Genomic DNA, 228,321 nt, shown 5'->3' on the forward strand with positions numbered 1-228,321 from the left:
GCAGGTCATGGACGCGATCAAGGCCGACAACTCGGTGCTGAAGGCGACCGTGGTCTACCCCTCGACCCAGGGTGCCGACGGTCTCAAGCTCGCTCGTCTGCTGGCCCAGCAGAAGAACGTCTCGGACCTGGTCGAGGTCGAGGTGCCCCGCACGGTGCAGCTCTACGCCCCGGTCGTGACCTCGGAGAACGTCGACACCTACCTGCCGACCGCCTTCGTCTCCTGAGAGGTCTGCCTCGTGAGCACCCCGCACCTCAACGTCGCGATGGTGGGCCACTCCTTCATGGGGGCCGCCCACTCCCAGGCGTGGCGCACCGCGGGCCGGTTCTTCGACCTGCCGCTGAACCCCCTCATGCAGGTCCTGGGCGGCCGCGACCCCGAGCGCACGGCTGCCGCCGCTCAGCGGCTGGGCTGGCGCGACGTCGACACGGACTGGCGTCACCTCGTCACCCGTGACGACGTCGACCTCGTCGACATCTGCACCCCCGGCGACACCCACGCCGAGATCGCGATCGCCGCGCTCGAGGCCGGCAAGCACGTCTTGTGCGAGAAGCCGCTGGCCAACACCGTCGCCGAGGCCGAGGCCATGGCGGCGGCCGCTCACGAGGCAGCCCGACTCGGCGTGCGCGCCATGGTCGGCTTCACCTACCGCCGGGTGCCCGCCGTGGCCCTCGCGCGCCAGCTGGTCACCGAGGGACGCATCGGCGAGGTCCGCCACGTGCGGGCCCAGTACCTCCAGGACTGGATCGCCGACCCCGAGGCGCCCATGTCGTGGCGCCTCGACAAGGACAAGGCCGGGTCCGGCGCCCTGGGTGACATCGGCGCCCACATCATCGACCTCGCCCAGCACATCACCGGCGACGACATCGCCGAGGTCTCGGCGCGACTCGAGACCTTCGTCAAGGAGCGGCCCGTCGCCGCCGAGCACGCCGGCCTGGCCGGCGTGGCGGCGGCGTCGGCCGAACGCGTGCCGGTCACCGTCGACGACGCCGCCATGTTCCTCGCCCGCTTCCGCGGGGGAGCGGCCGGCGTCTTCGAGGCCACCCGCTTCGCCACCGGCCGCAAGAACGCCATCCGCATCGAGATCAACGGCTCACGCGGCAGCCTCGCCTTCGACTTCGAGGACATGAACGTCCTGGAGTTCTTCGACGCCAGCGAGCCCGACGAGACCGCCGGCTTCCGCCGCATCCAGGTCACCGAGCCCGGCCACCCCTACGTGGGCGCGTGGTGGCCCCCCGGCCACGGCCTCGGCTACGAGCACGGCTTCACCCACCAGGCCGTCGACCTCGTCAACGCCATCGCCCAGGGCACCCAGCCCACCCCCACCTTCGACGACGGCCTGCGCGTGCAGCGCGTGCTCGCCGCCGTCGAGAGCAGTTCCGACACCCGTACCTGGCAGGAGATCCCCGTATGAGCACCGACAACTACCAGCCCCGTCCCGAGGACAAGTTCTCGTTCGGTCTGTGGACCGTGGGTTGGGACGGCACCGACGTGTTCGGCCCGGCGAGCCGGCCGCCGTTGGACCCGGTGGAGAGCGTGTACAAGCTGGCCGAGCTGGGTGCGGCGGCGGTGACGTTCCACGACGACGACCTGCTGCCCGACGACGGCACGCGCGACAAGACGTTGGAGCGCTACGAGACCGCGCTGTCCGAGACGGGTCTGGTGACCGAGATGGTGACCACGAACCTGTTCAGCCACCCGGTGTTCAAGGAGGGTGGTCTGACGGCGAACAACCGTGAGGTGCGTCGGTACGCGACGGCGAAGGTGTTGCGCAACATCGATCTCGCGGCGCACCTGGGTGCGAAGACGTTCGTGATGTGGGGTGGTCGTGAGGGTGCCGAGCACGGTGCCAGCAAGAACATCCCGGCGGCGTTGGAGCGGATGAAGGACGCGCTGGACCTGGTGTGTGGCTATGTGCGTGAGCAGGGCTACGACATGCGGTTCGCGCTCGAGCCGAAGCCGAACGAGCCTCGGGGCGACATCCTGCTCCCCACGATCGGTCACGCGATCGCGTTGATCAGCGAGCTGGAGCACCCCGAGATGGTGGGGGTGAACCCGGAGGTCGGTCACGAGGAGATGGCGGGGCTGAACTTCGCGCACGGGATCGCGCAGGCGTTGTGGCACGACAAGCTGTTCCACGTTGACCTGAACGGTCAGCACGGTCCGCGCTTCGACCAGGACCTGCGTTTCGGTGCGGGCAACCTGCGGGGTGCGTTCTGGACCGTGGACACGTTGTTGGGTGCGGGTGGTCTCTCGCCGGCCTACGACGGTTATCTCCACTTCGACTTCAAGCCGCCGCGGGCCGAGGGTCTCGACGGGGTGTGGGAGTCGGCGCGTGGGTGCATGCGCAACTACCTGGTGCTGCGTGAGCGGGCGTTGGCGTTCCGGGCCGATCCCGAGGTCCAGGCTGCGGCCGAGGCTGCGGGTGTGGGTGAGCTGTCGACGCCGACCGTGGCCGAGGGCGAGTCCCTGGCTGCGGTGCGTGAGGCCTCCTACGACATCGACACCCTGGCCGCGCGCAGCGTGGGTCTCGAGGCCCTCGACCAGCTCGCCATGGACCACCTGCTCGGCGCCCGCTGAGCCACCCGCCCTGCCGGCGTCGTCCTCGGACGACGCCGGCAGAGCCCTCGATCGCACCACCCGCACCACCCGAAGAGCTGCACCACCCGTAGGACCGCACCACCCGCACCACCGCACGACAGGGGCCGAACGCCCGGGGACCCGCCCCGGAACACGAGGGAGCGCATCCCGTCACCAACGAAGGAGTTCGTGATGAACCACCTCATCACGCGGCTGAGGAAGGGCTCGCGCCTCGCGCTCGGCTCGTCCCTGGCCACGATCGTGGCGTTGCCATTGGGCGCCACGGTCGGCCTCGGACTGACCGCCCCGGCGGCCGGTGCCGCGGTGCCCGAAGCGACGGCCCCCGCGGTCGCCGCAGCACCCGAGACGCCCGGCGAGTCCGGCGACCACGGCGACCACGACCACGGCACGTCCCAGACCCTCGACGAGGCGCTCGGCCGCTCGCCCGAGTCGGTCCCGTTGAGCAAGGCCGTGCCGTGGACCGCCGACGAGGCAGCGACGGCGAAGGCCGACGACTCCTTCGACGCGCTCGTCTTCTCCAAGACCGCCGCGTTCCGGCACGACAACATCGGCGCCGCGACCACCGCGATCCAGAAGCTCGCCACCGACAACAACTTCCGCGTGACGGTGTCCGAGGACAGCTCGGTCTTCACCGACGCGAACCTCGCGCAGTACGAGGTCGTCATCTTCCTGAGCACCACCGGTGACGTGCTCAACGACGTGGAGCAGGGCGCGTTCGAGCGCTACATCCGCGCCGGCGGTGGCTACGCGGGCATCCACGCGGCCTCCGACACCGAGTACTCCTGGCCCTGGTACGGCAACCTGGTCGGCTCCTACTTCAACAACCACCCGGCGGGCACGCCCACCGCGACCGTCAAGGTCGAGGACCCCGCGCACCCGTCCACCGCCGGCATCGAGCCGCGCTGGGAGCGCACCGACGAGTGGTACAACTTCCGCACCAACCCGCGCGGCAAGGTGCACGTGCTCGCCTCCATGGACGAGACCACCTACGCCCCCGGCGGCGGCGCGATGGGTGCCGAGCACCCGATCGCCTGGTGCCAGAACTACGACGGCGGCCGCAGCTGGTACACCGGCATGGGTCACACGGTCGCCTCGTTCTCCGACGCCAAGTTCCTGGGCCACATCCTCGGCGGTATCAAGACCGCTGCCGGTGTGCTCCCCGCGGACTGCACGGCCACCCTCGAGCCCAGCTTCGAGAAGGTCGCGCTCGACGAGAACACCTCGAACCCGATGGAGCTCGACATCGCCGACGACGGCCGTGTCTTCTACATCGACCGCAACGGTGCCGTGCGCATCATCAAGCCCAACGGCAGCGTGGTGACCGCGGGCACCGTCCCGGTCTACACGGGTCAGGAGTTCGGCCTGCTGGGCATCGCCCTCGACCCGAACTTCGCGACGAACAACTACGTCTACCTGTACTACTCCCCGTCGGGGACGGTGCCGACCGACCGCGTCGCGCGCTACACGATGTCCGGCGACACCATGCCGCTCAACACCGCGACGACGATCATCGACATCCCCACGCAGCGCGACCAGTGCTGCCACGCGGGTGGCGCGATCGAGTTCGACAAGGACGGCAACCTCTACATCGCCACGGGTGACAACAGCAACCCGTTCGACTCGGGCGGCTACTCGCCGATCGACGAGCGCGCCGGCCGCAGCGCCTGGGACGCCCAGCGCACCTCGGCCAACACCAACGTGCTCAACGGCAAGGTCCTCAAGATCAAGCCGCAGGCCACCGGTGGCTACACCATCCCGGCCGGCAACCTCTTCGACGAGGCCCAGGACACCCAGCAGAAGACGCGCCCCGAGATCTACGCCATGGGCTTCCGCAACCCGTTCCGCATCGGCCTCGACGAGCAGAACAACAAGCTCCTCGTCGCCGACTACGGCCCGGACGCCGGCTCCGTCAGCGCCACCCGTGGACCCAACGGCCGCGTCGAGTGGAACATCCTCGACCAGCCCGGCAACTACGGCTGGCCCTACTGCGTCGGCAACAACACGCCGTACAACGACTACAACTTCGCCAGCAGCACCGCCGGCGCGACCTTCAACTGCGCGGCCCCGGTCAACGACTCGCCCAACAACACGGGTCTGACCAACCTGCCGCCGGCCAAGCCCGCGGTGATCTGGCAGAGCAACAACGCCTCGATCACCGGCACGCCGGAGATCGGCGCCAGCGGCGCCCCGATGACGTCGGGCACCTACGACTTCAACCCCGACCTCGTCTCCGACCGCAAGTGGCCGGCCTACTTCGACAGCAAGGCGATCTGGGCGGACTGGAACAACAACCGCCTCTTCACCGTGCAGATGAACCAGACGGGCACCAACTACACCGACATCAACCGGTTCCTGCCGAGCCTGCAGATGTCGCGTCCGCACGCCCTGCAGTTCGGCCCGGACGGCGCCCTCTACATGATCGAGTGGGGCAGCGGCTTCAACGGCAACAACACCGACTCCGGCGTCTACCGGATCGACTACGTCGAGGGCAACCGGGCCCCGGTGGCCCGTGCGACGACCGACAAGACCTCCGGTCCCGCGCCGCTGACCGTCGCCTTCGACGGCCGCACCTCGTTCGACCCCGACACCGGTGACGCCACCGGCCTCACCTACGCCTGGGACTTCACCGGCGACGGCACGGTCGACGCCACCACGCCGCAGGCCTCGTTCACCTACACCGCGGCGGGCAACTACACCGCACGACTGACGGTGACCGACGAGGGTGGCCGCACGGCCACCACCAACATCGACATCGTGGCCGGCAACACCGCGCCGACGGTGAAGCTGACGGTGCCGCTGAACGGCGGGTTCTTCGAGTTCGGCGACTACGTGCGCTACAACGTCACGGTCACCGACCCCGAGGACGGCACGATCGACTGCAACAAGGTCATCGTCCAGCCCGCCCTCGGTCACGACGAGCACTCGCACGGCTACGAGCAGTACCGCGGTTGCTCGGGTGTCGTCCCGATCCCCGGTGACGCCGGCCACGTCGGCGCCAACATCTTCGGCGTCCTCACCGCGTCCTACACCGACAACGGCAAGGCCCCCGCGGCCGCGCTGACCAGCGTCGACGGCGTCGTCCTCCACACGAACAAGAAGGAGGCCGAGTTCTTCGACGAGACCGGACGCACCGGCACCTCGACGACCGGCACCCCCGGCGTCGTGACCCAGACCACCACCGACACCGACGGCGGCCTCAACGTCACCGGTATCGAGGCTGGTGACTGGTTCGGGTGGGACGTCATGAACCTGACGAACATCAGCGGCGTGACCATGCGCGTTGCCTCGACCACCGCCACGGCGGCGTTCGAGATCCGCCAGGGCTCGCCCACCGGCACTGCGATCGCCACCGTGGCGGTCCCGAACACCGGCGGCGCGCAGACCTACCAGAACGTCACGGTCCCGTTCACGAACCCGTCGTTGACCAGCCAGCCCCTGTACGTCGTCGCCACCACCGGCGGCGCCAACGTCAACTGGCTGAACTTCAACGGTCGTGGCGTCAGCGACAACAAGCCGCCCGCGGTCGCCATCACGGCCACCCCGCTGCGCGGTGAGGCGCCCCTGCCGGTGCAGTTCGCCAGCACGGTCACCGACCCCGAGAACGACACGCCGGTGACCTACGCGTGGACCTTCGGTGACAACACCAGCTCCACCGAGGCCAACCCGTCGCACACCTACACGGCGCCGGGCAAGTACGTCGCCACCCTGGTCGTCACCGACGCGCGTGGTGCCAAGACCACGCGGACGACGGAGATCACCGTCACCCGTGCCGCCGACACCTGCCTCAACGGCCGGTCGGACGACTTCCTGGGGGCCGAGCTCGACACGACCCGGTGGAACAAGACGGTGCGGCTCGACCAGGGCCTGACCGTCGCCGACGGGACGCTCAGCATCCCGCTCACCAACAGCGACATCTACCAGGGCACGAACACGACCCCGAACATCGTCCTGCAGGACCTGCCGTCCGGGGCGTTCGAGGTCACCACCAAGGTCACGGTGCCCGCGGTCCGCGGCTACCAGCAGGGCGGCCTGATCATCTACGGCGACGACAACAACTACCTGAAGCTCGTCTACTCGGGTCGTTCGACCGCCGCGGCCGGCAGCAAGGCCGCCAACGTCATCCAGTTCGCCAAGGAGGTCAACGCCACCGCGTCGGAGACCAACTCCACCAACCTCGGTGCGACGTTCCCCGACACCGTGTGGCTGCGGATGACCAGCACCGACGGCAACGTCGTCACGCCGTCCTACAGCACCGACGGTGCGACCTTCGTGCCGATCACCACGTCGAGCGGCAACGCCGCACCGCGTGACCTGACCGGCATCACGGCGCCCAAGGTCGGTCTGCTCGGCCTCGGCAGCACCGCGGCCGGCGCGGCCGACAACATCCAGGCGAAGTTCGACTACTTCACCATCACCCCGGACGACACGGCGACCCCGTGCAACTCGGGCAACACCTGCCTGGACAGCTTCGACGGCAACGCCCTGGGCAGCACCTGGGAGGTCGTGCGTCCGACCGGCAACATCACCGTCGGCGGCGGCAACCTCACCATCCCGATGGCCGGCACCGACCTCTACCAGACCACCAACACCACGGGCGACCTGGTGCTGCGTGACCTGCCGAGCGGGCCGTTCCAGCTCGTCACCAAGGTGACGGCGCCGATCAACCGGCAGTACCAGCAGGCCGGTCTGATCATCTACGGCGACGACAACAACTACATCAAGCTCGTGGCCCAGGGCCGCAGCGCGTCGCCCGATGCCGCCTCCAACATCATCCAGCTCACCAAGGAGCTCAACGCGACCGCGACCGAGGCCAACACCTCGGGCCTGGGCGCGAGCTTCCCCTCCACCGTGTGGCTCCGGCTGAACAGCACCGACGGCACCGCCATCACCGGTGAGTACAGCACCGACGGTGTCACGTGGACGGCGATGCCCCGAGGCTTCGACCTGACCGGGATCACCAACCCGCGGGTGGGCGTCACGGCGTTCGCCAACAACGCGGCGGCGGCGACGATCTCGGCACAGTTCGACTCCTTCGAGCTCGTCTCCGACGCCTGCGCGACCGACCCGGGTTGCGTGGTCACCGACCAGTTCGGTGGCAACGCCCTCGGCAGCGGCTGGACGACGGTGCGCCCGAGCGGCAACCTCACCGTCTCCGGTGGCTCGGTCAAGATCCCGATGGAGGCCACGGACCTCTACCAGACCACGAACACCACCCGCGACGTGGTCCTGACCGCGCTGCCCACCGGACCGTTCGTGGCCACCACCAAGGTCACGGCGCCGATCAACCGGTCGTTCCAGCAGGCCGGACTGATCATCTACGGCGACGACGACAACTACATCAAGCACGTCATCCAGGGCCGTAGTGACCAGCCGGACGCCGCGTCGAACGTCGTCCAGATGGCCAAGGAGCTCAACGCGACGACGCCGGAGACCAACTCTCCTGCGCTCGGAGCCGACTTCGGCACCACCACCTGGCTTCGACTGACCAGCACCAACGGCACCGACGTGGTGGGCTCCTACAGCCGTGACGGCGTGACCTGGACGAACATGTCCTCCGGCTACGACCTCACGGGCATCACCAGCCCGCGCATCGGACTGCTCTCGGCGGCCAACTCCACGGCCGGCGCGGGCATCACGGCCAGCTTCGACTTCTTCACCCTGGGTAGCGACGACTCGTGCGACCCGGGCACTGACGAGCCGGGCGACACCACGGCGCCGACGACGACGATCACCATCCCCGCGGCCACCGGCCAGGGCGGCTGGTACACCGTGCGTCCGTCGTTCACCCTGGCGGCCACCGACGAGGCGGGCGGGTCGGGCATCGGCTCGACCGAGTACCGCATCGCCGGCGGCGCCTGGACGCCGTACACCGCGGCGGTCTCCGTGACCGGCGAGGGTGACCGTCTCATCGAGTACCGCTCGACCGACAAGGCCGGCAACGCCGAGGCGATCAAGTCGCAGACGGTCAAGATCGACACCGTCGTCCCGACCGTGACCGGCACCGTGGCGGGCGAGGCGACCAAGTCGCTGACCCTGGCCGGCGCCGACGCGACCTCGGGCGTGGCCCGGGTGGAGTACCAGATCGGCACCGCGACGACGTGGACGGCGTACACCGCGCCGATCGCGTTCGACCAGCCCGGCTCGTACGAGGTGCGCTACCGCGCCGTCGACAACGCCGGCAACATCTCCAACGTCGGCACCACCACCGTGGTCGTCGACGACGAGGAGCCGCCGGTCGACGAGACGGCACCGGAGGTCGACGCCACCGTGCTCGGCTCCTACGCCGGTACGGTGCTCGACCAGGCCAGCACGGGCGTCGGTGGCACCGCCACCCTCGTCTCGGAGGCCGATGGCACCGGATACACCACCACGGCGAAGCTGCAGCTCACGGGTCTGCTGCCGGACCAGAACTACGAGTCGCACCTGCACGTCGGCACCGACTGCGGCGGTTTCGAGGGTCACTACCGTGACGACGAGGCCGGCGCCGGTACCCCGCCGAACGAGCTGTGGCCCACCAACCCCGGTTGGGTCGCCGGTTCGGGCGAGCCGCGCATCAAGGCGGCGGCTGACGGCACGTCGTACGCGGAGGCCACGGTCCCGTGGGCGCCGCGGATCGAGGGTGGGATCTTCGCGATCCACCGCGACGGCGCGATCATCGGCTGCATCGACCTCGAGCTGACCGGCCCGGGCACCGTCGTGCTCGACGCCACGGACGACGTCGAGGTCACCTCGTTCACCTACCAGGTGGACGGCGGGACCAAGACCGACTACGCGGCACCGTTCACGATCTCCGAGCCCGGCACCCACGTGGTGTCGTACACGGCGAGCGACGCGGCGGGCAACGAGACGACCGACGAGTTCGAGGTCGTCGTCCCCGAGGGCGAGCAGCCCGAGCCGGAGGCGCCCAGCGTCACCATGACCACGGCGCCGACGGCGCCCGACGGTCGCGGTGGCTGGTACACCTCGCCGGTCACCATCACCCTCGCGGGTGCCGGTGGCGACGGCGCGCTGAGCGTCGAGTACCGACTCGGCGACGGCGCGTGGACGGCGTACACCACGCCGATCAAGGTGACGAAGGACGGCACGACGCAGGTCCGGGCCCGGGCGCGGGACGCCGCGGGCACGGTCTCCGAGGTCGTGTCCCGGACGATCAAGCTCGACGCCACGGCGCCGCGCCTGACCATCGCCGGGATCGTCAACGGCCAGGAGATGGCCGCTGCCGGCCAGCGCACCGCCACGGTCACCACGACCGACGCGACGTCGGGGATCGCCTCGCGCGTGATCCGGCTCGACGGCAAGGTCGTGGGCTCGCCGGTCCGCCTCGACGCCGTGGCCCTGAAGGTCGGTACCCACCGCCTCCAGGTCACGGTCACCGACAAGGCGGGCAACCAGCAGACGCGCACGATCACCTTCCGGGTGGTCGCGACGTACGCCGGTGGCAAGGGCCTGGTCACCAGGCTCGACCGCGAGAACAAGATCGGGACCAAGGTCGCCAAGGCCCTGAAGCAGGACCTGAATGCCGCACAGAAGGCCGACAAGCGCGGTGCGGACAAGCAGGCCCGACAGGCCCTGACCCGGTTCCAGCAGAAGGTGAACGGGCTCGGCAACGCGCAGGCGAAGGCTGCCCTGCGCGAGCTGCAGCGACAGCTGCGAGCGCAGCTCTAGCCGAGCACGAGATAGATCGTCCGTAGGGGATCCGGCCGCCGGCACCGCGAGGTGCCGGGACCGACCGCCCACAGGATCGGCCCTGTGGGTCGGCCGGTGGCCGGGTCCCCGACCGGGCGGGGGCGTGGCCACGGCCGCGCCCCGCGGCCGACGCCGGGACAGTGCGCTCCGTCCCGGCGTCGGTCCGCACCGCACCACCCGTCGACCAGTTCCGAGCACCACCGACCCGAGGAGCCCCGATGCCCCGCCCGATCACGTTGTTCACCGGCCAGTGGGCCGATCTGCCGTTCGAGGAGGTGTGTCGGCTGGCTTCGGAGTGGGGTTATGACGGTCTGGAGATCGCGTGCTGGGGGGATCATCTCGATCCGTGGCGGGCGGCGGAGGACGACGCGTACGTGCAGTCGAAGCTGGACGTGTTGGAGAAGCACGGGTTGAAGGTGTGGGCGATCTCGAACCACTTGAAGGGTCAGGCGGTGTGTGATGACCCGATCGATGGTCGGCACCAGGCGATCCTGCCTCCGCAGGTGTGGGGTGATGGTGATGCCGAGGGTGTGCGTCAGCGTGCGGCTGAGGAGATGAAGCTGACGGCTCGTACGGCGCAGCGTCTGGGTGTCGACACGGTGGTCGGGTTCACGGGTAGTTCGATCTGGAAGTACGTGGCGATGTTCCCGCCGGCGACCGAGGAGATGGTGGCGGCGGGGTATCGCGATTTCGCGGATCGGTGGAACCCGATCTTGGACGTGTTCGACGAGTGTGGGGTGCGGTTCGCGCACGAGGTGCACCCGAGTGAGATCGCTTATGACTACTGGACGACGGTGGCGACGTTGGAGGCGATCGGGCATCGCGAGGCGTTCGGGTTGAACTGGGACCCGTCGCACTTCGTGTGGCAGGACCTGGATCCGGTGGGGTTCATGTGGGACTTCCGGGATCGGATCTATCACGTGGATTGCAAGGATGCGAAGCGTCAGGTGGGTAACGGGCGTAATGGTCGTCTGGGGTCGCACCTGCCGTGGGCTGATCCGCGTCGTGGGTGGGACTTCGTCTCGACCGGGCATGGTGACGTGCCGTGGGAGGCGTCTTTTCGGATGTTGAACACGATCGGGTACGAGGGTCCGATCTCGGTGGAGTGGGAGGACGCCGGGATGGATCGTCTGGTGGGTGCTCCGGAGGCGCTGGAGTTCGTGCGTCGGCTGGCGTTCGACCCGCCCTCGGCTGCGTTCGACGCCGCCTTCTCCACCACGTCGTGAGCACGGTCGACACGCCGGTCGACCTGCGCACCCGCCGACTCGAGCTCCGGCTGACGGCGTCCGAGGTCGCGAGCGCGCTGGGCGTGCACACCGCGACCGTGCTCCGTTGGGAGCGGGGCGTCCGGCTGCCGGGCGCCGACGTCGTCGCCGGGCTCGCCCAGGCCCTCGAGACCGAGCGCGACGCCGTCGCCGCGTTCTTCAGCGCGCACCGCTCGCCGGCAGCGCCGGCGACCCGGGTCCGGGCGACCGGGCTCCGGGCGCTGCGCCGCGAGCGGGGCTGCACCGCCGGCGAGGTCGCCTCCTCGCTCGGCGTCCCGGTGGCCACGGTCTTCAACTGGGAGTCCGGCCGAGCCGGCCTGCCGCTCGACCTGCTGCCCCGTCTGCAGACCGTGCTGGGGATGACCGGCCCCGGTGGTGCCGACCAGCTGGTCGCCCTGCTCCGTCGCCGGCGCGAGCCCGTGCCCACGCGTCGCTCGCCGGTCCGCAGCGCCCGGCGTAGCCGCGGCTGGTCGCAGGACCGGCTCGCCGCCGAGGTCGGCGTCTCGCGCCACCTCGTCGGCCGCTGGGAGCGCGGCGACGCGCCGCAGATCGGGCACCAGCGCCACCTCGCGCGGGCCCTCGGCCTCGACCTCGCCGTCGTCGCCGGGTGGTTCGGCACGCCGCCGCCCCACGGTCTGCGCCCGGTGTGCTGGCAGCCCGGCGACCTCCCGCGCGTGCTCACCGACCTGCGCCGCTGGAGCGACCTGCGCCAGAGCGACGTTGCCCGATACTGCGGACGCTCGCCCGCGACCGTGCGAGCCTGGGAGACCGGTCGCGCCCTGCCACCGCGCTCCCAGCGCGACCGACTGGCGGCCCTGTACCGCCTGCCCGCCGGCGCCCTCGACGCCACCCTTCCCGGAGGTACCCCATGACGCTCGTGCTCGGCATCGACTCCTCGACCCAGTCGACCAAGGCCGTCCTCGTCGACGCCGACGACGGCACCGTCGTCGAGTCCCGGACGGCGCCGCACCCGCCCGGCACCGAGGTGGACCCGCGCGCGTGGCTGGCGGCCTACGACCAGGCCGCCGGCCCGCTGGTCGACCGGGCGCAGGCCGTCGCGGTCGCCGGCCAGCAGCACGGCATGGTCGCCCTCGACGCCGCCGGGGAGCCGGTGCGCGACGCGCTGCTGTGGAACGACACCCGCTCGGCGTCGTCGGCCCTCGAGCTCGTCGAGGAGATCGGTGGGCCCCAGGCGTGCGCCGACGCCGTCGGCAGCGTGCTCGTCGCGTCGTTCACCGCCACCAAGCTGCGCTGGCTGCGCGACCACGAGCCCGACGCCGCCCGCCGGGTGGCCCAGGTTCTCCTTCCCCACGACTACGTGTCCCGTCATGTCGCGGCGGCCGGGTCGCGGGCCTTCACCGACCGCGGCGACGCGTCCGGCACCGGCTACTTCGACGCCTCGAGCGGCGAGTGGCGCCACGACCTGCTCGCCAAGGCGCTCGGTCACGAGGCCGAGGTCCCGACCGTGGTGGCCGGCGGCGCCGTCGCCGCGACGACGGAGTCGGGCGCGGTCGTGGGTGCGGGCACCGGCGACAACATGGGCGGGGCCCTCGGGATGTCGCTGGCCCCGGGCGACGTCCTGGTCTCGATCGGCACCAGTGGCGTCGTGTCGATGGTGAGCGGCACCCCGGTCGCCGACGGCACCGGCACGGTGACCGGCTTCGCCGACGCCGAGTCCGGCTTCCTGCCGATGTGCACGACCATGAACGCCGCCGGCGTCCTCGACCTGCAGTCGCGGTGGCTCGGCGTCGACCACGACGAGCTCGCCCGGCTCGCCCTCGAGGCGGCGCCGGGCTCCGGCGGCCTCACCCTGCTGCCCTACTACGGCGGCGAGCGCACCCCCAACCGCCCCGACGCCGTCGGCGTCTGGCACGGTCTACGGCCCTCGACGACGCGCGCCGACCTGGCTCGGGCGGCCTTCGAGGCCCTGCTCTGCTCGCTGGCCGACGCGCTCGACAAGCTCGTCGCGACCACCGGCACCACGCCCTCGCGGCTGATGCTCGTCGGCGGCGCCACCCGCAGCGCGGCGCTGCAGGCCCTCGCCCCGGCGATCCTCGGTCAGCCCGTCGCGCTGCCCGCGCCGGGGGAGTACGTCGCGCTCGGCGCCGCCCGCCAGGCGGCGTGGGCCCTCGCCGGCACGGCGAGCCCGCCGTCGTGGCCGCTCCAGGTTCTCGGCGACCTCCCCGCCCCGAGCGACGACGACCGCTCCGCGGCGGCCGCCGTCCGCGACGCCTACGCGGTCGTGCGCGATGCCTGACGTCTCGGCCGTCGTGCGCTCGGCCCGCCGCATCCCGGCCGTGGTCTGCTCGATGGTCCTCGCCCTGCTGTTCCTGTGGCCGACGCCGGCCGAGGCGCACGACGCCCTGGTGCTCTCCGACCCGGCCGAGGCCGGCGTCGTCACGTCGCTGCCGTCGCGCATGACGCTGACCTTCAGCGGCCCGATCAGCGAGGTGCTCACCCTCGAGCTCGAGGGACCCGACGGCAGCGTCACCAACGGCACCCCGACGGTCGACGAAGCCGAGGTCCGGCAGAACCTCTGGACCGGCCCCGACGGCGACTACGTGCTGACCTACGAGGTGCTCTCCGAGGACGGCCACGAGGTCGGGGGCGAGGTGACCTTCGCCCAGGGTCCGGTGGCCGTGGCCGGCGAGACGCCGTCCGCACCGACCGGCTCGGCGGCCGAGCGGCTCTCGGGTCCGGCGGTCGACTCCGGAGGCTCGTCGAGCGGTCTCGGTGGCGTCGTCGTGCCGGTGCTGCTCGTCGCCGTCGCCGCGGGTCTCTCGCTCGTGGTCGTCGTCCGCAAGCGGCGTGGGGTGGAGGGCTGATCCTTCCGCTGCTCGCTCGGTCGCGTCTCAGCTCAGCGTGAGCGGGCGGGACGTCGAGTTCATGACGTCGTCGTCGGAGTCGAAGATGACCCGGGCCCGGAAAGTCTCACGACCGGGCTTGTTCGGGCCGTTGAACCGGGCCACCCCGCGGGCATCGGTGTAACCGCGGGACACTCGTGCCCATCGCTTTCCCTGCTTCTTCTCGAGGACGACCGTGTTGTAGGAGTCGGTCGTGAAGTAGCCGCGCGGACGCTCTTCCTTCACCGTGACGGCGATCCGATGGCGCTGTCCGGAGGTCGCCTTGATCAGCGTCCTGCTGCGTGGGTATCGAAGGTTGAACGAGGAACCGTCCACGACGTAGTCGAAGCAGTTGTAGTCGTAGTCGCATGCCTCGACCTCAGCCTGGAGCCGGTAACGTCCCGGACGCGGGTCGTCGCACATGAACACCTCCTCGGTGCCGGCACCGTCTGAGCCGTCGCCGTAGACGAATCCCGAGCCGGCCTCGAGCCCGTCCGGGCCGTAGATGTTGATGTCGGCCGAGAAGCCGTCCGTGTACTCCGGAAGTTCGAGGTCGAAGCGGATCGGGTGGAAGTCGCAGTCGTCGTACAGAACGATGCTCGGCGACGTCAGCCCGCCTGCCGCCGACGCGGGAAGCGGCGCCGTTTGGACGAAGAACGCGGTGAGGAGGACGAGGGAGGAAGCGGAGACAAGATTTCGCACTCGCCGAGTGTGGGTCATGGACAGCCTTCTGTACGGCGTTCGCAGAAACCAAGTCGGCAGCCCGATCGATGGGTCGGGAGCCGAGCCTGGCTGGGGCTCTGGGAGACGGGCCCCGGCGGTCAGCCGCCGCCTTCTCACGCCGAGCGCGGACGAACGGTTGTCCCGACGTGGCGAGCGCGATCGCATCCGTGCCAGGGTTCGACCATGAGCACCTCGGACGACGAAGAGGACCGCAGGGAGGAGCGCCGGGCCGACCGCAGCGAGCGGATGGCGGCCGCCGCTCGTGAGCTGCACAGCAGGCTCGGCGACGTCGACGAGGGCATCTACCGCCTCGCGGCCGACCTCGCGGTGGCCAACGTCGACGGGGCCACGGCGGCCGCGGTGAGCATCGTGCGCCGCGACGGCCGGCGACGCCGGGTCGAGACCCGTGGTCCCACCAACGACGAGGCGGCCACGGCCGGCCGGGTGCAGGACGACCTCGAGGAGGGCACGTGCGTGCTCGCGGTCTCGAAGGACCGCTTCGTGCACGCACCCGACTTCCGCTCCGACCCGCGGTTCCCCGCCTGGGGGCCGAGGGTGGCCGCCGAGACGAGCCTGCGCAGCGCCATGTCGTTCCAGCTGTTCACCCACGAGGACACGCTCGGGGCGCTCAGCGTCTACTCCACCGACCCCGGCGGGTTCAGCGCCGCCTCGGTCGACGACGGCGCCGCGCTCGCCGCCCACGTCGCGATCGCCACCGCGGGCTCGGAGACCGTGGCGAACCTGCGGGCCGCGATCGACACCCGGACGGTGATCGGTCAGGCGACCGGCATCGTCATGGAGCGCTACGGCCTCACGGCCCCGGTCGCCTTCGGTCTCCTGGGCCGGATCTCGACCGCGGAGGAGGTCAAGATCCGCCAGCTCGCCGTCGAGATCGTCCACGACGAGCGTGGCCTCACGCCCCGGGACCGTCAGGCGACCCGCGGCCAGAGTTGATGGAGGGGACGGGACTCAGGCCGCGCCGCTCACGAACGCGCCGGCGCCGGCGACGTCGTGCCGCAGGCCGAGCATCCCTAGCTTGCGGGACACGATCGTGTCGGGAGCAGCGACCAGCCGGGCGGTGGTCCGGGCGAGGACGTAGACGGCCGGGCCCGGGAGGTGGGTGACCCCCGTGAGGTCGACGTGCACCGGCACGCCGCGCACGCCGGCGACGACGACGAGGTCGTGCAGCGTCTGGGCGTGGCCGTCGAGACTCCCGACCGCGACGACGACGACGCGGTCGTGGGTGTGGGTGATGGTGACGTTCGGCTCGAGCATGGGCGCACCTGGGGGTCGGCGGGGGAGTGCAGGCCTGTCTGGGTGGTCGCGACCCCGGCACGTGCTCCGGGCCGGGGACGCGGCGCCTCGATCACCCCACGTGCGGGTGGCTCCGCCACCCGGACGCGGCGAGTCACTCGAAGACGGCTCCTACCCTCGGGGTTCACCGGCCCGGGGGCCTCACCTCGGTGGGTGGCGGACCGAGGACCGAGACGGACTGTCGGTGGTCGCCGCGGGAGGGGACAGCGGGGCTGCGGGCCCGGAATGAGATGGTGGCGCGGGTCGCCGCCGACGTGCTGGCAGAGTGTCGGCGTCGAGGCGCCGTCCGAGGCGGCCCGCCGCGCTCGTCGTCGTACCGGAGTCACCCCGCTAGGAGCCTGCCATGACCGACACCACGCCCGAGGTCTCGTCCGACGGTTCGCCCGGCGCCGAGCGGTCTCCCTCCAGGTGGCGGTTCACCCCGACCGACCTCGCCCTGGTCGCGGCGTTCGCCGCGCTCATCGCCGCGCTCACCTACGTGGGCGCCGTGCCGGTGGGCGGCGCCGGCGTGCCGATCACGCTGCAGACCCTTGCGGTGATGCTCGCCGGCTGCCTGCTCGGGCCGGTGCGGGGCGCGGCCGCGGCCCTGCTCTACCTCGCGATCGGCTTCGCCGGGCTGCCGGTCTTCGCCGGTCACACCGGTGGGCCGGGCGTGCTCAGCGAGCCGAGCGTCGGCTACCTGCTCTCGTTCCCGTTCGCCGCCGCCCTGGGCGGCTTCCTCGTGGCCCACGTGGCCCGCTCGGCCCGCACGCGGGCGCTGCCGGTCTTCTTGTGCTCCATCGCGGCGAGCATCCTGGTCATCCACCCGTTCGGCATCGTCGGGCTGATGGTCCGCCTCGACCTGTCGTTCGACGAGGCGTTGAAGATCGACGCCCTCTACTACGTCGGCGACCTGCTCAAGACGACCGTCGTCGCGCTCGTCGTGGCCGAGGTGCACCGGGCGTTCCCGCAGCTGCTGGCCCGTCGCACGGCCCGGCGCTGACCGTTCCTCCGTGGGCACGATCGAGCTCGACGGCGCCGGCGTCGAGGTGCCGGGCGCCGGCGACGCCGATCCGCCGCGTCAGCTCCTGCTGCCCACGACGCTCACGCTGAGCGAGCGCCGCATCGCGGTGATCGGGCCCAACGGCTCCGGCAAGTCGACGCTGGTGCGGCTGCTCAACGGACTGGTGCGCCCGAGCGTCGGGCGGGTCGTCGTCCACGGCGTCGACGTCGGTCGCCACCCGCGGCAGGCGCGCCGCAAGGTCGGGTTCTGCTTCACCGACCCGTCGGCGCAGCTGGTGATGCCCACCTGCGTCGAGGACGTCGAGCTGTCGCTGCGCCGCGACGAGCGCGACGGCACGCGCCGCCGGGCGCGGGCGCTCGCGGCGCTGGCCGAGATGGGCCTGACCGACCAGGCCGAGCAGAGCGTGCACACGCTCAGCGGCGGTCAGAAGCAGCTGCTCGCCCTCGCCGGCGTGCTGGCCACCGGGCCCGAGGTGCTGGTCGCCGACGAACCCACCACGCTGCTCGACCTCGCCAACTCCCGCCGTGTCGCCACCTTGCTGCTCGGCCTGGCGCAGCAGCTCGTGCTGGTCACCCACGACCTCGACCTGGCCCGCCGCTGCGACCGCGCCCTGCTGGTCGCCGACGGCGCCGTCCGGCTCGACGGCGAGCCCGGCGAGGTGGTCGAGGCCTACGTCCGCTCGGTCGAGCAGGACGCGAGGTGAGCACCCCGGTCGCCTTCTACCGCCCGGGCACGACCGTCCTGCACCGGACGCCGGCCGCGGTGAAGCTCGTCGCCCTGCTCATCGTCTCGGTCACGGTCGTCGTGCTGCACGGCCCGGTGCCCACCGCGTCGGGCGCCGGCCTCGCCGTCGTCGCTGCGGTCGTGGCGCGGCTGCCCTGGCGCGCCGCGGCCCGGGCATCGCGCTCGATCGTCGTGATCGCCGTCGTGGCGGCCGCCCTGCAGTGGTGGTGGTACGACGCCGCCACCGCCCTCGAGACCCTCGTCGACCTGCTCGCCCTGTCGCTGCTCGCGCTCGTGCTCACCCTCACCACCTCGGTGGTGGCGCTCGTCGACGTGCTCACCCGGGCGCTGCGACCGCTGCGTCCGCTCGGGGTCGACCCCGACCGGGTCGCCCTCGCGATCATGCTGGCGATCGGCGCGCTGCCGACCATGGTCGTGCTGGCCCGCGAGTCGCGCGACGCCGCCTCGGCCCGCGGCCTCGACCGCAGCGTGCGCGCCCACGTCACGCCGTTCGTCGTCCGTGTGGTCGCCCGGGCGCACGAGACCGGCGACGCGCTCGCGGCCCGGGGCATCGACGACTGACGCGTGCCCGCGCCCGACCCTCAGAGATGGGTGTCGTAGAAGGCCGCGAGGCGCTCGACGGCCTGGTCGACGTAGCGCGGCTCGTCGTACATCTCGTAGTGCCCGGCGCCCTCGACGACCATGAGGTCGACGGCGTTGGGGGCGCGGTCGTAGAGCTCCCGGCCGGCTTCGTACTGACCGGTGACGCCACCCGGTCGTCCGGCGACGACGACCTGCAGGGGTTGGGTGAGCAGCTGCTCGACGAGGTGGAAGGCGTCGAAGCCGATCAGCAGCGAGTCGCTGCGACGCAGGCGTCGGTTGGTCGAGTGCTCGTCGTGGCCGCGCGGCGTCCGGTAGTAGGTGACGGCCTCGGTGGTGTCGCGGTCGGTGAGCCCGGCGGCCTGCGCCTCGGCCGGCGTGTCGGGCAGCCAGGCGACCCGGGCGTCGACGCCCTCGACGACCTCGCGGGTGCGGTCGGCGGCGAGGTCGTCGAGCGCGGCGGCCGCACCCTCCGGAGCCATCGCCGGCGACCGCCACGCCCGGCCCATGTCGGTGGCGACGACGGTGCCGACCGCCGCGATGCGGTGGTCGGTGCGGGCGGCGAAGACCCCGTAGCCACCACCGGCGCAGATGCCGAGCAGGCCGATGCGCCGCGGGTCGACGCCCGGGGTGCGGAGCAGCTCGTCGACGGCGTACGAGACGTCCTCGCTGCGCCGGTAGGGGTCCTCCCGGTCGCGGGGCTCGCCGCTGCTCTCGCCCTGGTGGAGCGGGTCGAAGACCAGCGCCACGTAGCCGCGCCGGGCCAGTCGGGCGGCGTAGTTCGCACCGATCTGACCCTTCACGCTGCTGCCGGGGGTGGAGAGCACGACGGCCGGGAGGCCGCCGGGTGGCACGTCGGCGTCGGGCCGGTAGAGGTCGGCGGCCAGGGTCTGGTCGTCGCGGGGGATCGAGATGTGCTGCGGCATGACTGTCCTCCGGTCCTAGGATCTGACCGTCCGAGGTCGAACAAGTGCAGAACCCGGCTTGTACGAAACTAAACTAATATGAAACTGTACCAGATCGGAGGCCGTCATGCCGGGGAGCGATGCCGCGCAGCTGTGGAAGCTCAACCAACGGCTGCTGACCCGGGTGATGAACGCGGCCGCGCCACGCCTGGCGAGCGTGGGGCTGGAGACCAAGGAGTTCTTCGTGCTCGACGAGGTCGACACCAGCCGCCACCCTGCCGAGCTGGCCGCCACGCTCATGCTGCCGAAGGCCAGCGTCACCGTGTACCTGCGCAACCTCGTCGCGAAGGGGCTCGTCGTCCGCACCATCGACGAGACCGACCTGCGCCGGCACCGCCTGGCCACCACCGACGCCGGCAAGCAGGTGCTCCGCGAGTCGACGGCTGCCCTGGCGGCGGAGTTCGCGGCGATGATGGACCGCCTCGACGACCGCGAGCAGGGCGAGTTCCGCCGCCTGCTCGAGCGGCTCGTGGGCGACGACGGCTGACGTCGCCCGGACCGCCACGTGCGCCACGTTGCCGGTGTGTGAGGGTGCTCACATCGGACAGGTCGTCGAGCGGGAGTGGCGTACGCCACGCTTCCGGTGTCCGACCGGTGCGCGTGTGCAAGGGTGCCGGTCGTTCCCCGCGTGAACAGGAGACGTGATGAGGATCGGGATCCCCCGCGAGTCGAAGGCCGGCGAGACGCTGGTCGCGGCCACGCCCAAGACCGCCGCGCAGCTGGTCGCGCTGGGCTACGAGGTCGTCGTCGAGTCGGGGGCCGGGCTGTCGGCCGACGCCACCGACGAGGCGTTCGCCGCCGCCGGCATCACCGTGACGGGCGCCGACGAGGTCTGGGCGAGTGACCTCGTGGTCAAGGTCAACGCCCCGACGTCCGACGAGGTGGCCCGGCTCGCCGCGGGCACGACCGTCGTCTCGCTGATGGCACCCGGCCTCAACCCCGACCTCGTCGACTCGCTCGTCGAGGCCAAGGTCACCGGGCTGGCGATGGACGCCGTGCCGCGCATCTCGCGGGCCCAGTCGATGGACGTGCTGTCGTCGATGGCCAACGTGGCCGGCTGCCGCGCGGTCGTCGAGGCCGCGCACGCGTTCGGCCGTCAGTTCACCGGCCAGGTCACCGCCGCGGGCAAGGTGCCGCCGGCCCGGGTGTTCGTCGTCGGCGCCGGCGTCGCCGGTCTGGCGGCGATCGGCGCCGCCGGCTCGATGGGCGCGGTCGTGCGCGCGTTCGACGTCCGGCCCGAGGTGGCCGAGCAGGTCGAGTCGATGGGCGCGGCGTTCGTGAGCGTCGAGATGGAGCGCGAGATCTCCTCCGACGGCTACGCCAGGGAGATGACGCCGGAGCAGGTCGCGGCCACCGCGGCGATGTACGACGAGGAGGCGCGCAACGCCGACATCGTCATCACCACCGCGCTGATCCCGGGCCGGCCCGCACCGCAGCTGATCACCGCCGAGACCGTGGCCGCCATGGGCAACGGGTCGGTGATCGTCGACATGGCCGCGGCCAACGGCGGCAACTGCGCCGTCACCGAGACCGGACAGGTCGTGCGCACCAGCAACGGCGTCACCGTGATCGGCTACACCGACCTCGCCGGCCGCCTGGCCGCGCAGACCTCCCAGCTCTACGGCACCAACGTGGTCAACCTGCTCAAGCTGATGACGCCCGCGAAGGACGGCCAGCTCACGCTCGACCTCGACGACGTCGTCGTCCGCGGCATCACCGTCGCCACCGGTGGCGAGTCGATGTGGCCGCCGCCCGCCGTCCAGGTCTCGGCCGCGGCCCCGTCGTCGAGCACGCCGCCGCCGGCCGCACCGGCGCCCGTCGAGAAGGCGCCGCCGTCGCCGGCGCGCCGGTGGGGGCTCGTCGTCGGCCTCCTCGCGTTCTTCCTGGTCACCGCCTACGCCCCGCAGCCGATCCCCGAGCACTTCACCGTGCTCATGCTCTCGGTCGTCATCGGCTACTACGTGATCGGCAAGGTGCACCACGCGCTGCACACGCCGCTGATGAGCGTGACCAACGCGATCTCCGGGATCATCGTGGTCGGCGCCATGCTGCAGATCGGGCTCGACGACCCGGTCATCGTGGTGCTGTCCTTCGTCGCCGTCCTGCTCGCCAGCATCAACGTGTTCGGCGGCTTCGCCGTGACGCGCCGCATGCTCAGCATGTTCTCGAAGGGCTGACCGTCATGAACCTCGATGCCTCCTCGGTCGCCTTCGCGGCCTACCTGGTCGCCGCGCTGCTGTTCATCCTCAGCCTCGCCGGGCTCTCGAAGCACGAGACCGCCCGCAACGGTGTCGCCTACGGCATCGCCGGCATGGCGATCGCGCTCGTGGCGACGCTGTGGCTCGCGATCGACGTCGCCGACGTGGCCGACACCGGCGCGCTGCCCGTCGTCCTGCTGCTCGTCGCGGTGCTCATCGGTGCCGCGATCGGCCTGTGGCGCGCCCGCGTCGTCGAGATGACCGGCATGCCCGAGCTGATCGCGCTCCTGCACTCCTTCGTCGGTCTCGCCGCCGTGCTCGTCGGCTGGAACGGCTACCTGTCCCACCCCGAGCTCGGCCTCGAGTCGCTGAAGGACATCCACAACGCCGAGGTCTTCATCGGCGTCTTCATCGGCGGCGTCACCTTCACCGGCTCGATCGTGGCCAACCTCAAGCTCTCGGCGCGGATGAAGTCCGCACCGTTGATGCTGCCGGGCAAGAACGCCATCAACCTCGGCGCGCTCGGGGCGTTCGTCGTGCTGACGATCTGGTTCGTCGCGACGCCGAACCTGGCGCTGCTGATCGCGGTCACCGTCGTCTCGCTCGCCCTCGGCTGGCACCTCGTCGCCTCGATCGGCGGCGGCGACATGCCCGTCGTCGTCTCGATGCTGAACTCCTACTCGGGGTGGGCCGCGGCGGCGTCCGGGTTCTTGCTGAGCAACAACCTGCTCATCGTCACCGGCGCGCTCGTGGGCTCCTCGGGCGCGTACCTGTCGTTCATCATGTGCCAGGCGATGAACCGCTCGTTCATCTCCGTCATCGCCGGTGGCTTCGGCATCGAGGCGCCGGCCGGCGAGGCGAAGGAGTACGGCGAGCACCGCGAGATCCAGGCCGCCGAGACCGCCGAGCTGCTCGCCGGGGCGTCGTCCGTCGTCATCACCCCGGGCTACGGCATGGCCGTCGCGCAGGCGCAGTACCCGGTCGCCGCGCTCACCGCCGCCCTGCGCGAGCGCGGGGTCGACGTCCGGTTCGCCATCCACCCCGTCGCAGGCCGCCTGCCCGGGCACATGAACGTGCTGCTCGCCGAGGCCAAGGTGCCCTACGACATCGTGCTCGAGATGGACGAGATCAACGACGAGCTCGGCGACGTCGACGTCGTCCTCGTCATCGGCGCCAACGACACCGTCAACCCCGCCGCCCTCGAGGAGCCCGGCTCGCCGATCGCCGGCATGCCCGTGCTCGAGGTCTGGAAGGCCCGCGACGTCGTCGTCTTCAAGCGCTCGATGGCCGTCGGCTACGCCGGCGTCCAGAACCCGCTGTTCTTCCGCGACAACACCCAGATGCTGTTCGGCGACGCCAAGGAGCGCGTCAACGACATCATCGCCGCGCTGCCGGTGCGGGTGTAGGCCGCCGGACGTCGGCCCGGCCCGGCGCGGTACTGGCCGCGCAATCGCGCGCAGAGTGCCACCGATCCGGCCCTCGGGCGGTACTGGCCGCGCGATCGCGCGGAAAGTGCCACCGACGACGATGAGTTCCGGACGCCGGCCGGGTCGGCGTGGGCATGACCAGGTACCTCATCTCGTTCCCCAGTCGCACCATGGTCGTCCCCGACGGTGAGTGGGACGCGACGGTCGAGGACTCGCACGCCGTGATGCGCGCGGCCAGGGAGGCCGGCGTCTACGTGTTCGCCGGCGGCCTCGACGAGGCGCTCGCGCCCGCGACGGTCGCGGCCGACGGCACCGTGACGTCGGCGTACGCGCCCGAGACCGCGAGGCTCGACGGCGGGTGGTGCGTGCTCGACCTGCCGACCTACGACGACGCGCTGGCGTGGGCGGCTCGGATCGCGACCGCGTGCCGGGCCCCGCAGGAGGTGCGGGCGTTCATGCACGACCCGGAGTCCTGACCCCGGCGGCACCCGGCGGGCCTCGTCCAGCGGCCCGGCTCGCGATCTCGCGCGGCCGAGGCCTGACGCCTGGCACGATGGCGGCCGTGCTGCACATCGTGTTCGTCGAACCGCGCATCCCGCAGAACTCGGGCAACGCGATCCGGCTCTGCGCCGCGACGGGTGCCCACCTGCACCTCGTCGAGCCGCTCGGCTTCGACCTGTCCGACGCCAAGCTGCGCCGCGCCGGGCTGGACTACCACGACCTCGCCGTCGTCACGGTGCACCCCGACCTCGACCACCTCTGGACGACGCTCGGCCCGGCCACGGTCTACGCCTTCACCACCGCGGCCACGCGCTCGTTCGCCGAGGTCTCCTACGCCGACGGTGACGTGCTGGTCTTCGGCCCCGAGCCGACCGGCCTCGACGAGGCCGTGCTGGCCGACCCGCACGTCACCGACCGGCTGCGCATCCCGATGCTCGCCGGTCGCCGCTCGCTCAACCTGAGCAACTCCGCCGCCGTCGCGGTCTACGAGGCCTGGCGCCAGCTGGGGTTCGCGGGCGCCTGAGCCTCGCCCGGCGGCGCCCCGACGGGCTTCCGCTACCTCCGTATCGGCCTCGAAAGCAACAAAAGAGAGTCTTTTACTCTAGATTTGCGTGTCGGACGAGCAGATGTCGCGCGCGGTGATTGCGCTCGGCTCTTAAACATGTCTAAGGTGATCGAAATACTAGACATGGCCATCGGGGGCCGTTCGACAGAAGGGCCGCGGGATCGCCCATGCTCAGCTACACCGTCACCGCGCTCCTGATCACGCTGGGGCTGTTCGCCGGCCTGCACGTGCTCGGCAAGCGCCTCAACTTCAGCGTGGTCACGCTGGTGGCCCTCGGCCTCGGCGTCGCCGTCGGCGTCGTCTTCGAGGGCCGCCTCGACTACGTCGAGCCGGTCGGCAAGGTCTACCTCAACCTGCTGCTGGCCGTCGTCGCCCCGCTGATCGTCGTCTCGATCCTGTCGAGCATCACCTCGTTGGGCAGCACCGCGCAGCTCAAGACGATCGGTGCGCGCTCGATCTTCTGGCTGATGACGCTCAACGCCATCGCCGTCGTGCTCACCCTCGGGCTGGCGCTCCAGGTGGGCCTCGGCAAGGGCGCCGACATCACCCTCGGCGAGACGAACACCTCGGCGCTGGAGAACATCAAGAAGCCGTTCAGCGAGGTGTTCGTCGACTTCTTCCCCACCAACATCGTCACCGACGTCGCCGAGACCAACGTCATCCCGATCATCGTGCTCAGCGTGGCCGTCGCGGTCGCCTGCTCCCTCATCGCCGACCGGCGTCCCGAGGCCGTCGCCCCGTTCACCGGGCTCGTCGAGGCCGCCCGCGAGATCATCTTCCGTGCCGTCGGCTTCGTCATCGCCCTGACCCCCTACGCCGTGCTGTCGCTCACCGCGGTGGCCACCTCGCGCGCGGCCGGCCAGTGGTCGACGATGACCTCGCTGCTCACCCTGCTCGGCCTGGCCTACCTGGCCTGCTTCCTGCACGCCTTCGTGGTCAACGGCATCCTGCTGCGGGTCTTCGCCGACGTCAGTCCCGTCCGGTTCTTCCGCAAGCTGGCCCCCGCGCAGCTGACCGCCTTCACCACCCAGAGCAGCGCCGGCACGTTGCCGGTGACCACCCGCCTGCTGCGCGAGCGGGTCGGCGTCCCCTCCGACGTCGCCGGGTTCACCGCCCCGCTCGGCACCACCATCGGCATGCCGGGCTGCGCCGGCGTCTGGCCGGTGCTCATCGCCGTGTACGGCGTCAACGCCCTCGGCCTCGGCTGGGGCGTCCAGGACTACGTGGTGCTGGTGCTGCTCGGCGTCATCGTCTCCGTCGGCACCGCCGGCGTGCCCGGCACCGCCACCATCACCGCGACCACCGTGCTCACCGCAGCCGGCCTGCCGCTCGAGCTGGTCGCCATCACGCTGCCGGTGAGCATGGTCGCCGACATGGCCCGCACGATGGACAACGTCACCTCCGCGGCCGTCGCCGCCACCATCGTCGCCCGGCAGGAGGGCCGCCTCGACGACGCCGTCTTCGACGCCGACGCCGAGCCGGACCGGCCGCCCGGACAGCCGGGCGGTCGTCGCAGCCTCACCGTCCCCGACGAGGAGTACGCGGTGCCCGTCGGCGCCTGCGCCCTGCCCGCTCGTCCCGATGCCACCCGCACGTTCCCCGCCGTCCCGGCGGACACCGACCAGCCCGATCACCGAGGAGTGACCGTATGACCACCCGCCCCCGCCGGGTCCTGCCGCTGGCCCTGGCCGCGCTGCTGCCCACCGTGCTGCTCGCCCTGGGGCTCGGCGCGCTGCTGACGCCGGCCCAGGCCGCCCCCACGCCGCTCCGTGCAGCCGACGGCTGGGTCGACGGCGCCGACGAGTTCCCGTGCCTCGACGACGTCACGTGCCTGTGGATCCAGGACTGCGAGCTCGACGAGAACCAGCACCCGATCTACCCCAACCGGAACGGCACGACGTCCTACCCGGCCGGCAGCTACAGCTACGCCGACGAGCACCAGGCACCCCCGCCGCCCACCCCCACCAACCCGACGCCGACGACGCCCGCCCCGGGCAACGGAGGCTCGAACAACGGCTCGGGCGGCTCGGGCGGCTCGGGCGGCTCGGGCGGCTCGGGCGGCTCGGGCGGCGGTGGAGTGACGCCGAGCCCCGCCACCCCGACGGCGCCCACGCCGACCACGCCGGTCCCCGGCACCACCACCGACCCGGTCACCGGCCTGCCGACCGACGTCGCCACCCAGCCCGTCGTGCCGGTCGGCGCACCGAGCGCGCTCGCCGCACCGACCCTCACCGTGCAGGGCAAGACGGTCACCGTGGCGTGGGTGGCCTCGCCCAACGCCGAGATCGAGCAGGTCACCGGCTACCTGATCCGCTTCACCGGCCAGGCAGCCATCGAGCTCGACGCCACGACCTTCAGCCACACCTTCGAGAACCTCAAGCCGGGCAGCTACCGCGCCGCGGTGTGGGCCAAGAACGCCGCAGGCGAGGGCGCGGGCTCGCCGCCGTCCGAGCCGGTTGTCGTCGGCGCCAACCCGGTCTCGGTCAAGGGCACCGTCGCGGTCACCGGCGACCTCGAGCCGGGTGCCACCGTCACGCTGACCGGCACCGGCTTCGCCAAGCGCATCGAGGGATTCGCCGTCGAGCTCCACTCCGACCCGGTCGCGCTCGGCACCGTCGACACCGACGACGCGGGCGGCTTCTCCCTGCAGGTCGCCATCCCCGCCACCGTGCCGGCGGGCGACCACGACGTCGTCGTGCTGTTCGGCGGACAGCAGGTCTCGGCCTCGCCCGTCGTCGTCGCCGAGGCCGGCACGGCGGCGGCCGCGGCAGCCGTGCCGGAGGCCGCCGCCGACGTCGCCACCACCGACGCGGCGGCCGGCGACCCGGTCCCCGACCAGGCCGGCGCGCTCATCCTCGGTGCCCTCGCGGCCGCCGGGCTGTTCGCCCTGCTCTACCGCGGGCTGCGCGGACGTCGTCGTCCGGCCGTGACCGGACCGGTCCCGGCGGCGGCCCATGCCTCCTAGCACGACCCTGCTGCGTCTCGGGCGCGACGACGCGGCGGGGTGAGGCCCGCGCCCCACGAACGACAGCGCTGGGCTGCCGCCCCCTGGCAGGTGATGCGGCAGCCCAGCCACCCGACACGTCTCGACGACACCTCAGGCCTGCCCATCCTGGCAGCAGAAAGTGACGGACCCATGAACTCGCGCACCCTCGCGCGCCGCTCCACCGCCGCCGGCGGCGTCCTCGCCCTCGTGGCGACGGCCCTGCTCGGCGCCGCGCCCATCGCCCACGCCGACCCCGCGGTGCCGGCCCCCGGGGCCGCCCGGGCCGCCGCCGACTACCCCGCACCCACCCACGGCGACACCATCGACTTCTTCGACGACGCCTACGACGCGCTCGGCCCCGACAGCGTCTTCGAGACGGTGACCTTCGAGCGGTTCGAGTACCTGCTCAAGAAGCCGACCGGGAAGTTCGCCTTCGTCGTCGGCGGTCCCGAGGACGCCGACCTGCAGCGCACCATCGGCCACATCGACGCCGTCGCGAAGGCCGAGGGCATCGAGAAGGTCTACAACTTCGACCCCAACCTCGACGGAGACGCGCTCAGCGTCTTCGACCTCACCGGCTACGACCTCGCCACCGCCGACAACGCCGGTAAGGACCAGTTCCTCGACCTCGGCGAGCGGCTGGTCACCAGCTACCTCGGCAAGGACGCGCAGACGCCCTTCACGTTGGCGGCCGATGCCACCAAGCCCGACCAGCGCGTCGCCCCGACGCACCCCTACCTGTTCGTCTACGACGCCTCCGGCGGCGAGACCGACCGCATCGTCGACGCGCTCGTCACCCCGCCGACCGACCTGAGCTCGCCGTCCGCGACGACGGCGTACCGCGCCGAGGTGAAGCGGGTGCTCACCTCGGTGACGCTCGACGTCGACACGCAGTGGGACTTCCTCAGCTCCGAGCACAACCGGCGCCACTTCGAGCGCTACGTGCGCAACGCCGACCCCGCCGTCCAGGCCGCGAACCTCAGGCGGTTCGGCGGCGACATCTTCGATGCCGCCACCGACCTCACCGACGGCGACGAGGACGACTTCCGCATCGAGAACATCACCTACCCCGAGCTGATCGACGTGCTCGACAGCGACGGCGACTTCGTCATCCTGTTCGGCGGCACCTGGTGCCACAACACGGCCGCGATCATCAAGCAGACGGCCCAGCTGGCCCGTGAGCACGGGGTGAGAAAGGTCTACAACTTCGACTTCTCGCTCGACTCCACCGGCAACGGCGGCACGCTCGACAAGCACATCCGCGACAACGCCTTCCGCACCGTCGGCGGCCAGTCGCTCCAGACCCGCCCGTCGTTCCTCTACGGCGAGATCCTCGAGCGCCTCGGCAACGCCAGCACGCAGTACCGCATCACCGACACCGAGGCCGGCAGCCAGTCGGTGAGCCCGGTGCGGTACTACGAGGACGGCGTCGTTCCCGAGCCCGCCACCCCGGCCGTCGGCGAGAAGCTGGCCCGCAAGATCCAGGTCGGCCACCTGCTGTCGTACTCGAAGGGACGCCAGGTCGGCGGCCAGGCCGCCCCCGTGGTCGACCAGGCCATCCGGTCGAGCTGGACCAACCCCGACGGCGGCACCTTCGCCGGCAACCTCGAGTACATGACCGAGTGGTGGTACACGCTCGGCAAGGACGCCGTCTTCGACGCCGCCGACCCCGACCACCTCCGGGGCTCGGTCAACGTCGCCGCCGCTGCGGGCCAGAACTCGCTGCAGAACCAGCGCAACTTCGCCCGCGAGGCGATCCGCGACGTCGGCGACGTCATCGCCGGGGTCTCGGGCGGCTACGACAGCGAGGTCACCGCATCCGGCCTGCCGGCCTCGGTCGCCGTCGGCCAGCAGACGCCGCTCTCGGCCCAGGTCGCCGTCGCGTCGGACTTCGACGGCTTCTACTCCGACCGCACCGCCGGCCCGACCACGGCGCCGCTCACCGGCGACCGGCCGCTCGGCGGCACCGTCGAGGTCTTCGTCGACGCCACCCGCGTCGCGCAGGCCGACCTGACGCCGGGACGTACCGCCGCCCTCGCGGGCACCATCCCGGCCCTGGCGGCCGGCGCCCACGAGCTGCGTGTCGTCTACAGCGGCGGACAGGGCGGACTGGTCCAGGCAACCGAGCTGACGCAGCCGCTCGACATCGCCGCCAACGCCTCGACGGTGACGCTCGCCGAGCCCTCGCGGCTGAGCCACGGCACCGTCGGTCGCCTGACCGCCGCCGTGACGCCCGGCGCCACCGGCACGGTCCGGCTCGTCGGCCTGCCGGGCGGCGACGTCGACGGCACTATCGTCGACGGCACCGCGACGTTCGCCGTCCCCGCGGCGACGCCGGCCGGCCGCTACACCGTGACGGCGTCCTACGGCGGCGACGCCACTAACGCGTCGTCGACCTCGGCCCCGCTCGACGTCGTCGTCGCTAAGGCGCTGACGATCGTGCAGGTCGCGTCGAGCACCGTCGCCTACGGCAAGGGCGGCGCCCTCACCGTCAAGGTCGTCAGCCCGGCCGGTGTCGCGGTGTCCGGTCCCGTCACCCTCACCGGCGTCGGGGTCGCCCAGACCCGACAGCTCGCCGGCGGCAGCGCCACGTTCACGCTGCCCCGGGGTCTCGCGCCCGCGAAGTACTCCGCGCGGTTCACCTACGGCGGCACCTCCGATCTCGGCGCCTCGCTCTCGCAGGTCTCCTACACGATCGCCAAGGGCGTCCCGGGCCGACCGACCGCCACGCCGGTCAAGGCGCTGAAGGCCGGCAAGGCAGGGCGCCTGAAGGTCTCGGTGCCGACGGCCGCCGGCCTGGCGAAGGCCTCGGGACGGGTGACGGTGACGTTGTCGAAGGGCGCCCAGAAGCGGGTCCTGCGGGGCGTTCTCAAGCCCAACGGCGTCGTCCAGGTCGCCACGCCGAAGCTGGCGAAGGGCACCTGGAAGGCCGTCGTCGTCTACGGCGGCGACGCGAGCTACGTCTCGGCGAGGTCCGCGGTGGCGAAGCTGGTTGTCAGGAAGTAGGACGCGCGACACGCAGGGCCGACGGCCCCGACCCGGTCCCGGGTCGGGGCCGTCGTCACGTCGGTGCCGCACGACCGGCGCGAGGTGACACCATGGTCGGGTGACCACGTTGCTGGCCGACGCGGTCGCGCTCCTCGCCCTGGCCGGCCTGCTGGCCGTCGCGATCGGGCACCTGCCGTGGCGGCTCGAGGCGGCGGCGTCCGTGCTCGCGGCGGTGGTCGTGCTGCCGACCGGGCTCGTGCACCGTGAGGCGCTGGTCGACACCGTCCGCGAGCTCGCGCCGGTCGTGGTCTTCCTGGTCGCGATCCTCGTCGTGGCGAACATGTGCGACCGGGCGGGGCTGTTCCTCGCGGCGGCACGCGCCGTCGGCGCGGTCAGCGGCGGTCGGCCGCGGCGGCTGTTCCTCGGCATGTTCCTGCTCGCCGCGCTGGTCACCGCCGTCCTCAGCCTCGACGCGACCGTGGTGCTGCTGACGCCGATCGTCGTCGGCGCGGCCGGGGCGCTCGGCTCGTCGGGCCGGCCCGGTGCGCACGCGTGCCTGCGCATGGCCAACTCCGCCTCGCTGCTGCTGCCGGTCTCCAACCTCACCAACCTGCTCGCGCTGCCGTCGCTCGACCTCGACGTCGCCGGGTTCGCCGCGCGCATGGCGCCGGTGCTGCTGGTCGTGCTGGTCGTCGAGTACGTCGGGCTGCGCCTGATCTTCCGCCGCGAGCTCGCGGCGCCGCCGCGCCCCGACCCCGACGCCGTGGCCGAGCCCGCGCCGGTGCCGTGGGTGCCGCTGGTCGTCGTGGTGCTGATGCTCGCGGCGTTCGTCGTGCTGTCGCGCTGGGACGTCGAGCCGGCCTGGCCGGCCGGTGCGGCCGCCGTCGTGCTGGTGCTCTGGGCCCGGGCACGGGGGCTGGTCACCCCGCGCGAGGTCGTCCGGGCCGCGCACCCGTCGTTCGCGCTGCTCGTGCTGTCGCTCGGCGTCGTCGTCGCCGCGGTCTCCGAAGGGTTCCTCGGCGACGTGGTCGCCGACCTGCTGCCCGGCTCCACGTCGTTCGTCGCGCTGCTGGCGATCGCCGTCCTCGCGACCGCCTCGGCCGCGGCCCTGACCAACCTGTCGGCCACGATCCTGCTGGTGCCGCTCGTCGCGCCCCTCGGTACCACCGCCGTGCTCGCGGCCCTGCTCGGGCTCAACATCGGCTCCGGCATCACCTGGACCGGCTCGCTCGCCAATCTGCTGTGGCGCCGCACCCTCGCCGGCGCCGGCCGCACCGTGTCGAACGCCGAGTTCCACCGGGTCTCGCTGCTCATCACCCCGGTCTCGCTCGTCGCCGCCGTCGCCACCCTGGCCCTGGTCTCGTGAGCGCTGGTCGGGGCGAGCCCGCGCGCGTCGTCCTGCGCCGGTTCCGGCGCGCCGACGTGCCGGCCGTGCGCGCGCTGTTCGCCGAGCCCGACGTCGTGCAGTGGAACCCGGGCCCGCCCGTGCTCGACGCCGCCGCCTGGGTCGCCGACAGCAACGCCGGCACCGGCGACGCGCTGTTCCGCACCTGGGCGGTCGCCGACGCCGCCGACGACCGCTTCCTCGGCACCGTCTCGGTCTTCGGCATCCGCGGCGGCGAGGCCGAGGTCGGCTACCGCGTGCTGGCCGCCGAGACCGGGCGTGGTGTCGCGACCGCCGCCGTCCGGGCCGCCGTGCGCCGGGCCGCCGACGAGATCGGCGTCCGGGCCGTGCGGCTGCAGCACGCCGTCGACAACCCGGCCTCGTGCACGGTCGCCGACCGTGCCGGCTTCACGCTCGTGGGCACCCTGCCCGGCACCGAGCCCTACGGCGACGGGCGGCTGCACGACGAGCACCTGCACCGGCTCGACCTGCCCGTGCCTCCGGACGACGCCCGGGGCGCCCGGCGTCCGTGGCGGCGACGCCGGTCGTGATGCCGGCCGTCCGGCCGGGACGGGCTCAGAACTCGCCGGGCCCGCAGTCGGCGGTGACCTCGGAGAACGCCTCGAACTTCTCGAGCTCGTCGTCGCTGAAGACCTCCGAGGGCTCTTTGCCGGCGAGGTCCTCGGCGCCGTCCGCGTCGAGGCCGGCCAGGAGGTCGACGTAGATCTCGAAGCCCTCGCGGGCGTCGGCGTCGACGTCGGGCGTGCCGACCTCCCGGAGCCGGTCGGCGTAGTCGTGGGCGGCGTCGACCGCCTCGTCGGGGTCGTCGCTGCCGAACCCGTCGGGCTCGTCGAGGAACGTCTCGCAGAAGTCCTCCCGGGACGCGTCCTCGGGGGCGCCGGACGCGTCGTCGCCGCCGCAGGCGGCGAGGGACAGGACGAACGCGGCGGTGGTCAGCGTGGTCGTCGTGCGTGCGAGTCGCATGGGTCCCGTGTGCCCGGTCGGCGGCGGCGGCAATCCTCCCTCTGCGTTCCGGGTGACGGCCGGCGCCTGCGCCGGCCACGAGAAGTCGGTTGCCACCGCCCGGCGGTCTTCCTAGCGTCGGGGGATGACCCTTGCGGTGCACGCCCTGACGATGGACGCCCACGACCCCGCGGCGCTGGCCGGGTTCTGGGGCGACCTCCTCGGCTGGCCGGCCGCCGCCGACGGCCGCGGCGGGTACGCGCTCGAGCCGACCGACGAGACCGGGTTCCGCCTGCGCTTCGTGCGCGACCCGGCTCCGAGGACGCTGCCCAACTACCTGCACTTCGACCTCACCACCACCTCGCTCGAGGACCAGGCGGCCTCGGTCGCCCGGGTGCTCGAGCTCGGCGGGCGCCACCACGACGTCGGCCAGTCGCCGGACGAGGACCACGTCGTGCTGGCCGATCCCGAGGGCAACGAGATGTGCGTGACCCCGCCCGGCAACCGGTTCCTGGCCGGCTGCCCCCGCATCGGGTGCCTGTCGGGCGACGGCAGCGGGGCCGTCGGCCGGTTCTGGAGCTCCGCGCTCGGGTGGCCGCTCGTGTGGGACCAGGACGAGGAGACCGCGATCCAGTCGCCCGCTGGCGGGCCGAAGATGTCGTGGGGCGGGCCGCCCTACAACGCCAAGCCGGCCAAGAACCGGGTCCACCTCGACCTCGTGCCGGCCCCCGGCAGCAGCCAGGACGACGAGGTCGAACGCCTGCTCGGCCTGGGGGCCGTCCCCACCGACATCGGTCAGGACGACGTGCCGTGGGTCGTGCTGGCCGACCCCGACGGCAACCAGCTCTGCGTGCTGCCGTGACCCCACCTGCCGGGTGAGCGCAGCCCGGCGCGCGTCGGCCAGGCTGGGCCCATGGGCGTGTTCAAGTTCCTGGCCAGGAAGGGCGGCGGCTTCGCCGCGCCGCGCATCGGCCGCATCGCGCCCGGTCTCACCGAGGGGTTCCTGCTCAAGGTGCTCGACCGGGCGATCAGCGGCACCGGGCCGTTCGACCCGGCGGCCCAGGTGGCCGAGGAGGCGCTGGCCGAGGCCGACGGCGACGTCGACCGCGCCGTCGAGGCGCTGGTCGGCTCGCACGTGCGGCTGGCAGGGGCGCAGGGCTTCCTGACCAACGTCGGCGGTCTGGTGACGGTCGCCGTCACCATCCCGGCCAACGTGACCGGGCTGGTCATGGTGCAGCTGCGCCTGCACACGGCCATCGCCCTGCTGCACGAGCTCGACCTCGACGACGAGGGCGTGCGCGCCGCCGTCCTGGTGACGCTGCTGGGGCACGACGAGACCGAGAAGCTGGTGCGCAAGAAGGAGCTGCCCGGCAACGCCCGCTGGCTTGCCTCGGGCGGTGCGATCGGCCCCGACGGCGGACGTCGGGTCGCGGCCCAGGTGGCCGCGGCGCTGGTCGCGGCCCTCGGCGGCAAGCAGCTCGCCGGCATGGTCGGCAAGCGCGTGCCCGTGCTCGGTGGGCTCGTCGGCGCCGTCACCGACGCGCGGGCGACCCGACGTCTCGGACGCGACGCCGACCGCGACCTGCGCGCGACCTAGCCCTCAGACGCGGTCGTCGGCGAGCAACCGGTTCAGCGCCGCCGGGACGTCGAGCACCGACTGGATCGGGGCGGTGCGAGCCCCGCTCTCGCGGGCGAGCCGGCGGGCCTCGTCGTCGTCGCCGGCGGGCGCGAGGACGACGAGCTCGTCGAGGCTGCGGGCGACGGGGGTGGCGTCGACCTCGTCGGTCACGCGGCAGTCGGAGAGCAGCAGGACGACGCGACGCCGGGCACGGGCGCCCGCGAGCTGCGCCTGCGCCTCGCGCAGCGCACCGGCGAGGCCGGTCGTGCCGTGGCCGCGGAGGGCGAGCACGCGCTCGATGGTCGCGGTCGGGCGAGCGGCGTCGGCGAGCCGCTTGAGTGTCGTCGCCGTCGAGGCGAAGGCGACGACGGCGTGTTCCTGCGGGGCGTAGGTCAGGCACGCCGCCGCCGCGACGGCGGCCGTGGTGAGGCGGGCTCCGTTCATCGAGCCGGAGTGGTCGACGACCAGGCACAGGGCGAGGTCCGGCCGGCTCCAGGCGCTCGCGGTGAGATCGTCGAGCGAGGGCATGCGGGCCTCGGCCCGGGCGCCGACGACGGCGTCCATCGAGCGGTCGAGGTCGAGGTCACCGCCGCGGTGTGCCGGGACCGGACGTGGTCTGGCCACCCCGCGGTTGCGGGGGATGCCGCGTCGCGTCTGGTCGATGATCAGCCGCGGCGCCAGGCGCCGCACGGCGGCTCGTAGCCGCTCGTCGGTCGCGTGCGACATCTCGACCAGGAGCGTGAGGGTGGCGTCGGGATCGTCGCGCAGCGCGTCGTCCAGGGCGTCGAGGTCGAGCTCGCCGACCTCGGGGGAGAGCTCGGCGAAGGCCGGGTTCTTCGCCAGGTCGGCGCGTCCCGTCGTCCGCGGTGCCGAGCGACGCTGGCGCGACTCGGGCTTGGAGGGTGGTGGGATGCCCGCCCCGGGCGGCGGGCTCAGCGTTCCCCCGGCGGCCCCTCGTCCCGATGGTCGGACGACGTGTCCGACGGATCGTCGGGCTCGGCGCCGAACACGGCGACGTAGATCTCGGTGACGACGTCCTCGGGTCGGCGGTCGCAGCCGTCCTGCAGCCGGATGCGGCCGGAGAGCGACGCCTGCGCGGCGGCCAGGCCGACGTGCCAGTCGTCGGTCGTCACGCCGCGCAGGCCGGCGAGCTCGACCGACAGCCGGGCGACGTCGATGGCCCCGCGCACCGACGAGCCGAACCGGACGTCGTCGTGCGAGCGGGTCCGCCGGACCAGGTCGACGACGCGGGCCCGCCAGGCGGGGTCGAGGTCGTCGGTCCGGGTCGCGACGATCGCCTCCTCGGCCGTCGCGGTCTGGTAGTCCATCGAGATGCGGCAGGTGCGGTCGTAGAGCGCGCTCGAGACCCGCGCGGTACCGACGGCGTCGAACGGGTTCATCGCGGCGACCAGGGCGAAGCCGGGCACGGCGGTGACCCGGCCGAGCCTCGGCACGGTGATCTCGAGCTCGGACATCGCGGTGAGGAGCACGTTGAGGGTCTCCTCCGGGATCCGGTTCAGCTCCTCCACGTACAGCAGCCCGCCCGTGCGCATCGCCTCGAGGAGGGGGCCGTCGGCGAAGATCTCCGCCACGTACCCCTTCGAGAGCACCAGTGCCGGGTCGAAGTGGCCGATCAACCGCGCCGGGGTCAGCTCGGCGTTGCCCTCGACCATGACGAACGGGATGTGCCGCGTGGCCGCGACCCGGCGCAGGAGGGTCGACTTGCCCGTGCCCGGAGGGCCCTCGAGCAGCACGTGCGCGCCGCTGCGCAGGGCGGCCTCGAGCAGCTCGGCCTCGGCCTCGCGGTCGACGACCGTCGTGGTCACCTGGCTGATGACGTCGTCCTCAGTGGCTGTGGACGACGACGCCGCGCACGTTCTTGCCCGCGAGCAGGTCGTCGTAGCCCTCGTTGACCTGGTCGAGCGTGTAGGTGCGGGTGACGATCTCGTCGAGCTTGATGTCGCCGCTCTGGTAGAGGCCGAGGATCCGCGGGATGTCGGTCGTCGGGTTGCAGTCGCCGAACAGGCTGCCCTTCAGGGTCTTGCGGAACAGGGTCATGATCGAGCCCGGCAGCTCGACGTTCTGCTCGTCGAGCTTGTTGAGGCCGGTGAGCACGACGGTTCCGCCCTTGCCGATGGCGTTGAAGCCGCCGGCGACGATCTCGGAGGTCAGCAGGCCGGGGGTGAGGATCGCGGAGTCGGCCATCTGGCCACGGGTCAGGTCGGTGACGGTCTCCATCGCCTCGTCGGTGCTGGCGAAGGAGTGCGTGGCGCCGAGCTCCATCGCCTTCTCGCGCTTGTTCTCGAGCGGGTCGATCGCGATGATGTTCTTCGCCCCGGCCATGCGGGCGCCCTGCACGGCGTTGATGCCGATGCCGCCGACGCCGATGACCAGCACGGTCTCGCCGGCCTTCACGTTCGCGGTGTTCACCGCGGCGCCCCAGCCGGTCGGCACGCCGCAGCCGACGAGCACCGCCTTCTCGAGCGGCAGGTCGTCGTCGACGGTGACGCAGGAGTTCTGGTGGATGACGCCGTACTGGCTGAAGGTGCCCAGCATGCACATCGCGCCGTAGTCGCCGCGCGGGCCGGTGATCGGGAACCGCTCGCCGGGCAGGTAGCCCTCGAGGATGGTCGCGCCCATGTCGCAGATGGACTGCTGGCCGTTGGCGCAGTAGCGACAGCTGCCGCAGTTGGGGATGAACGAGCACACGACGTGGTCGCCCGGCTTGACCCGCGTCACCCCGGGCCCGACCTCCTGGATGATCCCGGCGCCCTCGTGGCCCAGGACCATCGGCAGCCGGGCCTCGAGGTCGCCGTGGGCGACGTGGACGTCGGAGTGGCACAGCCCGGCGTGGGTGTACTGGATGAGGACCTCGCCCTCGCGGGGCTTGTCGAGGGTGAGCTCCTCGATCTCGATCGGCTTGCCGGCTTCGATGACGACTGCGGCCTGGGTCTTCACGGTGGACTCCTCGAGCTCGGACGGCGGGGGGCGGGCCCGCCCACCGTGGCACCGGGCGCCGGCCGTGACTGTTCAGGAACTGGACAGTCGCGCTCACCCGTCCGGGGGCATGATGGTGACGACCGCCACACCGTCAGGAGGTGCCCGATGGCGTCGAGCGACACGGCCCGCGAGGTCCCCGACGCACGGCCCGACATCGCGGCCTCGTGGCGGCGCGCCGAGCTCGCCGGGGTGGCTCGCCAGGGCGGGTTCGAGCACCTCGTGCCCGGTGCCTACGACACCCACAGCGCGCTGCTCGTCGGCGCCGCGCCGGTGCTCGAGCAGCTCGAGGAGGGCCTGCGCGGCACCGGCTACTCGACCATCCTCGGCGACCGCGAGTGCCGGGTCGTGCGCCGGTGGTTCGACGACGACCGCACCCGGGCCGGGTTCGACTCGCTCAACATCCGCGAGGGCGCCAGCCTGCTCGAGGACGTCGTCGGCACCAACGGGCTCGGCACCGTGGTCGAGACCCGGCACCCCGTGGTCATCCACGGCGCCGAGCACTTCTCCGTGGCCCTGCGCCGCTTCAGCTGCTACGGCCACCCGATCCGGCACCCGCTGACCCGCCGCATCGAGGGGGTCCTCGACGTGTCAGCGCTCGTCGAGACCGCCAACCCGCTCCTGCAGCCCTTGATCGCCCGCGCCGTCCGCGACATCGAGCAGCGACTGCTCGACGGCAGCCGGGCCTCGGAGAAGAGCCTGCTCGCGGCCTTCCAGGCGGCGTCCGGGCACACCCGCCGCGCCGTGCTGGCCGTCGGCGAGGACATCGTGATGTGCAACCAGGCGGCCTCCGACCTGCTCAGCCCGGCCGACGTCGCCCTCCTGCGGGTGCTCGCCGACGACCCGCCCGAGGCCGGCGAGAGCACCATCCGAGTCAGCCTCGAGACCGGTCGCGCGGCCGACGTCGACGTCACCCGGGTCGCCGGCGCGCGCCGCGGGGTGCTGCTGAGGGTCGAGGAACGGTCCACCGGGCCCCACCTGACGCCACGGGCCCTGTCGACCTCGGTGCTGATGCGCGCGCCCGCGCCGACGCTCGTGCACGGGCCACCCGGGACCGGGCGGTCCACGCGGGCCCGCGAGCTGGCCCCGCTGCCGACCAAGGTGCTCCGGGCCGCCACCGCGCTGCTCGACGGCGAGTCGGCCTGGGCCCACGAGCTCGCCGAGGCCACGCGCCGGTGGGCGGGCTCGGTGGTCGTCGACGGCATCGACCTGCTCCCCGACGAGCTGCTCGACCTGGTGATCGAGTGCGTCGACCGTCGCAACCGCCCCCAGCTCGTGCTCACCTCCGGTCCCGTCGCCGAGCTCACGGGCCGGGCGGCGACGCTGGCCGGCACGGCCGTCGTCCGGGAGGAGCTGGTGCCGCTCGCGGCGCGCCGCTCGCAGATCCCCGACCTCGCCTCGTCGATGCTCGCCGACGTGACCCCCAACGGCGCCGCGCACCTGACGCCCGGCGCGATCCGGGCACTCACCGCCCAGGAGTGGCCGGGCAACCTGCGCGAGCTGCGGGCGGCCGTCGTCCACGCCGCCGAGCGTCGCTCGACCGGCGGCATCGTCGTCGCCGACCTCCCCGAGCGCTACCAGGTGACGGCGCCCGCCCGGCCGCTCGCCGCCCTCGACCGGGCCGAGCGCGACGCGATCGTCTGCGCCCTGCGCGCCCACGGCGGCAACAAGGTGCAGGCGGCGCGCGAGCTCGGCGTCTCGCGCACCACGCTCTACGCGCGCATCCGCGCGCTGCGCATCAGCGACTGGTAGGCGCTGCCACCCGACTGCAAGAGCGGCGCAAGCGCTCCGGGTCATCGTCGGAGCATGACGAACCTGCCGTGCAGCGCCGACCTCGACCTCTGGTTCGCCGAGCAGCCGGGCGACCTCGCCGTCGCCCAGGCGCGCTGCGACGCGTGCCCCCTGGCCACCGCGTGCCTCGCCGGTGCGCTCGAGCGGCGCGAGCCGTGGGGCGTGTGGGGCGGGCGCATCATCGTCGACGGCGAGGTGGTCGCGACCAAGCGTGGGCGCGGGCGTCCGCGCAAGCTCGTGGCGGCGTCGTGAACGCCCGGTCGTGGCTGGCCGGGGCGGCGGCCCTGACGGCCCTCGTGGCCGGCTCGCTGCTGCTGCCCGAGCCGCCGGCGGTCAGCGCGACCGACCCGCCGGCACGGTCGCACACGCCCTAGGCGAGGAGGCTGCGCTCGGCCGTCTCGGTCAGCAGGCGGATCGTCGCGGCCAGTCCCGCGCCGCGGTCGGCGCGCAGCGCGTCGAACGTCTCGAACGAGGTGAGCACCCACAGCGTGTGACCCGCGGTCGCCGGCGTGACGCCGGCGCGCAGGGCGCCGTCCTTCCTGAGGCGACGCGCGAGCTTGTCGACCGCCGTCTTGCGCTCCTCCTCCAGCTCGCGCACCTGGCCGTCGCTCGAGTCGGGGTCGAGCAGGTCCATCGCCCGGACGGCGCGCCACACGACGGCGTCGCCCTCCCACAGGCGCGAGGTCGCGTCGATGGTCGCGCGGAGGTGCTCGACGCCCGAGTCGGCCTCGGCCGCGCCGGCCACGAACGGCTGCGCCGAGGAGTCCCACAGGTCGCGGAGGAACTCGGAGATGAGCGCTCCACGCGAGCCGAACGAGGTGTAGATGGTCGAGCGCGCGACGCCGGCCTCCTGCGCGACCCGGTCGAGACCGAGGGGCTCGGTCGGCGACTCGCGCAGCTGCGCGCCCACCGCCTCGATGATCCGCGACCGTGTCTGGGCGGCGTTCTCGGCTCGGACGACCTGCTCGTACTTGCGCGGACTCATAGTCCTATGAAACCAGACTGCCCCCGTGGGGCCGGGAGCCTGCAGGCCCGCGGCCCGACCGGCTCTCGTGTTCCGGGCCCGCTCACCGGCGCACCGGGCCGGGCGACGGGCCGAGGTAGCCGCTGCACAGCACGACGACCTCGTCGAGGAAGTCGTCGCGGGCGATCGGCGGCGCGTCGAGGACGTAGCGCACGGTGAGGTGCTCGACGGCGGTGACGAGCACCCAGGCGGTGCGGGCGTGGTCGACCGAGCGGGTCTGCCCCGGCCGAGCGGCGAGCCAGGCCACGACGAGCTCGCGCACGCGGCGCTCCAGCGCCTGACGGCGGGCCCGGTCGCGCGACAGCGGCAGCTCCTCGGTGACGACGCGGAGCAGTTCCGGGTCGGCGGAGAGCGCGTCGAGCAACGCGACCGCGGTCGCGCGGATCATGGCCGGGCCGCTCTCGCCGATCCGGTCGGCGAGAGCGGCCGCCGCCTGCTCGGAGACCGCCGCGGTGTGCCGGTCGACGACGGCGCTGACGAGCGCGTGCTTGTCGGGGAAGTACTGGTAGAGCGAACCGGGGCTGACGCCGGCCGCGGTCGCGACCCGGTTGGTGGAGAACGACTCGTAGCCGTCGCGCTCGAGCACCGCGCGGGCGGCGGCGAGCAGCCGTTCGACCATGTCGCGGGAGCGTTGCTGCTGCGGTTGCCTGCGCACGAACACGAATGGTATGCGAGTAATCGCTCGCGTCACGATGGGGCATGACCACGATGACGACCACGAGCCCACCACCGACCCGGTTCCGCGAGGCCGAGGCGCGCGGACGCCGTCTCGGCCGGCCCCTGCGGGCGGTCGCAGCGATCCAGGAGGTCGACGAGGCGCTCATGACCACGATCGGCGAGCGGCTGACGGCCCGCGACGAGCTCGGCGCGGAGCTCGCGCACGCGATGCGGTTGCGAGTAGGCTCGCCGGGGCGGGTCACGCACGCCGACCTGCGCACGGCTCTCCACGACGGCATCGACGCCGTCGCCGAACCGGCGCCGGCGCTCGTCGAGTTCCTGGCCCACGTGAGCGCGGTGCCCGACTGGGTCGACTGGGACCTGCTCCACGAGGGCGGCGAGGTCTTCAACCGGTTCGGCCAGAACGCCGCCGACGTGCTCACCCAGCTCTCCCTCGTCGGTGGCTACCGCTTCGGTGGTCCGACGGACCTCCTCGTCGCCACCGGCGGTCTCACCGGCGGCAGCACGCGCCGCCGCCTCGCCGAGACCCAGAAGTGGGCGACGACGCTCTCGGAGCGCGACGCGCTGCGGCCCGGCGGCGAGGCCTGGCGGCTCACGCTGCACGTGCGCGCGATGCACGCGCTGGTCAACGCCTCGTTCGAGCCGCGCTGGGCCACCGAGCGCTGGGGCCTGCCGATCAACCGGACCGACCTGGCCGCGACCCTCGGTCTGTTCGACGCCGTCACCCTGCTCGGCGTCCGCGGGCTCGGCGTCCCGGTGAGCCGGCGCGACTCCCAGGCCGCCATGCACCTGTGGAAGTACGTCGGCTGGTTGCTGGGGGTCGACGACGACTGGCTCGTCGACTCCGAGCGCGAGCGCCACCGCATCAACTACCACCTCCTGCTGGCCCAGTCCGACGTCTCCGAGGCCGGCCCACGACTGGCCGGCGCGGTCGTCGGCGCCCAGGTCGAGCGGCACTACGACCACCTGCCCGCGCTCCGCCGCCGGTTCGAGCGCGAGCGGCTGCTGAGCATGCTCACCGTCTTCCTCGGCCCGCAGAGCATGCGCGAGCTCGGCCTGCCCGTGCGCCCGCCCTGGGCGTTCGCCTATGTCGTCCCGCTCAACGTGCTGCGCTACCGCTCCGTCGGTCGGACGCCGTGGGGTCGGCGCCACCTCGACCGCTGGGGCCGGCGGGTCAGCGCGTCCGTGCTCCGCTCCTACTACGGCGACGACGTCGAGCAGCACCTCGGTCCGCTCGGGACCGGTTAAGCCTCACCAGCGCGGGACCCGCTCGTCGGCATCGGGTCGGAGCCGTCGCAGGTAGCCGGCGTCGTCGCGCGTACGTAGCCCGCAGTCGCGGTACTGACGGTGCAGCCGGGCGAGCGCGGCGCGGTCGAGCTCGACGCCGAGCCCGGGCGCGGTCGGCACGCCGGCCGCGCCGTCGACGAGCCCGGGCGCACCGGGGCGGACGACGTCCTCGTCGGGCGAGCGCCACGACCACGGGGTGTCGCAGCCGCGGGCCAGCAGCGGCGTGGCCGCGGCCAGGTGGGTCAGGGCGGCGAACGAGACGCCGAGGTGGTCGGGGGCCTCCAGCGACAGGGTCCGGCCGGCGTCGGCGCAGCGGGCGGCGACGTCCTGGACGGCGCGCAGGCCGCCCCACGCGTGCGGGTCGACGCGCACCTCCCGCAGGGCGTCGACGGCGAGCGCCGACGCCAGCTCGTCCGGCGTCCGCACCGACGCGCTGACGCCCAGCGGCGGGTCGAGCGTCGCCGCCTCCTGCGCCACGGCGCCCAGGCCCTCGACGCCGGGGGTCGGGTCGTCGAGCTGGTCGACGACGCCGGCGAGCTCGTGCGCGACCCACCGCGACGTCTCGACGGTCCAGGCCCCGTGGGCCACGAGGCCCAGCGCGACGCCGGGGAACTGGTGGCGCAGCGTCCGCATCGCCGCGACCTCGGTCGCGGGCGGCAGCACGCCGCCGTGCAGGGTGATCGCCCCGAGGCCGGAGCGCCGGGCGAGCCGGTCGGCCTGCCGCACGAGCCCGGGCGGGTCCAGCGCCTCGACCTCGTCGTCAGGGGCGCCGGGATGGCCCGCCCGCGTGTAGAAGAGCGGCGTCGACCACGGCACCCGGTCGCGCACCTGGCCTCCGAGCAACGCGTGCACGGGGACGCCGGCGAGCCGGGCCTCGGCGTCGAGGCAGGCGACCTCGAAGGGGGCGAGCACCGGACGGTCGTCCGCCGTCCGGACGACGGCGGCCCGGACGGCATCGGGGTCGCGGACGTCGAGGCCGACGAGCGCCCCGGCCACGCGCTCGAGGCGGCGCAGGTGCTCCTCGTCGCCGTCGGACTCACCGAGCCCGGTCGGGCCCGACGCCGTCACGACCTCGACCACCGACCGCAGCGCGAACGGCTCGTGGATGCCGGCGCCGATGTAGCGGGGCGCCGCGTGGAAGGCGACCGGGGTCACGACGACCCGGACGATGCGTCCGCGGTCGTCGGTCGCGGTGCTCGCTGCTGTGGGGGGGACAGGCGGCTGGGTGGTCATCACCCCCGATCCTGCCCACCCCGTCGTGGCGGCGGGGCCGCCCGTCCGTCTCCGGAGGCCCGGGCCGTGTGGTAGCGGTGCGGGGCCGTCGGGAGCCGTCAGAGGTGAGTGATCTCCCCGTCGCCGCCGGCCTTGACGTCGATCGAGCGACTGATGACGAGCCGCTGGATCTGGTTGGTGCCCTCGAAGATCTGCATCACCTTCGCCTCGCGCATGAAGCGCTCGACGGGGAAGTCCTTGGTGTAGCCGGCGCCGCCGAGCACCTGGACGGCGTCGGTGGTCACTCGCATGGCGTTGTCGGTGGCGACGAGCTTGGCGATCGAGGCCTCGCGGCCGAACGGCAGCCCGGCGTCGCGCAGCCTCGCTGCGTGGAGGGTGGTCGCCCGGGCGGTCTGCACGGCGGCCTCCATGTCGGCCAGCACGAAGCCGAGGCCCTGGTGGTCGAGGATTCGCTGACCGAACGCCGTGCGCTCGCGCGCGTAGGCGAGCGCGTGGTCGAGGGCGCCCTGCGCGAGACCCGTGGCGACGGCGGCGATGCCGAGGCGGCCGGAGTCGAGGCCGGCGAGCGCGATCTTGAGGCCGTCGCCCTCCTCGCCGAGGCGGCGCTCGACCGGGACGCGGACGCCGTCGAGGCGCATCGTCGTGGTGTGCGAGCCGGTGAGGCCCATCTTGCGCTCGGGCGGGTCGGCGCTGAGTCCCTCGGCCGAGGCGGGCACCAGGAAGCACGAGATGCCCCGCGACCCCTCACCGGTGCGCGCCATCACCTTGTAGAAGTCGGCCTGGCCGCCGTGCGTCGTCCAGGCCTTGGCGCCGTCGAGCACGTAGTCGTCGCCGTCGCGGCGCGCCGTCGTGCGCATGGCGGCGGGGTCGGAGCCGGCGTGCGCCTCGGAGAGGCAGTAGGCACCGAGCTGGTCGCCGGCGAGCATCTCGGGCAGCCACGCCTTCTGCTCCTCGGTGCCGCGGGTGTAGAGCCCGAAGCACGACAGGGCGTGCACCGAGACGCCGACGCCGACCGAGGCCCACACCGAGCCGAGCTCCTCGAGCACCTGCAGGTAGACCTCGTAGGGGACGCCGCCGCCGCCGACCTCCTCGGGATAGGGCAGGCCGAGCAGGCCGGTCTTGCCGAGCATCCGGAAGACCTCGCGCGGGAAGGTCTCGGTGGCCTCGGCCTCGGTCACCAGCGGGGCGAGCTCGGTGATGCAGATCTGACGGACCAGCTGGAGCAGGTCGGCGTGCTCCTCGGTGGCGAGGACTCGGCGTGCGGGCATGACCCGACCCTACGACCCGGGTTCTGGTTCAGTGAGCCCATGAGCGAGGAGAGCAGCGCGGTCCTGGTCGAGGTGCGCGACGGCGTCCAGGTGATCACCATCAACCGGCCCGAGGCCCGCAACGCGATCAACGGCGCGGTCGCCCGGGGCATCGCCGACGCCCTCGCCGCGCTCGACGCCGACGACGACGTGCGGGTCGGCGTGCTCACCGGGGCCGGCGGCACCTTCTGTGCCGGCATGGACCTCAAGGGCTTCCTGGCCGGCGACGACCCCACGGCCGACGGTCGCGGCTTCGGCGGCCTGACCGAGCGAGGTCCACGCAAGCCGTTGATCGCGGCCGTCGAGGGCTACGCCGTCGCCGGCGGGTTCGAGCTCGTGCTCGCCTGCGACCTCGTCGTCGCCGCCACGACCGCCCGCCTCGGCGTTCCCGAGGTCAAGCGCGGCCTCGTCGCCGCCGCCGGTGCCGCGATGCTGCTGCCGCAGCGCATCCCGCCCGCCATCGCGCTCGAGATGCTGATGACCGGCGACCCGATCACCGCCGAGCGCGCGGCCGCGCTCGGCCTGGTCAACCGCGTCGTCGCCGAGGGCGCCGCGGTCGACGGCGCCCTCGAGCTCGCGGCGGCCGTCGCCGCCAACGGGCCCCTCGCGGTCGCGGTCAGCAAGCAGGTCGCGCTCGAGTCGCCCGACTGGTCGCACGCCGAGCGCTGGCAGCGCCAGGCCGACGTCGTCCTGCCGGTCTTCGCCTCCGCCGACGCCCGCGAGGGCGCCACGGCGTTCGCCGAGAAGCGCCCGCCCCGCTGGACCGGGAAGTAGCCCCGGCCGCCGGGCCTACAGCGTCGCGACCGAGCCGGAGTCGACGCGGTAGTTGGCGCCGTTGACGAACGACGCGCGCTCGGAGCACAGGAAGGCGATCACGGCCGCGACCTCCTCCGGCTTCCCGCGACGGCCGAGCTCCATGTAGGGCCGCTCCTCGTCGAGGAACGACTCGACGGCCTCGTCGAACGACACACCCATCTCGGAGGAGCGCTTGTCCATCATCGCGTCGGTCATCGGCGTCTCGATGAAGGCCGGCGAGACCGAGTTCACCAGCACGCCCTCGTCGGCGTAGGAGCGGGCGAGACCCCGGGCGAAGGAGAGCAGACCGGCCTTGGAGGCGCAGTAGGGCAGCTCGTCGTCGTAGGGCTGCACGGCGTCCTCGCTGTTGACGAAGACGATGCGGCCCCAGCCGCCGTGGCGCAGGGTCGGCAGGAACGCGCGGGTGACGCGCACGGCGGAGAGCAGGTTGGTGGTGAGCACCTCGACCCAGTCGTCGTCGGAGATCTCGTGGAACGGGCCCGTGGCGCCGGTGATGCCGGCCCCGTTGACCAGGATGTCGACCTCGCCGGCCAGGTCGGCCACCGTGGCGGCGAGGTCGCGCGCGGCCTCGTCGGTGGACAGGTCGACCGGCACGGTGAGCGGCGCGGGCAGCCCCGGCGCCTCGCGGGAGAGCCAGGCGAGCGCCTCCTTGAGGTCGTCCTTGTCCTGGTCGACCATCACGACCTGCGCGCCCTCCTCGAGGAGGAGTCGCGTGGTGTGCCGGCCGATGCCGCCGGCGCCGCCCGTGACGACGGCCGTGCGTCCTGAGATTCCCAAGTCCATGACCCCAGCGTGTCGGAGGGCGCGCCGGATCCGGCCACCCCCACAGGTGACCGTCCCGGGTACCCGACCTGCCTAGGTTCGAACGGTGAGCAAGCGATACGACGTCCTCATCGTCGGCGGGGGCATGGTCGCCGACGCCGCAGCCCAGGCGATCCGCGAGCAGGGGTCGACCGCGAGCATCGGCATCCTCGGTGACGAGCCGACCCCGCCGTTCCCGCGGCCCGCCCTGTCGAAGAAGCTGTGGACCGACCCCGACTTCACGCTCGAGACCGGTGAGCCCGACACCGCCGGCGAGACCGGCGCCCACATCACCCTCGACACCCGGGTGATCAGCATCGACCCCGACGCCCACGAGGTGACCACCGAGGCCGGCGACACCTTCGGCTACGGGCGGCTGCTCGTCGCGACCGGCGGTCACCCCACCACCCTCGACGGGCTGCCGCCGGGGGAGCGGGTGCTGTACTACCGCACGCTCACCGACTACCACCGACTGCGCGCACTGGTCGACGCCGACCCCAAGCCGCACGTCGCCGTCGTCGGTGGCGGCTACATCGGTTCCGAGATCGCCGCCGCGATGATCGGCCAGGGCTGCCGCGTCACGCTCGTGCACCCCGGCGACGTGCTCGGCGCCTCGATGTTCCCGCCCGACGTCGCCGCCGACTACCAGGCGCTGTTCACCGACGCCGGCATCACCGTCGTGGGCGGGGTGCAGGTCGACGGCGGCACCGAGGCCGACGACGGCGTCCAGCTGCGGCTCTCGACCGGCGCCACCGTCGAGGCCGACGTCGCGGTGCTCGGTCTGGGCATCACGCCGTCCGCTGAACCGATCTCCGACGCGATCACCCGCTCCGACGACGGCGGCATCGTCGTCGACGAGCACCTGGCCACCAGCGCCCCCGACGTCTACGCCGCGGGCGACGTCGCCGAGTACCCCGACCCGATCCTGGGCCGTCGGCGGGTCGAGCACGTCGACAACGCCGACTCGATGGGAGCCGCCGCCGGGCGCATCCTCGTCGGCTCCGACGAGGTCTACGACCACACGCCGATGTTCTACAGCGACCTCTTCGGGCACGGCTACGAGGCCATCGGCTCGGTCGACGCCTCGCTCGAGTCGGTCGTCGACCGCTTCGGCGACGGCTCGTTCGTCGTCTACTACCTGACCGACGACGAGGTCGTCGGCGTGCTGCTCTGGGACTGCGACGGCGGCCTCGACGAGGCCACCGCGCTGCTCGCCGCCCACACCCGCCCGGCCGACGGCGACCAGCTGATCGGCACGATCCGACCCACCTCCGACGAGGAGTGAGGACCACCATGACGACGACCGTCGCCGCCCTCTCGACGCCGAAGGCGTCCGCCCACTTCGAGACCGTCGAGCTCGAACGACGCGACCTCGGCGCCCACGACGTGCGCATCGAGATCCGCTGGGCCGGCATCTGCCACACCGACATCCACCAGGCGCGCGACGAGTGGGGCCAGGGCATCTTCCCGATGACCCCCGGTCACGAGATCGTCGGTGTCGTCGCCGAGGTCGGCAGCGACGTCACCGACCACCGCGTGGGCGACCGGGTCGGTGTCGGCTGCTTCGTCGACTCCTGCCTGGAGTGCGAGGCCTGCCGCGACGGCGAGGAGCAGTTCTGCGCCCAGGGCGTCGTGCAGACCTACAGCTCGAAGGGCTACGACGGCGAGGTCACCTACGGCGGCTACAGCGAGCAGGTCGTGGTGCGTGACCACTTCGTCGTCGCGATCCCCGACGGCTACGCCGACGACGACCTCGCCGGCGTCACGCCGCTGCTCTGCGCCGGCATCACGACCTACGCCCCGTTGCGGCGCTACGGCGTCGGCGACGGCACCAAGGTCGGCGTGATCGGCATGGGCGGGCTCGGCCACGTCGCGGTCAAGATCGCCGCGGCGCTGGGCGCCGAGGTGAGCGTGCTCAGCCGCACCGACGCCAAGAGGTCCGACGGCGAGCAGTTCGGCGCGACGGCCTACCACGCCACCGAGGACGAGTCGGTCTTCGACGACCTCCAGGGCCACTTCGACCTGCTGCTCAACACCGTGGGCGACGCCGTCGACCTCGACGCCTTCCTCGGCACGCTCGGACGCGGCGGCACGATGGTCAACCTCGGCGCCCCGAGCGACTCGCTCGACGTCGGCGCGTTCTCCCTGCTCACGATGCGCCGCTCCGTGGCCGGGTCGATGGTCGGCGGTCTTCCCGAGACCCAGGAGATGCTCGACTTCTGCGCCGAGCACGGCATCACGGCCACCGTCGAGGTCATCGCCGCCGACCAGGTCGACGACTACTACGACAAGGTGGTCGACGGCGACGTCCGCTACCGGGCCGTCATCGACGTCGCCACGATCGGCGCGAAGTGAGCGAGCCGGAGCGGCCCGCGCCGCACGTCATCGTCCTCTTCGGCGCCAACGGCGACCTCGCCAAGCGGATGATCTACCCCGCGCTCGCCGCCCTCGGCGGGCGCGAGCGCCTGCCGGAGGCCTACGCCCTCGTCGGCACCGGGCGCCACGACGTCGACGACTACGCCGGCGTGATCCGCGAGTCGGTCGACGACGCGTCGTCCGACCTGGCCGAACGGGCCCGGTTCCAGACCTCCGACGCCGACGACGGCGCCGACCTCGCCCGCGCCGTCGCCGATGCCGAGCAGCAGGTCGCCGACGAGGCGGGCGTCGACGTGTCCGAGGTGCGCCGGATCGTCTACCTCTCGGTGCCACCGGGCTCGATGACCGACATCGTGGCGATGCTCGGTCGCGAGGGCATCACCGAGCGCGCCCGACTCGTCGTCGAGAAGCCGTTCGGGCTCGACCTCGACAGCTCGCGCGCCCTCGACCGGGCTCTCAAGGACGTCGTCGACGAGGACGCCGTGTTCCGCGTCGACCACTTCCTCGGCAAGGAGGCCGTGCAGAACGTGCTCGCGCTCCGCTTCGCCAACCGGCTGCTCGCCACGGTGTGGAACCGCGAGAACATCGAGTCGGTGAGCATCGAGGTGCCCGAGACCCTCGGTCTCGAAGGCCGTGGCAGCTTCTACGAGACGGTCGGCTGCCTGCGCGACATGGTCTCCACCCACCTGTCGCAGATCCTCGGCTTCGTAGCGCTCGAACCGCCGGATGACCTGTCCGCCGAAAGTGTGCGCGACGCCAAGGCCGCCGTCTTCGACGCGCTCCGCCCGATCGCGAAGGCCGACGCGGTCTTCGGCCAGTTCGACGGTTACCGCGACGACGACGACACCGACGACGACTCCCAGGTCGAGACGCTCGTCGCGCTGACGGCCTACGTCGACACCGACCGGTGGCGCGACGTCCCGTTCCACCTGCGCACGGGCAAGTCGATGGCCGACGACCGGCGTACGGTCACCCTCCGGTTCCGTGCGCCCGACCCGGCGCTGTTCGGCGACGAGGCGGCGAAGCCCGAGGACCTCGTGCTCGACCTGAGCGACGAGCCCCGCGTCTCGATCGAGGTGCGCGGCAAGCGACCCGGCCCCGAGCTCGACGTGGCGCCAGCGACCCTGCGCCTCGACTACGCCGACGACTTCCCCGACGACGAGCCGCTGGCCGCCTACGAGCGCATCCTGCTCGACGTCTTCCACGGCGACCAGCTGCTCTTCGCCCGCGCCGACGAGGTCGACCGGCTCTGGCAGGTCTACGGGCCGCTGCTCGACGACCCGCCCGCGGTGCAGACCTACGAGCCGGGCTCGTGGGGTCCGACGCCGCCGTGGGAGCGGGACGGCGCGTGAGCGACCAGCGAGACACCTGGCGCCCGATCGCGGCCCACGGGCTCGTCGGCGACCTGCGCACCTGCGCCCTGGTCGGCACCGACGGCACGATCGACTGGTTCTGCGCCGGGCGCTTCGACTCACCCAGCGTGTTCGGCTCGATCCTCGACCCCGACGCGGGGGAGTGGCGTCTCGCGCCGCCCGGTGGCGGGGAGTCGTCGCCCGGCGGCACGACGCACCAGTTCTACCTGCCCGACTCCAACATCCTCATCACCCGCTTCCTCACCGAGGACGGCGTCGCGGAGGTGCAGGACTTCATGCCGGTGCTGGCCGCCGACGACGCCGACCACCGCCAGCGCATCGTGCGCCGGGTCGTCGGCGTCCGCGGCACCACGGCGATGGAGATGCGGCTCGCCGCGCGGCCCGACTACGGCCGGGCGACGCCCGAGGTGACCGAGTCCGACCACGGCCTGCTGCTCGCCGGCGACGGCGTCCGGCTGGGACTGGTGTCGTCGGTCGACCTGCACGTCGACGGCGCCGACGTCACGGCCTCGTGGGAGGTCGCGACCGGCGACGAGGCCCTGTTCGTGCTGGAGGTGCTCGACCCCGACAGCGACGAGCTGCCCGCGGCCGACGCCGACGAGACCGACCGGCTGTTCGAGCGCACCGCGGCCTACTGGCGCGACTGGCTGTCGCAGTCGACCTACACCGGTCGCTGGCGCGAGATGGTCAACCGCTCGGCCCTCACCCTCAAGCTGCTCACGCACGAGCCGACGGGCGCCATCATCGCCGCGCCCACCACCAGCCTGCCCGAGGAGATCGGCGGCGAGCGCAACTGGGACTACCGCTTCGTCTGGATCCGCGACGCCGCCTTCAGCCTCTACGCGCTGCTGCGGCTCGGGTTCACCGACGAGGCCGCTCGCTTCATGGAGTGGCTCTCGCAACGCCTCGGCGAGGACCACGACGGCGACCTCGGCCCGCTCCGCGTCGCCTACGACATCGACGGCAACGTGCCCGAGGAGTCCGAGCTCGACCACCTGCGCGGCTACCGCGACTCGCAGCCGGTGCGCGTCGGCAACGCCGCGATGGGCCAGCTGCAGCTCGACATCTACGGCGAGCTCATCGACTCGGTCTACCTGTTCAACAAGTACGGCCCCGGCATCAGCCACGACGCCTGGACGGACCTGTGCCGCGTGCTGACGTGGGTGATGGACAACTGGGAGCGCGACGACGCCGGCATGTGGGAGATCCGCGACGAGCCGCGTCCGCACACGACGTCCCGGCTGATGTGCTGGGTCGCCGTCGAGCGGATGATGCGCACGGCCCGCCAGCGCGGCCTGCCGGGCGACGTCGCCGCGTGGTCGCGGGTGCGCGACGCGATCTACACCCGCATCCAGGAGCACAGCTGGGACGACGAGGTCGGCGCCTACATGCAGAGCGAGGGCTCCGACAGCGTCGACGCCGGCGTGCTGTTGATGCCGATGGTCAAGTTCGTCGCGCCCAACGACCCGCGCTTCGTCTCGACGTTGAAGGTGATCGAGGAACGGCTCGTCTCCGACAGCCTCGTGTTCCGCTACGACGTCGAGAAGTCCGGCGACGGCGTCGACGGCCAGGAGGGCACGTTCTCGCTGTGCTCGTTCTGGTACGTCGAGGCGCTGACCCGGGTCGGCCGCCTCGACGAGGCCCGGCTCGCGCTGGAGAAGATGTTCACCTACGCCAACCACCTCGGGCTGTTCGCCGAGCAGGTCGGGCTGACCGGAGAACAGCTCGGCAACTTCCCGCAGGCCTTCACGCACCTGTCGCTGATCAGTGCCGCGACCAACCTCGACGGCCGCCTCGGATGAGCGACCCGGCGACCGTGTCGGCCAGCGCGGAGTGGCGGGGCGTGCTCGACCGCGTGCGCAGCCTGGTCACCGAGACGGTCCTCGACCGTGGTGAGCAGACCCTCGACCGCGTCGTGCCGGCCTGCCCCGACTGGTCGGCGCGCGACCTGCTCAGCCACGTGGTCGGTCTCGTCGCCGACGTCCTCGACGGCGACGAGCCCGACGACCACAACCCGGGCTGGACGGCGGCGCAGGTCGAGGCCCGTCGCGGCCGCACCGGCGCCGAGCTGCTCGAGGAGTGGAGCGGCCACGCCGAGGCGATGGTGCGCTACCTCGACGAGCAGGACGAGCGCCCGTTGGGCGACGCGATCATCCACGAGCAGGACCTCCGCGGCGCGCTCGGCCGGCCCGGGGCCCGCGACACGGCCGGGCTGGCCGCCGTCCGGCAGGCGATGGCCGAGCGTCTGGGCGCCGGTCTCGCCGCCTCCGGCGACGACCGGGGGCCGCTGGCGCTGCGGGCACCGGGCTGGACCTGGTCGTCGGGCGACGGCGAGCCGGGTGCGATCCTCGAGGCCTCCGGATTCGACCTCTTCCGTGCCGTGGTGAGCCGCCGGACGGCGGCGCAGCTGCGGTCCTACGTCGTCGCCGGCGACGTCACCCCCTACCTCGACGCCTTCGCCCAGCTGGGCGACCTGCCAGACCGGGAGCTGCCCGAATGACCCACTACGACCTCGTGGTCGTCGGCGCCGGATCCGGCAACACGATCGTCGACGACCGTTTCGTCGGACGCCGTGTCGCGATCGTCGAGCGCGGCCCCTTCGGGGGCACGTGCCTCAACCGTGGTTGCATCCCGTCGAAGATGTTCGTCCACCCGGCCGACGTGGCCGTCGCGGCCGCACGCGGCCCGGTGCTCGGCGTCCGGACGTCGACCGGCCCGGCCGACTGGCCGACGATCCGCGACCGGGTGATCGGCCGGATCGACCACGTCTCCGAGCAGGGGCTGGCCTACCGGCAGGGTCTCGACGACGTCGACGTGCTCCTCGGCGAGGCGCGGTTCACCGGCGAGCGGCGGCTGGCCGTCGACCTGGCCGACGGCGGATCGGTCGAGATCACCGCCGACCAGGTCGTGCTGGCCAGTGGCTCGCGGCCCGTCGTCCCGCCGATCGAGGGCCTCGACCAGGTGCCCTACGAGACGAGCGACACGGTGATGCGGCTCGACGAGCTGCCGCGCCGGCTCGGCGTGCTCGGCGGCGGCTACGTCGGCTGCGAGCTCGCCCACGTGTTCTCGGCCTACGGCAGCGAGGTGGTGCAGGTCGAGGGCGAGGACGTGATGCTGTCGAACCAGGACCACGACGTGGCCGCGCACGTGACGAAGGCGCTGCAGCGGCGCTGGGACGTGCGCCTCGGCGTCAAGGCCGAGCGGGTCGCCCCCGCCCCCGACGGCGGGGTCGTCGTCCACCTCGACGACGGCAGCTCCTTCGAGGTCGACGTGCTGCTGGTGGCCGTCGGGCGCACGCCGAACTCCGACCTCCTCGAGGTCGAGCGGGCCGGCATCGCCACCGACGAGCGGGGCCTGGTGGTCGTCGACGAGCACCAGCGGGCCTCGGCCGCCGGCGTGTGGGCGCTGGGCGACGCCTCGAGCGAGGTGCCCCTCAAGCACGTGGCCAACCAGGACGCGCGCGTCGTGCAGGCCAACCTGCTCGCCACCTGGGCGGGCACCGACCCCGACGAGCTGGTCGTCAGCGACCACCGGTTCATCCCGAACGGCGTCTTCACGCACCCGCAGGTGGCCGCCGTCGGTCCGTCGGAGGCCGAGGCCCGCGAGAAGCACGGCGGCGACCTCGTCGTCGCGCGGCACGAGGTCGCCGACATCGCGTTCGGCTGGGCCCTCGCCGGCGGTCTCGACGACGACCCCGACGGCACCGGCTTCGTCAAGGTGCTCGCCCTGCGGTCGACGGGCCGGATGATCGGCGCGCACGTCGTCGGGCCGATGGCCACCGTGCTCCTGCAGCCGCTGCTGCTCGCGATGGCGCACGACCTGCCGGTGCGCGGCCTCGCGCGCAGCCACTACTGGATCCACCCGAGCCCGAGCGAGGTCGTCGAGAACGTGCTGATCGAGCTCGAGGAAGCGTTGGGCTGAGTGGTCTCGAGGCTTGCTGCGCTCGCACCTAGACCGGCGTCGGTGCGCACCTCGACCGTCGTCAGTCGAAACCTCGTCGGCCGGTGTCGGCGCGGCCGGATACGGTTCTCGGCATGGCTGAGTCCCTCTCGCGTGAGCTGATCCTCCCGGCGCGCCGGCTGTCGGTGCCCGAGCGGCCGTCCGACCGCCAGCTCGCCGCCGCGGCCACGCGCAGCGTCGACGAGTGGTCGACGACCCCGCGTGAGTGGCTCACCCAGCAGGTCGTGCGGCTCGCGGTCGCCGCGGTCATCGCCTCCCAGGTCGAGCGCTCCGGCGAGCAGTACGACGGCCAGGCCACGCTCGGGCACGTCGCCCGGCTCTTCCGGCCGCACGTCGGCCTCGCCCACCAGGCGTTCCGCCTCGGCGTCATCGAGGCCGTCAACGCCGGGGTGCCGGCCGTGGCCGACCCGCTGCGCGAGGCGCTGCGCCGGCTCGGCGTCACCGGCCGCGAGCCCCTCGTCATGCTCGCCCTCGGTCTCGACCGCGTGCCCGCCCAGGGCGGCGACGAGTTCTGGACGGCGGCCCGCGGTTCCACCGCGGTCACCGCCGTCGTCGACGCCATCGCCGTCAACCACCAGGGCGCCGTCGACGTCGGCAAGCTCGACCGTCGTCAGCTCGCTCGGGCCGACGCGCTGGTGCTCGCCGCCGGCAAGGTCACGCCCGTCGCGCTCGAGGTGCCGCCGCCGGCCAAGGGCGGCGCCTGGCTCGACGTCCCGGTCGCGATGACCAAGCCGCGTCGCCGCGGCGCCGACGAGCCACGGGGCAAGGGCGCGCCCACCGAGATCACCCTGCGCGCCGACGGCTGGACCGAGGTCTTCGAGACCGCCCTCGACGCCGTCAGCGCCGCCATGCACCAGCTCGACGGCGGCGGCCGCCCGCGCGGTCGCACCACCGCGGCCACCGAGTCGCTGGTGCAGCGGCTCGTCGCCGCCCGCAAGCGCCCGGTGGCCGAGGTCGTCGAGTCGCTGCGCAAGGTCGACGAGTTCGTGCTCGACATGTTCGACCACCAGGTCGAGATGACCGACGTCCGCGTCGCCGTCCCGGTGCTCGACGACGACACGCTGGCCTCCCTGTGGCTCTCGCCCGAGGCGCTGGCCGGCCCGCTCGTCACCGGGGCAGCCGACCTGTTCCTGGGCGGTTCAGAGACGCGCGCGCCGCAGCAGGGCGCCGGCCGCCCGGGCGGCCGTGGCCCACAGGGTGGTCGCGGCCAGGGCCAGCCGCGCGCGCCGCGCGGCGACGGTCCGCCCCGCGGCGAGGGCCAGCCCCGCGAGGGCCGCCGGGGCGGTCGGGGACGCCGTGGTGGCAAGCCGGCCGAGCGACCCACGCCGTCCGCGACGCCCGAGCAGACCCTAGCCACGCCGCCGCCCGCCCCGGAGCCGGCCTCAGAGCCGACCCCGGAGCCGGCCCCGGCCCCGGCCCCGCAGCCCGGACCCGGGTCCGCGCCCGAGGGCGACACCACCGCGTGAGCGACCTCGACCCGCGCACCCCGGTCCTGGTCGGGGTGGGCCAGACCTCCGAGCGCATCGACGACGCCGACTACGAGGCGCTGTCGCACGTCGGGCTCGCGGCCCGCGCCGCCCAGCAGGCGCTCGCCGACACCGGCGTCGACCCCGCGGTCGTCGCGGCGGTGGTCGACGTCGTCGCGGCCACCCGGCAGTTCGAGGTCTCCACCCCCCTGACGGCCGTGCCGTTCGGCCGGTCGACGAACGTGCCGCGCTCGATCGCCACCCGCGTCGGCGCCGACCCTGCCCGCGCGATCTACGAGGTCGGTGGCGGGCAGTCGCCCCAGAAGCTGGTCACCGAGCTCGCCGGCGACATCGCCGCCGGCCGGGCCGACGTCGTGCTGGTCGCCGGGGGCGAGGCGATGTCGACCCAGCGCCACCTGGCCGACGCCGACCCGCGCCCCGACTGGTCCGAGCAGCCCGCCGGCTCGCTCGACGACCGCGGCTACGGCCTGCGCGGCATGGTCACGCGCCGGGCACTGGTGCACGGCCTCCACGAGATCGCCGGCATCTACGCGCTCGCCGACAACGCCCGCCGCGCGGCCCGGCGCGAGCACCGCGACCACTACGCCCGCTCGATGGCCCGGCTGCTCGCGCCCTTCACCGAGGTCGCCGCGGCCAACCCGCACGCGGTCGCGCCGGTCGCCGTCGACGCCGACGACCTCGTCACCGTCGACGACCGCAACCGCATGATCACCGCGCCCTACCCCCGCCTCGTCGTCTCGCGCGACCTGGTCAACCAGGGCGCCGCCGTCGTGCTCACCTCGGTCGGCGCCGCCGAGCGGCTGGGCATCGAGCCCGACCGCTGGGTCTTCCTGCACGGCCACTGCGACCTGCGCGAGCAGGAGTTCTTCGACCGGCCCGACCTCGCGAGCGCGCCCACGCAGCCGCTCGCCGTGCACGCCGCCCTCGCCCAGGCCGGGCTCTCGATCGACGACGTCGACTTCTTCGACCTCTACTCCTGCTTCCCGGTCGCGGTCTCGCAGCTGCTCGACGGCCTCGACCTCGAGCCCGACGACCCGCGCGGGTTCACGCTCACCGGCGGCCTGCCGTTCTTCGGCGGCCCGGGCAACAACTACTCGATGCACGCCATCGCCGAGGCCGTCGACCGCGCGCGCTCCGAGCCCGGCAGCATCGGGGTCGTCAGCGCCAACGGCGGCACGCTCTCGAAGGTCTCGGTCGGCGTCTACTCCACCACGCCCGCGCCCTGGCGCACCGGCGACGACGACCTCCTGCAGGCCGGCCTCGACCGCCGTCCGACCGTGGCTCTGGTCGACCAGCCCGACGACGGCTGGGCCACCGTCGAGACGTTCACCGTGCGCCACGGGCGCCGCGGCCGCCAGGGCGTCGTCGTCGCGCGCACCGTCGACGACCGCCGCTTCGTGGCCGCGAGCGTGCCCGGCGACGACGAGCTCGTCGACTGGCTCGAGTCCGACGCCCAGCCCGTCGGCGAGCGGGTGTTCGTGCGCGCCACCGGCCCGGCCAACCGCGTCGCGCTCAGCCGCGAGCGCATGGACGAGCTGGTGCCGCGGCCGCCGGTCGGCTGGCGCGAGGCCTACGAGCACCTGACGGTCTCGCGGGCCGACGGCGTCGTCGAGGTCGAGGTGCCGGGCGACCTGCCCGCCGCCGTCCACCACGAGCTGGCCGACGTGCTCGACGCCGCCGAGGCCGACGGCGACGTCCGGGTCGTGCTGCTGCACGCCCCGACCGGGCTCGCGGGCCAGCCCGAGCACCTGCCCCGGTCGGGCTGGGCCGGGCTCACCCACCGACGCATCGTCACCCCCGTCGTCACCGCGCTGGGCGGCGACGCCGTCGGCGGCGGGTTCGAGGCCGTGCTCGCCAGCCCGTTCGTCGTCCTCGACGACGGCGCCGGCCTGCGGCTCGACCAGGTGCCCGCCGGTCGGTTGCCCGAGTCCGGCGGACTGGTGCGCCTGCCGCGCGCGGTTCCCGTCAAGGTGGCCACCGAGCTCGCCCTCACGGGGCGGCGCGTGCCCGCGTCCGAGGCCCTCGCGCTGGGCCTGGTCACCCGCGTCGACCCCGCCCCGCTCGCCACCGCCCGCGCGCTCGCCGCCGACCTCGCGGCGCTGCCGGCGCACGCCGTGCGGTCGAGCCTGGCGGTCATGCACGACGCCGCGGGCGAGCCCGACCCCCTCGCCGCCGTCCGACGCCCGCGGCAGGCCTACGACGACGCGCTCGTCGGCGAATGACGATAGTCGTGGACGTTCTGCACGCGGTGCAGAACGTCCACGACTATCGCTCAGCTGAAGCCGGTGGGCTGCCGCGGCGTGTAGTGCTCCTCGAGCGCCGCGACCTCGTCGTCGGTGAGCTCGAGGTCGAGCGCCGCCGCGGCGTCGGTGAGGTGGTGCTCCTTGGTGGGGCCGACGATGGGCGCGTCGACCACCGGGTGGCGCAGCACCCACGCGAGCGCGACCTGGGCCATCGGCACGCCGCGCGCCTCGGCGACCTGCCGGACGGCGTCGACGATCGGCTGGTTGGGGTCGGCGTCGAAGCGGGAGTGCAGCGGGTCGCTGCCCGAGCGCACGGTGGTCTCGCCCCAGGGGCGGGTCAGCAGGCCGCGCGCGAGCGGGCTCCACGGCAGCGAGCCGACGCCCTGGTCGGCCAGCAGGCCGAACATCTCCCGCTCCTCCTCGCGCTGCAGCAGCGAGTACTGGTCCTGCATCGAGACGAACCGGGTCCAGCCCCCGACGTCGGCGGCGTGCTGCATCGACGCGAACTGCCAGGCCCACATCGACGACGCCCCGAGGTAGCGGGCCTTGCCGGCCTTGACGACGTCGTGCAGCGCCTCCATCGTCTCCTCGACCGGGGTGGTCGGGTCGAAGCGGTGGATCTGGTAGAGGTCGACGTAGTCGGTGCCGAGGCGGGTGAGCGAGGCGTCGACCTGCTCCATGATCGCCTTGCGCGACAGGCCCGAGCCGCCCGGACCGTCGTGCATCGGGAAGTAGACCTTGGTCGCGAGCACGACGTCCTCGCGGCGGGTGAAGGCGCGGATGGCCCGGCCGGTGATCTCCTCCGAGGTGCCGGCGCTGTAGACGTTGGCGGTGTCCCAGAACGTGATGCCGAGCTCGACGGCCTGACGGAACAACGGGGCGGCCGCCTCGTCGTCGAGCATCCACTGCTGGCCACCGGTGCCGAAGCTCATGCACCCGAGCGCGAGACGGCTGACCTTGAGGCCGGTGCTGCCGAGGTAGGTGTGGTCCATGTCGCCGACGCTACTGCGGCCTGCCAGGCTGGGGGGATGGAGCGCACGGAGCACATGGAGCACCGCACCCTCGGACGGACCGGCCGCGACGTCTCGGTCGTCGGCCTCGGCACCTGGCAGCTCGGCGCCGACTGGGGCGAGGTGAGCGAGGACGACGCCCTCGCCGTCCTCGCCGCCGCCGTCGAGTCCGGCGTCACCCTGCTCGACACCGCCGACGTCTACGGCGACGGACGCAGCGAGCAGCTCATCGGCCGCTTCCGCGCCGAGCGACCCGACCTGCCCCTCACCGTCGCGACCAAGATGGGACGCCGCGTCGAGCAGCGCCTCGAGAACTACACCCCCGAGGCCTTCCGGGCCTGGACCGACCGCTCGCGTCGCAACCTCGGCGTCGAGACCCTCGACCTCGTGCAGCTGCACTGCCCGCCCTCGGAGGTGATCGAGGCCGACGCGACCTACGACGCCCTCGACGCCCTCGTCGACGACGGCACGCTCGCCGCCTACGCGGTCAGCGTCGAGACCTGCGACCAGGCGCTCGCGGCCATCGCCCGGCCCGGCGTCGCCTCGGTGCAGATCATCCTCAACGCCTTCCGCCGCAAGCCGCTCGACGCCGTCCTGCCCGCCGCGATCGAGGCCGGCGTCGGCATCGTCGCCCGGGTGCCGCTCGCCTCGGGCCTGCTCTCGGGCCGCTACACGCGCGAGACGACGTTCGCCGCCGACGACCACCGCGCCTACAACCGCGACGGCAGCGCCTTCGACGTCGGCGAGACCTTCAGCGGCGTCGACTACGCGACCGGCCTCGACGCCGCCGCCGCGTTCTCCGCCCTGGTCGCCGACGCCGACCTCGGCCTCACCCCCGCCCAGGCCGCGCTCGCCTGGGTCGTCCAGCAGCCCGGCGTCACCACCGTCATCCCCGGTGCCCGCGACGTCGACCAGGCACGGGCCAACGCCGTCGCCGGTTCGGCAGCCCCCCTGCCGGCCGCGTTCCTCGACGCCGTCGAGGCCCTCTACGACGAGCGGCTCCGCGCGGACATCCAACCTCGCTGGTAGCCACCGATCGCACGCCGGGCGGGGTGGTCTCGAGGCTCGTCACAGGGCTCCTCGCACCGTGACCATCGTCAGGGCGCGCTAGCGTCCAGCCGCATGGAGGTCCCCGGGCTCGACCGCGTGCAGCGCCGCGGACGTCGCAGCCTCAAGCAGCGGCTCGAGCGGTTCCGCGACAAGCGCTGGCAGATCGCCCAGTGCGCGATCGCGGCCGGCATCGCGTGGCTGATCGCCAAGGACCTGCTCGGCCACGACGTGCCGGTCTTCGCGCCGATCGCCGCCGTCGTCAGCCTCGGGACGTCGTACGCCCAGCGGTTGCGCCGGGTCGCCGAGGTCACCGCGGGGGTCGCGATCGGCGTCTTCCTCGGCGACCTCCTCGTCGTCTGGCTCGGGTCGGGGCCGTGGCAGATCGCGCTCATCGTCGGCCTCGCCATGACCACCGCGGTCCTGCTCGACGCCGGCACCCTGTTCGTCAACCAGGCCGCCGTGCAGGCCTTGTTCGTCGCCGCGCTCGTGCCCGGGGCCGGCGAGTCACTGTTGCGCTGGACCGACGCGCTCGTCGGCGGTGCCGTCGCGCTCGTGGCCGCGACCGTCGTCCCGGCGGCGCCGCTGCGGCGACCGCGGGAGCAGGCCGCCGCCGTGCTGTCGAAGGTGGCCGAGCTGCTGCGCGGTGCCGGCGACGTCATGGACGACGGCGACGTCGAGCGGGCGCTCGACCTGCTGGCCGACGCCCGCGCGACCGACCACCTCGTGCGACGGCTGCAGGCCGCCGCCGACGAGGGCATGGCGGTGGTGGCGTCGTCGCCGTTCCGGGTCCGGCACCGTCCGGGCATCCGGCGCATGGCCGACATCGTCGACCCGCTCGACCGGGCGTTGCGCAGCACGCGGGTGCTCGTCCGCCAGGTCACCGTGGCGGCCTACCGACGCCGGCCGGTGCCGCACGCCTACGCCCTGCTCGCCGCCGACCTCGCCTCGGCGATCGACGAGATGGTCGCCCATCTCCACGTCGACGAGCCCGCCGACGCCGTCCGCGACCGGCTGCTCGACGTCGGCCGGGCGACGGCGGCGGTCGAGCGGGTCGACGAGCTGAGCGCGGAGGTCGTGCTCGCCCAGCTACGCTCGGTCATCGCCGACCTGCTGATGCTCACGGGCATGGGCCAGCTCGAGGCCACCGACGCGCTGCCGCCCCCGCGGTCCTGACCATCGCGGAGCCACCCACAGTCACCCCTACGGGCGGTGTGCACCCATTCCCAGGGGTGGGCCGGACGACGACGAGGCCACCGTAGGTTCGTGGTGTCGACGGGTTTCGGACTCACGCAGCTCCGCGAGGCCGACGACATCCCGATCCGGTCCAACTGGCGCTAGTTACCGGGTTCGTCTGAGGCTCCTCCGTCGCCCTCCAGGCCGGTGGGGCCTCAGTCGTTTTCCGGCCCCCGCCCCCGGGGTGTGGCCCGGCCACTCCGCCCTGATGTGAGGTGGAGCCATGGCATCGACCCGTCCGGAAGCCCGATCGGCCCACCCGACCTCGCAGGCCGGGAGCCTGATCGGTCACGCGCTGCTCTGGATCGGGCCGGCGCTCGCGTTCCTCCTCGCGGTGCTGCGCTAGCACCACGAGCCGCTCGAGGCGGCAGGATGTCGCCCATGTCCGACGCCGCACCGCCGCCACCCCCCACGCCTCCGTCCGGCCCGCCTCCCGGGCAGCCCCCCGCAGGTCCGCCGCCGGGCTGGACGCCGCCGCCCGGCGGGGCGCCGTCGTCCGGGCGGAATCGGCTGCCGTTGGTCGTCGGTGGCGCCGTCGTGGTGGTGCTGGTGGTCGTGGTCGTGCTGGTGGTCGTGCTCGGCGGCAGCAAGGACGCCGCCGACGCCCGAAGCGTCGACGACGTCGCCGACGTGGCTCTGGCCGCCGCGGAGGACCTCGACGTCGACGCCGGCGTCGACGTGCTCTGCGAGGCCCCCGACCCCGACGACCGGGCCGAGCTCGAGGCGCTCATCGACGCCGCCCGCGACGCCACGGGCACCGACGACCCCGACATCGACTACGAGGTCTCCGACGTCGAGGGCGACGCGACCGGGTCGTTCCGGGTCACGGTCACCAGCGACGAGGAGGAGCTCCAGGACGGCGAGGGCTCGTTCCTCGTCACCGTCGAGCAGCGGGGCGACCGCTCGTGCATCGCCGAGATCGAGCCCGGGGGCTGAGCACCCTCCGCCGGCCCGGTCGCCTCGTCGGCGCCGCGTTCGTCGCCGGCTCGGCCGCCACGACCCTCGGCTTGGGGGCGGCCGACGCGCTGCGGCTGACCGGGGCGCTGCTCCGCCACGCGCCGGTCTACGGCGCCGCCCTGGTCTGGCTCGTGGCCGCGCCGCTGGTGCTCACGCTCGCACTCGTCGTCCGGACGCCGTGGCCGTGGGTGGCGACGTCGACCGGGCAGCTCGTGGTCGTCACCGGGCTCGTCGTGCGCTTGCGGCACCTGCTGGCCTGGTGGGCCTGGCCGGCGCTGCTGCTCGCCGTCGTCGTCGGCGTGGCGTCGGTGGTGCTCGTCGTGGCCGAGGCTCAGGAGCGGCGCAGCACGACGACGTCGACCTGAGCCGGGGCGAGCACGCGCACCGGCGGACCCGACGTGCCGACGCCGCGGCTGACGACGATCGGCACCCCGTCGACGACGCCCTGCCCGGCGACGACGGGGTCGGCGAGCGCGGCGAGCAGGTGCACCGGCCAGAGCTGGCCCCCGTGGGTGTGACCCGAGAGCACGAGATCGACCCCGCTGTCGCGCGGCAGGTCGTGCGCCTGTCGTGGCTCGTGGGCGACGTAGAGCAGGAAGTCGTCGGGGTCGACACCGGCGAGCGCCGCCCCGGGATCGGGCTCGAGGACGCCGGTGCCGGTCGCGTCGTGCACCCCGGCGACCGTGAGCCCGGGCGCCACCTCGACCGAGGCGTTGCCGAGCACGTCGACGCCCCGCTGCTCGTAGGCCGCGATCCACTCCTGGGCCTCGTCGACGCCGCCGAGCAGCTCGTGGTTGCCGATGACCCCGACCACGCCGAGCGGCGGGTCGAGGTCGGTCAACGCGTTGAGGTAGGGCGCGACGTCGTCGGGCGAGCCGTCGACGAGGTCGCCGCCTAGCACGACGAGGTCGGGGTCCTGCTGCTCGACGAGGCGGACCACGCGACGGGTCCAGCCGGCGTCGTGCAACGCGCCGACGTGCAGGTCGGTGACCAGCGCGATCCGCAGCCCGTCGAGGTCGGCGGGCAAGGCCTCGCTGCGGACCTCCGACGTCTCGACGCCGGGCCGCGTCGCGGCGACCACGCCGTACATGGTGACGGCGAGGGCCAGGGCGACGACCGCCGGGGTGACCAGGCGCAGCAGCCGCCTCCGGGCCTCGGGCCGCGCGGCGAGCCGCAGCGCGAGCGCGGCGACGGCGAGCGCGGCGAGCCCCAGGGCCAGGTAGAGCCCGACGGCGATCGCGGTCATGCCGAGCCAGACGAACGGTCGGGTCACCTCCGGATCACCGCGGCGCAACAGCGCGGCCCCGACGACGAACACCGCGACGCCGCCCAGCAGCACGCCGAGCACCACCCGCCGCCCGCGCGGCGCGAGGTCGGTCGCGACGGCGAGGCGACGGTAGGCCCAGGTCAGCAGCGCGGCGAGGACGAGCAGGCCGACCAGCGCGGACAGGACGGCACGGACCACTCCGCCACGATCGCAGAGCGGTGGTGAGAGTCTCCGCCGATGGGGCTAGCGGCGATGCCGACGGCTGCCGATATGCCAGTTGGTCAATCCGTTCGCTAGACATATTCCACGCGCCGCTGCGGTCGTGCACCCGACCGCAGCGGCGCTCACGCCGGGCACGTCGTCGCCAGGTAGGCGTTGAACGCGTCGGGGTCGGCCGGGGCGCCGGTGGGTGACTCGACGTTGGCGCCGGTCTCCGACATCGCGCTGTCGATCAGCTCGCGCAGGCTGGTGAGGCCGCCGTCGCTCAGCCCCAGCGGCGGGCCCAGGCCCAGCAGCTCGTCGCCGGCCTCGAGCAGCGCGGTCGTCGAGGGCTCGTCGCGGGTCGCGACGTAGGTCGACTGCGCCTCGGCGAAGGCGCGGAACGCGGTGCAGAACTCCTCGGGGCTGGCCTGCGTGGGCGGGTCCGTGGCTGTGATGGTCGGGCTCGGTGACCCGGGCCCGGCCTCCGGGTCGTCGGTGCCGCCCAGCAGCAGGACGGCGACCACGACGGCGAGCACGAGCACCGCCGGCACCGCGAACCTCGCCCAGCGGCGTGACGTCAGGTCGGCCATGGGACCCAGGCTAGGGACCGGCTCGTCGGGCGGCCGTGGAGGGTCGAGCGCGGTCGGGCGCCGTCCCGGTGCGGGTCGCGGCGGGTCAGCTCGTGGCGGTCGTGGCGGTCGTGGCGGCGGTGGTCGCGGCGATGGCGGCGGTGGTCGCGGCCACCGAGGCCTGGATGGCGTCGCGCACGGCCTTGCTCGCCCAGTCGCCCTCGGCCAGCTCCTTCGCGCGCCGCTTGACGTCGCGCTTCGAGACGCCGTCGACGTCGACGACCTTGTGCGCCTGGTCGACGGCGTGCAGCAGTGCCACGAGACCGCGCGTGTGCGGGTCGGGCTCCTCGCCGTGGGCGAGAGCCGCCGTCAGCGCCCGGCGGACGACGGCCTCGCGCGTCGTGTCGGCGGCGGGCCAGCGGGTGCGGGAGAAGATGCCGAGCACCCGGGAGTCCTCGCGCTCGAGGATGCCGCGGTCGGCGAGCCGTCGGGCGAGCGTGTCGTCGAGATCCTTGCCGAGGCGGCCGACGAGGTCCTGTGCCGAGCGCTCCTTCGCGGCCACGGTCTGCAGGGCCCCCGCCAGCACGGCGTCGTCCGGCACCCGGTCGCCGACCGCGTGGACCTTCGCCGAGCGCCAGACGCTCGCCTTCTCCTCGACCTCGACGAGCCCGGCCAGCGCGAGGTCGGCGAGCACGGCCCCGCCGAGCACGGTCTGGAGGTCGACCCAGCCCGTCGGCTTGCCGGACTCGTCGTCGAGCAGCAGCAGGAGCAGGTCCTCGGCCAGCAACGGCGTCGTCATGGCCCGAAAACTAGGCCGCACCGATGCCGACGGCACCACCCCCGGAGGGGGCGACCTCGCGGCGCCGGTCCGGGCGCCCGACGACGCGCGCGACCAGGTAGATCAGGAACGACAGCGTCGTCACGTAGGGGCTGATCGGGATGGCGGTGCCGAGCGCGAGGAAGGTCCCGCCGAGCATGGCGGTGAGCGCGAAGAGGGCCGAGAGCAGCGGCAGCAGCACCGGCGACGTCGTGAGCCGGATCGCGGCGGCCGTCGGGGTGCACAGCAGGGCCAGCACGAGCAGGGCCCCGACCGCCTGGACGGCGACCGCGACCGTGCAGCCGAGCAGGATCATGAACACCCAGTGCAGCAGGCCCACCGGCACCCCGCGCGCGGCGGCGACCTCGGGGTCGACGGAGGCGAACATCAGCGGGCGCCAGATCACCGCGAGCACAGCGACGACGGCGAGCGTCGTGACGATCATCAGGTTCAGCCGCGCCGAGTCGACGGCGACGATCTGGCCGGTGAGCAGGCCGAACTTGTTGGCTGAGCGGCCCTCGTGCAGGGCGAGGAAGAGGATGCCGAGACCGAGGCCGAACGGCATCAGGACGCCGATGACCGAGTTGCGCTCGCGGGCCCGGGCGCCGAGGGCGGCGATGAGCGCGGCGGCGACGACGGAGCCGGCGAACGAGCCGGCCACGACCGAGCCGCCGAGCAGCAGCGCGGCGGCGGCGCCGGCGAACGACATCTCGCTGACACCGTGCACGGCGAACGGCAGGTCGCGGGCGATCACGAACACGCCGACGAGCCCGCCGAGCAGGCCCAGCAGCGCGCCCGCGTAGAGGGAGTTCTGGACGAGTGGGACGAGCCGGTCGTAGTTGCTGAAGTCGACGAAGTCGGAGAACGCGAGGTCCATCAGAACCCCACGGCCTCGTCGGCGAGCACGGCCACCCGGTCGCGGCGGCGCACGACCTCGACGCGGGTGCCGTAGAGCGACGACAGCACCTCGCTGCGCAGCACCTCGTCGGGCGTGCCGAGCACGAAGCGACCGTCCATCAGGTAGAGCACCAGGTCGGTCGCGCCGAGCACCGGGTTGATCTCGTGGGTCACGAACACGACAGCGGTGCCGTGGTCGCGACGACGCCGGTCGAGCAGGTCGACGACGCGGGCCTGGTGGCGCGGGTCGAGCGAGAGCAGCGGCTCGTCGCACAGCAGCACGTCGGGGTCGGTGGCCAGCGCCTGCGCGATGCGGACGCGCTGCTGCTCGCCGCCGGACATGCGCCCGAGGCGGACGTCGGCGAGGTGGTCGGCGCCGACCTGCCGCAGCCGGTCCTGGACGACGGACGAGCGGCCCCACGACGGCAGGCCCCACCGGTGCCCGTCGACGCCGAGCTGCACGAGGTCACGGCCGCGGACGGGGGTGTCGGCGTCGAACCCGCTGTGCTGCGGCACGTAGCCGACGCGCCGGTCGCCGCGACGCACGGCGCGTCCGGCCACCGAGGCCGACCCGGCGGTGAGCTCGCGCAGGCCGAGCACGACCTTGAGCAGGCTCGATTTCCCCGAGCCGTTGGGCCCGAGCACGGTCACGAAGGTGCCGGGCTCGACGTCGAGGTCGAGCCCGCTCCACAGCTCGCGGCCGCCGAGCCGCAGCGTCGCCTGCCGCAGCGAGAGCACGGGGCGGCTCGGGCCCGCGGTCGTCATGCCGCGGCGAGGGCCGCCGAGACGGCGTCGATGTTGCCCTGCATCCAGCTGACGTAGTGCTCGCCCTCGGGCAGCAGCTCGGTCACCGGGACGACGGGCACCCCGGCGGCCTCGGCGGCCGCGCGGACCTGCTCGGTCACCGGGCTCGTCGTCTGGTCGTTGTAGAAGAGCAGGTCGATGTCGCCGGCCCCGATCTGGTCGAGCACCTCCTGGACGACGGCGACCGGCACGTCCTCGCCCTCCTCGACGGCCTCGGAGAAGGCCTCCGGCGTGCGGTCGACGAGGCCGAGGGCGCTGGCGAGGTAGACCGGCAGCGGCTCGGTGACCCCGATCGGCCGCCCGTCGACTGTCTCGTGCAGCTGCTCCTCGGCGGCGGTGAGGCCGTCGAGCTCGGTCTGCAGGGCGGCGGCATTGGCCTCGTAGGTGGTGGCGTTGTCGGGGTCGGCCTCGGCGAGGCCGGCCGCGATCGCGGAGGCGACCTTGCCGACCGTCGGGACGTCGTACCAGACGTGTTCGTTGACCTCGCCGTGGCTGTGGCCCTCCTCCTCGGCGTGGCCCTCCTCCTCGGCGTGCTCCTCCGAGCCGCCCTCGTCGGCGCCGTAGCCGGACAGCTCGAAGGCGTCGACGACGTCGGCGTCGGTCTTGCTGGAGGTGACCATCGTGTCGACGAAGTCGTCGTAGCCCCCGCCGTTGGCGACGACGACGTCGGCGTCGGCGACGGTCAGGAGCGTGTCGGCGTCGGCCTCGAAGCCGTGGGGGTCCTGGTTGCCGTCGCTGATGATCGAGGTGACCTCGACGAGGTCGCCGCCGACCGAGGCAGCGACGTCGCCCCACACGTTGGTGGAGGCGACGACGGAGAGCCGGCCGTCGCCGGCGCCTCCGGGGCTCGACGTGCTGTCGTCGGACCCGCAGGCGGCGAGGGTGCCCACGGCGAGCAGGGAGACGGCGGAGAGGGCGAGCGCGTGCTTCATGACGACCAGACTACATCAAAACGAGAATCGTTCTCATTTTGATCGCTACTTGGCGTCCGAGAGCCCGCGCACGCAGTTCGCCGTGACGAACTCGGCGAGTGCGTCGGCGTGCCGCTCGTCGGCCACGGTGGCGGTGCCGCCGGACTCGACGAGGTCCTGGGCGGAGGCGTCGTCGGCCAGGCCGAGGAACACGCGGGCGACGTAGGCGACCCCCGCCCGGGCGTCATCGGACATCTCCGCGGTGTCGGCGGCGAGGTCGACCACGCGGTCGGCCGAGGCTCGCAGGTCGGAGACGGTCTGCGGCGACGCGGCGCTCAGGTGGGCGTCCTGGGCGTCGGCGAGGTCGTCGAACCCGGCGCAGAACTCGTCGGTCGTGACGACGGCGGCCGGCGGCCCGCCGGCACCGGCCGGCGGGTCCGCGTCGTGGCCGCGCGCCAGCAGCGCGACGCCGACGACGGCGACGACGGCCAGCGGCGCGACCAGCGATCGCGCTCGGACGGTCACCGGCGGCCTACTCGTAGGTCTGCGTCGGGGCGCCGATCTCCTCGACGCCGGTCGCCACGATGGACGGCGGGTTCGTGCCGTCGGTGCCGCTGCCGGTCTCGTAGGTGCCGGTGACCTTGACCCACTGGTCACGGGCCGGCTTGTCGGCGTCGGCGACCTTCACCTGGTAGCTGATCGCGTCGGCGGCGCAGCAGCCGATCGTCATGCGGGTGACGTACCAGTTCTCCTGCTGGTCGTAGGAGACGAACCCGGTCAGCTCGACCGGCTGGTCCTCGAGCGTGGTGCCGCCGTCCTGGGCGCGCCAGATGAACTCGGTGACGTCGACCGGCACGACCTCGTCGCCCTCGAGGTCGGTCAGCGAGGCCGGCTCGGCCACCGTCTGGGCCTCGCCCGCGCGCCGCTCGGCGAGGTAGGAGCCCAGCTGGGGCGGGCTGATCACGAACGTGACGAGGCCGGGCAGCACGAGCAGCCAGGTCACGAGCGGGATGCCGCCGTGGCCGTGCCCGTCGTCGCCGTCGTCGTGGCCGTGCCCGTCGTGCTTCTCGTGGCCCGAGAGCACGAGGCCGACGGCGAGGCCGACGAGCAGCACGCCGCTGACGAGGATCGGCCACTTCATCCACGCCGTCACGTAGCGCAGGTAGTCGTCGGTGAACGCCAGCCGCACCAGCACGGCACCGAGGAAGGCCATCAGCAGACCCTGCGTCGGCCGCGTCATCGACGGCGTGCGCAGGCGTCGTCCGCCCGAACCGCTCACAGCAACCACCATCCGATCCCGACGGCGGAGAGGATCGCCGTCACCATCACCACGGGCACGAACTGGCGCGCGAACGGCACGCCGAAGGTGCCCGCCTCCATCGAGGCGAGCTTGACGTCCATCGCCGGCCCGACGACCAGGAAGACGAGCTTGGCGGTGTCGCTGAACGCGGTGAAGCTCGCGGCGACGAACGCGTCGGACTCCGAGCACAGCGCCACCACGAACGCGAACAGGGCCAGCGTGAGGACGCCGAGCACGGCCTGGCCCGCGACCGTGTCGACGACGTGGCGCGGCACGAAGGTGTTCACGGCGGCCGCGAGCATCGCGCCGATGACCAGGAAGCCGGAGGCGTGCAGGAAGTCGTGCCGCACCGTCTCGACGAACTTCTCGCGCTTGCTCATGTCGGCGCCGAAGTCGCGCAGCCGCTTGCTGATCGGCAGCCGCGCGCCGCGCGAGAGCACCCACCAGCCGACGAGCACCGCGGTCAGCATCGAGGCGATGAAACGGGCCAGCACGAACTCCGGCTGGCCGGGGAAGGCGACCGCCGTCGACACGATGACGGCCGGGTTGACCGCCGGCGCGGCCAGCAGGAACGTGAGCGCGACGGCGGGCGCGATGCCGCGGCGGATGAGGCTGCCGGCGATCGGCACGGCCGCGCACTCGCAGCCGGGCAGCCCGACCCCGGCCACGCCGGCGACCGGGACGCCGAGGGCCGGGTTCTTCGGGATGATCCGGCTCAGCAGCCGCTCCGACAGCAGGGCGGAGATGACGGCCGACAAGATGACGCCGACCACGAGGAACGGTGTCGACTGGATGACGATCGCGACGAAGATCGTGCTCCACGTCGACAGCGACGGGTGGTCGAGCAGGGGCACCAGCCACCGGCTGCTGACCAGGATGGCGAGGATGACCAGGGCGACGACCTCGACCTGGCCGATCGGACGCCGGACGTCGGGCTCCCGGGTGGGTGCGGTGCTGCTCACGATGGGTGGTGCCTCTTTCGGTGCGGGCGCATCTGGCACAGACTAAACGTAGTGAACACCATTCTCGATAGGTTCGGGTCCGGTCCGGCCGGGAAACCCGCGCCGTTCGCGCCGGAGCCAGACGGAGGACGGCGACGCGGTACATGCCGGTAACCTGACCTCGCCGGCACACCGTCCGGCCGACCGGAGGACACGTTGAACGACCAGGCCGTCGCCCGTGGGGGCGCGACACGATCGACACGTCAGAAGCGCGCCGTCGAGGCGGCCATGAAGTCGTCCGACGACTTCCGCACCGCGCAGGAGATCCACGAGGCGCTGCGCCACGACGGCGAGTCCGTCGGTCTGGCCACGGTCTACCGCACGCTCCAGACCCTCACCGACCTCGGCGAGGTCGACATGGTCAAGACCGACGGCGGCGAGGCCGTCTACCGCCGCTGCAGCCCCACGCACCACCACCACCTGGTCTGCCGCCACTGCGGGCGCACCGTCGAGATCGCCGGCCCCACGGTCGAGCGCTGGGCGTCGGCCAAGGCCGCCGAGCACGACTTCGCCGACGTCAGCCACACCGTCGAGCTGTTCGGCACCTGCCCCGCCTGCCAGAAGGTCCTCGACCAGGGGTGAGCCCGGGCCGGGCCCGCGGTGGGATGTTGTCGCCGTGGAGAGCGGGTCGACGGCTGACGTGATCGTGGTGGGGGCCGGTCTCGCCGGCCTCCGCTGTGCCCTCGAGCTCGAGGCGTCAGGCCTCGACGTACTGGTGGTCGAGGCCGCCGACGCCGTCGGCGGGCGCATCCGCACCGACGACGTCGACGGCTTCCTCGTCGACCGCGGGTTCCAGCTGCTGAACCCGGCCTACCCCGAGCTCGCGAGCTGCGTCGACGTCGACGCCCTGGCGCTGCAGTCGTTCGCGGCCGGCGCGGTGGCCCTCGCCGACGACGGCTCCCGCGTGCGGCTGGGCCACCCCCTGCGAGCACCGGGCCTGCTCGCCCCGACGCTCGCCGCCGGCGGCCGCCGTCCGGGGGAGGTGGTCGCGCTGCTGCGGTGGCTGGGGCCGCTGCTGGTGCCGCACCCGCGCCGCACCCTCGTCGACGTGCTCGGTGCGCGCCGCGGGGCGAGCCGCGGCGCGGCGCTCGACCGGGCGGGGGCCGACGGCTTCCTGCGCCGCGTGCTCGACGGCTTCCTTGCCGGCGTGCTCCTCGAGGACGACGGCTCGACCGCCGAGGTGTTCACGCTCCTGCTGCTCGAGATGTTCGTCCGCGGCGTGCCGGGCGTGCCGCGCGAGGGCATGCAGGCCCTGCCGGAGCAGCTCGCCCGCCGGCTGGCCCGCCCGGTCGTGCTCGGCTCGCCGGTCGAGCACGTCGAGGGCCGCGCGGTGCTGGCCGGGGGAGCGCGGCACACCGCGAGGGCCGTGGTCGTCGCGACCGGTGGCACGGACGCCGCCGGCCTCGTCGGCGTCGAGGCGCCGGCACCCAAGGGCGTGGTCACCACCTGGTGGGCCGCCGACCACGCCCCCGACACCGCAGGGCTGCTGCACGTCGACGGCCGCGCGCGCCGCGGGGGACCGTTGGTCAACTGCGCCGTCGTCTCCGACGCCGCACCCAGCTACGCGCCGTCCGGTCGGCACCTCGTGCAGGGCTCGGCCCTGCTCGGCGACGCCCGCGACACGACGGAGGCCTCGGCCCGGCGGCACGCCGGCGAGCTGCTCGGAGCCGACCCGTCGTCGTGGGAGGTGGTCGCGCGGCACGAGGTGCCGCACGCCCTCCCGGCCCAGCCCGCGCCCTACACCGGACGGCGCCCCGTCGACCTCGGTGACGGCCTGTTCGTCTGCGGCGACCACCGCGACACCGGCTCCATCCAGGGGGCTCTCGTCAGCGGACGCCGGGCCGCGGCGGGCGTGGTCGCGTCACTGCGCTGACCTCGCCGTCCACCGCTCCGTCGCCTGAAGGGGTGGCCACGGCGCTGCGACCATCGGGGGATGGAACCCGTGGTCGTGGTGGGAGCAGGGCTGTCGGGCGTCGCGTGCGCGCGTGAGCTGGTGACGGCCGGCGTGCCGGTGCGGCTCGTCGACCGCGGCCGCCGCGCCGGCGGGCGCATGGCCTCGCGGCGCCTCGACGACCGCCCCGTCGATCTCGGCGCGTCGTACCTCACCGCCGACGGCGACTTCGCCGACGTCGTCGCCGACTGGGAGCGGCGCGGGCTCGCGCACCCGTGGACCGACACCTTCCACGTGCTCGCCCCCGACGCCGAGCCGCGGACGACGACCGGCCCGGTCCGGTGGGGCGCGTCCGGTGGCCTGCGCTCGCTCGTCGAGGACCTCGCCGATGGTCTCGACGTCGAGCTCGGCCGGCACCTCGAGGCGCTGCCCGACGCCGAGGTGGTCGTGCTGGCCGTGCCCGACACCCAGGCCGTGCGCCTGCTGCCCGCCGACGACGCCTTCGACGGCGTCCGCGAGCGGCTGGACCGGGGGTCGGAGCCGGTGCTCGCCCTGGCCGCGCGCTGGGACGAGCGGTCGTGGGACCTCGACGGGGCCTTCGTCAACGACCACCCCGTGCTCGGCTGGGTCGCCGACGACGGGCGTCGCCGCGGCGACGGCGCGCCCGTGCTCGTGGCGCACTCGACGTCGTCGTTCGCCGAGCCCCACCTGGCCGAGCCCGAGCGGGCCGCCGGGCCGATGACGCAGGCGCTGCGCGACCTGCTCGGGCTGGCCGAGCCGGCGAGCACCTACCTGCACCGGTGGAGCCTGGCCCGGCCCACGGGTGAGCGACCGGAGCCCTTTTTGATGGAGCGGGTCGGGTCACGGGTGGTCGCGGCGTGCGGAGACGGATGGGGGCCGAAGCCCAAGGTCGAGACCGCGTGGCGCTCGGGACGCGACCTCGGGCGGGCACTGGCCGACCGCCTGCGCTGAGGCGCCGGTGTCCGGGGATCGGGCCGCCAAGTTAGGTAAGGCAGACCTCAGTTAGGGTCACCTACATGTCCGCACGTCCCCGGGTCGCCGCCGCCGTTCTGGCCGCCGCCTCCGCCATCGCCACGTCGGTCACAGCAGTCTCGGTGCTCGTGCCCACGTCCGCCCACGCCGCCGTCACCGGCTCCGTCGACGACGGGTCGCTCACGTGGGGCCTCTCCACGTACCTCAGCTCGGCCACCTTCGGCCGCCCGAACCCGCTACCGGCGGCCTACGTCGCACCCGCGACCTTCGCCGAGACCGAGCGGCTGACCGGCTTCGGCGCCGGCGACGGCGTCGTCGCGCCCGACGGCAGCGCCGACCTCGCGTTCTCCGGCACCTCGGTCAACTTCGCCAAGACCAGCGGGGCGTGGCTCCGGCTCGCCGACCTGCAGGTCGACCTCGACCCGTCCGGCAACGGCACGGTCAGCGCCGTCGTCAGCTACGGCCAGTCGGTCACCGGCACCGCGCCCGACCTGACCTACGACCCCGCGCAGGCGCCGCAGCGCGGCCCCGAGCGCGTCGAGGTCGTCACGCTCGCGGGCAACTCCGCCTCCGACGCGACCATCACCAGCGACAGCGCCGCGTGGGCGGGTCTCGACGGCGCGTGGTCGCCGGCGTTCCAGGCCTTCCTCGCCGGCGACCCGACAGGCACGCCCGCCGTGCCCGCCTTCGTCTACGCCGGCCAGGTCAACGCCAACGCCGACCGCACCCCGCTGCCGTTCGACGTCGCCGTCCGGACCGAGGCCCCCGTGGTGACGGCCACGGTCACCGGCACCTCGGTCGCGGACGGCGTCAGCGTCGACGTGGCCGGCACGGGCTTCCGCGCCGCCACGCGGCCGGGCGACATGGGGGTCTACGTCGGCATCGCCGAGTCCGGCGGCCTGCCCGACGTGACCCGGCTCGACCAGTCGGCCTTCGCCGCCTCGGACTGGGTCATGCCGCAGCAGATCGTCGACGGTGCCTTCACCCGCACCCTGGTCGCGCCCCTCGACCGGCTCGACCCGGCCACGGCCTACTCGGTCTACACCTGGCAGGCCCACGCGCACTCCAACACCAGCCAGGACACCGAGACGCCGATCGAGCTCGACCTCGACGACCCGGTGCGCGCCTCGACCACCACGGCCGCGGGCGCGCCCCGCAAGGCGTTCGGCCGGACCTCGACGATCACCGCCACCGTCACCGCCGACGCGGGCGCGACCACCTCGGGCACGGTGACCCTCACCGGCGTCGGCGCGGCGCAGACCGCCCCGGTCGTCGACGGCGTCGCCACCTTCACCGTCCCGGCCCGACTGCCGGTCGGCACCTACGCCGCGACGCTCACCTACGCGGGCGGCCCCTCGCTCCGGCCCTCGGCCGCCACGCGCGCGCTGGTGGTGACCAGGGCCGCCACCCGCAGCGTCGTGACGGTCACCCGGAAGCCGACCGCCGGCGTGCGAGGCAAGGCCGGCCGTGCCCGGGTCGTCGTCACCGGCCCGGCCACGGTGGCCAGGCCGGCCGGCCCGGTGACCGTCCGGCTCACCAAGCCCGGCGGGCGCACGCGCACGGTCACCGCCGGCCTGCGCGGCGGCGTCGCCACCGTCGTGCTGCCGCGGCTCGGCCGGGGCCGCTGGACCGCGGTCGCTTCCTCCGCCGGCAACGGCTCGTTCGTGGCCTCGAAGCAGACCGCGCGCTTCGCCGTGACGGTCGGCTGACCGGCCGTCTCGGACCCTCGGCCCGCGTCGAGAGACGCGGGCCGAGGGTCCGTTACGTTGGGGCCATGCGCCTCAGCACCCGCAACCAGCTCCAGGGCACCGTCCTCGAGGTCACCGAGGGCAGCGTCAACGCCACCGTCACCGTCGACGTCGGTGGCCAGACCGTCACGTCGTCCATCACGATGGCCGGACTCGCCGAGATCGGCGTGAAGCCCGGCGACGCCGTCACCGTGCTGGTCAAGGCCAGCGACGTGATGCTCGCGGTCGAGTAGTCCGCCGCGGCCTCCCGTTCGCCCACGACGAACACCGGAACACAAACGGAGAGTCCCTCCGTTGAGCCGGACATGACCACCGCACTGCCCGTCCTGTTCGTCACCGATCTGGTCGTCCTGCCCGGCATGGTCGTGCCGGTCGAGCTCGACGACGCCGCCCAGGCCGCCCTCGACGCCGCGCGCGCCGGTAGCGACAGCACCCTCCTCCTGGCCCCGCGCCTCGACGACCGCTACGCCTCCCACGGCGTGCTGGCCACCGTCGAGCGCACCGGGCGCCTCAGCTCCGGCGGCCCCGCCGCCGTCCTGCGCGCCGGACGCCGTGCCCGCATCGGCAGCGGGACGACGGGTCCCGGCGCCGCCCTGTGGGTCGACGTCGACGTGCTCGACGACGAGCCCGCCACCGACCACGCGCACGAGCTCGCCGACGACTACCGCCGCCTCGTCGTGGCGCTCCTGCAGCGCCGCGAGGCCTGGCAGGTCGTCGACTCCGTGCACCGGCTCACCGACCCCTCGGCACTCGCCGACGCGGCCGGCTGGGCGCCGTACCTGTCCGACGAGCGCAAGCGCGAGCTGCTCGAGACACCCGACGTCGAGCAGCGGCTGACCACCCTCATCGCCTGGACGCGCGAGCACCTCGCCGAGGTCGAGCTCACCGACAAGATCGGCGAGGAGGTGCGCGACGGCATGGAGAAGACCCAGCGCGAGTACCTGCTGCGCCAGCAGCTCGCCGCCATCCGCAAGGAGCTCGGCGAGGGCGAGCCCGAGGGCGCCGACGACTACCGCGCCCGGGTCGAGGCCCACGTCGGCCTGCCGGACGCCGTCCGCGAGGCCGCGCTGCGCGAGGTCGACAAGCTCGAGCGCTCCAGCGAGCAGAACCCCGAGGCGGCCTACCTGCGCACCTGGCTCGACACCGTGCTCGACCTGCCGTGGGGCACCACGACCACCGACTCCACCGACGTCGCCGCCGCCCGCGCCGTGCTCGACGCCGACCACCACGGGCTCGACGAGGTCAAGGACCGCATCGTCGAGCACCTCGCCGTCCGGGCCCGCCGCGCCGAGCGCGGCCTCGAGGTCGTGGGCGGTCGCGGCTCCGGCGCCGTCGTCCTGCTCGCCGGGCCTCCGGGAGTCGGCAAGACGAGCCTCGGTGAGTCCGTCGCCCGCGCGCTCGGGCGTCAGTTCGTGCGGGTCGCGCTCGGCGGCGTCCGCGACGAGGCCGAGGTCCGCGGCCACCGCCGCACCTACGTCGGTGCCCTGCCCGGCCGCATCGTCCGGGCGATCAAGGAGGCCGGGTCGATGAACCCCGTCGTCCTGCTCGACGAGGTCGACAAGGTCGGCTCCGACTACCGCGGTGACCCCTCGGCCGCCCTGCTCGAGGTGCTCGACCCCGCGCAGAACCACACCTTCCGCGACCACTACCTCGAGCTCGACCTCGACCTGTCCGACGTGCTGTTCATCGCGACCGCCAACGTCGTCGAGCAGATCCCCGGCCCGCTGCTGGACCGCATGGAGCTGGTCACCATCGACGGCTACACCGAGGACGACAAGGTCGCCATCGCCCGCGACTTCCTGCTGCCGCGCCAGCTCGAGCGGGCTGCGGTCACCGTCGACGAGTTCTCGATCACCGACGCCGCACTGCGCGAGCTGGCCGCCGACTACACCCGCGAGGCCGGCGTCCGCCAGCTCGAGCGGCTGCTGGCCAAGGCGCTGCGCAAGGCCGCGACCCGGCTCGCGACCGGCGCCGAGCGCGTCGACGTCGACCTGCCCGACCTCAAGGACCTCCTCGGCCGCCCGCGCTTCACGCCCGAGTCGGCCGAGCGGACGGCGGTGCCGGGCGTGGCCACCGGCCTCGCGGTCACGGGTCTGGGCGGCGACGTGCTGTTCATCGAGGCCTCGGCCCACGAGGGGACGGCGGGGCTCACCCTGACCGGCCAGCTCGGCGACGTCATGAAGGAGTCGGCGCAGATCGCGCTGTCGTTCGTGAGGTCGCACGCCGACGCGCTCGGCGTCGACGCGAGCTTCTTCGACGACAGGGCCATCCACGTGCACGTGCCCGCGGGTGCGACGCCGAAGGACGGCCCGTCGGCCGGCATCACCATGGTCACCGCGCTGACCTCGCTCGCCACCGGCCGCCCGGTGCGCTCGGTGGTCGGCATGACCGGCGAGGTCACCCTCAACGGCCGCGTGCTGCCGATCGGTGGGCTGAAGCAGAAGCTGCTCGCGGCCCAGCGGGCCGGCCTCACCGAGGTCTTCGTGCCGCTGCGCAACGAGCCCGACCTCGACGACGTCCCGGCCGAGGTGCTCGAGGCGCTGACGGTGCACGTCGTCGGCGACGTGCTGGACGTCGTCCGCGGGGCCCTGGAGGACGAGCGGTCAGACCGCCAGACCGCCGCGGCCTGACGCCGGTCGACCGGCCACCCCTCCGGGTGCGGTCCCAGCCGCCCCCGGAGGGGAACCTCGATGACAGGCCTGGACGTGAACATGATGTGACCGAGGAGGGGAGAGCGCGGTGCCCGTCGTCGCACGGACCCTGACGGTCGAGGCGTCGATCGCCTCCGTGTGGCAGTTCGTCTCCGACTTCACCACGACCGAGGAGTGGGACCCACCGACCGTCTCCACCGCGCGCACCAGCGGCGACGGCGGCCTCGGCTCGACCTACCGCAACGTGATGAAGTTCCACGGCAGCCGGACCGAGGTGGACTATGTCATGACGGAGCGCGACCCCGAGCACGTCGCCGCATGGCGCGGCACGGCGCGCGGGCTGGTGGTGCTGACCCGCATCTCCCTGTCGGCGCTGCCGGGAGGCCTGGTCGAGGTGCGCTACGAGTCCCGGCTGACCCCGGTCGACGAGGAGGTCACCCCGCTCGACCTCGACGAGGTCGAGGCGCTCGTCGACCTGGCGGCGGAGAGCCTGCTCGACTCGCTCGAGCACCTGCCCGTCGACCACTGACCCGCGCGCACCCCGGGCCGGCGCGCGTCACGGACCGAGGTCGCGGGCCCGGTCGGGCTCGAAGCCGTGGGCGTGGCCCCACAGCACGGCCTGGGTGCGCCGGCTGACGCCGATCTTGCGGTAGAGCGTGCGGATGTGGGTCTTGACGGTGTTGATGCCGATGTAGGCCTGCGCGGTGATCTCCTCGTTCGACAGGCCGCGGCAGATGAGGGCGAGCACCTCCGACTCGCGGGCGCTGAGCCCGAAGTCGTCACCGGGCCACCGCCCGGTGGTGGCGATCTCGGCCGGCGACCCGCCCGCCTCGCCCGGGCGGCCGGGCGTCGGGGCCGAGACCACGCGCTCGCCGGCGTGGACCCGCTCGAGCGCGTCGACCAGCTCGGACGCCGTCACGCCCTTGGAGACGTAGCCGGACGCGCCGTTGTCGAGGGCCGCCGCGACGAGGTCGCGCTCGCCGTCCCAGCTGAAGACGACCAGGCGGGCCCGGTCGCCGACCAGCTCGTCGGGCGGCGTGGGACTGTCCTGACGCTGCGCGAACGTGTCGTAGAGGACGACGTCGACCTCGCTCACCACCGGCAGCCCGGCGGTCAGCTCGACGAGCTGGACCCGCTCGGCGTAGGGCTCGAGCACGGCGGCGATGCCGGCGACGACGATCTCGTAGTCGTTGACGATGGCGACGCGAACCGGGCGCGATGCATCGACATGGTCTTCACTACCCACGACCGCAGCCTGTCACTGCCGGGGTGCGCGCGTCCCCGGAAGCGGCTCACGCCAAAGGGTGAACCTGCGCCTGGACCGCGCCCGGACCGCCCCTAGACTGGGCGAGCCGGCCGGGCCGAAACCCGACCCGTTGGCCGGCCTCGGCAGAAGAGGCCTCATGACCGCCTCGTCCACCCTCACCCCCCACGACCTCGCCCCGCGCCTCGACCCGGTCCGGGTCTCGCTCTCGACCTCCGTCGTCGTCCGCGCCGGCCTCGACTCCCTGCTCGGGCCGTGGCCCGACCGCGTCGAGCTGTTGGCCGACCACGAGTACCGACGCGCCCACGTCGACGTCTTCGAGCCGGACGACGAACGGGCCGGCCGCCGTCCACCGGACGTGCCGCGCATCGCGCTGTCCTGGGACCCGCGCCCCGCCGCCGTCACCCGGGCCTGCGACCTCGGTGCGGCCGTGGTGCTGCCGCTGAGCGTCGGGGCCGACCGGCTGCTGGAGGTCGTCGAGCAGGTGCACCACGACCGCGTCGCGGCGACCGGACTGCGGCCGGGCCGGCCGGCGCTGTCGTCGCGCGAGCACGACGTCATCCGCGGTGTCTGTCGGGGCCTCAGCAACGCCGAGATCGCCGCGCAGCTCGACCTGTCGGTCAACTCGGTCAAGACCTACGTCCGCACCGCCTACCGCAAGATGGGCGTGGGCAGCCGCTCGCAGGCCGTCCTGTGGGGCGTGACCCACGGTCTCTGAGGCCGCCTCACCCGCAGGGGGGTCGGCCACCCGCTGCTAAGGTCTCGCCTCGTCTTCTGGCGGAGCCGAACAGCGACTCCGCGCGGCACGGGCATACCCCAGCGGGTATCTCTGGCAGCACGGAGCCTCCGATCCCTTGTCCCGACCTCTCGACGTGGTCGCTGCGCTGACCCAGGTCTCGCGCGACTTCCGCACCCCCCAGGACCTCGACACCACCCTCCACACCCTGGTCACGGTCGCCCGCGACTCGACGCCGGGCGCCGACCACGTGAGCATCTCGGTGCGCCTGACCGACGACCCCATGCACACGGTGGCGGCCACCGACGACGTCGCGCGCACGCTCGCCGACCTCCAGCAGGAGCTCGGCGAGGGGCCCTGCCTCGACGTCATGGACGTCGACGTCCTGATCCGCTCCGACCACCTCGGCGACGAGCCGCGCTGGCCCCGGTTCGCCGCACGGGCGGTCGACCTCGGCGTCTGCTCCTACGTCGGCGTGCGGCTGCTGGCCGAGGAGCACACCGTCGGCGCCCTGTCGATGTACTCGACCTCGGCCGACGCCCTCACCGACGAGGCCGTGCAGATGGCCGACCTGTTCGCCGCGCACGCCGGGCTCGCGCTCGGCCACGCCCGTCGCATCGAGAACCTCAACGCCGCCCTGCAGACCCGGCAGGTCATCGGGCTCGCACTCGGCATGATCATGCAGCGCCTCGACCTCGACGAGAACACCGCCTTCGCCTACCTGACCCGCGTCTCGGCGACCACCGAGACCAAGCTGCGCGACGTGGCGGCGGCGATGGTGCAGCAGCACCAGGAGCGGCTCGGCCGGCCGACGCGGCCGGCGCCCTGAGGGCCGAGCGGCCGCGGCCCTAGCGGTCGCGGTCGACGACGACGCGGAGCCGGTCGGGCTCGAAGCCGTGCTCGATGCCCCACAGCACGGCCTGGGTGCGGCTGGTGACGCCGATCTTCTTGTAGAGCGTGCGGATGTAGGTCTTCACGGTGTTGAGCCCGATGAACGCCCGCTCGGTGATCTGCTGGTTGCTCAAGCCCTGGCAGATGAGGGCCAGCACCTCCGCCTCGCGTGAGCTGAGGCCGAGCTCGTCGCCCGGCCAGCGGCCGAAGTCGTCGACGGCCGAGCCCGCGGGACGCACCTGCTCGCCGTCGGCGACCCGCTCGATGGCCGCGACGAGCTCGTCGGCGGTCAGGCCCTTCGACAGGTACGCGGCGGCTCCGGCGGCGCACGCGCGCTCGACGAGGCCGTCGTCGGTGTTCCAGCTGAAGACCACGAGCCGGGCGCCGGAGTCGCCGACCACGTCGTCGATCACGACGGCGTCGCCCTGGACCTGGCCGAACGAGTCGTAGAGCACCAGGTCGACGTCGCTCACGACGGACATGCCGGCGTCGAGCTCGACGACCTCGACCCGGTCGCCGTAGGGCGCGAGCACGGCGGCGATGCCGGCCACGACGAGGTCGTAGTCGTTGACGATCGCGATGCGGACAGGACGTGCGGGCACCTCGGCATGGTGCCACAGGACCGATCACCCCTGCGCGGGGATGTCGCCCGGGTCGGGGTCGGCCAGGGTGGTGGGATGGACACCCACGTTCGGCGCTCGGTCCGCATCGACGGCGTCGTGATCGAGTACGACGAGCGGGTGCTCGAGCCGCGGCCGTGGACGGCCCTGCAGTCGCAGTGGGCCGCCGAGCTGCTGGACGACGCCCCGGCGGGCCCGGTGCTCGAGCTGTGCACCGGCGCGGGGCACATCGGGCTGCTCGTGGCGGCCCGCACCGACCGACGTCTCGTCGCGGTCGACCGCGACCCCGTCGCCTGCTCCTTCGCCCGCCTCAACGCCGAGGGCGCGGGCGTCGACCACCGCGTCGAGGTCCGCGAGGCCACGCTGGTCGACGCCGTCCACGACGGTGAGACGTTCGCGCTCGTGCTCGCCGACCCGCCCTGGGTGCCGACCAGCCAGGTCGAGCGGTTCCCCGACGACCCGACCGGTGCCATCGACGGCGGCGACGACGGCCTCGACGTCGCCCGCACGTGCATCGACGTCGCCCGCGACGCGCTGCCGGCCGGGGCGAGCCTGCTGCTGCAGCTCGGCACCGACGGGCAGGCCGACGTGCTGCTCGAGGCCGCCGTCGCCGACGGCTGGGCCGACGGCGGACGACGTCGGGCCGCGCGCGGCGTCGTCCTGCGGCTGGTGCGCTGAGGCCGGGGTCTCCTAGCGCCAGCCGGGCAGCAGCTTGTGCGTCCCGTCGCACCACGGGGCGAGGGCCGACTTGCCGCACCGGCACACCGCCGAGACCGGCCGGGTGCTCGTGTGCTGCTCGCCGTCCTCGTCCTCGATCACGACGCGGCCGCGCACCAGCATCGGCCCGCCCGGGCAGAAGGTGATGTCGGGTCGCGAGGCGGCCGGCTCGCTCATGCCGCCCACTCCTCGAGCAGCGCCGTCGCCGTCCGGTTCTCGAGGGTCAGGCAGGCCCACACGCCGAACCGCACGTCGTCGGCCAGGGCGGGCTCGGCGGCCACCAGCGTCTGGCAGATGTCGCGGAGCGCGAGCTGCTCGTGGACGGCGTCGGCGGCGACGTGCTCGTCGTAGTACGACGCCATCGCCTCGGGGAAGTCGAGCCGGCGCAGGCCCTGGGCCAGCTGGCGCGACGGCACCGAGCTGGTGGCCTCGAACGCGGCCAGGTGCCCGAGCGCCGCCCCGCGCAGACGACGGTGCAGCCCGAACATCGACAGCACGTTGTTCTGGTCGAGCACCTCGGGCAGCGCCTCGTCGACGTAGGCGCCGTAGGCGGCGTCGAGCCCGGCGGCCGACAGGCCCTGCTCGAACAGGACGTGGTGCAGCCGCGCCGGGTCGCCGTTGCCGTACTCGTCGAACTGCACCTCGAGCAGGGCCGCCTTCGGCCGGGCGGGCAGGCGGGGGACCACCCAGCTGGTCGGGTCGGCCTCCTTGAGGTGGTAGATCGAGCGCTGCCGCAACAGGGCCTCGGTCTCCTCCCGCGAGGCGTGCTGCTGCACGTGGCGCGCGAGGGAGCGGCCGTCGTCGGACTCGATGATCGTCTGCAGGTCGTCGACGAGGTCGTCGGTGCGGGGGATGGCGGCGTCGGCGATCTCGACGCGCAACCTCGCCTCGAGCGCCGCCTCGAGGCGGGCCCGGGTGGTCAGCGTCGCGGGGTGCCACTCCCACCGGTCGCTGACGTCGTCGAAGCCTCGGTAGTGCAGCTCGTGGAGCATCCACAGGCTGAGCGCGGCGTCGTCCGGGTTGTCGGCGGTCGGGGCGTCGTCGATCGTCGCGGCCGTGCGCGGGTCGGTCCGGAGCAGGGTGGTCAGGTGGGCGCCGAGGGCGCCCCGGGGATGGGGGAGCTGCACGTTCTCGATGCTGTCGCGCGCGGAGCGCGGGGACGTCCATCCGCACGGGTGGCAGTGGGCCTGGTGCGCCCCGTTCACCCCTGCGAATGAAAGAACCGGTTCTGTGCCGGTCGGCACCCCCCGAAGGGGTGACGCCGGTGGTCTGGACAGGGGGCAGGGGCTAGACAGGGGACATGACCGACCCAACCACGACTGACCGGCCCTGCCGCGTCGCCGTCGTGAGCCCGCTGGACGTCGTCCGCAACGGGCTCGAGACGATGCTGGGGCACCATCCGGTCGAGGTGACGGTGGTCGAGCTCTTCACCGGCATCGGCGCGGACCAGCCCGACGTCATCCTCTACGACGCGATCGGCCTCCACGAGGGCGACGGCGCCGACCTCGACTTCTTCGTCCGCGACACCGGCGCCGCGGTGCTCGTCGTCTCGCCGGACCTGCGCCCCGACCTCGCCTCACGCGCCCTGGCGCGGGGCGCCGACGGCTTCTTCTCGCTCGGCGTCGACGACGACGAGCTGCTCGCCGCCGTCCTCGGCGCCTCCGGCCTCGACCCTGTCGCCGACGCCGCCGGCGGTCCCGACGCGGTCGAGCACCGGCTCGGCCACGACGTCGGCCTGACCCCGCGCGAGATCGACGTGCTCACGCTCATCACCCAGGGCCTGAGCAACCAGGAGATCGCCGCGCACAGCTACCTGTCGATCAACTCGGTCAAGACCTACATCCGCAGCGCCTACCGCCGGATCGGGGTCACCAGCCGCTCCCAGGCGGTCGTGTGGTGCCTCCAGCACGGCTTCGACGCGCAGCCGGCGACCGTCGGAGACTGAGTACGCAGGCTCTGCCGGAGCGGCCCCGCGACGCCGCACCATGGTCGGCATGACCACGACCCCGTCCGCCGCCGCACCGACCACCCCCGTCCGCGCGACGCCCGGTGCGCACCGGCTGCTGCTCTGGCTGCCGGTGCCCGCCTTCGTCGGCGTGCCGTGGCTGCTCGTCGAGGGCGACTCGGCCATCAGCAGCGGTGTCGCCGACCTCGACGCCCTCTACGGCCTCGCCGCGTTCACGATCGTCGCGCTGAGCATCGGCCTGGGGCTCTCGACGGTCGTGGTCGCCGCGGTCTTCTCGTTCACGAGCCCGTCGGCGCGGGCGACCGGGGCCCTCGTGAACGCCGCGTGGACGGCGTCGTCCGGCCTCGGCCTCGTCGCGCTCGTGGCCTGGTCGACCGCGACCGACTCCGTGCTGCGCACCTCGGCGACCGCCGGCACCCAGGTCGGCTGGCAGGTCGCGGCCGGTGTCGTCGCCCTGCTGCCGCTCGTCGTAGTGCTCGCCGTGCGAGGGGTGGCACGCCCGCGCGCGTGACGGCCCGATCCCGGGGCCTGGGGACGAGCTGCTGGTGGACGTCGGGGTCCGCATCGGACCTGCAGCCTGAGCGGCGCGGGCGGGCACGACGTCGCCCAGTAGCTCTGCAGGACACCGCGCTGCCTACGCTGGAGGCGTGCGCTGCGGCTACTTCGACGCGGGTGCGTGCCGCTCGTGCACGCACCTTTTGACGCCGTACGGCGACCAGCTGGCCGCGAAGGACGCGCACGCCCGTGCGGCGCTGCCCGACGGCGTCCGGTGGCTGGCGCCGGTCGCGAGCGCCGAGGGCGGGTTCCGCAACAAGGCGAAGATGGTGGTCGCCGGCCCGGTCGACGACCCGACGCTCGGCATCCTCGACACCGACGGCCGCGGCGTCGACCTGCGTGGGTGCGCGCTCTACTCCCCGGCGATGCACGTGCTGCTGCCGGCGCTCGCCGCCCTCGTCTCCACCGCCCGGCTCACGCCCTACGACGTGCCGACGCGGCGCGGCGAGCTCAAGCACGTGCTCGTCACCGAGTCGCCCGACGGCGAGTTCCTCGTGCGCTGGGTGCTGCGCACCACCGAGGCGCTGCCGCGGCTGCGCAAGCACCTGCCCGCGTTCCTGGCCGAGCACCCGGAGGTCGTGGTGGTCACGGCCAACCTGCAGCCCGACCACAAGGCGGTGCTGGAGGGCGACGAGGAGGTCGTGCTCACCGAGCGCTCGACCCTGCGGGTCGAGGTCGACGGTGTGGGGCTGCACCTCGGGCCCCGGGCGTTCTTCCAGACCAACACCGCCGTCGCCGGCGCGCTCTACCGGCGCGCCCGCGCGTGGGCCGACGAGGTGGCGCCGTCGTCGGTGCTCGACCTCTACTGCGGCGTCGGTGGGTTCGCCCTCCACCTCGCCGCCCCCGGACGACGCGTGCACGGCGTCGAGGTGAGCGAGCAGGCCGTCGCCAGCGCCCGGACGACGGCCGCCGAGCTCGGCCTCGACGTCACCTTCGACGCCGGCGACGCGACCGGGGTGACCGGGGCCGACGCCGAGCTGGTCGTGGTCAACCCGCCGCGGCGCGGGCTCGGGTCGCAGCTGTGCGCCACGCTCGAGCGCTCGGCGGCCACGACGCTCGTCTACTCCTCGTGCCGCGTGACCTCGCTGGCGCGCGACCTCGCCGCGCTGCCGTCGTGGGTGCCCGAGGAGGCCCAGGTGCTCGACATGTTCCCGCACACCGACCACTACGAGGTGATCGTGCGGCTGCGGCGTCAGGTGCCGCAGTAGGTGACGAACGCGTCGGCGCCGTCGGGTGACGGCTCGGCGTAGCGCTCCGCTCCGGGCAGGTCGCCGTACGGCGACGTCACGGCCTGCAGCAGGGGCGCGAGGTGGGCGAGGTCGCCGTCGTCGGCGGCGTCGAGGGCCTCCTGCACGAGGTGGTTGCGTGGCACGCGGACGGGGTTGGTGCGGCGCATCGTCGCGACGTCGGGCCCGAGCGCCTGCCACCGGGCGTGCCAGGCGTCGAAGGCCTCCCGGTCGACGACGTGGTCGCGCGCGGTGCCGTCGGCGAGCGCGACGACGAAGGAGGTGAGGTCGGGGTGCTCGGTCTGCAGCAGCGTGAGGGCGCCGTCGACGACGTCCTGCGCCTCGGGCACGTCGGGCAGGCCGAGCTTGGCGCGCCAGCCGGCGTCCCAGGCGGCGGCGTAGCGCGGACGGAACCCCTCGAGCGCGGTGGTGACGACCTCGACCGCCTTGGCCTCGTCGTCGTGCACGAGCGGCAGCAGGGTCTCGCCCAACCGGGCCAGGTTCCACTCGGCGGCGAGCGGCTGGTTGGCGTAGGCGTAGCGACCGCCGGAGTCGATCGAGCTGAACACCGTCGCCGGGTCGAACGCCTCGAGGAACGCGCACGGGCCGTAGTCGATGGTCTCGCCCGAGATCGTCATGTTGTCGGTGTTCATGACGCCGTGCACGAAGCCGACCAGCATCCACCGCGCGACCAGGTCGGCCTGCGCGGCGACGACGGCCTCGAACAGCGCCAGTGCCGGCCGCTCGGCGTCGGCGGCATGCGGGTGGTGCCGGGCGATCGCGTGGTCGACGAGCCGCTGGAGCAGGTCGGGGTCGTCGAGCGCGCGGACGTACTGGAACGTGCCGACGCGCAGGTGGCTCGACGCGACCCGGGTGAGCACCGCGCCGGGCAACGGGGTGTCGCGCTGCACCGTGCGCCCCGTCGCGACGACGGCCAGCGCGCGGGTGGTCGGGATGCCGAGGGCGTGCATGGCCTCGCTGACGACGTACTCGCGCAGCATCGGGCCGACCGCGGCCAGCCCGTCGCCACCTCGCGCGAACGGCGTGCGCCCCGACCCCTTGAGGTGGACGTCGCGCAGCCGCCCCTCGGCGTCGGTGACCTCGCCGAGCAGCAGCGCCCGGCCGTCGCCGAGCCGCGGGGAGTAGCCGCCGAACTGGTGTCCGGCGTAGGCCTGGGCGACCGGGCGGGCGCCGACGGGCACGGCGTTGCCGACCAGGAACCGGACGCCCTCGTCGGTGCGCAGCCACGCGGCGTCGAGGCCGAGCTCGGCGGCCAGCGGCTGGTTGAGCGCGAGCAGCCGCGGTGCGGGCGCCTCGGCGGCCGGCCGCTCCAGCGCGAGCTCGGGCAGCTCGTCGGCGAAGTGGTGGGTGAGCGTGACGGCCATGTCCCGAGGCTACGCGTGGGTCAGCGCCGGGCCCGGACGGCGGCGACCAGGTCGGCCGCGGCGTCGTCCCAGGTCGGGTGGTCGAAGGTGAAGCCGGCGTCGAGCAGACGGCCGGGCACGACGCGCCGGCTCTTGAGCAGCAGCTCGGGGTCGGAGCGGAGCACGAAGGCGCCGAGCCCGGCCATCCGGCGGGTGGCGGGCAGGGCGGGACGTCGTCCCCAGGCGCGACGCAGGGTGCGCATCAGGTCGCGCTGGGGGAGCGGGTCGGGCGCGGCGAGGTTCACCGGACCGGCGAGGTCGTCGCGCTCGACGAGGAACAGCACGGCCCGCACCACGTCGTCGCCGTGGATCCACGAGACGTGCTGCGCGCCGCCGGCGACCGGTCCGCCGAGACCCAGGCGGGCGAGCCGGAGCAGGTAGTCGAGGACGCTGCCGCGGTCGGGGCTCATCACCATCGCGGTGCGCAGCGCGACCCGGCGGGTGCGGGGCAGGTCGGCCTCGGCCTGGGCGGCCTCCCACCGGCGGGCGATGCGCACGCTGTACTCCCAGTACAGCGGGACGTCGGGCTCGTCGCCGCCGAGCACGCCGGTCGCCTCGTCGTGGGCCCGCCCGTGGTGGCGCGCGTCGGCGTAGATCGTCGCCGTGCTCATCTGCAGCCAGACCGCCGGCGGATGCTCGGCCCGCGCGATCGCCTCGCCGACCACGCGGGTCGACTCGACCCGGGAGTCCATCATCTGGCGCAGGTTCGCGTCGGTGTAGCGACAGCTGACGCTGCGTCCGGCCAGGTTGACGACGACGTCGGCACCGTCGACCTCGGCGGCCCACGGGCCGAGGGTGCGCCCGTCCCAGACGGCGTGCCGGACCCCTGCCTCGAGGGTCTCGGGTCGGCGGCTGAGCACGACGACGTCGTGCCCCGCCTCGACGAGCGCGCGGCGCAGCACGCCGCCGACGTGGCCGGTGCCTCCGGGGATCACGAACCTCATGGCCCGACCGTACCCTAGATTTGAACGCGTTCAAACAAGCGGCGTCAGCGGTCGACGACGAAGTCGTCCCAGTTCGTCGCGAGGTAGTCGACGAACGCCGGCCCGACGCTCTCGGCCGCGAGGTGGGCGCGCGAGACCGGCTGCCGGATGCTCGCCCAGGTCGGGTCGGACACGGCGCGCGCGGCGAAGTCGTGGTGGATGATCGCCGCCGTGCCGACGGTGGCGGAGTCGGCTCCCTGCTCGAGGCACCATGCGGCGTCGCCGGCCGAGAGGATCTTGCCGGCCACGCCGAGTCGGGTGCCGTGGCGCGGCAGGCCCGTGAAGTGGGTGATCAGCGCGTCGTCGTCGCCGCTGCCGTGCACCGGCTTGCGCACGTCCCACAGCGACAGGTCGAGGTGGTCGACCAGGCCGGAGGCGAGCACCCGGCCGGCAAGCGTCACGGCGTCGTCGAGCGCGATGCCGAAGCGCTCGGGGGAGAGTCGGATCGCGACCTGGAACTGTGGGCCGGTGCTCTCGCGGATGCCGCGCAGCACCTCCCACATGAGGCGCGAGCGGCCCTCGAGGTCGCCGCCGTAGGCGTCGGTGCGGTGGTTCTTGCGGGCGTCGAGGAACTGCGCGACCAGGTAGCCGTGGGCACCGTGCACCTGCACGCCGTCGAAGCCGGCCCGCTCGGCGCGCACCGCGCCGGCCACGAACGCGTCGCGTGCCTGCCCGACCTCCGCGGTGGTGAGCGCCCGCACCCCGCGGGCCTCGTCGTCCCACGGGGCGACGAGCGGCAGGCCGCTCACCTCGGACGACGCCCGCTGGCCGCCGTGGTGCAGCTGCACCGACGACGTCGCACCGGCCGCGCGCAGGTCGTCGGCGAGGCGCCGCAGGCCGGGCAGGTGGGCGTCGTCCGCGATGCCGAGCTGGCCGGGCCAGGCCTGGCCGGCGCGGTCGACGTAGGCGGCGCACGTCATCACCAGGCCGAAGCCGCCCTCGGCGCGCGCGACGAGCCAGCGACGCTCGTCGTCGCCGAGCGTGCCGTCGGGGTGGCTCTGCAGGTTGGTCAGCGGGGCGAGGGCGAGGCGGTTGCGCCACGACGGGCCGTGGGCCAGGTCGAGGGGGTCGGCGAGCGAGGTCACGGCGCCAGTCTGCGGCACGGCGCGCCGCGCGCCTCGGGGGGACGGCGAGCGGCCCGCCGCTCCCCGCGACGGGCCGCTCTTGCAGTCGTCGCACTGCGACGAGCTGTCCGTGCCCGGTGAACGTGAGCGGCATTCACGTGTCTGGACCACTTCTGTGACGGTCGTCTCCGCGCGCGGCCTGGCGCAGATACCATAGGGGGGTATGGTAGATAGCATGGACCACGGGGACCCCGGCTACGCCGGCCGCAAGGACGACTACCTCAAGCGCATGAAGCGCATCGAGGGTCAGGTGCGCGGCATCGAGCGGATGATCGAGAACGACACCTACTGCATCGACATCCTCACGCAGGTCTCCGCGGTGACGAAGGCGCTCCAGGCCGTCGCCCTGGGCCTCGTCGACGAGCACATGAGCCACTGCGTGCTCGACGCCGCCAAGGCCGGTGGCCCCGAGGCCGAGGCCAAGCTGAAGGAAGCATCCGCCGCTATCGCCCGATTGGTGAAGTCATGACCACCCCTGACCGTCCGTCGACGACCCCGCACACGTTCGAGGGCACCGTCTCCGGCATGACGTGTGCCCACTGCGTCGCCTCCGTCACCGAGGAGGTGTCCGAGATCGAGGGCGTCACCGACGTCCGGGTCGACCTCGCCACCGGGGCGCTCAACGTCACCGGCGACCAGCCGTTGCCCGCCGACCGGGTGCGCGCCGCCGTCGAGGACGCCGGGTACTCGCTGACATGAGCGCCCTCGCCCGCATCGGTGCGTTCGCCGTCGCCCTGGTCGCGGTGTTCGTCGTCGCGCTCGGCGTGGGCCGGGCCACCGGACCGGTCGGTCCCGTCGGACCGCTCGACGAACCCACCACCAGCCCGCACGACGGCGTCGTCGAGACCCGGGACGGAGGCGTCGATGACCACGCAGGCGACGAGCAGCACGACCACTGAGCTCGCGATCACCGGCATGACCTGCGCGTCGTGCGCGAACCGCATCCAACGCAGGCTCAACAAGCTCGACGGGGTCGAGGCGAGCGTCAACTACGCCACCGAGAAGGCGCACGTCACGTTCGCCGACACGGTGTCGACCGACGATCTCGTGGCCGCGGTCGAGGCCGCCGGCTACCAGGCGAGCCTCCCGGCCGCCGAGCCCGAGCAGGCCGACGCCGACGACACCGACCCGAACCGGGCCCTGCGCGACCGGGTGGTCGTCAGCGCCCTGCTGACCGTGCCGGTCGTCGCCATGGCGATGTGGCCGGCGCTCCAGGTCGACGGGTGGCAGTGGCTCTCGCTCACCCTGGCCGCGCCGGTCGTGGTCTGGGGCGCGCTGCCGTTCCACCGGGCCGCCTGGGCCAACCTGCGGCACGCGGCCGCGACGATGGACACCCTCGTCTCCGTCGGGGTGCTCGCCGCGTTCGGCTGGTCGGTCTACGCCCTCATGTGGGGCACGGCCGGCACCATCGGCATGACCCACCCGTTCCGCATCGCCGTCGAGCGCACCGACGGCGCGGGCAACATCTACCTCGAGGCGGCGGCCGGCGTCACCACGCTCGTGCTGCTCGGCCGCTACGTCGAGGCGCGCTCCAAGCGCCGCGCCGGTGCCGCCCTCCGGGCGCTGCTCGACCTCGGCGCCAAGGACGTCGCCGTCCTGCGCGACGGGGGCGAGGTGCGGGTGCCGGCGTCCGAGCTCGTCGTGGGCGACACGTTCGTGGTCCGGCCGGGGGAGAAGATCGCGACCGACGGCGACGTCGTGGAGGGCGGCTCGGCGGTCGACGCCTCCATGCTGACCGGCGAGTCGGTCCCTGTCGAGGTCCGGCCCGGCGACGCCGTCGTCGGCGCGACCGTCAACGTCGGCGGGCGGCTCGTCGTCCGCGCCACCCGGGTCGGCGGCGAGACCCAGCTGGCCCAGATGGCCCGCCTCGTCGAGGACGCCCAGTCGGGCAAGGCCGCCGCCCAGCAGCTCGCCGACCGCGTCTCCGGCGTGTTCGTGCCCGTCGTCCTCCTGCTCTCGGCCGCGACGCTCGGCTTCTGGGTCGGCACCGGTGCCGGGACGGCGGCCGCGGTCACCGCCGCGGTGGCGGTGCTGGTCATCGCGTGCCCGTGCGCGCTCGGCCTCGCGACCCCGACGGCCCTGCTGGTCGGCACCGGCCGCGGCGCGCAGCTCGGCATCCTCGTCAAGGGGCCTGAGGCGCTCGAGCGGGCACGGCGCATCGACGTCGTGCTGCTCGACAAGACCGGCACGGTCACGACCGGCGAGATGTCGCTGCGCTCGGTGCACGGCGACGAGCGCACGCTCGAGCTCGCCGCCGCCCTCGAGAACGCCTCCGAGCACCCGATCGCCCGGGCCGTCGCGGCCGGCGTCGACGAGCGCCGGCCCGTCACCGACTTCGTCAGCCTCGAGGGCCTCGGCGTCCGCGGTCGCGTCGACGACCTCGACGTGCTGGTCGGTCGGCCGAGCCTGCTGGCCGACCACGGCATGCCCCTGGCCGCCGGCCTGCGGCGTGTGGTCGACGACGCGCACGCCGACGGCGGCACCGCCGTCGCCGTCGGCTGGGACGGCGCCGCGCGCGGCGTGCTCGTCGTCGCCGACACCGTCAAGCCGACCTCGCGCGAGGCCGTGCAGCGCTTCCGCGACCTGGGCCTCACGCCGGTGCTGCTCACGGGCGACCACGAGGCCGTGGCCCGCGCGGTCGCCGCCGAGGTCGGCATCGACGCCGAGCACGTGGTGGCCGACGTGCTTCCGGCGGACAAGGTGTCCGTCGTTCGCCGCTGGCAGCACGACGGCCACGCCGTCGCGATGGTCGGCGACGGCGTCAACGACGCCGCGGCTCTGGCGCAGGCCGACCTGGGGCTGGCGATGGGCACCGGCACCGACGTCGCCATGGAGGCCGGCGACCTGGTGCTGGTGCGCGGCGACCTGCGGGTCGCGGCCGACGGCGTCCGGTTGGCCCGCCGCACGCTCGCCACGATCAAGGGAAACCTGTTCTGGGCCTTCGGCTACAACGTCGCGGCGATCCCGCTCGCCGCGGCCGGCTTGCTGAGCCCGATGATCGCCGGCGGGGCGATGGCGTTCTCGTCGGTGTTCGTGGTGCTGAACTCCCTGAGGCTGCGCCGGTTCTCGTAGAGTCGGCGGTGTGACCGCTGCCACGCACGTGCGCGAGCTGCCCGACGTCCGACGCGACGACCGGGGGTGGCCCTACCTGGGTCGGGCGCTGTCCTACGCCCACGACCCGCTCGCCCTGTTCCAGCGGCAGTGGGAGCACTACGGGCCGGTGGCCCCGATGCGCATCCTCGGCGACACCTGGGTGATGCTCCTCGGCCCCGACGCCTGCCAGGCGGCGCTCACCAACCCGCACAAGGCGTTCGCCAACGGGCCGGCGTGGAACCGGCTGGTCGGGCCGTTCTTCGACCGCGGGCTCATGCTCCTCGACTTCGACGAGCACCACCTGCACCGCCGGATCCTCCAGGACGCCTTCACGAGGTCGCGGCTCGAGGGCTACGTGGCCGGCATGTACCCGGCCATCGAGCGCGGACTGGCCACGTGGTCCAGGCACGGCGACGTCCGCGCCTACCCGGCGCTGAAGCAGCTCACGCTCGACGTCGCCGCCGAGATCTTCATGGGCGGGGCCGAGGACTCCACGCCCGAGGAGATGGCCCGGGTCAACGCCGCCTTCATCGACTGCGTGCAGGCCGCCTCCGCCCTCGTGCGGCTCGACCTGCCGCTCACCCGGTGGGGCCGCGCCCACCGCGGTCGCCTCGTGCTCGAGCAGTGGCTGCGCCACTACCTCCCGGCGCGCCGTTCCCGGCTCACCGACGACCTGTTCTCGCAGCTGTGCCACCTCGAGACCGACGGCGGCGAGCGGTTCTCCGACGACGACGTCGTCAACCACATGATCTTCTTGATGATGGCCGCGCACGACACCTCGACCAGCACGCTGTCGACCATGATGCAGTACCTCGGCCAGCACCCCGAGTGGCAGGAGCGCTGCCGCGACGAGGCCGCGGCGCTGCCCGACCGGCCGACGCTGGCCGAGCTCGACTCGCTGACCTCGCTCGACCTCGTCATGAAGGAGTGCCTGCGGCTCCGCGCCCCGGTGCCGGTCGTCGTCCGGCGCACGGTGGCCGACGTCGTCGTCGAGGGCGTGCGCATCCCGGCCGACACGTTCGTGACCGTCGCCGCCCAGTTCTCGCACCTGATGCCGGAGTACTGGACCGACCCGACCTCGTTCGACCCCGAGAGGTTCGCCCCCGACCGCCGCGAGGACAAGAGCCACCGGTTCGCGTGGGAGCCGTTCGGCGGCGGCGTGCACAAGTGCCTCGGCATGGCTTTCGCCGGCATGGAGGTCGCGGCCGTGATGCACCGGCTGCTGCGCGACCACGAGTGGCGGGTCGACCCGTCGTACGTCGCGCCGCTCAACAACCACTCGCTCCCGTTCCCGACAGACGGACAGCCCGTCGCGTTGACGCGACGGGCTGTCTGAGGAACTGCGGTCAGGACGGCTCAGGCGGTGGCCGCCTCGGTGGCGTCCTGCTGAGCGGCGTTGGCCGCCTCGGCCTCCGAGGTCGCTCCCGAGGTCGAGAGGCTGCCACCCTTGTCCTCGAGGTGGGCGCGGATGAACCAGTGGAACAGCTCGAGCGCGTCGGTGTGGGCGATGAGCATGTCCTGGGTGACCAGGTCGAGGTCGTCGAGCTCCTGGATCGCGTCGCGGTAGCTGGTGATCACGCCCTGGTACACGACGTCGAGCGCGCCGAGGTGCTCCTGCGTCGTGGCCCGGCCGATCGAGTACTCGTCCCACGAGCGCTGCTCGACGAGCGCGCCCGGAGTGCCCACGGGCGAGCCGCCCAGGGTCGCGATGCGCTCGGCGATGGCGTCGGAGAACCCGCGGACGGCGTCGACCTGCGGGTCGATCATCTCGTGCACGGAGATGAAGTGCGGACCGACCACGTTCCAGTGCACGTGCTTCAGCGTCAGATGGAGGTCGGTGGTCGCGTTCAGCCGGTCCTGCAGCAGAGCCACGACGCGCTCGGCGTCGGCGGTCTCCAGACCGGGGGTCGTGTAGCGGAGCTTGCCGTTGGTAGCCATGCGTCGAACATAGGCACGCCGACCCCGGCCGGACGCCACCACAAGGGGTGGTCCACCGGTGCCGTGAGGGCTCCTAGTTTCGAGGGATGGACGAGTCACAACCGAGCACGGGCGAGCTGTTCACCCGGTTGACCGAGCAGTCTCGCCAGCTGATCCAGGACGAGATCCGGCTGGCCCAGGCCGAGACCCAGCGCAAGGTCAAGCACGGTGTGATGGGCGTCGCCGAGTTCGGCGTGGCCGGCGTCCTGGCGCTCTACGGCGTCGGGCTGCTGCTGGCGACCATCGTGCTCGGCCTCGCCGAGGCCGTGCCGGCCTGGCTGTCCGCCCTCATCGTCACCGTGGTCGTGTTCGCGATCGCCGGGGTGCTGGCGTTGATGGGCAAGAAGCAGGTGGGCGAGGCCACGCCGCCGGTGCCCGAGCGCGCCGTCGCCGGCGTCAAGGAGGACGTCGAGACGTTGAAGGGGCAGCACGCATGAGCGAGTCCGAGAAGACCCAGACGCCCGAGCAGATCCAGGCCGACATCGAGAAGACGCGCGCCGACCTCGCCGCCACCGTCGACCAGCTCGGCGAGCGGCTCCACGAGCGCAAGCAGCAGGTGGTGACCGGGGCCACCTACGCCGGAGCCGCGGTCGGCGCGGTGATCGTCGTGCTCGTCGTCGTCAAGATCGTCAAGAAGGTGCGGGCATGAGCAGCCGACCGCAGGTCGAGGACTCCGGCAGCAAGGCCGCCCGCATCCTCTACAAGCCGTGGGGCGTCGTCGGCAGCCTCCTGTCGGCGATCCTGGCCCGCAAGATCTTCACCGTCGTGGCGCACCGGGTCATCCCGGTCGACACCGACGACCCGCCCAAGCCCCTCGAGTCGGAGTACCGGCTGCGCGAGGTCGTGCTCACGGCCTTGGTCCAGGGCGCGATCTTCGCCGTCGTCAAGGCCCTGTTCCAGCGGGGCTCGGCCCGCGCCTTCCAGCGCTGGACCGGCGAGTGGCCCGGCGACTGATCGAGCGTGGGAGGGTGAGTGGACAGATGAAGACGCTGCTGCACCCGTTCACGGCCACCTGACGTGACCGACTCCCCGCTGGTGCTCGGCCCGCTGGTGCGGCACGTCGACCAGACGTCGGCCTCGGTGTGGGTCGAGACGGCCCGCGCCGGCACCGTGCGCGTCACCGCCGACGGCTGCGACGACGTCGAGGCGGTGACTTTCGCCGTCCACGGTCACCACTACGCACTGCTGTGCCTGAGCGGCCTCGAGCCCGGGAGGCAATACCCCTACACCGTCCGGCTCGACGGCGAGGTCGTCTGGCCCGACCCGGCGTCCGACCTGCCCCCGTCGGTGGTGCCGACCCTCGACCACGCCAAGCCGCTGCGCATCGCCTACGGCTCGTGCCGCACCTCGGTCGATCACGACGAGGCCGGCAACGCCACCCACGGCATCGACGCCCTGCGCGCCTACGCCCTGCGCATGGCCGGCCTGACCAGTGCCGACGCCGACGACCCCGACGGCGGCGAGCCGCGCTGGCCCGACCTCGTCGTCTTCCTCGGCGACCAGGTCTACGCCGACGAGACCACCGCGGCGATGCAGGAGTTCATCGAGTCACGCCGCTCGATCGACGAGCCGCCCGGCACCGAGCTGAAGGACTACGAGGAGTACGCCCACCTCTACGCGCTCGCGTGGTCCGACCCCGTCAACCGCTGGCTGCTCTCGACGCTGCCGAGCCTGATGATCTTCGACGACCACGACATCCGCGACGACTGGAACACCTCGCGCGCGTGGAAGGACGCGATGGAGGCCACCGACTGGTGGCACGGCCGCATCGTCGCCGGGCTGGCCTCGTACTGGGTCTACCAGCACCTCGGCAACCTCTCGCCGGCCGAACGTGCCGGCGACCCGGTCTGGTCGCAGATCGCCGCGCACGCCGACGAGCCCGGCTGGGACGCCGGACCGCTGCTCGACGAGTTCGCCGACCGCGCCGACCAGGAGCCGACGTCCTACCGCTGGAGCTACGCCCGTGACCTCGGTGCGCAGGCGCGCCTGGTCGTCGTCGACTCGCGGGCCGCGCGGGTGCTCGAGCCCGACCACCGCAACCTGCTCGACCCCGACGAGCTCGCCTGGGTCGACGACCAGCTGCGCGGCGACGTCGACCACCTGCTGGTCGCCACGTCGCTGCCGTTCCTGCTGGCGCCGGGACTCCACCACGTCGAGGCGTTCTCCGAGGCGCTGGCCGGCGGCGGGTGGGGACGCCGTCTGTCGCGCTTCGGCGAACGCCTGCGCACGACCGTCGACCTCGAGCACTGGGCGGCCTTCCAGGCCGGCTTCGGCGCCGTCGCCGAGATGGTGCTCGAGGTCGGTCGCGGCGAGCGCGGGCGCGCGCCGGCGACGGTCACGTTCCTCTCCGGCGACGTGCACCACAGCTACCTGTCGGCGGTGCGGCCGCTGCCCGGCGTCCAGAGCCGGATCATGCAGGCGGTCTGCTCGCCCATCCGCAACCCGCTCTCGCGCAAGTGGCGCTTCGCGACGGCCGCCCTGTCGTACGGCGTCGCCGGACCGCTCGGTCACGTCGTCGCCCGGTCGGCCAAGGTGCCCGACGCGCCGTTCGAGTGGCGGCTCGTCGAGGGCCCGTGGTTCGACAACAACCTGGCGACCCTCGAGGTGCACGGCGACGGCCTGCGGCTGTGGTGGGCCACCGGCCACCACGGGCACGGCGACCCGGTCGACCGGCCGCGGCTGCGGCGGGTGGCCGACGTGCGCGTGGGCGACGTCAGCGGCTGAGGCGCGCGGCCTCCAGCAGCGACGGGCCGTACCAGGTGATCAGCCGGCCGCTCACGAGCTCGGTCGGGGTGCGGGTGAACGCCTCCGGTCCGTCGTCGTCGCCGAACACGTAGGGCTCGTCGGGCAGCAGGACGACGTCGGCCCCGGCCCCGTCGAGGTCGGCGAGCTCGACGTGCGGGTAGCGGTCGGCGTGCTCGGCGTAGACGTTGGCCCAGCCCAGCCGGCGCAGCAGGTCGGTGGTGAACGTGCGGGCTCCGACGACCATCCACGGGTCGCGCCAGATCGGCACCGCGACGGTGCGGTCGACGGCCGGCAACGGCCCGCACCACAGCTCGCGGCTCTGCGCGAGCCACTCCGGCCGGGCCCAGCCGAGCCCGTCGAGCAGCCGCTCCATCGACGCGACGGCGTCGGGCACGGTCTCGATGTCGGTGACCCACACGGTCACGCCCGAGTCGCGGAGACGCCGGACGTCGAGCTCGCGGTTCTCCTCCTTGTTGGCCACGACGACGTCGGGGGCGAGGGCGCGCACCGCCGCCAGGTCGGGGTTCTTGGTGCCCCTGACCCGGGTGACGTCGAGGTCGGCCGGGTGGGTGCACCACTCGGTCGCCCCGACGACGGCGCCGGGCTCGGCGGAGACCAGGGCCTCGGTGAGCGACGGCACCAGGCTGACCACGCGACGCGCCGGCGCCTCGAGCCCGACGTCGGCGCCGAGGTCGTCCCTCATCGCCGCAGGCTCAGGCCGGTCCCGACCTCGGCGACCCACGGGCGGGCCGCGATCTCGGCGTCGAGGGCGGCGGCGACGTCGTCGGGGATCGGGCTCGAGCGCCGTGACTCCATCGAGACGTGCACGTACATCTCCTCCATCACGCAGGCCAGGCGGTCGCGGGACTCGTCGACCACGAACGAGATGCCGTGCAGGGCCTTGCCCGTGCGCCCGGCGAAGGCCGCGCGCACGGTGAACCGCTCGTCGAGCCGGAGCTCGGCGAGGTAGCGGATGTGGTGCTCGACGGTGAAGAACGAGCTGCCGCGCTCACCGATGTAGTCGTCGCCGATGGCCACCTCCTGCAACCGGATCCACGGGGCCCAGGCGCCGAGCTCGAAGTACTTGGTGATGTTCATGTGCCCGTTCTCGTCGACGGCGTCGGCCGGCACCGTGAGGTCCATCGAGGCGGGCAGGGAGCGGAGCTGGTCGATCGAGGGTGAGGTCACCCGTCGATCCTATGAACCGAGGCGGACGCAGAACCGGTTGCCGCCGTCGTCGGGCGTCTCGACGTCGATGCGACCGTCGTGCAGCTCGGCGATGCGGTGCGAGACCGCGAGCCCCACCCCCGAGCCGGTGGCCGTCGTCGCGGCACCGCGCTGGAACATCGCGAAGATGCGTCGTCGGTCGGCCTCGGGGATCGGGTCGCCGTTGTCGTGCACGCGCACCGTGACCGTCTCCCAGGCGGGGTCGAGCACGGCGTCGACGACGATCATGACGTCGCGGTCGTCCGGCACGTGCTTCACGGCGTTGCCGAGCAGGTTGCCGAAGAGCTGCCCGAGCAGGCGCTCGTCGCCGCGCACCACGGGCAGACGGTGCACGTCGATCGTGACCGGGCGCCCGGCCGACTGGACCTGCTCGCCGACCACCCGGCCCACCAGCGCGTCGAGGTCGACCGGCTCGCGCACGGCCAGCACCCGCCCGATGCCGAGGTAGCGCAGGATGTCGTCGATGAGCGCGACCCCGCGGTCGGCGGCGACGTCGATGTGCCCGGCCAGCAGGTCGGCCGGGCCGCCGTCGAGGTGCTCGCGCAGCAGCTCGACGTAGCCCTTGACGACCGCGAGCGGCGCCCGGAGGTCGTGCGCCATCGCCGCGGAGAAGGCCCCCACGTCGTCGGCCGCGCGACGCATCGCGGCGACCTCGTCGAACCGGGCCGTGACGTCGTCCATGAGGCAGTGCAGGGTGGTGCGGCCGCCGGCGTCGACAGCCGGCCACACGACGCAGTCGACGCGCAGCAGACGCCCGTCGCGCGTCGACATCGGGACGGCGCGGTGGCGGCCGAGGATGCCCGACATGCCCGTGGTGCGGAAGTCGTCGACCTGACGTCGGTGCAGCGCCGCCCGGCGGCTGCTGAGCAGCAGGTCGGCGAGGCCGCGCGCGCGGACCTCGTCGAGCGACCAGCCGAACACGGCGACGGCCCGGTCGTTCCAGGTGACGACCCGCCCGGAGGCGTCGACCGAGACGTAGGCGTCGGGCACGTGGTCGAGCAGCCCCGGCGGCACGGGCGGAGGCGGCGGGGTCGGCTCGACCCGCGGACCACCCCCGATCGCCGTCACCGGGACAGTGTGACCCAGACCGGCCCGCCCGAGAAGCGATGGTCCAGACCTGATCGAGGTCGGCGCGCTCCGCGGCGCCGACCCCGCGCTCACCTGTCTCGAGACGCGTCGCTCGCCCCGTCGCTGCGCGCCGGTCCGAGCCGACGCTCCTCGACCTCTTCGCTGATCGGGGTCGGCGCGCTCCGCGGCGCCGACTCCGCGCTCAGACGTTGCGGCGGTACTGGCCGCCCACCTCGAAGAACGCCTCGGTGACCTGGCCGAGCGAGCACACACGGGCGGCGTCCATGAGGACGGCGAACACGTTGTCGTCGGAGGTCGCGGCGGCCTTGAGGCGCGCGATCGCCTCGGCGGCCTCCTCGCTGTGCGCGGCTTGGAAGGCACGCACCTTCGCCAGCTGCGACTCCTTCTCGGCGTCGGTCGCGCGCGCGAGCTCGACGGTGGCCGGGGTGGCGTCGTCGGCGTGCGGCTTGAGGAAGGTGTTGACGCCGACGATCGGCAGCGAGCCGTCGTGCTTGCGGTGCTCGTAGAGCATCGACTCGTCCTGGATGCGGCCGCGCTGGTAGCCGGTCTCCATCGCGCCGAGCACACCGCCGCGCTCGCTGATCGCCTCGAACTCGCGCAGCACGGCCTCCTCGACGAGGTCGGTGAGCTCGTCGATGACGTAGCTGCCCTGCAGCGGGTTCTCGTTCATCGCCAGGCCCCACTCGCGGTTGATGATCAGCTGGATCGCGAGTGCGCGCCGCACCGACTCCTCGGTGGGCGTGGTGACGGCCTCGTCGTAGGCGTTGGTGTGCAGGCTGTTGGCGTTGTCGTAGATCGCGATGAGCGCCTGCAGCGTGGTGCGGATGTCGTTGAAGTCCATCTCCTGCGCGTGCAGCGAGCGGCCGCTGGTCTGCACGTGGTACTTCAGCTTCTGCGAGCGCTCGTTGGCGCCGTAGCGGTCGCGCATGGTCACCGCCCAGATGCGGCGCGCGACGCGGCCGATCACGGAGTACTCGGGGTCCATGCCGTTGGAGAAGAAGAACGACAGGTTGGGTGCGAAGTCGTCGATGTCGAGCCCGCGCGCGAGGTAGGACTCGACGTAGGTGAACCCGTTGGCCAGGGTGAAGGCCAGCTGGCTGATGGGGTTCGCTCCGGCCTCGGCGATGTGGTAGCCGGAGATCGAGACCGAGTAGAAGTTGCGGACGGAGTGTTCGATGAACCACTCCTGGATGTCGGCCATCATCCGCAGCGAGAACTCGGTCGAGAACAGGCAGGTGTTCTGGCCCTGGTCCTCCTTGAGGATGTCGGCCTGCACCGTGCCGCGCACCGTGGCGAGCGCGGTGGCGTCGTCGACGCCTTGGGCGCGCGCCTGGTCGAGCACGGTGTTGAGGAAGAACGCCAGCACCGTGGGGGCCGGGCCGTTGATCGTCATCGAGACCGACGTCGACGGCGCCAGCAGGTCGAAGCCGTCGTAGAGGATCCTCATGTCGTCGAGCGTGGCCACCGAGACACCCGATGTGCCGACCTTGCCGTAGATGTCGGGACGCTCGTCGGGGTCGCGGCCGTAGAGGGTGACCGAGTCGAACGCGGTGGACAGGCGGGTGGCCTCGCCGTCCTGCGAGAGCACCTTGAAGCGACGGTTGGTGCGGGCCGGGTCGCCCTCGCCGGCGAACATGCGGGCGGGGTCCTCGCCGTCGCGCTTGAACTGGAACACGCCGGCGGTGAAGGGGAAGAAGCCGGGCAGGTTCTCGCGACGCCAGAACCGGACGAGCTCGCCGTGGTCGTCGTGACGGGGGAGCGCTACGCGCGGGATCTTGCTGCCGCTGAGCGACTCGCGGGTCAGCCGGGTGCGGATCTCCCGGTCGCGGACGACGACGACCTGCTCCTCGCCCGAGTAGGACTCGACGACGGCCGGCCAGGCCTCGATCTGCTCACGGACGCCGCGGGGCAGGTCGTCGCGGGCCCGGCCGAGCAGCCGGGCGACGTCGTCGGCCCCGGCGCTCGCACCCGCCGCCGTCAGCTCGTCGGACACCGCGTGCAGTCGTTGCACGCGGCGGGCCTGCTCGACCAGCACCTCGGTGTCGGCGTGGTAGCCGCGCACGGCGGCGGCGATCTCGGCGAGGTAGCGCACGCGCTCGCCCGGGATGGCGGGGTGGATCTCGGTGGAGACCTTGCCCTCGACGGCGGGGAGGGTTCCCTCGTCGACCGGCAGGCCCTGCTCGTCGAGCAGACCGCGCAGGTGCTGGTAGAGCGCCGTGACGCCGTCGTCGTTGAACCGGGCCGCCGAGGTGCCGAAGACCGGCATGTCGGTGGGCTGCTGGCCGAACGCCTCGCGGTTGCGCACCAACTGCCGCCCGACGTCGCGCAGGGCGTCGGCGGCGCCGCGGCGCTCGAACTTGTTGATCGCGACCACGTCGGCGTAGTCGAGCATGTCGATCTTCTCCAGCTGCGAGGCGGCGCCGAACTCGGGCGTCATCACGTAGACGGAGGTGTCGACGAACGGCACGATGGCGGCGTCGCCCTGGCCGATGCCGGGGGTCTCGACGACGACGAGGTCGAAGCCGGCCGCCTTGAGCACGTCGATCACGTCGGGCAGGCACGCCGGCAGCTCGTGGGCACCGCGCGTGGCGAGGGAGCGGAAGTAGACGCGGTCGCCGTCAAGGGAGTTCATCCGGATGCGGTCGCCGAGCAGCGCGCCGCCGCCCTTGCGGCGTGTGGGGTCGACCGCGACGACGGCGATGCGCAGCTTGTCGTGCTGGTCGACGCGGAAGCGGCGGACGAGCTCGTCGGTGAGCGAGGACTTGCCCGAGCCGCCCGTGCCCGTGAGACCGAGCACGGGTGCGGTGGAGCGACCGGCGGCCTCGCGGACGACGGCGAGGACGTCGTCGCCGAGACGGCCCTGCTCGGCGCCGGTGATGGCGCGTGCGATCGCCGTCCGGTCGCCGCTGAGGACCTGGTCGGCGGTGACCTGCCGCTCGGCCCACAGGTCGAGGTCGCAGTCGCGGACGACGGAGTTGATCATGCCGGCCAGGCCCATGCGCTGGCCGTCCTCGGGGGAGAAGATGGTGACGCCGCTGCGGCGCAGGCGGGTGATCTCCTCGTGCACGATGACCCCGCCACCGCCCCCGACGACCCGGACGTGGCCCGCGCCGCGCTCGCGCAGGGACTCGACCAGGTACTCGAAGTACTCGATGTGACCGCCCTGGTAGGACGAGACCGCGACGCCCTGGACGTCCTCCTCGAGGGCGGCGTCGACGACCTCCTGCACCGAGCGGTTGTGCCCGAGGTGGATGACCTCGCAGCCCTGGCTCTGGAAGATCCGGCGCATGATGTTGATCGAGGCGTCGTGACCGTCGAACAGGCTCGACGCCGTGACGAGACGGACCGGGTTGCTGGGGACGTGCAGGTCGGCCACGGGTGCTCCCTGGGTGCGACGGGCAATTGGTAGGACTTCCAACCAGTTTAGTTGGGCGTCCTAGTAGTTGACCAGGCCGGGTGCGCCGGGGTCAGGTGCGCGTGGACTCCCTGGCGATCAGCTCGGGGGTGAACACGATCTGCTGATGGATGTGCTCGGGGTTGCCCGCCTCGTCGAGCAGGAGCCCGGCCGCGGCCCGGCCCAGCTCGGCCCGTGGCTGGCGGACCGAGGTCAGCGGCACCGCGGCGGCCGCGGCGAACTGGATGTCGTCGTAGCCCACGATCGCCAGCTGCTCGGGCACGCGGGTGCCGGCGCCGATCGCCGACTGGAGCAGGCCGAGCGCCGTCATGTCGTTGGCGCAGAACGCCGCCGTCGGACGACGGGACGCGGGCAGCCCGGCCAGCCGTGCGCCGGCCTCGCGGCCCGCCTCGACGTCGAGGCTGTCGGTGACGATCGGGACCAGGTCGGCGTCGGGCAGGCCGGCCTCGGCCCACGCCCGCCGGGCGCCCTCGAGGCGCTCGCGGACCTGGCCGAGCCCCGAGGGGCCGCCGACGAAGGCGACCCGGGTGTGGCCGCGGTCGACGAGGTGCTCGATGGCCAGACGCCCGCCGAGGACGTCGTCGACCGCGACCGAGCAGAACGTGGCGTCGTCGCGGGTGCGGTCGACGATGACCAGCGGTGTGCCCCGGTCGCGCACCGCGCTGAGGGTGGGCGACTCGGGGTCGACGGGGGTGACCAGCAGGCCCTGCACGCGCTGCTGCTGGAACAGGTCGAGGTGGGCGGCCTCGCGGTTGCCGCGCTGGCCGCTGTTGCAGAGCACGAGCGAGAGCCCCGCCGCCTCGGCGGCGACCTCGATGCCCTGGGCGACGTCGGTGAAGAACGGGTTGCCGGCGTCGAGCATGACGTAGGCGAGGGTGCGGCTGGTGCCGGCGCGCAGCTGGCGCGCGGACTCGTTGCGCACGAACCCGAGGTCGGTCATGGCCCGCTCGACGCGCGCCCGCGTGGCGGCGCTGACCCGCTCGGGGCGGTTGAGCACGTTGGAGACCGTGCCGAGCGAGACCCCGGCCGAGGCGGCGACGTCCTTGACCGAGGCGGACCGGGGCCCGCTCACCATCGTCATGCGTTCGGTCTCCTCGTTGCCAGCTGCTGGATCGCGTGTGTGAAACGTCGCAAGCAGACCACGGCGAGGCCGTCAGCGGCAACGAACGAGAAATTTCGGCGTCACCTCTTGCCAACTGTGATCGCCCTCACCTACGGTTCCCTGCTGTGAGTGAAACCTTTCAATCGCCCGCCCCGGGTGGTGACGTCGTGCTCGACCTGGACTCGGTCTCCAAGTCGTTCGGCGCCGTCCGGGCGCTGAGGTCGGGCACCTTGAAGGTCGCGGCCGGCTCGATCCACGCGCTGATCGGCGAGAACGGCGCCGGCAAGTCGACCCTGGTGAAGATCGTCGCAGGCGTCCACCGCCGCGACGCCGGGACCTTCCGCTTCCAGGGCCGCGAGGTCGACTTCGGCTCCACGGCCGAGTCCAAGGACGCCGGCATCGCGGTCATCTACCAGGAGCCGACGCTGTTCCCCGACCTGTCGGTCACCGAGAACATCTTCATGGGCCGCATGCCGCTCGGCAGCGCGCGTCGCATCGACCGCCAGGCCATGCACCGCGAGGCCGAGAGCCTGTTCGAGCGGCTCGGCGTCCGCATCGACCCGAAGCGGCCCGCACGCGGCCTGTCGATCGCCGACCAGCAGATCATCGAGATCGCCAAGGCGATCTCGCTCGACGCCGCCCTCCTCGTGATGGACGAGCCGACGGCCGCCCTCAGCGGGGTCGAGGTCGACCGGCTCTTCGCCGTCGCCCGCTCTCTGCGCGACGAGGGCCGCGGCCTGGTGTTCATCTCGCACCGCTTCGACGAGGTCTTCGACCTGTGCGACACCGTGACGGTGATGCGCGACGGCGCCTACATCGACACCCACCGGGTCGCCGACACCTCGGTGCCGGCCCTGGTGGCCCAGATGGTCGGTCGTGAGGTCGCCGAGCTGTTCCCCAAGGTCCCCGCCGAGATCGGCGACGTCGTCCTCTCGGTCGACGGCCTCAGCAGCGCCGGGGTCTTCCGCGACGTGTCCTTCCAGGTCCGAGCCGGTGAGATCGTCGGGCTGTCCGGGCTCGTCGGTGCCGGACGCAGCGAGATCGCGCGCGCCGTCTTCGGCGTCGACCGCTACGACAGCGGCACGGTCACGCTGCACGGCAAGCCGGTCAAGCCGGGCAACCCGCGCGCCGCCATCAGGTCGGGCATCGCCTTCGTCCCGGAGGACCGGCGTCAGCAGGGCCTCGTGGTCGACAGCTCGGTCGCCCACAACGTCGCCGGGGTCATCCGGCGCAACCTGTCGAAGGCGGGCCTGCTGACGACCGCGGCCGAGAACAAGGCGGTCCGCCCGTGGGCCGCGCGGCTCGAGGTGAAGACCAACGCGCTCGACATGCCGGCCACGACCATGAGCGGCGGCAACCAGCAGAAGGTCGTCATCGCCAAGTGGCTGGCCACCGAGCCGTCCCTGCTGATCATCGACGAGCCCACCCGTGGCATCGACGTCGGCACCAAGTCCGAGGTGCACCGGCTGCTCTCCGAGCTCGCCGGGCAGGGGCTCGCCGTCCTGATGATCTCGAGCGAGCTGCCCGAGGTGCTCGGCATGGCCGACCGCGTGCTCGTCGTCTGCGAGGGCCGCATCACCGCCGAGCTCGACCGTTCCGAGGCGACCCCCGAGAACGTGATGGCCGCCGCCACCGGCACGACCCCCGACCGGGTGCACGTCGCGCTGGAGACCCAGCAGGTCGAGGAGGTGACCGCATGAGCACGACCGTCGACACGACGCCCTCGACCGACCCGGGCCGCCGTCGTCCCGACGCCCGGGGCGTGGCCGGCGACCTGCTCCGCTCGCGCGAGCTCGCCGTCCTGGTGGTGCTGCTGCTGCTCGTCGCCGTGGCGACGTTCAAGAGCAACGGCTTCCTCACCGGTGACAGCTGGCGCGACCTCCTGCTCACCCCGAGCATCCTGCTCCTGCTGGCCGCCGGCCAGACGATGGTGCTCATCACCCGCAACGTCGACCTGTCGGTCGCCTCCACGCTGGGACTGACCGCCTACGCCACCGGCGAGCTGATGTCGTCGGGGCAGTCGCCCTGGGTGGCCGCCCTCGGCGGCGTGGCGTTCGGTGCCTTCCTCGGCGCCATCAACGGCGTGATGATCGCGTTCGGGCGGGTCCCGGCCCTGGTCATCACCCTCGGCACCTCGCTGGCCTTCCGGGGCTTCCTGCTCCACTGGGCCGGCAGCGACCGCGTCAACGCCTCCGAGATGGACTCGGGCTTCCTCGCCCTCGGCACCAAGCAGGTGCTCACCATTCCCGTGCTGACCATCATCGCGCTGCTCGTCGTCGTCGCGGTCGGCTACTACCTCCGGACGGCGCGCAGTGGCCGCGAGCTCTACGCCATCGGCTCCGACCCCGCCGCGGCGGCCCTGTTCGGGTTGCCGATCCGTCAGCGCGTCCTCGGCGCCTTCATCGCCTCCGGCGCGCTCGCCGGCCTGGCCGGGGTGTTCTTCGCCGCCCGCTACGGCGGCGTGTCGTCCAACGCCGGCCAGGGCATCGAGCTGCAGGCCATCGCCGCGGCCGTCATCGGCGGCGTCGCCATCTTCGGTGGCAGCGGATCGGTCTGGGGCGCCGCCATCGGCGCCTTCCTCCTCGTCACCATCGACCGGGTGCTGCCGATCCTCGGCGTCCCGGACTTCTACCAGCAGGCAGTGGTCGGCGGCCTCATCATCGGCGCCGTCGTGCTCGACCGCTTCCTCGCCTCCCGCGCCGAGCACCGCCTCGTCGCCGAACGTGAGGTCACGCCATGAGTGCCACCACCACCAAGAAGACCATCGACGAGGCGGTCGACGAGCGCACCTACGCCTCCTACGCCCGCCCCCTGCTCTGGCGCCTGGTCGCCACCCGCGAGTTCGCGGTCGTGGCCCTGCTGCTGCTCGTGTTCTTCTACTCCCGGGCCAACATCGTCGGCTTCGACGGACCGCTGACGCTCTACTTCCTGTTCCTGCAGTCGGCGCCGATCATGCTGCTGGCCCTGCCGATGACGCTGGTCATCATCACCGGCGAGATCGACCTCTCGGTCGCCAGCACCATGGCGCTCACCGGCGCGATCCTCGGCATCGCCTACACGAAGTGGGACCTGCCGTTCGTGCTCTCGATGGTCCTCGCGATCGGCGTGGGCCTGGCCTGCGGCCTGTTCAACGGCTTCCTGGTCTCCTACGTCAAGCTCCCCTCGATCGCGGTCACCATCGGCACGCTCGCCCTCTACCGCGGACTGGCCCAGGGCTTCCTCGGCACCGAGGCCATCAACGGCTTCCCGGAGAAGTGGACCGACCTGACCAAGGAGCGCATCAGCGACGGCTCGAGCTACCCGCTCGTCCTGATCCCCTTCGTGGTGCTGGCCATCGCGTTCGGACTGCTGCTCCACTTCTCCTCCTTCGGTCGCGGCGTCTACGAGATCGGCCTGAACGACGAGGCGGCGCGCTTCACCGGCGTCGACATCGCCCGCACCAAGCTGATCCTCTTCGCGCTCGCCGGAGCCGTCGCCGGGCTCGCCGGCGTCTACCAGACGCTCTACTCCGGCGTCGCCCGCGGCGACGCCTCGCAGAACCTCGAGCTGCAGGTCATCGCGGCCGTGCTGCTCGGCGGGGTCTCCATCTTCGGCGGCCGGGGCACGTTGCCCGGCGTCGTGGCCGGAGTCCTGCTCATCGCCGTCATCAACAGCGCCATGCGCCTCGACGGCATCCGGACCGAGGTCACCGACATCATCATCGGTTGCCTCCTCGTGGCCTCAGTACTGGCCCCCATGCTCCTGACCTGGGTCTCCGGGCTCGCTCCAGGTCGGGTCAGGCGGACGGCGTCCCGCTCGTCCACCCCCACTGAGCCGTCCGTCACCGGCGGGCCGTCGCTCGACTCGAAATCAGCCAACGAAAGGCAATGAAGCACATGTTGATCAAGACGAGGCGGCTGCCCGCCCTTGCCGCGCTGGCCCTGACGGCCACGCTGGCCCTCTCCGCCTGCGGCAGCGACGACGGCGACGGCGGCGACAACGGCGGCAGCGGTGGCGGCGGCGGTGGCGGCAGCGCCATCACCATGATCCCCAAGTCGCTCGGCAACCCCTACTTCGACGCCAGCACCGCCGGCGCCGAGCGGGCCGCGGGCGAGTTCGACGGCTCCATCGAGGAGGTCGGCCCGACCGGCGACGCCGGCCCCGACTCCCAGGTGCCGTTCATCCAGACCGCGACCCAGCAGGGCGTCGGCGCCCTCGTGGTCTCGGCCAACGACCCCTCCGCGCTGTGCGACTCGCTCGAGCAGGCCCAGGACGTCGACATCAAGGTCGTCACCTTCGACTCCGACACCGAGTGCCGCGACCTGTTCGTCAACCAGGCCGACGCCCAGGGCATCGCCTCCAAGCAGATCGAGCTGATCGCCGACCAGATCGGCGGATCGGGCGACATCGCGATCCTCTCCGCGGCGGCCAACGCCACCAACCAGAACGAGTGGATCTCGCTCATGGAGGAGGACCTGGCGGCCAACTACCCCGACATCAACCTCGTCGACACCGTCTACGGCGACGACGACGACCAGAAGTCGTTCGACCAGACCGCCGCGCTCCTGCAGGCCAACCCGAACCTGAAGGGCATCGTGTCGCCGACCACCGTCGGCATCGCGGCCGCCGCGCGCTACCTGTCGACCTCGGAGTTCAAGGGCAAGGTCGCGCTGACCGGCCTCGGCGCCCCGAGCCAGATGAAGACCTTCATCGACGACGGCACCGTCACCGAGTTCGCGCTGTGGAACCCCGACGACCTCGGCTACCTGGCCGCCTACGCCGCCGAGGCGCTCGTCAGCGGCGACATCTCCGGCGAGGAGGGCGACACCTTCACCGCCGGCGACCTCGGCGAGTACACCGTCGGTGCCGACGGCATCGTCGTGCTCGGCGAGCCGTTCGTGTTCGACGCCTCGAACATCAACGACTTCGACTTCTGATCCAGACCGACCCAGATCGACCCCCGCAGGAACAGGGAGCAACCACCGTGCCGCGCTACTGCTTCACGCTCCAGGTCCGCCCGGAACGGCAGCAGGAGTACGCCGACCGGCACGGCGCCGTCTGGCCCGACATGCTCCGGGCCCTGGCCGACACCGGCTGGCGCAACTACTCCCTGTTCCTGCGGGACGACGGGCTGCTCGTCGGGTACGTCGAGTCCGACGACCTCGACGCGGCCCAGGCCGCCATGGCCCGCACCGACGTCAACGCGCGGTGGCAGGCCGAGATGGCTCCGTTCTTCAGCGACCTCGACACCGCCCCCGACGAGGGCTTCGTCCGCCTCCAGGAGGTCTTCCACCTCGAGGACCAACTAGCTCCACCCACGACCACCGAAAGCTGATCATGACCGACCAACACCGCGGCGCCACCGGGTTCGCCGCCATCGCGCCGCTGCTCGAGGGCCAGGCGATCGAGCTCCCCTCGTGGGCCTTCGGCAACTCGGGCACGCGCTTCAAGGTGTTCGGCTCCCCGGGCACCCCGCGCACCGTCGAGGAGAAGATCGCCGACGCTGCCACGGTGCACCGCTTCACCGGCCTCGCCCCCTCGGTCGCCCTGCACATCCCGTGGGACCTCGTCGACGACTTCGGCGCACTGCGCGACTACGCCGCCGAGCAGGGCGTCGCCCTGGGCACCGTCAACTCCAACACCTTCCAGGACGACGACTACAAGCTCGGCGCCCTGACCCACACCGACGCCAAGGTGCGCCAGAAGGCGATCGACCACCACTTCGAGTGCCTCGACGTCATGGCCGCCACCGGCTCGCGCGACCTCAAGATCTGGCTCGCCGAAGGCAGCAACTACCCGGGCCAGGCCGACCTCCGCGGCCGCCAGGACCGCCTGCAGGAGTCGCTGCAGACGATCTACGACCGCCTCGTCGAGATGGACGGCGACCGCCGCCTCGTGCTCGAGTACAAGTTCTTCGAGCCGGCGTTCTACCACACCGACGTGCCCGACTGGGGCACCTCGTTCGCGCAGGTCAGCGCCCTGGGCGACCAGGCCGTCGTCTGCCTCGACACCGGCCACCACGCGCCGGGCACCAACATCGAGTTCATCGTCATGCAGCTGCTGCGGCTCGGCAAGCTCGGCTCGTTCGACTTCAACAGCCGCTTCTACGCCGACGACGACCTCATCGTCGGTGCGGCCGACCCGTTCCAGCTGTTCCGCATCATCTTCGAGGTCGTGCGGGGCGGCGGGTACGGCCCGGCCAACCCCGACGGCCACAGCGACGTGGCGTTCATGCTCGACCAGTGCCACAACATCGAGGACAAGATCCCCGGGCAGATCCGCTCGGTGCTCAACGTCCAGGAGATGACCGCGCGCGCCCTGCTCGTCGACCGTGACGCGCTCGCCGCGGCCCAGGAGGCCGGCGACGTCCTCGGCGCCCACGAGGTGTTCGTCGACGCGTTCTACACCGACGTCCGTGCCGACCTCGCCGCCTGGCGCGAGCAGCGCGGGCTGCCCGGCCACCCCATGCGTGCCTACGCCGAGTCGGGCTACCAGGCCCAGATCGAGGCCGCGCGCGTCGGTGGCTCCCAGCTCAGCTGGACCTGACCCGACGTCCCCCTCCCTGCAGGGGCCCCGGGGCTCGTGCCCGAGATCCCCGCACCTCGACCACCGCTCACCTCCGGAAGGAACCATGACCAACCCCAGCACCGCGGCCGAGCTGATCGCCCGGTCCAACCGCCTCGGCGCCGACCCCAAGAACACCAACTACGCGGGCGGCAACACCTCGGCGAAGGGCACCGAGACCGACCCGGTCACCGGTGAGCCCGTCGAGCTCGTCTGGGTCAAGGGTTCCGGTGGCGACCTCGGCACCCTCACCGAGTCCGGCCTCGCCGTCCTGCGCCTCGACCGGATGCGCGCCCTCGTCGACGTCTACCCCGGCATCGACCGCGAGGACGAGATGGTCGCCGCGTTCGACTACTGCCTGCACGGCAAGGGCGGCGCCGCGCCGTCCATCGACACCGCCATGCACGGCCTCGTCGACGCCGCGCACGTCGACCACCTGCACCCCGACTCCGGCATCGCCATCGCCACCGCGAAGGACGGCCAGGAGCTGACCTCGACGATCTTCGGCGACGAGGTCGTGTGGGTGCCGTGGCGTCGTCCGGGCTTCCAGCTCGGCCTCGACATCGCCGAGATCAAGGAGAAGAACCCCCAGGCGCGGGGCTGCATCCTCGGTGGGCACGGCATCACGGCGTGGGGCGAGACCTCCGACGAGGCCGAGGCCAACAGCCTGTGGATCATCGACACCGCTGCGGCCTACATCGCCGAGCACTCCAAGCCCGAGCCGTTCGGCCCGGCCCTCGAGGGCTACGGTGCCCTGCCCGAGGCCGAGCGTCGCGCCAAGGCGGCCGCGCTGGCCCCGACGATCCGCGGCATCGCCTCGCAGGACAAGCCGATGGTCGGCCACTTCACCGACATCCCCGAGGTGCTCGACTTCCTCGCCGCCGCCGAGCACCCGCGGCTCGCCGCGCTCGGCACCAGCTGCCCCGACCACTTCCTGCGCACCAAGGTCAAGCCGCTCGTGCTCGACCTGCCGGCGTCGGCCTCGGTCGAGGACTCGATCGCGCGGCTCCAGGAGCTGCACGTCGCCTACCGCGAGGACTACCAGGGCTACTACGACCGCAACGCGACCGCCGACAGCCCCGCCATCCGCGGTGCCGACCCGCTCGTCGTGCTCGTGCCCGGCGTCGGCATGTTCAGCTACGGCAAGGACAAGCAGACCGCCCGCGTGGCCGGTGAGTTCTACACCAACGCCATCAACGTGATGCGCGGTGCCGAGGGGCTCTCGACCTACGCGCCGATCGACGAGAGCGAGAAGTTCCGCATCGAGTACTGGGCGCTCGAGGAGGCCAAGCTGCAGCGCATGCCGAAGCCGAAGCCGCTCGCCACCCGCGTCGCGCTCGTCACCGGGGCCGCGTCCGGCATCGGCAAGGCCACCGCGGCCAAGCTCGCCGCCGAGGGCGCCTGCGTCGTCATCGCCGACCTCTCGCTCGAGAAGGCCGAGGCGGCCGCCGCCGAGATCGCTGGGTCGAAGGGCAGCGACGTCGCCGTCGGCGTCCAGGTCGACGTCAGCGACGCCGACGCCGTGCAGGCGATGGTCGACGCGGCCGTGCTCGCCTTCGGTGGTGTCGACCTCGTCGTCAACAACGCCGGGCTCTCGCTCTCGCGCTCGCTGCTCGAGACCACCGAGAAGGACTGGGACCTGCAGCACGACGTCATGGCCAAGGGCTCGTTCCTGGTCGCCAAGGCCACCGCGAAGGCGCTCATCGAGCAGGGGATGGGCGGCGACATCGTCTACATCTCCAGCAAGAACTCGATCTTCGCCGGCCCGAACAACGTCGCCTACGGCGCGGCCAAGGCCGACCAGGCCCACCAGGTGCGCCTGCTGGCCGCCGAGCTCGGCGAGCACGGCATCAAGGTCAACGGCGTCAACCCCGACGGCGTCGTGCAGGGCTCCGGCATCTTCGCCTCCGGCTGGGGTGCGAACCGCGCCGCCGTGTACGGCGTCGAGGAGCAGGACCTCGGCAAGTTCTACGCCCAGCGCACGATCCTCAAGCGCGAGGTGCTGCCCGAGCACATCGCCAACGCGGTCTACGTGCTCTGCGGCCCCGACATGACCCACACGACCGGCCTGCACGTGCCGGTGGACGCCGGCGTCGCCGCCGCGTTCCTGCGCTGAACGGATCCTCCACCACCGTGACCACCACCCACCTGCGCCTGGCCGCCGTCGACCTCGGGGCGACGAGCGGCCGGGTCATGGTCGGCCGCGTCGGCCCGGGCACGCTGAGCCTCGACGAGGCCCACCGGTTCCCCAACGGCGGCGTCCGCGCGCACGGCTCGCTCTTCTGGGACGTGCTCGGCATCCACCGCGAGGTGCTGGCCGGTCTGCGCTCGGTGGCCGGCACGGGCCCGCTCGACGGTGTCGGCATCGACTCCTGGGCCATCGACTACGGACTGCTCGACCGCGACGGGCACCTGCTCGGCAACCCCTACAGCCACCGCGACGCCCGCACCGACGGCGTCGCCGCGCGGGTGCTTGCCGAGGTCGACGCCACCGACCAGTACGCCACCACCGGTCTGCAGCAGCTGCCCTTCACCACCGTCTACCAGCTGGCCGCCGCCCGGGGCAGCGCCGCGCTCGAGGCCGCAGAGACCCTGCTGCTCCTGCCCGACCTGCTCGGCTACTGGCTCACCGGCGCGGTCGGCGCCGAGCGCACCAACGCCTCGACCACGGGGCTCTACGACGTCCGCACGCGCGAGTGGGCCGTCGACCTCGCCAAGCGGGTCGGGCTGCCGTGGGGCATCCTGCCGCCACTGCGCGACCCCGGCGACCTCGTCGGCACCCTGCTGCCCGAGGTCGCCTCCGAGATCGGTGCGCCGCCGTCCACCCCCGTGGTGGCAGTCGGTTCGCACGACACCGCGTCCGCCGTCGTCGGGGTACCAGCTGAGGGGATCCCCGGCGACGGCGCGGCGTTCATCTCCTCGGGCACCTGGTCGCTCGTCGGGCTCGAGCTCGACAAGCCGGTGCTCACCGAGGAGGCACGCCTGGCCGACTTCACCAACGAGGGCGGCGTCGACGAGACCGTGCGGTTCCTCAAGAACGTCATGGGCCTGTGGGTGCTCTCCGAGGCCATCCGCACCTGGACCGACCGGCGCATCGACGGGTGCGACCTCGCCTCGCTGCTGGCGGCCGCCGCCGACGCGCCGGCGCTGCGCACCGTCGTCGACATCAACGACGCGAGCCTGCTGCCGCCCGGCGACATGCCGGCCCGCATCCAGGCGCTGGCCGAGCGAGCCGGCGAGCCGGTGCCGCGCACGCCGCAGGCGATCACGCGCTGCATCCTCGACAGCCTGGCGCTGGCCTACCGGCGTCACCTGCGGACGGCGGCCACCCTCGCCGGTCGCGAGCTCGGCGTCGTCCACGTCGTCGGCGGGGGCACCCGCAACGAGCTGCTCTGCCAGCTCACCGCCGACGCGCTCGGCGTCCCGGTGCTGGCCGGGCCCGCCGAGGCCGCCGCCCTGGGCAACGTGCTGGTGCAGGCACGGGCGCTCGGCGCCGACCTGCCCGACCTGCAAGCCATGCGGACGCTGGTCCGCTCGACCCACGACCTGCGACGTCACGAGCCGAGGTCCGGGGTTGACTGGGACCAGGCCGAGAAGCGTCTGGAAGAAGGAACCCGATGAAGCGGCAGATGCCCAAGCGCCACGACCTGGCGCCGCTGATGAAGTTCAAGAAGCCCGAGATGTCGCCGAAGAAGCGTCGCCTCGAGAAGGCGTTGACGATCGACGACCTGCGGCGGGTGGCCAAGCGCCGTACGCCGAAGGCCGCCTTCGACTACACCGACGGTGCCGCCGACGGTGAGGTCTCGCTGGCCCGGGCCCGCGAGGCCTTCGGCGACGTCGAGTTCCACCCCGCGATCCTGCGCGACGTCTCGGTGGTCGACACCTCGCGCGAGGTGCTCGGTCAGAAGGTGGCGCTGCCGTTCGGCATCGCGCCCACCGGGTTCACGCGGATGATGCAGGCCGAGGGCGAGATCGCCGGCGCCACCGCCGCGGCTGCGGCCGGCATCCCGTTCTCGCTCTCCACGATGGGCACGACGTCGATCGAGGCGGTGGCCGAGGCCGCCCCGGCCTCGGCCGGTGCGCGCAACTGGTTCCAGCTCTACATGTGGAAGGACCGCGACCGCTCGATGGCGCTGGTCGACCGGGCAGCGGCGGCCGGGTACGACACGCTGCTGGTGACGGTCGACGTGCCGGTGGCCGGCGCGCGGCTGCGCGACGTCCGCAACGGCATGACCATCCCGCCGCGGCTCACGCCCGGCACCGTCGTCAACGCGATCCCGCGCCCGGCCTGGTGGATCAACTTCCTCACCACCGAGCCGCTGGCCTTCGCCAGCCTCGACTCGTGGTCGGGCACGGTCGCCGACCTGCTGGACACGATGTTCGACCCCACCGTCACCTACGACGACCTCGCCTGGATCCGCTCGCAGTGGCCGGGCAAGGTCGTGGTCAAGGGCGTGCAGTCGGTCTCCGACGCCGTCCGGCTGGCCGACGCCGGCGTCGACGCCGTGCTGCTCTCCAACCACGGGGGCCGCCAGCTCGACCGCGCCCCGGTGCCGTTCCACCTGCTGCCCGAGGTCGTCAAGGAGGTCGGCGACGACGTCGAGGTGCACCTCGACACCGGCATCATGTCGGGCCAGGACATCGTGGCCGCGCTCGCGCAGGGCGCCCACTTCACCCTGATCGGCCGGGCCTACCTCTACGGCCTGATGGCCGGTGGCCGCGAGGGCGTCGACCGCACCATCGAGATCCTCCAGGGGCAGATCGAGCGCACCATGCGTCTGCTCGGCGTCCGTACCCTCGACGAGCTCGAGCCCGGGCACGTGACGGCGCTGCAGCGCCTGGCCCCCCGGCCCCGGTAGGTGACCCTGACCGTGGTCATCGAGGCAGCACCGGGGTGGGACCAGACCGATCTCACGATCCTCGGACTGCTCGCCGAGGGCCACACGGTCGACACCGTCGCGCGCAAGGTCGGCATGTCCGGCCGGACCGTGCGCCGGCGGCTGCGGGTGCTCGCCGACGACGTCGGCGTGGAGACGACCATCGAGACCGTTGTGCACGCCGTGCGGGTCGGGTTGATCTGACGGCGACCGGTCGGGCGGTAGGTGAGCCACCGAATCGGCCCTGTCGTGGGGCCGGAACGGTGGCTCACGCACCGCCCCGCGCAGCGCCGCGCTGACCGGATCCGGCCAACTCCGGTCGGCCTTGTTGTGACTGCCGTCACCGACTCCTTACGGTGAGAGCCCTGGAACGTTTCATTCCAGGTTCTCGAGCGAAGGACGACGATGACCCTCCCGCCCTCCCTGCGCCGACGCCTCGGCGTCGCCGCCCTACCGCTGGCGCTCGTGGCGCCGGTGCTCGCCGTCCCGGCCCTGACGCCGGTGCCGGCCGTCGCCGGTCCCGCGCTGCTCCGGGCGGTCGCGCCGCCGTCCCTCACCGCGCTCGAGGTGGAGCGCAAGGCGACGCCGGTCGGCATCGACGTCGACCGGCCGCGGTTCTCGTGGGTGGTGCAGTCGGCCGAGCGGGGCGTGACCCAGGAGTCGTACCGGATCCGGGTCGCCACCGAGGCCGAGGGCCTGTCCGGCACGCTGGCCTGGGACAGCGGCGTCGTGGCCTCCGACGAGGTCTACGTCGAGCTCGACGGGCCGGCCCTCGAGGCCGCGACGGGCTACGTCTGGTCGGTCGACGTCGTCACCTCCGTCGGGACGGCGTCCGCGACGTCGTCGTTCCGCACCGGGCTGATGGACGACGGCGACTGGGGCGACAGCGAGTGGATCGGCAACGCCCGCGGCGACCAGCCGATGACCTTCGCCGGCACGCCGTGGATCTGGACACCCGAGTCGGGTGCCCCGGTCGCCCCGGGCGAGCCCCGCGCGTTCCGCCGCACGCTCACCTCACCGGCCGGTCGCAGCGCGACGCGCGCCGACGTGCTGATCACCGCCGACGACTCCTTCGACCTGCGCGTCAACGGCACCCAGGTCGGGGCGACCCAGGGCGCGGTCAACGAGTGGCAGCAGTCGCACCTCTACTCCGTGCCGGTGCAGCCCGCCACCAACCTGATCGCCGTCCGCACGACCAACGGGGCCGGCTCGCCGGCCGGGCTCATCGCGCGCGTCGTCGTGCACTACGACGACGGCTCCACCACCGAGGTCACCACCGACACGGCGTGGAAGGGCAGCAAGACGGTGCCGGCCGACTGGTTCTCGCCGACGCTCGACGACGGCTCCTGGCCGGCAGCCGTCGTCCAGGCCACCTACGGCTCGGGTCCGTGGGGCAGCGGCGTCCGGGCCCCGCAGACCCAGGTCGCCCCCGCGCCCCTGCTGCGCAAGGAGTTCGCGATCGACGGCGAGGTCGCCGACGCGACGGTCTACGTCGCCGCCGGCGGCTACGCCGACGTCTCGCTCAACGGCGAGCCGATCTCCGACGACGTGCTGTCGCCGGGCTTCACCGACTACGACGACACTGTGCAGTACGTCGGCACCGACGTCACCGACCAGCTCGAGGCGGGCAACAACGCGATCGGTCTCGAGCTCGGCCGCGGCTTCTACGGCATGACCGGCGGCAACGTGTGGAACTGGCAGTCGCCGCCCTGGCACGACGAGCCGGTGGCGCGCGCCGTCCTCGAGGTCGAGTACGCCGACGGGCGCACCGAGCGCGTGGTCACCGACGACTCGTGGACCATCCACGACGGCCCGACCCGATTCGACGACCTCTACGGCGGCGAGCTCTACGACGCCGCGCAGGTGCAGCCCGGCTACGACACGGTCGGCTTCGACGACGCCGGCTGGGTCCCGGCCAGCGAGGTCGACGGCCCGCGGGGCGAGCTGGTCGACCAGCGCCAGCAGCCGATCAAGGTCATCGAGTCGCTGCCGGCCACCGCCGTCGACGAGGTCGCCACGGGTGTCTACCGCGTGACGTTCCCGCGCGTCATCGCCGGCTGGGTCGAGTACACCGCGCAGGGTCCGGCCGGCACGACGATCCGCGCCCAGGCCGGCGAGAAGCTGCGCGCCGACGGGCGCGTGAACTTCGACAACAACGGCGGCTTCCAATCCGGGTTCCAGACCGACCGGTTCGTGCTCGCCGGCACCGGTGCCCCCGAGACGTGGGCGCCGCAGTTCTCCTACAAGGGCTTCCAGTACCTCGAGGTCACCGGCTGGCCGGGCACGCAACCCCCGCCGCTGAGCGCCTTCACCGCTCAGGTCGTGCACACCGACGCGCCGCGCACCGGCTCGTTCGAGAGCTCGAGCGCGACCATGAACGCCACCCACGAGGCGACGGTCGACACCCTCGCCAACAACATCCACGGCATCCCGACCGACACCCCGATGTTCGAGAAGAACGGCTGGACCGGCGACGCCGCCGTCGGCGCGGAGATGTTCCTGCTCAACATGGACGTCCACGAGCTGTTCGCGAAGTGGATGCGCGACCTGCACGAGACCCGCGACGCCAAGGGTGCGCCCATGGTGATCGCGCCCAGCTCGGGCAGCTGGGGCGAGTGGGGCGTCGCGCCGCCGTGGCACTCGGCCTACGTGCTCATCCCGTGGTGGCTCTACCAGTACGGCGGCGACGACCGCGTGCTGCGTGAGCAGTACGACGGCATGGCCGCCTACGTCGACCTCGAGATGGGCCGCAGCGACGACGGGCTCGTGACCTCCAACCGCCTGGCCGACTGGGTGAGCCCCGAGGCGAGCCCCGCCGGCGGCAACGCGCCCGAGGACTCCCGCGTCTCCGGCACGGCCTACCTCTACACGATGCTCACCTCGATGAGCCGCAGCGCCGAGCACCTCGGCAAGGACGCCGACGCCGCACGGTTCGCCGCTGACGCCGAGACCGTGAAGGCCGCGTTCAACGACACCTTCCTCGACGAGTCGGCCGGCTTCTACAAGGGCAGCGGCGACCGCGGCTACCGCCAGACCCACAACGTGCTCGCGGTCGCGTTCGGCCTCACGCCCGACGCCGAGACCGAGCAGGGCGTCGTCGACAGCATCGCCGCCGACGTCAGGGCCAAGGGCGTGCACCTCAACACCGGCGTGCTCGGCACCAAGTACCTGCTGCCGGTGCTCACCGACCACGGCTACGCGGACCTGGCCCACGACCTCGCCGTGCAGACGACGTACCCCAGCTGGGGCTACATGATCGAGCAGGGTGCCACGTCGATGTGGGAGCACTGGTCGACCGACGCGCGCTCCTACGGCCACTACTTCCTCGGCACGGTCGACGACTGGTTCTACCAGTCGGTCGGCGGCATCAAGGCCTCGCCCGAGACCGGCTACCGCGACATCACGATCGCGCCCGCCGTCACCGGCGACCTCGACTGGGCGACGACCACGACCGACACCCCCTTCGGCCCGGTGGGCTCCGACTGGCGCCACGACGAGAGCGGTGCTCTCCATCTCGACGTCACCGTGCCGGTCGGCTCGACGGCGACCGTCGTCGTGCCGGCCGAGAACGCTGCGTCGGTGGTCGAGGGCGGCGGCCTGGCCTCCGAGGCCGCCGGCGTGACCGGCTCCACCTACGCCGACGGCGCCCTGCGCCTGACCGTCGGGTCGGGGCAGTACGCGTTCCGGGTCGACGAGACCCTCGCCGCCTTCGGCCGCGTGCTCGACCGCGTCACGGCGGCGCAGACCCGTGCCGACGAGCACCGCGACGCCGGCGACCTGACGCCGGCCGACCACGCCACCGTGACGACCGGTCTCGACGGCGTCCACGGCCAGGTCGTCACCGCGATCGAGGCCGCGCTCGCCGCCGACGAGACCGGAGCCACCGCCGCGCTGGTCGACGCCCTCGACGCGGCCCGCGCACTGCGCGAGACCGTGGCCGGCTCGACGATCGACGGGCCCGTGCGGGGCGACCTCGGACGCCGCGTCGACGCCGTCGTGGCCGCGCTCGAGAACGTCGTCTCGCAGCGCTACGGCGTCGCCGTCTCGGTCGCCCCCGTCGCCGCCCCGGTGCTGCCGGGCGACCGCGTGACCGGCGAGGTCACCGTCACCAACGCCGGGACGACGCCGATCCGCGACCTCGCGGCCACAGTGGTCGTCGACGGGTGGACGGTGGACACGTCGTCCCTGACCCTCGCCGGGCTCGCCCCCGGCGACTCCCGGGTGCTGCCGTTCACGGCCACCGTGCCCCTGGGCGCCTCGCCCGGCCCGCGTGACGCCGAGGCCACCCTCACCTGGACCGGCGCCGACACGCACACGGTCACCAGCTCCGGCCGGTGGGTCATCGTGGCCGGTGGCGTCGACGTGGTGTCGGTGACCGGCGCGCAGAGCTCGCCGTCGTCGGGCACCGTGACGGTGCGTGTCGCCAACACCGGCTCGACGTCGGTCGACGGACGGGTCGACGTGTCGACCCCCGCAGGTTGGCCGGACGCCGTGCCCTCCGAACCCGTGTCGGTGCCGGCGGGGGAGACGGTCGACGTCGTCGTCCCGGTGCTCGTGCCGCGACGCGTCGTCGCCACCGCCCACACGTTCGGTGCCTCGTTCGCCCGGGGGAGCGACGAGCTCGCCTCAGGGTCGGGCACCTTGACGGTCGCCCTCGAGACGCCGCCGACCAGCGCGGTCGACCACGTCGACTTCGGCGACGCCACGTCGGAGAACGCCCACGCCGTCCAGGCGTCGCCGTCCAGCGGCACGAGCACCGAGGCGGGCCTGACCCGGCGCTACAGCAACTCGACCGTGCCCGGTTCGTGGTACTCCGCGCTGTTCGACGTCCCCGCCGGCGCGCCGTTCGTGCTGCGCCTGCGCGAGACGTTCGACGGCGCGACGACCAAGGTGTTCAACCTCTACGTCGACGACGTGCTCGAGGGCCGCTACACCGTCGGGCGCACGCAGGGCGGGTCCGGGTGGCTGGCCCACCAGCTCGTCGTCGAGTCGCCGGCCGCGCTCGCGCAGACCGCCGACGGCACCGCCCGCCTGCGCTTCGAGTTCCCGCCCGAGGGCGGTGGGTACGACCCGTCGATCGCCGACGCCTGGGTGCTCCCGACCGCGGCGACGGACGACGTCGCACCGCTGGTCGGTGCGCGCGTCACCACCGACCTGGCGGGTCGCAACGGCTGGCACCGCGGCCCCGCAACCGTCACCGCCGTCGCCTCCGACGACCGGCCGGGCGCGCCCGCCGTCGAGGTCGGCCTCGACGACGGCGCCGGCTGGACGCCGTACAGCGCACCGGTCCGGGTGACCGGCGACGGCACCCACCGCGTCGACCTGCGGGCTCGCGACGCCGCCGGCAACCGGTCCGTCGTGCGCACCCTCCAGGTGCGCATCGACGCCACCGCGCCGACGACCCGGGCCACCGTGCGGCCCGACGCCACGCAGGCCCGGGCCGTGGTCGGCCTCGACGCCGACGACGCCACCAGCGGCGTCGCCGCCACCTGGGCCCGCGTCGACGGCGGCGCCTGGCAGGCGGTCGACGGCGACCTCGTCGTCACCGGCTCGGGCGAGCACGTCGTCGAGCACCTCGCCAGCGACGTCGCCGGCAACGACGGCCGGCTCCAACGGACGACGTTCACGCTGTCGGAGGTCGCGACGCCGGTCGCCACGGCCCCGCCCGCCGTCCGGGGGACGGCGCGGCTCGGCCAGGTGCTGACCTCGACGGTCGGCGCCTGGGACGCCACCGGCCTGGCCTTCGCCCGCCAGTGGCTCCGCGCGGGCCGGCCGATCGCCGGGGCGACCGCGGCGACGTACCGCCCGACCGCGGCCGACGTCGGCCGGCGGCTCTCGGTGCGGGTCACCGCGGCCCGGGCCGGCCTGCAGCCGGGCACCGCGACCTCGGCCCCGACGGCCCCGGTGGCCAAGGCGGTCGCGACCGTGCGCACGACTGCCCCCGCGAAAGTCCGGGCCGGACGCAAGGCCCGGGTGGCGATCACCGTCGCCGCGCCCGGCTCGGCGGTGACCGGACAGGTGCGGGTGCTCCTCGACGGCAAGGTCGTGCGCACGCTGCGCCTGGCCGGCGGCAAGGCCGTCACCCGGGTCGTGGTGCGTCGCGGTGCTCACCGCGTCGTCGTCCGCTACCTCGGCTCGCCGACCGTCGCCGCGGCATCGTCGGCGGCGCGGACGATCCGGGGCCGCTGACCCCGGTGCACGCCAGCCCCGCCGGCCTGTGCCGGCGGGTCTGACGCGCGTCCGCGGCTCGGCAACGCCTCGGCGTATCGCTCGTGGCCGCATGCGGACAGAGCCCTTGTGGCGGTGATCACCCCAACTTAAGGTGAGCGTCGTCACGTGCTGAATCGTTTCATGCCGTGCTCTGCAGACGACGAAAGGCCGCCTCGATGCGCCGTCCCACCCCCAGCCCCCGCACCCACCGGTTGATCGGGGCCGCACTCGCCCTGTGCCTCGCCGCCACGGTGCAGCTGCCCGCCGCCGCCCGCGCCGACGACGCCGGCGGCGCTGCCGACCCGGCGGCCCGGGCCGACGCGCCGCTGACGGCGACCGGGCTGAAGACCAACGCCCGGGTCGAGCCGATCGGCATCCCGGGCGCGGCGCCGAGCCTGTCGTGGTACTCGACGACGACGGCGCGCGGCGCCGTCCAGAGCGCCTACCAGGTGCGCGTCGCGGCCGCCGCCGACGCGCTCGGCACCGCCGACCTGTGGGACTCCGGCAAGGTCGTCTCGCCGAAGCAGGTCGACGTCGCTTACGCCGGCCCGGCGCTGGCCGCCGGCACCCGCTACGTCTGGCAGGTCAAGGTCTGGGACGGCGCCGACCAGGCTTCGGCCTGGAGCGAGCCCGCCTCGTTCGAGACCGGCCTGCTCACCGCCGGCGACTGGGGGAGTGCCGAGTGGATCGGCGCCGCCGACGGCGCCGAGCTCGACCGGTGGAGCGACTACACCGCCGACATCGACTTCGACATCGCCCAGCTCGCCATCGGCGTCTTCCTGCGCGCCGCCACCACCGGCAACGGCTACATGTGGCAGATCTCGACGGCCGACGGCACCGGCGTGCCGAAGTTCCGCCCGCACCGACGCGTCAACGGCGGCTACGCGCTGCTGGGCAACATCCCGATCCCCGGCATCACCTCGGCGCAGCTGCTCGAGGGCACGCACCGCCTCTCGATCACCGTCGCCGGCAGCACCATCACCACCCGTCTCGACGGCACACAGATCGACCAGCGCACCGACGCCACGTTCGCGCGCGGCTTCGTCGGCTTCCGGCAGGACTTCGCCGACGGCCTCGGCGACGAGGTCGCCGACGTCAAGGCCGTGAAGGTGACCGCGGCCGACGGCACCGTGCTGCTCGACACCGACTTCTCCGCCGGCAATCCCTTCGACGGCGGCACCCTGACCCCGCAGGGGCTGCGCGTCGACCAGCGACGCGACGTGCTGTGGCGCTCGCCCGACCGCAACCAGCCGATGCTCCGCACCGACTTCGGGACGACGCCCGGCAAGACCGTCGTCGACGCCCGCGTCTACGCCACCGCACGCGGCATCTACGAGCTCACGCTCAACGGCGAGAAGGTCGGCGACCAGCACCTCGCGCCCGGCTGGACCGACTACCTCGACCGCTTCCAGTCGCAGACCTACGACGTCACCGACCTCGTCGACGCCGGCACCAACGCCCTCGGCGCCGAGCTCGGCCAGGGCTGGTGGGCCGGACGCATCGCCCACCTCGGCCCGCAGCAGTACGGCGCCGAGACCTCGCTCCTCGCCCGGCTGCGCATCACCTACACCGACGGCACGACCCAGTGGGTCGACACCGACGACGCCACCTGGACGTCGGCCAAGGGCGGCTACACCGCCGCCGACCTCATCGACGGCGAGTCCTACGACGCCCGCCTGGCCAAGCCCGGCTGGGACCAGCCCGGCTACGACGACGCCGCCTGGACGCCGGCCGTGACCCGCACCGCCCCGGCCGCGCCCGTCGTCCCGCAGCCCGACGAGCCGGTGCGCACCACCGAGGAGCTCGTCGCCGTCGCGCGCACCGAGCCCACCGCCGGCCGGTTCACCTACGACCTCGGCCAGAACATGGTCGGTGTCGCCCGGATGAGGCTCACCGGCCAGGCCGGGCAGACCGTGACGATCAAGTACGGCGAGGAGCTCAACCCCGACGGCACGCTCTACACCGCCAACATGCGCTCGGCCAAGGTCACCGACACCTACACCTTCGCCACCAGCGGCACCGTCACGTACGAGCCACGCTTCACCCAGCACGGGTTCCGCTACCTCGAGATCGTCGGTGGGACGACGCCCCCCGCCGCGGCCGACGTCGTCGGCGTCGTCTGGGGCTCCGACCTCGAGTCGACGGGCGACCTCGAGACCTCCGACCCGATGCTCACCCAGCTGATCAGCAACATCTCGTGGGGCCAGCGCGGCAACTTCCTCTCGATCCCGACCGACACCCCGGCGCGTGACGAGCGGCTCGGCTGGGCGGGCGACATCAACGTGTTCGCGCCGACGGCGTCCTACCTCGTCGACACCCGCGCCTTCCTGGCCAAGTGGATGATGGACATGCGCGACACCCAGGAGGCCAACGGCGACTACCAGGGTGTCGCCCCGACGCCGCCGGGCTTCAAGGTCGGCACCGGCACCGGCTGGTCCGACGCCGGCGTCACGGTGCCCTACGCCCACTGGTCGAGCTACGGCGACATCAGCACCGCACGCCAGTACTGGGCCGACATGGTGCGCTTCCACGACCACCTGCGCGCCAGCGCCGGCGCCGACCTGCTCGAGCAGGGCCGCAACACGTGGGGCGACTGGCTCAACCTCGACGACCCGACGCCGGGTCCGGTGCTCGGCACGGCGTCCTACGCCCTGACCACCCGGATGATGTCGGAGATGGCCGCCGCGCTCGGCCAGACCGCCTACGCCGCCGAGCTCGCCGAGCTCGACGCCGACATCCGCGCCGCGTTCGCCGCGGCCTACATCGCCGACGACGGAACGGTGCTCGGCAACAGCCAGACCGGCTACGCGATCGCGCTCGGCATGGACCTGGTGCCCGAGGAGCAGCTCGCCGCCGTCGGCGCCAAGTACGTCGCCAAGCTGGCCGCGAGCGGCAACGCCCTCACCACCGGATTCCTCGGCACCCCGTGGCTGCTCCCGGCGCTGAGCGCGATCGACCGCGAGGACCTCGCGTGGACGCTGCTGATGCGCAAGGACTACCCGTCGTGGGGCTACGAGGTCGAGAACGGCGCCACCACGATGTGGGAGCGCTGGAACTCGATCATGCCCGACGGCTCGTTCGGCGACGTCACCATGAACTCGTTCAACCACTACGCCTACGGCGCGGTCGGCGACTGGATGTACCAGAACATCGGGGCGATCAAGGCCCTCGAGCCCGGGTACGAGAAGATCCGGGTCGCCCCGCAGCCCGGCGGCGGCGTCACCAGCGGCAAGGGCTCGCTGCAGTCGGTCTACGGCCCGATCGCCACCGACTGGTCCCTCGACGGCGACGACCTGAGCCTCGCGGTCGACGTGCCTGTCGGCACCACGGCCGACGTCGTCCTGCCGGCCGACAACACCTACTCCGTGCTCGAGGGTGGCGCGTTCCTCGACGGCGTCGACGGTGTGCAGTCGGTCGTCGACGACGGTGACACGGTCACCGTGACCGTCGGTTCGGGTTCGTACGACTTCGACGTCGTGGCCGGCAACGCGTTGCTCGGCTCAGTGCTCGAGGACCTCGTCGCGGTGGGGGACCGGGTCGCCGACCTCGCCGACGCCGGCGACCTCGACGCCGGCGACCGGGCCGAGCTCGACTCCGGGCTCGACGCCGTCCGCGAGCACGTCGAGGCGGCGCTGCTCGCCACGGTCGACGGCGCCGACGCCCGCGCCGACGTCGAGGCCGCCCTGACCGCCCTGCGCGAGCTGCGCAGCTGGGTGGCCGGCTCGTCGGTCGACGCGCCGGTGCGCTCGGAGCTCGACGGCAGCCTCGGCGCGATCCAGGTGCGCCTGGCTCGTGCCCTCTCCAGCGCGATCGGCGTCTCGACCGCCCTGCCGCCGCTCGCCGGTCCGGTGCTGGCCGGCACCGCCGCCGCCGGCACGCTCGACGTCACCAACGACGGCACCACACCGCTCACCGGCCTGGCCGGCACGGTCGAGGTCGACGGCCTCGGTTCGGCCACCATCGCGCCGACGACGGTCGCCCCCGGGCAGACCGTGCAGCTGCCGGTCGCGGTCGACGTCCCGGCTGCCGTGGCGCCCGGCGCCTACGACGCCGCCTGGTCGCTCGACTACACCACCGGTGGGGTCGACTACTCGGTGTCCGACGAAACCGCCGACTGGGTCACCGTCACCTCGGGCCTCGAGGTCGGCACCCCGACGGCCACGCTCGACGGCGCCGACCGGAGCGAGCACGCCACGGTGACGGTGCCGATCACCAACACCGGCACCGCGGCCGTCCGGGCCCACGTGGCTCTCGCGCTGCCGGCCGGCTGGCGCTCGGTCCGCTCCGCCGACACCCTCCTGCCGGCCGGCCGGACGACCCCCGTCACGGTGCCGGTCATCGTCCCGCTCGACGTCGTCGCCGGCTCGGTTCCCCTCACCGCCGCCGTCCGGCGCGGGGCCGACACCCTGGCCTCGCGCGAGGCGGGCGTGACCATCACCCTGCCGCGGCCGCCGACCGCCATCGTGCTCGACCACGTCGACTTCGGTGACGGGCCGTCGGAGTCCGCGCACGCCGTCCAGGGGTCGGCGAGCAGCGGCACCAGCTCCGAGGCCGGCCTCACGCGCCGCTACGCCGGCGTGACGAGCCCGGGGTCGAGCTTCTCCGCCCAGCTCACCGTGCCGGCCGGGCAGCCGTTCATCCTGCGCAACGTCGAGACCTTCGACGGCGCCAAGACCAAGAAGTACGACGTGTTCGTCGACGACGTGCGGGTCAAGACCCAGCTCGTGGCCCGCACGACGGGCAGCGTCGGCTCCGAGGTCTACGACACGGTGGTCCAACGCCCCGCGGCCACCGCGGGTGCCACCTCGGTGCGGGTGCGCTTCGAGTACCCGCTCGACGCCGCGGCCTTCTACGACCCGTCGATCGCCGACACCTACGTGCTCGCCGTCCCGGCCGACACGCAGGCGCCCGACGTGTCCGCCGTCGTCGCGTCCGGCACGCAGGGCGACGCCGGCTGGTACCGCTCCGACGTCATGGTCGCCGTCGACGCCGCCGACAACCGCGACGCGGCCCCGGTCGTGCAGACCGGCGTCGACGACGGCTGGCAGGCCTACGCCGGTCCCGTCGCCCTCACCGGCGACGGACGACGCACCCTGACCTACCGGGCCACCGACGCCGCGAGCAACCGCGGCACCGGCAGCCTCGAGGTCGGCATCGACGCCACCGCTCCGGCCACCCAGGTCACGGTCGCGAGCAACGCCGGTCGCGACACGGCCACCGCCACGCTGACCGCGACCGACGCCACCAGCGGTGTCGCCGTCACCCGCTACCGCCTCGACGGCGGCCCCTGGACGGCGTACACCGGACCGGTCGCCGTCAACGGCTTCGGCGAGCACCTCCTCGAGTACGCCTCGACCGACGTCGCCGGCAACGCCGAGGCGGTGCGCAGCACGACGGTCACGCTCTCCGACGTCGACGTCGTGACGGCGCTGCTCGCCCCGCAGGTGACCGGTGCGGCCCGGGTGGGTTCGCGGCTCACGTCGACGACGGGCACGTGGAACACCGGCGGGCTGAGGTTCACGCGTCAGTGGCTGCGCAACGGCAGCCCGATCGCCCGGGCGACGGGGGCGTCGTACGTGCTCACGGGCGCCGACGTGGGCCGGCGGGTCTCGGTGCGGGTGACGGCGTCGAAGCCGGGCCTCGCGCCGGGGGTGGCGGTCTCGACCGCGACGGCCCCGGTGGCCAAGGCGGCCTCGCGCACGGCGTCGCGGCTGAACCGCACCCAGGTCAAGGCCGGCAGGACCGTGAAGGTCACTGCTGTCGTCGTCGCGGCCGGTGTCGTGGTGACCGGCCGCGTGCAGGTGCGTGTCGACGGGAAGGTCGTGCGCACGCTGACGCTGAAGAACGGCAGGGCCTCGACCCGGGTGAAGGTGCGTCGTGGCCAGCACCGGGTCGTCGTCCGCTACCTCGGCTCGACCACCGCCGCGCCGTCGGTCGCTCCGGCCCGCACGGTCCGCGGCCGCTAGGCACCCACCACCGCGCCGTCCCCGGGTTCTGCTCCCGGGGGCGGCGCGGTTGCCATAGTCTTCCGGGGTGCCCCCAGCCGAAGACGGCCGGTCGGGCGAGCCCGGCTACCGGCGCGTCGTCCACCCCGGTTCCGCCCCCCTGCCTCCGCCGCCCCCGCTGCGGCGCCGGCGCGTCTCCGCGGTGCTGGCCGTCCTGGCGGCCGTCGTGGTGGTGGCCGCCGCCTCCATCGTGCCCCGGCTGTTCGCCGACGACGACACCGAGCGCGGCGCCGGCACCGGCACCGGCCCGGCCGTCCCCTTCGACAGCGACCCGGCGACACCCGACGAGCCGAGCGCGAGCGAGACGGTCGACACCAGCGACCTGTCCGCCGTCCGCATCTGGAACCGCATCCCCTCCAGCCACGTGGAGGGCCCGATCACGTACCGCCAGTCACCGCCGATCGGCGGCGACCACTGGACCTCCTGGATGGACTGCGGCGTCTACGACGAGCCGGTCCCGAACGAGATGGCCGTGCACGACCTCGAGCACGGTGCGGTCTGGTTCACCTACGACCCCGCCCGGATCAACGCCTACCAGGCCGGCAAGCTGGCCGCCAAGCTGCCGCAGAACGGCATCATGAGCCCCTACGTCGGGCTGCGATCGCCGGTCGTGCTCACCGCCTGGGGGCGACAGCTCGACCTCGCCGGCGTCAACGACCCGCGCATCGAGCTCTTCGTCGACGAGTACCAGCGCGGCGTGACCGCGCCCGAGCCGATGTTCTCCTGCGCCGGCGGCCTCGACCTCGACGAGGCCGAGGACCTCGCCCGCGCCAACAACGCCTCCTCCTGATCGCGACGGCGCGACGCGCGGTCAGGCAGGCAGCCGGTCGGGCAGCCCGAGCCGGGGGAACTGGTCGGCGTGGAACGTGGTGATCTCGGCGACCTCACCGCCGGCGACGCGCAGCACGTCGACGGTGAGGGGCACGAACGCCCCCGCGGCCTCGTCGAGCAGGTAGAAGCCGAGCGCCGGCTGCCGGTTGACCTTCGTCGAGACGGCGCGCAGCGGCCCGATCTGCTCGTAGCCGCTCGCGCGCCACTCGGCGACGACCGCGTCGCGCCCGACCTGCCGCCCGGGCGTCGGCGGCATCGAGCACCGGACGTCGTCGCGCAGCATCGTGGCGAGCGTGTCGACGTCGGCCGCGACACTGGCCTCGGTGTAGCGGCGGACCAGCTCGCGCGTCGCCGCGTCCTCGTCGCCACCCGACCAGTCCTGACGTGCGGCGGGCAGGTGCGTGCGCAGCCCGGCACGGGCTCGCTGCAGGGCGCTGTTGACCGAGTTGACGGAGTCGCCGAGCAGGTCGGCGACGTCCCTGGCCGGCCAACCGAGCACGTCGCGCAGGATCAGCACGGCCCGCGGACGCGGCGCCAGGTGCTGGACGGCGACGAGGTAGGCGAGCTCGATCGTCTCGCGCGAGACCGTGAGCGTCTCCGGGTCGTCGAGGAGGTGGTCGGGGTAGGGCTGGAGCCAGGGCACCTCCCCGTCGGGCAGGGCGGCCGGACGCCGCTTGGCCACCAGGTCGAGGCAGGCGTTGGTCGCGATCTTGTAGAGCCAGGCCCGGAAGGTCGACCGGCCCGCGAACGTCTCCCGCCGCCGCCAGGCCCGCAGCAGCGTCTCCTGGACGGCGTCCTCGGCGTCCTCGAACGAGGCGAGCATCCGGTAGCAGTGCACGTGCAGCTCGCGCCGGTGCGGCTCGGTCAGCCGCTCGAAGGCGGGCTGGTCGAGCCCTCCCGGGTCCGTGCCCATGTCCGGCTCCTCCGCTCGCAGGGTCGTTCCCAGCATGATCATCTCCGCTCGTCGTGGTGCTGTCCCCCATGTGACGGCGGGAGGCGTGAGAACTCATCACCCGCGCCCGGGTGGGCAGCCGGAGGACGACGCTGACCCGGCGCGTCGAGGCGCCGGGTCAGCGGGGTCGGGCTGGGCCGAGAGGTCGGCCGAGGGGTCAGACGAGGACCGGGTCGCGCTCGTCGTCCTTGCGCAGGTGCGGCCGCTCGAGCTTCTCGCCCTCGACGTCGACGTCGGGGAGGATCTTGTCGAGCCATGCCGGCAGCCACCAGGCCTTGTCGCCGAGGAGGTACATCAGTGCGGGGATGAGCGTCATCCGCACGATGAAGGCGTCGAACACGACGGCGGCCGCGAGGGCGAAGCCCATCGACTTGATGATCGCGTCGTCCTCGAGGATGAAGCCGGAGAACACCGCGGTCATGATGACGGCGGCCGCGGCCACGACGCGGGCCGAGCTGCGGAAGCCGTCGACGACCGCCTCGCGCGGCGAGGCGCCGTGCACGTGGGCCTCGCGCATCCGGGTCACCAGGAACACCTGGTAGTCCATGGCGAGGCCGAACACCACGCCGATCAGGAAGATCGGGATGAAGCTGACGATCGGCTGGCCCTCCATCAGCCCGAACGCGCCCTCCTGGAACACCGCCACCGTCGCACCCAGCGTGGCGAGCACGGAGAGCAGGAAGCCGAAGGTCGCGGTGAGCGGCACCAGGATCGAGCGGAACACGACCATCAGCAGCAGGAAGGCCAGGCCCACCACGACGAGCAGGTAGATCGGCAGGGCCCCGGTCAGACGGTCGGAGACGTCGGTCGTGATGGCGGTGAGGCCGGTGATGCCGATGTCGGTGCCGGTGGCGGCCTCGATGTCGTCCTCGCCGCCACGCAGCGCCTCCAGGAGGTCCTGGGTCTGCGGGTCGTCGGGGCCGTACTGCGGCACCAGGATGATCTGCGTGCCGGGGGCGGAGCCGTCGGCCGGCGCGCCGCCGAGGGCCGAGGCGTCGACGGCGCCGGCGACGCCGTCCTGCTCGGCGGCCCAGTCGACGACCTCCTGGTAGGCCGCGGTGCGCTCGGGCTCCGGCAGGTCGCGACCGTCGACGACGAGCTGGAAGGGCGCCTCGCGGCCGGGGCCGAAGCCGTCGGTCAGCAGGTCGCTGGCCTTGCGGGCCGTCGTGTCGGACGGCGCCGTGCTGTCGGTCGGGAAGGCGAGGAACAGGTCCTTGAGCGGGATCGCCAGCGCGCCGAGGCCGAGGATGACGACGAGAGCGGCGGCGACGGGCGCCCGCCCGACGAGCCGGGCCCAGCGGACGCCGTTGTTGACGACGGCGCCGTCGGCCTCGCGGGTCGGGGCGTACTTGCGGATCGTGCCGCCGAACGCCTTCGTCTTCAGCATGCCGAGGATCGCCGGCAGCAGCGTGAGCGCGACGAGCACCGCGATGAGGACCGTGGCCGCGGCCGCGAGGCCCATCGTCGTCAGGAACGGGATGCGGACGACCGCGAGGGCCGAGAGCGCGATGAGCACCGTGAGGCCGGCGAACACCACCGCGGAGCCGGCGGTGCCGACCGCGACACCGGTGGCCTCCTCGCGGTCGTCGGTGTGCTCGAGCTCGTTGCGGTAGCGGGCGAGGATGAACAGGGAGTAGTCGATGCCGACCGCGAGACCGATCATCGTGGCCAGGATCGGCGCGCTCGAACCGAGGTCGACGAAGGCCGACAGGCCGGTGATGCCCGCCAGGCCCAGGCCGACGCCCCAGATGGCGGCGACGATGGGCAGGCCGGCGGCGACCAGCGAGCCGAAGGTGAGGATGAGGACGACGAGCGCGAGGCCGATGCCGATGAGCTCGGCGGTGCCGCCGGGCGGGGCGAACTCCTGCATGCCCTGGCCGTTGGCCTCGACCGTGAGGCCGGAGTCGCGGGCCTTCGACATCGCGTCGAGCACGGCCTCCTGCGTCTCGGGCTCGACGTCGGAGACGGTGTCGACGTCGAAGGCGAACTGGATGACGCCGATGCGTCCGTCGGAGGAGACCGGGGCCATCGCGGCGGCCGCCCCGGCGGCGGGGTCGTCCGCGGCCGGCGCGTCGGCGCCGGGCTGGCCGCCCTGCTCGCCCCCGGACGCCGCGGCCAGCGGGTCGACGACCTGTTCGGCCGGCGGCATCTGGGGTCCCTCGGCGAGGTCGGCGACCAGCGCGGAGACGTCGTCGGCGTAGTCGCTCAGCTGCTCGCCCTCGGGCGCCGCGACGACGACGTTCACGCTCGCCTGGTCGAAGGCGTCGACGCTGCCCGGGAAGAGCTCGGACTGGAGGTCGGCCGCCTCCTCCGACGGGATGCCCGGGATCGTGAAGGCGTCGGTCGTCGGCTTGGAGAACGCGGCCGCGAACGCGCCGACGGCGACGAAGAGCACGATCCAGCCGGCGAGGAAGGCCGGCCAGCGACGGTAGGCCGTCTTGCCGAGTCGGTAGAGGTACGTGGCCACGGGGGTCTCCTGTGGGGTGGGTGGGTGGGGACGGACCGGAGCCGGTCAGGCGCCGAGCAGGGTGCGAGCCGTGCGCAGGCTCTGGTCGAAGTGGTGCGAGAAGGGGTGGCCGCGGACATCGTCGACGAAGGACTCGAGGGCGGCCCCGAAGAGCGCGGCCAGGATGATGACCGCCACGCGGGCGTTCGTCTTGCCGAACGCGGCGCCCTCCCGCGCGACGACGTGCTCGACGATGTCGGCGCTCAGGGCCTCGTAGCGCTCGTTGATGGCGAGGAGCAGCTTGGGGGTGGTGCGCAGCACCCGCTGGGTCGCCGCCATCAGCTCGCGGTCGGCGAAGTCCTCCTGGACGAGGGGGAGCACCAACGTGCGCAGGTCGAGCAACAGATCGCCCTCGGGGCCACCGGCGCGGAACTCGTCGATGTCGTCGTCGTCGAGGCTCGGCCACTCACCCAGGACGGCGTCGACCTTGCCGGGGAAGTAGTTGAACAGGGTGCGCCGCGAGACGCCGACCGCCTCGGCCAGCTCGTCCATGGTGAAGCCGTCGAGGCCGCGCTCGTCGGCGAGGCGCATCGCGCACGTCGTCACGCGCCGCGACGTCGCGGCGCGATCACGCTTTGCACTTTCGGCCATGGAGTGCATTCTGCACTCTGATGGTTACGAGTGCAAAACGAGAAGATGTGATCCGGGCGACAGCGAGGTCAGCGGCGCTTGATGTACGGCGTCGCGTTGACGGCGAGGGTCTGGCCGGTGACCGGCACGTCGCCCAGGGCCTCGTCGCAGGCCGCGACGACGTCGTCGGGGAGCGAGAGCGGAGCCGCGGCGGCGTTGGCGTGCACCTGCTCGGGTCGCGAGGCGCCGATGATGGCCGACGCGAGCTCGGGTCCGCGGAGGGTCCAGGCCAGTGCGAGCTCGGCCAGCGAGACGCCGAGGTCCTCGGCGATGGGAACTAGGCGCTGCACGGCCTCCACCGCCTCCTCGCTGTAGACGACGTCCTGGGCGCCGTTCATCGACGCCTGCGCGAAGCGGGAGTCGGCCGGGAACTCCTGGCCGGGGAGGTACTTGCCGGTCAGCAGGCCCTGGGCCAGCGGCGACCAGACGATCTGGGAGATGCCGTGGTCCATGCTGAGCGGGAAGATCTCGGCCTCGGGAGCGCGCCAGAGCATCGAGTACTGCGGCTGCGAGCTGACGAACAGGTCGTCGCCGCCGATCTCGATCGCGGCCCGCACCTGGTCGGGCGTCCACTCGCTGAACCCCAGGTAGCGCGCCTTGCCCGACTGCACCACCTGCTGCAGCGCCTCGACGGTGTCCTCGAGCGGCACCTGGTCGTCGAAGCGGTGCGCCTGGTAGAGGTCGACGTGGTCGACGCGCAGGCGACGGAGCGAAGCGTCGATCTCCTTCGCGATGTGGGCGGGGGACAGGCCCCGGTCGGCCGGGTCGTCGGACATCTGGCCGAACACCTTGGTCGCCAGCACGTAGCTCTCGCGCGGGTGCTCGCTGAGGATCTCGCCCCACGCCTCCTCGGCCGCGCCCCGCCCGTAGACGTTGGCGGTGTCGAAGAGATTGATGCCGGCGTCGAACGCGGCCTCGGTGCACGCGCGCGTCTGGTCGAGACCGACGCCGCCGGAGTAGGTGAGCCAGCTGCCGAGGGAGATCACCGAGACCTCGAGGTCGGAGCTGCCGAGCGTGCGGAACTTCATGTCGGCCATGTCCTCGACGCTAGTGCCCGCCGCGTGGCCCCAGATCACCCCTGGGTCAGCAGGAAACAGGTGTGCTCGAGGTGGTCGCGCATCGCCGCATCGGCGGCGTCGGCGTCGCCGGCGACGACGGCCTCGACGATCGGGCGGTGCTCGGCACAGATGTCGGCGAGCGAGCGGCCGGTCGCGGTGGACGGCGGCCCCAGCAGGGCCGTCGTGGCCCGCAGCTGCTCGACGATCGCCGCCGCACGGCGGTTGCCCGATGCGACCAGCAGGGCGCGGTGCAGTGCGCGGTCGGCGGCCCAGAGGGCCGGCTCGTCGGCGCGGGCCGCCGCGTCGTCCATCGCGGCGAGGCAGGTCACGGCGTCGGGGCAGCCGAGGCGCGCGGCTCGCGCCGCGGCCGCCGGCTCGAGGGCGAGGCGCACCTCGAAGATCTCCTCGACGTCGCGCGAGGACGGCACCACCACCCGGAACCCGCGGTTGCGCACGATCTCGACCAGACCCGCCTCGGCCAGGCGCAGCATCGCCTCGCGCACGGGGCTGCGCGAGACGCCGAGCAGCTCGGCGAGCTGGTAGACCGAGTAGACCTCGTCGGCCACGAGCTCGCGCGCCTGGACGCCGTCGCGCACCGCCTCGACCACGGCGTCGGTGAGCGAGGCGGCGTGGATGGGGAGGGCCAGGGTCGGCACGAGTAACATGTTACCCATGACCAGCCTCGCCGCCGACCCGCAGGCCGACGTCGCCGCTGCCCTCCGGGCCGCCGGGCTCGAGGTGCGCGACGACGCCGGCACGCGCGGCATGTACTCCTCCGACGCCTCGCTGTACCGCATCCCGCCGCTCGCCGTGGTCCGCCCGCGGCACGTCGACGAGGTCGCCGCCGCGCTCGCGGTCGCCCGCGAGACCGGCGTGCCGCTCACCTCCCGCGGCGCGGGCACGTCGGTCGCCGGCAACGCGGTCGGGCGCGGCATCGTGCTCGACTTCTCCCGCCACCTCGGGCGCGTGCTGTCCATCGACCCCGAGGCCCGTACCGCCGTCGTCGAGCCGGGCACCGTGCACGCCGTCCTGCAAAAGGCCGCGACCCCGCACGGGGTGCGTTTCGGGCCCGACCCGTCGACGCACCCGCGCTGCACGATCGGCGGCATGATCGGCAACAACGCCTGCGGGTCGCGCTCGCTGGCCTACGGCCGCACCAGCGACAACGTGGCCGGGCTGCGGTTGCTCACCGCCGCGGGCGAGGTCGTCGAGACCGGCTACGACGCCGCGGGCCGCCCGGTGGTCACCGGGGGAGCGGCGGTGCTCGACGGCGTCCGCGACGTCATGGGCCGCCACCTCGCGACGGCGCGCACCGAGCTCGACCGGTTCGGCCGCCAGGTCTCGGGCTACGCCGCGCAGCACCTGCTGCCCGAGCGGTTCGACCTCACCCAGGCGCTCGTCGGCTCCGAGGGCACGCTCGGCGTGGTCACCGAGGCCACCGTGCGGCTCGTCGTCGACGCGCCCGTGCGCGTCGTCGTCGTGCTGGGCTTCGACGACATCGTCGCCGCGGGCGAGGCGGCCCCGGCCGTCGTCGAGCACGGCCCGACGTCGTGCGAGGGCCTCGACTCCCGGCTGCTGTCGGTGCTGCGCGCCCGCCGCGGCGAGGGCGCGGTGCCGCCGTTGCCCCGGGGCGCCGCCTGGCTGTTCGTCGAGCTCGCCGGCGACGACCTCGACGAGGTGCGGGCCCGCGCCGACCGCCTGGCCGCGGCCGGGCTCGGCGTCGACGCGCTCGTCGTCCCCGACCCGGTCACCCAGGCCCGCCTGTGGCGCATCCGCGAGGACGGCGCCGGCATGGCCGGGCGCTCGCCGGCCGACAAGCCGGCCTGGCCGGGGTGGGAGGACGCCGCCGTCCCGCCGCACATGCTCGGTTCCTACCTCGCCCGCTTCGACGAGCTGGTCACCTCCTACGGCATGACGTCGGCGCCGTTCGGCCACTTCGGCGACGGCTGCATGCACGTGCGCCTCGACTACCCGCTCGACCGCCCCGACGGACGTGCGGTGCTGCGCGCGTTCCTCACCGACGCCGCGAAGCTCGTCGGCGAGTACGGCGGGTCGCTGTCGGGCGAGCACGGCGACGGCCGGGCCCGCTCCGAGCTGCTGCCGCACATGTACTCGCCCGAGGCGATCGCGATGTTCGCCGGCATCAAGCACGCCTTCGACCCCGACAACCTGCTCAACCCCGGCGTGCTCGTCGACCCCGACCCGGTCGACGCCGACGTCCGCGTCGCCGGCGTCGCGCCCTACCGGGCCCACGGCCGCACCCGGCTCGCGATGGCCTACCCGCACGACGACGGCGACCTCGCCCAGGCCGTGCACCGCTGCACGGGAGTCGGCAAGTGCCGCGCCGACAACACTGCCGCCGGCGGGGTCATGTGTCCCTCGTTCCTCGCCACGCGCGAGGAGAAGGACTCCACGCGCGGGCGGGCCCGCGTGCTGCAGGAGGTCGTGCGCGGCGAGCTGCCCTGGTCGTCGCCCGAGCTGCACGACTCCCTCGACCTCTGCCTGTCGTGCAAGGGCTGCGCCTCCGACTGCCCCACCGGCATCGACATGGCGACCTACAAGTCCGAGGCGCTGCACCAGACCTACCGCCGTCGGCTTCGGCCCCGCTCGCACTACACGTTGGGCCGCCTGCCGTTCTGGGCACAGATCGCCGGTCGGACACCACGTCTCGCGAACCTGATGATGCGCCTCCCGGTCGTCGGCGCGCTCATGCTCTGGCTCGCCGGGGTCGACGGACGCCGTTCGGTGTCGGCGTTCGCCCGTCGTCCCTTCCGTCGCACGTGGTCCGCGTCGTCCCGACCGGCGGCGTCGTCCGGCATGCCGGTCATCTTGTGGGTCGACTCGTTCAGCGACTCCTTCGACCCCGACGTGGCCGCTGCCGCGGTGCGGGTGCTCGAGAGCGCCGGATACGCCCCGCGCCTGCCCGGCGAGCGCCTGTGCTGCGGCCTCACCTGGATCACCACCGGTCAGCTCGACGCGGCGAAGAAGATCCTCGGGCGCACGGTCTCGGCCCTCGCCGTCGCCGCCCGCGAGGGGACGCCGATCGTCGGGCTCGAGCCGTCGTGCACGGGCGTGCTGCGCAGCGACGTCCTCGAGCTCGTGCCCGGCCCCGACGCCGACGCCGTGGCCGCCGCGACCACGACCCTCGCCGAGCTGCTCACCTCGACCGAGGGCTGGGAGCCGCCGGCGCTCGCGGGCACGACCGTCGTCGCCCAGCCGCACTGCCACCACCACGCCGTCATGGGCTGGGCCACCGACGCCGCGCTCCTCGCCCGCACGGGCGCCACGGTGACCAGGCTGTCGGGCTGCTGCGGCCTCGCCGGCAACTTCGGCGTCGAGATCGGCCACTACGACGTCTCGGTCAAGGTCGCCGAGCACCAGCTGCTCCCGGCCCTCGACGCCGCCCCCGACGCCGTCGTCCTGGCCGACGGCTTCTCGTGCCGCACGCAGGTCGCCGACCTGCGCGACCGGCCCTCGCTGCACCTCGCCCAGCTGCTCGACCCCACCCGATGACGCCGCGATCGATACCGCGATGACCCTCGACTACGACAACCGCACCGGCCGCCCGCCGGGCCGCGTCGTCCGCACCGCTGGCCTGTTCCTGCCGGGCGTGCGGCGGGTCTGGAGCGAGGTCGAGCCCTACGCTGCCGCGTGGCACGCGCACAACCTCGCCGTGCTCGACCGGCCGGACCCGTCGCGGCGACGGTGGGTCGTGCTGGGCGACTCGATGGCGCAGGGCATCGGCGCGACGTCGTACGACGCCGGGTGGGTCGGGCTGCTCGCGGCCCGCCTGGCGGCCACCGGCGACGCGCCGCAGGTGCTCAACCTGTCGGCCACCGGTGCGCGCACCGACGACGTGCTGCGCCAGCAGCTGCCGGCCCTCGACGCCGTCGGCCACCGCGACGACGACGTCGTCACCGTGATGGTCGGCTCCAACGACCTCTTCGGCGGCCGGGCCGCGCGCGAGCGGCTGCCGCAGGCCTACGCCGAGCTCGTCGACGCCGTGCCGGTCGGCACCGTCGTCATGACGCTGCCACAGCCCTCGGGCGCCGCGACCCTCGCCAACGCCCACGTCGAGCGCGCCGCCGCGGCCGGCCGGGTGGTGATGCTCGACCTGCGCGAGGTCGGCCCGACGTCGTGGCGCGGGCGGCTGGCGGCCGACCGCTTCCACCCCAACGACGCCGGCTACGAGGCCATCGCCGACGGCATCGAGCCGACCCTGCGCGCGGTGCTGGCCTGAGGCTCGGGCCCGATGCTCAGGCCCGCGCCGACGCGGGCTCGGCGACGGCACCCGCGCGCTGGTGCACGTGCGGCACGAGCAGCGTGATCACGACCCCGACGAACGCGGCGCCCGCGCCGATGGCGAAGCACAGCTCGAAGCCGCTGCGACCGGTGCTTCCGGCCAGGATCGTGGCCATCACCGCGGACGCCACGGTGGTGCCGACCGAGCGCATCAGCGCGTTGACGCCCAGCGCCGAGCCGGCCTCGGACGGCGGCGTCGAGCCCATGATGAGGGCCGGCATCGCGGCGTAGCCGATGCCCACGCCCGAGCTGGCGACGACCGAGGCGACGAGCAGCTGCCACGGCGCGTCCATGAGGAAGAACGCCACGAGGTAGCCGACGCCGAGCACGCCGGCACCGAGGGCGAGGGTCAGCCGCGGGCCGACCGAGGTCATCAACCGGCTCGAGACGGGCGCGAAGACGAGCATCATGAGGCCGCCGGGCGCCATCCACAGGCCGGCCTCGAGGATGGTCTGGCCGAGGCCGTAGCCGGTCTCGACCGGCGCCTGCAGCAGCTGCGGGACGACGATGGCCTGCGCCATCATGCCGAAGCCGATCGCCACCGCGGCGACGTTGGTCAGCAGCACCGGACGACGCGCGGTGGCACGGAGGTCGACGAGCGGCTCGTCCTGGCCGAGCTCGAAGACGGCCCAGACCAGCAGCACCACGACGCCGACCACGAGGGCGCCGAGCGTGCGACCGTCGGTCCAGCCCCACTCACGGCCCTTCGAGACGCCGAGCAGCACTGCGACGAGACCGAGCGCGAGCCCGACGGCACCGACGAGGTCGACCCGGCCGCCCTGGGCGTCGCGCGGGCGCGGCACCAGGGTGAGCAGGCCGACGAGCAGCAGCACGGCGAACCCGGCCGCCATCCAGAACAGGGCGTGGAAGTCGAAGGTCTGCACGACCCACGCGGCGAGCGGCAGGCCGATCGCGCCGCCGACGCCGAGGGTGGCGCTCATCGCGGCGATGCCGGTGTTGGCCATCTCGGGCGGCACGACCTCGCGGATGAGCGCGATCGCGACCGGGATGAAGCCCATCGCCAGCCCCTGCAGACCGCGCCCGACGAGCATCGGGGTGAGGGTGCTCGACAGCGCGCACACGACCGAGCCGACGGCGAGCACGCCAGCGCTGGTGATGAGCACGACCGGCTTGCCGAACAGGTCGCCGAGGCGGCCGCTGATCGGCATGGTCACCGCCGCGGCGAGCAGGGTGATCGTGACGACCCAGCCGGCGTTGCTCGCGCTCGTGCTCAGCAGCTGTGGCAGCTCGCCCTGGATGGGGATGACCAGCGTCTGCGTGAGCGACGCGCTGAGGCCGCCGAAGCAGAGCACCACGACGGTGATCAGGGCGCGGGAGTGGCGGGTGTCCATGAATGTGTACGGTACACATGCTTCGTGGCTCTGCGAGAATCCGTGACCATGAGCACCGGCGCGACCCGCACCCCGGGCGAGGACGACGTCGGCCTGGCCGACGTCACCGCGCTCGGCACCGAGCTGCTGCGCCTCCAGAGGAAGCGCAAGCACGTCTACGACGGCGTGGTGCTCGAGAACTCCGCGTTCCGCATCCTGTGGCTGCTCGACGACGGCGAGCCGCGCACCCTGCGCCGGCTCGCGGCCGACCTCGACCTCGAGCAGTCCACGGTGAACCGTCAGGTCAACGCCGCGATCGACGCCGGCTGGCTCGAGCGGTTCGACGTCGCCGGCAGCGCGAGCCGGCTGGTCCGGCCGACGCCGGCCGGCGGCGAGGCCTACGCCCACGACGGCCGCATCCGGGCCGGGGCGATCCGGGCCGCCCTCGACGCGTTGGGACCCGAGCGCGCCCGCGAGGTGATCGACGGCTTCCGAGCGCTCAACGACGCATGGGACGACGTCCTCGAGCGCGAGGGCTGATTCACCCCGACGGGCGTAAATCGTCGGTTCGGGCGAGGCCGGTCACGACGACCGATAGGTTGCGGGCCTGCCCCTCGACCTCCGGAGCGCCTGATCATCACCCCCCGCCCGTCCGCGACCCCCGCGGCGGACCACACCCCGGCCTACGACGTGGCGACCCTGGCGAACTGCGAGGACGAGCCGATCCACGTGCCCGGCGCCATCCAGCCCCACGGCTTCCTGCTCGCCGTCGACCAGGGGTTCGTGGTCACGACCGCATCGGCCAACCTGGGCGCGCTCATCGGCGTCACGGCCCGGGCGGCGATCGGCCACGAGCTCGCCGCCGTGGTCGGCACCGACCTGGCGCAGCTCGTGCGCGACACCGCCAACGGCGAGCTGCCCCACGAGCCGATGTCGACGGTGCTGCACCAGGTGCGCGAGGGGGCGCTGGCCCGCCAGCGGGCCGACGTCCGGGTGCACTGGACCGGTGACCGCCTCGTGCTCGAGGTCGAGGAGCTCATCGGCAGCGAGCTGCGCTCGCCCTACCGCGGAGCCGCCCGCACCAGCCTGGTCCGGCTCGCCACCGCCGCCACCACCGAGCGCCTGACCGAGCTGCTCGCCCACGAGGTGCGCGCGCTGACCGGCTTCGACCGGGTGATGGTCTACCGCTTCGACGAGCAGTGGAACGGCGAGGTCGTCGCCGAGGAACGCGACCCCCGGCTCAACTCGTTCCTCGGTCTCCACTACCCGGCCAGCGACATCCCGGCCCAGGCGCGCCGCCTCTACCGGGTCAACCCGGTCCGGCTGATCGCCGACGTCCACTACGCCCCGGTGCCGCTGCGACCGACGTTCGACGCCGAGACCGGCGACCCGCTCGACCTGTCGCACGCGGTGCTGCGCAGCGTCTCGCCGATCCACGTCGAGTACCTGTCCAACATGGGCGTGACCGCGTCGATGTCGCTGTCGATCCTCGTCGACGGCGAGCTGTGGGGCCTCGTCGCCTGCCACCACTACTCGGGTGCGCACCGACCCAGCCACGAGGCGCGGGCGGCCGCCGAGGTCGTCACCCAGGCCACCGCCCACCTGATCGGCAACCGGCAGCGCGTCGAGGTCCGCGAGGCCGCGAGCGACACCCGTCAGCTCGTGGCCGACCTGACGCAGCGCGTCGCCGCCTCGGCGGCGTCCCCGCTCGACGCCCTGCTGGCCGAACCCGGGCTGCTGGAGGTCTTCGGCGCCACCGGGGCCGCCCTGCGGTTCGACGACGACCAGGTCCGCACCATCGGCCGGACGCCGCCCGTCGACGTCCTGGCCCGCATCGCCGCGCTCACCGACGACCCCTACTCCTACGTCTCCAGCACCCAGCACCTGGCCGGGCTCGACCCGGCTCTGGGCCGGCTCGCCGACGTCGCCGCCGGCGTGCTGCGCATCGGCTCGATGGACGGCCGGTGGTTGCTGTGGTTCCGGCCCGAGCAGCGTGAGGTGGTCAACTGGGGCGGCGACCCGTCGAACAAGCGGCTCGCCGACGACGAGGACGCCGCCGTCCGGCTCAGCCCACGCAAGTCCTTCGACAAGTGGCGCGAGGTCACCCGGGGCCAGAGTGCGTCGTGGCGTCCCTGGCACCTGGAGGGCGCCGACGTGCTGGGGCGCAACATCAACTCGATGCTGCTGGTCCGCTCCCGCGAGCAGATCGCGATGGCCGAGTCGGTGCAGCGCACCGTCGTCCTCGACCGCGCCCCCGAGTTCCACGGGGTCGCCGTCGCCGCGCGCTACCACCCGGCGTCGACCTACCAGCTCGGCGGCGACTGGTGGGACGTGTTCGAGCTCGGCGACAAGGTGGCCCTGGTCGTCGGCGACGTCGCCGGCCACGGCGTCGCGGCCGCGTCGGCGATGACCCAGCTGCGCACGGCCACCCGCGCCTACCTCGTCGAGGGCCACGCTCCCGCCGACTGCCTCGACCTCCTCGACCGCCTGCTCGACGGCCCCCTCGACCTCGGCCTCGCCACCGCCGTCGTCGCCACGCTCGACCGCGGCACCGGCGACGTCGAGCTCGCCAGTGCCGGCCACCCCCTGCCGTTGCTGCTGCCGGCCGACGGCGGCGCCGACGCCGTCGAGGCCGACGTCCGGCCCATGCTCGGCGTCGGCGAGGGCGTCGCCTGCTCGGTGCGGCTCCACCTCGAGCCCGGCGACGGACTTCTGCTCTACAGCGACGGTCTCGTCGAGCGCCGCGGCACCGACCTCGGCGAGCGCACCGAGCGCCTGCGTCGCCTCGCCGGCGACCGGCCGCCCGACGGCCAGCTCGAGCGCTGGGTCGACGGCCTCGTCACCGAGCTGTCGATGACCGACACCGACGGCGACACCGACGACGACGCGACGATGCTCGTCGTCCGGCGGCGGTAGCCCTCAGCCGGCCACGGACGCCGTCCGCTCACGCGCGAGCCCGGGTCCGACCGGGCAGCCGGGCGCGAACGTGCCCATCGCCGCCAGGTCGGGCGTGCCGGTGTAGCTGCGGATGCGCGGGGTGTCGATGCCCAGGCGTGCCGTGCGGCGCGGCGGCAGCAGCGCGACGAGTCGGGCGCGGGCCTTCAACGCACCCGTCGAGACGGCCCGCACGAAGGGCGCGGGGCGGTCGTAGGCGAAGGCGTCGAGCAGCGGGTCGTCCATGAGGGCGCGGCTGAAGCGGCGCACGGCCGGCGCGGCCAGCGAGGGGTAGAACGAGACGAGCAGCTCGAGCGTGGCGTCGGCGACGCGTCGTCCGCCCTCGTCGACGGCGAAGTGCTCGCGCTCGTAGGAGTCCATGAGGTCGGCGAACTCCTCGTAGGTCTCGGGCACGTCCTTGATCGCCATCCGACGTCCGAGGGTGCGGTAGTAGTGCACGGACGCCGTCACCTCGCCGTCGGTGAGCGGGCGCCAGCCGAAGTCGTCGAGCCAGCGCTTGGGCACCACCACGAACGTGGCGAGCACGTAGCGCATGTCGTCGTTGCTGATGTCGTACATCGCGTGCATCTGGTTGACCCGGCGCACGCCGGTGCGCCCCTCGGGGGAGTCGAAGCCGTGCACCAGCGGCGCCTCGAGCAGCAGCGCGGTGTCGTCGTAGCGCTTCTGGCAGGCGCCGGTGAACTGGCCGGTCTCGTCGAGCAGGCGGCCGATGCTCGGCACGGCGTAGGTGCGGAACAGCGCGAAGCTCAGCGCCTGGTTGAGGTCCCACGGGAACTCGAGCGTGCCGAGCGACCGGTAGATCTCCACGCAGTCGGCCACGGGGTCGAGGCCCGCGCTGCGGTCGGCTGACTTGTACGGCAGGACCCGCGTCATGCTCCGAGGGTAAGGGAGAACACGTTCTAGCGCACCGGGGTCAGGATGCCGCTGGTGTCGACCAGGCCGGACTGGGTGAGCGTCGCGGTGCCGATGATCCGGGGCCCTCGACGGGTGCTGACCCGGGGCGCGAGCCCGCGGCGCCGGGTCTCCCAGAGCCGGCGGCCGCCGTCTCGCGTGTGCACGTCGTAGTCGCGCAGCGTCAGCAGCAGGTTGCCGCCGTAGAAGTCCAGGACCAGGGCCGTGGTGAGACCGAACTGGAACGCGCCGCCGTGGCTGACCTGCACGATGCCGTCGCGCTCGGCGAGCTGGGTGTCGTGCACCTCGCCGCTGAGGTAGAGGTCGACGCCGTACTTCTTCATCACCCTCCACAGCCGCGACGACGTGCCGCCCTCGTAGTGCAGCGCGCTCGAGGCGCGGGCCCGCACCGGGAAGATGATCGGCACGTGGCTCTCGACCACGATCCACCGCACCCGGTCGGCGCGCGCCTGGGCCAGCACGCGCTCGAGCCAGCGCAGCTGCTGCGGGTCGATGCGGATGCGGGCGCGCTTCGCGGTGATGTCGAAGACGTCGAGCGAGACGATCTGCAGGTCGGGGGAGGGGCGGCCGGCGAAGGCCGTCAGCCGGGCCGGGCCCTGCGGGTGGTCGGCGTAGCGCGGTGAGCCGTCGCGGTTGGTGGTGAACTGCCGCGCGAACTCCTGGCGGAAGGTGGTGGCCAGCCTCCGCTTGCCCGGGTGGAACGGGCTGTCGCCGAACTCGTGGTCGCCGACGCTCGGGAAGACCGGCAGGCCGCGGTCGTCGAAACGCTGCTGCCACTGCGGGTAGTAGGTGCGCGCGGCCCGTCGGACGGCGGCCTTGCGCTGCTTCAGCGTCGTCACCGGGCCGAAGGTGCCGGTGCCGTCGTCGTCGAAGCCCCAGCGGCCGTTGACGAGGTCGCCCGCGACCAGCACGGCGGCCGGGTCGAGCTGCTGCCAGTCGTCGAGGACGGCGCCGATCGCCCTCTCGTAGGCCGGGTTCGTGCTGTTGGTCGAGCGGCGCGGCGTCCAGCGGTTGGGGCCACGGCGCAGGTCGCCGACGTCGGCGTTGAGCAGGTCGGGGCTGGAGACGAGGCGCAGGTCGGGCTCGACGTCGCTGGGCCCGCCGTAGACGAGGCGGGTCGGCAGCGCGGCCCGCGCCTCCTGGCCCCCGGACCGGGCCACCACGGTGCCGGTGAGCCGCGAGCCGTCGGAGCCGTCGACGAGCGCGACGAACTCGAGGGCGCTGGCGCCGACCAGCTCGCACACGAGCGAGCGCCCGTCGAGGTAGGAGGCGAGGTCGCGCACGGTGCTCTGTCGGCACTGGTCGGGGATGCTGAGGGGCGAGGCCTGCCCCAGCGTGACGGTGACGCTCTCGGTGCCGGGGGAGACCTCCACCCGCCCGCGCACGATGCCGCGCGGGGCCAGCGGCGAGGCATCCGCCCAGGCGGCCCGCGACACCTCCGGCGGCGTGCTCGCGGCGTTGGCGTCGGTGCCGCGGGGGACGGCGAACGAGATCAGCCCGGCGGTGACCACGCCCGCGACCGCGGCGAAGGTGGTGAGGCGGCGCGCGACCACGGTGGCTGTCCCTTCCGTCGTCTCCCCATGGGCGCCAGCGGTCGGGGGCCCGTGTCGTCGATCACCCTAGGTCATGCTCAGCCACGGGCGCGGGCGATCACGGCCGTTGCCCCGCGCTCGTCGTCCTCGGCGACGGCGCCCTCGAGCCCGGCCTCGGCGACCAGGGCGAGCGCGGTGTCGACCTGCACCGGGGCGACCTCGACCAGCAGGTACCCACCGGCCGCGAGCCAGCGCGGCGCCTCGGCGACGACCCGGCGGTGCACGTCGAGGCCGTCGCCGCCGCCGTCGAGGGCGAGGCGGTGCTCGTGGTCGCGCGCCTCGGGCGGCATCTCGGCCACGAGGTCGGTGGGCACGTAGGGCGCGTTGACGACGAGGACGTCGACTGCCGCCCGCAGGTGTCGGGGGAGCGCGTCGAACAGGTCGCCCTCGTGCACCCGCTCCGCCGGCAGGTTGCGCCGCGCGCAGGCGACGGCGGCCGGGTCGAGGTCGGCCGCGTGGCCGTCGAGGTCGGGGCGTCGGACGACGAGCGCGGCCAGCAGCGCGCCGGTGCCGCAGCACAGGTCGACGACCGTGCCGTCGTCGGGTGCGAGGTCGGCGGCGAGGTCGACGAGCAGCAGCGTCTTCTGGCGCGGCACGAACACGCCGTCGGTGACGTGCAGCCGGAGCCCGTCGAAGGCGACCCAGCCGAGGAGGTGCTCGAGCGGCCGGCCGCCGATCCGCTCGGTCACGAGGCGCTCGAGGTGGGCGTCGTCGGTGGCGGCCTCCTCGAGCAGCGCGGCCTCCTCCTCGGCGAACACGCAGCCCGCGCCGCGCAGCCGGGTCACCAGGGCGGTCATGCGGCCACTGTAGGAGCCGGGACACCGGACCCCGTAAGTTGCCGGAGGTGCCCCACGATCCCGGAACCCCGACCGCCTACGCCGTCTCGCCCGACTCCGGCGAGCACTGGACGGCGGAGGGTGCGTGGGAGGTGGCGCCGGGCATCCACCGGATCCCGCTGCCGCTGCCGATGGACGGCCTCAAGGCGATCAACGTCTACACGATCCAGACCGACGACGGCCTCACGCTCATCGACGGCGGCTGGCACATCCCGCTCGCGCGCGACCTGCTCGACGCGAGCCTGCGCTCGATCGGGTCCGGGTTCGGCGACATCGAGCGCTTCCTGGTCACCCACGTGCACCGCGACCACTTCACCATGGCCACGGTGCTCGGTCGCGAGCTCGGCATCGACGTCGCCCTCGGTGTCGGTGACAAGCCCGCGCTCGACCTGCTCAACCACAGCGACGAGCTGACCGAGAACCCGTTCCACGAGGTCCTGCGCAGCGCCGGCGCCGACGCGCTCGTCGAGAAGTGGCGGCGGCTCGACGCCGACGAGGGCGAGCTGCCCGACCTGACGCAGTGGCAGCTGCCGACCACCTGGCTCGACGGCGACCACGCGATCGCGGTCGGCGCGCGCACCATCGACGCCGTCCACACCCCGGGGCACACACCCGGCCACTTCGTCTTCGCCGACCGCGCCGACGAGCTGCTCTTCGCCGGCGACCACGTGCTGCCGACCATCACGCCGTCCATCGGCTTCGTCGTGCCGCCCGCCCCCGACCCGCTCGCCGACTTCATGGCCTCGCTGGCCAAGGTCCGCTCGCTGCCCGACCTGCGCGTGCTCCCGGCCCACGGCCCGGTCGCACCGTCGTCGCACGCGCGGGTCGACGCGCTGCTCGCCCACCACGAGGAGCGCCTCGCCGACAGCCTCGCCGCCGTCGACGCGGGCGGGTCGACGGCCTACGAGGTCGCCGAGCAGCTCGGCTGGACCCGTCACCTGCACGCCTTCGACACCCTCGACTGGTTCAACCAGGGCATGGCGGCCATGGAGACCAAGGCCCACCTCGACCTGCTCGTCTCGCGGGGTGCGCTCTCCCTCGACGGCGTGACCTACCGACCGGACGAGGTCATGGCCTGACCATCCGCTGGTGCGGGATGCCGTCCTCGAGGAACTCCTCGCCCTCGGGCACGAAGCCGAACGTGGCGTACCAGCCGACGAGCGGTGCCTGGGCGTCGAGCACGACCGGTCGTCCGGGGCACACGGAGAGCGCGGTGTTCATCACGACGTCGGCCAGGCCGCGCCCGCGGGCCGGCTGGTCGAGCACGACGCGGCCGATGCGCCAGGCGTCGACGAGGTCGAGCACGCGGGCGTAGCCGAGCAGGGTGCTCTCGTCGCTGAGGACGACGTGCTGCGTGCCGGGGTCGAGGTCGTAGCCGTCGAGGTCGGGGTAGGGGCACTGCTGCTCGACGACGAAGACCTGCTGCCGCAGCTGCCAGACGGCGTACTGGGCGTGGGCGTCGAGGCCGTCGAACGGGACGGCGATGCAGGTGATGGGCACGGGTCTCGCTCCTGGGTGCGGCCGGGTGGGCGGTCTGCGAGCCACCGTATGCGGGTGCCGGCGTGGCCCGGACGGTGGTCGACCCACCGCCGGTGGGCGGCCACCCCCGAGGGGCTACGCTGGCGGCCGAGACAGGGGAGCACGTCATCAGCGTGCTGAGAGTGCGGAACAGCCGCAGACCCTACGAACCTGCACCGGTTAGCACCGGCGAAGGGAGTCCTGATGAGGCATGCGTGGAGTGGAGTGCGCGCGAGCGCGGTGGTCGTGGCGCTGGCGGCGGTGGCGTCGTCCTGCTCGGCCCTCGGCGGCAGCAGCGAGGAGGCCGGCGACGACGAGGTCGTGCTGGTGGTGCACAACTCGTTCGCCCTGCCCGACGAGCTGATCGCGGACTTCGAGCAGGACAGCGGGCTGACGCTGACCATCCGTGAGTCGGGCGACGCCGGCGAGCTGACCAACAAGCTGGTGCTCACCAAGAGCGACCCGATCGGCGACGTGGCGTTCGGCGTCGACAACGCCTTCGCGAGCCGGGCGCTCGAGGAGGGCGTGTTCGAGACCAACGAGGCCACGTGGCCGGCCGGCGTCGACGCCTACGCGCTCGACGGCGACCTCGACGACGTGCTCGCCCCGGTCGACAACGGCAACGTGTGCGTCAACGTCGACACGACCTACTTCGAGGAGCGGGGGCTGCAGCCGCCCACCTCGCTCGCCGACCTCGCCGACGCCCGGTTCAAGAACCTGTTCGTGACGCCGAGCGCCGCGACGAGCTCGCCGGGCCTCGCGTTCCTCCTCGCCACGATCGCCCAGTACGGCGACGAGTGGCCGGCCTACTGGGACCGGCTCATGGCCAACGGCACCCGTATCGCGAGCAGCTGGACCGACGCCTACCAGGTCGACTTCACCCAGGGCGGCGGCAGCGGCGACCGGCCCGTCGTCACCTCCTACGACTCCAGCCCGGCGTTCACCGTGCCGGAGGGCGGCACCGAGAGCACCACGGCGGCGTTGCTCGACACCTGCTTCCTGCAGGTCGAGTACGCCGGCGTGCTGACCGGTGCGGCCAACCCCGGAGGCGCGCGGGAGGTCATCGAGTGGCTGCTGAGCGCCGAGGTGCAGGCGGCCCTGCCCGAGAGCATGTACGTCTTCCCCACGCGTGACGGCGTCGAGCTGCCGGCCGCCTGGGCGTCGTACGCCGTGCGCCCCACCGACCCGAAGACCGTCGACCCGGCCGAGATCGCCGGACGACGCGACGCCTGGCTGCAGGAGTGGACCGAGATCACCACCCGGTGAGACCCGTCCACGACCGGATGAGACCTGCCGTCTGATGAAACGCCTCGTCGCGCTCGCCGGGCTGGCCGCGCTGCCCGTCGTGGTGCTTGGTGGCTTCTTCGTGCTGCCGGTGGCCGGCATGGTCGCCCGTGGCTTCTGGCCCGACGGTGCGTTCGACCCCGGTGCGGTGGCGGAGGTGCTCGGCCGGCCGCGCGTGCACCGCGTGCTGTGGTTCACGGTCTGGACGTCGACCGTCGCGACGGTGGCGGCGGTGCTCCTCGGTGTGCCGGCTGCCTACGTGCTCTACCGCCTCAAGTTCGTCGGACGCAGTGTCGTGCGAGGTCTCCTGCTGGTGCCGTTCGTGCTCCCGACCGTCGTCGTCGGGGTCGCGTTCCGTCAGCTGCTGCGCGAGGGCGGCCCGCTCGGCGGTCTCGGCCTCGACGGCACGCCCGCCGGCATCGTCGCGGCGCTGGTCTTCTTCAACGTGGCCGTGGTGATCCGCACGGTCGGCGCGGCCTGGGAGGGTCTCGACCGGCGTCCCGGCGAGGCCGCCGCGGCCCTGGGAGCGAGCCCGGCCACGGTCTTCCGCACCGTCACGCTGCCGGCGCTGCGCCCGAGCATCGTCGGGGCGGCGAGCGTCGTGTTCCTGTTCTGCGCCACGGCCTTCGGCGTCGTCCTCACCCTCGGCGGCAGCCGCTACGCCTCGGTCGAGACCGAGATCTACCTGCTCACCACCAACCTGCTCGACCTCCCCGCCGCCGCCGCGCTGTCGGTGGTGCAGCTCGTCGTCGTGGTCGGGCTCCTCGCGATCTCCGCCCGGGCCCGCCGCACGCCAGACGCCGCCGTCGCCCGCACGACGGCGCCGCCGCTGCGGGTGCGGCGCAGCGACGTCCCCCAGGTCGTGCTCACCGCGGTGCTCCTCGCCGTCGTCGCCACGCCGGTCGCCGCGCTGGTCGTCGGCTCGCTGCGCGACGCCGGAGCCGACGGCGGCTGGACGCTCGACCACTACCGCGACCTCGTCGCGACCCCCGACGGGCCCTTCTCCGTCTCGGCCGCCGACGCCCTCCTCACCTCGCTGCGGACGGCGGTCGACGCGACGTGGATGTCGCTGCTGCTCGGTGGCCTCGTCGCCGTCACCGTGACGCGCCGCTCGCGCGGTCGCGCCGAGCGGCGTTTGCGGGGGGTGCTCGACGGCTTCTTCATGCTGCCGCTGGGCGTCTCGGCGGTCACGCTCGGCTTCGGGTTCCTCATCACCCTCGACCGGCCGCCGCTCGACCTGCGTGACTCGCCGCTGCTGGTGCCGGTCGCGCAGGCGCTCGTGGCGCTGCCGCTCGTCGTCCGCACGCTCGTGCCGGTGCTGGCCGGCCTCGACGACCGTCAGCGCCAGGCGGCCGCCTCGCTCGGGGCCGGCCCGCTGCGGGCCTTCGCCACCGTCGACCTGCCCGCCGTGTGGCGCCCGCTGCTCGCCGCGGCCGGGTTCGCGTTCGCCGTCTCGCTCGGCGAGTTCGGTGCGACGTCGTTCCTCGCGCGCGACGCCGAACCGACGCTGCCGGTGGTGATCTACCGGCTGATCGGCCGGCCCGGCCTCGACGACTACGGCACGGCCCTGGCCGCCTCGGTGGTCCTGGCGGCCACGACGGCCGTCGTGATGCTCGCGGTCGAGCGACTCCGGGTGCCGGCCGTGGGGGCGTTCTGATGCTGAGCCTCGACGACCTCCACGTCTCCTACGACGGCCACCCGGCCGTCGTAGGCGCGAGCCTCGAGGTGCCGGACGGCGAGGTGGTCGCCGTCCTGGGGCCCTCGGGCTGCGGCAAGTCGACCCTGCTGCGCGCCGTGGCCGGGCTCGAGCCGCCGAGCGCCGGCAGGATCAGCTGGGACGACGCCGACCTCGCCCGCGTGCCCACCCACAAGCGCGGGTTCGCGCTGATGTTCCAGGACGGCCAGCTCTTCACCCACCTCACCGTCGCGCGCAACGTCGGCTACGCGCTGCGCGTGCGGCGCGCGGCGGGCGCGGCCGCGCGCGTCGACGAGCTCCTGGCCGCCGTCGGGCTCGAGGGCTACGGCGACCGCCTGCCGGCGACGCTCTCGGGCGGCGAGCGGCAGCGCGTCGCCCTGGCCCGATCGCTCGCGGCCGACCCGCGCCTGCTCCTGCTCGACGAGCCGCTCTCGGCGCTCGACGCGGGACTGCGCGAACGGCTGGCGAGCGATCTCGGGGTGATCCTGCGCGAGTCCGGCACGACGACGCTCCTGGTCACCCACGACCAGGAGGAGGCCTTCGCGCTGGCCGACCGGCTCGTCGTCATGCGCGCCGGGCGCATCGTGCAGCAGGGCCCGACCGCCGACGTCTGGGCGCGCCCCGCCGACGCCGCCACGGCCCTGTTCCTCGGCTACGCGCGCGTGCTCGACGGTGCACCGGCCGCCGTCGTCCTGGCGGCGGCAGGCCTCGCTGGTGCTGCCTCGGTGGCTCTTCGACGTTCGGCGCTGACCCTCGACGACGCCGGACCGCTGCGCGGCGTCGTCCTCGAGTCGCGGGCCACGCCCGACCAGCTGCGGCTCGTCGTCCGGGTCGACGGCGCGGGCGTGCTGGACGCCGTCGCGAGCCCGGCGAGCCACGCCGCACCGGGCGACGCCGTCACCCTCGCGGTCGACCCCGCCCGCACGGCGCTCGTCGCCGGTGCGGTGTGAACGGCACGTGACCCTAGGATGACGGGGTGTACCGCCGTGCCATCGCCACCGCCGTCGGTGTCGCCGCGGTCACGGGTCTGCTCGCGTTCGTCATCGCGCAGCGCTACGACCAGCCCCTGCTCGACCCCGAGGGCTCGTTCCTCGGGCCGTCGTGGATCCGGCTCCCGCTGCTGCTGACCCTGTGCCTGGCGCTCGACATCGTGCCGCGGATGCTGTGGCACTCGCGTCTGCGCCGCAGCGCCATGGGGGCCGTCGTCAAGGAGCGGCTGCGCACCCACTGGACCCGCGACCGGATCCTCCTCGTCTCGCTCGGCGTCACGTGCTTCTACGTGACCTACGTCGGCTACCGCAACCTCAAGTCGGCACTGCCGTTCGTGCGCGACTTCAGCGACCCGTCGCAGATGTTCGACCGCGAGCTGATGAACGTCGACCGGCTGTTGTTCTTCGGCCACCGGCCCGGCCCCGTGCTGCACGACGTGCTCGGCAGCACCGTGGCGGCGCACGTGCTCTCCACCATCTACCTGCTCTTCGTGCCGATGGTGCCGTTGCTGGTGATGGTGTGGATCGTGTGGTCGCGCCGCATCTCGTTCGGCTACTGGTTCGTGGTCTCGCAGTGCTTCGCGTGGGCGCTCGGAACGGCGTCCTACTACGCGCTGCCCACGCTCGGGCCGGCGTTCTACTTCGCCCCCGGCTACACCGACCTCGCCCACACCGGCACCACCGACCTGATCGCCGCGCTCTACAAGAGCCGCGCGACGATCCTCAACGGAAGCTACGACGGCCAGAGCGTCGAGGGCATCGTCAACTCGGTCGCCGGCTTCGCCAGCCTGCACTGCGGCATCACCCTGCTGTGGGCGCTGATGGTGCAGTTCACCGTGCGCTCGGTCTGGCTCAAGCGGATCTTCTGGACCAACTTCGGCCTCACCGTCATCGCCACCATCTACTTCGGCTGGCACTACCTGGCCGACGACGTCGCCGGCATCATGATCGCGCTGCTCTCGTTCTACCTCGGCGGCCTCGCCACCGGTCAGCGCTTCGACCGCTCCCGACTCCGCCCGCTCGCCGAGGCCGAGGCCGACCAGGCCGCCGCCTCCGAGCCCGCCCGCGACAAGCCGGTCGCCACCGCCTGACGGTCGACCGCCCGTCCGGGACTACCCCGCCGCGCCGCGAATTACACCGTTGTAGTCTGTCAAGCCGACACGCCGAAGGACTTGTGACTTCTGCGAACTTCTGTTTCGGTTGTGACTCGTGAGACCAGAGTTGTCCCCGCGACGCGTGCGCACCGCCGCTGTCGCGACCGCGCTCGCCACCCTCGCCGTCCTCGGCGCCGGCGGCTCGAGCGCCCGTGCCGTCGAGGACGACGTGCCCACGCGCCAGCAGGTGCAGCAGGCCGAGGACGCCGTCGTCGCCGGGCAGCGCGACGTCGACGCCGTCCGGGCCGACCTCGTGGCCGCGCGCGAGAAGGTCGCCACCGCACAGCTCGCCGCGTCGAAGGCGGCCGAGGCGTTCAACGGCGCCCGCTACGACGCCCGCCAGGCCCGGCTGGACGCCGACGCGGCCCGCGTCGTCGAGACCGAGGCCCAGGCACACTCCGACCGGCTGCGCGACGTCTTCCGCCGGAACGCCGTCCGCAGCCTGACCACCCACTCCGAGCTCGCCGTGCTCTCCTCGCTCGCCGACTCCGACGGCCTCGGCGAGCTGCTCAGCCGCAGCAGTGCGATCCGGGTAGGCCGCCAGGCCTTCACCGTGCGCAACGACGACCTCGAGGCCGCCGCCGACGCGGCGAGCGCGGCCAGGGAGGCCGCCGACCAGGCCGAGGACGACGCCGTCGCCGCCGCCGACCGGGCCCGCGTCGCCCGTGGCGAGGCCCGCGACGCCGCCGCGGGCGCGGTCGCCGAGGAGCAGGTGGCCGCCGGTCGCGAGCAGGCGCTCGTCGCCGAGCTCGCCCGGCTGCAGGACGTCAGCATCGCCGTCGCCCAGCGCCGCGAGAGCGGGCTCGAGCGCCGCCGGGCCGCCGCCGAGGCCGCCCGCCGCGCCGAGGAGCAGCGGCAGGCCGAGCTGGCCCAGCAGGCCGCCGCAGCCGCCGCACAGCCGGAGCCCGCGCCGGCGCCGGAGACGGCGTCCCCCGAGCCGACCCAGGACCCCGAGCCCGATCCGGAGCCGGCGCCCGAGCCGCCCGCCCCCGAGACGCCCGCCCCCGAGACGCCGGCACCCGCCCCGAGCGGCGGCGCGTCAGCGGCGATCGCCTTCGCCCGCGCCCAGCTCGGCGACCCGTACCGCTGGGCCGCGTCGGGCCCCGACGCCTGGGACTGCAGCGGCCTGACCGCCGGTGCCTGGGCCGCCGGCGGCACGTCCCTGCCGCACTACTCCGTCGCGCAGTACGAGCAGTCGACGCCGATCAGCCCCGGCGAGCTGCGCCCCGGCGACCTCGTGTTCTGGGGCGACTCGAGCAGCCCCTCGTCGATCTACCACGTCGCCCTCTACGCCGGCGACGGCATGATCATCCACGCCCCGCGCACCGGACGCCCGGTCACCGAGGAGTCGATGTACTACTGGATCGAGCCGAACTTCTACGCCCGGCCGTGACGATCGGCTCGCTCCGCAGGGTGCGCCGAGCTGGCGGCCCGCTCCGCTTCGCGGCGGTCGTCCTCGACTGTGGTCGCGTCGCCGTGGCGTCCGGCTCGACTGCCCGAACCGACGACGGTCGCTCACCCGAGCCGAGTGACACCGGTCAGTAACCTCGGCTCATGGCCACCGACACCGCCGTGCCCGTCGACCCGCAGCAGTCCGAGCATCCCGACGTCGGCCGCCGGCCCACGATCGACGTGGCGGCCCTCACCGCGCTGCTCGACGGCCGCCACGCCGAGGTACGGCAGCTGGTGCGCGACCAGCTGGCCGCGCAGGCGCAGGTGCTGGTCGACGCCGAGGAGATGACGCGCGCGGAGTTCCGCGAGCGCGTGAAGGACGTCGTCGTCGAGATGGCCGGCACCGGCCAGACGGCGATGGGCTTCCCGGAGCAGTACGGCGGGGGCGGCGACATCGGCGCGTCGGTCGCGGCGTTCGAGACGCTCGCGCTCGGCGACCTGAGCGTGCTGGTCAAGGTCGGCGTGCAGTTCGGCCTGTTCGGCGGCGCGGTGCTGCAGCTCGGCACCGAGCGGCACCACGAGCAGTACCTCGCCGACATCGTCAGCGGCGAGCTGCTCGGCTGCTTCGCGATGACGGAGACCGGTCACGGCTCCAACGTCCAGGCGTTGGGCACCGTGGCCACCTACGACGCCGAGGCGCAGGAGTTCGTGATCCGGTCGACGAGACCCGATGCCTGGAAGGACTACATCGGCAACGCCGCCGCGCACGGCACGATGGCGGTCGTCTTCGCCCAGCTGGTCGTCGACGGCGACACGAAGGGCGTGCACGCGTTCATGGTGCCGATCCGCGTCGACGGCGAGCCGGCGGCCGGCGTCCGCATCGAGGACGACGGGGCGAAGATGGGCCTCAACGGCGTCGACAACGGCCGCCTGTGGTTCGACGACGTCCGCGTGCCGCGCGAGGCGCTGCTCAACCGGTTCGCCGACGTCACGTCCGACGGAACCTACGCGAGCGAGATCGACAACCCCGGCAAGAGGTTCTTCACGATGCTCGGCACCCTCGTGCAGGGCCGGGTGTGCGTCGGTGGCGCCGGTATCAACGCCTCGAAGGTGGCGATCACCATCGCCGTCAAGTACGCGCTGCACCGCCGTCAGTTCGAGGCGACCAGCGAGGCCGAGGAGGAGCTGCTCCTCGACTACGGGCTGCACCAGCGCCGGCTCTTCCCGCTGCTCGCCCGCACCTACGCCCTGCACTGTGCTCAGGACGTCGTCGCGGGCCGCCTGCACGACGTCTTCTCCGGCACGCTCGCGCCCGGCGCCGACGTCGACCTCGCGCGTCGCGAGCTGGAGTCCAGGGCCGCCGGCACCAAGGCGCTCGGCACCTGGCACGCCACGCAGACCATCCAGGAGTGCCGCGAGGCCTGCGGCGGCGCGGGCTACCTCGCCGTCAACCGCTTCGCCGCGCTCAAGGCCGACACCGACGTGTTCACCACGTTCGAGGGCGACAACCACGTGCTGCTGCAGCTGGTGGCCAAGGGGCTGCTGACGGCGTACAGCAGCGAGTTCGAGGAGATGGACCAGCTGGGCCTGGTGAAGTTCGTCGCCGGCCTGACCGTCGAGACCATCATCGAGAAGACCGGCGTGCACAAGCTGCTCGAGCGCATCAAGGACGTCGTCCCGGGTGGTTCGCCGTCGTCCGACGGCGGTGACCAGGACGCCGGCCTGCTCGACCCCGAGTACCAGCTGGCGATGTACCGCTTCCGGGAGGAGCACACGCTCGCCGGGGTCGCGCGGCGGCTCAAGCGCGGCGTCGACCAGGGCATGAACCCCGGCGAGGTGTTCTCGCGGGTGCAGGACCACGTGATCGCGGCGGCCCGCGCGCACCTCGAGCGGCTCGTGCTCGAGGCCTTCGTGGCCAAGGCCGCCGAGCTGCCCGACGGCGACCTCAAGGTCGCGTTCGACCTGCTCGTCGACCTGCACGCCCTGCACGGCATCGAGCAGGACCGGGCCTGGTTCATGGAGCACGGGCGCCTCACCACGCAGCGCAGCAAGGCGATCAGCCGCGAGGTGTCGGCGCTGTGCCGCAGGATCCGCCCGCTCGCCGGCGACCTCGTCGACGCCTTCGCCGTCCCGCCCGAGGTGCTCCGCGCGCCCGAGCTCGTCGAGGCGCCGTGAGGCTCCCCGGCCTCGGCGGCTGGAGCGACGACCCCGCCTGGGCCACGGTCTACGACTGGTCGGTCGAGCACCCGCGGGCCGGCGGGCTGTTGTGGCGCCTCGGCATCCAGAGCGACCTGCGGCGCCTCTACGCCGCCACCGACGAGCTCGGCACCCTGGCGGCCGGTACTCGCGTGCTCGACGTCCCGTGCGGCGGGGGCGTGGCGCTGCGCGGCCTGCGACCCGGCCAGGGCGTCGACTACGTCGCCGCCGACATCGCCCAGGCGATGCTCGACCGCACCCTCGACGCCGCCCGCGACCGTGGCGTCGCCGACCAGGTCACGACGCGCATCGCCGACGTCGGCGACCTGCCGTTCGACGACGAGAGCGTCGACGTCGTCGTCACCTTCACCGGCCTGCACTGCTTCCCCGACCCCGAGCGCGCCGTCGCCGAGATGACGCGCGTGCTCAGGCCCGGCGGCTTCCTGACCGGCAGCGCCGTGCTCACCGACACCGGCCTGCGCCACGAGCCGCTGCGCCGCGCCGGACGCCTCGCCGGCCTGATGGGCCCGATGTGCAGCGGCCCCGACGTCGTCCGGTGGCTGACGGCGGGCGGCGTCGAGCGGCCGAGTCTCGACCGGTCGGGCGCGATCGCCTACTTCCGCGGCGTCCGGGCCTAGCTCCTCAGGGATTGCCCGCGCTTCTCAGGTGGGCGGGCTCAACCGGTGGAGGCAACGCTGACCTTGAAGGTGGCGTTGGATGCCGAAGCGGTTCGCGTATGAGTTGCAGGATGAGTTGTTCGAGCTGGTGTGTGGTGGTGTCCCGATCACACGGGCAGCGGCGCTGGTCGGCGTGTCGTGGGACACGGCCTCGGCGTGGTGGCGATCCTCGGGACTCGTGAACTTCCTTCCCCAGGTCGGTGCGACGGGCGGGCTTGGCGGTACGGCGCCGCAAGCCGTGCCCGGGGCGAGTGGTCTCGACGACGAGCCGAGGCAGCGGCGCCCGTTGACGATGTGGGATCGCTCAGTGATCGCGGTGGGGCTGATGTGTGAGGCCTCCCACGCCCAGGTCGGCGCGATGATCGGTCGGGAGCGGTCGGTGGTGTGGCGTGAGGTCGAGCGGAACCAGGGACCCGACGGGTCTTACTGGGCGCCGATCGCGCACCGCGCCGCGCACGAGCGACGACGACGGCCCAAACCGTTCAAGCTCCACCAAGACCCCGAGCTGTGCCGGCGGATCGAGGAGTGGATGGACGACGGCTGGTCACCCGAGCTGATCGCGGCGATGCTGGCCGCCGAGCACCCCGGCGACGGTTCGGCGGCGAGGATGGGCCGTGTGTCACACGAGACGATCTACCGGGCCCTCTACGTCCAGGCCCGGGGCAGCCTGCGCAAGGACCTAGCTGCGCAGCTGTTGACCAGGCGTCGCGCACGTAAGCCGCGCGGTGTAGTCGACGGCCGGGGCAAGAGCCTGTACCGCGAGGCGTTCACGATCAGTCAGCGCCCGGCCGAGGTCGCCGACCGCGCTGTGCCCGGGCACTGGGAGGGCGACTTGATCCTCGGGACCGGGAACGGCTCAGCGGTCGGGACCCTGGTCGAGCGCACCACCCGATTCGTGATCCTGCTTCACCTGCCCGGTCGTCACGACGCAGACTCGGTCGCCGAGGCCATGATCCGCGAGATGGGCCAGCTACCGCTCCACCTACGCCGGTCCCTTACCTGGGACCGCGGCTCTGAGTTGGCCAAGTACCGCGATATCGAGGCCCGGCTGGAGATGCCGATCTACTTCTGCGACCCCCACTCGCCCTGGCAACGAGGATCGAACGAGAACACCAACCGCCTCCTGCGGTTCTGGCTCGAGAAGGGCACCGACCTGTCCACCCACACCCCCGAGGACCTCGCCCGGATCGCGGCCACCCTCAACAAACGGCCCCGCCCTACCCTGGGCCTACGGACCCCAGCCCAAGCGCTGGCCGAACTGCTCGCCAACCCGGCAGCAGCATGACCGTTGCTAAGACCGATTGAGCCCGCCGTGTTGCAACCCCTGGGAACGTCAGGAGTACCCGGTGCACCGGGTACTCCCCGCCCCCGGGGTGCAGGAACACCCGGAGCACCGGGTGTTCCCTGCACCTCACCAGTTGCCGGCCGACCCCGCCGGCAGCGCCCGCGCGGCGTCACGGATCACGTAGACGAGCCCGCCTGACTTCTGCAGCCACACCTTCTCGAGCTGAGCCCTCGGGTAGACCCGGCGGACGCCGGCCCGGGTGGTCGAGGCCGGGTCGTTGACGACGACGTCGCCGTTCTGCGTGAAGCCGACGATGACCAGCAGGTGGCCGTTGGTCGACGACACCGGCGCGCCCGAGAGCTGGCCGCGGCTGAACGAGACCGAGGCGACGAGCGGGATGCCGGCCCTGATGAACTTCTCGGCCTCGCGCAGGCCGCGCAGCCGGGTCACGAACGCCGCGCCGGCGAGCGGGGCGGCGTAAGCGGCGTTGAACGACCAGTTGCCGGTGCCGCGGTAGGCGTGGTCGTAGGTCATCCGGGCGGCGTGGTCGACCCACGGGTCGGTGTGGCCGCGCGGCACCCAGCCGTACGCCGTCGCACGGGGCAGCTTGCGGTAGTAGCCGAGCACCATCGACGTCGACGTCGGCGAGCACCACGCCTGGCCGCCGTTGCCCCACTGCGGGAAGTGGCCGCGGTGGGTCATCTGCGAGTAGCGCGGCACGTCGAGCACCACGCCGCGGGCCACGCCCGGCTTCGACGTCGTCGTCGGGGCCGACGCCGGCAGTCGCGAGGTCATGGCGCCCACCGTGGCGACCGTGGGCCGGGCGGTGGTGCCGGTACGGCGGCCGAGGACGACGCGCAGCTGGTACGACGTCAGCCCGGCGGGGGCCTTCCACGTGTCGACGTCGACCGTGGTGCCGTCGCTCGCCTGCCCCGAGACGGTCGCGCGCTTGACGTAGGTGTCCGACTGCGCCCAGCGGCTCATCAGGTCCCACCCGGTGAGTGCGCCGGCGGCGTTGCGGCCCCGCACCCGGATCTCCACCCAGCTGTCGGCGGGCGTGCTCGCCGACCACGACGGGATCAGCTGGGTGAACGCGAAGCCGGGGGTCACCCAGGGCGACTCCCACTTCGCCGTCTCGTAGCTCGTGGCGCCGACCTTGCGGCGGGCCGTGGCGCCGAGGAAGCGCACCGTGCCGTCGGACGACGACACCCCGGCCGAGACCCCTCGGGCGAGCTCGGCGGCGGTGTCCCACTGGTGGTACTTGATCTGGCGGGCCGGCGCCTTCTTCTTCTGTGCCGTCGCGGCGACGACCCGGTCGGCGGGCGCGGCCGACGCCGAGGCGGTCGGCGGCATGACGGCGACGAAGCCGCCCACGAGGGCGGCGTTGGCCAGGATGCTGACGAGGATGCGAGTGAGGGGAAGACGCACCAGATCACCGTACGACACACCAGTCACACCTGTCACAGAAGTGCGGTAGCACGTGATATCGCGACGCCGGGCGGCCGGCAATGGGCGTCGAGGGTACGAGATCCCTAGACTCGACCGGTGACCTTCCGGCTCTACGACACCGCGACGCGCGAGGTGCACGACTTCCGTCCTCTCGAGGAGGGCAAGGTCGGCATCTACGTCTGCGGTCTCACCGTGCAGTCCGAGCCGCACGTGGGTCACGTGCGCTCGGCGGTCAACTTCGACGTCCTGCGCCGGTGGCTGAGCCACACCGGCCACGACGTGACGTTCATCCGCAACGTCACCGACATCGACGACAAGATCCTCGCCAAGGCCGCCGAGCAGGGCCGCCCGTGGTTCAACCTGGCCTACGAGATGCACGGCAAGCTGACCGCGGCCCTCGCCTCGATCAACGTGCTGCCACCCACCTACGAGCCCGGCGCCACGGGCCACGTGCCCGAGATGCTCGAGCTCATCGGCACGTTGATCGAGCGGGGCCACGCCTACGCCGCCGACGACGGCTCGGGCGACGTCTACTTCGACGTGCGATCGTGGCCGGCCTACGGCGAGCTGACCGGGCAGAAGGTCGACGACATGGAGCCGGCGGGCGACGCCGACCCCCGCGGGAAGCGTGACCCGCGCGACTTCGCGCTGTGGAAGGGCTTCAAGAAGGACGCCGAGCCCGAGACGGCCGCCTGGCCGAGCCCCTACGGCCCCGGCCGCCCCGGCTGGCACATCGAGTGCTCGGCCATGGCGGGCAAGTACCTCGGTCAGGCCTTCGACATCCACGGCGGGGGAGTCGACCTCCGCTTCCCGCACCACGAGAACGAGCAGGCCCAGTCGCGCGCGGCCGGTCAGGCGTTCGCGAGCTACTGGATGCACAACGCCTGGATCACCACCGCCGGCGAGAAGATGAGCAAGTCGCTCGGCAACTCGCTGCTGGTGCCCAGCGTGCTCGAGCGCGTGCGCGGCATCGAGCTGCGCTTCTACATGGTCTCGGCCCACTACCGCTCGACGGTCGAGTTCAGCTTCGAGGCCCTCGACGAGGCCGCCGTCGGGTTCCGGCGCATCGAGACGTTCCTCGACAAGGCCGGCCCGGCCGACCCGGACCGCACCGCCGAGGTGCCCGAGGCGTTCGCGGCCGCGATGGACGACGACCTCGGCACCCCGGCCGCCGTCGCGGTCGTGTTCGACGTCGTCCGCGAGGGCAACCGGACCACCGACCCCGAGGCGCTGCAGACCGCGGCCGCGCAGGTGCGGGCCATGCTCGGCGTCCTCGGCCTCGACCCGGCCGATCCGGCCTGGTCGACCGGCGGCGACGACGCCGCGCTCACCGCCGCGGTCGACGCGCTCGTCGCCGGCCTGCTCGAGCAGCGCGCCGAGGCGCGCGCGGCCAAGGACTTCGCCCGTGCGGACGCGATCCGCGACCAGATCAAGAACGCCGGCATCGAGGTGGAGGACACCCCGACCGGTCCGAAGTGGAGCATCTCCCATGGCAGGTAACAGTCAGCGCAAGGGCTCGGTCCGCAAGAGCGCCAAGAAGCCGTCGGTCGGGTCCGGCGGCCAGGTCCGTCGCGGTCTCGCGGGCAAGGGCCCGACGCCGAAGGCCAAGGACCGCGAGTACCACCAGGCGCACAAGGCCGCCCAGGCCAAGAAGCGCGCGGCGTCCAAGGGCGGCCCGCGCCGCAAGGGCACCGACGCCGAGTGGATCGCCGGGCGCAACCCCGTCGTCGAGGCGCTGCGCGAGGGCGTGCCGATCAGCGCGATCTACGTCGCCGAGGGCGCCGAGCGCGACGGCCGGCTGCGCGAGGCGTTCAAGCTCGCCCAGGACAAGGGCATCAGCCTCCTCGAGGTGAGCAAGGGCGAGCTCGACCGGAGCACCAACGGCGCCGTGCACCAGGGCCTGGCCGCACGCATCCCGCCGTACGAGTACGCCGACCCGTTCGCCCTGCTCGACCTCGCCGAGCAGAACCGCGAGAAGCCGCTCATCGTCGTCCTCGACTCGATCACCGACCCCCGCAACCTCGGCGCCATCGTGCGCAGCGCGTCGGGCCTCGGCGCCCACGGCGTCGTCATCCCCGAGCGGCGCGCGGCCGGCATGACGGCCTCGGCCTGGAAGACCAGCGCCGGCGCCGCGGCCCGCATCCCGGTCGCGCAGACGGTCAACCTGACCCGCCAGCTCAAGGAGTACCAGGAGGAGGGCTGCATGGTCGTCGGCCTCGCGGCCGACGGCGACATGACGCTCCCCGAGCTCGCCGCCGACCCGCAGCTGCCGGTCGGCCCGCTCGTCGTCGTGGTCGGCGCCGAGGGCGACGGGCTGTCCCGTCTCGTCGCCGAGACCTGCGACTTCCTGGTCTCGATCCCGATGGCCACCTCGCTCGAGTCGCTCAACGCGGGCGTCGCGGCGTCGATCTGCCTCTACGCGATCAACCAGGCGCGCAGCGCCGGCTGAACGAGCCTCACGACTACTCCTCCGGGGCGGCCACGACCTCGTCGGGACGCCGGCTCAGGTGGTGCTCGATGTAGTCGCGGGCGGCGTCCTGGATCGGGACCTGGTGCCCGGCGCGCTCGGAGAGGTACCAGACGTGCACGAGCACCTCGTGGAACATCTCGGCCGGCTCGAGCCGCCCGCGCGCCTCGGGTGGCACCATCGCGGTGATCGGCTCGTAGACCTCGGTCAGCCAGCGGTGGGCGACGAGCTGGCGGTCCTCGCGGCCGAGGTCGAAGTGGGCGGTGAAGGAGGCGATGTCGTTGAGCAGGCGGCGCGCCTGGCTCTCCTCCACGTTGAGCCCCGTGAGCGACTGCAGCTCGCGACAGTGGTGGCCGAGCTCGACGACCTTCGGCTGGATGCGCACGGTGTCGCCGTCGTAGTCGGTGACGATCTCGAGCTCGTCGACGTCGAAGCCGAGGTCGTTGAGCCGCTCGACGCGCTGCTCGATGCGCCACATCTCGTCGGAGCCGAACTCCTCGACCCCGGTCAGCTCGCCCCACAGCGCCTCGTAGCGCTGCTCGAGCAGCTCGATGACGTCGTGCGCGGCGACGGAGGCGTCGAGGGCCTGACCGGCCTGCAGGTCGAGCAGCTCGGCGAACACGTTCTCGGTGGCGATGGTGACGTCGTGGTGTCGCATCCCGTCGGAGAGCTCGTCGCGCAGCTCGCCGGTCTCGGCGTCGACGAGGTAGGCGGCGAAGTCGCCGGCCGCGCGGCGGAACAGCACGTTGCTCAGCGACACGTCGCCCCAGTAGAAGCCCGCCAGGTGCAGCCGCACGAGCAGCACCACGATCGCGTCGACCAGTGAGGGCAGGTTCTCGGCCGACATGCCGTGCGCGAACAGGCTGCGGTAGGGCAGCGAGAACGACAGGTGCTCGGTCAGCAGGGCCGTCGGCAGCTCGCCGTCCGGGCCCGTGCGACCGGTGACGACGCCCTGCGGGACGACGGCCGGCAGGCCCAGCCGCTGCAGGTCGCGCAGCAGCCGGTACTCGCGGAACGCGATCTCCTCGACGGTCTCCTTGACCGCGTAGGTGCGGCCGCGGAGCCGCACGATCCGCACGACGTGCCGGCTCAGCCCGCGGGGGAGCGGGACGACGTGGTCGTCGGTCCACTCCTCGAGCGGGGTGCTCCAGGGCAGCGTCAGCAGCGCCGGGTCGGGCCGGTTGGCGACGATGCGAAGGGCCATCGGGCCAGTGTTGCGGACGCGGCGCCGTGGTGGGCGGTGCGGCAGCCACCGTTTCGCGTCGGCGGAGGGGGTCGTTCGGTGGCTCACCTACCGCCCACCCGGCCGGGCCGGCGTCCTACGGCTCGAGCAGGACGGCGCCCGGCCCGCGCTCGGCGAGCTCGTCGTGCGGGTTGGTGAGGAAGCAGGACTTGAGGCTCAGGCAGCCGCAGCCGATGCAGCTGTCGAGCTTGTCGCGCAACAGCTCGATGCGGCGGATCTGCTCGTCGAGCCGCGGACGCCACTCCTTGCTGATCCGGTGCCAGTCGGCCTTGGTCGGCGTCCGGCCGTCGGGCAGGTCGTCGAGGGCCGCGCCGATCTCGTCGAGGCTCAGCCCGACCTGCTGGGCGGTGCGCACGAAGGCCACCCGGCGCAGCGTCGAGGTCTCGTAGCGGCGCTGGTTGCCCGTCGTGCGAAGGGAGGAGATGAGGCCGCGCTCCTCGTAGAAGCGCAGCGCGCTGTGGGCCACCCCGGAGCGCTCGGAGAGCTGGCCGATCGTCAGCGTCATGGATCCAGTCTCGTCAGACCTCAAGGATGGTTCAAGTGTCTGTCGGGAATCGGGTGCGTCGGCCGCCAGGCGTCGCACTACGATGGGGCCCGCACCTCGCCGGTGTAGCTCAGTTGGTAGAGCGCGTCTCTTGTAAAGACGATGTCGCGGGTTCGATCCCTGTCGCCGGCTCCGAGCCCGCTACCGCAGCTGTCGCGCCTCGAACCGCGCCGGCGGGTCCGCGATCGCGTCCTGGGCCGCGACGAGCTGGATCTCGCGGGTGCCGGCGGCGATGGTCGCCTCGAGCACGGCGTAGACCGACGACGTCGTCAGCTCGAGGGCACGGGCCGGCGAGCCGGTGGAGCGCAGGTGGGCGAGGTAGAGCGCGGCGGTGATGTCGCCGCAGCCGTTGGGGTTGATGGGCAGCAGCGGCGTCGTGACCGCCCAGGCGCCGGCGTCGGAGACCGCGACGACGTCGAGCGTGTCGGTCGCCGAGTCGGAGTGCAGCACGGAGGTGACCAGCAGGTCGCGCGGACCGCTCGCGCGGACGGCGTCGGCGGCGTCGAGCACCTCGGCGAGGGTGGTCGTCGTCCGGCCGGCGAGGAAGTCGAGCTCGAAGTGGTTGGGGGTGGCGATGTCGGCGCGCGGCACGACCTCGTCGCGCATGTACTCCGGGATGCCGGGCTTGACGAACATCCCGCGGCCGACGTCGCCCATCACGGGGTCGCAGCAGTACACGGCGTCGGGGTTGAGCTCCTTCACCCGGGCGACGGCGTCGAGCACGACGGCGCCGACCGCCGGGTCACCCTGGTAACCGGACAGGACGGCATCGGCCTGGCCGAGCACTCCCCGGTCGTCGATGCCCTGGATGACGTCGCGGACGTCGGCGGGGTCGAGCAACGGCCCGCGCCAGGCGCCGTAGCCCGTGTGGTTGGAGAAGTGCACCGTGAGCACCGGCCACACCTCGTGGCCGAGGCGCTGCAGCGGGAAGACCGCCGCCGAGTTGCCGACGTGGCCGTAGGCGACCGAGGACTGGATGGACAGGACCTTCACGAGACCGATTCTGGCCGACGTCGGCCGCGAGGCCGAGCGTCGGGTCTCGACCCACGTCGGCCCGGCCGTCCCGACGAGCCCGCTCCACCCGCCACGCCGGCGGGGTGCCGATGACAGCCGCCTCTGGCCGTAGCCAGCGTCGACGGGTTGTCTGGGCGCATGTCGATGCCCCTGCACCGCCCCTACCCACCCGACCTCTACCGCGGATCCACCGGCGAGGTCTCCGCCTGGCTGCGCCCGGACGACGCGCCGCCCGACCTCGAGTACCGTTCCGGCGGCACGTGCGAGTACCTCGCCACCGGTGACCGCACGGGCGGTCGGTTCGGGCTGTACCGCTGGACGTTCGGCGACACCGAGACCGGCCCCGACCCGCACTTCCACCGGGCCATCTCCGAGCAGTTCTACGTCCTCTCGGGCGAGGTCACGCTCTACGACGGTCGGGAGTGGACGACCGCCCGCTCCGGCGACTTCCTGTACGTGCCCGAGGGCGGACTGCACGGCTTCCGCGGCAAGGACCGCGCCTCGATGCTGCTCATGTTCGCGCCCGGCGGCCCGCGGGAGGACTACTTCGAGACCCTCGCCCGCGGCGAGGAGATGACCGAGGAGCAGCGCGCCGAGTTCATGGTCCGGCACGACACGTACTGGGTCTGAGCCTGGGTCTGAGCCTGGGTCCGAGCCTGGGCCTGGGCCCGACCCGCCCCGGCGGAGGGTGGCGGGCCGGTCGTGCCTCGCTACCGTCGCAGGCATGGCAGACATGGAGTACCGCCCGCTCGGCGACAGCGGGTTGATGGTCAGCGCGGTCGGGGTCGGCTGCAACGCGTTCGGACGACGGGTCGACGCCGACGGCGTCCGCGACGTGCTCGACGCCGCCACCGACGTCGGCGTGACGCTGCTCGACACCGCCGACATCTACGGCGACCCGGCCGGTGGCAGCGAGACGCTGATGGGCGAGTTCTTCGCCGCCCACCCCGGACGCCGTGACGACTTCGTGCTCGCCACCAAGTTCGGCATGGACATGCGCGGCGCCTACGGCGACGACCACGGGGTGCGCGGGTCGCGCCGCTACGTGCGCCGAGCCGTCGAGGAGAGCCTGCGTCGTCTGCAGACCGACCACATCGACCTCTACCAGCTGCACGAGCCCGACCCGATCACCCCGGTCGAGGAGACGCTGTCGGTGCTCACCGACCTCGTGCAGGAGGGCAAGGTGCTCTACCTCGGCAGCTCGAACGTCGCCGGCTGGCAGGTCGCCGACGCCGAGTGGACCTCGCGCAGCGCCGGGCTCGAGCGCTTCGTCAGCGTGCAGAACCGCTACTCGCTGCTCGACCGCACCATCGAGTCGGAGGTGGTGCCGGCGTGCGAGGAGTACGGCCTGGGCGTGCTGCCGTTCTTCCCGCTGGAGTACGGCCTGCTCACCGGCAAGTACCGCCGCGGCGAGACCGCGCCGGCCGGGTCGCGTGCGACGTCGGCGCCGTCGCCCTGGCTCGAGGACGCCGACTGGGACCGCATCGAGGCGGTCGAGGCCTTCGCCGCCGAGCGCGACCTCGACCCGATCGACGTCGCCATCGCCGGCCTGGCCGCGCAGCCGGCCGTCACCTCGGTGATCGCCGGCGCGACGTCCGGCGACCAGGTGCGCCGCAACGCGGCCACCCTGCGCTGGGAGCCGTCCGAGGACGACCTCGTCGCGCTCGACGAGGCGACGGGTGCGTCGTCCGACGACTGACGTCGACCCGCTCGGACGCCGACGGGCCGGCCGGGCTGCGTGAGCCCGGCCGGCCCGTCGTGGGTCGGTGGTGGGTGGGTCAGGCCTCGATGGCGGTCTTCTCGGGCGTGACGCCGGCGATCTCGATCTTGCGGGACTTCGCCCGCTCGGCCACGGGGATCACGAGCCGGAGCACGCCGGCGTCGTAGGCGGCCTCGATGTGCTCGAGGTCGAGGTTGTCGCCGAGCACGAGCTGGCGGGTGAAGGTGCCACGGGTGCGCTCGGAGGCGAGCATCTCCCAGTCGCCGTTGCGGGCGAGGCGCTCGGCGCGCACCGTGAGGACGTTGCGCTCGACGTCGAGGTCGATGGACTCGGGCGTCACGCCCGGCAGGTCGAGCTCGACGACGAACCGGTCGCCCTCGCGCCACGCGTCCATCGGCATGACGGCCGGGCGGTTGGTCGTGCCCCAGGAGCCGGAGACCAACTGCTGGGCCAGGCGGTCGAGGTCGCGGAACGGGTCGGTCGTGCGAAGCAGCATGGGACTTCCTCTCTGTAGGACGGGGCCACCGACGGTGGCGTGATGTGTAACGAACGATATAGGTCATCTGTTCCGTTTGCAAGAGGAAATCTGGCGTCTAGGATGAGCTCATGTCCTCACGCACGCGCGGTGTCTACGCGATCTCGGTCGCGGCCGAGATGGCCTCGATGCAGATCCAGAACCTGCGCGTCTACGAGCGCCGCGGCCTCGTCGACCCCGACCGCACGCCGGGCGGGTCGCGCCTGTACAGCGCGGCCGACGTCGAGCGGCTGGTCCGTATCCGCGACCTGCTGGCGCAGGGCCTCAACCTCGCGGGCATCGCCGAGGTGCTGCGGCTCGAGGCCGACAACGCCCGGCTGCGTGAGCAGGTGCGCCGGCTGCGCGACCGCGACTGAGTCGTCAGCCGCCGGCGGCCGAGGAGGCGGCCTGCAGCGTGCTGCGCAGGCTCTCCGAGCCGGGGATGCCCGGGTTGTCGCCGGGCTCGTCCGGGGCGGTCGCGCCGACGGCGGCGGCCGCCTCGCGTACCCGGTCGGCGTCGGCCCCGCCCAGCTCGGCGGAGGCGAGTCCGAGCCACTGGCCGACCAGCGCGGCCTGGTCGTGGGCGCTGCGCCCCCACTGCTGGGCGTAGGCGCCGGCGTCGAGGGTCGACATGTCCTCGACCGAGGCGGTCGCCGCGGCGATCACGTCCTCGAGCGTCCCCGGGCCTGCGGGCGGGGTGCCGACCAGGTCGATCGTCGCCCCGCGCAGCTCGGGGCTCACGTCGCCGGCGACGAACGCGTCGCCGGCTTCCTCGGTGCGCAGCAGTCCGACCCAGACCGCGGCCGCGGCGACCAACGCGAACACCAGCAGGCCGGCGACGCCGATGAGGCGGGCGCGGGGGTGGGCGTGGGCGTCGTCCATCGAGCCCGACCGTAGTGGGTCAGGCCACCTGCAGCGACCGCTTCGACAGTCCCATCCAGAACCCGTCGATGCGCTGCTCGCCGGGAACGGCGGCGTCGGTGGCGGCGCCGAGCGTCACGAACAGCGGCGAGTAGTGCTCGACCGTGGGGTGGGCGTAGGGCATGCCCGGAGCCTGGTGCTTGAAGTCGGCCAGGGCGTCGACGTCGCCGCGGGCCATGGCCTCGGCGGCCCAGGCGTCGAAGTCGCTCGACCACCCGGGGGCGGCGGCGTCGATGCGGAACTCCTTCAGGAACGGGAGGCCGTGGGTGAGGAAGCCGGAGCCGATGATCAGCACGCCCTCGTCGCGCAGCGACCGCAGCCGGGCGCCCAGCGCGAGCAGCCGCTCGGGGTCGTGGGTCGGCAGCGACATCTGCAGCACCGGGACGTCGGCCTCGGGGTACATGATCGTCAGCGGCACCCAGGCGCCGTGGTCGAGTCCGCGCTCGGTGTGCTGGTGCACGGGCTCGGACGCCGGCATCATCGCCGCGACGCGCTCGGCCAGCCAGGTGGCGTCGGGCGTCTCGTAGGTCATCCGGTAGTACTTCGGGTCGAACCCGCCGAAGTCGTAGACGAGCGGGGCCCGGCTCGCGCTGAGCGAGACCGGCGCGGACTCCCAGTGGGCGCTCACGATGAGCACCGCCCTCGGGCGCGGCAGGTCGGCGGCCCAGGCGGCCAGCTGGCCCGACCAGGTCGGGTCGTCGAGCAGGGGCGGGGCGCCGTGGCCGAGGTAGAGGGCGGGCATGCGATCGTTCACACCGACCAGAATAGTTGAAGTCTGTACTTTATTCCTGGCGAGCAGCAGATCGCGAGGCACGAACGGTCGAGGCGCCCACAGCTCAGCCGGGCACGCTCGCGTCGCCCTCGACGAACACCGACCAGTCGACCGGCTCGACACCGCGCTCGGCGAGCAGGGCGTTGACCCGGCTGAACGGCTTGGTGCCGAAGAACCCGCGGTAGGCCGACAGCGGCGAGGGGTGCACGGACTCGACGCACGGGGTGGCGCCCAGCATCGGCCGGAGCGACTTCGCGGGGCTGCCCCACAAGATCGCGGCGAACGGCCGGCCGCCCTCGGCCCGCTCGACCAGCGCTCGGATGGCGCACTCGGTGACGGCCTCCCAGCCCTTGCCCCGGTGGGAGTTCGACGCGCCCGGCCGCACGGTGAGCACCCGGTTGAGCAGCATCACGCCCTGGTCGGCCCAGCCCGTGAGGTCGCCGTGCCTCGGCGGCACGACGCCGAGGTCGTCGCGCAGCTCGGTGTAGATGTTGAGCAGGCTCGGCGGCAGCGGCCACACGTGCTTCTCGACGGCGAAACTGAGCCCGATCGGGTGCGCGGGGTTGGGGTAGGGGTCCTGTCCGACGACGAGCACCTTGACCTCGGCGAGCGGCGCCCGGAACGCCCGGAACACCGCGTCGCCGGCCGGCTGGTAGCCGCGACCGGCGGCCACCTCGTCGCGCAGGAAGGCGCCCATGGCGGCCACCTGCTCGTCGACGGGGGCGAGGGCCGCGGCCCAGTCGGGGGCCATCAGGCCTCGGTCGACGAGTCGGGCCAGCGCGCTCATGGCGCGACCCTAACGAGGTGGCGTCACCGCCGTCCGGCGAGCCGGGCTCGGCGTGGCAGCCACGGCATCATGCCGCGCTCGCCGACCTCGACGGCGAGGATCGCCATGTGCGAGGCGTCGCCCGACAACGCCGCCTGGTTGGCCACGAGCACCCGCGTGCCGAGGAACGTGGCGCTGCACGGGGTGTCGAACGGGATCGGTGAGCCGTTGGCCCCGCCCGACAGCGGCGTCCCCGGGAACCGGTCGAGCTCGCGGCCCGTGGGGGAGAGGCGGACCAGCTGGTTGGTGAGTCCGGCGGTGGCGACGTAGATGCGTCCGGAGCGACCGACGCCGAACCCGTCGGGCAGGTCGGTGGGCAGCGACGTCCAGAGCCGGCGGAGCTGGCCCGGCCTGCCCTGCCGGATCGGCAGCGAGTACAGCGCGCCGTTGGTCGGCAGGGTGCTGCCGTCGGCCACGGTCTGCTGGGTGATGAGGAAGTCGTGGTGGTGGCGGCGGTAGACGATGCCGGTGGTGCCGAAAGAGGCGACGCCCTGCAGGGCCGGAGAGCGGAAGAACGGGCGCACGCGGCCGTTCGGGTGCACCCGGTAGACGACGCCGTTGGCGTAGTCGGTCACGAACAGGTGGGTCGGGCCCCACGTCGCGTAGTTGGGCACGGCGCCGGCGGGGAAGGTCGCGATGCGCTCGAACCGGCCGGTGCGGACGTCGAGGGTGAGCAGGCCGCGCGTCGAGGTCTCGAGCAGGACCAGCTTGCCGTCACGGGTCTCGGTGGCGACCTGGACGCCGTGGTCGGCGTCGAGCCGCTGGCCGGGAACCGTCCACGAGCGCAGCAGCGTGCCGTCGCGGCGCCACTCGAAGACCCGCGAGCGCTGGCGGTCGCCGGCCACGTAGGTGCCGGCGTAGACGCGGCCGTTGCGGCCGACATGGGTGTAGGCGGGATGCCCCGGCGACGGGACCCGCGCGAAGACCGTCGTGCGGTAGGTGAGCTCCGCAGCCTGGGCGACGGGGGCGGTCGCCGTCCCGCCCGACGTGACCATCGTGAGCAGGAGGACCAGGGCCCCGAGTCGGGATAGTTCGACACCTGGTCGACCTCTCACGCCCCGTCGAGGTCGACCAGGTGTCGAACTATCCGCCGCGGTGGTCATCGCAGCCTCTCCAGGACCTCGAGCGCGGCGCGTTCACCCGAGCGGACGGCGCCGTCCATGTAGCCGCTCCAGTAGGTCGAGGTCTCGGTGCCGGCCCAGTGCACGCGGCCGAACGGACGGCGGACGGCCGGGCCGAGGGTGCTGAAGGAGCGGTCGGCGGCGTGGAAGGCGGTGGGGGCGCCGCGGGTCCAGCGCTCGCGGGTCCAGTCGTGCTCGGTGTACTCGACCGGCCGCAGGGCCTGGGGGCCGAACATCTCGGCGAACCCGGCGAGCACGGCCTGACGCCGCTCGGCGAGCGGGAGCCGGCCGTAGCGGCGCCAGGTGTCGCCACCCATGAACGCGAGCAGCACGCCGGGCGAGCCGTCGGGCGGGCTGTTGTCGAAGACCGCGCGGGCGGCGCCGGCGTCGTTGATGCCGAAGCCGTTGAGGCCGGCGTCGCGCCAGAACGGCCGGCGGTAGACGGCGTCGCACTTCATCAGCTTGCCCATGTGGGACTTGTGCAGCAGCTGGCGCCGGGTGGCCGGCAGGCGGGGGAACCAGTCGATGCCGAGCACCATCGGCGGCGGCGCCGCCACGATGACGCGGCGTGCGGTGACGACGCCGCGGCCGGTGTGCACGCGCACGCGGTGGTCGCGCTGCACGATGCGGTGAACCGGGGCGTGCAGGGCGACGATGTCGCCGAGGCGCTTGGCCAGTCGGATCGGCACCAGCTGGGAGCCGCCGACGAAGCGACGCTCCTGGGCCCCGTCGACGGTGTCGGAGTTGCGGGCGAACGTGCCGACCGTGCGCTCGTTGCCCGAGCAGGCGACGTACCAGAGCACGAAGAGGAACGAGAGCTCGCGCGGGTCGGCGCCGAAGCCGGGCTGGGTCCAGGCCTTGATGAGGTTGGCGACGCCCGAGGGGTTGAGGATCGAGTGGGCCCGGATGAACTGCTCGAGCGTCATGGAGTCCCACTCGCGGGCGCGCGGGTGCGACCACGGGGCGTCGACGGCGATCTCGGCCGCGTAGGAGTCGATCAGCTGCAGCAGGCGCGCGGCGTCGGGCAGGATCGTCAGGTCGGGCGGCACGGTGCCGGAGTACTCGAGCCGGCCGGTGGTCGACGAGACGTAGACGCTGTTGCCGGTGACGTGCTCCTTGAAGGTGGGAACCCCCATCTCGCGGGCGAGGCGGGCGATGTGGTCCTGCGTGGGGCCGATGAAGGCGCCGCCGGCCTCGATGACGGCGCCCTCGGTCGTCAGCGTGTGGTTGAGCAACCGGCCGCCCACCCGCCGGCGCGACTCGACCAGCAGCACCGAGCGCCCGGCGCGGGCCACCTGTCGCGCGGCGACCAGGCCGGCGAGACCGCCGCCGACCACGACGACGTCGACCTTCGACGGCAGGCGGCCCTGGAGGCCGGCGGCGTCGGCCTCGGTGAGGCCGCCGAGCCCGACGAGCCCGCCTGCACCGACGGCCAGGGCGGCGCCGCCGCCGAGGAGCGTGCGTCGGGAGACGTCGAGGCGGGAGTCGATGTCGACGAGGTCACGGGTCACGGCTCGCTCCAGGATTCCGACCTGAACATGTGTCAGGTTTCGCTCTCGTACCCTACTGTCGAGTCGTCCACCGAGGGAAGGGTCGGAGCGTGAAGGTTCAGGGGGGAGCGGCCGTGCGTCGGGCGCCCGTGCAGGAGCGCAGCCGGCGGCGGGTCGAGGCGATCCTCGCGGCCACCGAGCGTCTGGTCCTCGCCCGCGGTGTCGAGCCGCTGACGACGCGGGAGATCGCCCACGCCGCCGAGGTGCCGGTCGCCTCGCTCTACCAGTACTTCGCCGACAAGGAGGAGCTGCTGCTCGCCATCGCGCGGCGCGACATGGCCGAGATGGACGACCAGGTCGCGAGCGACCTCGCCGAGCTCGCCACGCGGGAGTCCCTCACCGTCACCGGGCTCGTGGAGACGACGATGCGCGCCTTCGTCAAGGTCTACGCGCGCCGCCCGGCCTTCGTCGAGGTCTACCTGCGCGGTCGCACCAACACCGCCGTGCACGCCTTCGGGCGCGAGCACAACCGGCGCATCGCCGAGACGCTGCGCGACGTCGCACTCGAGGCCGGCATCGCCCGCCCCGACTTCGGCCTGCAGGCCGCCGTGCTCGCCGTCGAGGTCGGCGACCGCGTCTTCCAGCTGGCCTACGAGCACAGCCTCGACGGCGACCCCGGTCTGGTCGAGGAGGGGATCGCGATGATGACCGCCTACCTCGACCGTTACGCGGCATGAGTGCGCGCGACGACGTCGCCGCGGCGGCCCGCCGCCTGGCCGCCGAGGGCCTGCTCGTCGGCACCGCGGGCAACGTGAGCATGCGGGTGCGCGACCTGGTGGCCGTGACGGCGTCCGGCGTCGTGCTCGCCGAGTGCCGGCCCCACGACGTCGTGCTCGTCTCGGGCGACGGCCACCTCGTCGACGGCGGGCTGGTGCCGACGTCCGAGCTCGAGCTGCACCTCGGCGTCTACGCCGACCGGCCCGACGTCGGGGGCGTCGTCCACACGCACGCGCCGTGGTCGACGGCGGTCGCCTGCGTGCTCGACGAGCTGCCGGTGCTGCACTACCAACAGCTCGTGCTCGGTGGCGCCGTCCGGGTCGCGCCCTACGCCACCTTCGGCTCGCCCGGGCTGGCGACGTCGGTGCGCGCCGCGCTCGAGGGGCGCCAGGCCGCGCTCATGGGCAACCACGGCTCGGTCGCCGTGGGCACCACGCTCGACAAGGCCGTCGAGCACGCCGTCCTGCTCGAGTGGCTCGCTGCGCTGCACCACCGGGCGTCGTCGCTCGGCACGCCGCGCGTGCTCACCGAGGCCGAGCAGGAGGCCGTCGTGCTGGCCGCCCTCGCCAAGAACTACGGATCCGTACAACCTCAGGAGGACGAGTGAAGGTCGCCTGCGTCGGCGTGCACGTGCTCGACACCCACGTCATCGGCATCGAGTCCATCCCCGAGGGCTCAGATGGTCAGCTGGTCGAGACCATCCGCCCCTCGGCCGCGGGCACGGCCGGCGGCACGGCGCTCGTGCTCGCCCGGCTCGGTGCCGACGTCGCGTCCTACGGGGCCATCGGCACCGACGCGGTCGGTGACCTCCTGCTGACGCTCCTGGCCCGCGAGGGCATCGACACGGCCGGGCTGGTGCGCAAGGCCGAGCACCAGACGTCGTCGTCGGTCATCCCGGTGCGGCCGAACGGCGACCGACCGGCCTGGCACTGCATCGGCGCCAACGGCGCCTTCGCCCTCGACGACCTCGACCGGACGACGCTCGCCGCCACCACCCACCTGCACCTGGGCGGCCCCGAGTTCCTCGGCGGGCCCGCGGCCGGTGAGCTGCTGGCGTGGGCGCGCGAGCAGGGCATGACGACGTCGGTCGACGTGCTCGCGCCGGGCGACACCGACCTGCTCGCCTGGATCGCCGACGCGTTGCCGCACACCGACTACCTGCTGCCCAACGACGAGCAGGTCCGCGGTTTCACCGGACACGACGACCTGGCAACCGGGGCGCAGGCGCTCCTGGCCATGGGTGTGGGCTGCGTCGCCGTCACCCGGGGTGCGCAGGGCGCGCTCGTCGTCACCACCGACGCGGTCGTCGAGGTGCCTGCCGTCGCGCTGGGCGAGGGCGAGCTGGTCGACACCACCGGCTGCGGCGACGCCTTCAGCGCCGGCTTCCTGCGTGGTCTCTCGCTCGGCCGCGCGCCGTCCGACGCCTCGCGCCTCGGGTGCGCGACCGCGAGCCAGGTGGCCCGCGGCCTTGGTACCGACGCGGGCGACTACTCGCTCCCGACCGTCGAGGCGGTCGCCGGCTGACCCGAGGCGGCCCGTACCGGGCGAGCGAGCCGCTGCCGGTGGACGGCGAGCAACGACTCGCGCACGCCGCCGCCGGCGGCGGCGAGCAGCACGTGGGTGCTGGCCCGGCGCTCCGGCCCGTCGGCGGTGGCGGCGGCCTCCAGCAGCAGGTCGGCCGAGTAGCCGCCGACCGGAGCCTCGAAGCGCGGCAGCAGCCGCTCGAGCGTGCCCTCGACGCGGGCCGGGCCACGTGCCTGGGCCTCGGCGACGGCGTCCGCGAGCGCGGCCAGCAGGCCGTCGACGCGGGGGAGGACCGCGGCCGTGACCGGCACGCGCAGCAGGGGTTCGCCGTCGTCGGGCAGCACCGGGTGCGCCGTCCAGCCGAGGGCGTGCAGCGCGTCGCTGAGGGTGAAGACGTCGCAGGTCCCGTCGGCCACCAGGCTGACCACGGTGGCCTCGGGGCGTGCCGCGAGCCGGACGCCGGGCAGCCCGGCCAGCCCGTCGACGACGGTCCGGGTCGCGGCCAGCGCGGCGGCGGCGAGGTCGGCCCACCCCGTGGCGCCCAGGGCGCCGAGCGTGTCGACGGTGTCCTCGAGCAGGGCGCTCGGTCGGGCCCACGCCGTCGGCAGCGCGAGGGGGCCGCGGGTCGGCGTCGAGACGGTGAGGGCGCGGGCGCCGGCCGGGTCGCGGTGCAGGACCGCCACGAGGTCGGTGTCGTCGCGACCGTCGGGCCCGACGTCGATCGCCACCGACGCGACGCCGCGGATCGCGAAGCCCCACAGGGTGCCGAGCTGACCGGTGCGCGCCGCGTGGGCCATCGCCCAGCCCCCGCAGGTCGCGTCGACGTGCAGCGGCACGCCGCGCGCCTGTGCGGCGGCGGCGATCCAGGCCACGGGGTCGACCAGGCCGTGGGTGTACGACGGTGCCGAGGCCACGATGAGCACGGTGTCGGCGCGGACGGCGGCGGTGAGGGCGCCCAGGTCGGCGCGCCCCTCGTCGTCGACCGCGACGACGATCGGGGTCAACCCGACCGTGAGCGCCGCAGCGAAGTAGGCCGGGTGCGCCGAGCGGGGCAGCACCACCGAGGAGGGCCCGGCGTCGCCCCCGTCGGGGCCGACGACCGCGTCGCGGGCCCCCCGCAGGACCGCGACCGCGGCGTCGTCGACCCCGGTGGCGACGACGCCCGAGGCGTGCTCGGGAGCGTCGACGAGGTCGGCGACCAGACCGAGCAGCCGGCCCTCGAGCTCGTGGCGGCCGGGCATCGTCCCGCGGTGGGTGGCCCGATGGACGCCGTGCCCGTCGACGTCGGGCCGGCGGTGGCGGGGGCGAGCCGACGGGGCCGTGCCGGTGCGCGCGACGGGGTCGTCGTCCTCTCGCATGAGGGTGAGGTGCGACGAGGCGCGGGGCATGGGACCTCCGGGGTGCGTGGGGGGCGCGGGCCCTCCGAGGCTAGGGGCGGAGGCGATGCCGTGTGCTCGGGCGCGGAGGCCGGCCTGACTGGTCCCTTGGGACTAGGTGGGATAGCCGTCAGGGCAGCCGGGTCACCCGGCGCGGCCTCGGGTGGGCCGCTGCAGGCGGTCGAGGAACGCGACGAGCACGGCCTCGCGCAGGCGCGGCGGGGCGGCGTCGAGCAGCGCGTTCACGGGGGCCATCCGGGTGGGCAGCTCGAGCCCCGCGTCGGGCCCGCCGGCACCGTGCAGGCCGGACGCCGCCAGCAGGCCGTCGAAGTCGGCGTCGGTGAGCGCGTCGGGGTCGAGCGCGGCGACGAACGCCACGACGTCGGGGTCGACGGCGACCGGGCCGGCCGCCCGGGCCGCCTCGACGGCCGCGGTGAGGGCCTCGACGAGCTCGGGCACGTGCGGGAGGGTGGCGGCCGAGACCGAGAGGTGCAGCGTCGCCGGGTGCGGGCCGAACGACATCTGCGGCTGCACGTGCCAGCCGCGCGTGGTCATCTCGTCGGCGACGGTGAACGGGTCGCACGTGTCGTCGGTGGCGAGCGCGACCAGCGTCGAGTCGGGGGCGACGACGACGCTCAGCCCGGGGATGCCGGTGGTGGCGGCGACGATGGCGTCGACCGCGGCGAGGACCTGGCGGGAGAGGAGCTCGTAGCCCGTGTCGCCGATCGCGTGCACCGCGGCCCAGGCGCCGGCCAGGGGGCCGCCCGAGCGGGTCGACTGCGTGGTCGAGTTGAGCATCGTGTAGCCCGGCCAGGCGGCGCTCGCGAAGTACTGCGGCTTGCGCAGCGCCGCGGAGCGGTGCAGGAGCACCGCGGCGCCCTTCGGGGCGTAGGCGTACTTGTGCAGGTCGACCGAGATCGAGGTGACGCCCTCCACCGCGAAGGTCCACGGCGGCACGGCGCGGCCCAGTCGGGTGGCGTAGGGCAGCACCCAGCCGCCGATGCAGGCGTCGACGTGGCAGCGGGTGCCGCGGGCGGCGGCGAGCGCGGCCAGCCCGGTCACGGGGTCGACCACGCCGTGGGCGTACGACGGCGCGCTGGCCACCACCAGCGCGGTGCGGTCGCCGAGGTCGTCGAGCACGCGGGCGGTGGCCTCGACGTCGGCCCGGTGGTCGGCGCCGGTGGGCACCACCACCGCTTCGACGTCGAAGTAGTGGGCGGCCTTGTGGAACGCGGCGTGCGCGGTGTCGGGCAGCACCATCGCGGCCTGGACCTCGGGGTGCGCCGACCGGTGGGCGTCACGCGCGGCCTGGACGGCGAGCAGCACCGACTCGGTGCCGCCGGAGGTGATCGTGCCGACGACGCCGTCGGGCCCGCCCGGTGCGTCGAGCAGGTCGGCGGTGAACCCGACGAGGTCGTTCTCCATCGCGAGCAGGCTCGGGAACGCGGTCGGGTCGAGCCCGTTCGACCCGGCGAACGCGGCGACGGCCTCGCGGGCGACGCGGTCGACGTCGGGCAGCCCCGCGTCGTAGACGTAGGCCAGCGTGCGGCCGCCGTGCACCGGCAGGTCGCGGGACTGGAGGTCGCGCAGCCGGGCCAGCACGTCGTCGGGGGTCATGCCGTCTCCTGGGGATCGGGGTGAGCGGGTCGGTCAGGTCGGTCGAGGCTCTCGTCGAGGCGGTAGCGCCACAGCCAGCACAGGCTCGCGACCACGAGCAGGGCGGGCAGCGCCGAGAAGCCGAGCGTGATCGCGGTGAGCGCGCTGTCGGGCTGCACGACGTCGGCGTCGTCGGTGGTGGAGCGGTAGGAGCCGAGGGCGAGCACGAGCGCGAAGACGCCCGGGCCGAGGGCGAGCCCGAGGGTCTCGCCCGCCGTCCAGACGCCGGTGTAGACGCCGGTGCGGTTCTCGCCGGTGCGACGGGCGTCGGTGGCGGCGACGTCGGGCAGCATCGCGAGCGGGAAGACCTGGGCGCCGGCGTAGCCGACCCCGACGACCGCCACGGCGGCGATCACCACGGCCCCCGGCGCGACCTGGGCGGTGGCGGCGAGCGCGGCGCCGGCCGCGAGGACCACCGACGAGGCGAGGTAGCCGCGGCGCTTGCCGATGCGCTCGCCGACCGCCGTCCAGACCGGGGTGAGCAGCAGCGCCGGGCCGACGAAGCAGACGAACAGCACCGTGGCGGCGCCGTCGCTGTCGAGCACGTCGCCGGCGAGGTAGTCGACGCCGGCCAGCATGCAGCCGGTGGCCAGCGCCTGCAGCATCCAGGTGGTCAGCAGGAGCCGGAAGTCGCGGGCGCCGGCGACGACGCGCAGCTGGTCGCGCAGCGAGCCGGGCCCGGGGGCGACGTCGCCCCGCGGTGCGTCGCGCGTGCCGAGGTAGGCGCCGACCGCGCCGATCGCGATCAGCGTGGCCATCACCAGGCCCATCAGCCGGTAGCCGTCGCGGCCGCCCACGGCGTCGCGCAGCAGCGGGGCGGTGGCGCCGGCGAGCAGGATGGTGAACGCCAGGATCGCGACCCGCCACGTCATCAACCGGGTGCGCTCGGCGTAGCCGCTGGTCATCTCGGCCGGCATGGCGACGTAGGGCACCTGGAAGAAGGCGTAGGCCGACGCGCAGGCGAGGAAGACGACGAGCACGTAGCCGGTCTCGAGCACGCGCGAGTCGACGTCGGGGCCGGCGAAGAGCAGCGCGAACGTGAGCGCGAGCGCCAGCCCGGCCCGCAACAGCCACGGACGACGCGGGCCCCGGGGGTCGGCGGTGCGGTCGCTGATGCGCCCTGCGACCGGGTTGAGGACGACGTCCCACGCCTTGGGCAGCACCACCACGACGCCGGCCACGACGGCGGCGACGCCGAGCGTGTCGGTGAGGTAGGGCAGCAGCATCAGGCCCGGGACGGTGCCGAAGGCGCCGGTGGCCACCGACCCGAGCCCGTAGCCGACGCGGACCTTGCGGGGCAGGGTCGACGACGTCGTCTCGGGCACCCCCGCACGCTAGCGGGGGCGGGCCGGGCGATGGGTCAGATGCCGCAGGACGGCGCGCTCCACGACCGACCGGCCCGGGTGTCGACGTGCACGTGGTCGTCGTGGCCGGGGTAGCCGGGGCCGAAGATGCCGCCGAAGCCGTTGTAGCGCGCGTTCTGGGCCAGGCCGCAGAACGAGGCGCCGACGAGATCGATCGCGTTGCCGTAGGTGTGCTGGCCGGTGCCGCTGCCGCCGACCTGGCGGTCGCAGGCCTGCGACCGGAAGCCGGAGGTGACAGTCAGCGGCACGTTGCCCATGCGCTGGCGCAGGGCCTCGGCGCGCCACATCGCGCGCTTGAGGTTCTCCTGCACGGTCGCGGCCGGCACCGACCCGCCGCTGTAGCCGCCCTGGCCGCATCCGCCGTCGACCTCGGCGTAGGAGAAGTGGATGGGCGTGCAGTCGTCGTCCTGCAAGGCGTAGATCTGCGCGTACGTCGCCGGGCCTGCGACCCCGTCGGCGGCGAGGCCGTAGGAGGCCTGGAAGTTCTTCACCGCCTGCACGGTCTGCGGCCCGAAGCTGCCGTCGATCGCCATGTTGACGCCGTATCCGGCCCAGCCGGCCACGCGGATCTGCAGCTGCGAGACGTCGGCCCCCGTGGCGCCGGAGGAGAGGTTGCGGGTCCAGGAGTAGCAGCCGTCGGCGTGGGCCGGTGGCGAGGTGGCGGTGGAGACCGCGACGAGGCTGACGAGCGTGACGGCGAAGGTGGCGAGGAGGGCGCGCAGGCGGGTCATGTCTCCAGCCTGGCGAGGCTGCGGCGCGCCCGAAACCGGGAATCCCCTCGCCCTCCCGCCGGCGCCCGACGGCGGGGATCGGTCAGCGGGCGAGGGAGCGGGAGGCGCCCGAGCCGTGGCGGCGGCGTCCGGTGCCGATGGCCGGCTCGCCGTCGCCCGACGGGGCGGGACCGTCGTCGGACGTCGGGGCCGACCACTGCGAGACCCACTCGTCGAGCACGCTCCACGTCGTGTCGCGGGCCGCGCGTCCGGTGAGCATGCCGAGGTGGCCGCCGGGCACGATCTCGAAGCGCACCTCGGGCGAGCCGGTCAGCAGGGGCACGACGGCCTTGACCGAGGCGACCGGTGCGATGCCGTCGGTGGCGCCGGCGAAGACGAGCACCGGCACGCTGATGTCGGCGAACGAGACCGTGCGGCTGGTCCCGTCGGCATCGGCCAGGTCGAAGGTGCCGTCGACGAGCGCGTTGCCCTTGACGAAGCGGTGGTACAGCTGGCCGAACGTGCGGCCGGGGTAGGCGATCATGCCGGCGGTGAACCGGTCGACGGCCTCCATCTGGGCGAGGAAGTCGGCGTCGTCGTAGTGGGTGAGCTTGGCGACCGGCTTGGTGACGAGCTTCTGGAACGACGACAGCTGGAAGGCCCACTTGACCAGCGGCTTCGGGGCGCCGCCGAGAGCCTGGTAGCCCTTCGTGATCGGGCCGCGGCCCCCGGCCCAGTTGAGCAGCGGGCGGAACGGCGCCACCAGCGGCACCAGGCTGACGTCGACCGGCGAGCCGACCACGGTGAGCGAGGCGACGGGCAGGTCGGCGTCGGCGGCGAGGGCGAGCATCGAGAAGATGCCGCCGAGGCTCCAGCCGACCACGTGCACCGGCCGTCCTCCGGCGTGGGCGGAGGTCTCGCGGATCGCGGCCGGCACGACCTCCTCGATCCAGTGCTCCATGCCGAGGTTGCGGTCCTTGAACGAGACCTGGCCGTACTCGACGAGGTAGGTCGGCCGGCCGGTGCCGACGACGTGCTCGACCAGCGAGCAGCCGCGCCGCAGGTCGTAGCAGGTGGCCGGGGCCGCCAAGGGGGTGACGAGCAGGACCGGCTCGCCCTGCTCCTGCACCTTCGCGGCGGGGCGGTAGTGGTAGACCTCGCGCAGCGTGCCCTCGTCGATGAGCGTGCGCGGCATCGGCCGCAGGTCGGCGAGCCCGCCGTAGAACACCTGGTGCGCCAGGTTGCCCGCCGCCGAGGCGACCTGGTCGGGCTTCGGGATGAGGTCCACCTTCGCAACGTACCCCGCCGGACGACGTCCGGTCGCCGGGTCGAGGCCGGCGGCTCCTAGGATGGGCCGCGCCATGAGCCGCCTCGTCCCGTCACGCTCGCGCGACCGGGTCCTCGTGGGCGTGGCCGTCGCCCTGCTCGCGCTGGTGCTGAGCCCGCTCGCCGGCCGGGCCGACGTCAGCGGCCAGTACCGACCGCTCGTGCCCCCCGACGGGCTCACGACCGGCTGCTACCCGCTGCCGGGCGACGTCGAGCTCGACTTCGCCGCCGTGCTGCGCTCCGACGGCACGGTGCTCGACGCCGACGGCCTGCACCGCCGGGTGGTGCTCCAGTTCGACCTGGTCTCGGCCGCCGAGGCGGCGGCGAGCGCCGAGGCGTCCTTCGCCGCGGCCGGGGTGGCCGACGACGTCCGCGTGCGGGCGCGCGACCTCGACGTCCCCGCCGACCAGGTGGTGCGCGGGGTGATGGTCCTCGACCTGCCGCTGGTGCGACGGCAGTCCGACGACGCCGTCTGCTTCGACGCCAACTCGACCAAGCGCTTCACCCCCGACCTCCCGGACCGCTCGTGACCAGGCCGACGGACGCCGTCCGCGCCCGCTGGGCGGCCCTCGGCCGGCCCGAGCGGCTCCTGGTCTGGCTCGCGCTCGCCACCGTGGCGGTCAAGGTCGTGGCCTACGCCGGCGTCGCGGCCGGGCCGGTCGTCGGCGACGAGGCCTACTACTTCGACGCCGGCCGGGCGCTGTCGAACGCCGTGCGCGACCTGGTCTGGTTCCGGTCTCCCGACACCGCCGAGCTCGACCGCATCGCGGTGAGCAGCGGCTGGTTCATGCCGGGCATGCCGGTGCTGCTGACCCCGCTCTACCTGTTCGTCCCCGGCGCCGGCACGCCGCTGGTGCGCGCCTACCTCGGCATCGTCACCTCGATCGTGCTGCTGCTCACCGCTCGGCGCGTGCGGCGCACCCTCGGCAACGCGCCGGCCGGTGCGCTGCTGGTCTACCCGGGCCTGGTGCCCACCTACGCCGTGTTCGGCACGGCCGGCTGGGGCGACAGCCTGGCCGGGCTGGTGGTGGTGCTGATGATGTGCCGCGCCATCGAGATGACCCGCGCGTGGCGCGACGGCCGGGCCGTCACGTGGCGCGACGGCGCCCTGCTCGGCGTCTACGCGATCCTCGCGGTCTACTTCCGCTCCAGCGTGAGCGTGCTGGTCGTCGGCATGCTCGGCGCGACGTTCGTCGTCTCGCTCGTCGTCGCGCGGCGCGCGGTGCGCTGGCGGGTGGTCGGCGCCTACGTCGTGGCCGGCGTGGCGTTCCTGGCCCTCCTGGCGCCGTGGTCGGTCGGGGCGTCGGTCGCGCTCGACTCGCGCGTGCTGACCACCGTGTCGGTGCCCACCGTGCGGGCCAACACGTTCGGCGACCGCGACGTGCTCTGCTTCGGCGAGTGCGACCCCGGCAGCAGCATCTGGTTCTCGCCGCTGCGCTTCTCCCGCGAGCACGCGCGCGCGGCCGGCGTGAGCGAGACCGTCATCGCCGACGAGATGTCGGCCTACGCGCGCCGCGACATCACCGCGACGTCCTACGCGCGCGACGTCGGCATCAACGCCGGGCGCTACTTCGTCCTGCCGCACCGGTTCGCGACGCTCCTGCAGTGGCACGGCTCGCCGGTGCCCATCGCGGCCATCTCGAAGGTGCTGACCGCGCCGATGTTCTACGGGGCGACGCTCGTCATGCTCGCCCTGCTCGGCGCCGTCACCCGGCGCTCGTTCGACACGATGCTCACCCTCGTGCTGGTCAAGATCGGCATCGTGACGCTCATGGTGCAGCCGTTCGTCCACATCGCCGGTCCGCGCTACTGGACGACGATGGCGCCCCTGCTCGGCATCGGGGCCGCGTTGCTCTGGACCATCCGCCGGCAGCGGCGCGACGACGTCCCGACGGCCGAGGCCGGCACGCCCGCCGTCCGAGTGCTGCACGTGGCGCAGGTGGCCATCGGGGTGCTCGTGGTGCTCGTCGTCGCGACGGTCGGGCTGCTGGCCGTCTGAGTCGAACGGCGGGTCGAGCAGCGGGCCAGATAGCCGCGACATCGTGTAGCGGTCACCGCCCCCCGGGGTGGACGGGACGCACTAGTCTTCGCGGATGGCGGTGATGGGGCCGCGCAGGCGAAGGGGCGTACGGGCGTGGACTGGTTGCTCGATCCGGTGTCGGAGTGGTTCGACGGCATCCACTGGTTCGCGTTCGTGACCATCCCGGTGTTCACCGGCGTGATCGGCTGGCTCATCAACTGGTCGGGCCTGGTCATGCTGTTCGCGCCGCTGCGCTTCCGCGGCGTCCGCGTCCCGGGCATGAAGGAGCTCGCCACCGTCCTGCCGCGCAAGATCCAGGAGGTGCCCGGGGTGCTGCAGGGCGGCATCGGGTGGCAGGGCATCGTGCCGGCCCGCGCGGCGAAGATGGGCAGCATCGCCGTCGACAAGGCGATCGCCAAGCTCGGCACGCCGGCCGAGTTCTACCAGCAGCTCGAGCCCGACCAGATCGCCGAGCACATCGTCACCGTGTTCCGCCCCGAGATCCCCGAGCTCGTCGACCAGGTCATGCGCACCGAGCACCCCCGCCTGTGGCGCGACCTGCCGCAGCCGGTCAAGGACGCCGTGTTCCACCGGGTGCAGGCCCAGCTGCCGAGCGTGGTTGGCACGGTCACCACCGAGATCGGCATCCACATCGACCAGCTGCTCGACCCGAAGATCATGGTGATCGACCACTTCCAGGACAACCCGGAGCTGGTGGTGCGGATCTTCCGCGACTTCGGTCAGAAGGAGCTGGACATGATGGTCCGGTTCGGCTTCATCTTCGGGTTCCTGCTCGGCATCCCGGTCGCGGTCATCGACTCCATCGCCCACCAGGCCTGGCTGCTGCCGGTGCTCGGCGTCGTCGTCGGGTGGATCACCAACGCGCTCGGCATGTGGCTCATCTTCGAGCCGCCCGAGCCGCGCAAGATCCTCGGGATCACCTGGCACGGACTCTTCCTGCGCCGGCAGAGCCAGGCCGCCGAGGTCTACGCCCAGATCATCGCCGACGACGTCATCACCCTCGAGCGCATCGGCGACTTCCTGCTCGACGGCCCCCGCGGCGACCGCACCCGGCAGATGCTCGCCACCGCCCTCCGCCCGGCCATCGACCAGGCTGCCGGGCCGGCCCGCGCGGCGCTGCGCGTCGCCATGGGCGGCCAGCGCTTCGACACGATCCGCGAGTCGGTGGCGCAGGAGGCGGTCGGGCGCACCCTGACGCCGTTCAAGGACCCCGAGTTCAGCGCCCGGCAGGCCGAGAAGATCCGGATCCTGGTCGCCGCCCGGACCAAGGAGCTGCCACCGAGAGACTTCGTCGACATGATGCGCTCGGCGATCAAGGAGGATGAGTGGATGCTCTACGCCCACGGAGCGATCATGGGCGCCGCCGGTGGCTTCCTGCACCTGGCGATCTTCGGCGTGCAGGGGGGCTGATGAGCACCGACGACGAGCGGCGCCGCCGCGACGCCCGCCACCCCCGCGACCTGCAGCGCCTGCCCGAGCTGCTGCCGGCCGCCGAGTCGCTGCCGGGCATCGCCCGCGTGGCGGCGTCCGCGGCCTGGCACACGGCCGGGTGGGGGGCCCGGACGTCGGCGAAGGCGTGGCTGCGCGTCGGCCGCGCCGCCACGAGCCAGGAGGAGGCGGCGGCCCTGGCCCGCGACGCCGGCCACGCGATCGCCGTCGTCGGCGAGCTGGCGCGCACGGTCTCGGCCGGCACGCCGGTGGGCAGGGCGCTGATGTCGGCCGGGGCCGACCTCGGCGGGCTGGTGCCCGCGTCGTCCTCGTCGTCGGCCGCGGGGGAGACCGTCGACGGCGAGGTGGTGGCGGGCCGGCTGTGGGAGACGAGCGCGCCCGAGCCCCCGTCGCTGCGCGACCTCGGCCACGAGCTGCTCTCGAGGTCGCGCGACGTGTGGAGCACCGACCAGGGGCACCCGGCCTACGAGCGCATCCTGTCCGAGATGGCGCCCGACGAGGCGCGGATCCTGGTGCTGCTGCTCAACAAGGGTCCGCAGCCCAGCGTCGACGTCCGCACCGGCGGCCCGATCGGCATGGTGTCGTCGCAGCTGATCGCGCCGGGACTGACGATGATCGGCCCGCGGGCGGGGTGCCGCTACGTCGACCAGGTGCCGGCCTACCTCAACAACCTGTTCCGCCTCGGTCTCGTGTGGTTCAGCCGCGAGGCGCTGCGCGACCCGATGGAGTACCAGGTCGTCGAGGCCCAGCCCGACGTGCTCGCCGCGATGCACTCGGTGAAGTTCGCCAAGGTCGTGCGGCGCTCGATCCACCTGACCCCGTTCGGCGAGGACTTCTGCCGGACCTGCCTGGTCGAGGAGGACGCCGCCGACGCGGCCTTCCCCGAGCACGGCACGCCGGGCGACGGCGAGTCCGTCGGCCCGGGGCACTGAGCCCTTGCCCCGGGCGCCGTCGGGTCAGGCGCCGGAGGGCAGCTTGGCGGTGATCACGGTGCCGTCGGCGCGCGTCGTGCCGACCGGGTTGACCGGCTCGCCCTGGATGCGCGGACCGTGGCCGTCGAGGTCGACGACCGAGACGTTGTCGGGTGAGACCCTCACCTTCTCGCCCCGCACGTCGAAGGTCAGCGTGGCGCCGCCCTCCTCGACCTGCAGGGTGAGCGTCTCCTCGCGCACGGTCACCCGCACGCGGGTGCCGCGCAGGGTGAGCCGGAACGTGAGGTGCGACCAGCCGTCGGGCAGGCGGGGGTCGATGCGCCAGCGGCCCTCCGCCTGCTGCCGGAAGCCGCCGAACCCGGCCACGAGCGCGCTCCACACGCCGCCCGTCGAGGCGACGTGCACGCCGTCGGTGGTGTTGGCGTGGCGGTCGTCGAGGTCGACGAACAGGGCGCCGTGGAAGTAGCGCAGCGCGAGGTCGTGGTAGCCGACCTCGGCCGCGACGATCGACTGGACGACGGCCGAGAGCGTGGAGTCACCCGTGGTGATCGGGTCGTAGTAGTCGAAGTCGGCCTTCTTCTCCTCCAGCGTGAAGTGCTCGCCCTGCAAGAACAGCGCCAGCACGACGTCGGCCTGCTTGAGCACCTGGAACCGGTAGATGACCAGCGGGTGGTAGTTCAGCAGCAGCGGCCGCTTCTCGACGGGGGTCTTGCCGAGGTCCCACATCTCGCGCTCGAGGAAGTGGAGGTCCTGCGGGTGGATGCCGAGGTGCTCGTCGAAGGGGATCGTCATGCCGCGCGCGCAGCGGTCCCACTCGTCGACCTCGCCCTCGAGCAGGCCGACGCGGGCCACCATCTCGCGGTAGTTGTCGGGGCGGTTGTCCTTGATGAACCGGACGGCGCCCGCGGCGCGGCTGAGGTTCAGCCGCGCCATGACGTTGGTGTAGAGGTTGTCGTTGACGACGGTCGTGTACTCGTCGGGGCCGGTGACGCCGTGGATGTGGAACGACGCGCCGTCCGGCTCCTCCCGCCAGAAGCCGAGGTCGGCCCACAGCCGGGCCGTCTCGACGAGGATGTCGATGGCCTGCCGGTCGAGGAACTCGTAGTCGCCGGTGGCGTCGACGTACTGGCTGAGCGCGTAGGCGATGTCGGCGTCGATGTGGTACTGCGCCGTGCCGGCCGCGTAGTAGGCCGAGGCCTCCTCGCCGTTGATCGTGCGCCAGGCGAACAGCGCGCCCTTCTGGGCCAGCGCCTCGGCCCGGTCGCGCGCGGAGTCGAGCAGGCCGTAGCGGAACCGCAGCGCGTTGCGCGCCGCCCACGGTGAGGTGTAGGTCAGGAACGGCATCACGTAGATCTCGGTGTCCCAGAAGTAGTGGCCGCCGTAGCCCGAGCCGGTCACCCCCTTGGCCGGGATGCCGGCGCCGTCGGCGCGTGCCGAGGCCTGGGCGATCGAGAACAGGTTCCAGCGCACGGCCTGCTGGATCGCGGGCTGGTTGCCGACCTCGACGTCGGAGCGCGCCCAGAACGCGTCGAGCCAGGCGCGCTGGTCGTCGGCCTGCTTCTCCAGGCCCTCGGCGGCCGCGCGGTCGAGCGTGCGCTTGCACCGGTCGAGCAGCTCGCCGGTCGGGACGACGCGGGCGGTGTGGTAGGCCACGACCTTCGTGAGCCGGATCGGCACGCCCTGCTCGGCAGTGACGTGGAAGATCGCCTTGGCGTGGTCGTCGCCGCGCTCGACGTGCGTCGAGTGCCGGCTCGTCGTCTCGAGGCGGTGGTCGACGGCGAGCGCGATCGTCATGCCGCTGTCGGTGCACTTGTAGCGCAGCGCCAGCCGGTCGTCGGCCAGCACCTCGCCGTCGTTCTCCGGGTTGAGCACCCGGTGGGCGAACGACTCGGCCTTGCGCGGGTCGAACTCCGCGGCGGCCTTGGCCATCTCGACCGACGCGCCGCGGTCGGCGTCCTGGCGGTTGAGCACCTGCGAGCTGATGGTGACCGGGCCGCCGCCGTCGAGGAGCGTGACCTCGAACGTCATGACCGCCAGGTGCCGCTGCTCGAACGAGACCATGCGCGTGCTGTCGACCTGCACGCGTCGTCCGGACGGCGTGCGCCAGACGACGTGGCGGCTCAGGACGCCGCTGCGGAAGTCGAGCGCCCGCTCGTACTCAATGAGGTCGGCGGCCGAGAGCTCGAGCGGCTCGTCGTCGACGTAGAGGCGGATGACCTTGGCGTCGGGCGCGTTGACGATCGTCTGGCCCACCTTGGCGAAGCCGAACGCCTCCTCGGCGTGCTGGATGGGCCAGGTCTCGTGGAAGCCGTTGACGAACGTGCCGTTGGCGATGAAGTCGCGGCTCTCCTCGTAGTTGCCGCGCAGGCCGAGGTAGCCGTTGCCGACGCTGAACACCGACTCGGTGGTGCCGAGGTCGCGGTCGTCGAAGCGGGTCTCGACCAGGCGCCACTCGTCGATCGGGAACCGGCTGCGGTCGAGCGGGTCGGACGCCGGCGGTGCTACGTGGCTGGCGCCGTGCCGCTCGTCGGCGTCGTCGTGCTGGTGCGGGTGGGCGGGCAGGTTGGGGTTGGCGTCGTCCATCAGACGAGCTCCTCGAGGTCGCGGACGACGACGTCGGCCCCGGCCGCCGTCAGTGCCTCGGCGCCGGCGCCGCGGTCGACGCCGATGACGAGGGCGAAGTCGCCGGCGGCGCCGGCCCGGACGCCGTTGATCGCGTCCTCGACGACGACGCTGGCGTCGTCGGGCACGCCGAGCTCGCGGGCGGCCTCCTCGAACATGTCGGGTGCCGGCTTGCCGGCCAGGCCCTTCTCGGCCGCGGTGCCGCCGTGCACGACGACGTCGAAGTACTCGGTGACGCCGGCCGCGGCGAGCACGTCGGGGGCGTTCTTCGACGACGACACGATCGCCATTGGCAGGCCCTTCTCGCGCAAGGCGTCGAGGAGCCGTCGCGAGCCCGGGTAGGCCCCGACGCCCTCGCGGCGCAGCACGTCGCCGAACGCGTCGTTCTTGCGGTTGCCGAGGCCGCACACGGTCTCGGAACCCTCGGCTTGGTCGGACGGGTCATCCGGCGAACCCTGGGGGAGGTCGATGCCGCGCGAGGCGAGGAAGTCGCGGACGCCGTCGTAGCGGGGCTTGCCGTCGACGTGCTCGAAGTAGTCGTCGTCGGTGTAGGCCGCCTGCCCCTCGCGGGTGGCGAGGAACTCGTTGAACATCTGGGCCCACGCCCGCATGTGCACCTCGGCCGTCGGCGTGATCACGCCGTCGAGGTCGAAGAGGACGGCGCGATAGGTCGTCAGGTCGACGGTCATGGCGCCCACGCTAGTGGGGAGCGGTGTCGAGCGGGTTTCCGGTGGGTCGTCGGGGTGCCCCCCGGGCGGCCCGGACGCGCGCGTCAGGCCCGGCTCAGAGGCCGAGCCAGCCGGCCAGCGGGGCGGGACGGGGCAGCGTCACACCCGCCGGCAGCGGCAGGTGCGTGGTGGTGCCGGGGTAGACGAAGGCCGGGTTCTTCATGAAGGCCTCGGCCGACATCGACTGCGGCGCCGGACAGTTGGCGAGGATGTCGTCGTCGGTGTCGACCGGACCGACGTAGACCACCTGGTCGCCGGGCGTCTTGGTCGGGCCGACGTTGCACGAGACGCGGTCGTAGGCGCCGTCGTCGGTCAGCACGATGAGGTCGGCACCGCTCTCGCCGAAGACGTTGTCCTTGCCGTCGCCCGGGTAGACGACGTCGTCGCCGGCGTCGGCGGTGATGTCGATGCGGTTGCCCGCGGCGGGGAAGCCCGTGCACGTCGCGCCGACGACCTTCGGGCCGAAGGAGGGGCACGACTCGTCGCCGGGGCCGCCGTCGATGAAGTCGTCGCCCTCGTCGCCGTCGAGCTGGTCGTTGCCGGTGCCTCCGTAGACGCGGTCGTTGCCGGGTCCGCCCTGCGCGTGGTCGTCGCCGTCGCCACCGATGACCCGGTCGTTGCCGCTGGAGCCCTGCAGCTCGTCGTTGCCGGCCCCGCCGTCGAGCACGTCGTTGCCGTTGTCGCCGAGCATCTGCCGGTCGTTGCCGGCCTCGCCGAGGATGACGTCGTCGCCGCCGAGGCCGCTGAGCCTCCGGTCGTCGCCCGGGCCGCCGTTGACCCGGTCGGCGCCGTCGCCGCCGCCGAGGGAGTCGTTGCCGTCGCCGCCGAGCACGGAGTCGTTGCCGGCCCCGGCGTTGACCGAGTCGTGGCCCGCGCCGGCGTCGATGACGTCGTTGCCGGCGGCGGCCAGGATCGCGTCGTTGCCGGTGCCGCCGACCACCCGGTCGTTGCCGCTGCCGGCCTCGATGCGGTCGTTGCCGCCGCGGCCGTTGATGCGGTCGTGGCCCCCGCCGGCGGAGATCTTGTCGGCGGACTCGGTGCCGAGGAGCGTGTTGTTGGCACTGTTGCCCTTGATGACGCGTGCCTCGGCCATCGCAGGGGTCAGCACGAGGGCGGCGAGGACGGCGGCCACGAGCGGGCGACGCAGGTCGAGGGACATGCCGAGCACGCTAGTGCGGCACGGTCCTCGTCGCAGTCGAACGGCCTCACCCGCCAGGGGCTGGCGCGGCGAGCGTCGCCCCGCGAGCCTGAAGGTCGATGGATGCCGCGGTGCTGTACCTGCTGGGTGGCACGGTGCTCCTGCTGGCCGTGGCGCTCCCGGCCCTCCTGCGCCGGTGGGCGGTCTCGCCGGCCATCGTGCTGCTCCTGACCGGGCTCGGCCTCGGGTTCACGCCCCTGACCGACTCGTTGGTCGTCTACGTGCCCGAGGACACCGACCGGCTCGTCATCGAGCACGTCACCGAGCTCACGGTGATCGTCGCCCTGATGGGCGTCGGCCTGGCCATCGACCGCCCCCTCGACCTGCTGCACCCCTCGACGTGGCGTCGCTGGTCGCCCACCTGGAGGCTCCTCGGCGTCGCGATGCCGGTGACCATCGGGCTGGTGGCGCTGCTCGGCTGGTCCTTCGTCGGGCTCGCTCCCGCGACCGCTCTGCTGCTCGGCGCCGCCTTGTCGCCCACCGATCCCGTGCTGGCCTCCGACGTCCAGGTCGGCGGCCCCGGGTCGTCGATCGCCGACGACGAGCCCGACGAGGTCCCCTACTCCACCGACCCGACCACGGTGACCGAGGCCGGTGAGGTCCGTTTCGCCCTCACCTCCGAGGCCGGTCTCAACGACGGCCTGGCCTTCCCGTTCGTGCACCTCGCGGTCATCGTGCTGGCCGGCGGCTCGTTCTGGGCCGGCTTCGGCGAGATGGTGGGCCTCTACGTCGTCGTCGAGATCGTCGTCGGCGTCCTCGTCGGCGTCCTCGTCGGACGTGGGCTCGGCCGCATCGCGTTCCGCAGCACCCGTGAGACGGTCCGCACGACCGCCCAGAGCGAACCACTCATCGCCCTCGCGGCCCTCCTGACGGCATACGGCGCCGCCGAGCTGGCGCACGGCTACGGCTTCCTGGCCGTCTTCGCGTGCGCGACGGCGCTGCGCTCGGCCGAGCGCCGCCACGACTACCACCGCGTCATGCACGACGTCGTCCAGCGCCTCGAGCGGTTGTTGACCCTCGTCGTGCTGCTCCTGCTCGGCATCGCGCTGTCCTCCGGTCTGCTCCGCGCCCTCGACTGGCGCGGCGCCGCGGTGGGCGTCGTCCTCGTGCTGGTGCTACGCCCGGCCTCGTCCTGGCTCGCCCTGTCCGTCCGCCCGCGCAGCGATCCGCTCGCCGGCGGCCTGGGCACCCGCGGCCGGCTCGCCGTGTCGTTCTTCGGCATCCGCGGGGTCGGCAGCCTGTACTACGTGGCCTGGGCCACCAACGAGGCCGCGTTCGCCGACGCCGAGGCCGCGTGGTCGATCGTCGCCTTCACGGTCGCGTTCTCGGTCGTCGTGCACGGCATCGCCGCCACTCCCGTGATGAGCCGCCTCGAGGACGAGCCGTCCGGCGCGGCCGCGCGGTGAGGTGCGGTCAGCGTCCGACGGGCCCGAGGACGGCGGCCGGCGCGCCCGTCGTCATGGCCCAGTAGCGATCGCCCCACGACCAGTGCCACCACTCGGTCGGGTAGTTGACCAGGCCCGCTGCGGACATGACGCGCACCAGCTCGCGGCGCCGCGCCCGCGCCTGCCCGGTGACGTCGGGGTGGTCGGTGTAGCAGCGGCCGCCGGACTCCTCGGGGGAGGCGTCGAGCGCGCAGCCGACGTCGAGCACGTCGCCGTCGGGCGAGAGCAGCAGGACGTCGACAGCCGCGCCGGCCGTGTGGGGCGCGATCGCCGGCGGTGAGATGAACCGGCTCGCCAGCCGGTGGACGGCGTGGTCGTCGAGTGCCGGGTCGCCCGCCCGCAGGCGGGCGGCGTAGCGCTCGAAATAGAGGCGCTGCAGCGCGGGCGGGCGCCAGCCCTCGTTGAGCGCGAGCACCAGCTCGTCGGGCAGCCGGGACGCCGCGTCGGCGAGCCGGTCGAGCACGGGGCGTCGCAGGTACCGGGCGTCGTCCGTCGCGCCGGTGTACGGCACGACGCCGGCGGCGTCGACCAGGGGCGCTCCCGACTCGACCACCTCGATCGAGGTGACGGCGTCGTCGGACATGAGGACGACGTCGTCCCACGCCCTCGTGGGTCGGGCCGGTCGGGCCCCGGTCACGAACGCTTGGCCGGCCGGACGGCCTTGGCGTGCGTGCTGTGCGAGAACTGGCCGAGCTCGGACATGAAGGAGTCGGCCCAGGCCGCGACATCGTGCTGGCGGATGGTCTTGCGCATGGCCTTCATGCGGCGCGACAGCTCCTTGTCGTCGGCGTTGTACGCCTCGAGGAGGGCCGACTTCATGCCGTTGAGGTCGTAGGGGTTGACCAGCCACGCCTGGCGCAGCTCGTCGGCGGCGCCGGCGAACTCGGAGAGCACGAGGGCGCCGTCGTCCTCGGTGCGGCAGGCCACGAACTCCTTGGCCACGAGGTTCATGCCGTCGCGGTAGGGCGTGACCACCATGACGTCGGCGGCGGTGTAGAGCGCGGCCATCTCCTCGCGCGGGTAGGAGGTGTGCAGGTAGCTGATCGCCGGACGGCCGATGCGGCCGAGGTCGCCGTTGATGCGGCCGACCAGGCGCTCGATGTCGTCGCGCAGGATGCGGTACTGCTCGACCTGCTCGCGCGAGGGGACGGCGACCTGCACGAACACGGCGTCCTCGACGTCGAACCGGCCGTCGGAGATGAGCTCGGCGAAGGCGCGCAGCCGGGCGTAGATGCCCTTGGTGTAGTCGAGCCGATCGATGCCCAGGAAGATCTTGCGCGGGTTGCCGAGCGCCTCGCGGATGGCCGCGGCGCGCTCGACGACCGAGTCCTTCTGGGCCAGCTCCTCATAGCCCCGGGCGTCGATCGAGATCGGGAACGCCGCGGCGCGGACCGCCCGGCCGTCGGGCAGGTAGACGAGGTCGCGATGCGTCTTGTGACCGACGCGCTGGCGCACGAGGCGCACGAAGTTCTGCGCGCCGCCCGGCAGCTGGAAGCCGACCAGGTCGGCACCGAGCAGGCCCTCGAGGATCTGCCGGCGCCACGGCAGCTGTTGGAACAGCTCGGCCGGCGGGAACGGGATGTGCAGGTAGAAGCCGATGCGCAGGTCGGGGCGCAGCTCGCGGAGCATCCGCGGCACCAGCTGCAGCTGGTAGTCGTGCACCCACACCGTCGCGCCCTCGGCGGCGAACGAGGCGGCCTTGGCGGCGAACTTCTCGTTGACCTTGACGTAGGAGTCCCACCACTCGCGGTGGAACTCGGGCTTGGCGACGAGGTCGTGGTAGATCGGCCACAGGGTCGCGTTGCTGAAGCCCTCGTAGAACAGCTCGATCTCGTCCTTCTCGAGCCCGATGGGCGCGAGGTGCATGCCGTCGTCCTCGAAGGGCTCGAGGTCCTGGTCGTCGCCGCCGGGCCAGCCGAGCCAGATGCCGTCGTTGGCGCGCATCACCGGCTCGATCGCGCTGACCAGTCCGCCGGGGGAGCGCCGCCAGCCGGGGGTGCCGTCGGGCTGCGTGACCCGGTCGACCGGCAGCCGGTTGGCGACGATCACGAGGTCCTTCTGCACGAACCCGACCCTAGTCGGAGGCCGGGCGGCGCGGGCACCACCTCCGGGAGTGGTGCCTGCACCCCTGTGCCCGGCCTCCGTCGCGACCAGGGTGGAGGCATGGACACCACGACCCTGCCGCACCCCGCCCCGCCCTCCCTCGCACCGGACGCGCCCGCACCTCGCGCGTCACGCGACGGCTTCCTCGTGCGTCGCGGTCGCGACGTCGCCTACGTCGTCAGCGGCTTCGCGCTCGGCGTCGTGGGGTTCGTCGTCGTGGTCGCCGGCGTCTCGGCGGGCCTCGGCCTGCTGGTCGTCTGGTTCGGCCTCGCCGTGCTCGCCGGGACGGCGCTCGCCGCGCGCGGGCTCGCCCGCCTCGAGCGGCGCGCGCTGACGACGCTGCAGGGCTGGCCGGCGCCCCCGGCGCGGTACCTGCGCGCGCCGGAGGGCAGTGGCGTCGTCCGGCGGGTGCTGACCCCGCTGCGCGACCCGCAGTCGTGGCTCGACCTGCTGTGGGGCCTGGTGTCGTTCGTGACCGGCACCGTCGCGTTCACCGTCGTCGTGTCGTGGCTCGCCGCCGCCGGAGCCGGCCTGACCTACTGGTTCTGGCAGCAGTGGCTGCCCGACCAGGACGAGACCCTCGTCGAGCTGCTCGGCTGGGGTCAGGGACGCCGCGACGAGAGCCTGCTGCAGCTCGGCATCGGCGTCGTCGCCCTGCTCACCCTGCCGCTCGTCGTCCGGGCCTGTGCCGCCCTGCACGCCGGACCCGCCGACGCCCTCCTCAACTCCCGCGCCCGCCAGAGGGGATAGTTCGACACCAGGTCGACCTCCGCACGGCCGGACGAGGTCGACCTGGTGTCGAACTATCGCGGCCGCGGCCGCGGCCGCGGGCTCAGGCGTAGCGGACGCCGACCGAGGCCAGGAGCGCCTCCATCTGCCGCATGATGGTCAGCGTCTGGGCGTGCGGGACGACGGGGCTCTCGCGCAGGCCGGCGCGCAGGCACCGGTTCACCTCGACGATCTCGTGGGCGTAGCCGGCGCCGACGACGGGCTCGGTCGCGGTGACCTCGGCGAGCAGGTCGACCGGCTGGTCGGGGCCGGCCGCCGTGTGCGGCGTCCAGGTGGCGGCGGTGGGGTGGTGGAAGTCGACGAGGTCGAGGCGGCCGGTGTCGGTGCCGATCGAGGCGCGGCGCGACGACCACGACGTCAGGGAGGCGGTGGCGGTGAGCACCGCGCCGTCGGGGTAGTGACCGGCCACCGCGATGTCGAGGTCGATGCCGCTGTCGGAGAGCGTGGCGGTGGCCGTGAGCTGCTCGGCCTCGCCGAGCAGCAGGTGCGCGAACGTGAGCGGGTAGACCCCCATGTCGAGCATGGCGCCGGCGCCGAGCGCGGGGTCGAGCAGGCGGTCGTCGGGCGCGGCGTCGACGACGAAGCCGAGCTCGGCGTGCAGGTGGCTGGGCCGCCCGAAGCGGCCCGCGCGCAGGTCGGCGGCGACGGCCCGGACGACGGGGTGGAACGCCGTCCACATCGCCTCCATGAGGAAGCGGTCGTGGCGGCGCGCGAGCTCGACCATCGCCTCGGCGTCGGCCACGGTGACCGTGACCGGCTTCTCGCACATCACGTGCTTGCCGGCCTCGAACGCCAGGCGCGCGTGCTCCAGGTGCAGCGCGTGCGGGCTCGCGACGTAGACGACGTCGACCTCGGGGTCGGCGACCAGCGACTCGTAGGAGCCGTGGGCCCGACAGCCCGGGGCGCCGTGGGTCGCCGCGAACTCCTCGGCCGAGGCGAGCGAGCGCGAGCCGGCCGCGACCAGCGTCGCGTCGGGCACGAGGGCGAGGTCGGTGGCGACCTTGCCGGCGATCTTGCCGGTGGCGAGCACGCCCCAGCGGATCGGGCGGTCGGGGTCCGGGATCGAGTCGCTCATGGGGTCAGCCTAGAGATCTGCCCGGCGTCGCCGGCGTGTCGCGTGGCCCGAATGACACAGGTGTGATTAGTCGGTCTACAGTGGCCTCGACCTCTTCCCCGACCCCACTGGGAGACCCCGATGGAAGCCCAGCGCCGCGACGACGTCCCTGACGAGCGCCCCGCCGGCTCGCTCAGCGACCGCGACCGCGACATCCTCGAGTTCGAGCGCCAGTGGTGGAAGTACGCCGGGGCCAAGGAGTCCGCGGTTCGCGAGAAGTTCGACATGAGCTCCACGCGCTACTACCAGGTCCTCAACGCGCTGATCGACCGCCCGGAGGCCCTCGAGATCGACCCGCTCCTCGTGCGCCGCCTGCGCCGCCTGCGCTCCGAGCGCCAGCGCCAGCGCTCCGCCCGGCGCCTCGGCTTCGAGGTCTGAGCGGTGAGCGACGACCGACCCACGCGCCGTCCGCAGCGCAGCGTGGTCTTCCCCTCCCCGGTCGTGGTCCTCAGCATCGTCGCCGTCGCGATGGCGCTGGTCGCCTTCGTCGCCACCCGTGGCGGCGAGCCCACCGAGCGTGAGGTCGAGACCGTCGGCCAGGAGCAGACGAGCTCCGCCGCCCCGTCGCCGACCCCGACGACCGCCGCGCCGCCGGTGAAGAAGAAGAAGCCCGTCCAACGGGCCAAGATCTACGTCGAGGTCTACAACAACTCCGGCATCACCGGGCTCGCGGGCACCGTCGGCGGCCGCGTGGCCGACGCCGGCTGGCAGCTCGTCGGCACCGACAACTGGTACGGCTCCATCCCGACCAACACCGTCTACTTCCCGCCCCGCCTCGAGCGCGCGGCCAAGCAGCTCGCCCGCGACCTCGGCATCGACCGCACCGCGCCGGCCGACGGCGAGATGAAGCTCGACCGGCTCACGGTCATCCTCACCGGCGCCCTCTAGACCGCCCGGGCGGCGTCGACCACTGTTCGGACGACGTCCACCCGGCTCGGCGGGCGGGCGTGGTTGGGTGGTCCTGTGGAGTTCACGTCGGTCGAGGGCGAGCAGCGCTACGCCACGCTCGTGCGCTCGGCGCCCGAGAGCGTCGTCGGGCTCGACTTCGACGGCACGCTGGCCCCGATCGTCGACGACCCCGCGCGGGCCCACATCCACGACGACGCCGGCCCCGTGCTCACGGCGCTCGCCCGACAGGTGCGCGCGGTCGCGGTCATCACCGGGCGACCCGCGCGCCAGGCGCTCGACCTCGGCGGGCTCGAGAAGGTCGGCAACGCGATCGGCGACGACGGCAAGGACCTCTTCCTGTTCGGTCAGTACGGCAACGAGCGCTGGAGCTCGACCAACCGGCGCATCGTCGGCCCGCGCCCGCCGTCCGGGCTGGCCACGTTCGAGCGTGAGCTGACCCGCACGCTGCGCCGCCTCGACGCCGAGCAGGCGTTCGTCGAGGACAAGGGCCTCGCGGTCGCCGTGCACACCCGACGGCTGCCCGACCCCGACGCCACCTTCGCGCGGCTGCTGCCCGAGCTGCGCGACCTCGCCGCCCGCCACGACCTCGTCGTCGAGCCCGGCAAGGCGGTGATCGAGGTGCGCTCGCCGGGTGTGCACAAGGGCCAGGCGGTGCACACCCTCGTCGACGAGCTCGACGCCGGCGGCTTCCTGTTCGCCGGCGACGACCTCGGCGACCTCGAGGCCTTCGAGGCGGTCCGCGAGCTGCGCGAGCGGGGGCTCGCGACGCTGCTGGTCTGCTCGTCGTCCGACGAGGAGAGCGCGCTGGTCGACCTCGCCGACGTCGTCGTCGCCGGACCCGACGGCGTCCTCCAGCTGCTCGCGCAGCTCGCCGACGACGCCGCGTCGATCCGCGCCTGAGAGGACGACCGGTGCTCGTCGCGACGGCCAACGTGCTGCGCTCCATCACCCCGGCCGAGGCCGGCGCGGCCCTCGACGCCGTGCTCGACCACCGCCCCGACCTGGTCGCCCTGCAGGAGTGGGGCCCGCGCCGCCGCGCGATCCTGCGCGCCCGCCCCGACTACGCGTGGATCAGCCCCTGGTACGGCGAGAACGCGCTGCTCGCCCGGCGCGACCGCTTCGGCCTGGTCGACGCGCGCCTGCGGCTCGTCGGTGGGCTCGGTCTGGCCGACCGCGACGCCCGCGACGTTCCGGTGCTCCCGCCGCGCACGGTGCTCCACGCGCGCCTGCACGACCGCGAGCGCGACCGCGCGGTGAGCGTCGTCGGCTACCACCTCGTGCCCGGCGTCCAGCGCGCCGGCGCCTACCGCGACGACCGGCCCCGGCTCGTGGCCCGCCACCGCCTCGAGCTGCGGCGGCTGCACGCGGTCGTCCGCCACGAGCTCGACGCCGGCGCCGAGGTCTGGGCGCTCGGCGACGCCAACTTCGACGGCCTCGAGATCCCGGGCCTCGTCTCGGCCTGGGCCGGACGCCGTGACGACCCGCGCGGCACGCTCGGCCCCGGCTCGCGCCGCAAGATCGACGACGTCTTCGGGCCGGGCCCGGCCGACGACGTCGTGCTGCTGCGCAGCGCCTCCGACCACGCCGCGGTGCTCGCCCGCCGCTGAGCGGCGTCCGCATCGCGGGACCCGAGTACGCATCGTGAGACGCGTTCACCTACAGTGGTCACTGCTCATCACGAGGGACTGAGGGAACGGCCCAGCGAAGTCCCGGCAACCGCCTCGAACCTCCGCCTCCGGACAGATCCGGAACGGATCGGGGAAACGGTGCCAATTCCGCCCGGACGCGAGATCCGCCCCGGGGAAGATGAGGAGGAGGATTTCCTGTGAGCGCTCCCACCATCGACGAGACCGCCACCGGCGCCGAGGTCCACGAGGCGCCCGAGCAGCACGCCCCGCGCACCGGGGCGTTCGGCAACGCGACCGGCCTGGCCTGCCGCGAGTGCGGCCACCAGGTCACGCTCGGCCCGTTCTACGCGTGTCCCGAGTGCTTCGGCCCGCTCGAGGTCGCCTACGCCTTCCCGCAGGTGACCCGCGAGGAGATCGAGGCCGGCCCCCGCAACATCTGGCGCTACAAGGCCCTGCTGCCGGTGCCCGCCGACATCGAGACCAGCCCCAACACCGAACCGGGCTTCACGCGTCTGCTCAAGGCCCGCAACCTCGGCGCCGAGCTCGGCATCGACAACCTGTGGGTCAAGGACGACTCGACCAACCCCACCAACTCCTTCAAGGACCGGGTCGTGGCCTGCGCCCTCTCGGCCGCCCGCGAGCTCGACGCGAAGGTGTTCGCCTGCCCCTCCACCGGCAACCTGGCCAACGCCGTCGCCGCGGCCGGCGCCCGCGCCGGCATCAAGACCGTCGTGTTCATCCCGAGCAACCTCGAGACGCCCAAGCAGGTCAACTCGGCGATCTTCACCGAGAACCTCGTCGCCGTCGACGGCAACTACGACGACGTCAACAAGCTCGCCTCCGAGATCGCCGGCGAGGAGGACGGCTGGGCGTTCGTCAACGTCAACGTCCGGCCCTACTACGCCGAGGGCTCCAAGACGCTCGGCTACGAGATCGCCGAGCAGCTCGGCTGGCGCCTGCCCGACCAGATCGTCATCCCGGTCGCCTCCGGCTCGCAGCTGACCAAGGTGCACAAGGCCTTCCAAGAGCTGATCAAGCTCGGCCTCGTCGAGGACAAGCCCTACAAGGTCTTCGGGGCGCAGGCGACCGGATGCTCGCCGGTCTCGGTGGCCTACAAGGCCGGCACCGACGCCATCCGCCCGGTCAAGCCCGACACGATCGCCAAGTCGCTCGCCATCGGCAACCCCGCCGACGGCATCTACGTGCTCGACATCTGCCGCGAGACCGGCGGCGCCGTCGAGGACATCACCGACGACGAGGTCCGCGACGCGATCGTGCTGCTGGCCCGCACCGAGGGCATCTTCACCGAGACCGCCGGAGGCACCACCGTCGGCGTGCTGAAGAAGCTCGTCGAGACCGGCCAGCTCGACACCTCGCTCGAGACCGTCGTGATCAACACCGGCCACGGGCTGAAGACCCTCGACGCGATCGCCGACCGCGTGTCGCCGGCGGCGACCATCGCCCCGACCTACGCCGCGTTCCAGGCCACCGGCCTCGGCGCCTCCTGATCGCCGCCTCGCGAACCACCCAGTAGACCGAGAAGACCGAGAAGAAGGAACACCGTGAGCGTCTCCGTCCGCGTCCCCACCATCCTGCGCACCTACACCGACGGCGAGTCCGAGGTGAGCGCCGAGGGCGCGACGCTGGCCGACGTGCTCGACTCGCTCGAGTCGTCCTTCCCCGGCATCAAGGCCCGCATCGTCGACGAGGACGGCAAGCTGCGTCGGTTCGTCAACGTCTACGTCGGCAACGACGACGTCCGGTTCCTCGACGACCTCGCCACCGTCACCCCCGACGGCACCCAGATCTCGGTCATCCCCGCGGTCGCGGGCGGCTGAGGTCGGCCGGCCTCCCCGGCCGCTGCGGGGAGGCCGCTCAGACCGGCTCGGCGACCACGATGGCGTTGCTCTCGTAGAACTGGCCGTTGAAGTCGGTGCAGGTCACCACGATGAGGCGGGCGCCGTCGGGCGACTCCTCGGTCTGGCCGAAGATGTCGCGCGCGCGCTCGGCGACGGTCTCGTAGCTGGCCACGATGTTGTCGGTCACCCGATAGCGGTGCCGGCCGGTCTCGGTCACCAGCACGATGCGTCCGCCCTCGAGGCCCGGGAGCGGGTCGAGGGCGCCGTCGCCGTTGCTCACGGTGTGACCCGTGAGCACGACGCGGCCGGTGGTGTCGCCGGGCTCGGCGCTGCCGTCCCACCATCCGACGACCGCCGGATCAGCGGGCGGCTCCAGCACGGCGTCGCTCCGGAGCGCGATCTCGATGACCGGCGCCTCGATGCCCAGCGAGGGCACGATCAGCCGCGTGGGCGCCGACGGCGTCACCGGCTCGGCGCGCACCGGATCCGGCCCGGCCGTCACGGTCACGGTCGGTGCCGGCGGCGCCGGTGGCGCTGCGACGGACGGGGCGTCGTCCCACCGCTGCCCGACGAGCACGCCGCCGGTGAAGACCAGGGCGAGGACGACGACCGGCAGGACGGCGAGCAGCACGCGACGACGTCGCCGGTGGCTGGGCCCGAGGGCCGCACCGTCGGCGACGCCGTCGTGGACGTCGTCGTGCGTGGTGCTCAGGTCGTCAGCTCCTCAGCACCCGGCGGAAGGCGTGGACGCCGCCGGCCGCGGCCAGCAGGGTCAGCACGGCGATCGCGCCGGCGGCCACGTGGGCGTTGACGGCACCGTCGCCGGTCGGGGCCGCCGCGGCCTCGAGCTCTCCGGCGGGCACCGACGTCGGCACGGCGGGGCTGGGCGCCGGGGAGCCCGGGTCACCCGGGTCGACGGGCGACGGAGACGGCTCCGGCGACGGCGACGGCGACGGGACGTCGACCCGCGCGTTGGCGCCACACGCGGAACGACCGATCGCGACGCTGAGCGGCTCGACGCCGAACTGCGCGGCCGCGGGCAGCACCCGCAGGTCGAGAGCGGTGACCTCGATCGAGCCGTCGCCGCGCGTCTGCTTGTTGAGCGTGGCGTCGAGCACGTTGTCCTCGAGTGGGGCCAGCTGGTCGGCCAGGGCCGAGACGACGTTGGCGTTCAGCGCCGTCACCAGCTGGCCGAGCAGCTGGCCCACCCCGGCGAGGGCGCCGTTGAGCGCCGTGTCGAGCTGGGTCTGGACGCCGGCGGTGAGGGTGGTCAGCACGACGTCGAGGTCGGTGACCACCTTGGTGTTGGCCGGCGGGTTGGTCGGCAGCTCGACCAGGTCGACCCGGCCGATCGGGGCCGGCAGCTGCAGGGCGAGCGAGGCGTCGGTGATCTGGCTGGTGCCGTCGGCCACCGCCGGGGTGGCCGTGCACTGGCTCTGGACCGCGCCGAGGTCGAGCACGATGCCCGGGTCGCCGAGAGCGACGAGTGCGTCCTGGACGACGCCCTGCACCGCGGCCAGCACGGGGGTCAGCAGCGGGTCGAGCGCGTCGAGGAGTGCCTGGTCGAGACCGGCGAGGAGGTCGGTGCGGACGATCTCGACGCCGGAGAGGTCGAGGGTGCCGGCGTTGATGGTGGCGTTGTTGCCCGGCCGCAGGCAGAAGCCCTCGTCGACCGAGACCAGGGTGGCGCCGTCGCCGGCGAGTCCGGCGCAGGCGGCGGACAGTCCACGTCGGTCGACGACGTTGGTCTTCGCCGCCTGCGACAGGGTGCCGGCGTTGAGGAACGGTTGGTTGCCGAGCACCGTGACGAGGGGGTCCTGGGTGCCGGTCACCCGCTCCCGCTTGCCGTCGTGCACGGCCGTGACGGTGCCGCTGTCGAGTGGCTGGCTGAGCAGCGTCAGGCTGAGCGCGGTGGCGTCGGACTGGGCGACGGGCTCGGCTGCCATGCCGGGGGCCGCGGTCAGGACGACCAGGGCGCCGGCGCCGGCGATGGAGACGGCCGGGGTCAGCAGCGAGCGGGACAGGTCGTAGATCGACGGAACGATCCGCATGAGGATCCTCTGTTCGGGGGGCGTCTTGCCGGCATCCTAAGCCACTGTCTCGGGCCCGACGTGGTGCCCGTCACACCGACGGAGAGGGGAAGGACGAGTACCGGCGCGGTCTCGAGAGCGCAGACAGGGGCGCGCCGACGTGGTTCACCCGGCCGGAGCGGGTCCGGATGTTCTACTCGCAGGCATGACCCGCCTGCTGCGCACCACGCTCCTGACCGCGCTCGTCGCCGCCCTGCTGGGGCTCGTCGTCCCGACCGCGCCGGGCTCGGCCGTGGCGGCGTCCGCGGCCCTGCCCGGACGCACCGGGGCGCCCTACCCCGTGCAGCCGTTCGTGCCGGCGGCCTCCGACGCCGACGAGCTGGCGAGGGCCTGGGCCCGGTGGAGCAAGCGCGGCGTGAAGCGCTACACGATCACCGTGCTGCGCACCTGCTACTGCCTGCCGCGCAAGCCCGTGGTCACGAAGGTCCGAGGCGGCAGGGTCGTCTCGGTGACGCACGAGGGGAAGCCGGCGCAGCTGAAGCGTCGCGGCTTCGAGGTCGAGCGCCTCTACCGCGTCCTGCGCCGCGCCTACGCCAAGGCCGCCGAGGTCCGGGTGACCTACCGGCGCGGCGTCCCGGTCTCGGTCTACATCGACCGCGACGCCCGGATCGCCGACGAGGAGCGCGGCTTCATCGTCACGCTCCGCCGCGGCTGAGCGCGAGGGCGCCGACGTCGGCGTGGACGCCGTGGTGCAGGTACCTCGATCCTCTGGTCCGGCGGGTTCACCTGCCTGACGCCCGGGCGCCCGCCGGATCGACACCCTGCGTTCAACCGGTGCTGGTGGACTCCCGGCGATGTCCCGCACGCGCACGATCCTGACCGTCACCGCGGCCGTCGCGACCGGCGCCGCGGCCAGCACCTACGGCGCCCGTGAGCTGCTGCACCGCCAGGCCGCGATCGCCCGCAGGCTCATCGGCAAGCCGCTCGGTGAGACCCCGCCCGACGCCGACCGCGTCTGGAAGCGGTCCTACGGCGACCCCGTCGACCTGCTCATGGTCGGCGACTCCATCGCCGCCGGTCTCGGGGCCGAGCGCCGCAAGGACACCCTCGGGGGCCGACTCGCCAAGGGGCTCGCCCAGCGCACGGGCCGCGCCGTCCGGCTGCGCACGGTCGCCGTCGTCGGCTCGGAGAGCTCGATGCTCGCCGGCCAGCTCGCCACCCTGCCCGACCACTACGCCCCCGACGTCGCCGTCGTCGTGGTCGGCGGCAACGACGTCACCCACCGGGTGCCGGTGGCCGACGCCGCGCGGGCCCTCGAGGAGGCGGTGACCGCGCTGCGCGAGCGCGGTGCGGCCGTCGTCGTCGGCACCTGCCCCGACCTGGGGGCACTGCGACCGGTGCCGCAACCACTGCGCTCGCTGGGCTCGCGCGCCTCGCGCCAGCTCGCGGCCGCCCAGGCACTCGCCACGGTGCGGGCCGGCGGGCACGCGGTCTCGCTGGCCCGGGTGGTCGGACCGTTCTTCATCACCAACCCCGACGAGATGTTCAGCCTCGACCGGTTCCACCCCAGCGCCCTCGGCTACCGCCGGACGGCGTCGGCCCTGCTGCCGTCGGTGCTCACCGCGCTCGGGCTGCGCGACGACGTCCCGTTCGGGCACCACGCCCCGGAGCGTGACCCGCAGGTCGGTTAGCCTTCGGGCCGTGACTGCCACGCCCGTCCCGACCGACAGCGAGGCCGCCGGGCTCTACCTCGACCTCATCGCCAAGATGCTCACCCGCTACGGCTTCGAGGGCCGCAACGTGACCGTGCGGTTCGAGCCCCGCTCCTACGAGAGCTACCTGTGGAACCTCGTGCGCATCGCCACCCGCGACCGCGACGTCCGCGTCGTCGAGTCCGGTGAGTTCGACGCCGAGCGCCGCGAGAACGGCAGGGACTGGCCCGCCGACGCCGAGACGATGGTCGGCATGAAGCGCCTGCTCAACGTGCGCACGTGCCTCGAGAGCGTGCTGGCCGACGGCGTCCCGGGCGACTTCATCGAGACCGGGGCCTGGCGCGGCGGCACCTGCATCTTCGCCCGCGCCGTGCTCAAGGCCCACGGCGTCACCGACCGCACCGTCTGGGTCGCCGACTCCTTCGAGGGCCTGCCCAAGCCCGACGGCCGGTTCGAGGCCGACGCCGGCGACGAGCACCACACCAAGATCGAGCTGGCGATCTCGACCGAGCAGGTCGAGGACAACTTCCGGCGCTACGACCTCCTCGACGACCAGGTCAAGCTGCTGGTCGGCTGGTTCGACGAGACCCTGCCGGCGGCACCGATCGAGCAGATCGCGGTGCTGCGCCTCGACGGCGACATGTACGGCTCGACCATCGACGCGCTCGAGCCCCTCTACGACAAGGTCGCCGTGGGCGGCTACGTGATCGTCGACGACTACGGCGCGGTCAAGGGGTGCGCCCAGGCCGTCCACGACTTCCGCGAGTCGCGGGGCATCACCGACGAGCTGCACCCCATCGACTGGGCCGGCGTCTACTGGCGCAAGTCGTGACCCGCGACCTCGGCACCGACCGGGCCGCCGACTTCGAGGAGAGCCCGCAGGTCAAGATCCGCCGCCTCGAGCGCACGCTCGCCGTCGAGCGCCGGTTCGCGGTGAAGTCGACCCGGCAGCTGCACCGCGTCATCGCCCGCGACCTGCGCGAGGCCGAGCAGCGCGCCGACGCCGCCGAGAAGCGGGCCCGCCGCGCCGAGCGCCGCGCCGAGCGCGCCGAGCGCGAGCTCGCCGAGCTCAAGCAGAGCGCCACCTGGCGGGCCGGACGGGCGGTCGTCGCCCTGCCGTCGCGACTCAAGCGCCGGCGGGGGAGCGCGTGACCGACGTCCTGCTGGCCACCAGCGCCGGCTACCGCGACGGCGAGCCCGGCCACGAGGCCCTCGACGCCGCGCTCGCCGCCCGTGGCGTCTCCGCCGCCTGGGCCGTGTGGGACGACCCGTCCGTCGACTGGTCGGCGGCGGGTCTCGTCTGCGTCCGCTCGACCTGGGACTACCAGCAGCGCCTGCCCGAGTTCCTCGTGTGGGCCGAGGGGGTCGGCCCGTCGCTGCTGCACGGTCTCGACACGTTCCGCTGGAACACCGACAAGTCCTACCTGCTCGACCTCGCCGCACGCGTGCCGACCGTGCCGACCGTGCTCGCCGACGACGACGCCGGCCTGCGCGACGTCGTCAGCGGCCTCGGCGCCGCCGTCGTCAAGCCGCGCGTCGGCGCCGGTGGCGAGGGCCTGGTCGTCGTCCGGCGGGACGACGACCCGCTGCCGGTCGACGGCGGCCCCTGGGTGGTGCAGCCGCTGCTCGACTCGGTGCACGATGAGGGTGAGCTCTCGGTCTTCGTGCTCGACCGGCGCCCGGTCAGCCAGGTGGCCAAGATCGCCCCGCCCGACGACGTCCGCGTGCACGAGGAGTACGGCGGCCGCTCCTCGGTCGTCGCGCTCACGCCCGAGGCCCGCGACCTCGCCGTCGCCGCCGTCGCCGCCACGGCCGAGATCGTCGGCGCCGAGATCGTCTACGCGCGCATCGACCTGCTCCGGCTCGACGGCCGGCTGCACGTCAGCGAGGTCGAGGTCACCGAGCCCGGCCTCTACCTCGACGTCGTCCCCGCCAACGCGGAGGCCTTCGCCGAGGTGGTCGCCGCGCGGCTGCCGTCGTCGCGGGCCTGACGGGTCGGGCGGTCGCGGTCGAGGCGGTCGACCTGGGTTGTCACTCTCGGGGTGCGAGTGCTAAACATGAGGCTGGCACTCTCGCCACGAGAGTGACAATCCGGAACGGTGCCAGCTGAGGCTCCCTCGCGGCGGAGAAGTGATCTGCCGAGAGCGGGGTCGTCCGTCGCGGGCAGCCCACCGAACCGCATCCACCGACTCCCACCAGAGGATCGCAGGAGTTATGCCCAAGCTGATTGCATTCAACGAGGAGGCCCGGCGCGGTCTCGAGCGCGGCATGAACACGCTCGCCGACGCCGTCAAGGTCACCCTCGGCCCCAAGGGCCGCAACGTCGTTCTCGAGAAGAAGTGGGGCGCCCCCACGATCACCAACGACGGCGTCTCCATCGCCAAGGAGATCGAGCTCGAGGACCCCTACGAGAAGATCGGTGCCGAGCTCGTCAAGGAGGTCGCCAAGAAGACCGACGACGTCGCGGGCGACGGCACCACCACCGCCACCGTGCTGGCCCAGGCCATGGTCCGCGAGGGCCTGCGCAACGTGGCCGCCGGGGCGAACCCGATGGGCCTCAAGCGCGGCATCGAGGCCGCCGTGGCCGCCGTCAGCGAGCAGCTGCTCGGCATGGCCAAGGAGGTCGAGACCCGCGAGCAGATCGCGGCCACCGCCACCATCTCCGCCGGCGGCGACAGCACCGTCGGTGACGCCATCGCCGAGGCGATGGACAAGGTCGGCAAGGAGGGCGTGATCACGGTCGAGGAGTCGAACACCTTCGGCATCGACCTCGAGCTCACCGAGGGCATGCGGTTCGACAAGGGCTACATCTCGGCCTACTTCGTCACCGACCCCGAGCGCATGGAGACCGTGCTCGAGGACGCCTACGTCCTCATCGCCAACTCCAAGGTCAGCAACGTCAAGGACCTGCTGCCCCTGCTCGAGAAGGTCATGCAGTCGGGCAAGCCGCTCGTCATCATCGCCGAGGACGTCGACGGCGAGGCGCTGTCGACCCTGGTCGTCAACAAGATCCGCGGCACGTTCAAGTCGGTCGCCGTCAAGGCCCCCGGCTTCGGCGACCGCCGCAAGGCCATGCTGCAGGACATCGCGATCCTCACCGGCGGCCAGGTCATCTCCGAGGAGGTCGGCCTCAAGCTCGAGACCGCCGGCATCGACCTGCTCGGCCAGGCCCGCAAGGTCGTCATCACCAAGGACGAGACCACGATCGTCGAGGGTGCCGGCGACGCCGGTCAGATCGAGGGCCGGGTCAACCAGATCCGCGCCGAGATCGAGAAGTCCGACTCCGACTACGACCGCGAGAAGCTCCAGGAGCGCCTGGCCAAGCTCGCCGGTGGCGTCGCCGTCATCAAGGTCGGCGCGGCCACCGAGGTCGAGCTCAAGGAGCGCAAGCACCGCATCGAGGACGCCGTCCGCAACGCCAAGGCCGCCGTCGAGGAGGGCATCGTCGCCGGAGGTGGCGTGGCGCTCGTCCAGGCCGCCGCCACCGCGTTCGACAAGCTCGACCTGTCGGGCGACGAGGCCACCGGTGCCAACATCGTCCGCGTCGCCACCTCGGCCCCGCTCAAGCAGATCGCGATCAACGCCGGTCTCGAGGGCGGCGTCGTCGCCGAGAAGGTCGCCAACCTCGAGTCGGGCCGTGGCCTCAACGCCGCCACGGGCGACTACGTCGACATGATCGGCGAGGGCATCATCGACCCCGCCAAGGTGACCCGTTCGGCCCTGCAGAACGCCGCGTCGATCGCCGCGCTGTTCCTCACCACCGAGGCCGTCGTCGCCGACAAGCCGGAGAAGGCCGCCCCCGCGGGCGACCCGACCGGCGGCATGGGCGGCATGGACTTCTGAGTCCACGCCTCACCTGCTCCACCTGCTGTACCCAGAACGGCCCGTCCCTCCGGGGGCGGGCCGTTCGGCGTCTGCGGGGGTCGGTGGTCCTGATCGAGCGATCGCGCGGATCCGGCCATGCTGAGCCGGTCCGGTGGCACTGTGCGCGCGATCGCGCGGAGAGTGCCGGTGGTGAGGTCTGAGGGTGGCACTGTGCGCGCAATCGCGCGGAGAGTACCGGTGCCCGAACCCCGGGGAGGGCGCTACCGCTTCCAGCGGAACGAGACGACCATCGGGTCGATCTGGGCGCGGCGCTCGGCCATGGTGTCGACCAGGGAGTGCTGGAACGTCACCCGGTAGAGGAACTTGCCGCGCTGGGCGAGCCAGGTCTCCTCGTAGAACGACAGGTCGTCCTTCGTCGAGTAGTACTCCGCGCGGATGCGCGCCACCCGCTGGCCGTCGAGCCAGGCCGGCTTGAGGCGCTCCTTGTTGCGCAGCTCGATCGTGTCGTCGTTGTCGTCGAGGCCGGTGACCAGGCTGTCGGCAGCGATGTCGAGCAGCGGGATCGTGTCGAGCCGGAAGCCCGGGTCGTTGCGCCGGATGAAGACCGAGGAGTAGTAGCCCTCGAGGTCGTTGTAGTCACGAGCGCCGACGCCCTGGTCGACGCGTCCGGGGTCGATGGTGTCCCAGCCCTCGGGGGCGCGCAGGGAGGCCGGACCGAGCTCGATGCGCACGCCGGTGGCCGCCGGGACGTCGGGGTAGCTCGGTCGAAGGCCCGGCTGCGGCTCGGGCGGCGGGGCGGGCGCCTCGTCGGTGGTGGGGTCGACGGGCTCGGTCGGGTCGGTGGCGTCGCTCGAGGTCGGGTCGGTGGGATCGGTGGAGCCGGTCGTCGGGCTGACGGGCGCCGAGGTCCGGGCCTCGTCAGGGTCGTCGTCGCCCGACGCGGCCACGGCCACGACCACGCCGCCGACGACGAGCAGCACCGCGGCCGCGGCCGCGACGACGACGGCCGCCGTCCGGCGTCCGCGCGGGCCACCCGGGGTCGCGGGACCGGACGGCGCCGAGGGCCCGGACGGCGCCCATGCCGCAGCGTCCGGCAGGGGCAGCCGCGCCTGGGCGAAGGTGTCGGGAACCGGGGCCCGGCCCCACGGGTCGGACGCCGGGGGCGTCGCCGGTGCGGCTGGTGCCGGGGGAGCCGAGGACGGAGGGGTCGGGGTCTGCACGGTGTGGTCGGCGAGGTGGTCGGGCGACGGGTCGACCGGCGGCGCGGTCGGACGCGGCCCCGACGGCTGCGAGGGCCGGGACCCGCCGGTGTCGACGCGCTGCGTCGGGGGCGTGCCCAACGGCACCGCCGGCGCGAGGTCGGGGACGACGGCCCCGTGGGCGAGCCGACCGAGGTCGCGCAGGTCGGTACGCATGGCCTTCGCGTCGGGGTAGCGGTGGGTGGGGTCCTTGGCCATCGAGCGCTGCAGGATCTCGTTGACGGCGGCGGCGACCGGCGAGTTGTCGCGCAGCTGCGGCACGGGTGAGTTGAGGTGCCCCATGCCGATCTCGACGTCGCTGCCGCCGTAGGGCGCGGTGCCGATCAACGAGGTGAACAGCACGCAGCCGAGGGCGTAGATGTCGGACGACGCGGTGGCCGGCTCGCCCCGCAGCCGCTCGGGGGCGAGGTAGGCGAAGGTGCCGGCGACCGAGCCGGGTGCGGTGAGCCCGGGTGCGCGGTCCTGGGCGATGCCGAAGTCGCACAGGTAGACGAAGACCTCGGTGCTGACCTCGCGCAGCAGCACGTTGCTCGGCTTCACGTCGCGGTGGACGACGCCCGCGGCGTGGGAGTCGCCGAGGGCCCAGGCGACCTGCTCGGCGATCTGCGCGGCCTCGGTCGTGGGCACCGGACCGTGACCGCGCAGCGCGTCGGCGAGGTCGCCGCCGGGGACGTACTGCGTGGCGATGTAGAGGCAGCCGTCGTGCTCGCCGTGGTCGATGACCTGGACGACGTGCGGGGAGTCGAGCCGGGCGAGCACGGTCGCCTCGCGCGTGAAGCGCTCGCGGTAGTCGGGCTGCTCGGCCATCTCGGGGGCGAGGACCTTGAGGGCGATGGTGCGTCCGAGGCCGCGGTGCTCGGCGGCGAAGACCACGCCCATGCCGCCCCGGCCGAGCTGTCGCAGGATCCGGTAGCTGCCGAAGTCCTCCCCGACGGAGGGAAAGCGCGCCACGGGGACCTCCCACCAGTGCTCGACCAAGTGCGCAGAACGTGCCCGAAGCCTCTCACGCCCGGCCCGGGTCGAAACGTCACAGGTCCCGTCATCTGTGGACACCCGTCCCGGATCTGTGGACACCCGTCCCGGATCTGTGGACACCCGTCCCGGATCTGTGGACACCCGTCCCGGCCGACCACCCTGCGCCGGCACTCTCGGCGCAATCGCGCGCACAGTGCCACCGGGACGGTCCGACGCCGGCACTCTCGGCGCAATTGCGCGCACAGTGCCGCCGGGACGGTCCGAGCCTGGCACTCTCGGCGCAATCGCGCGGAGAGTGCCACCGGGACGGTCCGACGCCGGCACTCTCGGCGCAATCGCGCGGAGAGTGCCACCCGAACGAGCCACCCGACGAGCCACCCGACGAGCCACCCGAGGAGCCGCCCGACCAGACGTCAGCGGGCCCGGGCGCCTGTGACACGGTGGAGCCGTGACCTCACCGGCCCGCCGCGAGCGCTTCGAGGCGATCGCGGCCGACGTCGTCGACCCGCTGCGGCGCTTCCTGGTCCGGCGCACCGACGCCGCCACGGCCGACGACGTGCTCGCCGACGTGCTGCTCGTGTGCTGGCGCCGGGTCGACGACGTGCCGGCCGACCCGCTGCCCTGGGCCTACGGCGTCGCGCGCCGGTGCCTGGCCAACCACGAGCGCGGGCAGCGGCGTCAGCGTCGTGTGGCCGGGCGGGTCGCGACCCTCGACCCGCCGGCCGAGACCGTGCCGGCCGCCGACGACGACGCGGGGGCCGCCGTCCGTGACGCGCTCGCCACCCTGCCCGAGCGCGACGCCGAGCTGCTGCGCCTGTGGGCGTGGGAACAGCTGACGCCGGCCGAGATCGCCGTCGTCCTCGACATCACCGCCAACGCCGCGAGCATCCGCCTGCACCGGGCCCGCGCCAAGCTGCGCGCGGCGCTCGAGACGTCGGCGACGCTGCGACGAAAGAGCGGCGCCGGTGCCGGACATGAGGAGTCGACGGAGGGGAGGACGCCATGACCGAGCACGACGACCGTGAGCTCGAGGCGCTGCTGCGCGCGGCTGACCCGGCGTCCGACCTGCCACCCGCCGACCCGACCCGGGTGGCGCGACTCCTGGAGGACACCATGACCGACCCGCAGCCCCACGCGTCCCGCACCGACGGTGCGCCACACCGCGGCCGGGCCACCTGGCTGGCCGCGGCGGTCGCCGCGCTGCTCATCGGCGGCGGCGTCCTGTTCGCCGCCACCCGCGGCGACGACGGCCCCGCGCCGTCCGCCGGCGACGCACCCAGCGACGCGACGACGCCGTCCGGCGACGGCGACGTCAACGGCGCGACGGGTGCGACCGACGGGCCGCCGACGGTCACCGAGCTCACGGCCGCCGGTGCCGCGCTGCAGACCAAGTGCATGGTGCCGACCGAGTCGCCCCAGGTCGTCGCCGGTCAGGAGACCGTCTTCGACGGCGTCGTCGAGTCCGTCAGCGGCAGCACGGTGACGCTGGTGCCCTCGAAGTTCTACGCCGGCCAGGCCACCGACCTCGTCGTGGTGCAGGCGCCCGGCGCGGAGATGGAGGCGCTGTTGTCGGCGGTGTCGTTCGAGGAGGGCGAGCGCTACCTGGTCGCCGCGACCGACGGCCGGGTCACGCTGTGCGGCTTCAGCGCGCGCTGGTCCGAGGCCCTCGCAGCCACCTACGCCGAGGCCTTCCCCGGCTGAGCCCGGCCTCGCGTGCCAGGCTGGGCCGGTGACCACCGGGCTGCTGCTGGCCGCCGGCGGCGGGTCCCGGATGGGCCGGCCCAAGGCGCTCGTGCGCGACGACGACGGCACCTCGTGGCTGGTCCGCAGCGCCGCGGTCCTGCGCGACGGCGGGTGCTCGCGGGTCGTCGTGGTGCTCGGGGCGGCCGCCGACGAGGCGCGGCAGCTCGTCCCCGAGGGGTGCCGGGTCGTGGTGGCCGACGACTGGGCGAGCGGCATGGCCGCCTCGCTCTCGACCGGTCTCACCGCGCTCGGCCCCGACGACGGCGACGTCGCCGTCGTCACGCTGGTCGACCTGCCCGACGTCTCGGCCGACGTCGTCCGACGGGTGCTCGCGGCGGCGTCCGGGCCGGGGTCGCTGGCCCGTGCGGTCTACGCCGGCCGGCCGGGCCACCCGGTGCTCATGGGCCGCCACCACTGGACGCCGGCCGCCACCGCGGTCTCGGGCGACGAGGGGGCGAAGGCCTACCTGCACGAGCACGGGTGCGCGGCGGTCGAGTGCGGCGACCTCGCGACGGGCCGCGATGTCGACGCGAGACCAACCCCGGACCAACAACGACCCGACTAGGGTCGCCGGAATGCACACGTCGTCCCCCGCCGAGGTCGCTGAGCGTCTGGGAGCCACCGGCTACCTCTGCGACGACGACCTGGCGACGGTGGCGTTCCTGGCCCTGGAGATGGAGCGTCCGCTGCTCCTCGAGGGCGAGCCCGGCACCGGCAAGACCGCGCTGGCCGAGGCGCTCGCGACGGCGCTCGACGCCCCGCTGGTGCGGCTGCAGTGCTACGAGGGGATCGACGCCACGCAGGCGCTCTACGACTGGGACTTCCCGCGGCAGGTGCTGCACCTGCGGGCCCTCGAGGCGACCGGCGGTGCGGGGGCCGACGTCGAGGAGGCCGAGAAGAGCCTCTACGACGAGCGCTTCCTCCTCGCCCGACCCGTGCTGCAGGCACTGCAGCAGAGCCCGGCGGTGCTGCTGGTCGACGAGGTCGACCGCGCCGACGACGAGTTCGAGGCGTTCCTGCTCGAGGTGCTCTCGACCTACCAGGTCTCGATCCCCGAGCTCGGCACGGTCGCGGCCGCGACGCCGCCGGTCGTCGTCCTGACCTCCAACCGCACGCGCGAGCTGCACGACGCCCTCAAGCGGCGCTGCCTCTACCACTGGATCGACCACCCCGGTCTCGACCGCGAGGTCGCCATCGTCCGCTCGCGCGCGCCCCAGGTGTCCGAGGCCCTCGCGGCGCAGGTGGTCGGCGTCGTCCAACGCCTGCGCACCGACGTCCCCCTGGAGAAGCCGCCCGGCGTCGCCGAGACCCTCGACTGGGCGCGCGCCCTGCACCACCTCGGCACCACCACGCTCGACCTCGCGTCGTCGGCGCGCACGCTCGGCGCGCTGGTGAAGTACCGCGAGGACGCCGACCGCGTGCAGCAGGCCCTCGACCTGATGCTGCGGGCCTGACGTGCCCGAGCCCGACGCCTACCTGCTCGGCTTCGCCCGGGCGCTACGGGCCGCGGGGGTGCCGGTGACGCACGACCGGTCGGCGGCCTTCCTCGAGGCCACCGCCCTCGTCGGCCTCGACGACCGCGCCGCCACCTATGCCGCCGGTCGCGCCACCCTCTGCTCGTCGCCCGACGACCTCGCCCGCTACGCGCAGGTCTTCGAGGCCTGGTTCGACGCCAAGGCCGGGCTGCCACGCGAACGTCCGGCGGCGCCGTCGCGCCCGGTGCGGTCGCAGCTCTCCCTGAGCGAGGGCGGCGCCGACGGTGACGACGACGGCGAGCATGACGACGTCGTCCGCGCGCTCGCCAGCGAGGTCGAGGTGCTGCGCCACCGCGACGTCGCCACCATGACCGCCGCCGAGAAGCACCGCCTCGCTGCGCTGTTCACCACCCTGCGGCCACGTCCGCCGCTGCGGCGCACGGTGCGCCAGGAACCGTGGCGCCGCGGCCGGGTCGACACCGCACGCACCCTCCGGGAGTCGTTGCGCCTGCACGGCGAGCCGGCGCCGATCCGGTGGCGGCACCGTCGCGACCGGCCGCGCCGCGTCGTCCTGCTCGTCGACGTCTCCGGCTCGATGAGCGCCTACGCCGACGCGCTGCTGCGCCTCGCCCACACCCTCACCCAGGAGATCGGACGACGCGGCGGCGTCGTCGAGACCTTCACCGTCGGCACCCGCCTCACTCACCTCACCCGTGCGTTGCGCACCCGCGACGCCGAGCGGGCCCTGGTCGCGGCCGGCACCGCCGTCCCGGACTGGTCGGGCGGCACCCGGCTCGGCGAGACCCTGCGCGTCTTCGCCGACCGCTGGGGACGCCGGGGCATGGCCCGCGGCGCCGTCGTCGTGGTGTTCAGCGACGGGTGGGAGCGCGGCGACCCCGAGCTGCTCGGCGAGCAGGTGCGGCGGCTGCGGGCGGTCGCCCACCGCGTCGTGTGGGTCAACCCGCACCGCGGCAAGGCCGGCTACGAGCCGGTGCAGCAGGGAATCATCGCGGTGCTCCCGCACGTTGACCACCTCGTGGCCGGACACACCCTCGCGACCTACGCCGAGCTGACCGAGGTGATCGCCCGTGCGTGACGTGCTGCGCGAGCTGATGGCGTGGTGGGAGGCCGGCGAGACCGTCGGCGTCGGCACCGTGGTGGCCACGTTCCGCTCCGCCCCCCGCCCGCCCGGCGCCTCGATGCTGGTCGGCCCCGACTCCACCGCTGTTGGCTCGGTCTCCGGGGGGTGCGTCGAGGGGGCCGTCTACGAGCTGGCTTCGTCGGTCATGGAGTCCGGCAAACCCGTGCTCGAGCGCTACGGCGTCTCCGACGACGACGCCTTCGCGGTCGGGCTCACCTGTGGAGGCATCCTCGACGTCTGGGTCGAGAAGGTCTCCCGCGAGACGTTCCCCGAGCTCGCCGAGGTCGTGGCCGACGTCGAGGCGGGCCGGCCCGTCGCCCTCGCCACCGTGATCGAGCACCCCGACGCCGCCCGGCTCGGCACCCGCGTCGTCGTCCGGCCCGACGACGCCGAGGGCGAGGGCGCCCGCCTGTGGTCCGACCGGGCCACCGACGCCGTCCACGACGACGTGCTGGGCCTGCTCGCGAGCGGGACCAACGCGACGCTGACCTACGGTCCCGACGGCGAGCGCCGGGGCGAGGGGATGCGCGTCTTCGTGTGGGCGTTCGCCCCGAAGCCGCGGCTGCTGGTCTTCGGCGCGATCGACTTCGCCGCCGCCGTCGCCCGGGTCGGCTCGTTCCTCGGCTACGACGTCACGGTCTGTGACGCCCGCCCGGTCTTCGCCACCACCAGCCGCTTCCCTGACGCCGACCGCGTCGTCGTCGACTGGCCGCACCGCTACCTCACCGCCGAGCAGGAGGCCGGTCGCATCGACCAGCGCACGGTGATCACGGTGCTCACCCACGACCCGAAGTTCGACGTCCCGCTGCTCGAGGTCGCGTTGCGCCTGCCCGAGGTCGCCTACGTCGGCGCGATGGGCTCGCGCCGCACCCACGACGACCGCATGGCCCGCCTGCGCGAGGCCGGGCTCGACGACGGCGAGCTGACCCGCCTGTCGAGCCCGATCGGGCTCGACCTCGGCGCCCGCACGCCCGAGGAGACCGCGATCAGCATCGCCGCCGAGTTCATCGCCGGACGCTGGGGCGGCACGGGCGAGCGGCTCGCGACCCGAGAGGGCCGCATCCACGGGTGACCGGTGTCACAGGGCGAGGTAGCCTCGCCGCATGCCGGCCCCCGAGCTCGACAGCCGCAAGCGCGAGTGCCTCCATGCCTGGACGGCGTTCGTCGAGCACGGCGACGCGGCCGAGTCCGTCGTGCGGCCCGAGATCCGGACGAGCTGGGCGCGCTCCGAGGCCGCGGTCGACCGGGGGCTGACCGCCGCACCGCTGGCCGACGAGTCCGAGACCTCGGCCATCTGGCGCGACTCGCCGCTGCAGGTCGCCGTCGAGCGGGTCGAGTCCGAGCTGCGACGCACGGCCGAGGACGGCGACCTCGTGCTCGCCGTCACCGACCCCGACACCCGCATCCTGTGGACCTACGGTGGCCGGGTCATGCGCCGCAAGGCCGAGACGGTCAACTTCGTCGCCGGCGGCCGCTGGGACGACGAGTCGGCCGGCACCAACGCCCTCGACCTGGCCAACCGGCTCGACGAGCCGTCGATGGTCTTCAGCGCCGAGCACTACGCCTCGATCGTGCACAACTGGGTGTGCTGGGCGGCGCCCGTGCACGACCCCGCCACCGGACGCCGCCTCGGCGTCATCGACCTCTCGACCACCTGGGACCGCACCCACCCGATCGGCCTGGCTACCGCGCGCGTCATGGCGCGGCTCATCGAGACCGCGCTGCCCCGCTCGGCCCACCACCCGACGGCGCAGCCGATCGACGAGACCGGCGACCCCGGTCTGGTGATGACCCTCCTCGGCACGGCCGAGATCCGCCACGACGGGCAGCGGCTGCTGCTCAACCGCCGCCAGACCGAGGTGCTCTCGCTGCTCGCGCTGCACCCCGAGGGCCTCTCGCTCGAGCAGCTGCACGCCCTCGTCTACGGCGACCAGGCCGTGACGTTCTCCACCCTCAAGGCCGAGGTCTCGCACCTGCGAGCGGCCCTCGGCGGCCAGCTCTCCTCGCGGCCCTACCGCCTCACCATGCCGGTCGCCACCGACGTCGAGCACGTGCTCACGCTGCTGCGGCACGGACGCGTGGCCGACGCCGTCGACGCCTACGGCGGCGACCTGCTGCCCGGCACCAACTCGCCGGCGCTGGCCGAGCTCGGCGACTACGTCGCGGTCGCCGTCCGCGAGGCGCTGCTCGCCGACCCCGACCCCGACGCCGTGCTCACCTACGCCGAGCGGTCGCCCTACGACACCGCTGTGCTCGAGCGCTGTCTCGACGCGCTCGGCGCCCGGCCGCACCCGGCCAAGCCGCTGCTCAAGGCACGGCTGGCAGCGGCGACCCGCGACTAGGTACTCGCTGCGTCGGCCCGGTCGGCTCGTACCCAACCCACGACCAACCGGGCCCGCCTAGCGTGAGCGGGGTCACAGCCCGCTGGCTGCCACCCGTGCGCAAGGGAGAGCTCATGACCCGGATCAACCTCACCGTCGACGGCGCGAAGGTGGCCGACGACGTCGAACCTCGGATGCTGCTGGTGCAGTACCTGCGCGAGAAGCTCGGCAAGACCGGCACCGTCGTGGGGTGCGACACGAGCAACTGCGGCGCGTGCACGGTGCACCTCGACGGCACCAGCGTGAAGTCGTGCAACGTGCTCGCCGTCCAGGCCGACGGTGGCGAGGTGACCACGATCGAGGGTCTCGCCGACACCGTCGAGGGCGACCTGCACCCCGTGCAGGAGGCGTTCCGCGAGTGCCACGGCCTGCAGTGCGGCTACTGCACCCCGGGGATGATCATGCAGAGCGTCGCGCTGCTGCAGGAGAACCCGTCGCCGTCGGAGGAGGAGATCCGCCTCGGCCTCGAGGGCAACCTGTGCCGCTGCACGGGCTACCACAACATCGTCAAGGCCGTGCAGCAGGCGAGCGGGGCCACCGCGGGCGCGACCAGCGAGGTGAGCGCATGACCGCCGTCGCCGACGCCCCCGAGGGCCTCGAGAAGGAGATCGGCAAGGAGCGCCGCCGCAAGGAGGACCAGCGCCTCATCACCGGCCGCACCCGCTGGACCGACAACCTCGTCGTCCCGGGCACGCTGCACCTCGCCATGGTGCGCAGCCCGTTCGCGCACGCCACCATCACCTCGATCGACGTCAGCGCGGCCAAGGCGGCCACCAACGTCGTCGACGTGCTCACCTCGGAGGACCTCGGTGAGGCGCAGGGCGTGTGCATCAACGCCTGGCCCATCACCCCCGACCAGGTCGCGCCCACCCACCTGCCGATCGCGCAGGGCCGCGTCGCGTTCGCAGGCGAGATCGTCGCCGTGGTCGTGGCGCGCAGCGCCGCCGAGGCGCGCGACGCCGCCGAACTGGTCGACGTCGAGTACGACGAGCTGCCCGCCGTCGTCGGCATCAAGCAGGCCATGAAGGACGAGGTGCTCGCCCACCCCGACCTGGGCACCAACAAGTCGGCGCTGTGGGTCTTCGACTCCGCCGAGGCCGGCACCGGCGGCAGCGCCGACGACGCCATCGCCCAGGCCCGCACCGACGGCATCGTGATCGAGCGCGAGTTCCGCCAGCAGCGGCTGATCCCGGCGTTCATGGAGCCGCGCTCGGTGCTGGTCGACCCGACCGGCGAGCAGATCACTGTGTGGTCGGCCACCCAGATCCCGCACATCCTGCGCTTCGCGCTGGCGGCCACGACCGGCGTCCCGGAGTCGAAGATCCGGGTGATCGCGCCCGACGTCGGCGGCGGGTTCGGCGGCAAGCTGCAGCAGACGCCGGAGGAGATGATCGCCTTCGCCGTCGCGCGCCGGCTCGGCAAGCCGGTCAAGTACACCGAGACCCGCAGCGAGTCGCTGGTCGCCGCCCACCACGGCCGCGACCAGTGGCAGAAGCTCACGCTCGCGGCCGAGAAGGACGGCACGGTCACCGGCCTCAAGGTCGAGCTCGAGGCCGACCTCGGCGCCTACGTGGCCATCGTGGGCGGCGGCGTCCCGGTGCTGGGCGCCTTCATGTTCAACGCGATCTACAAGTTCCCGGCCTACCACTTCGCCTGCCAGACCGTGCTGACCAACACCACGTTCACCGACGCCTACCGCGGCGCTGGGCGACCCGAGGCGACGTTCGGCATCGAGCGGATGATGGACGAGCTGGCCGCCGAGCTCGGCGTCGACCCGCTCGAGGTGCGCGAGAAGAACTGGATCACCCACGAGGAGTTCCCGTTCACGACCGTGGCCGGGCTCGAGTACGACTCCGGCAACTACGAGGCCGCGACGGCCAAGGCCAAGGAAATGTTCGGCTACGACGCGCTGCGCGCCGAGCAGCGCGAGCGGCGCGAGCGCGGCGACACGGTGCAGCTCGGCCTCGGCATCTCGACCTTCACCGAGATGTGCGGTCTCGCGCCGAGCCGCGTGCTCGGCTCGCTCGACTACGGTGCCGGCGGCTGGGAGCACGCCTCGGTGCGCATGCTGGCCACCGGCAAGGTCGAGGTCGTCACGGGTGCCAGCGCCCACGGCCAGGGGCACGAGACGGCGTTCAGCCAGATCGTCGCCGACCGGCTCGGCGTCGCGTTCGACGACGTCGAGGTGCTGCACGGCGACACGCAGATCGCCGCCAAGGGCCTCGACACCTACGGCTCGCGCTCGCTCGTCGTCGGCGGCGAGGCGCTCGTGCGGGCCGCCGACAAGGTCATCGAGAAGGCGCTGCCCATCGCTGCCCACCTGCTCGAGGCCAGCGTCGACGACGTCAAGTTCCACGAGGGCTCGTTCCAGGTCGTCGGCACCGACGCCAAGATCGCTCTCGGGGAGGTCGCGACCGCGACGTTCGCCGCGCACAACCTGCCCGACGGCGTCGAGCCGTCGATCGACGCCGACGCCACGTTCGACCCGGTGAACTTCAACTACCCTCACGGCACCCACCTGTGCGCGATGGAGGTCGACACCGAGACCGGTGCCGTGCGGATGCGCAAGTACACCTGCGTCGACGACATCGGCAACATCATCAACCCGCTCATCGTGAGCGGTCAGGTGCACGGCGGCCTCGTGCAGGGCATCGCGCAGGCGCTGTGGGAGGAGGCGGTCTACGACGAGCAGGGCACGCTCGTCTCCGGCTCGTTCGTCGACTACCTGCTGCCGACCGCGGCCGACACGATCAGCTTCGAGGTCGAGCACACCACCACGCCGGCGCTCACCAACTCGCTCGGCACCAAGGGCGTCGGCGAGGCCGGCACCATCGCCTCGACCCCGGCCGTCGTCAACGCCGTCGTCGACGCCGTGCGCCACCTCGGCGTCAACGACATCCAGATGCCCTGCACGCCCGAGCGCGTGTGGACGGCGATCAACTCGGCCGGGTCCGGCCGCGAGACGGAGGACTCGGCCATGCCCCACTTCGAGGGCCAGGAAGGAGCGGAGTCATGATCCCCGCCGCGTTCGACTACGTCGCCCCCACCTCGGTCGAGGACGCCCTGTCCGCCCTCGCCACGCACGGCGACGACGCCAAGATCCTGGCCGGTGGCCAGAGCCTGCTGCCCGTGCTGCGCATGCGGCTCAACGCCCCCGAGGTCGTCATCGACCTCGGCCGCATCGACTCGCTGCGCGGCGTCCGCGACGACGGCGACGCGATCGTCATCGGAGCCATGACCCAGCACGCGGTGGTCGGCTCCGACCCGCTCGTCGCCGAGCACGCGCTGCTGATCAGCAAGGCGGTCGAGCACCTCGCCGACGCCCAGATCCGCCACCGGGGCACGTTCGGCGGGGCGCTCGCCCACGCCGACCCGGCCGGCGACCTCGGCGCGCCGGCGCTCGCGCTCGGGGCGGAGTTCGTCATCGCCGGGCCGGGCGGCACCCGCACGGTGCCGGCCACGGAGTTCTTCGTCGACCTCTTCGAGACCGCGATCGGCGACGACGAGATCCTCACCGAGGTGCGCGTGCCCAAGCACACCGGTTGGGGCGCGCACTACGAGAAGTTCGTGCGGGTCGCGCACCAGTGGCCCATCGTCGCGGTGGCCGCCACGGTCAAGGGCTCGCTCGGCTCGCTCGACGACGTCGCGATCGGCCTGACCAACATGGGCTCCACGCCCATGCGGGCCGCCGCCGCCGAGGACGCGCTGCGGTCGGGCCAGGACCTCGCCGCGGCCGCCGAGCTCGCCGCCGAGGGCACGAACCCGCCGTCCGACCTCAACGGCGCGGCGTCCTACCGCACGCACCTGGCGAAGGTGCTCACCCGCCGTGCGGTTACGGCAGCGGCGGGCGGCTGATGGACCTCACCCACCGCTTCTCGGTCCCGACCCCGGTCGAGGAGACCTGGGCGCACTTCCAGGACATCGCCGGCCTCGCGGAGTGCTTCCCGGGGGCCCAGGTCACCTCCGCCGACGGCGACACCTTCGCGGGCTCGGTCAAGGTCAAGCTCGGCCCGATCGCGCTGGTCTACAACGGCACGGGCACGTTCGTCGACAAGGACGACGCCGCCCACACCTTCAAGGTCGACGCCAAGGGCAAGGACAAGCGCGGCAACGGCACCGCCGGCGCCAAGGTGTCGCTGTCGATGACGCCCGGCACCGGCGCCTCCGACGGCGGCACCGACGTCGAGGTGCTCACCGACCTCGCCATCACCGGCAAGCCCGCCCAGTTCGGCCGCGGCGTCATGCAGGACGTCTCCGACAAGCTGCTCGGCCAGTTCGTCGCCTGTCTCGAGCAGCGGCTCTCGGCCCCGTCGGCCCTCGCGACGACGCCGGCCGAGCCGGAGACGGAGCAGCCGGTCGGCACCGACGCCGGCAACGACGGCGAGGCCGACGCGCCCAGCCGGGCGCCGCAGGAGCCGACCCCGTTGGCCGACGCGGCCGCGGCGGCGACGGCGCCCAAGCGGGCCGAGTCGTACCCGCGACCGGCCGCGGCCCCGCAGGACGACTCCCTCGACCTCGGTGCCGCCGTCCTGCCGGTGCTGGCCCGGTCGTACTGGAAGCAGGGGCTCGGGGCGCTCGTCGTCCTGCTGCTCGTGTGGCGGTGGGCGCGCCGCTAGTCGTACCAGGTCGCGCTGGCCCGTCGTCGGTGGACGGCGGGTCAGCGCGTCCGGCGGACCCGGATGGCGCCCTTCGCGGTGGACGGGTCGACGACCGAGCCGCCCTGGGTGATCTCGACGTCGCCCGCGGCCACGAGCCGGCGCGCGGCGCGGCGGGCCGGCTCCATCAGCTCGCGCCAGGCGTCGTCGCCCTCGAGACCGCGCGAGGCGGCCACGGCTCGGGCCGCCTCCGACGGGCAGATGGTCTTGCCGGCCGCGCGGTCGTCGAGCAGGTCGAGGATCGAGGCCTCGAGGGCGCGGTCGACGTCGGTCACCTTGCGACGGCGACAGGCGTCGGAGCAGTAGCGGACGTCGTCCCAGGAGCGCTCCCACTTCTTGCGCCACTCGATGCGGCGCCCGCACGAGGCACAGGTCTTCGGCTCGGGAGGCACCTGTTCATGATGACGCGGTGCCGTTCACCCCTGGAGGTAGTCGGGGCTCGACGACGGCGACCGAGAGCCAGGCGGTGAGCACGGAGCCGACCACGAGGATGCCGATGTAGGCCTCGGACAGGCCATGGTCGATGAGGAAGCCGGCGAACGGCGGCGCGACGATCGAGGGCAGGTTGAACGACGCCGAGCTCAGCGCGTTGTAGCGCCCGCGGAGGTGGTCGGGGGCGAGGTCGTTGACCAGCGCCGGGATCGTGGGCTGCAGCAGGGTCTCGCCGAAGGCGAAGACCGAGGCGAAGGCCGCGACCAGCAGCGTGGCGCCCACCGTGCCCGGCACCAGGCCCGCCGAGCCGAGCACCAGCCACGCGAGGGCCCAGACCCCGCCCATGGCGGCGATGACGCGGGTGCGCCGCAACCCGTCGATGTGGCGCAGCACCACCAGCTGCAGGACGACGATGACCGCCGTGTTGGCCGCGAACGCGAAGCCCAGCCCGCGGGTCGAGACCTCACCGACGGCACGGGCGAAGGCCGGCATGCCGGTGTTGAGCTGGGAGTAGCCCACGAAGGCGCCGACGAAGCTGAGCAGCAGCAACGGCCGCACCGCGGGACGGCGCAGCACCTGGAGGTAGCCCACCACCTCGACGTCGGCGTCGGGGTGGGCGACCGGGCGCCCGGCGACGTGGCGCAGCGGCCCGAGCAGGAGCGCGAGCGCGGGCAGGTAGCTGACGGCGTCGCCGAGGTAGATGGCCTGGAACGACCTCACGTGCTCGACGTCGACGACCAGACCGCCGACGATGCCGCCGACGCCGATGCCCAGGTTGAGCAGGGCGAAGTTGACCCCGAAGTAGCGCTGCCGGATCTCGCGGGGCACCACGGCGGCGACGAGGCTCTGGGTCGCCGGCCACGAGATGCCGAACGCGACGCCGGTGAGACCGAGGCCCACCAGCGCGACCGGGATCGAGTCGGCGAACGCCAGCGCCGTGTTGCCCGAGACCATCAGCAGCAGCGTGACCACGAGCACCACCCGCGCGCCGAGCCGGTCGATCGCGGCCCCGGCCGGCCCGGTCATCACGAACCCCGCGAGCGGGGGGAGAGCCAGCATCAGCCCGACGTCGCTGAGCGCGAACCCGCGGACCTCGGTGAGGTAGACGACGTGGAAGGGGAGCACCAGACCGGTGCCGACGAACTCGATGGCGACGATCGACAGCAGCAGCCGGCCCTCGCGCGGCAGGTCGTGCCAGAACGCCGAGAGCCCCGGCCGCGGCGGTGCGGTGGGTGTGCTGGTCATGGTCCCGGCAGTCTGGCAGCGGACACCGACAGTCTCCGAGCCGATATCGGACCGGTCACGGCGGGTGACCGGGTGACGACGGTTGCGGCTCGGCCCGCACGGATAAGGTCCAGGACATGACCGGTCTCACCGACCCCGGCCTCCCCGCCGACCACCCGCGCGCCGTCTACCACGCCCACGTCACCTCGACCGAGACCGTCACCTGGTTCTCCACCGCGGTGGGCGTCGAGACGCTCGTCGCCTACGTGCTCGGCCTGCTCGAGGTCGCGCCGGGCGACGTCCGCCCCGACCCGCAGGGCTACGCCACGACCGCCGACGGCAGCCTGCGCCTCACCGCGCTGCAGGGGCCGGGCGGCGTCGCGCTCACGGTGCACGGCGCCGACTCCGCCGGCGTCGCCCGCGTCGGTGCCGCCCAGTCGCGCGAGGCGCAGGCGATGATGGCCGCGATGGGCCGCGGCGAGAGCGGCGCCAACCCGGCCCAGGCGCGGTGGGCACCGATCGTCGACGGCCAGGTACGCGGCGACTTCGCCGGCTCGCCGGTCGTCGACGTCCTGAACGGGGCCGACGTCGTCCCGGTCGTGCGGCAGGCCTCGCCGGCCGCCGTCCCGCCGCCGCCGGCCGCCGGCGCCCCCGCGGCCCGCGGCGTCGTCAGCCTGCAGAAGGGCGGCAACATCTCGCTCACCAAGCAGGTCGCGTCGTTGACGGCGATCACCGTCGGTCTCGGCTGGGACGTCCGCACCACCACCGGCACCGACTTCGACCTCGACGCCTCGGCCATCGTCTGCGGCGAGAACGGCAAGGTCCTCAGCGACCAGTACTTCGTGTTCTTCAACAACCTCACCTCGCCCGACGGCACCGTGCACCACACCGGCGACAACCTCACCGGCGAGGGCGACGGCGACGACGAGGTCATCGAGGTCGACCTCGCGCACCTGTCGCCGCAGGTCGAGCGCATCGTGTTCCCGGTCTCGATCTACGACGCCGACAAGCGCCGTCAGAGCTTCGACCAGGTCTCCAACGCCTTCATCCGTCTCGTCAACAAGGCCGACGGCGCCGAGATCGCCCGCTACGACCTCTCCGAGGACGCCCACGGCGAGACCGCGATGATCTTCGGCGAGGTCTACCGCCGCGACGGCGAGTGGAAGTTCCGCGCCGTCGGCCAGGGCTACGCCTCCGGGCTGTACGGCATCGCGAAGGACTACGGCGTCAGCGTCTAGCCACCCCGGGCAGGCCTGGTCGGCGTCGTCAGGCGGCCGCGGTGGCCGCCGCGGCGAGCGCCAGCTGGCGGCGGCGGTGCCGCACCGCCTCGATGGTGAAGACGACCAGTGCGGCCCACACCAGCGCGAAACCGGCCCAGCGGCCCGGCGTCATCGTCTCGTCGAGGACCAGCAGGCCGAGAGCGAACTGGATGGTCGGCGCGAGGTACTGCAACAGCCCGAGCGAGACCATGGAGACCCGGGTGGCCGCGGCGCCGAACAGGATCAGCGGGACGGCGGTGATGACGCCGGCGCTCATCAGCAGCAGCGCGTGCCCGGGGCCGTCGGAGACGAAGTGGCCGTCGCCACCCGCCTCGAGCGCCACCAGGTAGACCAGCGCGAACGGCGCCAGCACGGCGGTCTCGAAGGTCAGGCTCTCGACCGCGCCGACGTCGGCCTTCTTCTTGGCCAGCCCGTAGGTGCCGAACGAGAACGCCAGGATGATCGCGATCCAGGGCGGACGCCCGTAGTCGACGGCCAGCACGCACACCGCGACGAGGCCCACGCCGAGAGCGACCCACTGCCACCGCCGCAGCCGCTCGCCGAGCACGAGCACGCCCATGAGCACGGTCACGAGCGGGTTGATGAAGTAGCCCAGGGACGCCTCGAGGACCCGGCCGTTGTTGACGCCGTAGATGTAGGTCGCCCAGTTGCTGGTGATCGTGACCGCGGCGACGACGAGCAGCAGCCGCACCCGGCGGTCGGCGACCAGGGCCCGTAGGTGCGAGCCGCGACGCAGGAGCACGACCAGCACGGCGAGCGTGAGCACCGACCAGACGATCCGGTGCGCCAGGATCTCGACGGCGCCGCCCGGCTCGAGCAGCGGCCAGTAGAGCGGGAACAGCCCCCACAGGCCGTAGGCAGCCACCCCGAGGGCCAGCCCGCGTCGTCCCTCCGTCACGTCAGGACACTAGTCTGTGACCACCCGCCCGCCTCCCTCCCCCTGGAGCTGCACATGCGCTCGCCCCGCATCGTCGTCGCCGTGCTCGCCCTCGCCCTCGCGGCCATGCTGGCCCTGACGCCGTCCGGTGCGACGGCGCGCGAGGTGGCTCGTGGCGACCTGCTGCAGGTCGCGCCCGCCCAGGCCGATCCGGCGCCGGTCGTCGTCGGGGCGCGCGTGGTCGAGAAGCGCGTGCGCAAGAAGGGCCCGAAGCGTCTCGTGATGGTCGGCAAGGTCGTTCCGGCCAAGGGCCCCGTCTACATCCAGCGCGCCACGAAGTGCAACAAGGCCACGTCGACTTGCAACTTCAAGTTCTACAAGAAGGTCTTCCTCAAGAAGGGCGGCTACCAGGCCGTCATCGAGGCCGCCCCGAAGCTGCGGGCCTGGGTGTGGCGGGCCAAGGTGAAGGCCAGCTTCAGCGAGGTCTGGATGACGTGCACGAAGCGGCCCTCGCAGGAGTGCAAGCTGCCCTACGTCAAGCCGCGCAAGAAGTAGCACCCCCACGACCGAGCGAGGGCCCGACGCGATCGCGTCGGGCCCTCGTCGTGCGTCCGGAGGGGCTCAGGCCACGGTCCAGGTGTCGCCGCCGTGGATGAGCGAGGTGAGTCGCTCGTCGACGGCGCCTGGCGCGGCCTGGGTGGCCGAGGTGATCTGGGCGCGGGCCTGGTCGTCGTAGGTCGGCCGGGTGACCTGGCGGAAGATGCCGATCGGGGCCTGGTGCAGGTAGTCGGCCGCGGTGAGGCGCGAGATCGCGAACGCCGTCGAGGGGTCGGGGTCGTGCGCGTCGTGCACGAGCAGGTCGCCGACGGCGACCTGGCCGGCGTCGGTGCCGACCTCGACGACCTTGATGGCGCCGGTCTCGCGCTCGCGCACCAGGCCCTTGCCGCCGCCGGTGCCGAACACGATCGGCTCGCCGTGCACGAGCGGGATGATCGCGTCGTCCTTGGTGTCGCGGTCCTTGATGGCGTCGAAGGCGCCGTCGTTGAAGATCGGGCAGTTCTGGTAGATCTCGACCAGGGAGGTGCCGCGGTGGGCGGCGGCCGCCGAGAGCACCGAGGTGAGGTGCAAGCGGTCGGAGTCGATGGTCCGCGCCACGAACGTCGCTTCGGCGCCCAGGGCGAGCGAGACGGGGTTGAACGGGTGGTCGAGCGAGCCCATGGGCGTGGACTTGGTGATCTTACCGGGTTCGGAGGTGGGGGAGTACTGGCCCTTGGTGAGGCCGTAGATGCGGTTGTTGAAGAGCAGGATCGTCATGTTGACGTTGCGGCGCAGGGCGTGGATGAGGTGGTTGCCGCCGATGGAGAGGGCGTCGCCGTCGCCGGTGACGACCCAGACCGAGAGGTCTTCTCGGGCGGTGGCCAGGCCGGTGGCGATGGAGGGGGCACGTCCGTGGATGGAGTGCATGCCGTAGGTGTCGAGGTAGTAGGGGAAGCGGCTGGAGCAGCCGATGCCGGAGACGAAGACGATGTTCTCGCGGCGCAGGCCGAGGTCGGGCAGGAAGCCCTGGACGGCCTTGAGGACGGCGTAGTCGCCGCAGCCGGGGCACCAGCGCACCTCCTGGTCGGAGGAGAAGTCCTTGCCGGTCTGGGTCTCGCCCTCGGCGATCGACGGCACCAGCTCGGTGCCGGTGCGCAGGTCGGGCATGGGCAGGTCGGTTGCGGTCATCGTGCTCAGACCTCCTCGGTAGTCGCGGCGGACAGGTCGACGTCGATGCCCTCGGCCTCGGCGACCAGGTGGCCGATGGCCTCGGCGAGGTCGGCGGCCTTGAGCGGCAGGCCGCGGACCTGGTTGTAGCCCTGGGCGTCGACGAGGTAGCGGGCCCGGACCAGCATCGAGAGCTGCCCCAGGTTCATCTCGGGCACCAGGACCTTGTCGTAGCGCCTGAGGATGTCACCGAGGTCCTTCGGGAACGGGTTGAGGTGGCGCAGGTGCACCTGCGCGACGTCGTAGCCGGCCTTGCGCACCCGGCGGCAGCCAGCGCCGATCGGGCCGTAGGTGGAGCCCCAGCCGAGCACGAGCACCTTCGCGTGACCGCTCGGGTCGTCGACCTCCAGCGGCGGCAGCGACTCGGCGATGCGGTCGACCTTGGCCTGGCGGGTGCGGACCATGAGGTCGTGGTTGGCGGGGTCGTAGGAGATGTTGCCCGTGCCGTCGGCCTTCTCGAGACCGCCGATGCGGTGCTCGAGCCCGGCGACGCCGGGCGGCGCCCAGGCCCGCGCCAGGGTGGACGGGTCGCGGTCGTAGGGGCGGAACTCGGCGCCGTCGTCGGCCGGGACGGCGAACGCGGGGTCGATGAGCGGGAGGTCGTCGAGCTCGGGGATGCGCCAGGGCTCGGAGCCGTTGGCCAGGTAGCCGTCGGAGAGCAGCATCACCGGGGTGCGGTAGGTGACCGCGATGCGGGCCGCCTCGACGGCGGCGGAGAAGCAGTCGCCGGGCGACTGGGGCGCGACGATCGGCACGGGGGCCTCGCCGTTGCGGCCGAACATGGCCTGGAGCAGGTCGGACTGCTCGGTCTTGGTCGGCAGGCCGGTCGAGGGGCCGCCGCGCTGCACGTTGACCACGACGAGCGGCAGCTCGGTCATGACGGCCAGGCCGATGGCCTCGCCCTTCAGCGCGATGCCGGGCCCGGACGTCGTCGTCACGCCGAGCGAGCCACCGAAGGAGGCGCCGATCGCGGCGCCGACCCCGGCGATCTCGTCCTCGGCCTGCAGCGTGGTGACGCCGAACGCCTTGTGCTTGCTCAGCTCGTGGAGGATGTCGGAGGCCGGCGTGATCGGGTAGGAGCCGAGGAACACCGGCAGCCCCGACCGCACGCCGCCGGCGATGAGGCCGTAGGCCAGCGCGAGGTTGCCGGTGATGTTGCGGTAGGTGCCGGGCGGCATCTTCGCCGGCTTGATCTCGTACTGGACGACGAAGGTCTCGGTGGTCTCGCCGAAGTTCCAGCCGGTCTTGAACGCGGTCAGGTTGGCGTCGCGGATGTCGGGGACCTTCGCGAAGCGGCGCGAGAGGAACGACTCGGTGCCCTCGGTGGGGCGGCCGTACATCCACGACAGCAGGCCGAGCGCGAACATGTTCTTGGCCCGCGCGGCGTCCTTGCGCGACAGGCCGAACTCCTTGACGGCCTCGACGGTCATGCCGGTGAGGTCGACCGGGTGCACGCTGAACGAGCCGAGCGCGTCGTTGGCGTCGCCCAGCAGGTCGAGCGGGTTGACGTCGTAGCCGGCCTTGTCGAGGTTGCGCTTGGTGAAGTCGTGGGTGTCGACGATGATCGTCGCCCCGGCCGGCAGGTCGCCGACGTTGGCCTTGAGCGCGGCGGGGTTCATCGCGACCAGCACGTCGGGTGCGTCGCCCGCGGTGAGGATGTCGTGGTCGGCGAAGTGCACCTGGAACGACGAGACGCCGGGGATCGTGCCCTGAGGGGCGCGGATCTCGGCCGGGAAGTTCGGCAGCGTCATCAGGTCGTTGCCGAAGACCGCCGACTCGGAGGTGAACCGGTCTCCGGTCAGCTGCATGCCGTCGCCCGAGTCGCCCGCGAACCGGATGATCACCCGATCGAGCTGCTTGACCTGCTTGGCCACGTGTCCCACCTTCTGCTCGCGACGACGCCGCACAGGCAGGACACGATCTTGAGCCGCGTCCCGACGGCGTGCACTCCGCCGTCCACGATAGTCGGCGCGCCGCCGCGCACGGCGCCGTCCTGCCCGCCGGGACGTGACCCTCGCCACGCCACGGCCGCCGGATGCGCCCGCGGCGGCCCTGGGGCACGCGAATCGGTCCAGACCACCTGTCTCAAGCGGCGTGCCTGACTCGCTTGTCTTTCATAAGTCGATTACTCTCATCGAGTTAACTGACCAGCGACTCCCCGGGGGTCGCGGATCGAGAGAGCAGGACGGACATGAAGAAGAGCTTCAAGGTTGCCGCAGTCGTGACTGCCGGGGTGCTGGCCTTGAGCGCGTGCACCTCCTCCCAGGGCGGCAGCAACGAGGAGACGATCAACATCGTCGGCTTCGCTGTGCCCGAGGCGGCCAACGACGCCATCGAGGCACAGTTCCAGAAGACCGCCGACGGCGAGGACATCGAGTTCTCCGGGTCGTACGGAGCCTCGGGTGAGCAGAGCCGCAAGGTGCTGGACACGGACGGCAAGGACACCGACTACGTCCACTTCTCCCTGGCCTCCGACGTGACGCGCCTCGTCGACGGCGGGCTGATCGACGAGGACTGGGACCAGGGCCCCAACAAGGGCATCGTGTCGAGCTCGGTCGCCGTGATCGCCGTCGAGGAGGGCAACCCCCTGGGCATCAAGACCTGGGAGGACCTCCTCAAGCCCGAGGTGCAGATCATCACCGCCGACCCCGCCAGCTCGGGCGCGGCCCGCTGGAACATCATGGCGCTCTACAGCGACGCCATCGAGCGCGGGCTGAGCGAGGAGCAGGCCGACCAGTTCCTCCTGCAGATCTTCCGCAAGGTCACCTCCTGGGCCGCCAGCGGTCGTGAGGCCACCGAGGCGTTCAAGAAGGGGGTCGGCAACGTGCTGATCACCTACGAGAACGAGGCCATCCTGGCCCGCCAGAACGGCGAGACCCTCGACTACGTCGTCCCGCCGAACACCTTCCTCATCGAGAACCCCGGCGCCGTGCTCAAGAACGCCGAGCCCCAGGAGGCCAGCGAGAAGTTCCTCGAGTACGTCCTCAGCGACGCCGGCCAGACCGA

At 73.2% G+C, this 228,321-nt stretch carries 203 protein-coding genes, 1 tRNA gene, 1 pseudogene and 2 riboswitches (1 of these 207 only partly in view); of the genes and pseudogenes, 131 read left to right on the forward strand and 74 right to left on the reverse strand.

What is annotated here, in order from left to right:
• From ABFT23_RS04990 to ABFT23_RS05025, 8 genes and pseudogenes are all read left to right on the forward strand, one after another.
• Nucleotides 1-226, forward strand: a pseudogene (locus ABFT23_RS04990) (sugar ABC transporter substrate-binding protein); the annotation flags it as partial.
• Nucleotides 227-238: 12 nt separating this feature from the next.
• Nucleotides 239-1,414, forward strand: a complete 1,176-nt coding sequence (locus ABFT23_RS04995; RefSeq protein ID WP_347893061.1) for a Gfo/Idh/MocA family protein — start codon at nucleotides 239-241, stop codon at nucleotides 1,412-1,414.
• Complete coding sequence (gene xylA / locus ABFT23_RS05000; protein ID WP_347893062.1) at nucleotides 1,411-2,580, forward strand: xylose isomerase; 1,170 nt, start codon at nucleotides 1,411-1,413, stop codon at nucleotides 2,578-2,580. The genes ABFT23_RS04995 and xylA overlap by 4 nt, the downstream gene beginning before the upstream one ends.
• Before the next feature lie 192 nt (nucleotides 2,581-2,772).
• A complete protein-coding gene (locus ABFT23_RS05005; protein ID WP_347893063.1) occupies nucleotides 2,773-10,266 on the forward strand; it encodes a ThuA domain-containing protein in 7,494 nt (2,497 codons plus the stop codon).
• Between the two features lie 239 nt (nucleotides 10,267-10,505).
• On the forward strand, nucleotides 10,506-11,513 hold the full coding sequence (locus ABFT23_RS05010; protein ID WP_347893064.1) for a sugar phosphate isomerase/epimerase family protein: 1,008 nt from the start codon (nucleotides 10,506-10,508) through the stop codon (nucleotides 11,511-11,513).
• Complete coding sequence (locus ABFT23_RS05015) at nucleotides 11,510-12,424, forward strand: helix-turn-helix transcriptional regulator (protein ID WP_347893065.1); 915 nt, start codon at nucleotides 11,510-11,512, stop codon at nucleotides 12,422-12,424. The genes ABFT23_RS05010 and ABFT23_RS05015 overlap by 4 nt, the downstream gene beginning before the upstream one ends.
• On the forward strand, nucleotides 12,421-13,809 hold the full coding sequence (gene xylB / locus ABFT23_RS05020; RefSeq protein WP_347893066.1) for a xylulokinase: 1,389 nt from the start codon (nucleotides 12,421-12,423) through the stop codon (nucleotides 13,807-13,809). The genes ABFT23_RS05015 and xylB overlap by 4 nt, the downstream gene beginning before the upstream one ends.
• Nucleotides 13,802-14,377, forward strand: coding sequence for a copper resistance CopC family protein (locus tag ABFT23_RS05025; protein ID WP_347893067.1), 576 nt, complete (start codon nucleotides 13,802-13,804; stop codon nucleotides 14,375-14,377). The genes xylB and ABFT23_RS05025 overlap by 8 nt, the downstream gene beginning before the upstream one ends.
• 27 nt (nucleotides 14,378-14,404) lie before the next feature.
• Here ABFT23_RS05025 and ABFT23_RS05030 read toward each other — a convergent pair whose 3' ends face one another.
• Nucleotides 14,405-15,115: a hypothetical protein gene (locus ABFT23_RS05030; protein ID WP_347893068.1), complete on the reverse strand. Its 711-nt coding sequence runs from the start codon at nucleotides 15,113-15,115 to the stop codon at nucleotides 14,405-14,407.
• A gap of 186 nt (nucleotides 15,116-15,301) precedes the next feature.
• Between ABFT23_RS05030 and ABFT23_RS05035 the strand changes: the two genes are divergently transcribed.
• Nucleotides 15,302-16,072 (forward strand): GAF and ANTAR domain-containing protein, encoded by a 771-nt coding sequence (locus ABFT23_RS05035; protein ID WP_347893070.1) that lies wholly within the window; start codon nucleotides 15,302-15,304, stop codon nucleotides 16,070-16,072.
• 15 nt (nucleotides 16,073-16,087) lie between these two features.
• On the opposite strand, the gene ABFT23_RS05040 is transcribed toward ABFT23_RS05035, so the two are convergent.
• Nucleotides 16,088-16,393: a hypothetical protein gene (locus ABFT23_RS05040; RefSeq protein WP_347893072.1), complete on the reverse strand. Its 306-nt coding sequence runs from the start codon at nucleotides 16,391-16,393 to the stop codon at nucleotides 16,088-16,090.
• A 382-nt stretch (nucleotides 16,394-16,775) separates the two neighbouring features.
• Here ABFT23_RS05040 and ABFT23_RS05045 point away from each other — a divergent pair, with 382 nt between their 5' ends.
• From ABFT23_RS05045 to ABFT23_RS05055, 3 genes are read left to right on the forward strand one after another with little or no spacing between them, the layout of a single operon-like run.
• Nucleotides 16,776-17,414 (forward strand): biotin transporter BioY, encoded by a 639-nt coding sequence (locus ABFT23_RS05045; protein ID WP_347893073.1) that lies wholly within the window; start codon nucleotides 16,776-16,778, stop codon nucleotides 17,412-17,414.
• A 10-nt stretch (nucleotides 17,415-17,424) separates the two neighbouring features.
• Complete coding sequence (locus ABFT23_RS05050) at nucleotides 17,425-18,138, forward strand: energy-coupling factor ABC transporter ATP-binding protein (protein WP_347893075.1); 714 nt, start codon at nucleotides 17,425-17,427, stop codon at nucleotides 18,136-18,138.
• Entirely contained in the window at nucleotides 18,135-18,740 is a 606-nt protein-coding gene (locus tag ABFT23_RS05055; protein ID WP_347893076.1) for an energy-coupling factor transporter transmembrane protein EcfT, read from the forward strand. The genes ABFT23_RS05050 and ABFT23_RS05055 overlap by 4 nt, the downstream gene beginning before the upstream one ends.
• A 20-nt stretch (nucleotides 18,741-18,760) precedes the next feature.
• Here the strand turns inward: ABFT23_RS05055 and ABFT23_RS05060 are convergent, their stop codons facing one another.
• Nucleotides 18,761-19,684, reverse strand: a complete 924-nt coding sequence (locus ABFT23_RS05060; RefSeq protein WP_347893077.1) for an alpha/beta hydrolase — start codon at nucleotides 19,682-19,684, stop codon at nucleotides 18,761-18,763.
• Between the two features lie 106 nt (nucleotides 19,685-19,790).
• Here ABFT23_RS05060 and ABFT23_RS05065 point away from each other — a divergent pair, with 106 nt between their 5' ends.
• From ABFT23_RS05065 to ABFT23_RS05110, 10 genes are all read left to right on the forward strand, one after another.
• Complete coding sequence (locus ABFT23_RS05065) at nucleotides 19,791-20,210, forward strand: MarR family winged helix-turn-helix transcriptional regulator (RefSeq protein ID WP_347893079.1); 420 nt, start codon at nucleotides 19,791-19,793, stop codon at nucleotides 20,208-20,210.
• A 157-nt stretch (nucleotides 20,211-20,367) separates the two neighbouring features.
• Entirely contained in the window at nucleotides 20,368-21,900 is a 1,533-nt protein-coding gene (locus ABFT23_RS05070; protein WP_347893081.1) for a Re/Si-specific NAD(P)(+) transhydrogenase subunit alpha, read from the forward strand.
• Nucleotides 21,901-21,905: 5 nt separating this feature from the next.
• Entirely contained in the window at nucleotides 21,906-23,327 is a 1,422-nt protein-coding gene (gene pntB, locus ABFT23_RS05075) for a Re/Si-specific NAD(P)(+) transhydrogenase subunit beta (protein ID WP_347893083.1), read from the forward strand.
• Between the two features lie 155 nt (nucleotides 23,328-23,482).
• Nucleotides 23,483-23,824, forward strand: a complete 342-nt coding sequence (locus tag ABFT23_RS05080; RefSeq protein ID WP_347893085.1) for a YciI family protein — start codon at nucleotides 23,483-23,485, stop codon at nucleotides 23,822-23,824.
• Between the two features lie 86 nt (nucleotides 23,825-23,910).
• The gene (locus ABFT23_RS05085; protein ID WP_347893086.1) at nucleotides 23,911-24,372 is read left to right on the forward strand and encodes a tRNA (cytidine(34)-2'-O)-methyltransferase; all 462 of its coding nucleotides are present in this window, start codon (nucleotides 23,911-23,913) and stop codon (nucleotides 24,370-24,372) included.
• 209 nt (nucleotides 24,373-24,581) lie between these two features.
• Nucleotides 24,582-26,066 (forward strand): dicarboxylate/amino acid:cation symporter, encoded by a 1,485-nt coding sequence (locus tag ABFT23_RS05090; protein ID WP_347893087.1) that lies wholly within the window; start codon nucleotides 24,582-24,584, stop codon nucleotides 26,064-26,066.
• A complete protein-coding gene (locus ABFT23_RS05095; RefSeq protein WP_347893089.1) occupies nucleotides 26,063-27,379 on the forward strand; it encodes a fibronectin type III domain-containing protein in 1,317 nt (438 codons plus the stop codon). Before ABFT23_RS05090 ends, ABFT23_RS05095 begins: the two co-directional genes overlap by 4 nt.
• Before the next feature lie 171 nt (nucleotides 27,380-27,550).
• On the forward strand, nucleotides 27,551-30,406 hold the full coding sequence (locus tag ABFT23_RS05100; protein ID WP_347893091.1) for an Ig-like domain repeat protein: 2,856 nt from the start codon (nucleotides 27,551-27,553) through the stop codon (nucleotides 30,404-30,406).
• 100 nt (nucleotides 30,407-30,506) lie between these two features.
• Nucleotides 30,507-31,754: an SLC13 family permease gene (locus ABFT23_RS05105; protein WP_347893092.1), complete on the forward strand. Its 1,248-nt coding sequence runs from the start codon at nucleotides 30,507-30,509 to the stop codon at nucleotides 31,752-31,754.
• On the forward strand, nucleotides 31,751-32,323 hold the full coding sequence (locus tag ABFT23_RS05110) for a GNAT family N-acetyltransferase (RefSeq protein WP_347893094.1): 573 nt from the start codon (nucleotides 31,751-31,753) through the stop codon (nucleotides 32,321-32,323). Before ABFT23_RS05105 ends, ABFT23_RS05110 begins: the two co-directional genes overlap by 4 nt.
• Nucleotides 32,324-32,348: 25 nt before the next feature.
• On the opposite strand, the gene ABFT23_RS05115 is transcribed toward ABFT23_RS05110, so the two are convergent.
• The gene (locus tag ABFT23_RS05115; RefSeq protein ID WP_347893095.1) at nucleotides 32,349-32,756 is read right to left on the reverse strand and encodes a hypothetical protein; all 408 of its coding nucleotides are present in this window, start codon (nucleotides 32,754-32,756) and stop codon (nucleotides 32,349-32,351) included.
• Between the two features lie 124 nt (nucleotides 32,757-32,880).
• Here ABFT23_RS05115 and ABFT23_RS05120 point away from each other — a divergent pair, with 124 nt between their 5' ends.
• Both ABFT23_RS05120 and ABFT23_RS05125 read left to right on the forward strand, forming a co-directional pair.
• Complete coding sequence (locus ABFT23_RS05120) at nucleotides 32,881-33,597, forward strand: VOC family protein (RefSeq protein ID WP_347893097.1); 717 nt, start codon at nucleotides 32,881-32,883, stop codon at nucleotides 33,595-33,597.
• Between the two features lie 51 nt (nucleotides 33,598-33,648).
• On the forward strand, nucleotides 33,649-34,332 hold the full coding sequence (locus ABFT23_RS05125) for a hypothetical protein (protein WP_347893099.1): 684 nt from the start codon (nucleotides 33,649-33,651) through the stop codon (nucleotides 34,330-34,332).
• A 3-nt stretch (nucleotides 34,333-34,335) separates the two neighbouring features.
• Here ABFT23_RS05125 and ABFT23_RS05130 read toward each other — a convergent pair whose 3' ends face one another.
• The 3 genes from ABFT23_RS05130 to ABFT23_RS05140 form a co-directional block, all read right to left on the reverse strand.
• The gene (locus ABFT23_RS05130) at nucleotides 34,336-35,079 is read right to left on the reverse strand and encodes a vWA domain-containing protein (RefSeq protein WP_347893100.1); all 744 of its coding nucleotides are present in this window, start codon (nucleotides 35,077-35,079) and stop codon (nucleotides 34,336-34,338) included.
• 206 nt (nucleotides 35,080-35,285) lie between these two features.
• Nucleotides 35,286-36,188, reverse strand: coding sequence for an AAA family ATPase (locus tag ABFT23_RS05135; RefSeq protein ID WP_347894019.1), 903 nt, complete (start codon nucleotides 36,186-36,188; stop codon nucleotides 35,286-35,288).
• Nucleotides 36,189-36,198: 10 nt separating this feature from the next.
• On the reverse strand, nucleotides 36,199-37,311 hold the full coding sequence (locus tag ABFT23_RS05140) for a Zn-dependent alcohol dehydrogenase (RefSeq protein ID WP_347893102.1): 1,113 nt from the start codon (nucleotides 37,309-37,311) through the stop codon (nucleotides 36,199-36,201).
• Nucleotides 37,312-37,458: 147 nt separating this feature from the next.
• On the opposite strand from ABFT23_RS05140, the gene ABFT23_RS05145 reads away from it, so the two are divergent.
• Genes ABFT23_RS05145 through ABFT23_RS05155 form a run of 3 tightly spaced genes read left to right on the forward strand, consistent with a single transcriptional unit; the run spans nucleotide 37,459 to nucleotide 39,515 of the window.
• Entirely contained in the window at nucleotides 37,459-39,102 is a 1,644-nt protein-coding gene (locus ABFT23_RS05145; protein ID WP_347893104.1) for a sigma-54-dependent Fis family transcriptional regulator, read from the forward strand.
• A gap of 54 nt (nucleotides 39,103-39,156) precedes the next feature.
• Nucleotides 39,157-39,393 carry a WhiB family transcriptional regulator gene (locus tag ABFT23_RS05150; protein ID WP_347893105.1) on the forward strand — a complete coding sequence of 79 codons (237 nt, stop codon included), beginning with the start codon at nucleotides 39,157-39,159 and terminating at the stop codon, nucleotides 39,391-39,393.
• Nucleotides 39,390-39,515: a hypothetical protein gene (locus tag ABFT23_RS05155; protein ID WP_347893107.1), complete on the forward strand. Its 126-nt coding sequence runs from the start codon at nucleotides 39,390-39,392 to the stop codon at nucleotides 39,513-39,515. Before ABFT23_RS05150 ends, ABFT23_RS05155 begins: the two co-directional genes overlap by 4 nt.
• On the opposite strand, the gene ABFT23_RS05160 is transcribed toward ABFT23_RS05155, so the two are convergent.
• The gene (locus ABFT23_RS05160; protein ID WP_347893108.1) at nucleotides 39,512-40,126 is read right to left on the reverse strand and encodes a TetR/AcrR family transcriptional regulator; all 615 of its coding nucleotides are present in this window, start codon (nucleotides 40,124-40,126) and stop codon (nucleotides 39,512-39,514) included. The two genes, ABFT23_RS05155 and ABFT23_RS05160, sit on opposite strands and share 4 nt — an antisense overlap.
• Nucleotides 40,127-40,208: 82 nt before the next feature.
• On the reverse strand, nucleotides 40,209-40,820 hold the full coding sequence (locus ABFT23_RS05165; RefSeq protein WP_347893110.1) for a TetR/AcrR family transcriptional regulator: 612 nt from the start codon (nucleotides 40,818-40,820) through the stop codon (nucleotides 40,209-40,211).
• A 44-nt stretch (nucleotides 40,821-40,864) separates the two neighbouring features.
• Here ABFT23_RS05165 and ABFT23_RS05170 point away from each other — a divergent pair, with 44 nt between their 5' ends.
• Nucleotides 40,865-42,091 carry an oxygenase MpaB family protein gene (locus ABFT23_RS05170; protein WP_347893112.1) on the forward strand — a complete coding sequence of 409 codons (1,227 nt, stop codon included), beginning with the start codon at nucleotides 40,865-40,867 and terminating at the stop codon, nucleotides 42,089-42,091.
• A gap of 3 nt (nucleotides 42,092-42,094) precedes the next feature.
• Here the strand turns inward: ABFT23_RS05170 and ABFT23_RS05175 are convergent, their stop codons facing one another.
• Nucleotides 42,095-43,363, reverse strand: a complete 1,269-nt coding sequence (locus tag ABFT23_RS05175; protein ID WP_347893114.1) for an enolase C-terminal domain-like protein — start codon at nucleotides 43,361-43,363, stop codon at nucleotides 42,095-42,097.
• A gap of 98 nt (nucleotides 43,364-43,461) precedes the next feature.
• On the reverse strand, nucleotides 43,462-44,631 hold the full coding sequence (locus ABFT23_RS05180) for an acyl-CoA dehydrogenase family protein (protein WP_347893116.1): 1,170 nt from the start codon (nucleotides 44,629-44,631) through the stop codon (nucleotides 43,462-43,464).
• Nucleotides 44,632-44,670: 39 nt separating this feature from the next.
• Here ABFT23_RS05180 and ABFT23_RS05185 point away from each other — a divergent pair, with 39 nt between their 5' ends.
• The gene (locus ABFT23_RS05185; RefSeq protein WP_347893117.1) at nucleotides 44,671-45,444 is read left to right on the forward strand and encodes a crotonase/enoyl-CoA hydratase family protein; all 774 of its coding nucleotides are present in this window, start codon (nucleotides 44,671-44,673) and stop codon (nucleotides 45,442-45,444) included.
• 15 nt (nucleotides 45,445-45,459) lie between these two features.
• Here ABFT23_RS05185 and ABFT23_RS05190 read toward each other — a convergent pair whose 3' ends face one another.
• Nucleotides 45,460-46,269, reverse strand: coding sequence for an SDR family NAD(P)-dependent oxidoreductase (locus ABFT23_RS05190; protein ID WP_347893118.1), 810 nt, complete (start codon nucleotides 46,267-46,269; stop codon nucleotides 45,460-45,462).
• 85 nt (nucleotides 46,270-46,354) lie between these two features.
• Here ABFT23_RS05190 and ABFT23_RS05195 point away from each other — a divergent pair, with 85 nt between their 5' ends.
• The 8 genes from ABFT23_RS05195 (at nucleotide 46,355) to ABFT23_RS05230 (ending at nucleotide 57,705) form a co-directional block, all read left to right on the forward strand.
• The gene (locus ABFT23_RS05195; protein ID WP_347893119.1) at nucleotides 46,355-47,572 is read left to right on the forward strand and encodes an NAD(P)/FAD-dependent oxidoreductase; all 1,218 of its coding nucleotides are present in this window, start codon (nucleotides 46,355-46,357) and stop codon (nucleotides 47,570-47,572) included.
• Between the two features lie 8 nt (nucleotides 47,573-47,580).
• Nucleotides 47,581-48,642, forward strand: coding sequence for an NAD(P)-dependent alcohol dehydrogenase (locus ABFT23_RS05200; protein WP_347893120.1), 1,062 nt, complete (start codon nucleotides 47,581-47,583; stop codon nucleotides 48,640-48,642).
• Nucleotides 48,639-50,015: a glucose-6-phosphate dehydrogenase gene (locus ABFT23_RS05205; protein ID WP_347893121.1), complete on the forward strand. Its 1,377-nt coding sequence runs from the start codon at nucleotides 48,639-48,641 to the stop codon at nucleotides 50,013-50,015. Before ABFT23_RS05200 ends, ABFT23_RS05205 begins: the two co-directional genes overlap by 4 nt.
• A complete protein-coding gene (locus tag ABFT23_RS05210) occupies nucleotides 50,012-51,838 on the forward strand; it encodes a glycoside hydrolase family 15 protein (protein ID WP_347893123.1) in 1,827 nt (608 codons plus the stop codon). The genes ABFT23_RS05205 and ABFT23_RS05210 overlap by 4 nt, the downstream gene beginning before the upstream one ends.
• Nucleotides 51,835-52,536 (forward strand): maleylpyruvate isomerase N-terminal domain-containing protein, encoded by a 702-nt coding sequence (locus ABFT23_RS05215; protein ID WP_347893125.1) that lies wholly within the window; start codon nucleotides 51,835-51,837, stop codon nucleotides 52,534-52,536. Before ABFT23_RS05210 ends, ABFT23_RS05215 begins: the two co-directional genes overlap by 4 nt.
• Nucleotides 52,533-53,957 (forward strand): mycothione reductase, encoded by a 1,425-nt coding sequence (locus tag ABFT23_RS05220; protein ID WP_347893126.1) that lies wholly within the window; start codon nucleotides 52,533-52,535, stop codon nucleotides 53,955-53,957. The genes ABFT23_RS05215 and ABFT23_RS05220 overlap by 4 nt, the downstream gene beginning before the upstream one ends.
• A 113-nt stretch (nucleotides 53,958-54,070) precedes the next feature.
• Nucleotides 54,071-55,462: a hypothetical protein gene (locus ABFT23_RS05225; protein ID WP_347893128.1), complete on the forward strand. Its 1,392-nt coding sequence runs from the start codon at nucleotides 54,071-54,073 to the stop codon at nucleotides 55,460-55,462.
• Entirely contained in the window at nucleotides 55,459-57,705 is a 2,247-nt protein-coding gene (locus tag ABFT23_RS05230; RefSeq protein ID WP_347893129.1) for an acetyl-CoA acetyltransferase, read from the forward strand. Before ABFT23_RS05225 ends, ABFT23_RS05230 begins: the two co-directional genes overlap by 4 nt.
• A gap of 50 nt (nucleotides 57,706-57,755) precedes the next feature.
• Here ABFT23_RS05230 and ABFT23_RS05235 read toward each other — a convergent pair whose 3' ends face one another.
• On the reverse strand, nucleotides 57,756-58,718 hold the full coding sequence (locus ABFT23_RS05235) for an aldo/keto reductase (protein ID WP_347893130.1): 963 nt from the start codon (nucleotides 58,716-58,718) through the stop codon (nucleotides 57,756-57,758).
• A gap of 36 nt (nucleotides 58,719-58,754) precedes the next feature.
• Between ABFT23_RS05235 and ABFT23_RS05240 the strand changes: the two genes are divergently transcribed.
• From ABFT23_RS05240 to ABFT23_RS05260, 5 genes are all read left to right on the forward strand, one after another.
• Nucleotides 58,755-59,765, forward strand: coding sequence for an aldo/keto reductase (locus ABFT23_RS05240; RefSeq protein WP_347893132.1), 1,011 nt, complete (start codon nucleotides 58,755-58,757; stop codon nucleotides 59,763-59,765).
• Nucleotides 59,766-59,858: 93 nt separating this feature from the next.
• Nucleotides 59,859-60,959 (forward strand): FUSC family protein, encoded by a 1,101-nt coding sequence (locus tag ABFT23_RS05245; RefSeq protein WP_347893133.1) that lies wholly within the window; start codon nucleotides 59,859-59,861, stop codon nucleotides 60,957-60,959.
• 283 nt (nucleotides 60,960-61,242) lie between these two features.
• Complete coding sequence (locus ABFT23_RS05250) at nucleotides 61,243-61,365, forward strand: hypothetical protein (RefSeq protein ID WP_347893135.1); 123 nt, start codon at nucleotides 61,243-61,245, stop codon at nucleotides 61,363-61,365.
• A 35-nt stretch (nucleotides 61,366-61,400) separates the two neighbouring features.
• The gene (locus tag ABFT23_RS05255) at nucleotides 61,401-61,955 is read left to right on the forward strand and encodes a hypothetical protein (RefSeq protein WP_347893137.1); all 555 of its coding nucleotides are present in this window, start codon (nucleotides 61,401-61,403) and stop codon (nucleotides 61,953-61,955) included.
• Complete coding sequence (locus tag ABFT23_RS05260; protein WP_347893138.1) at nucleotides 61,925-62,341, forward strand: hypothetical protein; 417 nt, start codon at nucleotides 61,925-61,927, stop codon at nucleotides 62,339-62,341. The genes ABFT23_RS05255 and ABFT23_RS05260 overlap by 31 nt, the downstream gene beginning before the upstream one ends.
• On the opposite strand, the gene ABFT23_RS05265 is transcribed toward ABFT23_RS05260, so the two are convergent.
• The 9 genes from ABFT23_RS05265 to ABFT23_RS05305 all read right to left on the reverse strand — a co-directional run bounded on the left by ABFT23_RS05265 (nucleotide 62,308) and on the right by ABFT23_RS05305 (nucleotide 69,704).
• Nucleotides 62,308-63,441, reverse strand: a complete 1,134-nt coding sequence (locus ABFT23_RS05265) for a metallophosphoesterase (protein ID WP_347893140.1) — start codon at nucleotides 63,439-63,441, stop codon at nucleotides 62,308-62,310. The genes ABFT23_RS05260 and ABFT23_RS05265 overlap by 34 nt on opposite strands.
• A gap of 146 nt (nucleotides 63,442-63,587) precedes the next feature.
• Nucleotides 63,588-64,034, reverse strand: coding sequence for a hypothetical protein (locus tag ABFT23_RS05270; protein ID WP_347893141.1), 447 nt, complete (start codon nucleotides 64,032-64,034; stop codon nucleotides 63,588-63,590).
• Between the two features lie 85 nt (nucleotides 64,035-64,119).
• On the reverse strand, nucleotides 64,120-64,812 hold the full coding sequence (locus ABFT23_RS05275; protein WP_347893142.1) for a GOLPH3/VPS74 family protein: 693 nt from the start codon (nucleotides 64,810-64,812) through the stop codon (nucleotides 64,120-64,122).
• A gap of 10 nt (nucleotides 64,813-64,822) precedes the next feature.
• A complete protein-coding gene (locus ABFT23_RS05280) occupies nucleotides 64,823-65,707 on the reverse strand; it encodes a metal ABC transporter permease (protein WP_347893144.1) in 885 nt (294 codons plus the stop codon).
• Nucleotides 65,707-66,492: a metal ABC transporter ATP-binding protein gene (locus ABFT23_RS05285; protein WP_347893145.1), complete on the reverse strand. Its 786-nt coding sequence runs from the start codon at nucleotides 66,490-66,492 to the stop codon at nucleotides 65,707-65,709. Before ABFT23_RS05285 ends, ABFT23_RS05280 begins: the two co-directional genes overlap by 1 nt.
• Nucleotides 66,489-67,463 carry a metal ABC transporter solute-binding protein, Zn/Mn family gene (locus ABFT23_RS05290; RefSeq protein WP_347893147.1) on the reverse strand — a complete coding sequence of 325 codons (975 nt, stop codon included), beginning with the start codon at nucleotides 67,461-67,463 and terminating at the stop codon, nucleotides 66,489-66,491. The genes ABFT23_RS05285 and ABFT23_RS05290 overlap by 4 nt, the downstream gene beginning before the upstream one ends.
• A 45-nt stretch (nucleotides 67,464-67,508) precedes the next feature.
• Entirely contained in the window at nucleotides 67,509-67,967 is a 459-nt protein-coding gene (locus tag ABFT23_RS05295) for a hypothetical protein (RefSeq protein WP_347893148.1), read from the reverse strand.
• 7 nt (nucleotides 67,968-67,974) lie between these two features.
• Entirely contained in the window at nucleotides 67,975-68,721 is a 747-nt protein-coding gene (locus ABFT23_RS05300; protein WP_347893150.1) for a TIGR03943 family putative permease subunit, read from the reverse strand.
• The gene (locus ABFT23_RS05305) at nucleotides 68,718-69,704 is read right to left on the reverse strand and encodes a permease (protein ID WP_347893151.1); all 987 of its coding nucleotides are present in this window, start codon (nucleotides 69,702-69,704) and stop codon (nucleotides 68,718-68,720) included. The genes ABFT23_RS05300 and ABFT23_RS05305 overlap by 4 nt, the downstream gene beginning before the upstream one ends.
• A gap of 195 nt (nucleotides 69,705-69,899) precedes the next feature.
• On the opposite strand from ABFT23_RS05305, the gene ABFT23_RS05310 reads away from it, so the two are divergent.
• The 7 genes from ABFT23_RS05310 (at nucleotide 69,900) to ABFT23_RS05340 (ending at nucleotide 77,555) form a co-directional block, all read left to right on the forward strand.
• Nucleotides 69,900-70,325 (forward strand): Fur family transcriptional regulator, encoded by a 426-nt coding sequence (locus tag ABFT23_RS05310; protein WP_347893152.1) that lies wholly within the window; start codon nucleotides 69,900-69,902, stop codon nucleotides 70,323-70,325.
• 34 nt (nucleotides 70,326-70,359) lie between these two features.
• Nucleotides 70,360-71,616, forward strand: a complete 1,257-nt coding sequence (locus ABFT23_RS05315; RefSeq protein WP_347893153.1) for an FAD-dependent oxidoreductase — start codon at nucleotides 70,360-70,362, stop codon at nucleotides 71,614-71,616.
• A gap of 60 nt (nucleotides 71,617-71,676) precedes the next feature.
• Entirely contained in the window at nucleotides 71,677-72,606 is a 930-nt protein-coding gene (locus ABFT23_RS05320) for an NAD(P)/FAD-dependent oxidoreductase (protein ID WP_347893155.1), read from the forward strand.
• A 65-nt stretch (nucleotides 72,607-72,671) separates the two neighbouring features.
• Nucleotides 72,672-74,336 carry an Ig-like domain-containing protein gene (locus tag ABFT23_RS05325; RefSeq protein WP_347893156.1) on the forward strand — a complete coding sequence of 555 codons (1,665 nt, stop codon included), beginning with the start codon at nucleotides 72,672-72,674 and terminating at the stop codon, nucleotides 74,334-74,336.
• A gap of 65 nt (nucleotides 74,337-74,401) precedes the next feature.
• A complete protein-coding gene (locus ABFT23_RS05330; protein WP_347893158.1) occupies nucleotides 74,402-74,608 on the forward strand; it encodes a TOBE domain-containing protein in 207 nt (68 codons plus the stop codon).
• 72 nt (nucleotides 74,609-74,680) lie between these two features.
• Nucleotides 74,681-77,005, forward strand: coding sequence for an endopeptidase La (gene lon / locus ABFT23_RS05335; protein WP_347893159.1), 2,325 nt, complete (start codon nucleotides 74,681-74,683; stop codon nucleotides 77,003-77,005).
• Nucleotides 77,006-77,114: 109 nt separating this feature from the next.
• Nucleotides 77,115-77,555: an SRPBCC family protein gene (locus ABFT23_RS05340; RefSeq protein ID WP_347893161.1), complete on the forward strand. Its 441-nt coding sequence runs from the start codon at nucleotides 77,115-77,117 to the stop codon at nucleotides 77,553-77,555.
• 27 nt (nucleotides 77,556-77,582) lie between these two features.
• On the opposite strand, the gene ABFT23_RS05345 is transcribed toward ABFT23_RS05340, so the two are convergent.
• Nucleotides 77,583-78,272: a response regulator transcription factor gene (locus ABFT23_RS05345; protein ID WP_347893163.1), complete on the reverse strand. Its 690-nt coding sequence runs from the start codon at nucleotides 78,270-78,272 to the stop codon at nucleotides 77,583-77,585.
• A gap of 157 nt (nucleotides 78,273-78,429) precedes the next feature.
• Between ABFT23_RS05345 and ABFT23_RS05350 the strand changes: the two genes are divergently transcribed.
• On the forward strand, nucleotides 78,430-79,008 hold the full coding sequence (locus ABFT23_RS05350; RefSeq protein ID WP_347893164.1) for a helix-turn-helix transcriptional regulator: 579 nt from the start codon (nucleotides 78,430-78,432) through the stop codon (nucleotides 79,006-79,008).
• 136 nt (nucleotides 79,009-79,144) lie between these two features.
• On the forward strand, nucleotides 79,145-79,855 hold the full coding sequence (locus ABFT23_RS05355) for a GAF and ANTAR domain-containing protein (protein ID WP_347893166.1): 711 nt from the start codon (nucleotides 79,145-79,147) through the stop codon (nucleotides 79,853-79,855).
• Nucleotides 79,856-79,874: 19 nt separating this feature from the next.
• Here the strand turns inward: ABFT23_RS05355 and ABFT23_RS05360 are convergent, their stop codons facing one another.
• Nucleotides 79,875-80,519 (reverse strand): helix-turn-helix transcriptional regulator, encoded by a 645-nt coding sequence (locus tag ABFT23_RS05360; RefSeq protein WP_347893167.1) that lies wholly within the window; start codon nucleotides 80,517-80,519, stop codon nucleotides 79,875-79,877.
• 75 nt (nucleotides 80,520-80,594) lie between these two features.
• Between ABFT23_RS05360 and ABFT23_RS05365 the strand changes: the two genes are divergently transcribed.
• A complete protein-coding gene (locus ABFT23_RS05365; RefSeq protein WP_347893169.1) occupies nucleotides 80,595-81,215 on the forward strand; it encodes a methyltransferase in 621 nt (206 codons plus the stop codon).
• Between the two features lie 12 nt (nucleotides 81,216-81,227).
• On the opposite strand, the gene ABFT23_RS05370 is transcribed toward ABFT23_RS05365, so the two are convergent.
• Nucleotides 81,228-81,431, reverse strand: a complete 204-nt coding sequence (locus ABFT23_RS05370) for a CDGSH iron-sulfur domain-containing protein (RefSeq protein WP_347893171.1) — start codon at nucleotides 81,429-81,431, stop codon at nucleotides 81,228-81,230.
• Nucleotides 81,428-82,381, reverse strand: coding sequence for an iron-containing redox enzyme family protein (locus ABFT23_RS05375; protein ID WP_347893172.1), 954 nt, complete (start codon nucleotides 82,379-82,381; stop codon nucleotides 81,428-81,430). Before ABFT23_RS05375 ends, ABFT23_RS05370 begins: the two co-directional genes overlap by 4 nt.
• Nucleotides 82,382-82,554: 173 nt before the next feature.
• On the opposite strand from ABFT23_RS05375, the gene ABFT23_RS05380 reads away from it, so the two are divergent.
• The 3 genes from ABFT23_RS05380 to ABFT23_RS05390 all read left to right on the forward strand — a co-directional run bounded on the left by ABFT23_RS05380 (nucleotide 82,555) and on the right by ABFT23_RS05390 (nucleotide 84,983).
• Nucleotides 82,555-83,199: a response regulator transcription factor gene (locus tag ABFT23_RS05380; RefSeq protein ID WP_347893174.1), complete on the forward strand. Its 645-nt coding sequence runs from the start codon at nucleotides 82,555-82,557 to the stop codon at nucleotides 83,197-83,199.
• 49 nt (nucleotides 83,200-83,248) lie between these two features.
• Nucleotides 83,249-83,731: a hypothetical protein gene (locus tag ABFT23_RS05385; RefSeq protein WP_347893176.1), complete on the forward strand. Its 483-nt coding sequence runs from the start codon at nucleotides 83,249-83,251 to the stop codon at nucleotides 83,729-83,731.
• Nucleotides 83,732-83,867: 136 nt separating this feature from the next.
• On the forward strand, nucleotides 83,868-84,983 hold the full coding sequence (locus ABFT23_RS05390; protein ID WP_347893178.1) for a methyltransferase domain-containing protein: 1,116 nt from the start codon (nucleotides 83,868-83,870) through the stop codon (nucleotides 84,981-84,983).
• Here ABFT23_RS05390 and ABFT23_RS05395 read toward each other — a convergent pair.
• The 3 genes from ABFT23_RS05395 to ABFT23_RS05405 are packed head-to-tail and all read right to left on the reverse strand — an operon-like array spanning nucleotide 84,968 to nucleotide 88,493.
• Complete coding sequence (locus tag ABFT23_RS05395; RefSeq protein WP_347893180.1) at nucleotides 84,968-86,386, reverse strand: protein adenylyltransferase SelO; 1,419 nt, start codon at nucleotides 86,384-86,386, stop codon at nucleotides 84,968-84,970. The two genes, ABFT23_RS05390 and ABFT23_RS05395, sit on opposite strands and share 16 nt — an antisense overlap.
• A gap of 20 nt (nucleotides 86,387-86,406) precedes the next feature.
• On the reverse strand, nucleotides 86,407-87,369 hold the full coding sequence (locus ABFT23_RS05400; protein WP_347893182.1) for a TIGR01777 family oxidoreductase: 963 nt from the start codon (nucleotides 87,367-87,369) through the stop codon (nucleotides 86,407-86,409).
• A gap of 44 nt (nucleotides 87,370-87,413) precedes the next feature.
• The gene (locus ABFT23_RS05405) at nucleotides 87,414-88,493 is read right to left on the reverse strand and encodes an NADH:flavin oxidoreductase (protein ID WP_347893183.1); all 1,080 of its coding nucleotides are present in this window, start codon (nucleotides 88,491-88,493) and stop codon (nucleotides 87,414-87,416) included.
• A 214-nt stretch (nucleotides 88,494-88,707) separates the two neighbouring features.
• Between ABFT23_RS05405 and ABFT23_RS05410 the strand changes: the two genes are divergently transcribed.
• From ABFT23_RS05410 to ABFT23_RS05430, 5 genes are read left to right on the forward strand one after another with little or no spacing between them, the layout of a single operon-like run.
• The gene (locus ABFT23_RS05410) at nucleotides 88,708-89,001 is read left to right on the forward strand and encodes a metal-sensitive transcriptional regulator (protein WP_347893185.1); all 294 of its coding nucleotides are present in this window, start codon (nucleotides 88,708-88,710) and stop codon (nucleotides 88,999-89,001) included.
• The gene (locus ABFT23_RS05415; protein WP_347893187.1) at nucleotides 88,998-89,231 is read left to right on the forward strand and encodes a heavy-metal-associated domain-containing protein; all 234 of its coding nucleotides are present in this window, start codon (nucleotides 88,998-89,000) and stop codon (nucleotides 89,229-89,231) included. The genes ABFT23_RS05410 and ABFT23_RS05415 overlap by 4 nt, the downstream gene beginning before the upstream one ends.
• Nucleotides 89,228-89,431 carry a hypothetical protein gene (locus ABFT23_RS05420; RefSeq protein ID WP_347893188.1) on the forward strand — a complete coding sequence of 68 codons (204 nt, stop codon included), beginning with the start codon at nucleotides 89,228-89,230 and terminating at the stop codon, nucleotides 89,429-89,431. Before ABFT23_RS05415 ends, ABFT23_RS05420 begins: the two co-directional genes overlap by 4 nt.
• The gene (locus ABFT23_RS05425; RefSeq protein WP_347893190.1) at nucleotides 89,397-91,604 is read left to right on the forward strand and encodes a heavy metal translocating P-type ATPase; all 2,208 of its coding nucleotides are present in this window, start codon (nucleotides 89,397-89,399) and stop codon (nucleotides 91,602-91,604) included. Before ABFT23_RS05420 ends, ABFT23_RS05425 begins: the two co-directional genes overlap by 35 nt.
• A 10-nt stretch (nucleotides 91,605-91,614) precedes the next feature.
• Nucleotides 91,615-92,961: a cytochrome P450 gene (locus tag ABFT23_RS05430; protein WP_347893191.1), complete on the forward strand. Its 1,347-nt coding sequence runs from the start codon at nucleotides 91,615-91,617 to the stop codon at nucleotides 92,959-92,961.
• Nucleotides 92,962-92,981: 20 nt separating this feature from the next.
• Here the strand turns inward: ABFT23_RS05430 and ABFT23_RS05435 are convergent, their stop codons facing one another.
• Complete coding sequence (locus tag ABFT23_RS05435) at nucleotides 92,982-93,563, reverse strand: Dps family protein (RefSeq protein ID WP_347893193.1); 582 nt, start codon at nucleotides 93,561-93,563, stop codon at nucleotides 92,982-92,984.
• 86 nt (nucleotides 93,564-93,649) lie between these two features.
• Here ABFT23_RS05435 and ABFT23_RS05440 point away from each other — a divergent pair, with 86 nt between their 5' ends.
• From ABFT23_RS05440 to ABFT23_RS05455, 4 genes are all read left to right on the forward strand, one after another.
• On the forward strand, nucleotides 93,650-94,039 hold the full coding sequence (locus tag ABFT23_RS05440) for a phage holin family protein (RefSeq protein WP_347893194.1): 390 nt from the start codon (nucleotides 93,650-93,652) through the stop codon (nucleotides 94,037-94,039).
• Nucleotides 94,036-94,251, forward strand: coding sequence for a DUF3618 domain-containing protein (locus tag ABFT23_RS05445; protein WP_347893196.1), 216 nt, complete (start codon nucleotides 94,036-94,038; stop codon nucleotides 94,249-94,251). The genes ABFT23_RS05440 and ABFT23_RS05445 overlap by 4 nt, the downstream gene beginning before the upstream one ends.
• Nucleotides 94,248-94,556 (forward strand): DUF4235 domain-containing protein, encoded by a 309-nt coding sequence (locus tag ABFT23_RS05450; protein WP_347893197.1) that lies wholly within the window; start codon nucleotides 94,248-94,250, stop codon nucleotides 94,554-94,556. The genes ABFT23_RS05445 and ABFT23_RS05450 overlap by 4 nt, the downstream gene beginning before the upstream one ends.
• Before the next feature lie 63 nt (nucleotides 94,557-94,619).
• Entirely contained in the window at nucleotides 94,620-96,326 is a 1,707-nt protein-coding gene (locus ABFT23_RS05455) for an alkaline phosphatase D family protein (protein ID WP_347893198.1), read from the forward strand.
• Here the strand turns inward: ABFT23_RS05455 and ABFT23_RS05460 are convergent.
• The 5 genes from ABFT23_RS05460 to ABFT23_RS05480 all read right to left on the reverse strand — a co-directional run bounded on the left by ABFT23_RS05460 (nucleotide 96,316) and on the right by ABFT23_RS05480 (nucleotide 103,159).
• Nucleotides 96,316-97,050, reverse strand: a complete 735-nt coding sequence (locus ABFT23_RS05460; protein ID WP_347893199.1) for a helical backbone metal receptor — start codon at nucleotides 97,048-97,050, stop codon at nucleotides 96,316-96,318. The two genes, ABFT23_RS05455 and ABFT23_RS05460, sit on opposite strands and share 11 nt — an antisense overlap.
• The gene (locus ABFT23_RS05465; RefSeq protein ID WP_347893201.1) at nucleotides 97,047-97,535 is read right to left on the reverse strand and encodes an acyl-CoA thioesterase; all 489 of its coding nucleotides are present in this window, start codon (nucleotides 97,533-97,535) and stop codon (nucleotides 97,047-97,049) included. The genes ABFT23_RS05460 and ABFT23_RS05465 overlap by 4 nt, the downstream gene beginning before the upstream one ends.
• Nucleotides 97,536-97,544: 9 nt before the next feature.
• Nucleotides 97,545-98,642 carry a PAS domain-containing sensor histidine kinase gene (locus ABFT23_RS05470; protein ID WP_347893203.1) on the reverse strand — a complete coding sequence of 366 codons (1,098 nt, stop codon included), beginning with the start codon at nucleotides 98,640-98,642 and terminating at the stop codon, nucleotides 97,545-97,547.
• 202 nt (nucleotides 98,643-98,844) lie between these two features.
• On the reverse strand, nucleotides 98,845-102,039 hold the full coding sequence (gene icmF, locus ABFT23_RS05475; protein WP_347893204.1) for a fused isobutyryl-CoA mutase/GTPase IcmF: 3,195 nt from the start codon (nucleotides 102,037-102,039) through the stop codon (nucleotides 98,845-98,847).
• Between the two features lie 91 nt (nucleotides 102,040-102,130).
• A complete protein-coding gene (locus ABFT23_RS05480) occupies nucleotides 102,131-103,159 on the reverse strand; it encodes a LacI family DNA-binding transcriptional regulator (RefSeq protein ID WP_347893206.1) in 1,029 nt (342 codons plus the stop codon).
• Nucleotides 103,160-103,347: 188 nt separating this feature from the next.
• Here ABFT23_RS05480 and ABFT23_RS05485 point away from each other — a divergent pair, with 188 nt between their 5' ends.
• From ABFT23_RS05485 to ABFT23_RS05545, 13 genes are all read left to right on the forward strand, one after another.
• Nucleotides 103,348-104,880 carry a sugar ABC transporter ATP-binding protein gene (locus ABFT23_RS05485; RefSeq protein WP_347893209.1) on the forward strand — a complete coding sequence of 511 codons (1,533 nt, stop codon included), beginning with the start codon at nucleotides 103,348-103,350 and terminating at the stop codon, nucleotides 104,878-104,880.
• Complete coding sequence (locus ABFT23_RS05490) at nucleotides 104,877-105,920, forward strand: ABC transporter permease (protein ID WP_347893210.1); 1,044 nt, start codon at nucleotides 104,877-104,879, stop codon at nucleotides 105,918-105,920. Before ABFT23_RS05485 ends, ABFT23_RS05490 begins: the two co-directional genes overlap by 4 nt.
• On the forward strand, nucleotides 105,917-107,050 hold the full coding sequence (locus ABFT23_RS05495) for an ABC transporter permease (protein ID WP_347893211.1): 1,134 nt from the start codon (nucleotides 105,917-105,919) through the stop codon (nucleotides 107,048-107,050). The genes ABFT23_RS05490 and ABFT23_RS05495 overlap by 4 nt, the downstream gene beginning before the upstream one ends.
• The gene (gene rhaS / locus ABFT23_RS05500; RefSeq protein ID WP_347893212.1) at nucleotides 107,047-108,096 is read left to right on the forward strand and encodes a rhamnose ABC transporter substrate-binding protein; all 1,050 of its coding nucleotides are present in this window, start codon (nucleotides 107,047-107,049) and stop codon (nucleotides 108,094-108,096) included. Before ABFT23_RS05495 ends, rhaS begins: the two co-directional genes overlap by 4 nt.
• A 47-nt stretch (nucleotides 108,097-108,143) precedes the next feature.
• Nucleotides 108,144-108,494, forward strand: a complete 351-nt coding sequence (locus ABFT23_RS05505) for an L-rhamnose mutarotase (protein WP_347893213.1) — start codon at nucleotides 108,144-108,146, stop codon at nucleotides 108,492-108,494.
• Between the two features lie 2 nt (nucleotides 108,495-108,496).
• Entirely contained in the window at nucleotides 108,497-109,705 is a 1,209-nt protein-coding gene (rhaI, locus tag ABFT23_RS05510) for an L-rhamnose isomerase (protein WP_347893214.1), read from the forward strand.
• 85 nt (nucleotides 109,706-109,790) lie between these two features.
• Entirely contained in the window at nucleotides 109,791-111,839 is a 2,049-nt protein-coding gene (locus ABFT23_RS05515) for a bifunctional aldolase/short-chain dehydrogenase (protein WP_347893215.1), read from the forward strand.
• A gap of 17 nt (nucleotides 111,840-111,856) precedes the next feature.
• Nucleotides 111,857-113,344 carry a rhamnulokinase gene (locus ABFT23_RS05520; RefSeq protein WP_347893216.1) on the forward strand — a complete coding sequence of 496 codons (1,488 nt, stop codon included), beginning with the start codon at nucleotides 111,857-111,859 and terminating at the stop codon, nucleotides 113,342-113,344.
• Nucleotides 113,341-114,582: an alpha-hydroxy acid oxidase gene (locus ABFT23_RS05525; protein WP_347893217.1), complete on the forward strand. Its 1,242-nt coding sequence runs from the start codon at nucleotides 113,341-113,343 to the stop codon at nucleotides 114,580-114,582. Before ABFT23_RS05520 ends, ABFT23_RS05525 begins: the two co-directional genes overlap by 4 nt.
• On the forward strand, nucleotides 114,583-114,804 hold the full coding sequence (locus tag ABFT23_RS05530) for a helix-turn-helix domain-containing protein (RefSeq protein ID WP_347893218.1): 222 nt from the start codon (nucleotides 114,583-114,585) through the stop codon (nucleotides 114,802-114,804). It begins immediately after the preceding gene.
• A 201-nt stretch (nucleotides 114,805-115,005) separates the two neighbouring features.
• The gene (locus tag ABFT23_RS05535; protein ID WP_347893219.1) at nucleotides 115,006-120,789 is read left to right on the forward strand and encodes a family 78 glycoside hydrolase catalytic domain; all 5,784 of its coding nucleotides are present in this window, start codon (nucleotides 115,006-115,008) and stop codon (nucleotides 120,787-120,789) included.
• 197 nt (nucleotides 120,790-120,986) lie between these two features.
• Nucleotides 120,987-126,776, forward strand: a complete 5,790-nt coding sequence (locus ABFT23_RS05540; RefSeq protein ID WP_347893220.1) for a family 78 glycoside hydrolase catalytic domain — start codon at nucleotides 120,987-120,989, stop codon at nucleotides 126,774-126,776.
• A 67-nt stretch (nucleotides 126,777-126,843) separates the two neighbouring features.
• A complete protein-coding gene (locus tag ABFT23_RS05545; protein WP_347893221.1) occupies nucleotides 126,844-127,605 on the forward strand; it encodes a DUF3105 domain-containing protein in 762 nt (253 codons plus the stop codon).
• Between the two features lie 21 nt (nucleotides 127,606-127,626).
• Here the strand turns inward: ABFT23_RS05545 and ABFT23_RS05550 are convergent, their stop codons facing one another.
• The 5 genes from ABFT23_RS05550 to ABFT23_RS05570 form a co-directional block, all read right to left on the reverse strand.
• Complete coding sequence (locus tag ABFT23_RS05550) at nucleotides 127,627-128,559, reverse strand: RNA polymerase subunit sigma-70 (protein WP_347893222.1); 933 nt, start codon at nucleotides 128,557-128,559, stop codon at nucleotides 127,627-127,629.
• A 196-nt stretch (nucleotides 128,560-128,755) separates the two neighbouring features.
• Nucleotides 128,756-131,065: an MMPL family transporter gene (locus ABFT23_RS05555; protein ID WP_347893223.1), complete on the reverse strand. Its 2,310-nt coding sequence runs from the start codon at nucleotides 131,063-131,065 to the stop codon at nucleotides 128,756-128,758.
• A gap of 45 nt (nucleotides 131,066-131,110) precedes the next feature.
• Nucleotides 131,111-131,695 (reverse strand): TetR/AcrR family transcriptional regulator, encoded by a 585-nt coding sequence (locus ABFT23_RS05560; RefSeq protein WP_347893224.1) that lies wholly within the window; start codon nucleotides 131,693-131,695, stop codon nucleotides 131,111-131,113.
• Nucleotides 131,696-131,763: 68 nt separating this feature from the next.
• A complete protein-coding gene (locus ABFT23_RS05565; RefSeq protein ID WP_347893225.1) occupies nucleotides 131,764-132,771 on the reverse strand; it encodes an aldo/keto reductase family protein in 1,008 nt (335 codons plus the stop codon).
• A 35-nt stretch (nucleotides 132,772-132,806) separates the two neighbouring features.
• Nucleotides 132,807-133,448 (reverse strand): GntR family transcriptional regulator, encoded by a 642-nt coding sequence (locus tag ABFT23_RS05570; protein WP_347893226.1) that lies wholly within the window; start codon nucleotides 133,446-133,448, stop codon nucleotides 132,807-132,809.
• Nucleotides 133,449-133,464: 16 nt separating this feature from the next.
• Between ABFT23_RS05570 and ABFT23_RS05575 the strand changes: the two genes are divergently transcribed.
• Together ABFT23_RS05575 and ABFT23_RS05580 are read left to right on the forward strand one after the other, a co-directional pair.
• The gene (locus tag ABFT23_RS05575) at nucleotides 133,465-136,305 is read left to right on the forward strand and encodes an FAD-binding and (Fe-S)-binding domain-containing protein (RefSeq protein ID WP_347893227.1); all 2,841 of its coding nucleotides are present in this window, start codon (nucleotides 133,465-133,467) and stop codon (nucleotides 136,303-136,305) included.
• Between the two features lie 19 nt (nucleotides 136,306-136,324).
• Nucleotides 136,325-137,032 carry an SGNH/GDSL hydrolase family protein gene (locus ABFT23_RS05580; RefSeq protein ID WP_347893228.1) on the forward strand — a complete coding sequence of 236 codons (708 nt, stop codon included), beginning with the start codon at nucleotides 136,325-136,327 and terminating at the stop codon, nucleotides 137,030-137,032.
• 16 nt (nucleotides 137,033-137,048) lie between these two features.
• Here the strand turns inward: ABFT23_RS05580 and ABFT23_RS05585 are convergent, their stop codons facing one another.
• Complete coding sequence (locus ABFT23_RS05585; protein ID WP_347893229.1) at nucleotides 137,049-138,446, reverse strand: MFS transporter; 1,398 nt, start codon at nucleotides 138,444-138,446, stop codon at nucleotides 137,049-137,051.
• A 48-nt stretch (nucleotides 138,447-138,494) separates the two neighbouring features.
• On the opposite strand from ABFT23_RS05585, the gene ABFT23_RS05590 reads away from it, so the two are divergent.
• A complete protein-coding gene (locus ABFT23_RS05590; protein ID WP_347893230.1) occupies nucleotides 138,495-138,965 on the forward strand; it encodes a MarR family winged helix-turn-helix transcriptional regulator in 471 nt (156 codons plus the stop codon).
• Between the two features lie 150 nt (nucleotides 138,966-139,115).
• Entirely contained in the window at nucleotides 139,116-141,341 is a 2,226-nt protein-coding gene (locus ABFT23_RS05595) for a SpoIIE family protein phosphatase (RefSeq protein ID WP_347893231.1), read from the forward strand.
• A gap of 3 nt (nucleotides 141,342-141,344) precedes the next feature.
• On the opposite strand, the gene ABFT23_RS05600 is transcribed toward ABFT23_RS05595, so the two are convergent.
• The 3 genes from ABFT23_RS05600 to ABFT23_RS05610 form a co-directional block, all read right to left on the reverse strand.
• On the reverse strand, nucleotides 141,345-142,253 hold the full coding sequence (locus ABFT23_RS05600) for an oxygenase MpaB family protein (RefSeq protein WP_347893232.1): 909 nt from the start codon (nucleotides 142,251-142,253) through the stop codon (nucleotides 141,345-141,347).
• 26 nt (nucleotides 142,254-142,279) lie between these two features.
• On the reverse strand, nucleotides 142,280-143,845 hold the full coding sequence (locus ABFT23_RS05605) for a metallophosphoesterase family protein (protein ID WP_347893233.1): 1,566 nt from the start codon (nucleotides 143,843-143,845) through the stop codon (nucleotides 142,280-142,282).
• Between the two features lie 77 nt (nucleotides 143,846-143,922).
• Nucleotides 143,923-144,681, reverse strand: coding sequence for a putative protein N(5)-glutamine methyltransferase (locus ABFT23_RS05610; RefSeq protein WP_347893234.1), 759 nt, complete (start codon nucleotides 144,679-144,681; stop codon nucleotides 143,923-143,925).
• Nucleotides 144,682-144,728: 47 nt separating this feature from the next.
• Between ABFT23_RS05610 and ABFT23_RS05615 the strand changes: the two genes are divergently transcribed.
• Nucleotides 144,729-145,799: an MBL fold metallo-hydrolase gene (locus ABFT23_RS05615; protein ID WP_347893235.1), complete on the forward strand. Its 1,071-nt coding sequence runs from the start codon at nucleotides 144,729-144,731 to the stop codon at nucleotides 145,797-145,799.
• Here the strand turns inward: ABFT23_RS05615 and ABFT23_RS05620 are convergent.
• On the reverse strand, nucleotides 145,789-146,220 hold the full coding sequence (locus tag ABFT23_RS05620; protein WP_347893236.1) for a GNAT family N-acetyltransferase: 432 nt from the start codon (nucleotides 146,218-146,220) through the stop codon (nucleotides 145,789-145,791). The two genes, ABFT23_RS05615 and ABFT23_RS05620, sit on opposite strands and share 11 nt — an antisense overlap.
• Before the next feature lie 123 nt (nucleotides 146,221-146,343).
• A riboswitch (TPP riboswitch) is annotated at nucleotides 146,344-146,453 on the forward strand.
• On the opposite strand from ABFT23_RS05620, the gene ABFT23_RS05625 reads away from it, so the two are divergent.
• From ABFT23_RS05625 to ABFT23_RS05660, 8 genes are all read left to right on the forward strand, one after another.
• The gene (locus ABFT23_RS05625) at nucleotides 146,443-147,504 is read left to right on the forward strand and encodes a thiamine ABC transporter substrate-binding protein (RefSeq protein WP_347893237.1); all 1,062 of its coding nucleotides are present in this window, start codon (nucleotides 146,443-146,445) and stop codon (nucleotides 147,502-147,504) included. It overlaps the preceding riboswitch by 11 nt.
• A gap of 34 nt (nucleotides 147,505-147,538) precedes the next feature.
• Nucleotides 147,539-149,179, forward strand: coding sequence for an ABC transporter permease (locus ABFT23_RS05630; RefSeq protein WP_347893238.1), 1,641 nt, complete (start codon nucleotides 147,539-147,541; stop codon nucleotides 149,177-149,179).
• Complete coding sequence (locus ABFT23_RS05635; RefSeq protein WP_347893239.1) at nucleotides 149,179-150,168, forward strand: ABC transporter ATP-binding protein; 990 nt, start codon at nucleotides 149,179-149,181, stop codon at nucleotides 150,166-150,168. The genes ABFT23_RS05630 and ABFT23_RS05635 overlap by 1 nt, the downstream gene beginning before the upstream one ends.
• A 26-nt stretch (nucleotides 150,169-150,194) precedes the next feature.
• Nucleotides 150,195-151,298 (forward strand): phosphatase PAP2 family protein, encoded by a 1,104-nt coding sequence (locus tag ABFT23_RS05640; protein WP_347893240.1) that lies wholly within the window; start codon nucleotides 150,195-150,197, stop codon nucleotides 151,296-151,298.
• A 145-nt stretch (nucleotides 151,299-151,443) separates the two neighbouring features.
• Nucleotides 151,444-152,754 (forward strand): C40 family peptidase, encoded by a 1,311-nt coding sequence (locus ABFT23_RS05645; RefSeq protein WP_347893241.1) that lies wholly within the window; start codon nucleotides 151,444-151,446, stop codon nucleotides 152,752-152,754.
• A gap of 161 nt (nucleotides 152,755-152,915) precedes the next feature.
• Nucleotides 152,916-154,928, forward strand: a complete 2,013-nt coding sequence (locus ABFT23_RS05650; protein WP_347893242.1) for an acyl-CoA dehydrogenase family protein — start codon at nucleotides 152,916-152,918, stop codon at nucleotides 154,926-154,928.
• Nucleotides 154,925-155,587, forward strand: coding sequence for a class I SAM-dependent methyltransferase (locus ABFT23_RS05655; RefSeq protein ID WP_347893243.1), 663 nt, complete (start codon nucleotides 154,925-154,927; stop codon nucleotides 155,585-155,587). The genes ABFT23_RS05650 and ABFT23_RS05655 overlap by 4 nt, the downstream gene beginning before the upstream one ends.
• 79 nt (nucleotides 155,588-155,666) lie before the next feature.
• The gene (locus tag ABFT23_RS05660; protein WP_347893244.1) at nucleotides 155,667-156,911 is read left to right on the forward strand and encodes an IS30 family transposase; all 1,245 of its coding nucleotides are present in this window, start codon (nucleotides 155,667-155,669) and stop codon (nucleotides 156,909-156,911) included.
• Nucleotides 156,912-157,037: 126 nt separating this feature from the next.
• Here the strand turns inward: ABFT23_RS05660 and ABFT23_RS05665 are convergent, their stop codons facing one another.
• Nucleotides 157,038-158,339: a C39 family peptidase gene (locus tag ABFT23_RS05665; RefSeq protein WP_347893245.1), complete on the reverse strand. Its 1,302-nt coding sequence runs from the start codon at nucleotides 158,337-158,339 to the stop codon at nucleotides 157,038-157,040.
• Nucleotides 158,340-158,456: 117 nt separating this feature from the next.
• On the opposite strand from ABFT23_RS05665, the gene cysS reads away from it, so the two are divergent.
• Together cysS and rlmB are read left to right on the forward strand one after the other, a co-directional pair.
• The gene (gene cysS, locus ABFT23_RS05670) at nucleotides 158,457-159,860 is read left to right on the forward strand and encodes a cysteine--tRNA ligase (RefSeq protein WP_347893246.1); all 1,404 of its coding nucleotides are present in this window, start codon (nucleotides 158,457-158,459) and stop codon (nucleotides 159,858-159,860) included.
• Nucleotides 159,850-160,809 carry a 23S rRNA (guanosine(2251)-2'-O)-methyltransferase RlmB gene (gene rlmB / locus ABFT23_RS05675; protein WP_347893247.1) on the forward strand — a complete coding sequence of 320 codons (960 nt, stop codon included), beginning with the start codon at nucleotides 159,850-159,852 and terminating at the stop codon, nucleotides 160,807-160,809. Before cysS ends, rlmB begins: the two co-directional genes overlap by 11 nt.
• A 13-nt stretch (nucleotides 160,810-160,822) precedes the next feature.
• On the opposite strand, the gene ABFT23_RS05680 is transcribed toward rlmB, so the two are convergent.
• Nucleotides 160,823-162,031, reverse strand: coding sequence for a DUF4032 domain-containing protein (locus ABFT23_RS05680; protein ID WP_347893248.1), 1,209 nt, complete (start codon nucleotides 162,029-162,031; stop codon nucleotides 160,823-160,825).
• Nucleotides 162,032-162,146: 115 nt separating this feature from the next.
• Nucleotides 162,147-162,575: a redox-sensitive transcriptional activator SoxR gene (gene soxR, locus ABFT23_RS05685; RefSeq protein ID WP_347893249.1), complete on the reverse strand. Its 429-nt coding sequence runs from the start codon at nucleotides 162,573-162,575 to the stop codon at nucleotides 162,147-162,149.
• 98 nt (nucleotides 162,576-162,673) lie between these two features.
• On the opposite strand from soxR, the gene ABFT23_RS05690 reads away from it, so the two are divergent.
• Nucleotides 162,674-162,746, forward strand: a tRNA-Thr gene (locus ABFT23_RS05690).
• A 9-nt stretch (nucleotides 162,747-162,755) separates the two neighbouring features.
• On the opposite strand, the gene pdxY is transcribed toward ABFT23_RS05690, so the two are convergent.
• Nucleotides 162,756-163,607 carry a pyridoxal kinase PdxY gene (gene pdxY / locus ABFT23_RS05695; protein WP_347893250.1) on the reverse strand — a complete coding sequence of 284 codons (852 nt, stop codon included), beginning with the start codon at nucleotides 163,605-163,607 and terminating at the stop codon, nucleotides 162,756-162,758.
• 159 nt (nucleotides 163,608-163,766) lie between these two features.
• Between pdxY and ABFT23_RS05700 the strand changes: the two genes are divergently transcribed.
• Both ABFT23_RS05700 and ABFT23_RS05705 read left to right on the forward strand, forming a co-directional pair.
• Nucleotides 163,767-164,258: a cupin domain-containing protein gene (locus ABFT23_RS05700; RefSeq protein WP_347893251.1), complete on the forward strand. Its 492-nt coding sequence runs from the start codon at nucleotides 163,767-163,769 to the stop codon at nucleotides 164,256-164,258.
• A gap of 94 nt (nucleotides 164,259-164,352) precedes the next feature.
• Nucleotides 164,353-165,327 (forward strand): aldo/keto reductase, encoded by a 975-nt coding sequence (locus ABFT23_RS05705; RefSeq protein ID WP_347893252.1) that lies wholly within the window; start codon nucleotides 164,353-164,355, stop codon nucleotides 165,325-165,327.
• Between the two features lie 79 nt (nucleotides 165,328-165,406).
• Here ABFT23_RS05705 and ABFT23_RS05710 read toward each other — a convergent pair whose 3' ends face one another.
• Complete coding sequence (locus tag ABFT23_RS05710; protein ID WP_347893253.1) at nucleotides 165,407-165,844, reverse strand: Hsp20/alpha crystallin family protein; 438 nt, start codon at nucleotides 165,842-165,844, stop codon at nucleotides 165,407-165,409.
• A gap of 110 nt (nucleotides 165,845-165,954) precedes the next feature.
• Here ABFT23_RS05710 and ABFT23_RS05715 point away from each other — a divergent pair, with 110 nt between their 5' ends.
• On the forward strand, nucleotides 165,955-166,239 hold the full coding sequence (locus tag ABFT23_RS05715; RefSeq protein WP_347893254.1) for a MerR family transcriptional regulator: 285 nt from the start codon (nucleotides 165,955-165,957) through the stop codon (nucleotides 166,237-166,239).
• Between the two features lie 4 nt (nucleotides 166,240-166,243).
• Here ABFT23_RS05715 and ABFT23_RS05720 read toward each other — a convergent pair whose 3' ends face one another.
• From ABFT23_RS05720 to ABFT23_RS05740, 5 genes are all read right to left on the reverse strand, one after another.
• Nucleotides 166,244-166,744, reverse strand: a complete 501-nt coding sequence (locus ABFT23_RS05720; protein ID WP_347893255.1) for a hypothetical protein — start codon at nucleotides 166,742-166,744, stop codon at nucleotides 166,244-166,246.
• 19 nt (nucleotides 166,745-166,763) lie between these two features.
• Complete coding sequence (locus ABFT23_RS05725) at nucleotides 166,764-167,537, reverse strand: dioxygenase family protein (RefSeq protein WP_347893256.1); 774 nt, start codon at nucleotides 167,535-167,537, stop codon at nucleotides 166,764-166,766.
• Between the two features lie 82 nt (nucleotides 167,538-167,619).
• Nucleotides 167,620-168,342 (reverse strand): uracil-DNA glycosylase, encoded by a 723-nt coding sequence (locus ABFT23_RS05730; RefSeq protein WP_347893257.1) that lies wholly within the window; start codon nucleotides 168,340-168,342, stop codon nucleotides 167,620-167,622.
• 23 nt (nucleotides 168,343-168,365) lie between these two features.
• The gene (locus ABFT23_RS05735) at nucleotides 168,366-169,376 is read right to left on the reverse strand and encodes an SMP-30/gluconolactonase/LRE family protein (RefSeq protein WP_347893258.1); all 1,011 of its coding nucleotides are present in this window, start codon (nucleotides 169,374-169,376) and stop codon (nucleotides 168,366-168,368) included.
• A 104-nt stretch (nucleotides 169,377-169,480) separates the two neighbouring features.
• The gene (locus tag ABFT23_RS05740; RefSeq protein ID WP_347893259.1) at nucleotides 169,481-171,013 is read right to left on the reverse strand and encodes a flavin monoamine oxidase family protein; all 1,533 of its coding nucleotides are present in this window, start codon (nucleotides 171,011-171,013) and stop codon (nucleotides 169,481-169,483) included.
• 89 nt (nucleotides 171,014-171,102) lie between these two features.
• Here ABFT23_RS05740 and ABFT23_RS05745 point away from each other — a divergent pair, with 89 nt between their 5' ends.
• From ABFT23_RS05745 to ABFT23_RS05755, 3 genes are read left to right on the forward strand one after another with little or no spacing between them, the layout of a single operon-like run.
• Nucleotides 171,103-171,729 carry a TetR/AcrR family transcriptional regulator gene (locus tag ABFT23_RS05745; RefSeq protein WP_347893260.1) on the forward strand — a complete coding sequence of 209 codons (627 nt, stop codon included), beginning with the start codon at nucleotides 171,103-171,105 and terminating at the stop codon, nucleotides 171,727-171,729.
• Nucleotides 171,726-172,376, forward strand: coding sequence for a class II aldolase/adducin family protein (locus ABFT23_RS05750; protein ID WP_347893261.1), 651 nt, complete (start codon nucleotides 171,726-171,728; stop codon nucleotides 172,374-172,376). Before ABFT23_RS05745 ends, ABFT23_RS05750 begins: the two co-directional genes overlap by 4 nt.
• Nucleotides 172,373-173,293 (forward strand): carbohydrate kinase family protein, encoded by a 921-nt coding sequence (locus ABFT23_RS05755; RefSeq protein ID WP_347893262.1) that lies wholly within the window; start codon nucleotides 172,373-172,375, stop codon nucleotides 173,291-173,293. Before ABFT23_RS05750 ends, ABFT23_RS05755 begins: the two co-directional genes overlap by 4 nt.
• On the opposite strand, the gene ABFT23_RS05760 is transcribed toward ABFT23_RS05755, so the two are convergent.
• From ABFT23_RS05760 to ABFT23_RS05780, 5 genes are all read right to left on the reverse strand, one after another.
• Nucleotides 173,257-174,681: an aminotransferase class V-fold PLP-dependent enzyme gene (locus tag ABFT23_RS05760; RefSeq protein WP_347893263.1), complete on the reverse strand. Its 1,425-nt coding sequence runs from the start codon at nucleotides 174,679-174,681 to the stop codon at nucleotides 173,257-173,259. The genes ABFT23_RS05755 and ABFT23_RS05760 overlap by 37 nt on opposite strands.
• A 132-nt stretch (nucleotides 174,682-174,813) precedes the next feature.
• A complete protein-coding gene (locus ABFT23_RS05765; protein WP_347893264.1) occupies nucleotides 174,814-176,286 on the reverse strand; it encodes a pyridoxal phosphate-dependent decarboxylase family protein in 1,473 nt (490 codons plus the stop codon).
• Nucleotides 176,283-177,650 (reverse strand): MFS transporter, encoded by a 1,368-nt coding sequence (locus ABFT23_RS05770; protein WP_347893265.1) that lies wholly within the window; start codon nucleotides 177,648-177,650, stop codon nucleotides 176,283-176,285. The genes ABFT23_RS05765 and ABFT23_RS05770 overlap by 4 nt, the downstream gene beginning before the upstream one ends.
• Before the next feature lie 35 nt (nucleotides 177,651-177,685).
• Entirely contained in the window at nucleotides 177,686-178,420 is a 735-nt protein-coding gene (locus tag ABFT23_RS05775) for a M15 family metallopeptidase (RefSeq protein ID WP_347893266.1), read from the reverse strand.
• A gap of 82 nt (nucleotides 178,421-178,502) precedes the next feature.
• The gene (locus tag ABFT23_RS05780; protein ID WP_347893267.1) at nucleotides 178,503-179,687 is read right to left on the reverse strand and encodes an alpha/beta fold hydrolase; all 1,185 of its coding nucleotides are present in this window, start codon (nucleotides 179,685-179,687) and stop codon (nucleotides 178,503-178,505) included.
• Between the two features lie 73 nt (nucleotides 179,688-179,760).
• Here ABFT23_RS05780 and ABFT23_RS05785 point away from each other — a divergent pair, with 73 nt between their 5' ends.
• The 4 genes from ABFT23_RS05785 to ABFT23_RS05800 all read left to right on the forward strand — a co-directional run bounded on the left by ABFT23_RS05785 (nucleotide 179,761) and on the right by ABFT23_RS05800 (nucleotide 184,147).
• A complete protein-coding gene (locus tag ABFT23_RS05785; protein WP_347893268.1) occupies nucleotides 179,761-180,255 on the forward strand; it encodes a hypothetical protein in 495 nt (164 codons plus the stop codon).
• Nucleotides 180,252-181,724 carry a hypothetical protein gene (locus ABFT23_RS05790; protein WP_347893269.1) on the forward strand — a complete coding sequence of 491 codons (1,473 nt, stop codon included), beginning with the start codon at nucleotides 180,252-180,254 and terminating at the stop codon, nucleotides 181,722-181,724. The genes ABFT23_RS05785 and ABFT23_RS05790 overlap by 4 nt, the downstream gene beginning before the upstream one ends.
• A gap of 135 nt (nucleotides 181,725-181,859) precedes the next feature.
• Nucleotides 181,860-183,176 (forward strand): hypothetical protein, encoded by a 1,317-nt coding sequence (locus ABFT23_RS05795; RefSeq protein WP_347893270.1) that lies wholly within the window; start codon nucleotides 181,860-181,862, stop codon nucleotides 183,174-183,176.
• Complete coding sequence (locus ABFT23_RS05800; RefSeq protein ID WP_347893271.1) at nucleotides 183,176-184,147, forward strand: Abi-alpha family protein; 972 nt, start codon at nucleotides 183,176-183,178, stop codon at nucleotides 184,145-184,147. The genes ABFT23_RS05795 and ABFT23_RS05800 overlap by 1 nt, the downstream gene beginning before the upstream one ends.
• Nucleotides 184,148-184,171: 24 nt before the next feature.
• Here the strand turns inward: ABFT23_RS05800 and ABFT23_RS05805 are convergent, their stop codons facing one another.
• The 3 genes from ABFT23_RS05805 to ABFT23_RS05815 form a co-directional block, all read right to left on the reverse strand.
• Complete coding sequence (locus tag ABFT23_RS05805) at nucleotides 184,172-186,730, reverse strand: glycoside hydrolase family 65 protein (RefSeq protein ID WP_347893272.1); 2,559 nt, start codon at nucleotides 186,728-186,730, stop codon at nucleotides 184,172-184,174.
• Nucleotides 186,730-187,458: an HAD family hydrolase gene (locus tag ABFT23_RS05810; RefSeq protein ID WP_347893273.1), complete on the reverse strand. Its 729-nt coding sequence runs from the start codon at nucleotides 187,456-187,458 to the stop codon at nucleotides 186,730-186,732. Before ABFT23_RS05810 ends, ABFT23_RS05805 begins: the two co-directional genes overlap by 1 nt.
• 94 nt (nucleotides 187,459-187,552) lie before the next feature.
• On the reverse strand, nucleotides 187,553-188,656 hold the full coding sequence (locus ABFT23_RS05815) for a calcium-binding protein (protein ID WP_347893274.1): 1,104 nt from the start codon (nucleotides 188,654-188,656) through the stop codon (nucleotides 187,553-187,555).
• A gap of 110 nt (nucleotides 188,657-188,766) precedes the next feature.
• Between ABFT23_RS05815 and ABFT23_RS05820 the strand changes: the two genes are divergently transcribed.
• Complete coding sequence (locus ABFT23_RS05820; protein WP_347893275.1) at nucleotides 188,767-190,101, forward strand: cation:proton antiporter domain-containing protein; 1,335 nt, start codon at nucleotides 188,767-188,769, stop codon at nucleotides 190,099-190,101.
• Nucleotides 190,102-190,108: 7 nt separating this feature from the next.
• Here ABFT23_RS05820 and ABFT23_RS05825 read toward each other — a convergent pair whose 3' ends face one another.
• Nucleotides 190,109-190,723 carry a M15 family metallopeptidase gene (locus tag ABFT23_RS05825; RefSeq protein ID WP_347893276.1) on the reverse strand — a complete coding sequence of 205 codons (615 nt, stop codon included), beginning with the start codon at nucleotides 190,721-190,723 and terminating at the stop codon, nucleotides 190,109-190,111.
• Nucleotides 190,724-190,773: 50 nt separating this feature from the next.
• Nucleotides 190,774-192,204, reverse strand: coding sequence for an alpha,alpha-trehalose-phosphate synthase (UDP-forming) (locus tag ABFT23_RS05830; protein WP_347893277.1), 1,431 nt, complete (start codon nucleotides 192,202-192,204; stop codon nucleotides 190,774-190,776).
• A gap of 99 nt (nucleotides 192,205-192,303) precedes the next feature.
• On the opposite strand from ABFT23_RS05830, the gene ABFT23_RS05835 reads away from it, so the two are divergent.
• Nucleotides 192,304-192,993 (forward strand): sensor domain-containing protein, encoded by a 690-nt coding sequence (locus tag ABFT23_RS05835; RefSeq protein ID WP_347893278.1) that lies wholly within the window; start codon nucleotides 192,304-192,306, stop codon nucleotides 192,991-192,993.
• An 82-nt stretch (nucleotides 192,994-193,075) separates the two neighbouring features.
• Here the strand turns inward: ABFT23_RS05835 and ABFT23_RS05840 are convergent, their stop codons facing one another.
• Nucleotides 193,076-194,107, reverse strand: coding sequence for a Gfo/Idh/MocA family protein (locus tag ABFT23_RS05840; RefSeq protein WP_347893279.1), 1,032 nt, complete (start codon nucleotides 194,105-194,107; stop codon nucleotides 193,076-193,078).
• A gap of 120 nt (nucleotides 194,108-194,227) precedes the next feature.
• On the opposite strand from ABFT23_RS05840, the gene ABFT23_RS05845 reads away from it, so the two are divergent.
• The 6 genes from ABFT23_RS05845 (at nucleotide 194,228) to ABFT23_RS05870 (ending at nucleotide 198,521) form a co-directional block, all read left to right on the forward strand.
• Nucleotides 194,228-194,524: a DUF3263 domain-containing protein gene (locus ABFT23_RS05845; protein ID WP_347893280.1), complete on the forward strand. Its 297-nt coding sequence runs from the start codon at nucleotides 194,228-194,230 to the stop codon at nucleotides 194,522-194,524.
• A 3-nt stretch (nucleotides 194,525-194,527) separates the two neighbouring features.
• The gene (locus tag ABFT23_RS05850; RefSeq protein WP_347893281.1) at nucleotides 194,528-195,034 is read left to right on the forward strand and encodes a LytR C-terminal domain-containing protein; all 507 of its coding nucleotides are present in this window, start codon (nucleotides 194,528-194,530) and stop codon (nucleotides 195,032-195,034) included.
• 75 nt (nucleotides 195,035-195,109) lie between these two features.
• Nucleotides 195,110-195,955 carry a trehalose-phosphatase gene (gene otsB, locus ABFT23_RS05855; RefSeq protein WP_347893282.1) on the forward strand — a complete coding sequence of 282 codons (846 nt, stop codon included), beginning with the start codon at nucleotides 195,110-195,112 and terminating at the stop codon, nucleotides 195,953-195,955.
• 11 nt (nucleotides 195,956-195,966) lie between these two features.
• A complete protein-coding gene (locus ABFT23_RS05860) occupies nucleotides 195,967-196,662 on the forward strand; it encodes an exonuclease/endonuclease/phosphatase family protein (RefSeq protein WP_347893283.1) in 696 nt (231 codons plus the stop codon).
• 62 nt (nucleotides 196,663-196,724) lie between these two features.
• A riboswitch (SAM riboswitch) is annotated at nucleotides 196,725-196,868 on the forward strand.
• A 27-nt stretch (nucleotides 196,869-196,895) separates the two neighbouring features.
• Nucleotides 196,896-198,191 carry a threonine synthase gene (gene thrC / locus ABFT23_RS05865; RefSeq protein ID WP_347894021.1) on the forward strand — a complete coding sequence of 432 codons (1,296 nt, stop codon included), beginning with the start codon at nucleotides 196,896-196,898 and terminating at the stop codon, nucleotides 198,189-198,191.
• A 54-nt stretch (nucleotides 198,192-198,245) separates the two neighbouring features.
• Complete coding sequence (locus ABFT23_RS05870; RefSeq protein ID WP_347893284.1) at nucleotides 198,246-198,521, forward strand: MoaD/ThiS family protein; 276 nt, start codon at nucleotides 198,246-198,248, stop codon at nucleotides 198,519-198,521.
• A 37-nt stretch (nucleotides 198,522-198,558) separates the two neighbouring features.
• On the opposite strand, the gene ABFT23_RS05875 is transcribed toward ABFT23_RS05870, so the two are convergent.
• Together ABFT23_RS05875 and ABFT23_RS05880 are read right to left on the reverse strand one after the other, a co-directional pair.
• Nucleotides 198,559-199,173, reverse strand: coding sequence for a class F sortase (locus ABFT23_RS05875; protein WP_347893285.1), 615 nt, complete (start codon nucleotides 199,171-199,173; stop codon nucleotides 198,559-198,561).
• Between the two features lie 85 nt (nucleotides 199,174-199,258).
• The gene (locus ABFT23_RS05880; protein ID WP_347893286.1) at nucleotides 199,259-200,593 is read right to left on the reverse strand and encodes a hypothetical protein; all 1,335 of its coding nucleotides are present in this window, start codon (nucleotides 200,591-200,593) and stop codon (nucleotides 199,259-199,261) included.
• 184 nt (nucleotides 200,594-200,777) lie between these two features.
• On the opposite strand from ABFT23_RS05880, the gene ABFT23_RS05885 reads away from it, so the two are divergent.
• The 6 genes from ABFT23_RS05885 (at nucleotide 200,778) to groL (ending at nucleotide 206,127) form a co-directional block, all read left to right on the forward strand.
• A complete protein-coding gene (locus tag ABFT23_RS05885; RefSeq protein WP_347893287.1) occupies nucleotides 200,778-201,287 on the forward strand; it encodes a DUF6174 domain-containing protein in 510 nt (169 codons plus the stop codon).
• A 139-nt stretch (nucleotides 201,288-201,426) separates the two neighbouring features.
• The gene (locus ABFT23_RS05890) at nucleotides 201,427-202,263 is read left to right on the forward strand and encodes an SGNH/GDSL hydrolase family protein (protein WP_347893288.1); all 837 of its coding nucleotides are present in this window, start codon (nucleotides 201,427-201,429) and stop codon (nucleotides 202,261-202,263) included.
• Between the two features lie 10 nt (nucleotides 202,264-202,273).
• Nucleotides 202,274-203,116, forward strand: a complete 843-nt coding sequence (locus ABFT23_RS05895; RefSeq protein ID WP_347893289.1) for a TylF/MycF family methyltransferase — start codon at nucleotides 202,274-202,276, stop codon at nucleotides 203,114-203,116.
• The gene (locus ABFT23_RS05900; RefSeq protein WP_347893290.1) at nucleotides 203,113-203,436 is read left to right on the forward strand and encodes a hypothetical protein; all 324 of its coding nucleotides are present in this window, start codon (nucleotides 203,113-203,115) and stop codon (nucleotides 203,434-203,436) included. The genes ABFT23_RS05895 and ABFT23_RS05900 overlap by 4 nt, the downstream gene beginning before the upstream one ends.
• On the forward strand, nucleotides 203,433-204,275 hold the full coding sequence (locus tag ABFT23_RS05905) for an ATP-grasp domain-containing protein (RefSeq protein ID WP_347893291.1): 843 nt from the start codon (nucleotides 203,433-203,435) through the stop codon (nucleotides 204,273-204,275). The genes ABFT23_RS05900 and ABFT23_RS05905 overlap by 4 nt, the downstream gene beginning before the upstream one ends.
• Nucleotides 204,276-204,498: 223 nt before the next feature.
• On the forward strand, nucleotides 204,499-206,127 hold the full coding sequence (gene groL, locus ABFT23_RS05910) for a chaperonin GroEL (RefSeq protein WP_347893292.1): 1,629 nt from the start codon (nucleotides 204,499-204,501) through the stop codon (nucleotides 206,125-206,127).
• 242 nt (nucleotides 206,128-206,369) lie between these two features.
• On the opposite strand, the gene ABFT23_RS05915 is transcribed toward groL, so the two are convergent.
• The gene (locus ABFT23_RS05915; RefSeq protein ID WP_347893293.1) at nucleotides 206,370-208,319 is read right to left on the reverse strand and encodes a serine/threonine-protein kinase; all 1,950 of its coding nucleotides are present in this window, start codon (nucleotides 208,317-208,319) and stop codon (nucleotides 206,370-206,372) included.
• Nucleotides 208,320-208,791: 472 nt separating this feature from the next.
• Here ABFT23_RS05915 and ABFT23_RS05920 point away from each other — a divergent pair, with 472 nt between their 5' ends.
• From ABFT23_RS05920 to ABFT23_RS05970, 11 genes are all read left to right on the forward strand, one after another.
• Complete coding sequence (locus ABFT23_RS05920; RefSeq protein ID WP_347893294.1) at nucleotides 208,792-209,349, forward strand: RNA polymerase sigma factor; 558 nt, start codon at nucleotides 208,792-208,794, stop codon at nucleotides 209,347-209,349.
• Entirely contained in the window at nucleotides 209,346-210,044 is a 699-nt protein-coding gene (locus ABFT23_RS05925) for a hypothetical protein (RefSeq protein WP_347893295.1), read from the forward strand. Before ABFT23_RS05920 ends, ABFT23_RS05925 begins: the two co-directional genes overlap by 4 nt.
• 28 nt (nucleotides 210,045-210,072) lie before the next feature.
• Nucleotides 210,073-210,651 (forward strand): nucleotidyltransferase family protein, encoded by a 579-nt coding sequence (locus ABFT23_RS05930; protein WP_347893296.1) that lies wholly within the window; start codon nucleotides 210,073-210,075, stop codon nucleotides 210,649-210,651.
• Between the two features lie 10 nt (nucleotides 210,652-210,661).
• Entirely contained in the window at nucleotides 210,662-211,540 is an 879-nt protein-coding gene (locus tag ABFT23_RS05935; RefSeq protein ID WP_347893297.1) for an AAA family ATPase, read from the forward strand.
• A gap of 1 nt (nucleotide 211,541) precedes the next feature.
• Entirely contained in the window at nucleotides 211,542-212,657 is a 1,116-nt protein-coding gene (locus ABFT23_RS05940; RefSeq protein ID WP_347893298.1) for a vWA domain-containing protein, read from the forward strand.
• Nucleotides 212,650-213,774, forward strand: coding sequence for an XdhC/CoxI family protein (locus ABFT23_RS05945; protein ID WP_347893299.1), 1,125 nt, complete (start codon nucleotides 212,650-212,652; stop codon nucleotides 213,772-213,774). The genes ABFT23_RS05940 and ABFT23_RS05945 overlap by 8 nt, the downstream gene beginning before the upstream one ends.
• A 31-nt stretch (nucleotides 213,775-213,805) precedes the next feature.
• Complete coding sequence (locus ABFT23_RS05950) at nucleotides 213,806-215,044, forward strand: transcriptional regulator (RefSeq protein ID WP_347893300.1); 1,239 nt, start codon at nucleotides 213,806-213,808, stop codon at nucleotides 215,042-215,044.
• Between the two features lie 113 nt (nucleotides 215,045-215,157).
• Entirely contained in the window at nucleotides 215,158-215,652 is a 495-nt protein-coding gene (locus tag ABFT23_RS05955; RefSeq protein ID WP_347893301.1) for a (2Fe-2S)-binding protein, read from the forward strand.
• Nucleotides 215,649-218,099, forward strand: coding sequence for a xanthine dehydrogenase family protein molybdopterin-binding subunit (locus ABFT23_RS05960; RefSeq protein WP_347893302.1), 2,451 nt, complete (start codon nucleotides 215,649-215,651; stop codon nucleotides 218,097-218,099). Before ABFT23_RS05955 ends, ABFT23_RS05960 begins: the two co-directional genes overlap by 4 nt.
• Nucleotides 218,096-218,938 carry an FAD binding domain-containing protein gene (locus ABFT23_RS05965; protein ID WP_347893303.1) on the forward strand — a complete coding sequence of 281 codons (843 nt, stop codon included), beginning with the start codon at nucleotides 218,096-218,098 and terminating at the stop codon, nucleotides 218,936-218,938. Before ABFT23_RS05960 ends, ABFT23_RS05965 begins: the two co-directional genes overlap by 4 nt.
• Complete coding sequence (locus ABFT23_RS05970; RefSeq protein WP_347893304.1) at nucleotides 218,938-219,699, forward strand: SRPBCC family protein; 762 nt, start codon at nucleotides 218,938-218,940, stop codon at nucleotides 219,697-219,699. Before ABFT23_RS05965 ends, ABFT23_RS05970 begins: the two co-directional genes overlap by 1 nt.
• Nucleotides 219,700-219,740: 41 nt before the next feature.
• Here ABFT23_RS05970 and ABFT23_RS05975 read toward each other — a convergent pair whose 3' ends face one another.
• Nucleotides 219,741-220,130: a DUF2256 and DUF3253 domain-containing protein gene (locus ABFT23_RS05975; protein WP_347893305.1), complete on the reverse strand. Its 390-nt coding sequence runs from the start codon at nucleotides 220,128-220,130 to the stop codon at nucleotides 219,741-219,743.
• A 4-nt stretch (nucleotides 220,131-220,134) separates the two neighbouring features.
• On the reverse strand, nucleotides 220,135-221,415 hold the full coding sequence (locus ABFT23_RS05980) for an MFS transporter (RefSeq protein WP_347893306.1): 1,281 nt from the start codon (nucleotides 221,413-221,415) through the stop codon (nucleotides 220,135-220,137).
• A 116-nt stretch (nucleotides 221,416-221,531) separates the two neighbouring features.
• Here ABFT23_RS05980 and ABFT23_RS05985 point away from each other — a divergent pair, with 116 nt between their 5' ends.
• Complete coding sequence (locus tag ABFT23_RS05985) at nucleotides 221,532-222,632, forward strand: TerD family protein (RefSeq protein WP_347893307.1); 1,101 nt, start codon at nucleotides 221,532-221,534, stop codon at nucleotides 222,630-222,632.
• 28 nt (nucleotides 222,633-222,660) lie between these two features.
• Here the strand turns inward: ABFT23_RS05985 and rarD are convergent, their stop codons facing one another.
• Nucleotides 222,661-223,572, reverse strand: coding sequence for an EamA family transporter RarD (gene rarD / locus ABFT23_RS05990; protein ID WP_347893308.1), 912 nt, complete (start codon nucleotides 223,570-223,572; stop codon nucleotides 222,661-222,663).
• 54 nt (nucleotides 223,573-223,626) lie between these two features.
• On the opposite strand from rarD, the gene ABFT23_RS05995 reads away from it, so the two are divergent.
• On the forward strand, nucleotides 223,627-224,106 hold the full coding sequence (locus ABFT23_RS05995; RefSeq protein ID WP_347893309.1) for a hypothetical protein: 480 nt from the start codon (nucleotides 223,627-223,629) through the stop codon (nucleotides 224,104-224,106).
• A gap of 66 nt (nucleotides 224,107-224,172) precedes the next feature.
• On the opposite strand, the gene ABFT23_RS06000 is transcribed toward ABFT23_RS05995, so the two are convergent.
• Both ABFT23_RS06000 and ABFT23_RS06005 read right to left on the reverse strand, forming a co-directional pair.
• Nucleotides 224,173-225,276: a 2-oxoacid:ferredoxin oxidoreductase subunit beta gene (locus ABFT23_RS06000; RefSeq protein WP_347893310.1), complete on the reverse strand. Its 1,104-nt coding sequence runs from the start codon at nucleotides 225,274-225,276 to the stop codon at nucleotides 224,173-224,175.
• Between the two features lie 5 nt (nucleotides 225,277-225,281).
• Nucleotides 225,282-227,189 (reverse strand): 2-oxoacid:acceptor oxidoreductase subunit alpha, encoded by a 1,908-nt coding sequence (locus ABFT23_RS06005; RefSeq protein WP_347893311.1) that lies wholly within the window; start codon nucleotides 227,187-227,189, stop codon nucleotides 225,282-225,284.
• A 317-nt stretch (nucleotides 227,190-227,506) separates the two neighbouring features.
• Between ABFT23_RS06005 and ABFT23_RS06010 the strand changes: the two genes are divergently transcribed.
• Nucleotides 227,507-228,321 carry the 5' portion of an extracellular solute-binding protein gene (locus ABFT23_RS06010; protein ID WP_347893312.1) on the forward strand. Its footprint extends 220 nt past the window's final position, so only the first 815 of its 1,035 coding nucleotides appear in the window; the start codon lies at nucleotides 227,507-227,509; its stop codon lies off the right edge, out of view.

The sequence above is a fragment of the Nocardioides secundeburneus genome (assembly GCF_039939255.1).
Lineage (GTDB): Bacteria > Actinomycetota > Actinomycetes > Propionibacteriales > Nocardioidaceae > Nocardioides.

Bases quoted from the DNA above. Each gene is read 5' to 3' on its own strand.
- ABFT23_RS05980 (WP_347893306.1), bottom strand. From the start codon at position 221,415: ATGACCAGCACACCCACCGCACCGCCGCGGCCGGGGCTCTCGGCGTTC.
- ABFT23_RS05025 (WP_347893067.1), top strand. From the start codon at position 13,802: ATGCCTGACGTCTCGGCCGTCGTGCGCTCGGCCCGCCGCATCCCGGCC.
- ABFT23_RS05385 (WP_347893176.1), top strand. From the start codon at position 83,249: ATGACCACGACCCCGTCCGCCGCCGCACCGACCACCCCCGTCCGCGCG.
- ABFT23_RS05160 (WP_347893108.1), bottom strand. From the start codon at position 40,126: ATGAGTCCGCGCAAGTACGAGCAGGTCGTCCGAGCCGAGAACGCCGCC.
- ABFT23_RS05330 (WP_347893158.1), top strand. From the start codon at position 74,402: ATGCGCCTCAGCACCCGCAACCAGCTCCAGGGCACCGTCCTCGAGGTC.
- ABFT23_RS05040 (WP_347893072.1), bottom strand. From the start codon at position 16,393: ATGCTCGAGCCGAACGTCACCATCACCCACACCCACGACCGCGTCGTC.
- ABFT23_RS05680 (WP_347893248.1), bottom strand. From the start codon at position 162,031: ATGGCCCTTCGCATCGTCGCCAACCGGCCCGACCCGGCGCTGCTGACG.
- ABFT23_RS05845 (WP_347893280.1), top strand. From the start codon at position 194,228: ATGGAAGCCCAGCGCCGCGACGACGTCCCTGACGAGCGCCCCGCCGGC.
- ABFT23_RS05525 (WP_347893217.1), top strand. From the start codon at position 113,341: ATGAAGCGGCAGATGCCCAAGCGCCACGACCTGGCGCCGCTGATGAAG.
- ABFT23_RS05585 (WP_347893229.1), bottom strand. From the start codon at position 138,446: ATGGACACCCGCCACTCCCGCGCCCTGATCACCGTCGTGGTGCTCTGC.
- ABFT23_RS05965 (WP_347893303.1), top strand. From the start codon at position 218,096: ATGATCCCCGCCGCGTTCGACTACGTCGCCCCCACCTCGGTCGAGGAC.
- ABFT23_RS05660 (WP_347893244.1), top strand. From the start codon at position 155,667: ATGCCGAAGCGGTTCGCGTATGAGTTGCAGGATGAGTTGTTCGAGCTG.
- ABFT23_RS05935 (WP_347893297.1), top strand. From the start codon at position 210,662: ATGCACACGTCGTCCCCCGCCGAGGTCGCTGAGCGTCTGGGAGCCACC.
- ABFT23_RS05840 (WP_347893279.1), bottom strand. From the start codon at position 194,107: ATGAGCGACTCGATCCCGGACCCCGACCGCCCGATCCGCTGGGGCGTG.
- rhaI (WP_347893214.1), top strand. From the start codon at position 108,497: ATGACCGACCAACACCGCGGCGCCACCGGGTTCGCCGCCATCGCGCCG.
- ABFT23_RS05070 (WP_347893081.1), top strand. From the start codon at position 20,368: ATGAGGATCGGGATCCCCCGCGAGTCGAAGGCCGGCGAGACGCTGGTC.
- ABFT23_RS05290 (WP_347893147.1), bottom strand. From the start codon at position 67,463: ATGAAGCACGCGCTCGCCCTCTCCGCCGTCTCCCTGCTCGCCGTGGGC.
- ABFT23_RS05250 (WP_347893135.1), top strand. From the start codon at position 61,243: ATGGCATCGACCCGTCCGGAAGCCCGATCGGCCCACCCGACCTCGCAG.
- ABFT23_RS05805 (WP_347893272.1), bottom strand. From the start codon at position 186,730: ATGGACGACGCCAACCCCAACCTGCCCGCCCACCCGCACCAGCACGAC.
- ABFT23_RS05240 (WP_347893132.1), top strand. From the start codon at position 58,755: ATGGAGCGCACGGAGCACATGGAGCACCGCACCCTCGGACGGACCGGC.
- ABFT23_RS05410 (WP_347893185.1), top strand. From the start codon at position 88,708: ATGGACCACGGGGACCCCGGCTACGCCGGCCGCAAGGACGACTACCTC.
- ABFT23_RS05535 (WP_347893219.1), top strand. From the start codon at position 115,006: ATGACCCTCCCGCCCTCCCTGCGCCGACGCCTCGGCGTCGCCGCCCTA.
- ABFT23_RS05630 (WP_347893238.1), top strand. From the start codon at position 147,539: ATGAAACGCCTCGTCGCGCTCGCCGGGCTGGCCGCGCTGCCCGTCGTG.
- ABFT23_RS05635 (WP_347893239.1), top strand. From the start codon at position 149,179: ATGCTGAGCCTCGACGACCTCCACGTCTCCTACGACGGCCACCCGGCC.
- ABFT23_RS05550 (WP_347893222.1), bottom strand. From the start codon at position 128,559: ATGGGCACGGACCCGGGAGGGCTCGACCAGCCCGCCTTCGAGCGGCTG.
- ABFT23_RS05060 (WP_347893077.1), bottom strand. From the start codon at position 19,684: ATGCCGCAGCACATCTCGATCCCCCGCGACGACCAGACCCTGGCCGCC.
- ABFT23_RS05810 (WP_347893273.1), bottom strand. From the start codon at position 187,458: ATGACCGTCGACCTGACGACCTATCGCGCCGTCCTCTTCGACCTCGAC.
- ABFT23_RS05985 (WP_347893307.1), top strand. From the start codon at position 221,532: ATGACCGGTCTCACCGACCCCGGCCTCCCCGCCGACCACCCGCGCGCC.
- ABFT23_RS05735 (WP_347893258.1), bottom strand. From the start codon at position 169,376: ATGGTCACGTCGGGCGGGACGGCGACCGCCCCCGTCGCCCAGGCTGCG.
- lon (WP_347893159.1), top strand. From the start codon at position 74,681: ATGACCACCGCACTGCCCGTCCTGTTCGTCACCGATCTGGTCGTCCTG.
- ABFT23_RS05245 (WP_347893133.1), top strand. From the start codon at position 59,859: ATGGAGGTCCCCGGGCTCGACCGCGTGCAGCGCCGCGGACGTCGCAGC.
- ABFT23_RS05420 (WP_347893188.1), top strand. From the start codon at position 89,228: ATGAGCGCCCTCGCCCGCATCGGTGCGTTCGCCGTCGCCCTGGTCGCG.
- ABFT23_RS05045 (WP_347893073.1), top strand. From the start codon at position 16,776: ATGACCGACACCACGCCCGAGGTCTCGTCCGACGGTTCGCCCGGCGCC.
- ABFT23_RS05190 (WP_347893118.1), bottom strand. From the start codon at position 46,269: ATGGACTTGGGAATCTCAGGACGCACGGCCGTCGTCACGGGCGGCGCC.
- ABFT23_RS05710 (WP_347893253.1), bottom strand. From the start codon at position 165,844: ATGCTGCTTCGCACGACCGACCCGTTCCGCGACCTCGACCGCCTGGCC.
- ABFT23_RS05730 (WP_347893257.1), bottom strand. From the start codon at position 168,342: ATGAGCGCGCTGGCCCGACTCGTCGACCGAGGCCTGATGGCCCCCGAC.
- ABFT23_RS05365 (WP_347893169.1), top strand. From the start codon at position 80,595: ATGGACACCCACGTTCGGCGCTCGGTCCGCATCGACGGCGTCGTGATC.
- ABFT23_RS05440 (WP_347893194.1), top strand. From the start codon at position 93,650: ATGGACGAGTCACAACCGAGCACGGGCGAGCTGTTCACCCGGTTGACC.
- ABFT23_RS05035 (WP_347893070.1), top strand. From the start codon at position 15,302: ATGAGCACCTCGGACGACGAAGAGGACCGCAGGGAGGAGCGCCGGGCC.
- ABFT23_RS05400 (WP_347893182.1), bottom strand. From the start codon at position 87,369: ATGAGGTTCGTGATCCCCGGAGGCACCGGCCACGTCGGCGGCGTGCTG.
- ABFT23_RS05180 (WP_347893116.1), bottom strand. From the start codon at position 44,631: ATGCCCGCACGCCGAGTCCTCGCCACCGAGGAGCACGCCGACCTGCTC.
- ABFT23_RS05720 (WP_347893255.1), bottom strand. From the start codon at position 166,744: ATGGACGACGCCCACGCCCACCCCCGCGCCCGCCTCATCGGCGTCGCC.
- xylA (WP_347893062.1), top strand. From the start codon at position 1,411: ATGAGCACCGACAACTACCAGCCCCGTCCCGAGGACAAGTTCTCGTTC.
- ABFT23_RS05350 (WP_347893164.1), top strand. From the start codon at position 78,430: ATGACCGCCTCGTCCACCCTCACCCCCCACGACCTCGCCCCGCGCCTC.
- ABFT23_RS05815 (WP_347893274.1), bottom strand. From the start codon at position 188,656: ATGTCCCTCGACCTGCGTCGCCCGCTCGTGGCCGCCGTCCTCGCCGCC.
- ABFT23_RS05185 (WP_347893117.1), top strand. From the start codon at position 44,671: ATGAGCGAGGAGAGCAGCGCGGTCCTGGTCGAGGTGCGCGACGGCGTC.
- ABFT23_RS05600 (WP_347893232.1), bottom strand. From the start codon at position 142,253: ATGACGCGGGTCCTGCCGTACAAGTCAGCCGACCGCAGCGCGGGCCTC.
- ABFT23_RS05970 (WP_347893304.1), top strand. From the start codon at position 218,938: ATGGACCTCACCCACCGCTTCTCGGTCCCGACCCCGGTCGAGGAGACC.
- ABFT23_RS05565 (WP_347893225.1), bottom strand. From the start codon at position 132,771: ATGGCCGACATGAAGTTCCGCACGCTCGGCAGCTCCGACCTCGAGGTC.
- ABFT23_RS05705 (WP_347893252.1), top strand. From the start codon at position 164,353: ATGGCAGACATGGAGTACCGCCCGCTCGGCGACAGCGGGTTGATGGTC.
- ABFT23_RS05785 (WP_347893268.1), top strand. From the start codon at position 179,761: ATGAGCCGCCTCGTCCCGTCACGCTCGCGCGACCGGGTCCTCGTGGGC.
- ABFT23_RS05095 (WP_347893089.1), top strand. From the start codon at position 26,063: ATGACCACCCGCCCCCGCCGGGTCCTGCCGCTGGCCCTGGCCGCGCTG.
- ABFT23_RS05700 (WP_347893251.1), top strand. From the start codon at position 163,767: ATGTCGATGCCCCTGCACCGCCCCTACCCACCCGACCTCTACCGCGGA.
- ABFT23_RS05490 (WP_347893210.1), top strand. From the start codon at position 104,877: ATGAGCACGACCGTCGACACGACGCCCTCGACCGACCCGGGCCGCCGT.
- ABFT23_RS05480 (WP_347893206.1), bottom strand. From the start codon at position 103,159: ATGACGATGGTGAGCGGGCCCCGGTCCGCCTCGGTCAAGGACGTCGCC.
- ABFT23_RS05175 (WP_347893114.1), bottom strand. From the start codon at position 43,363: ATGACCACCCAGCCGCCTGTCCCCCCCACAGCAGCGAGCACCGCGACC.
- ABFT23_RS05145 (WP_347893104.1), top strand. From the start codon at position 37,459: ATGGCGTCGAGCGACACGGCCCGCGAGGTCCCCGACGCACGGCCCGAC.
- ABFT23_RS05255 (WP_347893137.1), top strand. From the start codon at position 61,401: ATGTCCGACGCCGCACCGCCGCCACCCCCCACGCCTCCGTCCGGCCCG.
- ABFT23_RS05130 (WP_347893100.1), bottom strand. From the start codon at position 35,079: ATGTCGCACGCGACCGACGAGCGGCTACGAGCCGCCGTGCGGCGCCTG.
- ABFT23_RS05925 (WP_347893295.1), top strand. From the start codon at position 209,346: ATGACCGAGCACGACGACCGTGAGCTCGAGGCGCTGCTGCGCGCGGCT.
- groL (WP_347893292.1), top strand. From the start codon at position 204,499: ATGCCCAAGCTGATTGCATTCAACGAGGAGGCCCGGCGCGGTCTCGAG.
- ABFT23_RS05150 (WP_347893105.1), top strand. From the start codon at position 39,157: ATGACGAACCTGCCGTGCAGCGCCGACCTCGACCTCTGGTTCGCCGAG.
- ABFT23_RS05120 (WP_347893097.1), top strand. From the start codon at position 32,881: ATGACCCTTGCGGTGCACGCCCTGACGATGGACGCCCACGACCCCGCG.
- ABFT23_RS05610 (WP_347893234.1), bottom strand. From the start codon at position 144,681: ATGACCGCCCTGGTGACCCGGCTGCGCGGCGCGGGCTGCGTGTTCGCC.
- ABFT23_RS05215 (WP_347893125.1), top strand. From the start codon at position 51,835: ATGAGCGACCCGGCGACCGTGTCGGCCAGCGCGGAGTGGCGGGGCGTG.
- ABFT23_RS05775 (WP_347893266.1), bottom strand. From the start codon at position 178,420: ATGACCCGCCTGCGCGCCCTCCTCGCCACCTTCGCCGTCACGCTCGTC.
- ABFT23_RS05320 (WP_347893155.1), top strand. From the start codon at position 71,677: ATGGAACCCGTGGTCGTGGTGGGAGCAGGGCTGTCGGGCGTCGCGTGC.
- soxR (WP_347893249.1), bottom strand. From the start codon at position 162,575: ATGACGCTGACGATCGGCCAGCTCTCCGAGCGCTCCGGGGTGGCCCAC.
- ABFT23_RS05380 (WP_347893174.1), top strand. From the start codon at position 82,555: ATGACCGACCCAACCACGACTGACCGGCCCTGCCGCGTCGCCGTCGTG.
- ABFT23_RS05270 (WP_347893141.1), bottom strand. From the start codon at position 64,034: ATGGCCGACCTGACGTCACGCCGCTGGGCGAGGTTCGCGGTGCCGGCG.
- ABFT23_RS05880 (WP_347893286.1), bottom strand. From the start codon at position 200,593: ATGCGGATCGTTCCGTCGATCTACGACCTGTCCCGCTCGCTGCTGACC.
- ABFT23_RS05950 (WP_347893300.1), top strand. From the start codon at position 213,806: ATGCCGGCCCCCGAGCTCGACAGCCGCAAGCGCGAGTGCCTCCATGCC.
- ABFT23_RS05495 (WP_347893211.1), top strand. From the start codon at position 105,917: ATGAGTGCCACCACCACCAAGAAGACCATCGACGAGGCGGTCGACGAG.
- ABFT23_RS05435 (WP_347893193.1), bottom strand. From the start codon at position 93,563: ATGGCTACCAACGGCAAGCTCCGCTACACGACCCCCGGTCTGGAGACC.
- ABFT23_RS05580 (WP_347893228.1), top strand. From the start codon at position 136,325: ATGACCCTCGACTACGACAACCGCACCGGCCGCCCGCCGGGCCGCGTC.
- ABFT23_RS05415 (WP_347893187.1), top strand. From the start codon at position 88,998: ATGACCACCCCTGACCGTCCGTCGACGACCCCGCACACGTTCGAGGGC.
- ABFT23_RS05125 (WP_347893099.1), top strand. From the start codon at position 33,649: ATGGGCGTGTTCAAGTTCCTGGCCAGGAAGGGCGGCGGCTTCGCCGCG.
- ABFT23_RS05885 (WP_347893287.1), top strand. From the start codon at position 200,778: ATGACCCGCCTGCTGCGCACCACGCTCCTGACCGCGCTCGTCGCCGCC.
- ABFT23_RS05835 (WP_347893278.1), top strand. From the start codon at position 192,304: ATGGACACCACGACCCTGCCGCACCCCGCCCCGCCCTCCCTCGCACCG.
- ABFT23_RS05890 (WP_347893288.1), top strand. From the start codon at position 201,427: ATGTCCCGCACGCGCACGATCCTGACCGTCACCGCGGCCGTCGCGACC.
- ABFT23_RS05460 (WP_347893199.1), bottom strand. From the start codon at position 97,050: ATGAGGGACGACCTCGGCGCCGACGTCGGGCTCGAGGCGCCGGCGCGT.
- ABFT23_RS05955 (WP_347893301.1), top strand. From the start codon at position 215,158: ATGACCCGGATCAACCTCACCGTCGACGGCGCGAAGGTGGCCGACGAC.
- ABFT23_RS05540 (WP_347893220.1), top strand. From the start codon at position 120,987: ATGCGCCGTCCCACCCCCAGCCCCCGCACCCACCGGTTGATCGGGGCC.
- ABFT23_RS05325 (WP_347893156.1), top strand. From the start codon at position 72,672: ATGTCCGCACGTCCCCGGGTCGCCGCCGCCGTTCTGGCCGCCGCCTCC.
- ABFT23_RS05760 (WP_347893263.1), bottom strand. From the start codon at position 174,681: ATGCCCCGCGCCTCGTCGCACCTCACCCTCATGCGAGAGGACGACGAC.
- ABFT23_RS05200 (WP_347893120.1), top strand. From the start codon at position 47,581: ATGACGACGACCGTCGCCGCCCTCTCGACGCCGAAGGCGTCCGCCCAC.
- ABFT23_RS05800 (WP_347893271.1), top strand. From the start codon at position 183,176: ATGAGCACCGACGACGAGCGGCGCCGCCGCGACGCCCGCCACCCCCGC.
- ABFT23_RS05280 (WP_347893144.1), bottom strand. From the start codon at position 65,707: ATGGACCTCGCGTTCTCCGACTTCGTCGACTTCAGCAACTACGACCGG.
- ABFT23_RS05090 (WP_347893087.1), top strand. From the start codon at position 24,582: ATGCTCAGCTACACCGTCACCGCGCTCCTGATCACGCTGGGGCTGTTC.
- ABFT23_RS05170 (WP_347893112.1), top strand. From the start codon at position 40,865: ATGACCACGATGACGACCACGAGCCCACCACCGACCCGGTTCCGCGAG.
- xylB (WP_347893066.1), top strand. From the start codon at position 12,421: ATGACGCTCGTGCTCGGCATCGACTCCTCGACCCAGTCGACCAAGGCC.
- ABFT23_RS05005 (WP_347893063.1), top strand. From the start codon at position 2,773: ATGAACCACCTCATCACGCGGCTGAGGAAGGGCTCGCGCCTCGCGCTC.
- ABFT23_RS05765 (WP_347893264.1), bottom strand. From the start codon at position 176,286: ATGACCCCCGACGACGTGCTGGCCCGGCTGCGCGACCTCCAGTCCCGC.
- ABFT23_RS05715 (WP_347893254.1), top strand. From the start codon at position 165,955: ATGTCCTCACGCACGCGCGGTGTCTACGCGATCTCGGTCGCGGCCGAG.
- ABFT23_RS05100 (WP_347893091.1), top strand. From the start codon at position 27,551: ATGAACTCGCGCACCCTCGCGCGCCGCTCCACCGCCGCCGGCGGCGTC.
- ABFT23_RS05750 (WP_347893261.1), top strand. From the start codon at position 171,726: ATGAGTGCGCGCGACGACGTCGCCGCGGCGGCCCGCCGCCTGGCCGCC.
- rhaS (WP_347893212.1), top strand. From the start codon at position 107,047: ATGAAGCACATGTTGATCAAGACGAGGCGGCTGCCCGCCCTTGCCGCG.
- ABFT23_RS05590 (WP_347893230.1), top strand. From the start codon at position 138,495: ATGAGCACCGGCGCGACCCGCACCCCGGGCGAGGACGACGTCGGCCTG.
- ABFT23_RS05030 (WP_347893068.1), bottom strand. From the start codon at position 15,115: ATGACCCACACTCGGCGAGTGCGAAATCTTGTCTCCGCTTCCTCCCTC.
- ABFT23_RS05010 (WP_347893064.1), top strand. From the start codon at position 10,506: ATGCCCCGCCCGATCACGTTGTTCACCGGCCAGTGGGCCGATCTGCCG.
- ABFT23_RS05285 (WP_347893145.1), bottom strand. From the start codon at position 66,492: ATGACGACCGCGGGCCCGAGCCGCCCCGTGCTCTCGCTGCGGCAGGCG.
- ABFT23_RS05395 (WP_347893180.1), bottom strand. From the start codon at position 86,386: ATGGCCGTCACGCTCACCCACCACTTCGCCGACGAGCTGCCCGAGCTC.
- ABFT23_RS05515 (WP_347893215.1), top strand. From the start codon at position 109,791: ATGACCAACCCCAGCACCGCGGCCGAGCTGATCGCCCGGTCCAACCGC.
- ABFT23_RS05450 (WP_347893197.1), top strand. From the start codon at position 94,248: ATGAGCAGCCGACCGCAGGTCGAGGACTCCGGCAGCAAGGCCGCCCGC.
- ABFT23_RS05825 (WP_347893276.1), bottom strand. From the start codon at position 190,723: ATGTCCGACGACGCCGTCACCTCGATCGAGGTGGTCGAGTCGGGAGCG.
- ABFT23_RS05065 (WP_347893079.1), top strand. From the start codon at position 19,791: ATGCCGGGGAGCGATGCCGCGCAGCTGTGGAAGCTCAACCAACGGCTG.
- ABFT23_RS05370 (WP_347893171.1), bottom strand. From the start codon at position 81,431: ATGAGCGAGCCGGCCGCCTCGCGACCCGACATCACCTTCTGCCCGGGC.
- pntB (WP_347893083.1), top strand. From the start codon at position 21,906: ATGAACCTCGATGCCTCCTCGGTCGCCTTCGCGGCCTACCTGGTCGCC.
- rlmB (WP_347893247.1), top strand. From the start codon at position 159,850: ATGGCAGGTAACAGTCAGCGCAAGGGCTCGGTCCGCAAGAGCGCCAAG.
- ABFT23_RS05995 (WP_347893309.1), top strand. From the start codon at position 223,627: ATGCGCTCGCCCCGCATCGTCGTCGCCGTGCTCGCCCTCGCCCTCGCG.
- ABFT23_RS05960 (WP_347893302.1), top strand. From the start codon at position 215,649: ATGACCGCCGTCGCCGACGCCCCCGAGGGCCTCGAGAAGGAGATCGGC.
- ABFT23_RS05575 (WP_347893227.1), top strand. From the start codon at position 133,465: ATGACCAGCCTCGCCGCCGACCCGCAGGCCGACGTCGCCGCTGCCCTC.
- ABFT23_RS05275 (WP_347893142.1), bottom strand. From the start codon at position 64,812: ATGACGACGCCGTTGCTGGCCGAGGACCTGCTCCTGCTGCTGCTCGAC.
- ABFT23_RS05560 (WP_347893224.1), bottom strand. From the start codon at position 131,695: ATGGCCGAAAGTGCAAAGCGTGATCGCGCCGCGACGTCGCGGCGCGTG.
- ABFT23_RS05425 (WP_347893190.1), top strand. From the start codon at position 89,397: ATGACCACGCAGGCGACGAGCAGCACGACCACTGAGCTCGCGATCACC.
- ABFT23_RS05625 (WP_347893237.1), top strand. From the start codon at position 146,443: ATGAGGCATGCGTGGAGTGGAGTGCGCGCGAGCGCGGTGGTCGTGGCG.
- ABFT23_RS05080 (WP_347893085.1), top strand. From the start codon at position 23,483: ATGACCAGGTACCTCATCTCGTTCCCCAGTCGCACCATGGTCGTCCCC.
- ABFT23_RS05650 (WP_347893242.1), top strand. From the start codon at position 152,916: ATGGCCACCGACACCGCCGTGCCCGTCGACCCGCAGCAGTCCGAGCAT.
- ABFT23_RS05235 (WP_347893130.1), bottom strand. From the start codon at position 58,718: ATGGACCACACCTACCTCGGCAGCACCGGCCTCAAGGTCAGCCGTCTC.
- ABFT23_RS05220 (WP_347893126.1), top strand. From the start codon at position 52,533: ATGACCCACTACGACCTCGTGGTCGTCGGCGCCGGATCCGGCAACACG.
- ABFT23_RS05115 (WP_347893095.1), bottom strand. From the start codon at position 32,756: ATGCGACTCGCACGCACGACGACCACGCTGACCACCGCCGCGTTCGTC.
- ABFT23_RS06000 (WP_347893310.1), bottom strand. From the start codon at position 225,276: ATGACCGCAACCGACCTGCCCATGCCCGACCTGCGCACCGGCACCGAG.
- ABFT23_RS05225 (WP_347893128.1), top strand. From the start codon at position 54,071: ATGGCTGAGTCCCTCTCGCGTGAGCTGATCCTCCCGGCGCGCCGGCTG.
- ABFT23_RS05445 (WP_347893196.1), top strand. From the start codon at position 94,036: ATGAGCGAGTCCGAGAAGACCCAGACGCCCGAGCAGATCCAGGCCGAC.